Source organism: Winogradskyella sp. 3972H.M.0a.05 (genome assembly GCF_040493455.1).
In the GTDB taxonomy this organism is placed as follows: domain Bacteria; phylum Bacteroidota; class Bacteroidia; order Flavobacteriales; family Flavobacteriaceae; genus Microcosmobacter.
Map to the genome: position 1 here is coordinate 319,770 of NZ_JANFDA010000002.1, position 211,740 is coordinate 531,509.

212 protein-coding genes, 1 tRNA gene and 1 other RNA gene (1 of these 214 cut by a window edge) are annotated in these 211,740 nt (G+C 35.4%); 105 read left to right on the top strand and 109 right to left on the bottom strand.

Going from position 1 to position 211,740, the window contains the following annotated elements; all coding sequences use genetic code 11:
• The 3 genes from murA to NCE97_RS04925 all read right to left on the bottom strand — a co-directional run.
• Positions 1 to 1,255, bottom strand: partial view of a UDP-N-acetylglucosamine 1-carboxyvinyltransferase gene (murA, locus tag NCE97_RS04915; RefSeq protein ID WP_353777794.1) — the 5' portion only. Its footprint begins 53 nt before the window's first position; 1,255 of the gene's 1,308 nt are visible here — the first part of the coding sequence; the start codon lies at positions 1,253 to 1,255; its stop codon lies off the left edge, out of view.
• Positions 1,256 to 1,260: 5 nt separating this feature from the next.
• A complete protein-coding gene (locus NCE97_RS04920) occupies positions 1,261 to 1,896 on the bottom strand; it encodes a DUF4290 domain-containing protein (RefSeq protein ID WP_353777796.1) in 636 nt (211 codons plus the stop codon).
• Positions 1,897 to 1,985: 89 nt separating this feature from the next.
• A complete protein-coding gene (locus tag NCE97_RS04925; RefSeq protein ID WP_353777797.1) occupies positions 1,986 to 2,279 on the bottom strand; it encodes a DUF493 family protein in 294 nt (97 codons plus the stop codon).
• A 91-nt stretch (positions 2,280 to 2,370) separates the two neighbouring features.
• Between NCE97_RS04925 and NCE97_RS04930 the strand changes: the two genes are divergently transcribed.
• From NCE97_RS04930 to NCE97_RS04950, 5 genes are all read left to right on the top strand, one after another.
• Entirely contained in the window at positions 2,371 to 2,913 is a 543-nt protein-coding gene (locus tag NCE97_RS04930) for an AAA family ATPase (RefSeq protein ID WP_353777799.1), read from the top strand.
• Positions 2,913 to 4,805 carry a RecQ family ATP-dependent DNA helicase gene (locus NCE97_RS04935; protein ID WP_353777801.1) on the top strand — a complete coding sequence of 631 codons (1,893 nt, stop codon included), beginning with the start codon at positions 2,913 to 2,915 and terminating at the stop codon, positions 4,803 to 4,805. The genes NCE97_RS04930 and NCE97_RS04935 overlap by 1 nt, the downstream gene beginning before the upstream one ends.
• Complete coding sequence (gene fmt / locus NCE97_RS04940; RefSeq protein WP_353777803.1) at positions 4,802 to 5,752, top strand: methionyl-tRNA formyltransferase; 951 nt, start codon at positions 4,802 to 4,804, stop codon at positions 5,750 to 5,752. Before NCE97_RS04935 ends, fmt begins: the two co-directional genes overlap by 4 nt.
• A gap of 191 nt (positions 5,753 to 5,943) precedes the next feature.
• Positions 5,944 to 6,216: an HU family DNA-binding protein gene (locus tag NCE97_RS04945; protein ID WP_278005962.1), complete on the top strand. Its 273-nt coding sequence runs from the start codon at positions 5,944 to 5,946 to the stop codon at positions 6,214 to 6,216.
• Between the two features lie 143 nt (positions 6,217 to 6,359).
• On the top strand, positions 6,360 to 6,920 hold the full coding sequence (locus tag NCE97_RS04950) for a YqgE/AlgH family protein (protein ID WP_353777805.1): 561 nt from the start codon (positions 6,360 to 6,362) through the stop codon (positions 6,918 to 6,920).
• Here NCE97_RS04950 and NCE97_RS04955 read toward each other — a convergent pair.
• Both NCE97_RS04955 and NCE97_RS04960 read right to left on the bottom strand, forming a co-directional pair.
• Positions 6,917 to 7,765 (bottom strand): aminotransferase class IV, encoded by an 849-nt coding sequence (locus NCE97_RS04955; protein ID WP_353777807.1) that lies wholly within the window; start codon positions 7,763 to 7,765, stop codon positions 6,917 to 6,919. The genes NCE97_RS04950 and NCE97_RS04955 overlap by 4 nt on opposite strands.
• Before the next feature lie 55 nt (positions 7,766 to 7,820).
• Positions 7,821 to 8,213, bottom strand: a complete 393-nt coding sequence (locus NCE97_RS04960; protein ID WP_353777808.1) for an START-like domain-containing protein — start codon at positions 8,211 to 8,213, stop codon at positions 7,821 to 7,823.
• A gap of 127 nt (positions 8,214 to 8,340) precedes the next feature.
• Between NCE97_RS04960 and NCE97_RS04965 the strand changes: the two genes are divergently transcribed.
• Positions 8,341 to 8,414: transfer RNA gene (locus NCE97_RS04965), tRNA-Met, on the top strand.
• A 53-nt stretch (positions 8,415 to 8,467) separates the two neighbouring features.
• On the opposite strand, the gene NCE97_RS04970 is transcribed toward NCE97_RS04965, so the two are convergent.
• From NCE97_RS04970 to NCE97_RS04980, 3 genes are all read right to left on the bottom strand, one after another.
• Positions 8,468 to 9,583 carry a T9SS type A sorting domain-containing protein gene (locus NCE97_RS04970; protein WP_353777810.1) on the bottom strand — a complete coding sequence of 372 codons (1,116 nt, stop codon included), beginning with the start codon at positions 9,581 to 9,583 and terminating at the stop codon, positions 8,468 to 8,470.
• Positions 9,584 to 9,655: 72 nt separating this feature from the next.
• Positions 9,656 to 10,786 carry a helix-turn-helix domain-containing protein gene (locus NCE97_RS04975; protein ID WP_353777811.1) on the bottom strand — a complete coding sequence of 377 codons (1,131 nt, stop codon included), beginning with the start codon at positions 10,784 to 10,786 and terminating at the stop codon, positions 9,656 to 9,658.
• 311 nt (positions 10,787 to 11,097) lie between these two features.
• A complete protein-coding gene (locus tag NCE97_RS04980; RefSeq protein ID WP_353777812.1) occupies positions 11,098 to 13,137 on the bottom strand; it encodes a dipeptidyl-peptidase 3 family protein in 2,040 nt (679 codons plus the stop codon).
• Positions 13,138 to 13,231: 94 nt separating this feature from the next.
• On the opposite strand from NCE97_RS04980, the gene NCE97_RS04985 reads away from it, so the two are divergent.
• Positions 13,232 to 14,275 carry an SRPBCC family protein gene (locus NCE97_RS04985; protein ID WP_353777814.1) on the top strand — a complete coding sequence of 348 codons (1,044 nt, stop codon included), beginning with the start codon at positions 13,232 to 13,234 and terminating at the stop codon, positions 14,273 to 14,275.
• 55 nt (positions 14,276 to 14,330) lie between these two features.
• Positions 14,331 to 14,696, top strand: coding sequence for a fluoride efflux transporter CrcB (gene crcB / locus NCE97_RS04990; RefSeq protein WP_353777816.1), 366 nt, complete (start codon positions 14,331 to 14,333; stop codon positions 14,694 to 14,696).
• A gap of 35 nt (positions 14,697 to 14,731) precedes the next feature.
• On the opposite strand, the gene NCE97_RS04995 is transcribed toward crcB, so the two are convergent.
• The 3 genes from NCE97_RS04995 to NCE97_RS05005 form a co-directional block, all read right to left on the bottom strand.
• Positions 14,732 to 14,929 carry a hypothetical protein gene (locus NCE97_RS04995; RefSeq protein ID WP_353777818.1) on the bottom strand — a complete coding sequence of 66 codons (198 nt, stop codon included), beginning with the start codon at positions 14,927 to 14,929 and terminating at the stop codon, positions 14,732 to 14,734.
• 148 nt (positions 14,930 to 15,077) lie between these two features.
• On the bottom strand, positions 15,078 to 15,902 hold the full coding sequence (locus tag NCE97_RS05000) for a TIGR00266 family protein (protein ID WP_353777819.1): 825 nt from the start codon (positions 15,900 to 15,902) through the stop codon (positions 15,078 to 15,080).
• Between the two features lie 66 nt (positions 15,903 to 15,968).
• Complete coding sequence (locus NCE97_RS05005; RefSeq protein WP_353777821.1) at positions 15,969 to 16,424, bottom strand: DUF4442 domain-containing protein; 456 nt, start codon at positions 16,422 to 16,424, stop codon at positions 15,969 to 15,971.
• A 144-nt stretch (positions 16,425 to 16,568) separates the two neighbouring features.
• Here NCE97_RS05005 and NCE97_RS05010 point away from each other — a divergent pair, with 144 nt between their 5' ends.
• From NCE97_RS05010 to NCE97_RS05040, 7 genes are all read left to right on the top strand, one after another.
• Positions 16,569 to 17,015, top strand: coding sequence for a DUF4870 domain-containing protein (locus NCE97_RS05010; RefSeq protein ID WP_353777823.1), 447 nt, complete (start codon positions 16,569 to 16,571; stop codon positions 17,013 to 17,015).
• A gap of 83 nt (positions 17,016 to 17,098) precedes the next feature.
• Positions 17,099 to 17,440, top strand: a complete 342-nt coding sequence (locus tag NCE97_RS05015; protein WP_353777825.1) for a PadR family transcriptional regulator — start codon at positions 17,099 to 17,101, stop codon at positions 17,438 to 17,440.
• On the top strand, positions 17,437 to 19,284 hold the full coding sequence (locus tag NCE97_RS05020) for a PspC domain-containing protein (RefSeq protein ID WP_353777827.1): 1,848 nt from the start codon (positions 17,437 to 17,439) through the stop codon (positions 19,282 to 19,284). The genes NCE97_RS05015 and NCE97_RS05020 overlap by 4 nt, the downstream gene beginning before the upstream one ends.
• Positions 19,285 to 19,357: 73 nt before the next feature.
• Positions 19,358 to 19,867 carry a nuclear transport factor 2 family protein gene (locus NCE97_RS05025; protein ID WP_353777829.1) on the top strand — a complete coding sequence of 170 codons (510 nt, stop codon included), beginning with the start codon at positions 19,358 to 19,360 and terminating at the stop codon, positions 19,865 to 19,867.
• 41 nt (positions 19,868 to 19,908) lie between these two features.
• Positions 19,909 to 20,640 carry a head GIN domain-containing protein gene (locus NCE97_RS05030; protein ID WP_353777831.1) on the top strand — a complete coding sequence of 244 codons (732 nt, stop codon included), beginning with the start codon at positions 19,909 to 19,911 and terminating at the stop codon, positions 20,638 to 20,640.
• Positions 20,641 to 20,649: 9 nt separating this feature from the next.
• Entirely contained in the window at positions 20,650 to 21,525 is an 876-nt protein-coding gene (locus NCE97_RS05035) for a hypothetical protein (RefSeq protein ID WP_353777833.1), read from the top strand.
• Positions 21,526 to 21,685: 160 nt separating this feature from the next.
• Positions 21,686 to 22,519 (top strand): GIN domain-containing protein, encoded by an 834-nt coding sequence (locus NCE97_RS05040; RefSeq protein ID WP_353777835.1) that lies wholly within the window; start codon positions 21,686 to 21,688, stop codon positions 22,517 to 22,519.
• On the opposite strand, the gene lysA is transcribed toward NCE97_RS05040, so the two are convergent.
• A complete protein-coding gene (gene lysA, locus NCE97_RS05045; RefSeq protein WP_353777837.1) occupies positions 22,516 to 23,751 on the bottom strand; it encodes a diaminopimelate decarboxylase in 1,236 nt (411 codons plus the stop codon). The two genes, NCE97_RS05040 and lysA, sit on opposite strands and share 4 nt — an antisense overlap.
• 244 nt (positions 23,752 to 23,995) lie before the next feature.
• Here lysA and NCE97_RS05050 point away from each other — a divergent pair, with 244 nt between their 5' ends.
• The 4 genes from NCE97_RS05050 (at position 23,996) to NCE97_RS05065 (ending at position 28,859) form a co-directional block, all read left to right on the top strand.
• Positions 23,996 to 24,652 carry a hypothetical protein gene (locus NCE97_RS05050; protein WP_353777839.1) on the top strand — a complete coding sequence of 219 codons (657 nt, stop codon included), beginning with the start codon at positions 23,996 to 23,998 and terminating at the stop codon, positions 24,650 to 24,652.
• 135 nt (positions 24,653 to 24,787) lie between these two features.
• Positions 24,788 to 27,007 carry a TonB-dependent receptor gene (locus NCE97_RS05055; protein WP_353777841.1) on the top strand — a complete coding sequence of 740 codons (2,220 nt, stop codon included), beginning with the start codon at positions 24,788 to 24,790 and terminating at the stop codon, positions 27,005 to 27,007.
• A gap of 134 nt (positions 27,008 to 27,141) precedes the next feature.
• A complete protein-coding gene (sucC, locus tag NCE97_RS05060; protein ID WP_353777842.1) occupies positions 27,142 to 28,332 on the top strand; it encodes an ADP-forming succinate--CoA ligase subunit beta in 1,191 nt (396 codons plus the stop codon).
• A gap of 182 nt (positions 28,333 to 28,514) precedes the next feature.
• Entirely contained in the window at positions 28,515 to 28,859 is a 345-nt protein-coding gene (locus NCE97_RS05065) for a hypothetical protein (protein WP_353777843.1), read from the top strand.
• A gap of 46 nt (positions 28,860 to 28,905) precedes the next feature.
• Here NCE97_RS05065 and NCE97_RS05070 read toward each other — a convergent pair whose 3' ends face one another.
• Positions 28,906 to 29,607 (bottom strand): phosphoadenylyl-sulfate reductase, encoded by a 702-nt coding sequence (locus tag NCE97_RS05070; RefSeq protein WP_353777845.1) that lies wholly within the window; start codon positions 29,605 to 29,607, stop codon positions 28,906 to 28,908.
• Positions 29,608 to 29,770: 163 nt separating this feature from the next.
• Here NCE97_RS05070 and NCE97_RS05075 point away from each other — a divergent pair, with 163 nt between their 5' ends.
• Entirely contained in the window at positions 29,771 to 31,072 is a 1,302-nt protein-coding gene (locus NCE97_RS05075) for a cryptochrome/photolyase family protein (protein ID WP_353777847.1), read from the top strand.
• A 66-nt stretch (positions 31,073 to 31,138) separates the two neighbouring features.
• Positions 31,139 to 31,534, top strand: coding sequence for a hypothetical protein (locus NCE97_RS05080; protein ID WP_353777848.1), 396 nt, complete (start codon positions 31,139 to 31,141; stop codon positions 31,532 to 31,534).
• Positions 31,535 to 31,647: 113 nt separating this feature from the next.
• Here NCE97_RS05080 and NCE97_RS05085 read toward each other — a convergent pair whose 3' ends face one another.
• Together NCE97_RS05085 and NCE97_RS05090 are read right to left on the bottom strand one after the other, a co-directional pair.
• Positions 31,648 to 32,766 carry a chorismate-binding protein gene (locus tag NCE97_RS05085; RefSeq protein WP_353777850.1) on the bottom strand — a complete coding sequence of 373 codons (1,119 nt, stop codon included), beginning with the start codon at positions 32,764 to 32,766 and terminating at the stop codon, positions 31,648 to 31,650.
• 4 nt (positions 32,767 to 32,770) lie between these two features.
• On the bottom strand, positions 32,771 to 33,196 hold the full coding sequence (locus NCE97_RS05090; RefSeq protein ID WP_353777851.1) for a PaaI family thioesterase: 426 nt from the start codon (positions 33,194 to 33,196) through the stop codon (positions 32,771 to 32,773).
• A gap of 54 nt (positions 33,197 to 33,250) precedes the next feature.
• Between NCE97_RS05090 and NCE97_RS05095 the strand changes: the two genes are divergently transcribed.
• Both NCE97_RS05095 and NCE97_RS05100 read left to right on the top strand, forming a co-directional pair.
• Entirely contained in the window at positions 33,251 to 33,886 is a 636-nt protein-coding gene (locus NCE97_RS05095) for an alpha/beta hydrolase (RefSeq protein ID WP_353777852.1), read from the top strand.
• 295 nt (positions 33,887 to 34,181) lie between these two features.
• Positions 34,182 to 34,757 (top strand): GNAT family N-acetyltransferase, encoded by a 576-nt coding sequence (locus NCE97_RS05100; protein WP_353777853.1) that lies wholly within the window; start codon positions 34,182 to 34,184, stop codon positions 34,755 to 34,757.
• A gap of 39 nt (positions 34,758 to 34,796) precedes the next feature.
• Here NCE97_RS05100 and NCE97_RS05105 read toward each other — a convergent pair whose 3' ends face one another.
• The 3 genes from NCE97_RS05105 to NCE97_RS05115 form a co-directional block, all read right to left on the bottom strand.
• Positions 34,797 to 35,540, bottom strand: a complete 744-nt coding sequence (locus NCE97_RS05105) for an SDR family NAD(P)-dependent oxidoreductase (RefSeq protein WP_353777854.1) — start codon at positions 35,538 to 35,540, stop codon at positions 34,797 to 34,799.
• A gap of 61 nt (positions 35,541 to 35,601) precedes the next feature.
• Positions 35,602 to 36,156: a TetR/AcrR family transcriptional regulator gene (locus NCE97_RS05110; protein WP_353777856.1), complete on the bottom strand. Its 555-nt coding sequence runs from the start codon at positions 36,154 to 36,156 to the stop codon at positions 35,602 to 35,604.
• Positions 36,157 to 36,231: 75 nt separating this feature from the next.
• On the bottom strand, positions 36,232 to 36,555 hold the full coding sequence (locus tag NCE97_RS05115; RefSeq protein ID WP_353777857.1) for a YtxH domain-containing protein: 324 nt from the start codon (positions 36,553 to 36,555) through the stop codon (positions 36,232 to 36,234).
• Positions 36,556 to 36,663: 108 nt separating this feature from the next.
• Between NCE97_RS05115 and NCE97_RS05120 the strand changes: the two genes are divergently transcribed.
• On the top strand, positions 36,664 to 37,482 hold the full coding sequence (locus tag NCE97_RS05120; protein WP_353777859.1) for a methyltransferase domain-containing protein: 819 nt from the start codon (positions 36,664 to 36,666) through the stop codon (positions 37,480 to 37,482).
• Between the two features lie 69 nt (positions 37,483 to 37,551).
• On the opposite strand, the gene NCE97_RS05125 is transcribed toward NCE97_RS05120, so the two are convergent.
• The 5 genes from NCE97_RS05125 to NCE97_RS05145 all read right to left on the bottom strand — a co-directional run bounded on the left by NCE97_RS05125 (position 37,552) and on the right by NCE97_RS05145 (position 41,529).
• Positions 37,552 to 37,884, bottom strand: a complete 333-nt coding sequence (locus tag NCE97_RS05125) for a TIR domain-containing protein (RefSeq protein ID WP_353777861.1) — start codon at positions 37,882 to 37,884, stop codon at positions 37,552 to 37,554.
• Complete coding sequence (locus tag NCE97_RS05130; RefSeq protein ID WP_353777862.1) at positions 37,881 to 38,336, bottom strand: hypothetical protein; 456 nt, start codon at positions 38,334 to 38,336, stop codon at positions 37,881 to 37,883. The genes NCE97_RS05125 and NCE97_RS05130 overlap by 4 nt, the downstream gene beginning before the upstream one ends.
• A 192-nt stretch (positions 38,337 to 38,528) precedes the next feature.
• On the bottom strand, positions 38,529 to 39,494 hold the full coding sequence (locus NCE97_RS05135; RefSeq protein WP_353777863.1) for an AlbA family DNA-binding domain-containing protein: 966 nt from the start codon (positions 39,492 to 39,494) through the stop codon (positions 38,529 to 38,531).
• 204 nt (positions 39,495 to 39,698) lie between these two features.
• Positions 39,699 to 40,565 carry a sterol desaturase family protein gene (locus NCE97_RS05140; RefSeq protein ID WP_353777864.1) on the bottom strand — a complete coding sequence of 289 codons (867 nt, stop codon included), beginning with the start codon at positions 40,563 to 40,565 and terminating at the stop codon, positions 39,699 to 39,701.
• 94 nt (positions 40,566 to 40,659) lie between these two features.
• Complete coding sequence (locus NCE97_RS05145; protein WP_353777865.1) at positions 40,660 to 41,529, bottom strand: AraC family transcriptional regulator; 870 nt, start codon at positions 41,527 to 41,529, stop codon at positions 40,660 to 40,662.
• A 62-nt stretch (positions 41,530 to 41,591) separates the two neighbouring features.
• Between NCE97_RS05145 and NCE97_RS05150 the strand changes: the two genes are divergently transcribed.
• From NCE97_RS05150 to NCE97_RS05165, 4 genes are all read left to right on the top strand, one after another.
• Positions 41,592 to 41,738, top strand: coding sequence for a GPW/gp25 family protein (locus NCE97_RS05150; RefSeq protein ID WP_353778264.1), 147 nt, complete (start codon positions 41,592 to 41,594; stop codon positions 41,736 to 41,738).
• 37 nt (positions 41,739 to 41,775) lie between these two features.
• A complete protein-coding gene (locus tag NCE97_RS05155) occupies positions 41,776 to 44,106 on the top strand; it encodes a T9SS type A sorting domain-containing protein (protein WP_353777866.1) in 2,331 nt (776 codons plus the stop codon).
• 208 nt (positions 44,107 to 44,314) lie between these two features.
• Positions 44,315 to 45,175, top strand: coding sequence for an AraC family transcriptional regulator (locus NCE97_RS05160; protein WP_353777867.1), 861 nt, complete (start codon positions 44,315 to 44,317; stop codon positions 45,173 to 45,175).
• A 169-nt stretch (positions 45,176 to 45,344) separates the two neighbouring features.
• Positions 45,345 to 46,037 carry a hypothetical protein gene (locus NCE97_RS05165; RefSeq protein WP_353777868.1) on the top strand — a complete coding sequence of 231 codons (693 nt, stop codon included), beginning with the start codon at positions 45,345 to 45,347 and terminating at the stop codon, positions 46,035 to 46,037.
• Between the two features lie 87 nt (positions 46,038 to 46,124).
• Here NCE97_RS05165 and NCE97_RS05170 read toward each other — a convergent pair whose 3' ends face one another.
• Genes NCE97_RS05170 through NCE97_RS05190 form a run of 5 tightly spaced genes read right to left on the bottom strand, consistent with a single transcriptional unit; the run spans position 46,125 to position 53,354 of the window.
• A complete protein-coding gene (locus NCE97_RS05170) occupies positions 46,125 to 47,831 on the bottom strand; it encodes a serine hydrolase (protein WP_353777869.1) in 1,707 nt (568 codons plus the stop codon).
• Between the two features lie 58 nt (positions 47,832 to 47,889).
• Positions 47,890 to 49,845: an adenylate/guanylate cyclase domain-containing protein gene (locus tag NCE97_RS05175; RefSeq protein ID WP_353777871.1), complete on the bottom strand. Its 1,956-nt coding sequence runs from the start codon at positions 49,843 to 49,845 to the stop codon at positions 47,890 to 47,892.
• A 16-nt stretch (positions 49,846 to 49,861) separates the two neighbouring features.
• Positions 49,862 to 51,832, bottom strand: a complete 1,971-nt coding sequence (locus NCE97_RS05180; protein ID WP_353777873.1) for an adenylate/guanylate cyclase domain-containing protein — start codon at positions 51,830 to 51,832, stop codon at positions 49,862 to 49,864.
• A 53-nt stretch (positions 51,833 to 51,885) separates the two neighbouring features.
• Positions 51,886 to 52,464 carry an HD domain-containing protein gene (locus NCE97_RS05185; protein WP_353777874.1) on the bottom strand — a complete coding sequence of 193 codons (579 nt, stop codon included), beginning with the start codon at positions 52,462 to 52,464 and terminating at the stop codon, positions 51,886 to 51,888.
• Positions 52,464 to 53,354 (bottom strand): YitT family protein, encoded by an 891-nt coding sequence (locus NCE97_RS05190; protein WP_353777875.1) that lies wholly within the window; start codon positions 53,352 to 53,354, stop codon positions 52,464 to 52,466. The genes NCE97_RS05185 and NCE97_RS05190 overlap by 1 nt, the downstream gene beginning before the upstream one ends.
• Before the next feature lie 204 nt (positions 53,355 to 53,558).
• On the opposite strand from NCE97_RS05190, the gene NCE97_RS05195 reads away from it, so the two are divergent.
• Complete coding sequence (locus NCE97_RS05195; RefSeq protein ID WP_353777876.1) at positions 53,559 to 54,713, top strand: hypothetical protein; 1,155 nt, start codon at positions 53,559 to 53,561, stop codon at positions 54,711 to 54,713.
• Positions 54,714 to 54,798: 85 nt separating this feature from the next.
• Here the strand turns inward: NCE97_RS05195 and NCE97_RS05200 are convergent, their stop codons facing one another.
• The 5 genes from NCE97_RS05200 to NCE97_RS05220 all read right to left on the bottom strand — a co-directional run bounded on the left by NCE97_RS05200 (position 54,799) and on the right by NCE97_RS05220 (position 61,326).
• On the bottom strand, positions 54,799 to 55,716 hold the full coding sequence (locus NCE97_RS05200) for an alpha/beta fold hydrolase (protein WP_353777877.1): 918 nt from the start codon (positions 55,714 to 55,716) through the stop codon (positions 54,799 to 54,801).
• A gap of 110 nt (positions 55,717 to 55,826) precedes the next feature.
• Complete coding sequence (locus NCE97_RS05205; protein WP_353777878.1) at positions 55,827 to 57,278, bottom strand: lipopolysaccharide biosynthesis protein; 1,452 nt, start codon at positions 57,276 to 57,278, stop codon at positions 55,827 to 55,829.
• 5 nt (positions 57,279 to 57,283) lie between these two features.
• Positions 57,284 to 58,570: a glycosyltransferase gene (locus NCE97_RS05210; RefSeq protein WP_353777879.1), complete on the bottom strand. Its 1,287-nt coding sequence runs from the start codon at positions 58,568 to 58,570 to the stop codon at positions 57,284 to 57,286.
• Positions 58,571 to 61,006, bottom strand: coding sequence for a YfhO family protein (locus NCE97_RS05215; RefSeq protein WP_353777880.1), 2,436 nt, complete (start codon positions 61,004 to 61,006; stop codon positions 58,571 to 58,573).
• 35 nt (positions 61,007 to 61,041) lie between these two features.
• Positions 61,042 to 61,326 carry a DUF4834 family protein gene (locus NCE97_RS05220; RefSeq protein WP_353777881.1) on the bottom strand — a complete coding sequence of 95 codons (285 nt, stop codon included), beginning with the start codon at positions 61,324 to 61,326 and terminating at the stop codon, positions 61,042 to 61,044.
• Between the two features lie 104 nt (positions 61,327 to 61,430).
• Between NCE97_RS05220 and NCE97_RS05225 the strand changes: the two genes are divergently transcribed.
• Both NCE97_RS05225 and NCE97_RS05230 read left to right on the top strand, forming a co-directional pair.
• Positions 61,431 to 62,417, top strand: a complete 987-nt coding sequence (locus NCE97_RS05225) for a transporter (RefSeq protein ID WP_353777882.1) — start codon at positions 61,431 to 61,433, stop codon at positions 62,415 to 62,417.
• 19 nt (positions 62,418 to 62,436) lie between these two features.
• Positions 62,437 to 63,555 carry a GTP cyclohydrolase gene (locus NCE97_RS05230; protein ID WP_353777883.1) on the top strand — a complete coding sequence of 373 codons (1,119 nt, stop codon included), beginning with the start codon at positions 62,437 to 62,439 and terminating at the stop codon, positions 63,553 to 63,555.
• A 51-nt stretch (positions 63,556 to 63,606) separates the two neighbouring features.
• Here NCE97_RS05230 and capB read toward each other — a convergent pair whose 3' ends face one another.
• The 3 genes from capB to NCE97_RS05245 all read right to left on the bottom strand — a co-directional run bounded on the left by capB (position 63,607) and on the right by NCE97_RS05245 (position 68,177).
• Complete coding sequence (gene capB / locus NCE97_RS05235) at positions 63,607 to 64,866, bottom strand: cysteate-C-fatty acyltransferase (RefSeq protein WP_353777884.1); 1,260 nt, start codon at positions 64,864 to 64,866, stop codon at positions 63,607 to 63,609.
• Between the two features lie 156 nt (positions 64,867 to 65,022).
• Positions 65,023 to 66,057 (bottom strand): cysteate synthase, encoded by a 1,035-nt coding sequence (capA, locus tag NCE97_RS05240; RefSeq protein WP_353777885.1) that lies wholly within the window; start codon positions 66,055 to 66,057, stop codon positions 65,023 to 65,025.
• Positions 66,058 to 66,125: 68 nt separating this feature from the next.
• A complete protein-coding gene (locus NCE97_RS05245; RefSeq protein ID WP_353777886.1) occupies positions 66,126 to 68,177 on the bottom strand; it encodes a S9 family peptidase in 2,052 nt (683 codons plus the stop codon).
• A gap of 107 nt (positions 68,178 to 68,284) precedes the next feature.
• On the opposite strand from NCE97_RS05245, the gene NCE97_RS05250 reads away from it, so the two are divergent.
• From NCE97_RS05250 to NCE97_RS05260, 3 genes are all read left to right on the top strand, one after another.
• Positions 68,285 to 68,608: a YbaB/EbfC family nucleoid-associated protein gene (locus NCE97_RS05250; protein ID WP_353778265.1), complete on the top strand. Its 324-nt coding sequence runs from the start codon at positions 68,285 to 68,287 to the stop codon at positions 68,606 to 68,608.
• A gap of 71 nt (positions 68,609 to 68,679) precedes the next feature.
• Positions 68,680 to 69,027, top strand: a complete 348-nt coding sequence (locus tag NCE97_RS05255; RefSeq protein WP_353777887.1) for a YciI family protein — start codon at positions 68,680 to 68,682, stop codon at positions 69,025 to 69,027.
• The gene (locus tag NCE97_RS05260; RefSeq protein WP_353777888.1) at positions 69,027 to 70,280 is read left to right on the top strand and encodes an RNA polymerase sigma factor; all 1,254 of its coding nucleotides are present in this window, start codon (positions 69,027 to 69,029) and stop codon (positions 70,278 to 70,280) included. The genes NCE97_RS05255 and NCE97_RS05260 overlap by 1 nt, the downstream gene beginning before the upstream one ends.
• On the opposite strand, the gene NCE97_RS05265 is transcribed toward NCE97_RS05260, so the two are convergent.
• On the bottom strand, positions 70,277 to 70,975 hold the full coding sequence (locus NCE97_RS05265) for a tetratricopeptide repeat protein (RefSeq protein ID WP_353777889.1): 699 nt from the start codon (positions 70,973 to 70,975) through the stop codon (positions 70,277 to 70,279). The two genes, NCE97_RS05260 and NCE97_RS05265, sit on opposite strands and share 4 nt — an antisense overlap.
• 113 nt (positions 70,976 to 71,088) lie before the next feature.
• Positions 71,089 to 72,021 carry a peptidylprolyl isomerase gene (locus NCE97_RS05270; protein WP_353777890.1) on the bottom strand — a complete coding sequence of 311 codons (933 nt, stop codon included), beginning with the start codon at positions 72,019 to 72,021 and terminating at the stop codon, positions 71,089 to 71,091.
• A gap of 222 nt (positions 72,022 to 72,243) precedes the next feature.
• On the opposite strand from NCE97_RS05270, the gene NCE97_RS05275 reads away from it, so the two are divergent.
• On the top strand, positions 72,244 to 72,984 hold the full coding sequence (locus NCE97_RS05275; RefSeq protein ID WP_353777891.1) for a DUF3575 domain-containing protein: 741 nt from the start codon (positions 72,244 to 72,246) through the stop codon (positions 72,982 to 72,984).
• 115 nt (positions 72,985 to 73,099) lie between these two features.
• Here the strand turns inward: NCE97_RS05275 and NCE97_RS05280 are convergent, their stop codons facing one another.
• A complete protein-coding gene (locus tag NCE97_RS05280; RefSeq protein ID WP_353777893.1) occupies positions 73,100 to 73,474 on the bottom strand; it encodes a winged helix-turn-helix transcriptional regulator in 375 nt (124 codons plus the stop codon).
• A gap of 312 nt (positions 73,475 to 73,786) precedes the next feature.
• Between NCE97_RS05280 and NCE97_RS05290 the strand changes: the two genes are divergently transcribed.
• Together NCE97_RS05290 and NCE97_RS05295 are read left to right on the top strand one after the other, a co-directional pair.
• Entirely contained in the window at positions 73,787 to 74,302 is a 516-nt protein-coding gene (locus NCE97_RS05290; RefSeq protein ID WP_353777896.1) for a GNAT family N-acetyltransferase, read from the top strand.
• A 371-nt stretch (positions 74,303 to 74,673) separates the two neighbouring features.
• Positions 74,674 to 75,192 (top strand): hypothetical protein, encoded by a 519-nt coding sequence (locus NCE97_RS05295; RefSeq protein ID WP_353777897.1) that lies wholly within the window; start codon positions 74,674 to 74,676, stop codon positions 75,190 to 75,192.
• A 23-nt stretch (positions 75,193 to 75,215) separates the two neighbouring features.
• On the opposite strand, the gene NCE97_RS05300 is transcribed toward NCE97_RS05295, so the two are convergent.
• Positions 75,216 to 75,947, bottom strand: coding sequence for a LytR/AlgR family response regulator transcription factor (locus NCE97_RS05300; protein WP_353777898.1), 732 nt, complete (start codon positions 75,945 to 75,947; stop codon positions 75,216 to 75,218).
• Positions 75,948 to 76,928, bottom strand: a complete 981-nt coding sequence (locus tag NCE97_RS05305) for a sensor histidine kinase (RefSeq protein WP_353777899.1) — start codon at positions 76,926 to 76,928, stop codon at positions 75,948 to 75,950.
• Positions 76,929 to 77,144: 216 nt separating this feature from the next.
• Between NCE97_RS05305 and NCE97_RS05310 the strand changes: the two genes are divergently transcribed.
• From NCE97_RS05310 to NCE97_RS05320, 3 genes are all read left to right on the top strand, one after another.
• Positions 77,145 to 78,236, top strand: coding sequence for an agmatine deiminase family protein (locus tag NCE97_RS05310; RefSeq protein ID WP_353777900.1), 1,092 nt, complete (start codon positions 77,145 to 77,147; stop codon positions 78,234 to 78,236).
• A gap of 127 nt (positions 78,237 to 78,363) precedes the next feature.
• The gene (locus tag NCE97_RS05315; protein ID WP_353777901.1) at positions 78,364 to 79,263 is read left to right on the top strand and encodes a hypothetical protein; all 900 of its coding nucleotides are present in this window, start codon (positions 78,364 to 78,366) and stop codon (positions 79,261 to 79,263) included.
• A 42-nt stretch (positions 79,264 to 79,305) separates the two neighbouring features.
• Positions 79,306 to 79,734 (top strand): DUF1801 domain-containing protein, encoded by a 429-nt coding sequence (locus NCE97_RS05320; RefSeq protein WP_353777902.1) that lies wholly within the window; start codon positions 79,306 to 79,308, stop codon positions 79,732 to 79,734.
• A 21-nt stretch (positions 79,735 to 79,755) separates the two neighbouring features.
• Here NCE97_RS05320 and recQ read toward each other — a convergent pair whose 3' ends face one another.
• Positions 79,756 to 81,957, bottom strand: a complete 2,202-nt coding sequence (gene recQ / locus NCE97_RS05325; protein ID WP_353777903.1) for a DNA helicase RecQ — start codon at positions 81,955 to 81,957, stop codon at positions 79,756 to 79,758.
• Positions 81,958 to 82,044: 87 nt separating this feature from the next.
• On the opposite strand from recQ, the gene NCE97_RS05330 reads away from it, so the two are divergent.
• The 4 genes from NCE97_RS05330 (at position 82,045) to lptB (ending at position 84,991) form a co-directional block, all read left to right on the top strand.
• Complete coding sequence (locus tag NCE97_RS05330) at positions 82,045 to 83,010, top strand: KpsF/GutQ family sugar-phosphate isomerase (RefSeq protein ID WP_353777904.1); 966 nt, start codon at positions 82,045 to 82,047, stop codon at positions 83,008 to 83,010.
• A complete protein-coding gene (gene tatC, locus NCE97_RS05335) occupies positions 83,010 to 83,846 on the top strand; it encodes a twin-arginine translocase subunit TatC (protein WP_353777905.1) in 837 nt (278 codons plus the stop codon). Before NCE97_RS05330 ends, tatC begins: the two co-directional genes overlap by 1 nt.
• Positions 83,827 to 84,177, top strand: coding sequence for a carboxymuconolactone decarboxylase family protein (locus NCE97_RS05340; RefSeq protein ID WP_353777906.1), 351 nt, complete (start codon positions 83,827 to 83,829; stop codon positions 84,175 to 84,177). Before tatC ends, NCE97_RS05340 begins: the two co-directional genes overlap by 20 nt.
• Before the next feature lie 73 nt (positions 84,178 to 84,250).
• Positions 84,251 to 84,991: an LPS export ABC transporter ATP-binding protein gene (gene lptB / locus NCE97_RS05345; protein WP_353777907.1), complete on the top strand. Its 741-nt coding sequence runs from the start codon at positions 84,251 to 84,253 to the stop codon at positions 84,989 to 84,991.
• A 57-nt stretch (positions 84,992 to 85,048) separates the two neighbouring features.
• On the opposite strand, the gene NCE97_RS05350 is transcribed toward lptB, so the two are convergent.
• Together NCE97_RS05350 and NCE97_RS05355 are read right to left on the bottom strand one after the other, a co-directional pair.
• The gene (locus NCE97_RS05350) at positions 85,049 to 85,873 is read right to left on the bottom strand and encodes a TerC family protein (protein WP_353777908.1); all 825 of its coding nucleotides are present in this window, start codon (positions 85,871 to 85,873) and stop codon (positions 85,049 to 85,051) included.
• A gap of 2 nt (positions 85,874 to 85,875) precedes the next feature.
• Entirely contained in the window at positions 85,876 to 86,643 is a 768-nt protein-coding gene (locus NCE97_RS05355) for a CDP-alcohol phosphatidyltransferase family protein (RefSeq protein ID WP_353777909.1), read from the bottom strand.
• Between the two features lie 122 nt (positions 86,644 to 86,765).
• On the opposite strand from NCE97_RS05355, the gene NCE97_RS05360 reads away from it, so the two are divergent.
• Positions 86,766 to 87,839, top strand: a complete 1,074-nt coding sequence (locus tag NCE97_RS05360; protein ID WP_353777911.1) for a putative type IX sorting system protein PorV2 — start codon at positions 86,766 to 86,768, stop codon at positions 87,837 to 87,839.
• 8 nt (positions 87,840 to 87,847) lie between these two features.
• Positions 87,848 to 89,017, top strand: a complete 1,170-nt coding sequence (locus NCE97_RS05365; protein WP_353777912.1) for a lipoprotein N-acyltransferase Lnb domain-containing protein — start codon at positions 87,848 to 87,850, stop codon at positions 89,015 to 89,017.
• A gap of 4 nt (positions 89,018 to 89,021) precedes the next feature.
• Here NCE97_RS05365 and NCE97_RS05370 read toward each other — a convergent pair whose 3' ends face one another.
• The 32 genes from NCE97_RS05370 to NCE97_RS05525 form a co-directional block, all read right to left on the bottom strand.
• Positions 89,022 to 90,416: an exopolysaccharide biosynthesis polyprenyl glycosylphosphotransferase gene (locus tag NCE97_RS05370; RefSeq protein ID WP_353777913.1), complete on the bottom strand. Its 1,395-nt coding sequence runs from the start codon at positions 90,414 to 90,416 to the stop codon at positions 89,022 to 89,024.
• Positions 90,417 to 90,453: 37 nt separating this feature from the next.
• Positions 90,454 to 91,464: a glycosyltransferase family 4 protein gene (locus NCE97_RS05375; RefSeq protein ID WP_353777914.1), complete on the bottom strand. Its 1,011-nt coding sequence runs from the start codon at positions 91,462 to 91,464 to the stop codon at positions 90,454 to 90,456.
• A complete protein-coding gene (locus tag NCE97_RS05380) occupies positions 91,424 to 92,725 on the bottom strand; it encodes an O-antigen ligase family protein (protein WP_353777915.1) in 1,302 nt (433 codons plus the stop codon). The genes NCE97_RS05375 and NCE97_RS05380 overlap by 41 nt, the downstream gene beginning before the upstream one ends.
• Positions 92,726 to 92,774: 49 nt before the next feature.
• The gene (locus NCE97_RS05385) at positions 92,775 to 93,914 is read right to left on the bottom strand and encodes a glycosyltransferase (RefSeq protein WP_353777916.1); all 1,140 of its coding nucleotides are present in this window, start codon (positions 93,912 to 93,914) and stop codon (positions 92,775 to 92,777) included.
• Complete coding sequence (locus NCE97_RS05390) at positions 93,911 to 95,017, bottom strand: glycosyltransferase family 4 protein (protein WP_353777917.1); 1,107 nt, start codon at positions 95,015 to 95,017, stop codon at positions 93,911 to 93,913. The genes NCE97_RS05385 and NCE97_RS05390 overlap by 4 nt, the downstream gene beginning before the upstream one ends.
• Positions 95,010 to 96,350 (bottom strand): glycosyltransferase family 2 protein, encoded by a 1,341-nt coding sequence (locus tag NCE97_RS05395; protein WP_353777918.1) that lies wholly within the window; start codon positions 96,348 to 96,350, stop codon positions 95,010 to 95,012. Before NCE97_RS05395 ends, NCE97_RS05390 begins: the two co-directional genes overlap by 8 nt.
• Positions 96,337 to 97,158, bottom strand: a complete 822-nt coding sequence (locus tag NCE97_RS05400; protein WP_353777919.1) for an FkbM family methyltransferase — start codon at positions 97,156 to 97,158, stop codon at positions 96,337 to 96,339. The genes NCE97_RS05395 and NCE97_RS05400 overlap by 14 nt, the downstream gene beginning before the upstream one ends.
• A complete protein-coding gene (locus NCE97_RS05405) occupies positions 97,151 to 98,329 on the bottom strand; it encodes a glycosyltransferase family 4 protein (RefSeq protein ID WP_353777921.1) in 1,179 nt (392 codons plus the stop codon). Before NCE97_RS05405 ends, NCE97_RS05400 begins: the two co-directional genes overlap by 8 nt.
• Positions 98,326 to 99,252 (bottom strand): hypothetical protein, encoded by a 927-nt coding sequence (locus tag NCE97_RS05410; RefSeq protein ID WP_353777922.1) that lies wholly within the window; start codon positions 99,250 to 99,252, stop codon positions 98,326 to 98,328. The genes NCE97_RS05405 and NCE97_RS05410 overlap by 4 nt, the downstream gene beginning before the upstream one ends.
• 3 nt (positions 99,253 to 99,255) lie before the next feature.
• The gene (locus tag NCE97_RS05415) at positions 99,256 to 100,692 is read right to left on the bottom strand and encodes an MBOAT family O-acyltransferase (RefSeq protein ID WP_353777923.1); all 1,437 of its coding nucleotides are present in this window, start codon (positions 100,690 to 100,692) and stop codon (positions 99,256 to 99,258) included.
• Positions 100,692 to 101,789, bottom strand: a complete 1,098-nt coding sequence (locus NCE97_RS05420; RefSeq protein WP_353777925.1) for a glycosyltransferase — start codon at positions 101,787 to 101,789, stop codon at positions 100,692 to 100,694. The genes NCE97_RS05415 and NCE97_RS05420 overlap by 1 nt, the downstream gene beginning before the upstream one ends.
• Positions 101,779 to 103,167 carry an asparagine synthase-related protein gene (locus NCE97_RS05425; protein WP_353777926.1) on the bottom strand — a complete coding sequence of 463 codons (1,389 nt, stop codon included), beginning with the start codon at positions 103,165 to 103,167 and terminating at the stop codon, positions 101,779 to 101,781. The genes NCE97_RS05420 and NCE97_RS05425 overlap by 11 nt, the downstream gene beginning before the upstream one ends.
• Positions 103,168 to 103,172: 5 nt before the next feature.
• A complete protein-coding gene (locus NCE97_RS05430; protein WP_353777927.1) occupies positions 103,173 to 104,372 on the bottom strand; it encodes a glycosyltransferase family 4 protein in 1,200 nt (399 codons plus the stop codon).
• A gap of 93 nt (positions 104,373 to 104,465) precedes the next feature.
• The gene (locus NCE97_RS05435; RefSeq protein ID WP_353777928.1) at positions 104,466 to 105,377 is read right to left on the bottom strand and encodes a glycosyltransferase family 2 protein; all 912 of its coding nucleotides are present in this window, start codon (positions 105,375 to 105,377) and stop codon (positions 104,466 to 104,468) included.
• Complete coding sequence (locus NCE97_RS05440) at positions 105,364 to 106,245, bottom strand: glycosyltransferase family 2 protein (RefSeq protein WP_353777929.1); 882 nt, start codon at positions 106,243 to 106,245, stop codon at positions 105,364 to 105,366. Before NCE97_RS05440 ends, NCE97_RS05435 begins: the two co-directional genes overlap by 14 nt.
• Complete coding sequence (locus NCE97_RS05445; protein WP_353777930.1) at positions 106,238 to 107,068, bottom strand: glycosyltransferase family 2 protein; 831 nt, start codon at positions 107,066 to 107,068, stop codon at positions 106,238 to 106,240. Before NCE97_RS05445 ends, NCE97_RS05440 begins: the two co-directional genes overlap by 8 nt.
• The gene (locus tag NCE97_RS05450) at positions 107,065 to 108,048 is read right to left on the bottom strand and encodes a glycosyltransferase family 2 protein (protein ID WP_353777931.1); all 984 of its coding nucleotides are present in this window, start codon (positions 108,046 to 108,048) and stop codon (positions 107,065 to 107,067) included. The genes NCE97_RS05445 and NCE97_RS05450 overlap by 4 nt, the downstream gene beginning before the upstream one ends.
• Positions 108,049 to 108,063: 15 nt before the next feature.
• A complete protein-coding gene (locus tag NCE97_RS05455; RefSeq protein ID WP_353777932.1) occupies positions 108,064 to 109,182 on the bottom strand; it encodes a glycosyltransferase family 4 protein in 1,119 nt (372 codons plus the stop codon).
• A complete protein-coding gene (locus NCE97_RS05460) occupies positions 109,179 to 109,865 on the bottom strand; it encodes an NAD-dependent epimerase/dehydratase family protein (protein WP_353777933.1) in 687 nt (228 codons plus the stop codon). Before NCE97_RS05460 ends, NCE97_RS05455 begins: the two co-directional genes overlap by 4 nt.
• Entirely contained in the window at positions 109,865 to 110,689 is an 825-nt protein-coding gene (locus NCE97_RS05465) for a glycosyltransferase family 2 protein (protein ID WP_353777934.1), read from the bottom strand. Before NCE97_RS05465 ends, NCE97_RS05460 begins: the two co-directional genes overlap by 1 nt.
• Positions 110,686 to 111,567, bottom strand: coding sequence for a glycosyltransferase (locus NCE97_RS05470; protein ID WP_353777935.1), 882 nt, complete (start codon positions 111,565 to 111,567; stop codon positions 110,686 to 110,688). The genes NCE97_RS05465 and NCE97_RS05470 overlap by 4 nt, the downstream gene beginning before the upstream one ends.
• Positions 111,560 to 112,366 carry a sulfotransferase domain-containing protein gene (locus NCE97_RS05475; protein ID WP_353777936.1) on the bottom strand — a complete coding sequence of 269 codons (807 nt, stop codon included), beginning with the start codon at positions 112,364 to 112,366 and terminating at the stop codon, positions 111,560 to 111,562. Before NCE97_RS05475 ends, NCE97_RS05470 begins: the two co-directional genes overlap by 8 nt.
• Positions 112,363 to 113,067 (bottom strand): WbqC family protein, encoded by a 705-nt coding sequence (locus NCE97_RS05480; protein ID WP_353777937.1) that lies wholly within the window; start codon positions 113,065 to 113,067, stop codon positions 112,363 to 112,365. The genes NCE97_RS05475 and NCE97_RS05480 overlap by 4 nt, the downstream gene beginning before the upstream one ends.
• On the bottom strand, positions 113,064 to 114,137 hold the full coding sequence (locus tag NCE97_RS05485; protein ID WP_353777938.1) for a DegT/DnrJ/EryC1/StrS family aminotransferase: 1,074 nt from the start codon (positions 114,135 to 114,137) through the stop codon (positions 113,064 to 113,066). The genes NCE97_RS05480 and NCE97_RS05485 overlap by 4 nt, the downstream gene beginning before the upstream one ends.
• A complete protein-coding gene (locus NCE97_RS05490; RefSeq protein WP_353777939.1) occupies positions 114,134 to 114,928 on the bottom strand; it encodes a methyltransferase domain-containing protein in 795 nt (264 codons plus the stop codon). The genes NCE97_RS05485 and NCE97_RS05490 overlap by 4 nt, the downstream gene beginning before the upstream one ends.
• Positions 114,912 to 115,913 (bottom strand): sulfotransferase, encoded by a 1,002-nt coding sequence (locus NCE97_RS05495; protein ID WP_353777940.1) that lies wholly within the window; start codon positions 115,911 to 115,913, stop codon positions 114,912 to 114,914. The genes NCE97_RS05490 and NCE97_RS05495 overlap by 17 nt, the downstream gene beginning before the upstream one ends.
• 1 nt (position 115,914) lies before the next feature.
• Complete coding sequence (locus NCE97_RS05500; RefSeq protein ID WP_353777941.1) at positions 115,915 to 117,186, bottom strand: ABC transporter ATP-binding protein; 1,272 nt, start codon at positions 117,184 to 117,186, stop codon at positions 115,915 to 115,917.
• Positions 117,187 to 117,229: 43 nt separating this feature from the next.
• Entirely contained in the window at positions 117,230 to 118,081 is an 852-nt protein-coding gene (locus NCE97_RS05505; RefSeq protein ID WP_353777942.1) for an ABC transporter permease, read from the bottom strand.
• A 4-nt stretch (positions 118,082 to 118,085) separates the two neighbouring features.
• A complete protein-coding gene (locus NCE97_RS05510; protein WP_353778267.1) occupies positions 118,086 to 119,075 on the bottom strand; it encodes an SDR family oxidoreductase in 990 nt (329 codons plus the stop codon).
• Positions 119,075 to 120,364: a nucleotide sugar dehydrogenase gene (locus tag NCE97_RS05515; protein WP_353777943.1), complete on the bottom strand. Its 1,290-nt coding sequence runs from the start codon at positions 120,362 to 120,364 to the stop codon at positions 119,075 to 119,077. Before NCE97_RS05515 ends, NCE97_RS05510 begins: the two co-directional genes overlap by 1 nt.
• A 157-nt stretch (positions 120,365 to 120,521) precedes the next feature.
• On the bottom strand, positions 120,522 to 122,999 hold the full coding sequence (locus NCE97_RS05520) for a polysaccharide biosynthesis tyrosine autokinase (protein ID WP_353777944.1): 2,478 nt from the start codon (positions 122,997 to 122,999) through the stop codon (positions 120,522 to 120,524).
• 3 nt (positions 123,000 to 123,002) lie between these two features.
• Complete coding sequence (locus NCE97_RS05525; RefSeq protein WP_353777945.1) at positions 123,003 to 123,797, bottom strand: polysaccharide biosynthesis/export family protein; 795 nt, start codon at positions 123,795 to 123,797, stop codon at positions 123,003 to 123,005.
• 97 nt (positions 123,798 to 123,894) lie between these two features.
• Here NCE97_RS05525 and NCE97_RS05530 point away from each other — a divergent pair, with 97 nt between their 5' ends.
• The 9 genes from NCE97_RS05530 (at position 123,895) to NCE97_RS05570 (ending at position 134,296) form a co-directional block, all read left to right on the top strand.
• The gene (locus tag NCE97_RS05530) at positions 123,895 to 125,751 is read left to right on the top strand and encodes an ABC-F family ATP-binding cassette domain-containing protein (protein ID WP_353778268.1); all 1,857 of its coding nucleotides are present in this window, start codon (positions 123,895 to 123,897) and stop codon (positions 125,749 to 125,751) included.
• The gene (locus tag NCE97_RS05535) at positions 125,752 to 126,522 is read left to right on the top strand and encodes an O-methyltransferase (RefSeq protein ID WP_353777946.1); all 771 of its coding nucleotides are present in this window, start codon (positions 125,752 to 125,754) and stop codon (positions 126,520 to 126,522) included.
• 164 nt (positions 126,523 to 126,686) lie between these two features.
• Positions 126,687 to 127,262, top strand: a complete 576-nt coding sequence (locus NCE97_RS05540) for a cob(I)yrinic acid a,c-diamide adenosyltransferase (protein ID WP_353777947.1) — start codon at positions 126,687 to 126,689, stop codon at positions 127,260 to 127,262.
• A gap of 158 nt (positions 127,263 to 127,420) precedes the next feature.
• Positions 127,421 to 127,642, top strand: a complete 222-nt coding sequence (locus NCE97_RS05545; RefSeq protein ID WP_010177336.1) for a DUF2795 domain-containing protein — start codon at positions 127,421 to 127,423, stop codon at positions 127,640 to 127,642.
• Between the two features lie 237 nt (positions 127,643 to 127,879).
• Positions 127,880 to 131,239 carry a preprotein translocase subunit SecA gene (gene secA / locus NCE97_RS05550; RefSeq protein WP_353777948.1) on the top strand — a complete coding sequence of 1,120 codons (3,360 nt, stop codon included), beginning with the start codon at positions 127,880 to 127,882 and terminating at the stop codon, positions 131,237 to 131,239.
• A 257-nt stretch (positions 131,240 to 131,496) separates the two neighbouring features.
• Positions 131,497 to 132,741, top strand: a complete 1,245-nt coding sequence (locus NCE97_RS05555) for a patatin-like phospholipase family protein (RefSeq protein WP_353777949.1) — start codon at positions 131,497 to 131,499, stop codon at positions 132,739 to 132,741.
• A gap of 124 nt (positions 132,742 to 132,865) precedes the next feature.
• Positions 132,866 to 133,186, top strand: coding sequence for an ArsR/SmtB family transcription factor (locus NCE97_RS05560; RefSeq protein WP_353777950.1), 321 nt, complete (start codon positions 132,866 to 132,868; stop codon positions 133,184 to 133,186).
• 21 nt (positions 133,187 to 133,207) lie between these two features.
• A complete protein-coding gene (locus NCE97_RS05565; protein ID WP_353777952.1) occupies positions 133,208 to 133,648 on the top strand; it encodes an SRPBCC family protein in 441 nt (146 codons plus the stop codon).
• 105 nt (positions 133,649 to 133,753) lie between these two features.
• The gene (locus NCE97_RS05570; protein WP_353777953.1) at positions 133,754 to 134,296 is read left to right on the top strand and encodes an SRPBCC family protein; all 543 of its coding nucleotides are present in this window, start codon (positions 133,754 to 133,756) and stop codon (positions 134,294 to 134,296) included.
• On the opposite strand, the gene NCE97_RS05575 is transcribed toward NCE97_RS05570, so the two are convergent.
• The 5 genes from NCE97_RS05575 to NCE97_RS05595 all read right to left on the bottom strand — a co-directional run bounded on the left by NCE97_RS05575 (position 134,293) and on the right by NCE97_RS05595 (position 138,737).
• Complete coding sequence (locus NCE97_RS05575) at positions 134,293 to 135,150, bottom strand: hypothetical protein (protein ID WP_353777954.1); 858 nt, start codon at positions 135,148 to 135,150, stop codon at positions 134,293 to 134,295. The two genes, NCE97_RS05570 and NCE97_RS05575, sit on opposite strands and share 4 nt — an antisense overlap.
• Positions 135,151 to 135,218: 68 nt before the next feature.
• Entirely contained in the window at positions 135,219 to 135,902 is a 684-nt protein-coding gene (locus NCE97_RS05580; protein WP_353777955.1) for a peptidoglycan DD-metalloendopeptidase family protein, read from the bottom strand.
• A gap of 35 nt (positions 135,903 to 135,937) precedes the next feature.
• Positions 135,938 to 137,554, bottom strand: a complete 1,617-nt coding sequence (locus NCE97_RS05585; protein WP_353777956.1) for a hypothetical protein — start codon at positions 137,552 to 137,554, stop codon at positions 135,938 to 135,940.
• Positions 137,555 to 137,596: 42 nt separating this feature from the next.
• On the bottom strand, positions 137,597 to 138,202 hold the full coding sequence (locus NCE97_RS05590; protein ID WP_353777957.1) for a hypothetical protein: 606 nt from the start codon (positions 138,200 to 138,202) through the stop codon (positions 137,597 to 137,599).
• Complete coding sequence (locus tag NCE97_RS05595; protein WP_353777958.1) at positions 138,186 to 138,737, bottom strand: RNA polymerase sigma factor; 552 nt, start codon at positions 138,735 to 138,737, stop codon at positions 138,186 to 138,188. The genes NCE97_RS05590 and NCE97_RS05595 overlap by 17 nt, the downstream gene beginning before the upstream one ends.
• Positions 138,738 to 138,915: 178 nt before the next feature.
• Between NCE97_RS05595 and NCE97_RS05600 the strand changes: the two genes are divergently transcribed.
• Together NCE97_RS05600 and meaB are read left to right on the top strand one after the other, a co-directional pair.
• On the top strand, positions 138,916 to 139,491 hold the full coding sequence (locus NCE97_RS05600) for a DUF2911 domain-containing protein (RefSeq protein WP_353777959.1): 576 nt from the start codon (positions 138,916 to 138,918) through the stop codon (positions 139,489 to 139,491).
• 3 nt (positions 139,492 to 139,494) lie between these two features.
• A complete protein-coding gene (meaB, locus tag NCE97_RS05605) occupies positions 139,495 to 140,574 on the top strand; it encodes a methylmalonyl Co-A mutase-associated GTPase MeaB (RefSeq protein ID WP_353777960.1) in 1,080 nt (359 codons plus the stop codon).
• A gap of 306 nt (positions 140,575 to 140,880) precedes the next feature.
• On the opposite strand, the gene NCE97_RS05610 is transcribed toward meaB, so the two are convergent.
• Complete coding sequence (locus tag NCE97_RS05610; RefSeq protein ID WP_353777961.1) at positions 140,881 to 141,822, bottom strand: NAD-dependent epimerase/dehydratase family protein; 942 nt, start codon at positions 141,820 to 141,822, stop codon at positions 140,881 to 140,883.
• Between the two features lie 114 nt (positions 141,823 to 141,936).
• Here NCE97_RS05610 and NCE97_RS05615 point away from each other — a divergent pair, with 114 nt between their 5' ends.
• Genes NCE97_RS05615 through NCE97_RS05625 form a run of 3 tightly spaced genes read left to right on the top strand, consistent with a single transcriptional unit; the run spans position 141,937 to position 144,903 of the window.
• Entirely contained in the window at positions 141,937 to 142,650 is a 714-nt protein-coding gene (locus tag NCE97_RS05615; protein WP_353777962.1) for a glycosyltransferase family 2 protein, read from the top strand.
• Entirely contained in the window at positions 142,650 to 143,276 is a 627-nt protein-coding gene (locus NCE97_RS05620) for a lipid-A-disaccharide synthase N-terminal domain-containing protein (RefSeq protein WP_353777963.1), read from the top strand. Before NCE97_RS05615 ends, NCE97_RS05620 begins: the two co-directional genes overlap by 1 nt.
• Positions 143,269 to 144,903: an ArnT family glycosyltransferase gene (locus tag NCE97_RS05625; protein ID WP_353777964.1), complete on the top strand. Its 1,635-nt coding sequence runs from the start codon at positions 143,269 to 143,271 to the stop codon at positions 144,901 to 144,903. Before NCE97_RS05620 ends, NCE97_RS05625 begins: the two co-directional genes overlap by 8 nt.
• Here NCE97_RS05625 and NCE97_RS05630 read toward each other — a convergent pair.
• From NCE97_RS05630 to NCE97_RS05645, 4 genes are read right to left on the bottom strand one after another with little or no spacing between them, the layout of a single operon-like run.
• The gene (locus NCE97_RS05630) at positions 144,890 to 145,462 is read right to left on the bottom strand and encodes a phosphatase PAP2 family protein (RefSeq protein WP_353777965.1); all 573 of its coding nucleotides are present in this window, start codon (positions 145,460 to 145,462) and stop codon (positions 144,890 to 144,892) included. The two genes, NCE97_RS05625 and NCE97_RS05630, sit on opposite strands and share 14 nt — an antisense overlap.
• On the bottom strand, positions 145,462 to 145,689 hold the full coding sequence (locus tag NCE97_RS05635; protein WP_353777966.1) for a DUF8828 family protein: 228 nt from the start codon (positions 145,687 to 145,689) through the stop codon (positions 145,462 to 145,464). The genes NCE97_RS05630 and NCE97_RS05635 overlap by 1 nt, the downstream gene beginning before the upstream one ends.
• Positions 145,690 to 145,724: 35 nt before the next feature.
• On the bottom strand, positions 145,725 to 146,075 hold the full coding sequence (locus NCE97_RS05640; protein ID WP_353777968.1) for a four helix bundle protein: 351 nt from the start codon (positions 146,073 to 146,075) through the stop codon (positions 145,725 to 145,727).
• Positions 146,076 to 146,117: 42 nt separating this feature from the next.
• The gene (locus NCE97_RS05645; RefSeq protein ID WP_353777969.1) at positions 146,118 to 147,494 is read right to left on the bottom strand and encodes an MATE family efflux transporter; all 1,377 of its coding nucleotides are present in this window, start codon (positions 147,492 to 147,494) and stop codon (positions 146,118 to 146,120) included.
• Positions 147,495 to 147,829: 335 nt separating this feature from the next.
• Between NCE97_RS05645 and NCE97_RS05650 the strand changes: the two genes are divergently transcribed.
• Positions 147,830 to 148,756, top strand: coding sequence for a TolB family protein (locus NCE97_RS05650; protein WP_353777971.1), 927 nt, complete (start codon positions 147,830 to 147,832; stop codon positions 148,754 to 148,756).
• A gap of 48 nt (positions 148,757 to 148,804) precedes the next feature.
• Here NCE97_RS05650 and NCE97_RS05655 read toward each other — a convergent pair whose 3' ends face one another.
• Entirely contained in the window at positions 148,805 to 150,556 is a 1,752-nt protein-coding gene (locus tag NCE97_RS05655; protein WP_353777972.1) for a DUF262 domain-containing protein, read from the bottom strand.
• Between the two features lie 254 nt (positions 150,557 to 150,810).
• On the opposite strand from NCE97_RS05655, the gene NCE97_RS05660 reads away from it, so the two are divergent.
• Positions 150,811 to 151,857 carry a GMP reductase gene (locus NCE97_RS05660; RefSeq protein WP_353777973.1) on the top strand — a complete coding sequence of 349 codons (1,047 nt, stop codon included), beginning with the start codon at positions 150,811 to 150,813 and terminating at the stop codon, positions 151,855 to 151,857.
• Here NCE97_RS05660 and NCE97_RS05665 read toward each other — a convergent pair.
• The 6 genes from NCE97_RS05665 to NCE97_RS05690 form a co-directional block, all read right to left on the bottom strand.
• Positions 151,854 to 152,633 carry a hypothetical protein gene (locus tag NCE97_RS05665; RefSeq protein ID WP_353777974.1) on the bottom strand — a complete coding sequence of 260 codons (780 nt, stop codon included), beginning with the start codon at positions 152,631 to 152,633 and terminating at the stop codon, positions 151,854 to 151,856. The two genes, NCE97_RS05660 and NCE97_RS05665, sit on opposite strands and share 4 nt — an antisense overlap.
• Positions 152,634 to 152,673: 40 nt before the next feature.
• The gene (locus NCE97_RS05670; RefSeq protein WP_353777975.1) at positions 152,674 to 153,432 is read right to left on the bottom strand and encodes a class I SAM-dependent methyltransferase; all 759 of its coding nucleotides are present in this window, start codon (positions 153,430 to 153,432) and stop codon (positions 152,674 to 152,676) included.
• A gap of 1 nt (position 153,433) precedes the next feature.
• Complete coding sequence (locus tag NCE97_RS05675) at positions 153,434 to 154,297, bottom strand: N-acetylglucosamine kinase (protein WP_353777976.1); 864 nt, start codon at positions 154,295 to 154,297, stop codon at positions 153,434 to 153,436.
• A 74-nt stretch (positions 154,298 to 154,371) separates the two neighbouring features.
• Complete coding sequence (gene gap, locus NCE97_RS05680; RefSeq protein WP_353777977.1) at positions 154,372 to 155,376, bottom strand: type I glyceraldehyde-3-phosphate dehydrogenase; 1,005 nt, start codon at positions 155,374 to 155,376, stop codon at positions 154,372 to 154,374.
• Positions 155,377 to 155,408: 32 nt separating this feature from the next.
• A complete protein-coding gene (gene pfkA / locus NCE97_RS05685; RefSeq protein WP_353777978.1) occupies positions 155,409 to 156,395 on the bottom strand; it encodes a 6-phosphofructokinase in 987 nt (328 codons plus the stop codon).
• A 136-nt stretch (positions 156,396 to 156,531) separates the two neighbouring features.
• On the bottom strand, positions 156,532 to 160,998 hold the full coding sequence (locus tag NCE97_RS05690) for a translocation/assembly module TamB domain-containing protein (protein WP_353777979.1): 4,467 nt from the start codon (positions 160,996 to 160,998) through the stop codon (positions 156,532 to 156,534).
• 114 nt (positions 160,999 to 161,112) lie between these two features.
• On the opposite strand from NCE97_RS05690, the gene tsaD reads away from it, so the two are divergent.
• The 5 genes from tsaD (at position 161,113) to NCE97_RS05715 (ending at position 164,340) form a co-directional block, all read left to right on the top strand.
• Positions 161,113 to 162,135, top strand: a complete 1,023-nt coding sequence (gene tsaD / locus NCE97_RS05695) for a tRNA (adenosine(37)-N6)-threonylcarbamoyltransferase complex transferase subunit TsaD (RefSeq protein ID WP_353777980.1) — start codon at positions 161,113 to 161,115, stop codon at positions 162,133 to 162,135.
• 3 nt (positions 162,136 to 162,138) lie between these two features.
• A complete protein-coding gene (locus NCE97_RS05700) occupies positions 162,139 to 162,606 on the top strand; it encodes a hypothetical protein (protein ID WP_353777981.1) in 468 nt (155 codons plus the stop codon).
• Positions 162,572 to 162,901 carry a TfoX/Sxy family protein gene (locus tag NCE97_RS05705; protein WP_353777982.1) on the top strand — a complete coding sequence of 110 codons (330 nt, stop codon included), beginning with the start codon at positions 162,572 to 162,574 and terminating at the stop codon, positions 162,899 to 162,901. Before NCE97_RS05700 ends, NCE97_RS05705 begins: the two co-directional genes overlap by 35 nt.
• A gap of 95 nt (positions 162,902 to 162,996) precedes the next feature.
• Positions 162,997 to 163,632, top strand: coding sequence for a peptidylprolyl isomerase (locus NCE97_RS05710; RefSeq protein ID WP_353777983.1), 636 nt, complete (start codon positions 162,997 to 162,999; stop codon positions 163,630 to 163,632).
• Positions 163,633 to 164,340 carry a 16S rRNA (uracil(1498)-N(3))-methyltransferase gene (locus NCE97_RS05715; RefSeq protein ID WP_353777984.1) on the top strand — a complete coding sequence of 236 codons (708 nt, stop codon included), beginning with the start codon at positions 163,633 to 163,635 and terminating at the stop codon, positions 164,338 to 164,340.
• Here NCE97_RS05715 and NCE97_RS05720 read toward each other — a convergent pair.
• Positions 164,335 to 165,036, bottom strand: a complete 702-nt coding sequence (locus NCE97_RS05720; protein WP_353777985.1) for a DUF1223 domain-containing protein — start codon at positions 165,034 to 165,036, stop codon at positions 164,335 to 164,337. The two genes, NCE97_RS05715 and NCE97_RS05720, sit on opposite strands and share 6 nt — an antisense overlap.
• Before the next feature lie 51 nt (positions 165,037 to 165,087).
• On the opposite strand from NCE97_RS05720, the gene NCE97_RS05725 reads away from it, so the two are divergent.
• The 5 genes from NCE97_RS05725 to NCE97_RS05745 all read left to right on the top strand — a co-directional run bounded on the left by NCE97_RS05725 (position 165,088) and on the right by NCE97_RS05745 (position 169,145).
• Positions 165,088 to 165,750: a DUF4159 domain-containing protein gene (locus NCE97_RS05725; protein WP_353777986.1), complete on the top strand. Its 663-nt coding sequence runs from the start codon at positions 165,088 to 165,090 to the stop codon at positions 165,748 to 165,750.
• A 261-nt stretch (positions 165,751 to 166,011) separates the two neighbouring features.
• Positions 166,012 to 166,347: a hypothetical protein gene (locus NCE97_RS05730; protein WP_353777987.1), complete on the top strand. Its 336-nt coding sequence runs from the start codon at positions 166,012 to 166,014 to the stop codon at positions 166,345 to 166,347.
• Complete coding sequence (locus NCE97_RS05735; RefSeq protein WP_353777988.1) at positions 166,347 to 166,847, top strand: TrmH family RNA methyltransferase; 501 nt, start codon at positions 166,347 to 166,349, stop codon at positions 166,845 to 166,847. The genes NCE97_RS05730 and NCE97_RS05735 overlap by 1 nt, the downstream gene beginning before the upstream one ends.
• 21 nt (positions 166,848 to 166,868) lie before the next feature.
• Positions 166,869 to 167,957 (top strand): AI-2E family transporter, encoded by a 1,089-nt coding sequence (locus tag NCE97_RS05740; RefSeq protein ID WP_353777989.1) that lies wholly within the window; start codon positions 166,869 to 166,871, stop codon positions 167,955 to 167,957.
• Between the two features lie 6 nt (positions 167,958 to 167,963).
• Positions 167,964 to 169,145 carry a THUMP-like domain-containing protein gene (locus NCE97_RS05745; RefSeq protein WP_353777991.1) on the top strand — a complete coding sequence of 394 codons (1,182 nt, stop codon included), beginning with the start codon at positions 167,964 to 167,966 and terminating at the stop codon, positions 169,143 to 169,145.
• Here NCE97_RS05745 and NCE97_RS05750 read toward each other — a convergent pair.
• Positions 169,132 to 169,539, bottom strand: coding sequence for a hypothetical protein (locus tag NCE97_RS05750; protein ID WP_353777992.1), 408 nt, complete (start codon positions 169,537 to 169,539; stop codon positions 169,132 to 169,134). The two genes, NCE97_RS05745 and NCE97_RS05750, sit on opposite strands and share 14 nt — an antisense overlap.
• Positions 169,540 to 169,709: 170 nt before the next feature.
• Positions 169,710 to 170,093 (bottom strand): pyrophosphohydrolase domain-containing protein, encoded by a 384-nt coding sequence (locus NCE97_RS05755; protein WP_353777993.1) that lies wholly within the window; start codon positions 170,091 to 170,093, stop codon positions 169,710 to 169,712.
• 70 nt (positions 170,094 to 170,163) lie between these two features.
• On the opposite strand from NCE97_RS05755, the gene NCE97_RS05760 reads away from it, so the two are divergent.
• The 5 genes from NCE97_RS05760 (at position 170,164) to NCE97_RS05780 (ending at position 174,746) form a co-directional block, all read left to right on the top strand.
• Entirely contained in the window at positions 170,164 to 170,349 is a 186-nt protein-coding gene (locus NCE97_RS05760; RefSeq protein ID WP_353777994.1) for a hypothetical protein, read from the top strand.
• 486 nt (positions 170,350 to 170,835) lie between these two features.
• Entirely contained in the window at positions 170,836 to 171,900 is a 1,065-nt protein-coding gene (locus NCE97_RS05765; RefSeq protein ID WP_353777995.1) for a chymotrypsin family serine protease, read from the top strand.
• 16 nt (positions 171,901 to 171,916) lie between these two features.
• Entirely contained in the window at positions 171,917 to 172,336 is a 420-nt protein-coding gene (locus NCE97_RS05770) for a hypothetical protein (RefSeq protein ID WP_353777996.1), read from the top strand.
• Between the two features lie 164 nt (positions 172,337 to 172,500).
• Positions 172,501 to 174,129 (top strand): sensor histidine kinase, encoded by a 1,629-nt coding sequence (locus tag NCE97_RS05775; protein ID WP_353777997.1) that lies wholly within the window; start codon positions 172,501 to 172,503, stop codon positions 174,127 to 174,129.
• A complete protein-coding gene (locus NCE97_RS05780; RefSeq protein ID WP_353777998.1) occupies positions 174,126 to 174,746 on the top strand; it encodes a response regulator in 621 nt (206 codons plus the stop codon). Before NCE97_RS05775 ends, NCE97_RS05780 begins: the two co-directional genes overlap by 4 nt.
• Before the next feature lie 6 nt (positions 174,747 to 174,752).
• Here the strand turns inward: NCE97_RS05780 and NCE97_RS05785 are convergent, their stop codons facing one another.
• Genes NCE97_RS05785 through nadC form a run of 3 tightly spaced genes read right to left on the bottom strand, consistent with a single transcriptional unit; the run spans position 174,753 to position 176,973 of the window.
• Complete coding sequence (locus tag NCE97_RS05785) at positions 174,753 to 175,178, bottom strand: DUF2147 domain-containing protein (protein ID WP_353777999.1); 426 nt, start codon at positions 175,176 to 175,178, stop codon at positions 174,753 to 174,755.
• The gene (locus tag NCE97_RS05790; RefSeq protein WP_353778000.1) at positions 175,178 to 176,113 is read right to left on the bottom strand and encodes a YihY/virulence factor BrkB family protein; all 936 of its coding nucleotides are present in this window, start codon (positions 176,111 to 176,113) and stop codon (positions 175,178 to 175,180) included. The genes NCE97_RS05785 and NCE97_RS05790 overlap by 1 nt, the downstream gene beginning before the upstream one ends.
• A gap of 2 nt (positions 176,114 to 176,115) precedes the next feature.
• Positions 176,116 to 176,973, bottom strand: coding sequence for a carboxylating nicotinate-nucleotide diphosphorylase (gene nadC, locus NCE97_RS05795; protein ID WP_353778001.1), 858 nt, complete (start codon positions 176,971 to 176,973; stop codon positions 176,116 to 176,118).
• A 183-nt stretch (positions 176,974 to 177,156) separates the two neighbouring features.
• On the opposite strand from nadC, the gene rlmH reads away from it, so the two are divergent.
• On the top strand, positions 177,157 to 177,630 hold the full coding sequence (gene rlmH, locus NCE97_RS05800; RefSeq protein WP_353778002.1) for a 23S rRNA (pseudouridine(1915)-N(3))-methyltransferase RlmH: 474 nt from the start codon (positions 177,157 to 177,159) through the stop codon (positions 177,628 to 177,630).
• Here rlmH and NCE97_RS05805 read toward each other — a convergent pair.
• Positions 177,593 to 178,006: an HXXEE domain-containing protein gene (locus NCE97_RS05805; RefSeq protein ID WP_353778003.1), complete on the bottom strand. Its 414-nt coding sequence runs from the start codon at positions 178,004 to 178,006 to the stop codon at positions 177,593 to 177,595. The two genes, rlmH and NCE97_RS05805, sit on opposite strands and share 38 nt — an antisense overlap.
• Positions 178,007 to 178,070: 64 nt before the next feature.
• Here NCE97_RS05805 and NCE97_RS05810 point away from each other — a divergent pair, with 64 nt between their 5' ends.
• The gene (locus NCE97_RS05810) at positions 178,071 to 178,469 is read left to right on the top strand and encodes a thiol-disulfide oxidoreductase DCC family protein (RefSeq protein WP_353778004.1); all 399 of its coding nucleotides are present in this window, start codon (positions 178,071 to 178,073) and stop codon (positions 178,467 to 178,469) included.
• 25 nt (positions 178,470 to 178,494) lie between these two features.
• Here the strand turns inward: NCE97_RS05810 and NCE97_RS05815 are convergent, their stop codons facing one another.
• The gene (locus NCE97_RS05815; RefSeq protein ID WP_353778006.1) at positions 178,495 to 180,939 is read right to left on the bottom strand and encodes a patatin-like phospholipase family protein; all 2,445 of its coding nucleotides are present in this window, start codon (positions 180,937 to 180,939) and stop codon (positions 178,495 to 178,497) included.
• Between the two features lie 165 nt (positions 180,940 to 181,104).
• On the opposite strand from NCE97_RS05815, the gene NCE97_RS05820 reads away from it, so the two are divergent.
• The 7 genes from NCE97_RS05820 to NCE97_RS05850 all read left to right on the top strand — a co-directional run bounded on the left by NCE97_RS05820 (position 181,105) and on the right by NCE97_RS05850 (position 188,286).
• Positions 181,105 to 181,686, top strand: coding sequence for a non-canonical purine NTP diphosphatase (locus NCE97_RS05820; RefSeq protein WP_353778007.1), 582 nt, complete (start codon positions 181,105 to 181,107; stop codon positions 181,684 to 181,686).
• Positions 181,687 to 181,734: 48 nt separating this feature from the next.
• A complete protein-coding gene (locus NCE97_RS05825; protein WP_353778008.1) occupies positions 181,735 to 183,429 on the top strand; it encodes a serine hydrolase domain-containing protein in 1,695 nt (564 codons plus the stop codon).
• 22 nt (positions 183,430 to 183,451) lie between these two features.
• Positions 183,452 to 183,913: a phage tail protein gene (locus NCE97_RS05830; RefSeq protein ID WP_353778009.1), complete on the top strand. Its 462-nt coding sequence runs from the start codon at positions 183,452 to 183,454 to the stop codon at positions 183,911 to 183,913.
• Between the two features lie 134 nt (positions 183,914 to 184,047).
• Entirely contained in the window at positions 184,048 to 184,662 is a 615-nt protein-coding gene (locus NCE97_RS05835) for a hypothetical protein (RefSeq protein WP_353778010.1), read from the top strand.
• A 51-nt stretch (positions 184,663 to 184,713) separates the two neighbouring features.
• A complete protein-coding gene (locus NCE97_RS05840; RefSeq protein WP_353778011.1) occupies positions 184,714 to 185,463 on the top strand; it encodes a DUF2971 domain-containing protein in 750 nt (249 codons plus the stop codon).
• 212 nt (positions 185,464 to 185,675) lie between these two features.
• Positions 185,676 to 187,415 (top strand): DEAD/DEAH box helicase, encoded by a 1,740-nt coding sequence (locus NCE97_RS05845; protein ID WP_353778012.1) that lies wholly within the window; start codon positions 185,676 to 185,678, stop codon positions 187,413 to 187,415.
• Positions 187,416 to 187,503: 88 nt separating this feature from the next.
• Entirely contained in the window at positions 187,504 to 188,286 is a 783-nt protein-coding gene (locus tag NCE97_RS05850; RefSeq protein ID WP_353778013.1) for a carboxypeptidase-like regulatory domain-containing protein, read from the top strand.
• A 5-nt stretch (positions 188,287 to 188,291) separates the two neighbouring features.
• Here NCE97_RS05850 and NCE97_RS05855 read toward each other — a convergent pair whose 3' ends face one another.
• From NCE97_RS05855 to NCE97_RS05875, 5 genes are all read right to left on the bottom strand, one after another.
• Positions 188,292 to 188,843 carry a hypothetical protein gene (locus tag NCE97_RS05855; RefSeq protein ID WP_353778014.1) on the bottom strand — a complete coding sequence of 184 codons (552 nt, stop codon included), beginning with the start codon at positions 188,841 to 188,843 and terminating at the stop codon, positions 188,292 to 188,294.
• Between the two features lie 84 nt (positions 188,844 to 188,927).
• Complete coding sequence (locus tag NCE97_RS05860; protein WP_353778015.1) at positions 188,928 to 189,302, bottom strand: VOC family protein; 375 nt, start codon at positions 189,300 to 189,302, stop codon at positions 188,928 to 188,930.
• Between the two features lie 105 nt (positions 189,303 to 189,407).
• A complete protein-coding gene (locus NCE97_RS05865) occupies positions 189,408 to 189,827 on the bottom strand; it encodes a VOC family protein (RefSeq protein WP_353778016.1) in 420 nt (139 codons plus the stop codon).
• Positions 189,828 to 189,865: 38 nt separating this feature from the next.
• The gene (locus NCE97_RS05870) at positions 189,866 to 190,522 is read right to left on the bottom strand and encodes a TrmH family RNA methyltransferase (protein WP_353778017.1); all 657 of its coding nucleotides are present in this window, start codon (positions 190,520 to 190,522) and stop codon (positions 189,866 to 189,868) included.
• A gap of 7 nt (positions 190,523 to 190,529) precedes the next feature.
• Positions 190,530 to 190,907, bottom strand: coding sequence for a DUF1801 domain-containing protein (locus tag NCE97_RS05875; RefSeq protein ID WP_353778019.1), 378 nt, complete (start codon positions 190,905 to 190,907; stop codon positions 190,530 to 190,532).
• Positions 190,908 to 190,997: 90 nt separating this feature from the next.
• Here NCE97_RS05875 and NCE97_RS05880 point away from each other — a divergent pair, with 90 nt between their 5' ends.
• The 9 genes from NCE97_RS05880 (at position 190,998) to NCE97_RS05920 (ending at position 198,255) form a co-directional block, all read left to right on the top strand.
• Positions 190,998 to 191,603, top strand: a complete 606-nt coding sequence (locus NCE97_RS05880; RefSeq protein ID WP_353778020.1) for a hypothetical protein — start codon at positions 190,998 to 191,000, stop codon at positions 191,601 to 191,603.
• 24 nt (positions 191,604 to 191,627) lie between these two features.
• Complete coding sequence (locus NCE97_RS05885; protein ID WP_353778021.1) at positions 191,628 to 191,927, top strand: winged helix-turn-helix domain-containing protein; 300 nt, start codon at positions 191,628 to 191,630, stop codon at positions 191,925 to 191,927.
• A 199-nt stretch (positions 191,928 to 192,126) separates the two neighbouring features.
• Positions 192,127 to 193,518 (top strand): DUF4153 domain-containing protein, encoded by a 1,392-nt coding sequence (locus tag NCE97_RS05890; RefSeq protein WP_353778022.1) that lies wholly within the window; start codon positions 192,127 to 192,129, stop codon positions 193,516 to 193,518.
• A gap of 1 nt (position 193,519) precedes the next feature.
• On the top strand, positions 193,520 to 193,912 hold the full coding sequence (locus NCE97_RS05895; protein WP_353778023.1) for a hypothetical protein: 393 nt from the start codon (positions 193,520 to 193,522) through the stop codon (positions 193,910 to 193,912).
• Positions 193,899 to 194,396 carry a hypothetical protein gene (locus tag NCE97_RS05900; protein WP_353778024.1) on the top strand — a complete coding sequence of 166 codons (498 nt, stop codon included), beginning with the start codon at positions 193,899 to 193,901 and terminating at the stop codon, positions 194,394 to 194,396. The genes NCE97_RS05895 and NCE97_RS05900 overlap by 14 nt, the downstream gene beginning before the upstream one ends.
• Before the next feature lie 15 nt (positions 194,397 to 194,411).
• Complete coding sequence (locus tag NCE97_RS05905; RefSeq protein ID WP_353778025.1) at positions 194,412 to 195,050, top strand: SanA/YdcF family protein; 639 nt, start codon at positions 194,412 to 194,414, stop codon at positions 195,048 to 195,050.
• Entirely contained in the window at positions 195,047 to 195,427 is a 381-nt protein-coding gene (locus tag NCE97_RS05910; RefSeq protein WP_353778026.1) for a ribosomal maturation YjgA family protein, read from the top strand. The genes NCE97_RS05905 and NCE97_RS05910 overlap by 4 nt, the downstream gene beginning before the upstream one ends.
• Positions 195,420 to 196,103 carry a DUF1361 domain-containing protein gene (locus NCE97_RS05915; protein WP_353778027.1) on the top strand — a complete coding sequence of 228 codons (684 nt, stop codon included), beginning with the start codon at positions 195,420 to 195,422 and terminating at the stop codon, positions 196,101 to 196,103. The genes NCE97_RS05910 and NCE97_RS05915 overlap by 8 nt, the downstream gene beginning before the upstream one ends.
• A 52-nt stretch (positions 196,104 to 196,155) precedes the next feature.
• Positions 196,156 to 198,255 carry a M48 family metallopeptidase gene (locus tag NCE97_RS05920; RefSeq protein WP_353778029.1) on the top strand — a complete coding sequence of 700 codons (2,100 nt, stop codon included), beginning with the start codon at positions 196,156 to 196,158 and terminating at the stop codon, positions 198,253 to 198,255.
• Positions 198,256 to 198,301: 46 nt separating this feature from the next.
• Here the strand turns inward: NCE97_RS05920 and NCE97_RS05925 are convergent, their stop codons facing one another.
• On the bottom strand, positions 198,302 to 199,510 hold the full coding sequence (locus tag NCE97_RS05925) for an NAD(P)-dependent oxidoreductase (protein WP_353778030.1): 1,209 nt from the start codon (positions 199,508 to 199,510) through the stop codon (positions 198,302 to 198,304).
• 113 nt (positions 199,511 to 199,623) lie between these two features.
• On the opposite strand from NCE97_RS05925, the gene ssrA reads away from it, so the two are divergent.
• The 3 genes from ssrA to NCE97_RS05940 all read left to right on the top strand — a co-directional run bounded on the left by ssrA (position 199,624) and on the right by NCE97_RS05940 (position 201,118).
• Positions 199,624 to 200,017: a transfer-messenger RNA gene (gene ssrA / locus NCE97_RS05930) on the top strand.
• A gap of 231 nt (positions 200,018 to 200,248) precedes the next feature.
• Entirely contained in the window at positions 200,249 to 200,887 is a 639-nt protein-coding gene (locus tag NCE97_RS05935; RefSeq protein ID WP_353778031.1) for a hypothetical protein, read from the top strand.
• A gap of 12 nt (positions 200,888 to 200,899) precedes the next feature.
• Positions 200,900 to 201,118 (top strand): hypothetical protein, encoded by a 219-nt coding sequence (locus tag NCE97_RS05940; RefSeq protein WP_353778032.1) that lies wholly within the window; start codon positions 200,900 to 200,902, stop codon positions 201,116 to 201,118.
• 9 nt (positions 201,119 to 201,127) lie between these two features.
• On the opposite strand, the gene NCE97_RS05945 is transcribed toward NCE97_RS05940, so the two are convergent.
• On the bottom strand, positions 201,128 to 202,261 hold the full coding sequence (locus NCE97_RS05945; RefSeq protein WP_353778033.1) for an AbiH family protein: 1,134 nt from the start codon (positions 202,259 to 202,261) through the stop codon (positions 201,128 to 201,130).
• Positions 202,262 to 202,551: 290 nt separating this feature from the next.
• On the opposite strand from NCE97_RS05945, the gene NCE97_RS05950 reads away from it, so the two are divergent.
• From NCE97_RS05950 to NCE97_RS05960, 3 genes are all read left to right on the top strand, one after another.
• On the top strand, positions 202,552 to 203,604 hold the full coding sequence (locus NCE97_RS05950) for a helix-turn-helix domain-containing protein (RefSeq protein ID WP_353778034.1): 1,053 nt from the start codon (positions 202,552 to 202,554) through the stop codon (positions 203,602 to 203,604).
• Between the two features lie 97 nt (positions 203,605 to 203,701).
• Positions 203,702 to 204,994, top strand: a complete 1,293-nt coding sequence (locus NCE97_RS05955; RefSeq protein ID WP_353778035.1) for an NTP/NDP exchange transporter — start codon at positions 203,702 to 203,704, stop codon at positions 204,992 to 204,994.
• 11 nt (positions 204,995 to 205,005) lie between these two features.
• Positions 205,006 to 205,929 (top strand): aldo/keto reductase, encoded by a 924-nt coding sequence (locus NCE97_RS05960; RefSeq protein ID WP_353778037.1) that lies wholly within the window; start codon positions 205,006 to 205,008, stop codon positions 205,927 to 205,929.
• Positions 205,930 to 205,964: 35 nt separating this feature from the next.
• On the opposite strand, the gene NCE97_RS05965 is transcribed toward NCE97_RS05960, so the two are convergent.
• On the bottom strand, positions 205,965 to 206,558 hold the full coding sequence (locus tag NCE97_RS05965) for a hypothetical protein (RefSeq protein ID WP_353778038.1): 594 nt from the start codon (positions 206,556 to 206,558) through the stop codon (positions 205,965 to 205,967).
• 347 nt (positions 206,559 to 206,905) lie between these two features.
• Between NCE97_RS05965 and NCE97_RS05970 the strand changes: the two genes are divergently transcribed.
• The 4 genes from NCE97_RS05970 to NCE97_RS05985 form a co-directional block, all read left to right on the top strand.
• The gene (locus NCE97_RS05970) at positions 206,906 to 207,358 is read left to right on the top strand and encodes a hypothetical protein (RefSeq protein ID WP_353778039.1); all 453 of its coding nucleotides are present in this window, start codon (positions 206,906 to 206,908) and stop codon (positions 207,356 to 207,358) included.
• A gap of 267 nt (positions 207,359 to 207,625) precedes the next feature.
• The gene (locus NCE97_RS05975) at positions 207,626 to 208,921 is read left to right on the top strand and encodes a beta-helix domain-containing protein (RefSeq protein WP_353778040.1); all 1,296 of its coding nucleotides are present in this window, start codon (positions 207,626 to 207,628) and stop codon (positions 208,919 to 208,921) included.
• A gap of 125 nt (positions 208,922 to 209,046) precedes the next feature.
• The gene (locus tag NCE97_RS05980) at positions 209,047 to 210,501 is read left to right on the top strand and encodes a T9SS type B sorting domain-containing protein (protein WP_353778041.1); all 1,455 of its coding nucleotides are present in this window, start codon (positions 209,047 to 209,049) and stop codon (positions 210,499 to 210,501) included.
• Between the two features lies 1 nt (position 210,502).
• The coding region (locus NCE97_RS05985; RefSeq protein ID WP_353778042.1) for a PorP/SprF family type IX secretion system membrane protein at positions 210,503 to 211,740 on the top strand (1,238 nt) is incomplete at its 3' end.

Here is a 211,740-nt window from a genome sequence, read left to right on the forward strand (position 1 = left end):
CATATCCTCTATCAATTTGCTCGATATTGTGGATTGTTGATGTTCCCTTTGCTGAAAGGGCAGCGATTAACAATGAAATACCTGCTCTAATGTCTGGTGATACCATTGTCGTTGCTTTCAATTGACTCTTGAAGTCATAACCTATTACTGTTGCTCTATGTGGATCGCAAAGTATAATCTTGGCGCCCATATCTATAAGTTTATCAACAAAGAATAAGCGGCTTTCAAACATTTTTTGATGAATCACTACTTCTCCTCTAGACTGCGTGGCTACAACTAATACTATACTAAGTAAGTCTGGTGTAAACCCAGGCCATGGTGCATCTGCTATAGTAAGGATAGAACCATCTATATAATTCTGAATTTCATATCCATCTACATGAGCTGGAATGTAAATATCATCGCCTCTGCGCTCTACAGTAATTCCTAGTTTACCAAATACCGAAGGAATTTGTCCTAAATCGTCCCAGCTAACGTTCTTAATCGTGAGTTCACTTTTAGTCATTGCTGCTAAGCCAATCCAACTTCCGATTTCGATCATGTCTGGTAACATCGTGTGCTCTGTTCCGCCTAAACTGTCTACACCTTCTATAATCAACATGTTGGAACCTATACCAGATATTTTGGCGCCCATTCTGTTGAGCATCTTACAAAGTTGTTGTAAGTATGGCTCACAAGCTGCATTGTATATTGTTGTAGTTCCTTTGGCTAAAACTGCTGCCATCACAATATTGGCAGTTCCAGTTACAGAAGCTTCGTCCAAAAGCATATATGTCCCTTTTAGTTCTTCTGCTTCTACGCCATAGAAATAATCTTCTCTGTTGTATCTAAACTTAGCGCCTAGATTAATAAATCCTTCGAAATGTGTATCTAACCTTCTACGGCCTATTTTATCACCTCCAGGCTTGGGAATATAACCTTTTCCAAAACGTGCTAATAACGGCCCAACAATCATTATAGAGCCTCTAAGGCCGCTTCCATCTATCTTGAATTGTTGTGTCTCTAGGTAATCTAGATCTACTTCATCGGCTTGAAACGAATACGAATTATTGGAAAGCTTTTCAACTTTAACGCCCAAACTCTGTAATAACTTAATGAGTTTATTGACGTCTACGATGTCTGGTATATTGTGTATTGTAACTTTTTCTGGTGTGAGAAGAACAGCACATAGAATTTGTAGTGCTTCATTCTTTGCGCCTTGAGGTTGGATTTCACCTTTTAACTGGTGTCCTCCTTCAATCTTAAATGTTCCCATTCGTATTAATAACGTTTTCTGTTTCTGTTATTCTTTTTGTTACTTTTTTGGTTCTTAGAATGCTTCTTTCTATTTCGCATTAGACTACTAGAGTCTGTTAAATCTTCTTCAGAGTTTTTGAGATTAATTTGCCCTTTAGACAGTTCAAACAAATGGTCGAAGATTACGTCATCTTCTACAGTGTCTTTATTCCAGTTCAAAAAACACTTCTTCATGTGGTTTGCTATGGTATACACCAAAGCTTCTTTCAACTCTCCTTCTTCCCATGTTACAGCAACGTCTATCATCGTCTTTATATTGTTGCCATAAAAACGATACTTAGGATGGTTTTGAGGATATTCCAAAGGTTCTGGACGTTCTTCTAAAAGTTCTTTTGAAGGTTTCTCGTATGGTGAGTCTGCATCCAATTCGAAATTGGACATTATAAATAACTGATCCCAGAGTTTATGCTGAAAGTCTGGCACATCTCTAAGATGCGGTTGCAAATTCCCCATTACAGAGATGATTGCTTTTGCCAGTTTGTTTCGTTCTTCTTTATCTTCACGAGTTTTAGCATGATTAATCATTTTTTGAATATGTCTTCCATATTCAGGAATAATCAAATGTTCTCGTTCTGTATTGTATTCTAAATCTTCTATCAAAATAAAAAAAGTGTGTAGTCAAAAAAATATTATGTACGTAGTACTTGTACAATCGCAAAGTACAAAAAAAAAGAATATAGAATCTCTATTTATAAAGAAATAACGCCTTCTACATTTTCTGCTACTTCCTTGTATTTTGCTATAACTGCATCTGGGTCCTTCATCAATACATTTATAGAGATACTAGTGTAGCTTCCTTTCTTTGATTCTGTAGTATTGATAACTGCGCCAAGGTTATTGAAAAGTGCTTCGACTTCTGCAATTTTTTGTGAGTCTGATTTCACAATAAACTTATATAAATATTCAGATGGCCAAGATGCCGTATCGTATAATTGTTCTCTTAGTTTTTTATAAAATTCTTCCGATTTTTCGAATGCGTTCATAGTCTCTTTTTAAGTGCGTAAAGATACATTTATCTTTACATTTTTTATTTGAAATGAAATTCACGATTTTTACTGCCAAAATCTTGCCAAATTGAGCACAAAAAAAATTGTCATAGCGGGAGGTCCTGGTACTGGAAAAACTTCCATCATTAATAATCTTGAGCAAAGAGGCTTTGTTTGCTTTGAAGAAATCTCTAGACAGGTTACTCTTAAAGCCAGAGAACAAGGGATAGAGCAGCTATTTCTAACTAATCCTTTATTGTTTAGTGAAATGCTTCTTGAAGGCAGAAAGCAGCAATTTTTAGATGCCAAAGCACATGAAAGTTCTGTAGTATTTTTGGATCGAGGTCTGCCAGACGTTTTGGCATATATGGATTATATAGGTGACACATATCCAGACGAGTTTGTTTCTGCTTGCGAAAATCATAAGTACGATTATGTTTTTATCCTAGCTCCTTGGCAGGAAATCTTCGTGAGTGATAGTGAGCGTTACGAAAACTTTGAACAAGCTATCGAGATTCATGAGTATTTACTAAAAACCTACACGCGTTTTGATTATAAACTTATAGATGTTCCTTTTGGAAGTGTCGATTTTAGAACAGATTTTATTCTAGACACCTTACATTTGCAATAATGCAGCATCCTATTGAAGTATTAGAGCGTTATTGGAATTTTACTTCTTTTAGACCTTTACAAGAAGACATTATCTCGTCAGTTTTAGATAATGAAGATACTTTTGCTTTGTTACCTACTGGTGGAGGAAAATCTATTTGTTTTCAAATTCCAGCACTTATAAGAGAAGGCATTTGTATTGTTATTTCTCCTTTAGTTGCTTTAATGAAAGACCAAGTGAGCAACCTCAATGCTAAAGGTATCAAAGCAATTGCACTTACCAGCGGGATTTCATATTCTGAATTAGATCAGTTATTGGATAATTGTATTTATGGTAATTATAAATTTCTGTACCTCTCGCCAGAACGACTGCAACAATCTATAGTTAAGGAGCGTATTCAGCAAATGAATGTCAATCTAATTGCTGTTGATGAAGCGCACTGCATCAGTCAATGGGGAAATGATTTCAGACCTGCTTATCTCAACATAACATCACTCAGAGAACTTCATCCTCATGTTAATGTTATTGCGCTTACTGCTACAGCCAAATCTAAAGTTATAGAAGAGACTTTAGAGCGTTTAGACTGTGTGGCTCCGAAAATATACAAAGGATCGTTTAGGCGGCCGAATATTGCATATCATGTACTGCATTCTGAAGACAAATTATATACTTTGGAACAGATTCTAAAGAAATACGATGGGTCTTCTATAATTTATGTAAGAAGTAGAAATGCTTCAGAAGATATAGACAAACACTTGAGAGCAAAAGGATTTTCAAGTACATTTTATCATGGTGGTATCGATTCAGATGAAAAGCAAAATCGTTTAAATCAATGGCTTCATGACCAGAAAACCATCATGGTTGCGACCACTGCATTTGGCATGGGAATTGATAAGCCTAACGTAAAAACAGTTGTTCATATCAATTTACCTGAAAGTCTAGAAAGCTATTATCAAGAAGCTGGGCGTGCTGGTAGAAATGGTGATACTTCATTTGCAGTTATTTTGAAACAAAATGCAGATGAAGACCAACTGAAAGGTCAATTTTTAAAAACATTACCGAGTGTTGATTTTATAAAACTAGTATACAAGAAACTAAATAATTATTTTCAAATATCTTATGGTGAAGGTGAGCATACAAGTCACCAACTCAATTTTAACTTGTTCTGCAATACTTACGAACTTAACAAAACGCTTACCTATAATGCCTTAAAAATTCTCGATAGGAATAGTATTATAGGGTTATCGCAGCAGTTCAGTTATCAAACCAAGCTACAGTTTATAATAACTAATGAACAATTGTTTAGTTATATTGAAAAGTTCAAAGACATTGGTCAATATATTAAGGTCATCTTGAGAACTTATGGTGGCGTTTTTGATCACATGACCAAGATTAACACCTTTCTCATTGCAAATAAGATTAATGTAAAGGAAAAAGAAATCATTAATGCGCTCAATCAGTTGCAAAATGATAATATTATTGAGTTTCAAACATCAAATACAGATGCGGAAATTACATTCCTAGTACCAAGAGAAGATGAAAAAACCATTAATCCTATCGTAAGAACTATTGAACAGCAACATCGGATTAAAGAAGATCAAATTAAGTCTGTTCTAGATTATGTAAATAATACGGAAATTTGCAAAAGTGTTCAATTACTGAATTACTTTGATGAGTATAATTCTGAAGCATGTGGCCAGTGCTCTGTATGTAGCAGTAAAATAAAAGGAGTCAAACATTCAGGTATAAAATCACTGGTACTAGAATTATTGAAAACCAAATCATTATCGTCTAGGGAATTGGTTGAAAAAAGCAATTATTCTGAAGATGAAATCATTAATTGTTTGAGAGAATTATTAGAAGACAACACAATAGAAATAACAACAACAAATAGATATAGATTAAAAGCATGAAAGACACATTGAGAATAGTTTTTATGGGAACACCAGATTTTGCAGTAGCCACACTAGATGCCTTAGTAACTAGTGGTTATAATGTTGTCGGTGTTATTACTGCTCCAGATAAACCTGCTGGTCGTGGTCGAAAGCTAAATGAATCTGCTGTAAAAAAATACGCAAAGGACAAAGGTCTCAAAATCATGCAGCCTACTAATTTAAAATCTGAAGACTTTATACATGAGTTAAAAAGCCTTAATGCTAACCTCCAGGTTGTAGTTGCTTTTAGGATGCTACCTGAAGTCGTTTGGGCGATGCCTCAATATGGCACTTTTAACCTACACGCATCATTATTGCCACAATATAGAGGTGCAGCTCCAATTCATTGGGCAATAATTAATGGTGAAAGCACTACTGGTGTTACAACATTTTTTATTGATGAAAAGATTGACACTGGTGCTATAATCGACTGGAAAGATATAAGTATAGATGATGATGAAACCGTAGGAAGCCTTCATGATAAGCTTATGACATTAGGAAGTGAATTAGTTATCGATACAGTGAAGCTTATTGAATCTGGAAATGTTACGACTACAATCCAACCAAAGATTGCCGATCTTAAAACAGCATACAAACTTAATAAGGAAAACTGCAAGATAGATTGGAATGATTCACTAGACAATATATATAATAAGATTAGAGGACTAAATCCTTTTCCTTCTGCTTGGTCCGAATTGCATAATAATGATATAATATCTAGCGTGAAATTGTTTGATATTGAAAAGATGTACGAAGCACATACACATGAAAATGGTACAATAATTATAGATTCTAAGGAAATGAAAGTAGCTGCAAAAGGTGGATATATAAATATTAAAGAATTACAACTTCCTGGAAAGCGCAAAATGGATGTGAAATCTCTTTTAAACGGTTTTGAATTTTCTAAAGACGCAAAACTCTGCTAAGTGCTTATATTTCTTGGATTTGCAAAATATCCGACGAAATACATACCCTTTATTAACAAATGCTTCAAGTTATTAACAAAAACGCTGATTTCCCTTGCTATTACTTGCGTAGATGAATTATCCGTATAAATTTGTACGAGGATTTAACAATAACGTTTAACCCAATATTTAATAATTAAAATTAAAATTTTATGAACAAAACAGATTTAATCAATGGAATGGCAGAAAATGCTGGGATTACTAAAGCTGCTGCTAAGAAAGCATTAGATTCTTTATTAATCGATATTGAAGGAGCTTTACAAAAAGGTAACAGAGTATCTTTAGTAGGATTTGGATCTTGGTCAGTTTCTAGAAGAGCGGCAAGAGATGGAAGAAACCCTCAGACTGGAAAAACTATAAAAATCAAAGCTAAAAATGTTGTTAAGTTTAAAGCAGGTTCTGATTTAAGCAACGCAGTAAACTAATTGATTTAATTCAAAAAGATATAAGCCTGCTAATTAGCAGGCTTTTTTTATTCATAACGTTAGAAGAACTGGGATAATTAGCCCAATATTTGTTGGTTATTTAACAAATATGTGTTAGATTTATTCATAAATCATACCAATCTATGATTACAATTCAGCCAAATAAAGGTAACCTACTTATTGCAGAACCATCAATTATAGGCGATCTATCATTCAATAGATCGGTAATATTGCTAGCCGACCATTCTGCACAAGGTTCTATTGGCTTTATTTTAAACAAACCTCTAGATTTTACATTAAGTGATCTTATAGCAGATACAGATTCTGATTTCCAAATATTTAACGGCGGTCCTGTTGAGCAAGATAATCTATACTTTATCCATAAAGTTCCTGAATTAATCCCAGGCAGTATAGAAATCTCTTTGGGTATATATTGGGGCGGCGATTTTGAAGTTGTTTTAGAATTGCTCAAAAACGGAAAGCTCGAAACTAAAGATATTCGTTTCTTTTTAGGGTATTCTGGTTGGGAACCAGAGCAATTAGAATCCGAGTTGGAATCTAATGCTTGGGTTGTTACCGAAAATGTATACAAAGAAGGTCTTATTGATAAATGCTGTGAAACCTTTTGGAAAGAAAAAATGCTCGAACTTGGAGGTGAATACAGTATTTGGTCTAATGCTCCAGAAAATCCTAGTTATAACTAACTAGTCAATCCTAATTTTTCATTCAATTTTTCTAACAGTTGTTTAGCAACTGTACACTTGAATTCCTTTTTTCTGTAGTGCGTTACAGATTGAATCCCTGTAATGACATTTGTAATAAATACCTCGTCCGATTTCTGAATCTCGAAAGGTGAAATTGACACTTCTTCTATAGAATAGTCTTCATATTCCTTGATGAGTTCCATGATTTGTTTTCTCATGATACCTTTTAGAGCACCGTCAGATAAGGTTGGAGTTTTTATAGTATTTCCTTGTACGAAAAACAGATTGCCTTGGGTTGCTTCAACAACACCTTTGTTATTATTCAGAAGAATACAATTATCCAATTCGTTTTCTTTAGCATAAATGTTGGCAAGCACATTAATAACTTTAGAATTAGACTTTAAGTTAGAAAGCATTCCTGCATTTACATAATGATCTTTAAACAGATCTACTCTATAATTTTCAGTGTCATTAAAACTATAGGCTGAATGCTCTAAAGATTCAACAACTATACTGTAATTGATAGAATCTTGCATTGGCATATACGTTCCTCCTTCGCCTCTATCTACATTAAATCTTACTCTTGTATTTTCTCCTGAAAGTGCATTTGCTTCAACTGTTTTCAGAATTTCTTCTTCTAAAAACTCCATGGTAAAACTCATCGGAATTTCCATACGTAGTATACGCATGGATGCCATTAGTCTAAAATAATGGTCTTCCCAAAATAATATGTTGTTGTCTACAACTTTAAGTGTTTCAAAAAGAGCGTCACCATATTTATAGCCACGATTGTGAATTGAAATAAAAGTCGTTTCACTTAGAAGTTTTCCATTAAAATTTACCATAAAAAAATCCCGATAAAAAATCGGGACAAATATAAATCATTAAACAATCTTTTTATTATGCAGAACCTAAAACTTGCTTTAGATCTGCTATTTGATTTTCCCAAAGCATCTTGGTTTCTTCAACTTCATCTTCTTCAGCAAAATCTGTAACAATTAATGATACATCTTTTGTTATTTCGTCAACTTGAATTCTAATCTCAAAATAGCTTGATGGATTATCTTCTTCATCATCTAACCAACGAAATTTTACACGTTCGCTACTTTTTTTGCTAAGCAATTTTGCTTGCTCTTCACTATCGTCCCAAATAAAGGTATATAGCTCTCCTCTGGAGTTAACATTGTCGGCATACCACTCAGATAAACCAGATGGCGTAGAGATATATTGATATATTAATTGCGGTGAAGCATGTATTGGAAACTCAAGTTCAAATTTTATTTTATCATCCATAAATCCTCATATTAGTTCGCTCAATATATACATTAATTGTTTAGTTTAAAACTTATTTCAAAAAAATATTTTTAATGACGGAATGTTTGCTACGATTGAATTTGTTTTTATATTTGCAGCCTCATTTGGCGTGGTAGCTCAGTTGGTTAGAGCGTCGGATTCATAACCCGGAGGTCGGGAGTTCAAATCTCCCCCACGCTACAAAAAAAGACCGCTTAGAAATAAGCGGTCTTTTTTTATTGCTTTTATGACTTTTAGTTGACGACAACTACTTTTTGTGTTAGCTGTCTGCCATTGTCGAGTTCAATCTTAATAAAATACAATCCTTCAGAAGCACTTTCGGCGTCCCAAACAAGTGATGTTGTAATCTCTCCTTGTTCGATAAGAGCTCCAAAAATATTGTATACTTTTTTAGATGCTCTGTTACTTTGAACATCTGATTTAATAATAAATTTATTTCCAACATTTGATTTTAAAAACACTGTATTCTCCTCAAATTCAAAATCGGGAACAGATAAACTCAAATCTCTAATTCTTACGGCGTTTGGCAACAATAAATTGCCTGATCCTGAAGCTACAAAATCTTCAATAAAGACGCCACTACTGGTATATCTTTTTACAGCACTTGTCCCACCATTTCCTATTAAAATATCACCATTGGGCATAAAATCTATTCCCTCAGATTGGTCTACTCCAGATATAAAAACTCCAAGATAATTCCCATTGGCATCAAACCGTTTTACAGTATCTCCATCATAATCTAATACGATTAAATTGCCAGCATCGTCAAAAACAATATTTGTTGGACCTACCAGATTAGAGTTCACAAAATTCCCCATATCAGTTCCAGAACTATTATAGCGTCTAATATTATCAGTGCTGTATGAAGAAACATAGAGATTCCCTGCATTATCCCAATCTAGTCCAATACTATTAGTTACACCAGTAGACGTAAATGCGCCAAGGAAAGTACCATCTAATTCATATCTCAATACTCTTCCATTTCCACTCCATTGCAGCACGTATAAAAGACCATCTGGACCAATTTTCATTCTGGTTGGACCGCCTATTCCCGATGCAAAATTACCAACAAAAGCACCTGTACTTGAATCGAACTTAGCTATGGTTCCTGAATTGAGATTGGATATTAATACTACATTTTGGTCTTCTAAAAACAAAATATCTTGAGGCCATGCTAAATTGGTATTGATGAAAACTTCTGGGTTATCACCATTTTCATCGAACTTTAAGATTTGCCATGGTGGAATGCTGAAATTACCGCCATCACTGACATAAATCTCAATATTCTGGCTAAGTGTACTACTTATACATGTAAAAAAAAGTAAGTAAAGGAGGGTAAAATTTTTCATAAGCGTGTTTATTATTTTGTTACACGCTAAAAATCGATAAGTGGACTCTATTGTGAGTGTATAATTATAAAACTAGACGTTATTTAACTTTTGGTCTCTGTATTCTGATGGTGTACAATTATGTTTCATTTTAAAAACTTTATTGAAAGTAGCCTTATTATTAAAACCTACACCAAAGTAGATACTTTTGATACTAAGATCGGGATCACTTACCAATAGTTTTTCAGCAGCAATTAACCGAAACCCGTTTATGAATTGATTAAAATTTGTCTGTGATTTTTCGTTAATTATTTGAGAAAGGACATGCCTAGAAAGTCCAATTTCATCAGCTAATGTAACCAGCCTTATATCATTGCTCTTGTAAGACTCATTAACTGTGATGTGATCCAAGAGTTTTTCATAAAACTCTGTTTTAGTTGCTTCGGATAAGGCGTAATTGGAATTTGCTTTCAAAAATAAATTGGAAAACAATTGACCATTGAATATTTCTGGTTCTTTATATACAAAATAGCCAATTAAGTATATAGAAATAGACATGGATAAAGATATCATGTAATCCCAGTTTTGATTAAAAAAGGCGAATCTATACAGCACAAAATAGCTGATGTATGAAAAAATAAATACTGAGAACGAAACTAATAACGCACGTGTCCATCGCCTATATATCTTAGCATATTGAGTATTGCCTTTATTCCCTTTATCGCGTTTTATAAAATCTAGCATCACGAAGAAATACGCCAAGAAAGACATAGAAGATATCCAAGAAGACCTAGACTTCCACAAAAAATATATCATCGTATCATCCCTAAAATCCTTGATGTTTACAAATGCATCAGAGGCAAAATGGTAATAGGCATTTATTGAGAATGAGATTAGTGCAGGAAGAAAATGATAAAAACTTATTTGTGTGGTCTTCGTTCTAAAATTTACCAAATAAGTATATAGTAAAGGACCAAACAGTAAATAAATACTATGATCGAAAAAATACAAGTAAGGATAAATATTCTGATAACCAGCCCATTGAAAAACATATTGGAATAATATAATTGAAAAGGCTAAAACAAGAAAAGCTATTGGGCGATTAAGTTCTCTACCCTTTTTATCTTTAAATAATATAAAGCTAAGAACAAACCCGCTAATACTAAATAAAAGGAAAACAGAAGTCCAAGTGGTAAAAGATGCTTTGTATATTTCTTGTTCCATTTTTTTTATAAAAGTATTAATTTATATTTTTTGCTTTTTAAACCTTAACAAAAAATATCGAGTTAAAATCTTCACTTCGTTATAGAAACAAATTTCTTCACTAGGGATTTTTATTTAATATGATTTACCATTAGATGACATTTCTATAATACTTCGATGTTATTATACATAAAACTATTAATCGTGTTAGTACTTATCATCCTTCTGTGCATTAATGGACTTCTATTGAAATTTAGTGTCAATAAAACCAAGGCAAAACAAAAATGACCATTCTTATAGAATGGCCATTTCCTTTATGATATATTTATTTTTTAGTTTACCTCAGGTAAGAAGCTATAGTTCTTACTGTAGTCTAACATTTGCTCTGGGAAGCCAGCTGGTTGCGTCACTTTTATTGCAGTAATTTCACCATTTTCATCCATTTCTGGAACTAAAACAGGATTTACAAAACCGCTATATGGTGCAGAAGTAAACTGTTTGTTTCTTTCCAACACTTCAGCATGAATAGCTTGGTCAACTTTCACTCCATAACCTTCAACTAAAGCTTCACAAGCTTCGAAATCACCTTCAGACTTAATACGCTGTGTCTCTCTTAATAGCTCACCAAAAAGTTCATGTAATTTGTCATAGTCGTTAATATTGAAATAGGTTTTCCCATCCTTTGTAACCTTTTCAATAACATTATCTGCCGCTCCTTTTTCAAATACCCAAGCAGACACCCATTGTCTGTTTCTCATATGAGCTTCTTCTACATCATCACCAAGATTTAAGCGAATTAGCTGAGTCATAAGACCGTTTCTAATGTAACCATCGTAAGCAGCCATACCAACTTCTTTCCAATCTTCAACTAAACCTAGTTCTTGTAGCTTAGAATCGTATAAATAGTAAAGTCCAACCAAGTCAGCACGTCCTTCTTCCAAAGTAGATGCATAGTTCTTTAAAGTTTCTTTGGTTTCTCCAACTCCTGGGTTTAATTGACCAGAAGCATGTCCAATAACCTCATGTAGTGCAGTATGTAACTTGTCAGCCAATTGCCCATGTTCTTTTTCTAAGTTGTACTCTTCATCATCGTGAACGAACTCTTTCAATCTTCCTGAGCTCCCAGAATTATTATAAGCCTGGATGATATTTCCTAATGATACAGACTTACTACCAACTTCTTTTCTAATCCAGTTAGCATTTGGCAAATTAACACCAATTGGAGTACTAGGCGACGCGTCTCCTGCTTCTCCAGCAACAGTCACAACCTTATAAGTAACACCAACGACATTTTTCTTTTTATGCTCGTCCATCAAAGGTGAGTTATCTTCAAACCATTGTGCATTATCCGATAACACCTTCATCTTTTGAGACATGTCAAAATCGTTGATTTCCACAATGTTTTCATAGGATCCTCTATATCCTAATGGATCGTTGTATACTTCAATAAAACTATTGATATAGTCTACATTACCATCTGTTGCTGCTGTCCACGCTACGTTATAGTCATCCCAAATTTGAAGATCTCCAGTCTTATAGTATTCAATAAGTAAACCTAGAGCATCTCCTTGAGCTTTGTTCTCCGCAACACCTTGAGCTTTCTCTAACCACTTTACAACTTCATCGATTGCTGATCCATATAATCCACCTGATTTGTATACACGTTCTTTTACAACACCATCTTCTTTAACCAATTGAGAATTTAACCCAAAAGACAATGGTCTATCTGGATTTGGAGATTGTTTTTTAGCATAAAAATCTTCAACATCCTTGTTTGTAACATTTGGTCCATAAAAGTTTACTGCTGAAAGTAATACATTATCTACACCTTTTGCCTGATTTACCTTTTTTGAATCCTCATCATTAAAAATTACACTAAATGCGTCTCCAGCTAATGTTGTATTAGTAGCTATCAATAATTCATTTAAATAATCTGAAGAAAAGTCTGGTTTAATCTTATCGTTACTGTAATGATGGTGAATCCCATTGCTAAACCAAACACGCTTTAAATAGACCTCGAATGCTTTCCAATCATCAGTAGACTTATCGCCTTCATAGCTTGTATAAATCTTTTCTAGAGCATTTCTAATCTTAAGATTGTGTCTATAGTTTTGATCCCACATCATGTCTCTACCAGCCAAACCAGCTTGGGTAAGATAATACACTAGTTTTTGCTCTTTCAAAGTCAGTTTATCCCAACCATTTATTTGATATCGTAATATCTTTAAATCTGCAAACTGCTCAACATTGTAGTCAAATGCGCCAGCTTCTTTTTTTGTTTCCTCAGCAACTATTGGTTCATCTTTATCAGTCTTACAGGACCATAAAAAAGCCGCTAGTAGCGCAAGGCTCAACATAGTTTTTAATTTCATTTTGATATGATTTAATTGTAATGCACACAAATGTAATATTTAATAGCAATAGTTAAAAATGATTATCTTTGGGTTAACACTTAACTTAAAACAAATGAAAGCATTAAAGTACATTTTATTATTACTTCTTATCGTAGTCATTGCATTAGGTATTTACACTGCTGTGCAACCCAATGAATACGATGTAAAACGAACACAACTTATTAAAGCACCAACTGATTTAGTTTTCAATAATGTAAATGATTTTAAAAATTGGGAATCTTGGGGACCTTGGTACGATGATGATCCAACGATTGAAACTACATATCCTGAAAACACCTCTGGTGAAGGGGCATCTTATAGCTGGACAAGTAAAGATGGACCTGGTAATATGAAGACTGTAGGTGTTGAAAAAAATAAGATGATTGCACAAAAGCTACAATTTGCAGATTATGAGCCAACAGATACGTTTTGGCGTTTTGAAGAAACACCTGAAGGTACCAATGTAACTTGGCAAATGAAAGCTGATGAAGTTCCATTTATGTTTAAATTCTTTGGCGTACTAAGTGGCGGTATGGATAATATGCTTGGCCCTATGATGGAAAGAGGCTTAGTAAAAATGGATAGTGTTATGCAACTAGAAGTAAAAGCCTATGAAGAGAAAATGGCTAATGCTTTCAAAATTGGAGACATTAAAGAAATGGACATGCAAGAGCAAAAATTTATTGGTTACCCTCACAAAGCAAAAATGGATCATGAGGTGATGACCAATTTATTTATGGAATCCTTACCAAAAGCTGGTGCCTATGCTATGCAACATCTTGAATATGGAGAATTTACGCCTGCAGCGGTGTTTACTAATTGGGATGAAGAAAAAGGAGAAGTTGAGTTTATGATTGGACTTGTCCTTAATAAAGACCTTGCTCCTGATGGTGCCATGCAAAGCATGACTTTACCTGCTGGAAAAACTGTAATGGTCTCAAAATTTGGACAATATGGAACTGGTGATGAAAAGGCTCATATGGCTATTGATGCTTATTTAAAAGAGCATAATTTCACACAAAATGGTCCTGTTTGGGAAATGTATGTTAATGATCCTACCCAAGTAAAAGAAATCGAAATACAAACAGACATCTATTATCCTGTAAAGGGTAACTAGATTTTTTTAAAATCTATAGAGCCTGCTAGTCTATGACTAACAGGCTTCTTTTTTTATGAAACAATTAGCTTTAGTTTTTCTTGGTGGTGGTTTTGGAAGCGTTTTAAGATACGCCATAGGAAAATGGCTCAACAGTTCTGAAACGGGAATTCCTTATGGTACGTTTGCCGCAAATATCCTTGGAAGTTTGCTTATTGGTATTATTCTGGGGTTCGCTGCCAAGAATGATAGCCTTACTCAAAATCAAACGCTTCTCTTAGCAACAGGATTTTGTGGAGGGTTCACGACGTTCTCAACCTTTGCTTACGAAAATCATGTATTCTTAAAATCTGGTGATTTTACCAGTTTCGCATTATATACTATTGGAAGTTTTATTATAGGCTTTTTGGCGGTGTTCTTAGGAATGCATTTGGTAAAATAGGGTATTAAAAAAAGCGACTTTTCAGTCGCTTCTTACTATGCTTTTAAATAAATTAAACATTGATTTAATTCTGGGTTCTGTTGTATCATAGAGTTAATAAAAATCCTTAACTCTTCTATCTCATAAGGTAGTAATCTCTTTACCGCCTTTTCAACTTCTTTACAGAACAAAGTAGCATCAAAACTTACTTTACGTAGTACAGTTTTGGTGTACTCGAACATTGCTCTCGCCATAGTGATTTTAGATTTAGGTTTAGATTAGGTAGTTTTTTTCTATTGGCAATGGATTTAAAGAATTAACTCCTAAATATACTAAAAAATTGTCTGTTTAACGGATTTAAACATAAGTTTAACAGATATTCAGAGCCAACTTCATAGAAATCTAGAACCGATTATCACCATCTAACAAATCGCCTAAACCACCAAGAATACTGCCTTCTCCTTTACTATTTCCTCCGCGAGGAACAGACTTTAAAACGCGACCAGCCAAACGACTGAATGGTAAGGATTGTATATAGACTGTACCTGGTCCCGTAAGCTTAGCAAAGAATAATCCTTCTCCACCAAATATGGTATTCTTAAAACCTCCTACAAACTCAATATCGTAATCTACATCTTGGGTAAATCCAACAATACAACCTGTATCTACACGAAGAACTTCACCTGGAGCTAGCTCACGTTTTGCCATGGTACCACAAGCATGAACGAACGCCATTCCATCACCTTCTAACTTTTGCATGATAAAGCCTTCACCTCCAAATAAACCTCTTCCTAGCTTCTTAGAAAATTCAATCCCTACACTAACGCCTTTCGCAGCACACAAAAATGCATCCTTCTGGCAAATGAATTTGCCTTCATATTCCAAAAGGTCTATAGCCGTTATCTTTCCTGGGTAAGGCGAAGCAAAAGATACATTGCGTTTCCCAGTAAGGTTATTATAAAATGCTATCATAAATAAGCTCTCACCTGTAAGGATACGCTTCCCTGCGCCAAGTATTTTTCCTAAAAAGCCTTGATCTTTTTTAGAACCATCTCCAAAAATGGTTTCCATTTTAATGCCATCATCCATCATCATAAAACTTCCTGATTCTGCAATAACGCCTTCATCCGGATCGAGTTCTATTTCTACATATTGCATTTCTTCGCCATAAATGCGATAATCTATTTCGTGAGCATTACGCTGAGAAAAATCTGGTAGTTGTTCCATTGTATGTTTCGTTTTTTTATTGATTCAAAGATTAGTTGAATCAAGTATGATTTTGTTACAAAGTTTTTATCCCTTTACTTTTAAAGTCCATTCAAAATTAAAATCAGAGACTTCCACCCCATCCTTATTGATTCCTTTAGCATTCAGCCACACGGTTTGTCCTTCATTGGTTTCAATAGCTTTTTGGAGTGCTTCATCTATTTTGTGTCCTTCAACGCATTCAAAATGAATTCGACCAGTAGCCTTCTTAGTAAACGTTGCATTATTATTGGCAACCAACATAGATACTCTTTTCCCGCTCGATCTAATCTTGGACATCACTAAGGCACCTGTTGTTAATTCTGCAGCCATACCTTGCACTGCCCAAAACATAGATTTAAAAGGATTTTGATTGATCCAACGATGCTTTACAGTGACTACACACGACGTATCATTAATCGATTTAGCTCTTACTCCTGTAAAGTAAGCTGCTGGTAACTTGAACATTAAATAGGTATTGAGTTTACTAGGCGTGATGGTCATATCTGATAATTTTTCACCTTAAAAATAAACAAATAATGATGAATTCTAATTGTTAATATTATGTTAATTTTAGGTACTATGTTTTGCATAATACCTTTTTTTGGATATATATTTGCATAAGAAACTATTATATGTTTTAATATCATGATCGACAATCATCAAAAAAACATTGCAACTTTTATCCATTTATCAACCTTTACGAGGTTCTTTATTCCTTTTGGAAACTTCCTAGGTCCATTAGTCCTGTGGATGTCTAATAAGGAGAAATCAGAATTTGTGGATAGACACGGAAAGCAGGCTATTAACTTTCAGATTAGTATTCTGCTATATGCCATTATTATAGGAACATTAACGATTCCGTTTTTTATTTTCAATGTATTTGATGGTATCGATTTTATAAACTTTAATGGGTTTTATGATTTTCATATCAATATTGGTAAGCCTTCTCCTCTACTGTATATCACAGGTGGTCTCGGTATGTTGGCTTTTGTTGGTTTTCTTTTAGAGATGGTATTCATCATAAAAGCTAGTCTAACAGCCAAAGAGGGTGAACCATACGATTACCCATTAACAATAAAGTTCATCAAATAATCATCAGTCATCAATCAATCATCAATCATCAATAATCAATCAAAAAATGAACAGTTCTAAAACTTTAAAAACGCATTAGCAATATGAAGATAGAAAACACAAAAGCACAAATGCGAAAAGGTGTTCTGGAGTACTGCATCTTATCTATCCTTAAGGATGATGATGCTTATGTAGCAGAAATCCTTGGCACCTTAAAAGATGCAAAGATGCTTGTCGTAGAAGGAACCATTTATCCCCTATTGACACGTTTGAAAAACGCCGGACTTCTCAATTATAGATGGGAAGAGTCTACCTCTGGACCACCAAGAAAATACTATGGTCTTACTGAAACAGGAAAATTATTCCTTAAAGAATTAAACACTACTTGGAGTGAATTACAACATGCAGTTAATCTAGTAACAAGCCAAAAAACAACAAAAAAATGAATAAAACAGTCAATATAAATTTAGCAGGTATATTTTTTCATATCGATGAAGATGCATACAAAAAGTTACAGCGCTATCTTGAGGCTATAAGACGTTCATTTACTGACTCTCAAGGTCGTTCTGAGATTATCGCTGATATCGAAGCAAGAATTGCAGAGCTGTTTAGTGAGCGTGTTGAAAACGATAAGCAAGTAGTCTCTATTAAGCATGTAGATGATGTAATCTCTATAATGGGACAACCAGAAGATTACTTAGTAGATGACGAAATCTTTGAAGACGAACCTCAACCAAAGAAGAAACAAGCTTCCTCTAGCAAATCAACAAAGAAATTATACAGAGATACGGATAACTCTTATATAGGAGGTGTCGCTGGTGGTCTTGGACATTATCTTGGAATCGATGCCGTTTGGGTAAGACTCTTATGGATTTTACTAGCGCTTGGATCTGGAGGTACATTTATATTTATCTATTTAGTATTCTGGGCATTGGTGCCAGAAGCGACTACAACTTCAGAAAAGCTAACCATGACAGGAGATCCGGTAACGATCTCTAACATTGAAAAAAAAATTAAAGACAGTATTGAAAGTGTTGTAGATACTGCCAAAAATATTGATCTTCAAAAACATGGTGACAAGCTTAGAGAGGAAATAGATAGTGTTACCGACAGCATTACAGATTCTGTAAAGCAAATCGATTTTCAGAAGAAAGGTGATAGTTTAAAGTCTAACTCAAAGAGCTTCTTTGGAAGTTTAGGAGATATCATCGTCTTTTTCTTGAAGATATTAGCAAAATTCATTGCCATCATATTAATCATTACTGGTGCTGCAACACTAATATCCATGATTATTGGATTCTTTACGGTGGGTATTTTAGAAGCTGTACATATTCCAGGATTTGATTTTGTGGAGGCCGCCAATGCAGCAAATACACCAGTATGGTTAGTCTCAATGTTAACATTCTTTGCTGTAGCCATTCCGTTCTTCTTTATATTCTATATAGGATTACGAATCCTAGTAAACAACCTTAAGTCTATAGGAAATGTTGCAAAATTCACATTGCTAGGGCTTTGGTTACTATCTATTATAGGATTGTCAGTAATCGGTGTAAGACAAATTACAGAACATGCTTTTGAAGCTAGTGTTACAGATAAAGAGCAACTCAATATTGTGGCTAACGATACGGTAAATCTTAGAATGGCTGGCAGTAATGATTACAGTAGAGTCTACAACACTAATAGCTTGTACAGAAGTGATGGTTTTGACATTGCTTATGACGACAATGGCAATAAAGTTATTTATTCTACTGATTTAAGATTAATCGTTCGTTCTACTAAAGATGCACAAGCTTCAATAGTTATTGAAAAGAATGCGAGAGGTCGAGATTACAGCGATGCTAAAGAACGTGCTGAGAATATTAATTACAATTATGCTTTTGACGGTTCAGATTTAGTCCTAGATGCTTTTCATGTTACCGATTATAACAATAAGTTTAATGATCAGGAAATTCAAGTAATTCTGTACTTGCCAGAAGGTACTATTCTAAAAGCAGATAGAAACACATATAGTTTCCACCGTAACTCATCCTATTACAACGATATTTTGGACAATGGTATGGAAGAGCATTATCTAAAAGTTATCAGTAACGATGTTATATGTCTAGATTGTGATGATACCATTAAGGAAACAACTGCACCAACAAACCTAAAAAGTGAAGGTGTAACTATACAAACAGATAGCGTAACAGTAGAAACAAAAGCTGTTGGAATTAAAACATCTCAGAATGGTGTTAATGTAAAAGTTGATGACAGTACAGGTGTTCAAATATCAACAGGGAACAACAATTAACAGTTCAGCCTATAAAAATTACAGTTGAGTACTTATTAATTCTATATGAATTGCTTAGCTAATACTTTTACCAATGGATAAAGTGATTAAAATAACAGTAAGCCTAATAGTAGCAATAAGCACATTTATAATGTCTGCTGAAGCTCAGGTAAGCACATATTCTGAATTATTCAGAACCTTAAAATCCAAAGACAGCTTATTGTTTGATGTAGCCTTCAATACTTGTAATACTCAAGTTCTTGAAAGTTTAATCGCTGAAGATTTAGAGTTTTATCACGATCAAGGTGGTATTACAAATTCAAAATCTAAGTTCATGGACGTAATGAAAAACGGAATTTGCAACCCAGATAATCCTACTACATCTAGAAGAGAATTAGTAGCAGGTAGTCTGGAAGTATTTCCGCTGTATGAAAACGGTAAACTCTATGGTGCGCTTCAAAATGGATCACATCGATTCTTTGAAAAGCTTGGAGATAATCCAGAAACTAAAGGCAGCATTGCTAAGTTTTCGCACCTATGGATTAAAGAAAATGGTAACTGGCTTGTAAAACGCGTAATCAGTTACGATCATAAATCGCAATAACAACAAATTAATTACACATATCAATCAAAAAAATTAGAATCATGGCAACACTAACAAAACTCATTGTATCAACCATCTTAGGATTGTTGATGATGTCCTGCAATTTCGACATGAACTTTAACCCTGGAGTAAAAGGAAATGGAATTGTAACAACAGAAACTAGATCTGTAGAAGGCGAATTCGATGTCATCAAAGTAAGTAGAGGTATCGATGTATTCCTAACACAAACAGGAGAAGACGCTATTACGGTAGAAGCTGACGAAAACCTTCATGAAATCATTATGACAGAAGTTGAAGATGGCGTATTAAGAATCTATGCAGACGAAAACATAGCACGTTCAAAAGCGCAGAAAGTAATGGTAAGCTTTGAAAATGTAAGGATGATTAAAGCTACTAGCGGAAGTGATGTCGTTGGTGATAACACAATCACAGCAGACGAGTTGACTTTAGAAACATCTAGCGGAGCAGACATGAGATTAGATATCAATGCTACAACAGTAGATTGCAGCTCATCTAGCGGAAGTGATATGCGTTTGTCTGGTAAGACAGATAAATTATATGCTGAAGCAAGTAGCGGAAGTGATATCAAAGCTGGAAACCTAGAAGCTGTTTCTACACAAGTAAAAGCCTCTAGCGGTGCAGATGTCACAGTAAATACTTCTAAAGAACTTACAGCAAAAGCTTCTAGTGGAGGTGACATTAAATACTACGGAAACCCAGAAAAAGTAAACAAATCTGATGGTGTTTCTGGAAGTATAAGAAAGAGAAACTAACAAAGAATCATGCGAAGAAGGTTATTCATAGGTCTTTTAACGTTTGTAGTCTTAATAGTAGCATTGTTTTACTTCAATGTGATATGGAGATCTCCTAGCTATTATACTCTAGAACAGGATATTGCTTTAGAAGTTCCTATTGTAGATATGAAAGCCTATATGGACACTGATTTAAAAGACCATGAAAGACCTTATATTTTTGAAGTTGAATCACCTAATAATAACGGGAAGGTCGTCGTTCTCGGTGTAGAACATCGTAGTGACAAAACGCACCCACAATTTGAAGCCATAAGACAACATTGGAAAGACAATAACCCTACAGTAGCTCTGGTTGAAGGCAGATTAGGATTTTACTTCAGTTGGTTTCAAGACCCTATTGAATCTTACGGAGAATCTGGTTTAACAGCGTCTTTAGCTAAAAAGAGTAATGTACCACTCTATTCTTGGGAACCAGAACGACACAATGAAGTTTCAGCATTAGCGAAAAAATATGATACCAAACAATTAGCAGCATTCTATGTACTGAGACCTTTTTTCGGTCATCATCCAGATTCTAGAAAAGAAAATGCAGAGGACATGTTGCAATCGCTTATAAAAGACAGGACCGATTATCCAGAAGTTGCTGGTGCCATTACATCTTGGGAAGAAATCGATGAAATTTGGAACAGCGAATTCCCAGATATAGACTGGAGAACATATAATACTGGTTATGGTTGGCCAGGTTCCTTCCATGAAATTTGGAACAGTTCCAATCTTTACAGAGATGAACACATGGTAAAGATTATTCTGGAACAAGTCGGCAAAGGAGAAACTGTCTTTATCACTATGGGAGCTAGCCATGCGCCAAGAGTAGAAAACACCTTAAAGCATCAAATAATGAAATAAAAGAGTAAAAACCAATCATTTCTAATCAATCAAAAAACAACCAACCTAGTCAATCAATCTTTATATATTGACATCTAACCAATCGTAAACCATTTCAAGCTCAATTAGAGTTTGGGATGGTTTTTGTATATATTTGTTATAATTGCTAACAAATATTACTATGCCTAAATCGTTTTTAATATTCATTTTTTGCCTTGGTACTTTGGCATTCACCAATGCTCAAAGCAAGGAAAAAATAAAGGGTAATAGAGATGTTACCATCAAACAATCCTACATCGATCCATTTGAAAAGATTGTTGTCACCAGTGACTTTTCTATAGAAATTGCATACAACGAAAAACCTTCTGTAGAAATTGAAACTGACGATAACTTGCATGATGTGATTAATTATTCTGTAGAAAATGGCGTTCTCACGTTTACGGCTTCAAAACGCATTACGACCAAGAAAAAAATGATGATCACTGTATACTATACTAATATTCTGAATAGTATAGAGCTAAAAGATGATGCAGAATTGCGTTCTCTTACATCTATGGAATTGCAGAATGCCACGTTAAGAACTTCTGGGAACTCTCGCGCTTACCTAAATATTAGAACCGCAAATTTCACATTCAATAGCTACGATAAAGCTAAATCTCGTCTCAATCTTACAGCGGATTCCACTTATGTTGAGCTAAGTGGCACTAGCAAACTAGATGCGCTCATTAATTCCAAGAGCATGAAGATGGATCTCTATCAACGATCAGATGCAGTTATAGAAGGTGACACCGAAGTATCTACATTCAGACTAGATAATTCTACAACATTCAAAGGAAAAAACTTTACTTCAGTTACTTGCGATTTGCTTGCTGAAGGTAAAAGCAGTACTACAATGACGGTTACAGAAGGTATTATCATAGATGCTTCAGGCAGTTCGCAGATTTATCTCTATGGCGAACCCAAAATAACGATAAACAAGTTTACCGATACGGCAAAGCTTCAGAAGAAAATTTAAATCAAAGCTTCGGCGTAAGCATTATCAAACAATTCAATCTCAATCTGATTTTTGAGAATATCGTCAAAAGTTTCGCGCTTTCTTATCAGGTGTGCTTTACCATTATACCATAGGATCTCAGCTGGTCGGTATCTAGAATTATAATTACTCGCCATTGTAAAGCAATAAGCACCTGCATTACTAAAAGCCAGTATATCGCCTTCACGTATTTCAGAAATACGTCTGTTATTAGCAAATGTATCCGTCTCACAAATGTAACCTACAACAGAGTAAAAGCGTGCTCTCCCTTTAGGATTAGAGATATTTCTTATGCCATGTTGAGAACCGTAAAGCATTGGTCTTATGAAGTGGTTAAATCCTGAATCGATCTGTGCAAACACTGTAGAAGTCGTTTGTTTTACTACATTAACACTAGCCAGAAACTGACCAGCTTCACTTACGAGAAACTTACCAGGTTCAAAAGCTAAAGCTAAATCCTTCCCGTACTGCTCACAGAATGTATTAAAACGTTCACTAAGCTTTTCTCCAAACTCTTCTACATTGGTTTCTATATCGCCATCCTTGTAAGGTACTTTAAACCCAGATCCAAAATCTATGAACTCCAAATTCTTAAAATTCTTAGCAGCCTCAAACAAAATTTCACTAGCATATAAGAAAACATCCACATCCAGAATATCACTTCCGGTATGCATATGAATACCATTGATGGTCATTTGAGTGTTCTCAACAATTCTTACAATATGTGGTATTTGGTGAATCGAAATCCCAAACTTACTATCGATGTGCCCAACAGAAATATTGGTGTTCCCTCCTGCCATAACATGTGGATTAATGCGTATACATACAGGAACGTCTGGATGCTTGCTTCCAAATGATTCGAGAATAGATAGATTATCGATATTGATTTGCACACCAAGCTTTGCGGCAATTTCTATCTCTTCAAACGATACACCATTTGGCGTGAAAATAATTTGCTCTGGATCAAAACCAGCCTCAAGTCCCAATTGCACCTCTTGTATAGAAACGGTATCCAATCCAGAACCAAGAGATTTCAACAATTTCAAAACAGAAATATTGGACAATGCCTTCACAGCATAATGAATACGTAATTCATTAACACTACTAAAAGCATTCGTTAAGCGTTCATACTGATTGATTATCGTATCCGCGTCATAAACATAAACCGGACTCCCAAATTCTTTTGCGATTTCTAATAAGGTATCATTTTCCATCTCCTTTAATTAACCTTTTAAACTACGATATCATTTCGAACGAGGAACGAGAGTATTAAAATTCATGGCACAAAAAGATTTAACTGAACCTAACTTTCCAGTATCCCTTAGCTCGTTCCTCTTAAGATCGAAATGACATCCACAACACTAAATTCTTCATCAAAACTATAGCTTCTACCCTTCTAAAACATATTGTTATTCAAATTTTACTAATTTTACACAAATTGTTATATAATTAACATTTATGAAAACAATCGCATCCTGTGTTGAAGACATCATCGCTTCCCAACCCTTTATTGAAGAAGCATTAAATCAGCAGATTATTAACTTTTCTGCATTGGCCAACAACTTGCAAGAGCCTATTTCTAAGATGCTTAGAAAGGATATAAAGACTGGAGCTATTATGATGGCTTTAAGACGTTATAATCAACCGTTGAATACAAACAATTCTTTGCGTCTTAAAAAAGTACTCAACAATTTGGGAGACATAACCGTAAAATCTGGACTAAGCGATTTTACATTCAAGAATTCTAAAACCCTAACCCAATGTCATACTAGAGTTTTGGAACACATCGACACTAAGGACCATATCTATTATGCGTTTACTCGAGGTATCTTTGAAAGTAATATCATTGTTTCTAGTTCTGAAAGAGAACATGTCCTCAATGAATTCAAAGATGAAGTACAAATTGGTCTCCAAGAAAACCTATCGTCAATTAGTATTAACCTACCCAAAGGAAACTCCAAGGTCGTAGGGCTTTACTATCATATATTCAAAAAGTTAGCTTGGGAAGGTGTTACACTATATGAAGTGATTTCCACCACAAATGAGTTTACAGTATTGGTAGAAGATCATATTGTCGACAAAGCGTTTTCCGTAATCAAACATCTTAAGGATTAGCCCTAAAACAAGGAATACATCTTTTAAGCCTTCAAACAAAATCACAAAAAACTTAAAGCAATGTTAATGCACTTTTGTTGCAATTAGCAGTTGACTACTTTTACGCTCTAATCAAAAAACAACCCACCAAACCCAATGAAATTCCCCGTTTCTTTATTACTATTTCTTGCTATAACGTCTAGTGTATTTGGTCAAACTATTCAAGGTAAAGTCTCTGATGATAATGGCAATGCAATTTTTGCCGCTCAGATTCTCAACCTTTCTAACAATGAGCACACACATAGCAACGAGGACGGTTCGTTTCAGATTTATAATACCAAAGTTGGCGATACCTTGGAGTTTAGTCATATAGCTTATAAAAATGCTACATACGTTATCACATCGCTTGGTGAGGAGCTCAATATTCGTTTAGAAAAGCTATCCATTTCACTAGATGAAATCGTCATAAAAGGCAAAGACAATACACTTTCGTTGATTTCGGATATTGACATTAAAATCAATCCTGTTAACTCTTCGCAAGACGTATTAAGAAAAGTTCCCGGACTTTTTATAGGCCAGCATGCTGGAGGCGGTAAAGCTGAACAGATTTTTTTACGAGGTTTTGATATTGATCATGGAACAGATATCAGTCTTACTGTAGATGGATTGCCTGTAAACATGGTATCTCATGCTCACGGACAAGGCTACTCCGATTTGCATTTTGTTATTCCTGAAACCATAGAAACGCTAGATTTTGGTAAAGGCCCTTACGATGCCGATAAAGGAAACTTTGCTACTGCCGGGTATGTTGATTTCAAAACTAAAAACCGATTGAAAAACAGTAGTATTAAAATGGAATTAGGGCAATTTGATACTCAACGCTTACTAGGTCTGTTCAATCTACTAGACAAACCCAATCAAAGTGCATATATCGCTTCAGAATATATAGCAACGGACGGACCGTTTGATAGTCCTCAGAATTTTGATCGTATCAATATTTTTGGAAAATACACAACCTCTATCAATAATAGAGATAGACTTAGCTTTATCGCATCTCACTTTACTAGTACTTGGGATGCTTCAGGTCAAATTCCAAATAGAGCTGTTGCAAGCGGTGTTATTGGTCGTTTTGGCGCCATAGATGACACCGAAGGTGGTACCACCAGTAGAACCAATGCAGCTATCAATTATAAAAAAGTCATTGACGAGACCTCTTCTTTGAACAATACGCTATTTGTTTCCGCTTATGATTTTGAATTGTATTCTAACTTCACCTTTTTTCTTGAAGACCCTATTAATGGTGATCAAATCAGACAAAAAGAAGATCGTATTATTTATGGTTTACAAAGTGATTACTCCAAATCCTATACACTAAACACTATTGAAGGTGAATTGAATGCTGGTATTGCATTGCGAAACGATAGAGTTAACGACAATGAATTGTCGCGTTCGCTAAACCGTCAAGAGACTTTGGAAGGCATCCAATTTGGTGATGTCAATGAAACTAACTTTAGCGCTTATGTAAGTTCTAAAATCAATATCAATAAGTGGACATTAACTCCAGCATTACGAATCGATTATTTTAACTTCAAATACAACGATCAATTACAAACTACGTATAGCACAGAGTCCACTACCAAAACAATCGTAAGCCCAAAACTAAATATCGCTTACAATCCAACGGATAATTTGCAAGTGTATGTAAAGACAGGTAAAGGATTCCATTCCAACGATACAAGAGTAGCGACTACTCAAAATGATCTTAACACCATACCAGCAGCTTATGGTTTTGACGTTGGTTACATCTGGAAACCAACACCAAAAATGCTATTAAACATGGCGTATTGGTATTTGTATTTAGAACAAGAGTTTGTATATGTAGGTGATGCTGGTATTGTTGAGCCCAGTGGCAAAACGAGACGACAAGGTGTAGAACTTAGCTGCAGATATCAACCTATACCTTCTCTATTTTGGAACTTTGATATCAATTACACACTTGCTAGAGCTATTGACGAACCAGACGGTGAAGACTATATTCCATTAGCGCCAGACTTAACGCTTGCAAGTGGCATTAACTTTAAGCACGACTCCGGATTTTATAGCAGTGCTAATGTTCGTTATATTAAAGATCGCCCTGCAAATGAAGACAATTCAATTGTTGCTGAAGGCTATATTGTAGTAGACTTGAATGCTGGTTATAGATTAGAACAGTTTGACTTTGGCATTCAAGTTCAGAATTTATTTGATACCGAATGGAACGAAACTCAATTTGCAACAGAATCTAGATTGCAAAATGAAGCAGATTCAGTAGAAGAAATACATTTCACACCAGGTACGCCTTTCTTTATTAAAGGGTCTGTTCAATATAACTTTTAGCGGTTCAAAAATTTGATTTTACCATAAGCTTTCACGCATTGGGTTAACAAATTATGAACACTCCAAATAATCACTTTCAAAATATTGGTTAAACCATAAAGGTTAATTATTTTTGCGGTGCAAAATTTCAAACAATGAATTTACACGAATATCAAGGAAAAGAATTATTAAGCAGTTTTGGCGTACGCATTCAGCGTGGTATTGTAGCTCAAACCGCAGACGAAGCAGTAGCTGCTGCAAAACAATTAACTGAAGAAACTGGTACTGGATGGCATGTTATTAAAGCACAAGTTCATGCTGGTGGACGTGGTAAAGGTGGTGGTGTAAAACTTGCCAAAAATTTAGATGAAGTAAAAACTTTAGCTGACCAGATTATTGGTATGGATCTAGTAACACCTCAAACATCTGCCGAAGGTAAGCGTGTACATCAAGTTTTAATTGCAGAAGATGTTTACTATCCAGGAGAAAATGAGCCAGATGAGTATTATATGTCAGTATTATTGAATCGTTCAAACGGTCGTAATATGATCATGTACTCTACAGAAGGGGGTATGGATATCGAAACTGTTGCAGAAGAAACACCACATTTAATATTTACTGAAGAAATTGATCCTGCATTGGGCCTATTACCATTTCAGGCACGTCGTGTAGCGTTTAACCTAGGATTATCTGGTGTAGCGTTCAAAGAGATGACAAAATTTGTGTCTGCGTTATACAGAGCTTATGTAGAATCTGATGCTTCTTTGTTTGAAATCAATCCAGTTTTAAAAACTAGTGATAATAAAATCATGGCAGTAGACTCTAAAGTAACTTTAGACGACAATGCTTTGTTTAGACATAAAGACTTAGCAGAACTAAGAGATAAAAGAGAAGAAAATCCTATTGAAGTTGAAGCTGGTGAGCAAGGGCTTAACTATGTAGACCTAGATGGAAATGTAGGTTGTATGGTAAATGGTGCTGGATTAGCAATGGCTACTATGGATTTAATTAAGCAAGCTGGTGGTGAGCCTGCAAACTTCCTAGATGTTGGAGGTACTGCGGATGCTGCACGTGTAGAAGCTGCTTTCAAGATTATCTTAAAAGACCCTAACGTAAAAGCAATTTTAATCAACATATTTGGAGGTATTGTTCGTTGCGATCGTGTTGCACAAGGTGTAATCGATGCTTACAAAAACATGGGTAACATCAACGTACCTATCATTGTTCGTTTGCAAGGAACTAATGCTGATATTGCTAAAGAGTTGATTGATAATTCTGGACTAGATGTACTTAGTGCAACAGAATTCCAAGAAGCTGCAGATAAGGTACAAGCCGTACTATCTTAAAGACAATATTCAATTATATACATAGGAAAGCTCTTCAAATTTGAAGAGCTTTTTTAGTTTATGCCACTGTTAACTTACTTCTAACCAACGTTAATAAATGTTAATACTGTAACAAAAAGCGTAACATTCCATTTTTTGCGGCGTCTATATAGTAACAATCATTCATCAAAAACGGACAAATTATGAAAACCTTTAAACTAGCGTTGCTTTTAGTAGCCTTTGCATTTAGCTTAGGTGCATCAGCAACCACGACGCCAAAAAAGAAGAAAAAGAAAAAAGCTCAAACTATTGAAAGATCTATTGGGAGACTATTAGAAAACCCAAAATTCAACTTGAAGAGAGACATTGACACTAGTGTATATTTAATCGTTAATAGTGATAATGAATTAGTAGTATTGAATGTTGAATCAGATGACTACGAAGTAGAAACTTGGGTAAAGCTTCGCTTAAACTACAAGAAATTAGACTTCGATTTTGCAAAGAAAAATAAACCTCTTAGACTTCCTTTGAGGATGGTTTCAAGGTAGCATGAAAGATGAAACGATTAAAGCCTGTCGAAGAGACAGGCTTTTTTTATAGATGCAATCCACACTCTGTTTTAGGATTGTTATTCCAACGACCTGTTCTATCCTCTCCCGGAATCGTACAATGACTACAACCAATAGAATGATACCCTTTGGCTACCAAAGGATGAAAAGGGAGCTTATGCTCAGCGATATAAGCATCGCGTTGGGCTTTTGTAATATCTAGTAGTGGATAAAATTTGAGTATCTCGCCACGCATTTCAAAAATATCTAGAGTCGCTCTATGATCGCTCTGCCATTTCATTAAACCAGAAGCCCAAACACTATATTCATTTTTTATAGTATCTAAAGGTTTAACCTTATTAATGGAGCAACAGAAATCTGGGTTTTTAGTCCAGGTTTTATCTCTAGTGGTAAACTCATGCTCTTCCTTAAGAGCTCTAATCGACTTCACATTAAGACCATACAAATCTGTAAGCTCTTTGAGATAATCTAGAGTTTCAGGAAAGTGATAACCAGTATCAATAAAAAATACCTCTTGTTTGTTATTCACCTCAGCAAAAAGCTTCAAGAAGAAAGCAGATGTCGCTGCGAAAGAGCTTGTCAACATCACCTCTTTCACATCAAAATCTTTGTAGAGTTCAGCAATTCGCTCTCTAGCCGATAATGGCTTATACTTCTTGTTGAGCAATTTTATGTCCTCTTCAGAATATAAAATCGCCTTCTTTTTCTTTGGCGTGACTTCAAACATAGTGCTAGGTTGTAATGAGCATATACTAACGCAAATTAGATACCAATTATTAGGAAAAAAAGTTAAAGTGTTCTTTTTAAGAATTCAATACTTTAATAGGTGCTTTTTTACCAAATTCGCAAAATCAAAGCCGTATCTTTGCAGAATTAAAGTGACAAGTTACATGACAAAACCTACTGTAAACATTTTTTGGTTCAGAAGAGACCTCCGATTAGATGATAATTCTGGATTTTATCATGCCTTAAAATCCAAGACACCTACCCTACCAATTTTTATTTTTGATAAAAACATCTTGGACAAATTACCAAAAGATGATGCCAGAGTAACGTTTATTCATGAATCTTTAACTCAAATCAATAAGACATTAAAAACACATAAATCAGGCATTCGTTGTTTTTATAGCACTCCTTCGGAAGTCTTCAAAGAGCTCATTAAAAATCACACTGTTAAAACCGTATTTACCAACAGAGATTACGAGCCTTATGCTACCGAACGAGACCAGGGTATAGAAACGCTACTGAATGCTCATGATATAGATTTCAAAACTTATAAGGATCATGTTATTTTTGAGAGGGATGAGATTGTAAAAGATGATGGGACACCTTACAAAGTCTATACACCTTATTCCAGAAAGTGGCTAGCCGAATTCTCTAAAAAAGGCCTAGAAGTTTTTCAATCTGAATTGCATTTAGATAACCTATATAAGCACAATACTGAAATCCCGAGTTTAACGACTTTAGGGTTTGAATCTTCTAGCATAAAAATCACACCCTTTGAAGTCAATTCCAAGTTGATTGATGCCTATGAAGCTACACGAAACTTTCCTGCTTTAGACAATACATCCCGATTAGGACCACACTTGCGATTTGGAACCGCTAGCACAAGGCAGATGGTAATGATGGCTAGTCAACGATCCAACAATACCTTTTTAAAAGAACTCATTTGGCGCGAATTCTTCATACAAATCCTTTGGCATTTTCCGCATACAGTAGATAAAGCCTTTAAGCCTCAGTACGACCGTATCGAATGGCGCAATGCTCCAGAAGACTTTGAACGCTGGTGCAAAGGCGAAACAGGTTTTCCTCTTGTAGATGCTGGCATGCGTCAACTTAACGAGACAGGTTTTATGCACAATAGAGTGCGAATGCTAGTTGGTAGTTTTTTGTGCAAGCACTTACTCATCGATTGGCGATTGGGCGAAGCCTATTTTGCAGAGAAGCTTCACGACTACGACATGGCTAGTAATGTTGGTAATTGGCAATGGGTCGCAGGTTGTGGCGTCGATGCTGCTCCATATTTTAGAATTTTCAATCCGACGACTCAGATACAAAAGTTTGATAAGGACTTAGCCTATATCAAAAAATGGGTTCCAGAGTTTCAGGAGCTTACTTATCCTAGAGAAATGGTAGATCACAAGTTTGCTAGGGAACGCTGCTTAAAAGTCTATAAAACAGCTTTGGATTAATTCTAACATTTCCTTAATACCAGATTGTTTCTAATTTGAGTACATTTAAATCTAACACGAAAGCAAATGAAAACCTTATTCCTAAGCATTACACTATCACTTTTTACGATCAGTTTATGGTCTCAGGACAATCAAAAAATTTCGACCTTAGAATTTGTCCAAGTATTAGAAGATAATACAGAAGAAACCTTGTTTTATTATCACAATAATTGGGAGCAACTGCGAAAATCAGCAATTAAAAATGGTTACATCGACTCCTATGAATTGATGCTGGTTTTTGATACAGAATCAGACTATCAAATCATTCTAAAAACAACTTACAAGAACCAAACTCAATACGATAAGCGCGAAACACATTTTCAAAAACTTATCGAGAATCATGGCGCTTTAAAACTATTGAACGATAAGAAACCAAAGGAATTCCGGAAAACATTATTTGGAAGTGAGGTGAAGCATTTATAAAACCAAAGTTATATTTAATTTTTGTCACCTCGAGCGCAGTCGAGAGGTAATTAAACGTAGCTTTAACCATAAGGTCTCGACTACGCTCGACCTGACAGCCTTAGCATCTCTAACTACAGAACCGCGGTCATCGTCTCCGCTTTTCTAACCGTCTCTTCCCATTCGTTTTGCGGAATCGAATCTTTAGTAATGCCACCACCAACATAGATTAATGCCTTGTCATCTTTTAGCTGCATGCAGCGTAAGTTTACAAACATGTTTGAAACTTTCTTCACGGCTCTATACGCATTGTTCTCTACATTTCTTCGGTTAGCATTTCGGGATTGCGAGGCTTTCAAATTCAACTCACCAAGAAAGCCTGTATAGTAATCTCGGTCATAACCTTCATGCTCTTTAATGAATTGTATCGCTGCATTTTTTGGCAATCCAGACACGGCTGGTGTAGGATGCAAAGCCTTTATTACGTCATATAGATTAAAGTCACCAGGTCTGTAACTGGCAGTAATATCGGTTCTTAGATGGAGTAAGCTCCCAGCTTTTACTGTCTTGGGTTCAGACATCCTTAAATTGCTATTGGACTTCAACTTATCTACAATAAAATCAGTAACGATTTGCTGTTCTTCTTGCTCTTTAAGATTCCACTCTACATCCATAGTACCTTTATACGCCTGAGTTCCTGCTAAGGCCATAGTTTGCAAACGAAGTCCTTCCACCTTCATCAAAGTTTCTGGTGTTGCGCCAAGCCATAAGCCTACTCTTGGGTGAAACCAGCAATACACAAAAGCATCTTGGTATTTGGTCAATAGTCTTTTAAAGAGTTCTAAAGGATTTGTTTCAGGAATTGGTGCTTCAGCACAACGCGATAATACTACCTTTTTAAACTGTTCTTGATGAATCGCTTCTATACCTTTTTCAATCAAATCTATATGAGCTGCATTACTTTCAGTAATTGCTACGCTCGAATCTTCAGTACTAGCTTCAAATGCCGCAGCTTCAACTTCAAGAGTTAAAACCTTAGCATGTTCCAAAGGAATGAGTACTGAACTATTGTCTTCAAGATTAAAAGGTGAAAACACAAAACCCGATTCTGAAAAATCCTTGGTTTCATAAAGAGTATCGTCAGATTGCAAATATGCTTTTACAACATTGTCTTGTGGCTTACGATACACCACAAAAGGCAATTGCTCGGAAAATTGTTGTTGTATGGATTCAAAAAAAGATGCTTCGGACATTAGGTTACTTTGTCTTAGGTAAAGAAATCGTAGTAAGCTTACAAAGCGAAATCAGGTTATCGTTATCGTCCGTGATGCGAATGTTCAATAACTGTGTAGTTCTACCTTTGTGTGCAAACTTCGCGGTAGCATAAACATAGCCTTCCCTAACACTCTTCAGATGATTGGCAGATATTTCTATACCACGCACAAAAACTTCATCTCTATTTATCAATAATTCTGCTGCAAAACTTCCCGTAGTCTCTGCCAAAGCTACTGTGGCACCACCATGCAATACACCATCTGGTTGGTATACACGCTTGTTCACTGGCATACGACCCACTACAAAATCATCACCAAAATCGATCATTTCGATCTCCAAGGTTTCCATCAATGTGTTTTTGGTAATGGCGTTGGCACGCTTTAGTATCTCTTCTTTAGACAATTGCATAGAATACTGTATTTTTAATGTCGAAATGTAAAAGTACTGAAAGCAATCGAAATTATGAATGCTACCGAAAAGGAAATCAACTATAACACCACCAACTCCTACTCTACTTTAAATACGCTGACAGATAAGACCAAAACCGTTTGGTTTGTGTGTCATGGCATGGGCTACTTGAGCCGTTATTTTTTGAAGTATTTTAAGGGTTTGAATCCTGAAGAAAACTATATCATCGCTCCTCAGGCTCCGAGTAAATATTACATTCCGCCAAAGTCTCATGTTGGTGCCAATTGGCTCACCAGAGATAATACGGAACAAGGCACAGGAAACATCATGAATTATTTTGATGCCATTTTTGAAGCAGAGCAAATTCCGGATGATGTAAACCTTATTGTTTTTGGCTATTCGCAAGGAGTTTCCGTAGCGATGCGCTATGTGGTAAGGCGACAATTGCAATGCAACCAATTAGTGATTCATTCGGGAGGGATTCCAAAAGAATTAACTGCGGAAGATTTTAAGTTTTTGAATACGAAAATCTCGTTGGTGTATGGCATTGAAGATGAATACTTGAATGACGAGCGCATGCAGTATGAAACCAATCGCGTTCATGAATTGTTTGGAGACAATATTACCGTGTTACCTTTTGAAGGCAAACACGAAGTGAATGTAGAGTTTATAAATACTTTAGTGGAATAATGTTGTCATCCTGAACTTGATTCAGGATCTCATTATCTTGGATTCCACATGAGCACTGAGTGGAGTCGGAGTGCCTACAGAGTGATACTCAGTTTATATTTAGCAACACTTCGACTCCGCTCAGTGTCCAACAATAAGTGTCCAAAAAGAATGCTAATAGTCATCCAAGAATCAGTAACTTTGTAGTATGCTTGGATTTATCATTTGGATCATAATTTCTATACTCTTTGCACTAGCTGCTGAGTATTATGACAATAAGGAAATGTATAAAGATGATTAGTTCTTTTTTAACCTCATGAAAGTACCAACCTTAGAAAACGAATACGTAAAACTAACCTTACTCGATCTCAGCAATTATGAGCATTTGATTCCTATTGCGCAGCAAGAGAATCTCATCCAGTATTCACCAAGCAAAATAGATACACCTGAAGATTTAAAAGCCTATGTACAAACGGCTGTCGATGGGTATTATCACAAAACTACGATTCCGTTTATCATCTATGATAAGACAAAAGAAGCCTATGCTGGTAGCTCGAGATTTGGGCTGATCAACTGGAAAAACAAAGTTCTACATATTGGCTGGACCTGGATTGGTAAAGAGTTTCAAGGCAGTGGCATCAACAAACACATGAAGTTTTTGATGCTGCAATATGCGTTTGAAACCTTAGACTTTGATAAGGTTGAATTCCGAATTGATGAGCGCAATGGTCGCTCACGTAAAGCTGTCGAAAAGATTGGTGGCACACTTGAAGGCATACTACGAAAAGATACCTTAATGCAAGATGGCTTCAAACGTTCTACCTGTTGCTATGGCATTTTGAAAGAAGAGTGGCCAAATATCAAAGCGACAATCTTTTCAAGCTTTAAATAAGCAACCCAATAGCTAATCAGGTTGCTTAAATAATATCTTCTAATTTCTACCAGCTATCACGCCACCATCAGTATCCCAAATGGCTCCTGTAACCCAAGACGCCTGATCCGAAAGCAAAAACGTGATGCTATTTGCGACATCATCTGGTGTACCATTTCGTCCTATTGGGTGAAAATTATGAAAGCCTTCTAAAGCTTCTTCCGCTGCAGCTTCATTTCCAAATACGCTATGATATACAGGTGTATTCACCACAGCAGGCGATACTGCATTCACACGAATGTTATACTCAGCCAATTCCATCGCTAAATGTTGTGTTAGTGAATGTAATCCTGCTTTCTGCATGGAGTATGCGGACGATGGTGTTGCTTTCACAGCTTGCTTTGCCCACATCGAACCAACATTAACAATGGAACCGCCTTTCGCTGTCATCTTCTTAGCAACAGCTTGCGTTAAGAAGAAGAACCCTCTGTTTAAATCCAAATACGAATTATAGTCTGCTTCTGTATGGTCTAAAAAGGACTTTGGTCCAAAAATACCTGAAGCATTGACTAAATAATCAATAGACTCTAGATTGGATAAGGTACTGATTAAAGCATCCAAATCTTGCTTATTGGTAATGTCCGCATTATGCTTTACCAAATTGTCATGGTCTTGAACCTTTCCAGTATTACGACCTACAATGTGTACTGTAGCACCTTCGTCTAATAGTTGCTTGGTTGTTGCCCAACCAATTCCGCTTGTCCCTCCTACGATTAAAGCGGTTTTGTTTTTAAAATCTCTCATCTTGTTGTGTATTAAAATTAAATATAGACAGACAAGTCTGTCTTTTTATGTTTAAAATTTTTTAAACTATGATTTTACTCGCAATAGATCTTGCTTCAGTAATTGGCCATTCTTGTTGGTGTAAGTAACTCTCGGCTACAGCACCTTCATATAGTACGTATAATTGTCTGGCTATTGCTTTGGTGTTGTCAATCTCTAAATTGTCCTCTACAAAGCTTTCTATCAACTGAATAAAATTTTCTTTTTGCTTTTGAATCTCTATGCGTATCGTTGCCTTATCCTTTGGAATTTCTGAAGCAGTCCGTATACACCAACAGCCATTGAAATCACTGTCTTTAAAAAAGGCTTTCAGAAAATCGAAGATACCTAAAACCCGACCACTACCCTTCCGTTTTGCGTTACAAAACTCAGCAATATCATTTAGGAACGTATCATTCTTGTATTGTAGATACGCTAGGCAAACCTCTTCTTTAGATTTGAAATGGTTGTATAGCGTCGCCTTCGCAATGCCAGCTTCTGCAATGATCTCATTAATACCAGTAAGGTTGTAACCGTTCTTGTAGAATAGTTGCGATGCCGTTTTAACGATATGATCTTTTATTTCTGAATGTTTCACATTGCAAATATAAAAGATAATTTTAAAAACAGACAAGTCTGTCTGTTTTTATATTGAATTTAACAATCCAAAAATCTACGCAGGATGTTGTAGGGTCTTATTCTTTTCTTTTAAAATCGCCAATTGCTTTTCTAAAAAGGTAATGGCTTTCTCTGCTTTATAGCTTGCTTTAGATTTAAATTCGCTAAATTCTTCTTTGAATTTTTCTTTACCAGAACTCGCTGCTTTAGACACATCCTCTTTGACTTCGGTAAAGTCGCTTACTAACTTATCTTTAACAGCGACACCTTCTTTCTTAAGTTTTTTTCTTGTTTCGCTGCCTTTATCTGGGGCTAGCAACACACCTGCTGCTGCGCCTATTAATGCGCCTAAAACCAAAGCGCCTTTATACTGAATCATCTCATTTTATGTTTAAGTTCAACTTCTCTAAATAATAGGTAGCAAAAGCCTGCACTTTGTTACACATAGAAAGATATTTCATACCTTAGAAACTTATAACTAACCTCCATGTCACAACAAGAATCTAATGCCTATATCTTAGGTACCGAAACTGCCGAACTCCATCGATTGGGCTTACAACACCAAGTATGGTCTAGCGAAGCGATTAAAGGTTGGGAACTGGCTGGGTTTACCGCTGGACAAACCCTATTGGATTTGGGCTGCGGTCCTGGATTCTGCACTACGGAATTAGCCTATATCGTCGGGCAACATGGCAAAGTGATTGGTGTCGATAAATCGGAATACTATATTGACTTTCTCAACAGGGTTACGGAACAGTTTAGTTTGAATATCGAAACGCAATGTTGTGATTTTGATGACATGCAATTAGCCAACAATAGCCTCGATGGCGTCTATGATCGTTGGGCTTTGGCATGGATCCCAAACCCAAAAGATGTGTTGACCAAACTCCATAAAGCTTTAAAGGTTGGTGGTACTGTGGTCACCCAAGAATACTTTGATTGGTCCACACTACAAACCGAACCGCGTATCCCAGCTTTAGATAAAGCCATTGCAGCAGCTTTGCAAAGTTTTAGAGAGCAGAATGGCAATATCGATGTTGGGCGCAACTTACCCATCTATTTTGAAGACTGTGGTTACGAAGTTATTGGCACACGACCATTGACCAAAATGGCAACACCACAAGAGTTTACATGGCATTGGCCAAAAAGCTTTTTTCATATTTACTTTCCTAAGTTGGTGGATGCTGGTTATCTCACCCATCAAGAGGTTGACGAGGCTTTAGCGGCTTTTGCAGACTTAGAACAAATGCAAGGAGCAACCATTTTTACACCAGCAATGCGTGAGGTGATTGCGAGGAAAAAATAAAGTCTTGAAAATTCTGATTTCCAAGAGGTATGCTTAACGGCTGGCGCAAACGTAAGTGAGCGCGTAGCCTTACTTGTCGTTTTGCACTTTGTTATGCACAGATTTTATTATTCTTTTCATATTTTTTGGATTAGCAAAGTGAATAGGTAAAGACAATTCTTGTGCTAATAGAATTTCTTTTTTTACCCATTTTGATTCAAAGACCTTTTTCGAACTTAACAAAAGTAAAATATCACTACTCTCAATTTCTTTTTTTATTCGACTTTGCGGATTAGAATCGTTATTGTGCAATTTGTCTATAAATAAGACTAAATTATTTAGATGGTTTAAACTATTTATATCCCTTAATAAAGATTCTTTTATTTCACCATCCCTCATTGTATAACTAATAAAAATTTTCATATCCATTCCATTTTGTATACAATAAAGAGAGTCAAGTCTCCCAATAACAAGATGTAATAGAGCAACATTGAATAATTAAATATTGAACGGTAAATTCTCTTATCATTGTTTCTTTCAATTTCAAGCACATAACCTATTGGAGTTATAATTGTATCATTTAGATTTCTGTTTCGTATTTCATTTAGCTTGCCATTGATTATTCCTCTTAACCTTTCTTGATAGAAATAACTAGAAGCATCAAGTCCCCAGAAAAATAAGGGGATAAAAAATCCAGCTACAAAAAACGAAAGATCTAAAGAGTTGTCGTTGAACTTTGCCAATAATGTACAGGTAGCAATTAGAAGTGTAACGCATATCTTTTTGATGTTCGAGCAATTTCTACTAAACTCAATTGTTGCAGCATGAAGTTGGTCAATTACTTTCCAATCTATTTGGTCTTTAATTTCTGACATTTCATTTTGTTTTATTTATGTATAATGCTCAAATAAAAAACGTTTTAATGTTTGTTTATCGAACGTTAAACGAAGTTAGGTTTTATTCAATAGCTTACTAAATTGAGTATAAGATATAAGATATTATTAACAAAGATGATTGCGAAGAAGCTTGAGAGAACTAAATAATCTATAAATCGTTTGTAATATTTTCTACAACCTTTCAAATTCGATATCTATATCTTCAATTTTAATTTTTCCAGATAATGGTTCGGAGTTATCTGCGTAAACAACCCAATTTATTTCTCTATCGTAGTAATCTCTATAATAATGGTGTAAAAATGGTAAATCATTATCAATGCGTAAAGTTCTTGTTGGAAGAATAGGCTCATATCTAAACGGTCCGTATTTTTCTTTATGATAAGGGTAATTGCCTTCTATTCCCATAAAATCACGGACTTTATTATCCAATAGGAACTCTGCATTCTTTTCTCTGTCTCCGTATTCAAAATTATCAAGTAATATTACTTCAGGAATCTTGATAACACAATTTATATAATTTGCATATACCTTTCCAATATTTTTTGCATAAACTTTTAATATGTAATCTGTTGTTATCATATCATTTTTGGGACCAACTCCTGGTATATTTAAGCCTTCATTCATATTTTGTGAACGTATAAGAATTTTAAATAAAAGATCTATTTTCGGTGTTTTTATTCTATTGATCACATCTCGAATTTCATAATCGTGCATTGGAATAGAATTGAAATTGTGCCTCTTGTAATACTTTTTGTCTAAAGCCTGATGAGCAGTAGTACTTTGCGGAATTTCTATGAGATAGACTACTTTACTATTTTCTTCATCAATCATAATAGGATGAATTATTACGCCTTCAATTTTCGGTCTTATACTATCCTGAATTTTTTGTTCTAACCATTCTCTATCAACAACATTTCTGTCAATAGGATCTATGCGTTCAGGCAAATGTTCTTGTTCAATAATTCCATAGATTAATGTGCCTCCATTAGCATTCGCAAAAGCAGAAACATCTTTGGAAATCTCATTCATTTTTTTTTGATTACCTCTATCTAAAGACTGAGAGGATTTATATTCAAGATTCAAACTTTCTTCCTTCTTGTCACTTATTAATTTCTCTAAATATTGTTGATTATACATTCATCAATTTTTTCAAGTTTCATTTAATGATTGATTAAAAAAACCTTCAATTATTATTCATCTAATTTACAACTAAATTAACTTTTAAAACTTCCTTATTAACCTCATAACATCCTAACTTATAAACAATTATCAATAAAAAAACACCCAAGCCAGATCTTTCAATCTTAAACTTAGGTGTGGTCTTCCTTATAAACACAAAACTTATGGAAGGATATCTTTGGTTTTTGGTTTCCAGCCGGGTGGTTTTACCAAATAGCCCCAAGCGTCTTTAAAGCTTTTGGCTTTTCGTAAATCCTTAAAAATATTGACGTATTCTATAAAATGTACCTTAATAGGATTGATGGTATTGATTTGCTTTGTGAGTCCATAGGTTGGTCTGTGTTGCTCTTCTTGGAAGGTCCCAAACATACGATCCCATATACAGAATATGGCGCCATAGTTTTTATCGAGATAAATGCGATCCGAGCCATGATGCACACGATGCTGTGATGGCGTTACAAATATCTTTTCAAACCAGCCGAGCTTGCCAATGATTTCGGTATGTAACCAAAACTGATAGGTCAGCATCAACAAAATAGACAATAGCACCACATAAGGATGAAAGCCAACCAAAACTGCTGGGATGTAAAATATCCATGCGATAAACGAGTCTATAAAAGGTACTCTTAGTGCTGTGGTATAGTTGAAAATAGGGGAACTATGATGTATGCTATGGTAGCTCCAAAAGATTCGTATTTTGTGCTCAGCGACATGGCCTAAGTAATACAAAAAATCTACGAAAATAATACAACCTATAGTCGTCCATATATTCACAGGGATGTCCCAAGGAATGAACTTTGCCAAAAAATAGAATCCCGTTGCAAAGCCTACAACGCTTAACTTCTCTACGAGTTGCGCCACGATAAATACCGAGAAGCTTGCCCACATCTCACCAAGGCGCCACTTATTGATTTTCTTCTTATACAATTCATAACAAAACTCCACAATGGCCAATCCGATTGAAAATGTAAATATGATTAACACTACCAATCCTATATTGTCTTCCATGTTTTGAATTAATTCTTCCATACGATTTTGTAAAACTCATTAATGCCCAGAATAATTTCTAGATGTTAGCAAAGTAATAGGATATGGAACTATGCTGTGTGTCCGTTTTGGACAATTATCGTACAGGAATGTAAATCTCGGTGATTAACTCGTCTTCGGGTAAGTTTTCGTGGTGGTTTGGATAAAACTCCAAGGTTGGAAGGTCAACTAGTTCTAGAGCGACATCTAAAATCCAAAAGGCATAAATGGATTTATAAAATTCAACGCCTTTTTCGAAAGTGCCTTTGTACATAAACTTGGCATACTTCTGTCGTTTATGGCTTCTGGTTCTGAAAAAGCCTTCAGGTTTAAAGGTCAGTGGTTGTTCTAATATCAATGCCAGATTGTACCGAAAATTGAGCGTGTCGCTGATTTCGTTATCGTCCAAAAATTCAGTCATAAATATAGATTCTTTGGAAACAAGTTGCTTTGTAATACCATAAGTTGCCAAGCTTTCCATTGCTTTATTCACAGCTGCTTCATCTTCATAGTCGCCTCGATATTCTAAAAAGAGGTATTCAAAATCTGGTAAATATTCTATTTCATATTGAAGCGTTTCGCGTTCAGTATCATCATCTGGCAACATGGATTGTTGCAATGTTTCTCGGATGGCTTCATTGTTATTCCGAAATGCTGAAGGCGATACTTTATACTTATTCTTGAAGGCCTTACTGAATGCTGCTCGGTCTTCAAAACCTACATCATAGGCAATATCTGAAACGTCTGCATAGGTATACTTTAGATACTGTGCCGCTTTCTCCAAACGAAGGCGTTTTATGTATTTCCCAATGGTTTCATTGTGAATGGCTTCAAAAATCCTGTTGATGTTGCGATAGGAATAATGGCAGATGGCTTCAACCTTCTCAATGTTGATGTCCTCCTTGAAGTTTTCATCAATGTATGACAACAGTTTCTTGTAACGCTCTAACTGGGTTTTGTTTTTCATAGCCTCTTAATCACATTAGGCAGAGATAAAGTCTTTTCAAAATAAATGATTAATCCCATCATATACAACAGTCTATTTGCATTATACTGTCTACAAGAAAAGGTGAACGACTGATGCGACCCGACTTTGGGTATAGCTTAACGTTTTTATCCCAGAAAACAACTCCGCAAGATTGGAAAGGTGTTTGTCTTGAGGTTTATCTTTCATAGCGATTAAAATATCTATATATTCGCTACAAAAAAGAACATGAAAAACAACATTACTCTCCTTTTTATATTATTCTCATTCTCTGTATTTGCTCAATGCCCTCCCCTTGCTGATTTTTACTCACAAGATGACATTGATTCATTCATAAATGATTACCCAAACTGTACTGAAATTATTGGTAATCTTAGAATAGGTGGTTCTAGTAATAATGATATATTAAATGTTGATGGTTTAAACAATATTACTTCGGTAGTAGGGAATATTAACCTCCGAAATCTTCAAGAATCAGTGGACTTAAGTGGGCTTAATAATCTTATTACAGTAAGTGGTAATTTTGAATTTGAATTCAATTCCGGTTCAAGTTTAACTGGTTTTAATAATTTACAAACTATTGGAGGAGATCTTGAATTTCTAGTAAACCATGCAACCACAATAGGTGGTTTTCCGAATCTAACCTCTGTGTCTGGTGGGTTGTTTTTTGATCAAAATAATAGTCAAAGTATTACAGGTTTTGAAAATTTGCTATCTGTTGGTGGTGATTTTTTGATGGACAGAAATGAATATTTATTAGATGCCAGTGGATTCACTAGCCTAGTATCCATAGGTGAAAATTTTATATTAACTGATAATGAGGAAGTAATTTCCATAAATGGATTTAATAATCTAGGAACAATAACAGGAGACTTTCGGATAATAGACAACCCTCAATTAAACTCAATCCCTGCATTAGATCAATTGACATCTATAGGATCAAATTTAATAGTTAATAATACTGCTCTAGGTCAAATCAATATTTTTAATACAGTTGGAACATTAGGTGGTAATATTAATATTATAAATAACTCTAGTTTAACACAAATTGATGGCATAAATTTAATTAGTCAGTTAAATGGTGAATTGCTCATAGATAACAATACTTCGTTGCTTAGTATATCTGGCTTTAACCAATTAGAATCAATAGGCTTGGATCTTTATATTTTTAGAAATAGTAGTTTAAATGATATCACTGGCTTCAACTCATTGGAAGTTATTGGAGAAGATCTATATATGGGTTTGAATTCTATTAATACTTTTGATGGATTTGATAATCTACAAGAAATTCAAGGAAGCTTCTTCATCACTGAAAATAGCGGTACCAGTGCTTTGGTCGGTTTTAATCAACTTAGTCAAATAAATGGTTCATTCAATATTTCTTTTAGTAGTTTCAGTGATTTAACAGGTTTTGAAAGTTTATTGGAAGTAGGAAGTCATTTTTCAATAACCAATAGCTCAATGCAATCTTTATCTGGGTTTGAGAATTTAGCAAGTGTTGGAAGTACTATGTGGATTTTTGATAATCAAAACATTACCCTTTTTGATGAATTTAATAACTTAGTTACAATAGGAGGTTCATTAATTATTCAAGACAATATGCAATTAGTAGAAACCAGTGGATTTAATCAATTAGTTTCTGTTGGTAATGAATTGAGATTCGACACAAATGATAGCTTGCTTAATGTCAGTGGTTTTCAAGGATTAGAATGGGTAGATAAAACTGTCTTTTTCACACACAATGACGCATTATTTGAAATAAGTGGATTCAATAGTTTAACTACAATAAACCAAAATGATGGAAATTCTGGAGTCTTTTTCACAAATAGTGCTAGTTTAGAAATTGTAAGCGGGTTTAATAATCTAGTTAACCTTGAGTCCAATTTGGTTTTTGCTATTTGTCTAAGTCTAATCGACGTGTCTGGTTTTAACAATTTAGAATCAGTAACAGGTGGTTTTCAGTTTTCCGGTACAGGACTGGTGAATTTTGAGGATTTTAGCAGTATGAGTTCAACAGGTGGTTTTTTGGTGATTAATTATAATGATGATCTTGTTAATCTAAATGGATTAGAAAATATTACTTCTACAGTAAGTGATTTGAGAATTTCTGATAATCCGCTATTGGTTAATATTGATGGCATTGCTAATCTTGATATCGCACAATCTCTAGTTATTCAATATAATGATCTTTTGAGCACTTGCAATGTAGAATCAGTATGTGCACACTTCGAAGGCAATGGCGGTGGGTTTATTGAGACTAATAATGTGGGGTGTAATAGCACTGCTGAGACTTTAGATGCCTGTTCGAGCTTATCCATTAATGATGAAGAATTAGAATCGTTCACTATACATCCGAACCCAACTGAAAGCTCTATTAATATTGAAAGTCAATATTCTCATGACTATAGAATAAAGGTACTCGACATTTCTGGAAGAGTTGTATTAGATGAAACTGTAAATAAGACAGAAATAGATTTGTCGAGTTTAATCAATGGCCTATATATAGTTACCATCCAAGATGGTTCTAAACGTTATTCAGTAAAAGTTATAAAACAATAACTTCGACAGTATTTGTAATCAACTAGAAGAAGTATACTCACAGTTTAAAAAATCTACTTTATCCTTATGGAGTCAGCCTTCTAAGGTTTTCGCATCCAAAAAACTTATATTTTTTTTACCATAAATTATACATCAAAAAACAACTCCGCAAGATTGGAAAAGTGTTTATCTTGGGTGTGGTTTAGATTTGCTACAAACTAATTAATGCATGACAAACGGAGACGATAATAAAACGTTTTACTTAGAGAAGCTCAACTTAGTTAAGGAGTACATTAACAATCATCTGGATGAGAAAATTTCTATAGAGACCTTAGCAGAGTTATCGTGTTTTTCGCCGTATCATTTTCATCGTATCAGTCGTGCATTACTCAATGAGCCCATTGGCTCGTACATTAATCGTATTCGGCTAGAGACTGCTTCAAAATTGATGTTGTACGGCAAACAATCCATGGAACAAATTGCCTACAGTGTTGGTTTTGATAGACCTTCGTCGTTATCTAAGGCTTTCAAAAAGCAGTATGGCATCTCTCCTACCGAATTCAAAAATGGCAAATCGTATTTAAAAAAACCACATGACATGGAAACGACAACACTCAACATTAAAAAACCGAAACTTGTTCACGTAGAAGACAAAAACTGTATTTATACAAGCCTTAATGGTGCCTACCAAACTCTAGACTATGCTGGCGCCTGGGGAAAGCTTTGGCAAGAAGTAAAAGCTCAGAAACTATTTACTGCTGGTATAGAACATGTAGGACAATCTTTTGATGATCCTGCGGTTACTGATGCCGAGAAAATAAGATATGATGCCTGCTTGGTGATTCATAAGGATGCTAAACCCAATGGTGATATTGGTGTAAAAACTCTTAAAGGTGGCAAGTTTATGATGTTTCACTATACAGGATCTTACAGCAAGTTTGCTGAAGTGTATGATTACATTTTTAATACCTGGCTTCTTAACAGTGATTACAAGTTAAGGGATGAAGCGCCTCGGGAAGTGTATAGAAACAATCCAGAACGTACAGAGGAATCTAAATTGAAAACTGAGATTTGGGTTCCTGTTGAATAATATACTAAATCATCATAGCTATGAAGGAATTGCAAGAGCAGTTCCTTTTTTTATTCAAAAATTTGATTATTAGTGTTTTACAGTTTTTGGCACGCTAATTGGAATTGCTAAAACAAATAGCGTAAGCCGAAAAGCTAAAGAGTAGGCACAATCTAAAACCCTTATTACTATGAAACGAATAGTATTACTTTTTACAGGTTTGTTAATGGGATTAACAACTGTATCAGCAGCAGAAACTACTGCAACCAAAGGAACTGATTTAGATATTACAAAACGCTATCGTTATACACAACCTATTTTGTTTGTGGAACGCGGTGTGGAGTTCCTAATCTTTCCTGATGGAAGTTTTGACTTCAATACTGATTTTAATCCAAACGCTCAAGGTAGTGTGTATTATAGACGCTCCAGACGAGGCAATATCAACAGAACGCATGGTGCTCCTGGAACCGTTTATCATAACTATGGCAGACCAAGAGGTGTCGTTGTAACTCATGATAGTTATGGTCGTGTAAGACGTATCGGAAATGTGTTTATCAACTACGATAGACAAGGTCGTATAAAACGTGCAGGTTCTGTATACATGCGATATAGACGTGGCTTACTGAAGCAAGTTGGTGGCCTACACATTCAGTACAACAGAAGAGGACAAATCATTGGTACGACTGGCTTTGTAAACTTTAATAACCAAGGTTCTGGTATTTGTGGAGATACTGACTATTATCTCGACAATGGTTTTGATAATGACTGGTACGACAACGATTGGAATGACGATTGGGATGATGATGATTTCTACTACTACAGAAGAGATGGTAAAGTGAAGAAATTGAAAAAACATAAGCGCTCCAAACGCTACGATGACTAGATTATAATAGTCCGATTGATTGATAGTTGATTTACAAAAAATCCCGAAGTTTGGAGCTTCGGGATTTTTATTTTGATGTTATACGTTCTATTTAATTTTTGGTGCATTATGATTTCCATTCTGATGCAAGGTAAGCCCAGTAACTTTTCCGCTATCATCTTTATTGAATGTAATCTGCGCATCAACAACTTTACTATAAAAACGATCATTAGACGATGCAAAGGCTTCAATGCGCTGCTGTCCTGTCGCTTGAACGAATAATCGATTCTCTTCTCTTGTAATAGTTAAGATGAAGCTAGGTTGAAGCTCATATTCTCCTACATAACTCTCAAGCATATCTATAGGCACTTTTACATCTTTTACCATTGTGCTTGTATCTACTCCAATACGATTGAGTACGTTAATGGCATTGGTATTACTTTTATTTAGTTCATAAGATTTTTTGTAATTCTTAATGGCTTGAATGGTATCTCCAGCAACCAATTGTGCTTCACCTAAACTATCATAAGGATTAAAAGCCGAAGGATTCCTTTCTACATTAAACTGAAAAATAGCTAATGCTGTTTTTACATCTCCTTTTCCTAAGTAATCGTAGCCTAATGAATTGACTCCATTTTCGTCCACCACAAAGTTATTCCCACTAGTATTTAGAACTTCATTTATCTTAGTCATAGCTGATTCTATATCTTTCTTGTTAAGGAGTTTTGAAAGCTTCTTCGATATAGGCACTTTGGGCATTTCATAAGGCTTTCCTTCTAGAATATCATCCAAAGCATTCATTATAGCTCCATTATTAGAGGCATTCCCATAATTGGTAAGAAGGATGTAACCACTATTATTATCGAGGTTTCTTCTTAAAAACGTACGATAACCATTCAAACCTCCCGAGTGCTGCACTACTTTTTTACCATCAACGACTCCAATTCCCCAGCCGTAGCCATACTGTGTTGGTTCTCCATTATTCAATTTAGCAGGTGTAAATGCTTCTTCTAGTGCAACTTTTGACACTAATTTCTCTGTATATAAAGCTTGATCCCATAGATGTAAATCATCAACAGTTGAATACATACCTCCTGCTCCTGTAGTGAAGATTTCATAGTCATTTAAATCACCATTAGCATTATAACCAACCGCTCTGTCTTTGATTTCTGGTGTAGACTTATCATATACTAAAGTATTTTCCATGCCTAAAGGGTCGAAGATGTTGGCTTTCATAAACTCATGAAATGGCACTCCTGAAGCTTTGGCAACAATCATAGACAACAACACATAGCCTCCATTACTATAACTAAAATTATCTCCTGGTTGAAAATCTAATTGCTGCTTTATCAATAAGTCAAAGACATCCTGATTGTTTAATCCTGGCTTATAGGCACCTAATCTGTAATGATCTGGAATTCCTGAGGTATGATGCATTAAATGCCTGATGGTAACCTTATTGGCATAATCTGGGAACTCTGGGAAATATTTAGAGAGCTTATCATCATAAGATAATTTACCTCGTTCCTTAAGTATCATTATAGCCATGGTAGTAAATTGCTTTGAAACCGAGGCTAAATACACTGAAGTACCAACATTCATTTTGCGGTTTGAATTTTTATCGGCATATCCAAATGCATTGGTATATACTTTCTCACCATTTTGAGTTACTAGAATTGTACCATTAAACATTTCATTCTCGTAGCTGTACTGCATCAACTTGTCTATCTTATTATATAGAGCTGAATGAGATTGTGAAGCGACTGATTGTACTAAAAAAAGCACAAAAAGTATTGCTGAAAATAGAGTTTTCATAAAGAGGATGTGTTAATTGATTTATTATTAATGAGATGGAACTCTTAAAGTTACAAACTTATTTTAGACTAACGAAGTACATTTCTACTTCTCCTTTTCCTTTGGCTTCGATCTTTCCTCGGCTTTCAAAAGTGAATTCTGGTTCGCCTTTGATATAATTATAGGTGTCTTCTGAAATGTTCACCTTACCAATCTCACCATGACTTTCCATTCGTGATGCTGTATTTACCGTATCTCCCCAAATATCATACTGGAACTTCTTTACGCCAACAATACCTGCCACTACTGGACCTGTATGAATGCCAACTCGCATCTCGAAAGCATGTTCGCCTTTGGCTTCTTTTTCCTTATGAAGCTTTATGATAAAGTCTTGCATCTCTAATGCTGCCAAAACTGTATTCTTTACTGAGTCGTTTGCTTTTACTGGTAAACCTCCTGCTGCCATGTAGGCATCTCCAATGGTTTTTATTTTTTCGATATTATACTTGCCCATAGTAGCATCAAAAGCTTTAAAACATTCGTTGATATTGGCAACCAAATCCTTGGCTGACATCTTTTCCGATAAGCCTGTAAAGCCTTTGAAATCTGAAAACAGAATGGAGACCATTTCAAAATCTTGGGCTTCGGCTTCCCCTTTTTCTTTCAGTTCTTCGGCAACTTCGGCAGGTAGAATATTCAATAGTAAATTCTCGGAACGGTCTTTCTCTTTTTCGATGACGGCCTTTGCCTTTTTCGTATAACGCCATCTCCCATATAAGCCTCCAGAAACTAATAAGAAAAATAATCCTGCGCCTAAGGCTATATTTCTGTTCTTGTCTTTTTTACGGACTTCTGCCTGATGCGCCATTTCTGTTTTTAGTTTGACTTCTTCATTTTGAAGGCTATCCTTTAAACGTTCTCTATCAAACTCAAAGCGTTGTATTTTTTTGGCCGTTTCAACTTCATTAAGGCTATCGTTTAGAGTTTGGTCGGTTTCTAAATTATGTAGCGCATTTTTTGAATCACCTAAAGCCTTATAAACTTTATAAATACATTCGTTACAATCTTTTTGTTTTAAAAGGTCTCCAACAGATTCTGCCAAATTCAAAGCTTCCGAACATCTTATTAATGCCTTATTATATTGTTCTGTTTTTAGGTGATTAAAACCCATCATGATTAAAGCAGCAATCATTTCGCGTTTGTCATCTATGGATGTACTCACCTCTAGACTTTCTTCAAAATAGGCTTCAGCCTTATCATTCTCATTACGTTTTGCGTAGATACCACCAATGCTATACAGACTATATGCAACTCCGCTCAGATCTTCTATCTCTCTATTAATTTTTAGGCTTTCCTGAAAGTGTAGAAGCGCTTTATCAGTATCACCCAATTCTTCATAGACTGAGCCAATGTTTCCGGTAGCATGAGAAATGCCAAACTTGTCTCCTGTTTCTTTACTAAGTGCCAAACTGTTCTCATAATACTCTAAAGCTTTCTCAAATTCACCTTGATCTACATATAGTGTACCTATATTGTGTAATGTACTGGAAACACCATCCTTGAAATTTGCATCTTCGTAGGCTATCAAAGATTCCTGATAATAATTTATGGCTACCATATAATTACCTTGACTTGCCAATATATTTCCCAAATTATTTAGGTTACCTCCTATATCTCTCTTTCTGTTGAGTAACCTGGAATATTCTAAACTCTCTTCAATGTACTTAATTGATTGTGGATAATCTGCCGTTTGAAAGTAATACGCGCCTTTAATTTTTGAAGCATATAATAAGCCTAAATCGTAATTCTTTTCTCTGGAAAAGTTTTCTAAACTTTCTACCATAACCAAAACACTGTCTGGTTGATTGTATAAATATTTATCATTGATGTAAGCTGTCAATGAAATAACTCTAGTAGAATCTGCCTTGGTTTCATCTTGCCAAATATTATAAAGCGAATCTAATTCCGTTTGTGCAAAAGATGTGAAACAAAAGGAAAATAATAAGGTAGTGATGATAATTAATCGAAGCTTCATAATAAATTGTATTGCTCTATTTTAAACTCACAAAATACATCTCCACTTCGCCTTTTCCTTTGGCTTCAATCTTTCCTCTACTTTCAAATATGAATTCTGGCTCGTCTTTGATATAATTATAGGTGTCCTCTGAAATATTCACTTTACCAATCTCGCCATGGCTTTCCATTCGTGATGCCGTATTGACCGTATCGCCCCAAATATCGTATTGAAACTTCTTTACACCTACAATACCTGCCACTACTGGGCCTGTGTGAATGCCAACACGCATCTCAAAAGCATGTTCTCCTTTGGTTTCTTTTTCTTTGTGAAGTTTTATAATGAAGTCTTGCATCTCTAATGCTGCCAAAACTGTATTCTTTACCGAATCATTAGTTTTTACTGGTAAGCCACCTGCTGCCATGTAGGCATCACCAATGGTTTTTATTTTTTCGATATTGTACTTCTGCATCGTAGCATCGAAAGCCTTGAAACATTCATTGATATTGGCAACCAAATCTTTTGCTGTCATTTTCTCCGACATTCCTGTAAAGCCTTTGAAGTCTGAAAACAAAATGGAAACCATATCAAAATCTTGAGCTTCTGCTTCACCTTTTTCTTTGAGTTCTTCGGCAACTTCGGCTGGTAGAATATTCAATAATAAATTCTCGGAACGATCTTTCTCTTTTTCAATTACGGCCTTAGCCTTCTTAGTATAGCGCCATCTTCCATATAAACCTCCTGAAACTAATAAAAAGAAAATACCAGCTCCTAAAGCTAGGTTTTTGTTCTTTTCCTTTTTGCGCACTTCTGCCTGATGCGCCATTTCTGTTTTAAGTTTGGCTTCCTCGTTTTGCAAACTGTCTTGTAAACGCTCTTTATCAAACTCGTGCTGTTGTAGTTTCTTGGCAGTATCTACTTCATTCAGACTATCCTTTGCAATTATGGTCTTTTCTAAATAATACAATGCTTGATCTTCATTTCCCAAGTTTTTATATGCTACATACAAACTGCTATAAGCATCGTATTGCTTGTCAATTTCTCCTAATTCTTTTGCTATTACTGCACTTTTATTATAGTTGGTTATAGCCTTCCGATATTGTTCTTTTAGCAAGTAAATATCACCTATGTTGTTAATTGCATTTAATGTTCCTCCTACATTATTAATTTCTTCATTTATTCTAATGCTCCTTTTGTAATACTTTAATGCTTCATCATATTCTTCTTGTTTCAAATAGACATTTCCAATACTATTGATCGTATTTGCTAATGAGAATCTATCTCCAATTCTTTCTTGAATTTCAGAAGCTTCTTGAAAATTTTCAATTGCCTTCTCTAAATCCCCAGATTTTCTATGAGCAACACCAATATTGAAGTAACTATTACCTATGGTTCTCTCGTCTCCTAATTTTTCAGAAATCAGTAATGCCTTATTATAATATTCTATAGCCTTATCATAATCTTTTGAATTACGATATATCAACCCAATATTTCCTGATGCTCTAGAAATTCCTTTTAAATAATTGATATCCTCACTATGTTTTAGACTCCTAAGATGATAATCTAGAGCTTCTAAATTATTATCGCGATCAGAATATACTGTACCAATATGTGAAAGACAATCTGCAATTCCTTGCTTATCATCTGCCTCTTCAAAAATCTTTAAGGCTTTTTGGTAATGGATTAATGCATTATCGTTTTGCCTCCTTATAGAGAATGAAATTCCTTGAACATCTAAAGCATTAGCCATAAAACGCTTTAACCCTCTTTCTTCTGCAAAGTCATACTGCTGTTGCGCAAAGTAGAATGCCGAATCTGGTTGTCTAAAAAGGTAGCGTTTCCATATAAATTCCTTCAAAGACTCTAATCTTGTTGAATCTGCTAGAGTTTCATTTTGCCATGTATTCCAAAGCGGATCATTTTTCTTCTGATATTGTTCTGGTATGGTGTACGAGAAACAGAACATATATACTCCTAGACTTAGGAGTATGAGAAGTCTTATTTTCATAACTGGTTGATTAATAGCTTACCCCTAAAGATAAAAAAATAGTAGCTTTAATCTTATGTTCTTAAAATCTGCTTCAAATTTCGCTGCTTGCGAAAGGTTTTGTAATGCTTACAATACTTAGTATGGTAACGATGGTTTTTCATGAATTCTATCTGAACTTCGTTCCATTCGTCTAAAGATAAATCAGGGTTGAAATGTAAACGCTCTTTATACAAATCTTTTGCTTTTCTAGAAAATCCTGAAGTAGCAAGATATTCTAAATCTGCATCTGCCAAGATTTGCTCTAATAGCGTCTTTGGTCGTTGAGGAATCTTGGTAGCCATTATCATTCCGCAAATCGTTTCAATTTCAGAATTAGAGTAGCCATACTTTTTTAGTTCTGTTTTGGCAATCTTACAACCTTCCTCTTCGTGCTCTTTATGTGTCACAGTAAAACCTATATCATGAAACAGTGCTGCAACCTTCAACAATTCTAAATCTGATGTTCCAACGCCTTCTTTTTTTGCGATATGTATGGATTTATCGAGTACATAAAGTGTATGTGCTGTATCATGGTAGGTTAAATAATCTGGAAGCTTGGTATCTAAAAGCTTAGTAATATCCTTTAATATGATCTTAAAAGGTGTTTTCATTAATGCCCTACTTGCCTACTAATAACGCCGCCTTTTACTTCTTTGATATTCTGCACAAACATGAATGCTTTTGGATCTGCTTCGGCTATAGCTTTTTTCATTTTGTGTACTTCTAAACGTGTCACAACTGTGACAATGATATCACAATCGTGGGATATAGTTTCAATTCCTGGTAAGTTGCCACGTTCACCTTTGTATACTGTAATTGGCTTATTGAATTTATTCACAACTAAATCCTTGATAAGTTGGTCATTAGGTGAAATTATCGTCAAGGAAATCAACTTTTCGAAACCATCTACTACATAGTCAGAAACTTTTAATGCTGTAAAGAATGTAAGGATAGAATACATGGCTTTCTCAAGACCAAGGTAGAAAGCAATCACCAAGAAAATTGTTGTATTGATCGCCATTATGATTTCTGCAGTGGACAAACCGAACTGCTTATTAGTGTATTCAGCTATGACTTCGAGACCATCAATAACACCACCTCCTCTAATCACAAACCCGATGCCTAAGCCTACAAATACTCCACCAAATGCAGCTACCAAGAAATGATCTTTGGTTACAGTAGGAATCGGTAAAACGTTTAAAGCGATACCTAATAAAATCAGTGATAGCAATGCATGTGCAGCAAAATTTTTCCCAATCTTTTTGTAACCAATAACTACAAAAGGAATATTGAGTATGAGTAAAGGCATCCATACATCTATGTGATAAATCTCATGGATGAGTATAGAAATTCCCAGAAGTCCACCATCTAGGAAATGGTTTGGAATCATAAATCCCTTAATGGCTATCGTTGCTGCAACAACTCCAATTAGCTTTAATAACAAAGATTTTAGTGAAAAGATGTTAGAGAACTCCACAGACTCAGTAGTGTGATTGCCCATTTTAGTAAATATATTTTGGTGGTTAATTAATGTCCTTACTAAAATAGGCTTTTTTATGCAATGTTTTGTTTACCAACACTTTGGCTATGCTTTTCTTAGGAGGATAAAATAAATAGCTCATTATCAGATGATTAACGTATAGAATATTTTTTGGCACGCTGTTTGTTTCTAATGAATTGAGTATAACAAAAAACCTATACAATCATGAAACGAATCGCTTTATTTTTTACGATGATGTTACTAATGGTAACTACAACAAACGCAACCAACACAACTTTAGATGCAACGAATTTTCATCATAATGCTGTGAGAGGTTATGGCAATTCGTTCATATTTACACATGCAGGAATTGAGTTCTCTGTGTTTCCAGATGGTCAGTTCGATTTTTACATTTCAAACTATGGCCCAGACGTAAGTGTTGGGTTTAACTCACCAGGTTTTTCATTAAGCTTTAACAGTGGTTATGATTACAATCCTTATGTTCAGTATGATGATTTTGGGGCTATTGTTCAAATTGAGAACACGCCTATATTTTATGATTACTATGGTAGAGTAACCCAAATTGGAAATGTTAATATATTCTATAATGCATTTGGTCGCATCTCTAGAGTTGGTGGATTATATGTGCACTACAGAAACAGAGTGTTCACACACTGCACAGGTTTTATCAATATCTACAATAGAGCTTATGTATACAGACCATGGCACAGATATTATGTAGTCCCTGCTTATGATTACTGTGTTGTTCGTGCAAGACCTTATAGACAATATTATAGACCAGTAAGACATGTATACTATAGACCTTACAGAAACAACTACAGACAGCCTGTGAGAATAAATAGTAGACGTGGAAATGCAGCATTGACTGAAGGAAGACGTAATTCAACTAGATATAGTATTAGTGATCGTTACATACAAAACCCTGAACCTCGACGTGACAGAACTGTAAGAAGTTCGACTAGAGATGCAAACGCGTCTATAGAACGTCCAAAAACTAGAGGTAGAAATGTAACGGCTACGCCTAGAACTAAATCTATAACGTCTACACCAAGGACTAAATCTGTAACGTCTAAGCCGAGAACTGTTAGCAAACCTAGAACTGTAAAGCAAAAAACTAAGGTTACTTCTACACCAAGATATGTGACCAAACCTAGGACTACTGTGTCTAAACCAGTGAAGACAAGAAAAAATAGAACGGTAAGTAAACCAAATGTTACTAAAAACCGTACATATACAAAAAGCAGATCTCAGAGTAGAGTGACGCAAAATAAAAGAAGCAATAAGTCGTTCTCCAAGTCACCATCAACGAGAACGCAACAAAAGAGCAAACGAGGAAACTCTAGACGCTCTAGATCATAAACATAATTTTTTTGGTTGGTTAGTTGGAAAGTCCTGCAAGACGTATGCCTCAAAGCACCTTGTGGGATTTTCCCTTTTTATATATCTAGTCGTTTAGTCTGCTAATAAACTCATCTAGCTCATCTAAAATCACTTCAGGTTTTTCTACATGGATATGATGACCGCTTTCAATGATGAGGTGTTTGCTTATTTCGTGAGTGTATTTTTCTGAAATCTCTTGATTCCATTTTTGAAATAATTCATTATGCTTATTATTTGGCTTATCTGCAGTTATGATATATAGTGGTAATTCTGATTTCTTTTCATCTAATTCTGCAAATTGTTTCAAAGAAATATCTTCGGCAAATGCCTCATAACCATAAGTTTTGATTGCTTTAGAAGTTTTATATGTTGGATGTGGAGGATCTGGCAATAAAGCAAATGGAATACCACTCCAAGACATATTCCTGAATAACCAATTTGTTGCCTTGTAACTAAAAGGCCACTCACCAAATTCTTCTTTACCCATTTCTTGATAAGGGTCAATAATAAAAAGTCCTTTAATGTTTTCAGGATACTTTTTCGCGTAATATCGTGCTGAGAAACCACCTGCAGAATGCCCAATTATCACATATGGCCCTGGAATATTCTCCTTTTCTAATGCTGTATTTAGCTCATTTGCAATATTATCAACTGATCTTGGTAATACACCTTCTTCGCTATGTCCAAGACCAGACCTATCATACATAAATACGCGACCTTTTCCTGCTAATTCTTCCCTTATCCTTGACCAAGTGTGCATGGTCTCTCCCAAGCCAGCAATAAGCACAAAGGTTATATCTCCTTCTCCAAAGTAGTCATAATGAACTTTATTAGTTCCTATGTCTACAAATTTCCCGATAGGTTGATGCTCCTTAAATACCTTAGAATTATAGTTGTTTTGTTTTATAGCACCCCAAATGAGCATAATAATTACAAAAGCAAGAAGAATTTTCAATATCCCTTTTAGAATCTTTTTTATCATAATGCTTTACTATTACAACCTAAGTTCACATAGTACTTAAGTTGAACTATTTCAATAGTTAAATTTAGGGATTTACTTTCAAACTATCTGTAATAGTGTGATTTACACACTTACTTCATGTAGCGTTTTATAAGATTACTGATATCTTCAGAGCAATTGAGTTTCAAAAGTAAAGTGCCATAAATTAGTAAGAGAAGTATAGATTTCAAGATCATATTCACTATAGGATGGAATCCAAAGTCCCAGAAATAGAATATTAAAAAACAAGCAACAATAAGCAGTGCCGTTTTTAAAGATCCCATTGTAAAAGGTAGTATGTTGAACTTACGATTCACAAACCATATTTTAATACTATTATAAATCAACACCGCCAAAAAAGTCGCTATTGCGGAGCCTTCAATACCATAAATTGGAATAAAAATGAAGTTCAATACTACAGCCAGAATAGCTAATAAAACACCAAACACTAAGATCATTTTATAATAATTACTATTGAATAAAATAGCATTATTGCTCCCAAGGATGTTATCATAAAACTTTGCTATGCTTATAAGAAAAACCACAAATAGCCCTTTAGAGAATTCCTCAGGAATAATTAAATAGAGTTGTTTAATGTTCAACAAGATCAATAAGAAGATAAATCCTCCTATAATCATCAAGTTTAATGAGCTTTTCTGGTAAAGGTCTTTTAACGCTTTATCACTATTGTCATTCAAATATTGAGCAGTTAATGGAGATATTATTTGGTGCATCGCTCGTTGTGGGACAGCAATTACTGTAGCAATAAATACAGCTACACTATAGTATGCCACTTCTTCGATTTGCAGCATCTCTCCTATCATGAATTTGTCTATATCTAATACTACTGTAGCTACTGAAGCTGCTACAATAATTAGCAAAGCATAAGTCACTATTTCCTTCAGGTTATCAATTCGCTTTATCGATAGCCTTGGAGCTCTAAAACTCAAGGCATAGATCATCATCACGAGTACGCGTAAGATGTAAACACCAATTAAAGCATATATAAATTGATCTGCCGATAACCAATCCAAAAACACTGCAAATAATAATAGCATGACACCTACTCTATGAAATACTTCCTTCATGAAATTGCCAAAAACAGATTTCAACTGTGTTTTTGTCCATGCGTAGAAGATTTCAAAATACGCCATCGTAACAGCAGCAATGTAAATATGCCATACATAATCATAAACTATAGTATTCTCCCTTGCTAAAAAACCTGCTATAGTATCATAAAAGAGGCAACTAGTTAGTCCCAGCGGAATAATAAATACTAATGGCAATAACAGCATCAAGGTTAAAAAGCTACTGATAGATTGTTTTGTTTTATAAGTAGAATAGAATTTTATGACTGTGTTATGTACACCAAAAGCCATCAATGGCATTAATATGTTGGCCGTTGACAGGACAAAACTCACTAAACCGTAATATTCATCGGTAAGAAAGTTAGTATACAGAAATAGTACATTAATGGCACCTATACCAAATCCAATATAGGTGCTAAGCATGTTTTTGAAAGATTGATTAATGACTATTCCCATTAACGCTAGGCTTGCAATATTATGTTAGCCAATTGCTTAGTCAATGATTTTCTACTATACTGTTCAACACCAATGGCATTGACTTGGAGACTATTGGCTTTATAAGCTTCAAAATACAATAAAATTTGTTTTTTTAATTCTGAATAAGAATCATATGTAAAATAAGATCCTGTATTCGTAGTTTTCACAATGCGTTCAACATCAGAATCTTTTGGGCCTAAGGCTAAAATTGGTGTTCCTGAAGCTAAATATTCAAATAACTTCCCAGGAATGATTGCTTTAGTGTCTTCAGAATCTATCTCAATCAGTAATAATATCTGCGATCCCATTTGAGCTACTAAAGCATTATCATGACTCACATAGCCATGATTGATAACGAAGTTACCTAAACCGTGTTGTTCTATAGACCTAATAACATCGTCGCTAGTTACGCCGAAAAGATTAAGCTGAAAGGCTTCTTTAAACGCTTCATCTTCATTGATTAATTCTGAAAGCACTTTCCAAAGTATTGTCGGATTTCGTTCTGAAAGCAAAGACCCAATATGCGACATGGTAAACTTTGTATCCTTTTTTGGTCTTTCAACACCTATCCTATCAAAACCATTTGTGATTACTGAAATAGATGTATCCGTTTTTGAAGCAAATTCAGTTTTGGTATGATTGCTTGTAACAACGATATGGTCGGACTCATTAAGCACCTTGCTCTCAAGAGCTTTGTGTTTCGCTTTGGCAAATGGCAAAAGCTTTAAACGCTTGTGATACCCAATAGTAGTCCATGGATCACGAAAATCTGCTAGCCATCTAATGTTTAAAAGTTGATTTAATTTAAGTCCTATAAGATGCAAACTGTGCGGTGGACCTGTAGTGATGATGGTATCAACTTTATGATCAACAATGTATTTCTTTAGATAACTAACTGATGGATTTACCCAAGATTTTCTAGCATCTGGAATAAAGAAGTTTCCTCTTATAAAAAGTAGCAGACGTTCTATTAGTGATTGTCTTTCCTTATTACTAATAATACCTTTACTGATGGTCTTTGTTTTCTGCTTCGAAAACAGAGCGGCTAACTTATAAGGTTCTTTAATGGGTTGCCTTAAGATAGTAACATCAGACGGTATTTCAGCAACCATACTCTCATCTATAATTGGATAATTGGGATTCTCTGGAATATAAACAATGGGGTCAATATCGAAATCTGGAAAATACTTTACAAACTTCAACCAGCGCTGTACACCAGGGCCTCCGGCTGGTGGCCAATAATAAGCGATAATAAGTACTTTCTTAGGCAATTATCGTTTCTTTAATTCCCAATATAAACCTCCAATAAGTAGCAACAGTAAGGCTATAGAACTTCCTAAAGCAATGGAGCTACCCTTCTGAACTACTTCTGGCTCAAATTTAAACTCTATAGTATGATTCCCACGTGGTATAGGCATACCTCGTAATACGTAATTTACACGGTCGTGAGGAGCAAATTCTCCGTCGATATAGGCATTCCAACCATTGCCATAATATATTTCAGAAAAGACAGCAAAACCATCATTAGTATTATTGGATTCGTACTTCAAATAATTCGGTTTGAATTCCTTTAGCTCAATTGATGCTAAAGAATCTACATCAAAGAAATGTCTTGTCTTCATCGTCCTCAGCATAAATCTGTCAGATACAGGAAAAATAGCTACACGTTTGGTATCCAAACTGTCCAAACGTTGAATTTCATCATTGGCAGACTCAACAGACTCTAAGTTTTCTACAAACCAAGCATTTCCGTTAGCATCTTCATTGACATAAGGAAATGGTCTTCCTTGCTCGTCATCAGCAATAATATACTTCGTGTTAAGCATGTTTAACACGTTGAGGTTGTTTCTATAGATATGAAAGTCTAACAACTCATTATAACGCCCAAGTTTTGCTGCATGATAACCTGTTAACGAATTATGAAAGTAAGCTGCTTTTGCTGGTCCGCCTCCAGAACTTGAAGAAATATCAAAAACTCTGTAATGTGATTTATCCTTTAAGATTTCAGTATCCGCAGGATTTGCTCTATATGGTTTTTGCACCTGAATTGAAGACACAAAGTTTTCATTATTCACATAACGTCTATCAACACCAACCAAATCAAAAACAATCAAAACACCTAAAGCTAGAACTACTAATTTCTCTGAAAGCTTCTTCTTCAAAAAGAAATAGATGACACCAGCCGAGAGTAATACCAATATTAGAGTCCTAATTGTATCAGCAGAATAGAATGCTTGTCTGTCTTCTCTAACAGCAGTTAAATAGTCCAATCCATAACGTTGCAACCATAGTGGATCTCTAGCACCTTCAAAATCGAACATAGCGCGTCCAACTAATATTAATAATGCTAGGCCTCCAGTAATCAATGTAGCAAACTTTAAAGCTTTTAATTTCTCTTCATCCTTCTGAAAATCATTAAATAACCTTACCAAAGCAAACATTGCCAAAATAGGTATACACAATTCTAAGAGCACTTGAATAGAACTTACCGCTCTAAACTTATCATACAACGGCACATAATCAATGAAGAAGTCTGTAAGGAAATTTAGGTTCTTTCCCCATGAGAGTAATAATGACAAAATTGCGCCACCAACCAGCCACCATTTAAGGCGTCCTTTAACTAAGAATAGTGCTAGTACAAACAAGAACAATACGACAGCCCCAATGTAAGCTGGTGCTTCCACAATTGGTTGATCACCCCAATACGTCGGAGTTTGTTTAGCTTCATTGAGTGCTTGTATTGGTGATGCACCTAGACCAACAAAGAAATCATATGTTTCTGAGTTTTTACCAACGTCTTCGTAAGTGCCTCCTCCCATAAAACGTGGGATGAATAAATTGAGACTCTCAGTGATTCCGTAACTGTATTCAGTAATATAATCTTTATCCAATCCGCTTGTGGCAACTTTTGGCGAACCATCAGCATTGATAGTCAATTCACTTTGCCCTCTAGTACTTTCCTTCACATACTCTTGCGTCGCCATAATGTTTGTGGCATTCAAACCTACCGATAGTATTACAGCAACAACTAAGATTCCAACGGACTTAAAATAATGTGGCAATTGCTGCTTTTGATAAGCATCAACTAGATAAGCTATTCCCAGAACGATTACTAAAAGCATTAGATAATACGTCATTTGGAAGTGGTTTGCTCCTATTTCTAAAGCCATAGCAATGGCTGTTAGTAAGAATCCAAAAATATATTGCTTCCTGAATGTTAGTACTATTCCTGCTAAAACCATTGGCATATAAGCAATAGCATGCGCTTTACTGTTATGTCCAACTCCAAGAATAATGATTAAATAAGTAGAAAAACCAAATGCTAAAGCACCAAGTGCAGCTATCTTGTAATCAACCTTTAAGGCCATAAACAGAATATAGAATCCTATAAAATACAAGAACAAATAATCTGCTGGTCTAGGTAAAAATCGTAATACAGAATCTAGCTTCTTAATGTAATTATGAGGATACCTGGCGCCAAGTTGATAGGTTGGCATGCCTCCAAAAGCACTATTGGTCCAATAGGTTTCTTCGCCTGTAGCAACTTTAAAATCCTTTTGCTGCTTGGACATTCCTATGTAATGCTTTATATCACTCTGAAAAATTTCCTTTCCCTTAAGGACTGGGTTGAAATATGCTAAAGAAACAATTACAAATCCCAGTATAACCAAGACGTGTGGAATAAATCTTTTTAAAGATGCTTGCATAGTGCTAAATACGATTACTTCAGTAAGTCGGGAAATTAATCAATTTCTTCGTAATCTATATATTCTCCAACGTTTTTGTTGGACGCAGTAGTGTTGTTTGGCATTTTATCGATTACCGTTTCACCTTCTTTCTGCTGCTTTTGGTTAGCTTGATTCTGAAAATCACCAAACTGCTGCCCAAATCGCTGCTCTGCTTTCTTAACCACATAGCGTGCTAAATATGGTGCAAAAAGTCTAGATAAGATCTTTACGCCATACCATATTAGTAAGATTATTAATATTGTTCTTAGCAAGCCCATAACCGATGCTGTTTGTAGCATTAAAATAATATTTATTCAAAAATACAATTATAAGTAGTGAAATTGAGTTATAAATACTTAAAAAAAATATAAAATCATATATTTGAACTTAAACTACCTATCTTATGATATCTCTAAGAAATAACTTAACAATCCTTCTTTTATTATTCGGATTTTTCGCTTCGGCGCAATACACTGATGTCATCAATTCTAACAGGCCAGGTGCTTCCCAAAGTGCTTTTGCGGTTGGTAAAAGTGTATTACAGTTTGAAGTTGGTCCATATTTGGTCAAAGAAGAACATACACCTTTACGATACGAAGTCTCTGGTTTCGGAGCAGATTTTGCAGTTAGATATGGACTTTTGTTTGAAGAATTAGAGATTCAATTAGATGGTACTTACCAGAACGATACCTTCAAAGACATGCGTTCTGCCATCACTTCAGAAGATAGTAGAGCTAATTTTAAGCGTTTAACCATAGGTGCTAAATACTTAGTCTATGATCCTTACAAAAAAGAAGGTGAAGAAAAACCAAATTTATACAGCTGGAAAGCGAATAGACAGTTCAAATGGAAGTATTTAATCCCTGCTGTTTCCGTCTATGCAGGTGCAAATTTTGATACCAAAAACAATCCATATACAGGTCCGGATGTTGAAGGGTTTAGCCCTAAAGTAATGGTTGCCACCCAAAACAATCTTCCAGGAGGCTGGGTGTTTGTGATGAACCTTATTAAAGATAGAATAGGATCAGATTACTCAGATTTTCAATACATATTGACATTAACGCATTCATTTCATCCACAATGGGCAATATTTGGGGAAACTCAAGGTATAAAAGGCGACTTTTATTCTGATAATATTTTTAGAGTTGGTGGCGGTTATTTATGGACAAAAGACTTACAGTTAGATGCTTCTATTGCATTCAACACAAAGGATACGCCTTCGATATTTAATTTTAATTTTGGAGTTTCGTACCGTTTAGATTTCCACCAAGATCCAGAAAATGGTGCTTCGGCAAATGAAGAAGGTAAAAGAAGGTCTAGAAAAAAAGGAAAAAAGAAAAAGAAAGACAAGGAGAATGGTGATGAGAAAAAGGAAAATGAAAAGTGGTAGTTAGAAAATAAGTTCGTTTATGCTCAAAATTACTGAAGTCACAACCAAAAAGCAGCTTAAACAGTTCGTAAAGCTACCTTTTCAGCTATATAAAGATTCTAAATATTGGGTACCTCCTATCATTAGTCAGGAGATGAAAACCTTTGACAAATCCGAAAACCCAGTATTCCACGATGCTGATGCAAGGTTTTTTCTAGCTTATAAAGACAATAAACTTGTTGGTAGAGTTGCTGCTATAATCAACTGGATTGAAGTAAAGGAACAAGGTATCAAGAAAATGCGCTTCGGGTGGTTTGATTTTGAAGATGATCTAGAAGTTTCTAAAGCTCTATTAGAAAAGGTTGAATCGATAGGGAAAGAAAATGGCTTAGAGATTATGGAAGGTCCTGTTGGCTTTTCTAATCTTGATAAAGTAGGTGTAATGACCGAAGGGTTTGATCATATCGGTACTATGATTACCTGGTATAATCACCCATACTATGTTAAGCATTATGAATCCAATGGATTTGAAGTTGCAAAAAAATATATTGAGAGTAAATTCCCATTCGATAATATAAAACCTGAAACTTTTACTAAAATCCAGGCATTAATTAAAAGACGGTATAAGCTTAAGGAAGTAAATTTCTCTAAGACATCTGAAATAGTGCCTTATGCAGATGAAATGTTTGATCTCTTTGAAGCATCACATGAAAAACTTTCCTCTTTTGTTGCTATTAATGATGAACAAAAAGCATATTTCAAAAAGAAATTCTTACCATTTTTAAATCCTGAGTATACCAAGTTTATAGTCGATGAACATGGAAAAATGGTTGCTTTTGCAATTGTGACGCCTTCTTATGCGGAAGCGCTGCAAAAAGCTAAAGGAAAACTATTCCCATTTGGTTTTAGGCACATATTGAAGGCTAAAAAGCACGCTAAAGCGGTTACATTCTATCTTATTGGTGTGTTGCCAGAATATCAAAATAAAGGTGTCACAGCGATTATCTTTAATGAGTTCTATAAAGAATTTGTCAAAAAGAAGGTTGAAGAATGTATTAGAGGTCCAGAATTAGCAGATAATACAGCCATACATCAAATCTGGAAGCATTTTGATCCTCAAGTTCACAAAAGACGCTGTACTTATAGTAAACCCATATAAAAAAAGCCTGATTTTAAATCAGGCTTTTCAATTTATAAATTCGTACAAAACTTATTCTCCCATTGCCGCAGCGACAGCAGCAGACAAACGCTTATAAGTTCCGTTTTGTAATCGGTCTCTAATAGCAGAAAACGCATTCAATGTTTCCTCAACATCCTTTAATGTATGCGTAGCTGTAGGAATCATTCTTAGTAGAATTAATCCTTTAGGTATTACAGGATAAACCACTATAGAACAGAAGATTCCATAATTTTCTCTCAGATCTTTCACCAAAGCCATTGCTTCAGGAATACTTCCTTTAAGGTATACTGGAGTTACACAACTTTGAGTTGTTCCAAGATCAAATCCTCGCTCTCTCAAGCCAGACTGTAATGCATCTACAATCTTCCAAAGGTTTTGCTTTAACTCTGGCATGGTCTTCAACATCTCCAAACGTTTCAATGCACCTATTACAAGTTGCATTTGTAACGATTTAGCAAACATTTGAGAACGTAAATTATATTTTAAATAATCTATGATTTCTTGGTCAGCTGCAATAAAAGCACCTGTGCTTGCCATAGATTTTGCGAATGTTGCAAAATACACGTCAATTTCATCCTGTACGCCTTGCTCCTCACCTGTTCCTGCTCCTGTAGCTCCAAGAGTACCAAATCCATGAGCATCATCTACAAATAACCTAAAGTTGAACTTTTTCTTAAGCTCTACGATCTCTTTAAGTTTTCCTTGCTCGCCTCGCATTCCGAAAACACCTTCAGAAATAACCAAGATACCACCTCCTGTTTGCTCTGCCATCTTAGTAGCACGCTCAAGGTTCTTTTCTAGGCTTTCTACATCGTTGTGTTGATAAGTAAAGCGTTTTCCCATGTGCAAACGTACACCATCAATAATACAAGCGTGCGCATCAACATCATAAACAATGATATCGTCTTTAGAAACCAAAGCATCTACTGTAGATACCATACCTTGATAACCAAAGTTCAAAAGGTAAGCGGCCTCTTTGCTAACGAATTTTGCAAGCTCATCTTGTAATTTCTCATGAAGTGAAGTATGACCAGACATCATTCTTGCTCCCATCGGATAAGCGGATCCGTATTCAGCAGCAGCTTCAGCATCAACTTTACGTACTTCAGGATGATTAGCCAAACCAAGGTAATCGTTAATACTCCAGGTAATAACTTCTTTCCCTTGAAACTTCATTCTATTGGAAATCTGACCTTCTAATTTTGGAAAAACGAAATAGCCTTCTGCTTGAGAAGCCCATTTCCCCAATGGTCCTTTGTCCCTATAGATCTTTTCAAATAAGTCCTTCATCTTAAGCTATAATTAGTCTAATTAGTGGTTACAAAATTAGGTATTTATATTATCACTGCATAATTTTTGAACTAACTAATACCACTAAGTTTTAAACATAAAAAAACCTATTGTGAACCTAGCATCCACAATAGGTTATTTATAAATTATTTAATTCTATTTTATATACTGAATCTCTTCAACTGTAGCACGTTGGCTATCAAAGAATCCTTGTGCTTCCATCCACTTATCGCTATAGATTTTACTCATATATCTCGATCCGTGGTCTGGGAAAATAACAACAACCTTATCTCCTGCCTTAAACTCACCTTCTTCTTGCAGTTGTTTTAGTGCTTGCATAGCTGCTCCACTAGTATATCCAACAAAAAGTCCTTCAGTTTTTGAAATCTCTCTAGCAGTGTGGGCACTTTCTTCGTCAGTTACTTTTACAAACTTGTCTATGATATCAAAATCTGTAGCTGTAGGGATTAAATTCTTCCCTAAACCTTCTATTCTGTAAGGATAAATCTCTTTATCATCAAATTCTCTAGTCTCGTGATACTTCTTAAGTACTGAACCATAAGCATCTACTCCAATTACTTTGATATTAGGGTTCTGCTCTTTTAAGTATTTTGAAGTTCCAGAAATAGTTCCACCTGTTCCACTACAAGCAATAAGATGAGTTATTTCTCCTTCTGTTTGCTTCCAAAGCTCTGGACCAGTAGTGTGATAATGTGCATCAATATTTAATTGGTTAAAATATTGATTAATATAGATAGACCCTTTGATTTCGTTGTGAAGACGTTTAGCAACCTGATAATACGATCTTGGATCGTCGGCGCTAACGTGAGCAGGACACACATATACACGTGCTCCCATAGACTTTAGCATATCAATCTTATCAGCAGAAGATTTTGAACTTACAGCCAAAATACACTCATAGCCTTTAATGATACTTACCATTGCAATACTAAATCCTGTGTTACCAGAAGTCGTTTCGATAATAGTATCACCTGGTTTTAAGATCCCTTGTCGCTCTGCTTCTTCAATAATATGAAGTGCAATGCGGTCTTTCGTGGAATGCCCTGGGTTGAATGCTTCGACTTTTGCATAAAAGTCGCCTTCAAATCCAGCAGTCATCTTGTTCAATTTGATAAGTGGTGTTTTCCCTATTAGTTCCAGCACATTACCATAAACTTGATTGTCTTTCATAAATGCTATTTATCAGCTTCAAAATTAATTGAACCTAAAACCCGACAAAAATACACGTTTTTTTTGAATTAGCTAGAAATATCCTCTAAGTCTAATAAAAACGCATATTCCTGAGCATCCTCTTTGAGGGCTTCAAATCGACCTGAAGCACCACCATGCCCAGCATCCATATTTGTCTTTAAATATAGCTTATTTTCATCGGTTTTTAGCTCTCTAAGCTTAGCAACCCATTTTGCAGGCTCCCAATATTGTACTTGTGAGTCATGAAGTCCAGCTGTAACTAAGAGATTTGGGTAGTCTTTATTTGAAACATTATCGTATGGGGAATACGACTTTATATAGTCGTAATATTCTTTATCGTTCGGATTTCCCCATTCATCATATTCACCTGTGGTTAAAGGGATAGAATCGTCTAGCATTGTGGTAATGACATCTACAAATGGAACTGCTGCAATAACACCATTATACAATTCTGGTGCCTGATTGATAATTGCTCCCATCAACAATCCTCCTGCGCTGCCTCCCATAGCATATAAGTGCTTTGTAGACGTATAGTTATTATCGATTAAAAATTTTGAACATGTAATGAAGTCAGTGAAGGTGTTCTTTTTGAACAATAGCTTTCCGTCTTCATACCAATCTCTTCCCAAATATTCTCCGCCTCTTACATGAGCGATAGCGAAAATAAATCCTCGATCCAATAAACTCAGTCTAATACTAGAAAAATAAGGATCTATTGTTGATCCATAGGAACCATAAGCATATTGAAGCAAAGGATTAGTCCCATCTTTTGCAATTCCTTTTTTATAAACTAAGGACATAGGGACTTTAACGCCGTCTTCAGCTTCAGCCCAGACACGCTCAGAGGTATAATCATCTTTTTTGAATTGACCTCCCATGACTTGCTGTTCCTTCATGATGGTTTTCTGCTTGGTCTTCATATTGAAATCTATCACAGAAGCTGGTGTCGTCAAAGAATTGTATCCATAGCGCAAAACTTCAGTATCAAAATCTACATTAGTGCCTGTATAGGCCATATACGTTTCATTATCGAAAGGAAGATAGAAATCTTCAGATTGATCCCAAGCCATTACACGAATCTTATTGAGTCCGTTATGTCGCTCACTAACAACCAAATATTTACTAAATATATCGATATCTTCTAAGAGCGTATCATTTCTATGTTCAATCAATTCTTCCCAGTGACTAATCTCCGTATTGTCCTCTGGGGTTTTCATCAGCTTAAAGTTAACTGCGCCTCCTTCATTAGTCACTATGTAGAAATGATCATCGTAATGAGAAATGCTATACTCCAACCCTCTAATACGTTCTTGAAATACTTTAAAATCAGAATCTGGTTCATCTGCTTTAATACAACGGTACTCATTGGTCATGGTACTATATGAAGCAATGATGATATACTTTCTAGACTTAGATTTATAAACCGTTGCGCCAAAGGTTTCATCGGTTTCTTCATACATCAACTGGTCTTCAGAAGAATTTTTACCTAGTTTGTGCTTGTATATACGATTAGACCTTAAAGTAACCTCATCTTTCTTTGTATAAAACAACGTTTCATTATCATTAGCCCATGAAGAAGATCCTGTTGTATTGGTAATAGTTTCATCTAGGATAGCATCCGAAGCTAAATCTTTCACTTTTAACACATATTCTCTTCTACCTATTGTATCCAAGCCAAAGGCAATTTTTTTATTATCTGGACTAACATTGATTCCTACTAATTTGAAATAACTATGACCTTCTGCCATGGCATTACAATCGAAAAGCAGTTCTTCTTCAGCTTCTAAAGTTTCCTTCTTCCTTAAGTAAATCGGGTAGTTTTTACCTTTTTCATATCTAACGATATACCAATAACCGTTATATTTATAAGGAACCGTTTCGTCATCTTCCTTAATTCTGGCCTTCATTTCCTTAAACAGTGCTTCTTCAAATGGTCTTAAATGCTTTGTTTGGTCTTTGTAAAAAGCGTTTTCATCATTTAAATAGTCAATGACATCAGGGTTTTCTCTGTCGTTCAACCAATAGTAATCATCTATACGGACATCGTTATGCTTTTCTAATTTCTTTGGCTCTTTCTTAGCTCTTGGAGGGAGAATCATGTAAATTCTATTTCTATAAGACAGCAAAAATAACATTTTCAATTCTTATCTAAAGTCGCCAAAAAATGCGCTTAATTCTTAATTTTGTAGAACTAAAAACTAGAACTATGTTTGGAGATATGATGGGTATGATGAAAAAGCTCAAAGAGACCCAAGAAAAAGTAGAAGCTACTAAAAGACGATTGGATACTGTTTTAATAGACGAAAGCAGTAGCGATAACAAACTAAAAGTGACTGTTACGGCAAATAGAACAGTAAAGGCTATTTCTGTTGATGATGAATTATTGTCTGATAAAGAGATGCTGGAAGATTACCTTGTGCTTACACTAAATAAAGCCATAGAACGTGCTACTGAAATCAATGAAGCCGAGCTTGGGGCTGTAGCAAAAGAAGGCATGCCAAACATTCCTGGACTGGATATGTTTAAATAATTTTAAAAAAGTGTCCCTCTTTTATATTTGTAAAACGTCTTACAGATATAACAATTAAAAAACATACAATTATGAAAGAATTTATGATGATTTTCATTGGCGCAGATTACGCTGATCTTGGACTATCTCCAGATGAACTACAAAACCGCATGGGAAAATGGTTTGCTTGGAGCAACAAAATGGAACAAGCTGGCATCTCAAAAAGTGGCAATGCCTTACATCCACAAATGAGAAGAATCGTTGGTCAAAATCGCACAGTTACAGATTTAACTTCTGCAGAAGTAAAAGAAATCGTAGGTGGTTATTACATCGTTCAGGCTGAAGACTTTGATGCTGTAGAAAAAATTGCTCAAGATTTTCCAGATTATGACCTTGGTGGTACTGTGGAGATTAGAGAAGTTATGGTATTTGATAATTAATGGAGAATAAACACATAGACCATCTTTTTCGTTACCATAGCGGAAAGATGGTCTCTGTATTAACCAGAGTTTTTGGACTTAAGCATTTAGATATTATTGAAGATGCAGTCCAAGATACTTTTATAAAAGCTAGCCTTGCCTGGCGAAACAAACAACCCGAAAACCCTGAAGCCTGGCTGACCAGAGCTGCAAAGAATAGGGTTATTGACATTTTCAGAAAACTCAATACCGAGAAAAAACACCTTCCCACATTAACTTATGGCACAGACGCTATAGCCATAAATGAGCTCTTTCTAGACTCCGAAATCAAAGATGCTCAGTTGCGAATGATTTTCACAGCTTGCCATCCTAAGCTAGATCCAAAGGATCGTATTGCCTTTGCTTTAAAAACTGTTTCTGGTTTTAGTTCGAAAGAAATAGCCTCCGCTTTACTTATTAAAGAGGAGACGATCAAAAAAAGACTCACAAGAGCCCGTAAGTCTATTCAGAAGTCAAAATTACAATTCAAAATTCCGCAAGGGAAATCATTGCCACTTCGGCTTGAAAGTGTGATGGAAGTGCTATATCTTATCTTCAATGAAGGTTTTCACTCCAATAAGTCAGACAAACTTATAAGAAAAGAGCTGTGTGGTGAAGCAATGCGCTTGTGCAAAATGTTGCTTCAAAATGAGCATACGCGTTCTTCTGCAACTTATGCACTTTTTGCTTTAATGTGTTTTCACTCTGCGAGAATAGAAGCAAAAACCAATTCGGAAGATGAGATTCTGGACTTAGAGCATCAAGACAGAAGCTTGTGGCATTTTCCTCTAGTTGCTCTGGGAAATACCATGATGAATAAAGCTGTAGATGACGATACATTTTCTTGCTACCATTATGAAGCTGCAATTGCTGCTGAACATTTGCGAGCCAGAACATTTGAGGATACAAACTGGAGTAAAATTTTGGAATGGTATCAATGCTTATATGATATTCAGCCTATGCCAATTCATTTGTTGACAATGGCTGTAGTAAGCATGCAAGACAGTAACTTAAAAGATGCCAAGAAGTTTCTAGATCAATTAGAATCCAAAGACTTAGAGCAAAGAGCTTACTTATATTATGGAGCCTTATCTGATTATCATAAATTGAATAGCAACTATTCCGAAGCATTAACAGCTATTGACAAAGCTCTAGAGCTAGTAAATAACAAATTAGAAAAAGAGCATTTAGCTAAAAAAAGATTCAAGCTAATAGAACCAAGCCAACTTAATTAATCATTGCCCTTATCTATTGCTTCAAGTATTTTCTGGGCTCTCATATTGTGTGGATTCATCTCCAGCGCTATTTTGTAATTGTTATACGCTTGAATACTATCACCAGATTCTAAATAGGCTTCACCTAAGCTATCGTAAACATTATCACTTTCAGGAAATAAAGCAACATTCATTTTAAAAACTTCGATTGCATTGTCGTACTCTTCTCTTCTAAGTAATCTATATCCCATACTATTGAATCGCCTTTCATCTAATACAGAGCTCATAGAGTCTTGTGCTTTAATGGCTAAAAGTGCTTCCGCAGCTTTTTTATAGTCTTTGTTTTTAAAGTGTGTACTTGGCGTTTTGTAATTATCATCTACTTTGAGATAATCGTACGTAACGCGGCTTTCATCTTCCTTGGAAATGATTGAGAGGTATTGCTCTTTGGTTTCGGGATGTTGAACAAAGTGGAGCTTTGTATACAACTCACTTAAGAAAATAACGTTGTCGTCTAAAACAACTGGCTCTACGACGCCTCCGCGCCAGTTAAAGAACATTTTGTTGTCCTTGTAATATACATCGATAACATCGTCTGCATTATATAAATAACGACCAGATGTTTGCTCCATAAACTCTGGAGTGAATTTGACATTCTTTGAACAGCTTGCAAGGATAAAAAGGCATACTGAAGATAGTAATACTCTAGGTTTCATTATTGATTTGATTGATTGGTTATACAAATAATGAGCAAAAAAAAAGTCTCATTATAAAAATGAGACGATTCTTATTGTGTTATGTTACTGTTTTATCAGTAAAAGTTTTCTATCTACTTTACATCCATAAGTTCTACATCGAAAACTAAGGTTGCATCTGGAGGAATAACTCCACCTGCACCTCTAGAACCATAGCCAAGATCACTAGGAATTACCAAACGTGCTTTGTCACCAACATTTAATAGACAAATCCCTTCATCCCAACCTGGAATCACTTGCCCTACACCAACTTGAAAATCTAGTGGCTGATTTCGTTTATACGACGAATCAAAAACAGTTCCGTCCGCTAATTGTCCTTTGTAGTGTACTGAGACCATCTTACCTTTTTCGGCAGATTTACCATCTCCTTTTTGAATGATTTGGTAACGTAATCCGCTTTCTGTTTCTTCAAAACCAGCAGCAAGCTTATCCAACTCTGCTTTGCGAGCTTCACGCTCAGCTGCAATTCGCTTTTCGCGAGCGCCTTCGAATGTTCTGAATGCTTCAATAGCGTTAAAGTTTTCTGCATCCGCTCCTACTCTAACAATCTCAACACTTTCTATCTCATCACCTTGAGCAACAGTATCTACAACATCTTGTCCTTTTGCTACTCTTCCAAATACAGTGTGGTTGTTGTCTAACCATGGTGTTGGTACATGCGTAATAAAAAACTGGCTTCCATTAGTTCCAGGCCCAGCGTTAGCCATAGATAATACTCCAGGAGCATCGTGCTTTAAATCATCATGAAACTCGTCATCGAATTGGTAGCCTGGGTTACCAGATCCTGTACCTTGAGGACAACCTCCCTGAATCATAAAATCTGGAATTACTCTATGGAACTTAAGACCATTGTAGTAAGGTGTACCTTGAGGCTTAGCTGAGTTTTCCATATTTCCTTCTGCTAATGCCACAAAATTACCTACTGTTCCTGGTGTTTTTTGATACTCTAAAGCGACTAAAATTTCACCTTTAGAGGTATTGAATTTTGCATATAATCCGTCTTGCATGTCTTTGCGTTTTATTTAAGGCTGCAAAGATAATGGAAAGTTGTAATTAATAAGCCATATAATCTTCAAGTATTTTCTTAATGGTTCTAATAATTATATTAGTAAGAATACACCTACGTATTATTAAAAAACACTATATTTGCACCTTCCTTAGCAGGATGTAGGGAATCCTCCTTATACCCAATAGTTAGCCTCAATTTTACAATACATAAACTAACAACTATGAAAGAACTAAACCTTTTCTTAGCATTATTAATGCTGTCATTCATCAACCTAAATGCACAAAATGATGAACAACTAGATTACAAAAACAACATTAAATTCAATCCACTAAGTGCTGCCTTATTTGGCAACTACGAATTTCAATATGAACGTGCAATAAGTGATAATTCTACTGTATCACTCGCTTTAGGATTAAAACTATCCGGTGGAGTTATTAAACTAAACGGATTCGACTCTTCAACGATTAAAACTGATGAATTTGAATTTACTGGTTTTTCTATTACTCCAGAATATCGTTGGTATTTTCAAAAAAATGCAACTAAACGAACTGGTTTATACCTTGGTGGATATTATAAGTTTAAAAGTGTTGTTGATAACATAAACGGAACTTATACGTCATCAAATACGAATACAAGCGCTCCAATTGAAGCAGATGTAGATATTACTGCTCATACCTTTGGTGCCTTATTGGGCTATAAAGTTATGGTTGGCAAACATCTATATGTTGACATTACAATTGCCGGACCTGGATACAGTTCAACCAAACTAGAGATAACAGAAAAACAGCCTCTTCCTGCAGAATTTTACGTTGACTTAGGTACTGAAATCGCTGATAACTTTGATATTATATCTGGCTTTGTGGACAATATCGAAATAAAAGAAACCAGTTCTAATAGTGGCGGTGATAGTTTTGGTCTACCCGCATTTAGATACGGTTTTAAAATAGGATACTCTTTTTAAGAATAATTGTTGCTATTTATTAATAAAAACGAACTGGCATTGAAAATAACTGCATAATTTTTCAGTGTCAGTTTTTATTTGGGCAATTTAGAGTAGCCTACACGTCTCTATTGACTTAATCAACATCTACGACCTCACCCTTACTAGTGGCCAATTCAATTCCCCATCTGGTTATAACTTCTATAACTGGTATTAAAGTTTCGCCAAAACTCGTCAAATTATAATGTACTCTATATGGAGCCTTTTTACCATAACTCGTACGTTCTATTAAACCATCTTCTTGTAATGACTTTAACTGAATGCTCAACATTTTTTCGGTGATGTAAGGAGATAATCGATTTAATTCTGAAAAACGCAAAGCACCATTTCTCAAATACCATAACACCACACACTTCCATTTTCCACCAATAAAACTCATTGTTAAACTTGTACCACAGTGGTAAATACTATCATTGATCTTATACGCTTTGTGTTCTCCTTCGATTATCATCTTTTAAAAAGTTTGGACTGTCTAGTTTGACAGCTATTGTGAGATAAATGTACTCAAAATATATTTGTACTGTAAAAAGTATAGTACTAATGAACACCTTGATCACTGACATTATTGGATACACTGCATTAATCATCAATCTTTACTCTATGTCAGTAAAAGGAGAATATAGGCTACGGTTGATTTCGGCCTCCGCTAATGCTATGTACATTGTATATGGTATATTGTTGCACGCATACCCAATAATCATTGGTTGTTCTATAGCTGTACTCTTACACGTTTATCGTTTGAAAAATTTAAAACCAAGTAAAAATGATTAATATCAAAATAGCCACCGAAGCACATGCAGAAACCTTAGCACTTTTAGGCAGAGTAACCTACATAGAGTCGCATGGTCATTTTATAGGTAATGAAAATGACTTATCGGAATATGTAAAAACTGCTTTTTCGGTCTCAAAAACAAGAGATGATATTAATGATCCCAATACTATATTTTATATCATTTCCGTTGATGAATTACCTGTCGGCTATGTAAAACTTGTATTGGGTACAACACACAAAAGCGTGTCTTCGGAAAACAACTGTCAATTGGAAAGGATTTATATTTTGAATGATTTCATTCCTTTAAAATTAGGGCATCAGCTAATGGACTACATTGAAGAAAAGGTTAAAGAGATGCAACTGAATACAATCTGGCTTTCAGTCTATATAGAAAATAAAAGAGCTATAAGATTCTATCAAAAAAACGGCTATCAAGAAGTTGGGATATCAACCTTTCTAGTTAATGGAAAAGGATTTGAAAACTTAGTGTTTTCTAAACAAATTTAAATCACCTCAAATTTGCAAGAGTAGGAGAATGGTATATGAGTATGTGCACACACAGCGGCACAATTCATTACTAGTGTTCATCTTAAAAAAGAAGGAAAATAACTACGCCCAACACCGCTTATTACTAATATCAACCCGTTTATTACTTACGTTTTTTCTTAATCTGAGTACTTACATATATTAGATAACGAATCATATACTAATCCTTCTAAGTCATTAGAACGAATGCTGTTACCATTCAAAAAACATGGAAATTGAAGCAGCAAGATTTAATGGTAGTGGAGCCATAGGAACTAGTATTATAAGGACAGACCATGTCCGGTTTGGTCATATGTCAATTTGAACATAACAACAAACAAACGCCCCACATTATGAAATCAATACTAAACTTAATAGTTGCAACTACGCTTTGTTTTACAATAAATTCAAAAGCTCAAGAACAAGTTAGCTTATCATTACATCAAGATCTAAAATTTGCCATCATTGGAGATGAGCAAGGAGGACATTCTACTAGAATAATCGATATTACTGCTCGTTTCAAAATGCAAGGAAAACAACAACAATTTGGATATATGGTTATTTATCCAGCTTTCCAATACGCTAATTTACTTGGAATTTACAAGCGATATTATGCTAATGTTGGTTATAGTTTCAATAGGCTGTTTATTAAAAATTTTGAAGCTATGGCTGGTCTAAATTATGGCATTCAGGACCGTTTTTCTAAAAGTTTTCTAACATTTGGAGCAGATTTCGAACTCAGCTACAACATTTCAGAAAAGTTCAAATTCAGCTTATTAGCTCAAGTTGTAGAACGAAAAGATCTTGCTGTTTTTTATGATGATTACAAGCTAGGTTTTTCCGGATCTTTTGGATTAGAATTTAATTTATAGCAACAATAACAATCACGAAAAATCTAAAGAAGTTCATTTTTGTCTAAGCGCTGAATTAAATGTGGTTTTACCGATTTGCTGATTGGGATTTTATCATTATTAATCATTATTAATCGGTTTCCTTCAATTCCTATGATGTGATTCAAATTGGCAATAAATGACTTCTGAATCCTTAGGAAATCCTTCTCTGGCAATATGTCTTCTAATTTTAACAGGCTCATTAATGTGGTGACTTGTGTGTCTTTACATTTAAAGCGCACATATTTTTGCATGCCCTCGATATATAGTATGTCTTCAAACTTCACTTTTACGGCTTTATAATCCGATTTCACAAAAATATAGTCAAGTGCAGTATCGGGTTCTTCATTAACAAACTCCTGTTCTCCTTTTCTCTGGTTCAATAACTCCAACACCTTCGCGATGGCCTGAAAGAATCTATCAAACTTCACAGGTTTTAATAGATAGTCAACGACATTCAATTCATAACCTTCAATGGCATATTCTGAGTAAGCCGTGATGAGTATCGTCAAAGGTGGCTGCTTAATGGCTCGCAATAATTCAACTCCTGTTAAATCTGGCATTTGAATATCTAGCAACAGTATATCAATAGTTTCGCCTTTAATGAACGAAAGAGCTTCCATAGCCGTTTGACAGGTGCCGATAATCTCAATATCAGGAATTTTCGAAAGATAATTTTTCAAAAGATTTTGTGCCAAAACCTCATCTTCGACTATCAAACATTTATACTTTTTCAATTAGAGTAGATTTATGGTTAATGACACTTCAAACACCTTCAATCCTTTGTCAATATTAAATTGATGCGCATCAGGATAGCTATATTTCAATTGCTCTTGGATGTTAGCTATTCCAATACCTTCATCTGTATTGCTCTCTTGAAAGGAGTTTTTGGTTTTAAAATATAAGACATCATCCTTTATCGTAAGATTGATATCTATAAACCCATCCGGATTATAATTTATATCTCCATGCTTAAAGCAATTCTCTACTAAATTAACCAAAATTAATGGTGCAATTTCATGATATTGCTCAACAACATCAATAGTAAGTTTTATTTGCTCCTCACCTTTCATCTTTTTCAGCAGTTGTAAATCGATATATTCCTTGACCAGATTGGTTTCTTTTTCCAACGGAACTACTTCCCTTTTTCCATCATAGATAAGATATCTTAAAATCTCTGATAATTTTTCAATCATTATAGGCGCATGGTCATGCTTTTCAAGACTTAGTGAGTATATATTGTTCAATGTATTAAACAAAAAATGAGGGCTTACTTGAGACTTTAAGAGTAATAATTCAGTTTTTAATTTCTGATTACTTAACGCTAAACTTCTCTTTTTTTCTAGTTCGTATTGATTGACTTTCCAGAACAAAAAAGAAATTAAAATCAGAATGATAAAGTTAACTGTAAAAGAAAAAACAACCCGATGAGGCAACGTATCTAGTAAATAATATCCTAAACCAGAAAAATAATACGGAACAAAAAGGAGCGCGAAGAAGACTGCAATGCTAACGATATAAATCAGTTTTCCTTTTCTTTCAAAAAACTTTGGAATGAAAAAAAACAAATTTGCATAGGCGATAAAGGCATTAAGTCCACACTCAACAAGACTATATAATATGGCTTCCTTCCATTCATAGTCAAACAGCATAGAATCTAGTATCATCCCAAAGATGAAGAGCCATAGCAAAATATGATAAACAACAATTTTTCTCATAACGGGATTAAATCGAATTGTCTAATCTATTAGTATTACCTCAAAGAAATAAATATAATCCACGAAAGTAAACTTTTAAGGAACGAAATATCGTTTAGTTGGAAAGACCTATCATTCAATCTTGTATTCCAAAAAAAGTGGTTTTGGTGGAAAAATCTTTAGTAGTGAAAGTCACTGAGATACATTTGAGCTATAGTTTAATTAAATCAATAAATTATGAGAACGGAAAAAATTCTTTTAAGTAGTATGTTCATGTTATTCTTAACGTCAACAACTGGTTGCGATAAAGACTCAATTGAAGATTCACCTACTATATCACCACCAGATAATGCTGTAGCCTATAGAATGCCGAGTGAGGAAGCAGAACATGAAGGCACTTGGTTACAATGGCCACACAGGTATACTTATGGCCAACAAATGCCAGATAGGTACGATCAAATATGGATAGACATGACCAAAGCATTACACGAAGGTGAAATAGTACATATTATCGCTTATAATAATGAAGAGAAAAATAGAATTACTTCCCTTTTGGAGAATGCTAATGTAGACATGAATCAAATTGACTTTTTGATTGAAAAAACTGAAGATGTTTGGGTTAGAGACAATGGCCCAATCTTTGTTTTTGACGAGAATGATAATTTGAAGATTACCAACTGGCAATTTAATGGTTGGGGAGAGAAAGCCGATTACTTTTACGACAACCAGATTCCATCTCATGTTAGTAATGCCATTGGAATTCCTAAAATAGATGTTGATATGGTTCTTGAAGGTGGTGCTATTGAAATTGACGGAAACGGTACCTTAATGGCTACTAGGAGCTCTATTTTGAATACCAATAGGAATCCAGGATTGACCCAAGAGCAAGCAGAATCATTCTTTAAACACTATTTAGGTATTACTAATTTTGTTTGGTTAGATGGGATTGCTGGCCAAGATATTACGGACTACCATATTGATGGTTTTGCCAGATTTGTACAAGGAAATATCCTATTAACTCATGCCGAAGAGTACATGTTCTCTCCAAACGAGTTTGAAGTATTATCGAATGCTACAAATGCCGATGGCGAATTATATACCAGAGTAGAACTACCAGTTGCTATACAATCCCAAGGAAGTTACATGAATTATTATGTAGGTAACAAAGTTGTGCTGGTTCCCAATTATGATGAGTCCACGGATTCACAAGCCAATGCAATAATTCAAGGATTATATCCAGATAGAGAAGTCGTTGGAATCATTGTTAATGAACTATGGGAAGATGGAGGAGCTATTCATTGTGTTACTCAGCAACAACCAAAAAATTAAAGCCTAGTGAGTGAAGAAAGTGCATTTATTTGATGAAAATAAATTGATTGTTACAAATTGCGGTTGCGTCTCATAATTGAAATCAACCGCAATTTTGTTATCTTAGTTTCAAATCATCAGTCAAATCATGCAATCTTTAAGAAACTCCATGTTACTCATCGCTCTTTTTCTTAGCGGTAGTCTTATTAACGCACAAATTAAATTAGCAAAAGAAACTAATCTAACTCAAAATAGTTCTGACGATCGGTATGCGTCTTATTCACCTGATGGAAAGCACATTGTATTCGAATCTAATAGAGATGGTACTTGGCAAATATATCTGATGGATACTAATGGTTCTAACCAGAAAAAAATCACCAGTCACAAAAGTAATAATAGAAAACCTACATGGCATCCTTCTGGAACTGTGATTTTATTTGAATCGGACAGAACTGGAAGATTACAATTATTTACCATAAACACTGAAAGTCTTGAAGTCAATCAGCTTACAAAATTTGACAAAAGAGAACCTTTATTTGCTGATTATTCACCTGATGGAAAACACATTGCAATGAGTTTGAAGGAAACTGATGATAAGAGCAATATTGTTTTGATTGATAACAACGGGGAAATCATCAAAAAATTAACTGACACTAACCTAAGGAGTCATTTTCCGAGATGGTCCAGCGATGGAAAAGAAATTGTATACTTCTCAAGAAAAGACACAGGAAATGAAGATGACGAAATATACAAACTCAATCTAGAAACAGGTACTGAACAAAGGTTAACCAGTTGGCCGAAGCATAATTTTTGTCCATCCTGGTCCAATGATAACAGTAAAATAGTTTATGTAACTTCAATGGAAAACTCCAGACCAGAAATTTATATCATGGATGCTAATGGAGAGAATCAGATACGCATAACCAACAATAATGATGGTGACACCCTTCCCAGTTGGTCATCCAAAGAAGATAAATTGTTGATTACAGGCTATCGTGATGGAAACTTTGAAATTTGTGAGCTTCAATTAAAATTTGGCAAACAATAAACTCCTACTTTTTACTACATTTTTGTGTAAACCAAATAACGGATGAACAATTTTCAGATAAAAGCAAACCCAGAAGTAGCACTAGTTTTTAATAACTACCCAGATGCTGTCCGAGATAAAATGTTATCACTAAGGGATTTGGTCATTGAAACAGCAAAAGAAATTGATCAGATTTCAACCCTAGAAGAAACCCTAAAATGGGGAGAACCAAGTTATATCACGAAAATAGGCAGCACATTAAGAATGGATTGGAAATCAAAATCTCCAAACCGATATGCTATGTACTTTCAATGTACGAGTAGATTGGTAGAAACTTTTAGATTGATTTTTAAAAACAAATTAAACTTTGAAGGAAAGAGAGCTATTGTTTTTCAATTGGACGAAAACGTTCCCGAAGAAGAACTGAAACACTGTATCACTGCAACTTTGACGTATCATAAAGTAAAACATTTGCCAACCTTAGGGATTTAAGCTCAAAAAAAAAAGGTAAAACTAATTAGCGACCTCGCTAATAAACTTTATACGATATAGGCGAAGCTCTTCATCATCATAATCACCATCAAACTCTTCTATTGCTTCAGAGATTTTATCAGTTTCAGATTCCATAAAATATTCATGGATTTCTTCCTGCTGGTCTTCATCCAAGATTTCATCAACCCAATAGCTAATATTAAGTTTAGTCCCAGAATAGACAATGGCTTCCATTTCTTTTATGAAGTCTGACATATCCATGCCTTTAGCCGCAGCGATATCATCTAATGGTAATTTCCTGTCTATATTCTGGATGATATATAGTTTTATTGCTGAATTACTTCCTGTAGACTTTACAACCATGTCTTCTGGTCGTACAATATCATTTTCTTCAACATAATTAGAGATAAGCGCTACGAAGTCCCTGCCATACTTCTTAGCCTTACCATCACCTACACCATGAACATTACTCAACTCTTCTAAGGTAATAGGATACTTAAGTGCCATATCTTCTAGAGAAGGATCCTGAAAAATCACAAAAGGTGGAACTCCCAATTGTTTAGCATTACGTTTGCGTAAATCCTTGAGCATCTTCATTAATTTTTCATCAGCAGCTCCGCCACCAGATTTTGCAGCAGTAATGATAGAGTTATCTTCAACCTCATCATAGACATGGTCCTCAGTCATCATAAACGATTTAGGGCTTTCTAAGAAACTTTTTCCATCTTCTGTAAGTCTCAGCACGCCATAGGTTTCAATATCCTTTTTAAGTAGTCCTGCTACTAGAACTTGTCTGATCAAAGCCATCCAATGGCGAGCATCTTTGTGTTTTCCGACACCAAAGAACGGTTGTGCATCCGTTTTATGAGAAGAAATTAATGCATTAGATTTTCCAATGATAACCTGCACTAAATCCTTTGATTTATACTTCTGATTCGTTTTGCTTACGGTATCTATTAATATCAAAACATCGTCTTTAGCCTCATTTTGTGTTTTCGGGTTTCGAACATTATCATCCATGTCTCCACCTTCACCAGTATCATTATCGAACTCTTCCCCAAAATAATGCAGGATAAACTTGCGACGAGACATTGATGTTTCGGCATAAGCTACGACTTCCTGCAACAATGCATGGCCTATCTCCTGCTCTGCAACTGGTTTGCCAGCCATAAACTTTTCAAGCTTTTCAATATCCTTGTATGCATAAAATGCTAGGCAATGCCCTTCTCCTCCATCGCGTCCAGCTCTACCAGTTTCTTGATAGTAACTTTCTATACTCTTAGGAATATCATGATGAATCACAAAACGCACATCTGGTTTATCGATTCCCATTCCAAAAGCAATTGTAGCCACTACAACATCAGCTTCTTCCATCAAAAACATATCCTGATGTTTCACTCTGGTTTTAGCATCTAAGCCTGCATGATATGGAATGGCACTAACGCCATTAACTTGAAGTACTTGCGCTAGCTCTTCAACACGTTTTCTACTCAAACAATAGACAATCCCAGACTTCCCAAGGTTTTGCTTCACAAAACGAATAATATCTGCATCAACATTCTTGGTCTTAGGGCGTACTTCATAATAGAGATTAGGTCTGTTGAAAGATGCTTTAAATGTAACAGCATCAGACATTCCTAAACTTTTCAAGATATCTTCCTGCACCTTAGGTGTTGCTGTCGCAGTAAGTCCAATAATTGGTATGTTATCTCCTATACGCTGAATGATTTGTTTCAGGTTTCTGTATTCTGGTCTAAAATCGTGTCCCCATTCACTGATGCAATGCGCTTCATCAACAGCCATAAATGAAATTGAAACACCCTTCAAAAACTCTACATACTCTTCTTTAGTTAAAGATTCTGGTGCAACATATAACAGTTTGGTAACACCATTTGTGATGTCATCTTTTACGCGTTTTACTTCCGTTTTGTTCAATGATGAATTCAGTACATGTGCAATACCTTCTTGTTCTGAAACACCTCGTATGGCATCAACCTGATTTTTCATTAAGGCAATTAATGGAGACACAACAATCGCTGTACCATCCTTCATTAATGCTGGTAATTGGTAACATAGTGATTTTCCTCCTCCAGTAGGCATAATCACAAAGGTATTCTTGTTAGCAAGTACACTTTCTATAACCTTTTCTTGAAGACCTTTGAAGGTCGAAAATCCGAAGTATTTTTTTAATGCTGAATGTAAATCAATTTCTGTAATGCTCATTAATCCCTATTAGTATTTTATATACATTTGCAGTAGTTTAAAGATAACAATTTCTTTAAATGCATCAAATCCAAAAATTGTTAAGTTTTGAACACTAAACAATCTATTCTAGATACAGCAAAAAAAACAATATCATTAGAGAGTGAAGCTATAGCGAATCTCTCTAATTTATTAACTACTGACTTCTCCGAAGCTGTAGAATTAATATATAACTCTAAAGGAAGAGTAATTATTACAGGTATTGGCAAAAGTGCCATTATAGCTAACAAAATCGTAGCAACATTAAATTCTACAGGTACGCCTTCTGTCTTTATGCATGCAGCAGATGCCATTCATGGAGATTTAGGATTAATCTTGAAAGATGATGTTGTAATCTGCATTTCTAAGAGTGGAAATACTCCAGAAATTAAAGTCTTAGTACCACTTATTAAGAATGCAGACAACAAAATGATTGCGATTACAGCAAATCCTGAGTCATTTTTAGGTCAGCAAGCTGATTTTGTTTTGAATTCTTTTGTGGCACAAGAAGCCTGTCCAAATAACCTCGCTCCTACTACAAGTACAACTGCTCAATTAGTCATTGGCGATGCTTTGGCAGTTTGTTTATTGGAGCTTAGAGGATTCTCTAGCAATGATTTTGCTAAATACCATCCAGGAGGATCATTAGGGAAACGTTTGTACTTGAGGGTTAGTGATTTGTCTTCGCAAAACCAAAAGCCACAAGTAAGTCCAGATACCAACATAAAAGATGTCATTGTAGAAATCTCAGAAAAAATGCTTGGTGTCACTGCTGTGATAAATGGTGGTGATATCATTGGTATCATTACTGATGGTGACCTAAGGCGTATGCTTACAACTACGGATAACTTTGATGCACTAAAAGCTAAAGACATCATGGGAAGCGCTCCTAAACGAATAGATGAAAATGCTATGGCTGTAGACGCTATGGAGCTTATGGAAGAAAACGGTATTTCACAATTACTCGTAGAAAAAGATGGAAAATATGCTGGAGTTGTTCATCTGCATGATCTCATAAAAGAAGGAATTATTTAATGGCAAAAAAGAATGTAAATGATATGTCGTTCCTCGATCATTTAGAGGATTTACGCTGGCATTTAATACGAGCTACACTAGGAATAATGGTTGCTGCAACAGCGGCTTTTATTGCTAAGAAATTCATCTTCGAAACTATAATTTTTGGTCCTACACACATGTCGTTTCCTACTTACAGATGGTTATGCAGTATGTCCGAAATTGTTGGTGTAGAAACTAGTTTTTGTGCAGAAAAATTTCCTTTTATAATTCAAAATAGAACGGTTGCAGGACAATTCTCAGCTCATATTTGGACGTCAATATATGCAGGTTTCATCGTAGCATTCCCTTATGTTATCTATCAGTTCTGGCATTTTATAAGCCCAGGGATGCATAGTAATGAACGACGTAGTTCTAGAGGCTTTATAATAGTAGCATCATTATTATTCTTCCTTGGAGTTCTGTTCGGCTACTATGTGGTAACGCCTTTATCACTGAACTTCTTAGCAAATTATAGCATTAGTGATAGTATTTCTAACGAATTCGATGTAAGCTCTGTAATCGCCATTGTGCGTTCTTCAGCTTTAGCTTCAGGAATTGTATTTGAATTACCTATTATCATTTACTTCTTAACCAAAATAGGTTTAGTAACGCCTAAGTTTTTAAAGAAGTATCGAAAATTTGCATTGGTTATTGTTTTGATACTTTCAGCAATAATTACACCTCCAGATATTGCCAGCCAAGTCATAGTAGCGATTCCTATATTGATTTTATATCAAGTAAGTATTTATATCTCAGCAATAGTATTAAGAAATCAGAAGCGAAAAGAAAAGAGACATGCAAGACAACATAGTTAAAGAATTCAACGACTATCGTGCTAAGATGAACGATAAGATCTTAGCGGATAACAATAAAATTATAAAACGCATTTTTAATCTGGATACCAACGCCTTCTCAGAAGGTGCTTTGGATGTAAAAACAAAAGAGCTATTAGGTTTAACGGCTTCTATGGTTTTACGCTGTGATGATTGTGTTCGATATCATTTAGAAACTTGCTACAAAGAAGGATTGAAAAAAGAAGAAGTTGCCGAGGCAATGAGTATTGCTACATTGATTGGCGGCACTATTGTAATTCCTCACTTAAGACGAGCTTACGAATTCTGGGAAGCATTAGAAACTCAGAGTTAAACTTTTAATAAATACTAATGCTGAAATCTAAAGTCGATACGATTTTAGTATTTTTAGCGTTCATTGAGAACCTATGAAGTTACGTGCAGAACATTTAATGAAATCCTATAGCGGCCGAAAGGTCGTAAAAGATGTTTCTCTTGAAGTTAATCAAGGTGAGATCGTTGGTTTACTTGGTCCAAATGGAGCTGGTAAAACGACTTCATTTTATATGATCGTGGGACTTATTAAACCAAATGGTGGCAATATCTATTTAGACAATACTGATATTACTAAATTCCCTATGTACAAACGTGCACAGAATGGTATTGGTTATTTGGCGCAAGAAGCTTCAGTATTTAGAAAGCTAAGTATTGAAGATAATATCCTGAGTGTTCTACAGCTGACTAATTTGAGTAAGAAAGAGCAGCAAGATAAGATGGAATCTCTCATTGAAGAATTTGGGCTTGGACATATCCGCAAGAATCGCGGCGACCTACTTTCTGGTGGAGAACGCCGTCGTACAGAGATTGCACGTGCTTTAGCAACAGATCCAAACTTTATATTACTTGATGAGCCATTTGCTGGCGTAGACCCTGTGGCTGTTGAGGATATTCAACGTATTGTTGCTAAGCTTACCAAGAAGAATATCGGTATCTTAATTACCGACCACAACGTACAAGAAACTTTAGCCATTACTGACAGAACATATCTAATGTTTGAAGGAAGTATTCTTAAAGCTGGTATCCCTGAAGAACTAGCTGCTGACGAAATGGTGCGTAAGGTTTATCTAGGACAAAACTTCGAATTGCGTAAGACTAAGATTGAGTTTTAGTTAAAATCAATTGTTCAGTTTATAATTTTCATTCCTGCGAAGGTAGGAATGATAGAATCAGTTACTCTCTTTCTTTTCAGCTACTTCCTGCTCTGCTAAGAGTTTCTTTTGGTATCTACTCTGTACAACATCAGTAACGATTAGAATAGCTATTACAAAATAGAACGTCGTTTTACTCATTGGCACTATCTCATTACCAAAGAGCTTGATATGAGCCAAATGCCCTCCTTCTGTTACTAACATGATTCCAACAATAAAGAGGATAAATAATCCTAGTACTTCATACATACGATTCTTTGCCAGGAATGCCGAAATTCTATCGGCTAAAATTAGCATCAACAAACCACTAATCACAATAGCTATAGCCATAACAATAAAGGCTGAAGTCGGATTTTCAATATCGCTGGTTAAACCAATAGCTGCTAAAATAGAATCGAACGAAAACACAAGGTTCATGAGTACAATACTAGCAATAACAGCATTAGAAGATTTTGTACGCTTTACATCTTCCTCGCCATCAACGTCTGTATCCAAATTCTTTATCCCAATCATATGCCAAATCTCCTTAATCGCTGTATAAATAATGAATGCTCCACCAGCTAAAACAATAAGGCTATGGCCATTGAATGCAAACTCTGCTGCATCTCCTATCCTTCCTGTTAAGAATGAGAACGGTTCCTGAAAGAAATCTATAATAGAAACCAATAAGAATAGTAACACAATTCTCAACCCAATAGCTATCAAAATCCCAACTTTTCTAACTCTTTTTTGATCTGCCTTAGGCGCCTTTTTAGACTCTAAAGAAATGTATAATAAGTTATCGAACCCTAAAACTGCTTGCAATAGAATAAGCATCAAAAGTGTAAAGATAATTTCGGCCATGATTATTTAGTGTTTTCAGTATTGAAGTGAAATATTGAAAGAATAATGTATACAATAATAATTACTGGGATTGCCATAAACTGAAGCGTCGCTAATAGAATTGCACTCGCTACAACAAGTATATAGCGCCACATATTGGTCTTAAGGTCCCAGGTTTTGAATTTTAATGCTACAAGCTTGATGTTTGAATTCAATAAGTAGCAGCTTACCAAAGTCAATCCGATTAAGAACCACTGATTCAAGATTAAAGAGGTAGCTATTTCATTATTTTGAAACTCTAACACTAAAGGCAATGCTATAATCATCAGTGTATTTGCAGGCACTGGTAAGCCTTTGAAATAATCTTGCTGGTCTTCATCAATATTAAACTTAGCCAGTCGATAAGCTGATGCAAGAGTAATAAAGAACCCTATTAATGGTAATATTGGCAATCTAAACCCTGACCAATCAAAACTTGAAGTTGACCATTCAGCATTTAGCATTGTTACATCAGATGAATTACTCGCAATTAATAAAAGCTTATACATTATAACACCTGGAACTACGCCACTCGTCACCAAATCGGCTAAAGAATCTAACTGAATACCTAAAGGGCTTTGTGCCTTAAGCAATCTGGCCAGTAAACCATCAAAAAAGTCGAAGAAAATACCCAAACACACAAAGAATGCTGCAGCAACAAAATTATTGTTTACAGCAAACACCATGGCAATACAGCCACTCAATAAATTCAATAAAGTAACAAGGTTTGGAATCTGCTTGGTTAAAGACATTAAAATAATTTGTGTAAAAATATAAAAGTCTTACGTCTAATTATAAAAAAGATGCAATATCTAAAGCAATTTATAGTTTAATAGAAAGAAAAATATTGTGCATCTTTGTAAAAATTTTGCTATTGAAAACAAATCTATTCATTGTACTAGCTTTTGTAACGCTTATTAGCACAGCTCAAACCACCAGAAAATACTCTAACGAATTCATGAATATTGGTGTGGATGCTGCGGCACTTGGTATGAGTAATGCAGTAGTTTCGCAAACAGGTGATGTTAATTCTGGTTATTGGAATCCTGCTGGTTTAATTAATATGGAGGATAACCAAATAGCGTTGATGCACTCAAGCTATTTCGCAAATATTGCCAACTATAACTATGCTGCTTTTGGAATGCCTTTGGACGATCAAAGCGCAGTTGCTGTATCGCTAATACGATTTGGTGTTGATGATATCTTGGATACTACACAATTGATAGATGACCAAGGTAATATCAATTTTGACCGTGTAAGTACATTTTCTACAGCAGATTATGGCCTCACCTTCTCCTACTCTAGAAAACTACTCCTAAAAGAGGGCTTGAGCTATGGTATTAATGCCAAAGTTATAAGACGTATTATTGGAGATTTTGCCAATTCATGGGGATTTGGCCTCGATGCTGGTATACAATATCACAGTCAAAGCGATTGGAAGTTTGGAATCATGGCAAGAGATATCACAACAACATACAATTCTTGGTCTATTGATGAAGGCAAATTTGAGCAAATCAGCGGTGCGATTGATGGTCAAAACCAAGAATTGCCAGAAACTACTGAGATTACCATTCCGAAGTTACAAATAGGTGTTTCTAAAAAATGGATTTTCCACTATGATTACTCACTGGAAGCAGCAATGAATCTTAATGTTCGTTTTGCTGAAAACAACGATATTATTTCTACATCTTTTGCGAGTATCAATCCAGCTTTAGGATTTGAATTTGGATATATCGATTTGGTCTACCTAAGAGGTGGTGTTGGTAATTTTCAAAATGAATTGCAAATAGATAATTCTGAAGAGCTTACATTTCAACCTACATTTGGTGTTGGTTTTAAGTATAAAGGAATACATATAGACTATGCATTTACAGATATTGGTGACCAAAGTGCTGCCTTGTATTCTAATGTATTCTCACTAAAATTGGATTTCAGTATCTTTAGGTAGTTATTCTTATGAAATTAAAACTACTATTTTACTCACTTTTACTTTCTGCTTTTCTTGGGTTTTCACAAGAATTACAACTATCAGAATCTGCGCAGATAAGTGTATTGACTATTGGTTCTGGAGATAATCTTAATGATGCTTTTGGGCACAATGCTTTCAGAATAAAAGATCCAAGTCTTGCCCTAGACGTGACATATGGATATGGCGGTTATGATTTTGACACGCCCAACTTTTACCTCAAGTTTGCTCAGGGAAAATTAGAATACTTAATAACCAGACATAGTTTTAGTGAATTCTACAGGACCTATGTCTATTTTAATAGATCCATTAAGGAGCAGGTGCTCAACCTCACGCAAGCGCAAAAGCAAACCTTATACAATGCTTTAGTTGAAAACTATAAACCTGAAAACAGAGGGTATCTTTATGACTTCTTCTTTGATAACTGTGCTACTAGAATTAGGGATGTTGTACAAAGTGCAACGAATAATTCCGTAACATTTAATATTCCTGAAGACGTTGGAGAAAAAACCTTTAGAGATTTGATTTATGAGCATGTTGGCAAGAATTCTTGGGGAAGCTTTGGCATAGACTTGTGCCTTGGTTCTGTGATTGATAGAAAAGCAACTCCAGATGAGTATATGTTCTTACCGAGTTATATTCATGAATTCTTTGAAGGTGCAACACTAAGTAATGGCGAACGTCTTGTTTCAGAAAATCGTGTACTCTATTCCGCAGAAGAGAATAAATACTCCGAAGGTTTTATAGTTAGCCCGCTAATTGTTATAGGATTAATTAGTCTCTTAATACTTTGGGTAACTTATAGAAACTATCAAAAACAAAAAAGAAGTAAGTGGTTAGACATCGCTATATTTTCAATCACTGGTCTAATCGGAATCTTCTTGCTATTACTTTGGTTTGCTACGGATCATTCTGGTACTGCTCAAAATTATAATTTGCTTTGGGCATTTCCTTTAAACCTGATATTATTAGCACCACTGATTAAAACACAGTCTAAACCTTGGGTAAGACGCTATTTAAAGTTTTTAGTGATTTCACTCGTGCTACTGACCTTCCATTGGATGATGGGAATTCAAGTCTATGCGTTGACTTTAATTCCATTACTACTCGCCATAGCAATACGATATATTTACCTTATTTCATTCCTGAAGAAAGCATAAAACCTTACTGTCCTCTATAGTAAAGTATTGTACTAAGCGTTTTGACGAAGATGTTCAAATCTAAGAAAACGCTTCTATGCTTAATGTAGTAGAGATCGTATTGAAGCTTTGTTAGGCTATCCTCTACAGAAGAGCCATAACGCGTTTTTACCTGTGCCCAACCTGTAAGCCCTGGTTTCACAATATGTCTAGTTTCATAGAAAGGTATAATTCTAGACAATTCATTAACGAAAAAAGGACGCTCTGGTCTTGGGCCGATGATACTCATATCACCTTTAAGAACATTAATAAACTGAGGGATTTCATCTAAACGGGAACGTCTTAAAAATTTTCCAAAAGCAGTAACTCTAGAGTCATTTTTTTCTGCCCACTTAGCACCATTCTGTTCAGCATTCTTTACCATGGTTCTCAGTTTTATGATATTAAACTGTTTTCCATGTTTGCCTATACGGTGTTGCATGTATAGTAAGCTTCCCTTATTGCCAACTAAATTACCTAAAATGATTATCGGAGAGATCACAAGACCAAAGGCTAATCCCAGAACTGAAAATACAATATCGAATAATCGGTGGAAAAAGAGGTACAGCTTGTTTTGATTACTTCGACTAAAAGGAAAGTATTTATAAAAATCTTTCCCTACAAATTGAATCGGCACTCTATATGTAAGTTCTTCATATACTTGAGTATATTCTCGTATGGTGAAACCTTTCTCTAATAATGAAATAAGATTGTGATATACATCTGGTGTAATCGTTTCAGGATTAAGGCTAGCAACTAATATCTCAGAGATACGCTCTCCTTGTATTACCTCTAAAAGTTTTTCTGAATTAAACTCTTTCAGCCCTTTAAACTTTACGGCTTCATCAGCTTCGGATTCAGCATTTATAAACCCAATAATCTTATAATTTGGATCAGCTACATTAAGTGCATTAACGATTTGATCTATATTGGAAATTTCACCTACTAGCAGTACACGTTTATAAAACCTCGGGGATTGAATAAATGTAATATAAGCGACTCGCCATAGAAATATCATAACTATAACTGCAAAATACAAGTAGATAATCTGCAGTCTGTTTTCTGGTAAAAATGGTGTAATAACTGGTGTTAATAGATAGGTTAGCACAGTTAACGATGCTGTTAGTACAACATTCTTAAAGGTTACATCTATTTTACTAGCCTGAAGTAAATCGTAAAGTTCAAAAATAGTCCCAAACACAGAAAGATACACAATCAACACGATGAGTTGAAGTGTATTTTCAGAAGCTATGGTTATATAATCGAAGTCGAAACAGAGCTCCAATAGGTATAGTCCTAAGAATACGAAAAGTATATCTATTAATCGTAATAGAATCTTTCGTTCAGAAACTTCGAAATGAATTCCTTTTTTGGCACTCATAGTAGCTAGTTAGATGCTAAATATAATAACTACAAAACTATTTTAAGACTTCGAACCATTGCTTTTTCACAATATCCCAATCAAATTGTTCAACTTTTTCTCTTGCATTCGCAGCTAGTCTTTTCCTCAATGATTCATCTTCTATAATAGATATTACAGCATCGACCATTATTTCAGGGTTGTTAGGCTCCACCAATAGTCCATCAGCACCATTCTCTATAAGATAAGGTATGCCTCCTACATTAGTCGAAACTATTGGTAACCCCAAAGCCATAGCCTCAATGACACTCACAGGCATGTTGTCGAAATTTGTAGTATTTATAAAGATATTATAGTTCTCAGATAATTCTATCCATTTTTCTTTAGCAAGCTTCCCAGTGAACTCTACGTCCAGGTCTAGACTAGCAGCTAGGTCTTTCACCTCAGATAAACTGCCATCACTATCGGGTCCTACCATACATAAGCTAGCATCATAATTACTTTCCTTCAATAGTTTTAGAACATGAATAGCCATAGAAGGGTTGTATATTTTTGAAAATGATCTTACCCAAAGTAGTTTGATACTTTTATCGGTACGTTCAAAATATTTATAATTTTTAATTTCAATAGTATTTGGTATGAATGCTACATTTTTATACCCAAACTTCTTGAATGATTCTAACAAATAAATTGACGGTGACACATTTTTGAACGAATTAGAGAAAATCAACTTACATAGTGAAGGATTCTTCTCTAGTCTATTGGGAAGGTTACCGCCATTCAAACTTGGAACATAATCAAGTCTCAAAAATCTACATAATTGACTTATGATTAGTGCATAATAGAAGTTCTGAGTGCTATATGTATCAATTATTACTATATCTACTTTTCGCCTTTTAGTAATTACTGCAGAAACCATATCGAGTAACCTCAATAACTTATTCACTTTGTTTGAAGATAAGTATACAATAATCCCTTCTCCAGCAAAAAGAGCTCCTAAAGATTGAATAGACGATATGTTGCTATTCTTATGATTTAAGTTGTTTCCTATATATAGGACTCTTTTCATTGACAACGTTGATTAATGTTAGTGCATATAAAAATGCAGGTGCAGCGATACGCATTCCTGAATGATTTATCGTGGCAAACCAAAAACAGAAGAAGGCATAAAAATAATAGTTCCGCTTATTAGAAGTCCGGAATGCTAGTGGTTTTATGAATAAAATCGTAATGATCACAAATCCTAAAAACCCATGTTCAGAAAGTAATCGACCTACTTCATTATGAGAGGGTAATTCTGAGCCTCTTCGCTCTACTCTTATATCCTTAACTCTACTCGCTCCAATACCCAAAAAGGGACTATCCAAGAACCCCTCTATTTCTTCCATAAACAGATTCCACCTACCTGTAGTGAGATCTTGTTTGTCTCTCCCTAGTTTATCTTGATTTGCATAACGTTTATCAATCAATCCGTCAGTTTGACTACTACTAACCAACCAAGTAGCAGCTATTCCGATCATAAAGATGAAAAAAGTAACAACTATCTCGTTCTTTCTCCTCTCGCTAGAGATCATGAAAATTGTAAATAAAAAGGCGGCTGTTACAATAATTGCAGCAAACACCCCTCCTCTACTAAAAGTAACAAAGGCACGGAAAGTCATAGCTGCAAGGATTATAATGTTCAAAACCTTGAGGAACAAACTTGGTGACTTCATAAAAATTCTAACCACCATGACAAACATACCCAAGCCCAGTGCTGTAGACACCTGGTTTGGTCCAAATCCACCACTAGTAGCAGCATTAGATGCTGTTCCAGAGAGTCTGTCTTTAATACTTGGATTATACAAAAACAGATATGTGGTTAATGTTATCGTTGGTAATGCGATGTACAGAATTAAATCATACAAGTCTTTTCGGGTGACTTTACGGTCATAACAGAATAAGGCTGCAATTCCTAAGCATAAAGGTCCACTGAGTACGAAAGCTATATTAGTTCTAAAATTTGCTGTATAACTCAAAGAGGTTGACGCAACTATTATTGATGGCACTAATGCTATGAGATAAATAAAATATGGATAGCCTTTACCTGAAAGCCCCTTAAAGAACATCCCCATAAGCATGTAAATGATAACGAGATATTTGGTTGCTTCATAAGATATACCTCCTTTGGTCATCCTAAACAACACCTCAGCACCCGTAAAATAAGCACACGCTAAAAGTATCTCGCGAGTTTTTCCAGCACTTGGCGCTACAATGATTCGCCCTGTAAAGTATACCATGAGAATAATGAAAAACACTCGAGCAACCACCTCACCAAATTGAAATAGCACAACTCCAATTATGATATGGAGTAATACAAGCGCTATATATTTCTGGTTTTCAATCATTCTGAGCTACACAAAGTATATCATTCATTATACGATTATTATAATAATCATAGGAAAACTTATCCACAAATTCTTCTCGAGTTTCAAAATATTGTAAATACTTCTCTTTAGACATTTCTAAAAAAGGTATCATTAAACCCCTAAGATTCTCTTCATTCAAAGGGTCTACAATACAGCCATTGTTATCAGAAATGTAATGTGTTATTGAAGAAATAGATGATACCACAGGTATGCATCCAAAGTTATAGGCTTCTGCAATAACCTTTGGAAACCCTTCTGATGCACTCGATGGCAAAAGGAACACTTGAGACGTTTTATAAATCTCAAAAACTTCTGATCTGGAGCGAAATCCATGGAAAACAAAATCTACTCCAGATTTTGCAGCGATGTCTTCAAAATAATGTCGCTCTGGTCCATCCCCAACCATATGAATTGTTTTCACCAAATCCTTTTTTTCACGGTCTAGTAAGCTAAAAGCATTTATTATCCGTTCGACACCTTTTGGTCGTTCTAATCGACCTACAAAACAAAACGTGATTCCCTCATTAAGGTTTTTATGGTTTATAACCTTAAGCCCTTCTTCTATTTCATTGAGAGTCAAACAAGGATTTTCAAAAGAGAAACTATTCTCAGGTTGGTTTTCCCAATACCCATTGATTGTTACTTTTCGGCTTTGTTGTTTTAGCATCCAACGTTGTAAGGCATAGCCCAATGGAGGGTTCTTTTGATTCCAATTACCTGCATATTTATACCATCCTTTTTTCTTTGAGAAGATGGTAAAATAAGGAATGAGTACCACAGCAATTCCAGTTGGTGTTCTTAACTGAAATACATCCACCTTTTTGAGTGTAGCTTTTACAATTGATAATACCTTCGGGAAATTGGATACAATCTTTAGTTTCGAAGCAATAGTAGTTCCTCCTAAAGCCGGCAAAGGCACAAACTTTATCTTACTTGAAGCATAAGGCAATGAACTTTCTGGAGCTTTTCCTTCATGCAGCATTGCCACATGATATATTTCATCGAATTTATCTAAAAGATGATTCAACTCGTTAATTGTTGGTCCCCAACCAACGATGACGCCATCATCTGTTTTATAATGCTCGGTATGTGAAATAACACACAGTTTCATGCTGTAATAACTTCAATATAGTCTTTAATCACCTTACTCCATCGATGATGCTCTGCCCATTGCACAGAAGCTGATTTATAAGTTTCTTTATCCTTCAATATCGATTCGATTGCCGTAATGAAAGATGCTTCATCTTCTGGCTTCATTAAAAAACCAGATGCTTCATTTTTAATGGCATCCTCAAGACCACATCCCAATGAACCTAGAGCTGGTAACCCAAAATAATTCGCTTCTATAACTGCGATTCCAAAACCTTCAACATCACCAGTTTTCGTTATGGAGCTAAGCATTACAAAGATATCTGTTGATTTATAAAAGTCTTCTAGCTCACCATGATCTACACTACCATGAAATGTAATATGGTCATCAACATTTAGTTGTTTTGCCAACTCTATAAATTCATCTTTTTGCGTTGGAAATCCAACGCAGTGGTAATGTGCGTCTGGAAATGATTCTAATAATTTTGACAAATGTCTTATCACATTATGTTGCCCTTTTCGGGAGGTAACGTTTCCTACTGTAAGTAGCTTTGGGTAGCCTTTTAAATCTAAATTTGATACTTTATCCTTATTCCAATTTGTAGCATTAAAACCATTGCGTATAACATGCAAATCCTTCAATGGTAAGTGAGAAATCAATGATTTGGTGAAATGAGACACTGCTATTACGCTATCAAATCGTTTTAGTGCTGATTCTATTGATGACTTTAATAATTTCTTGGTGAAATTTACTTCTGAACCATGTGCAATTGCCAGAAATTTGCGTTTGTAAAACAAACTAGAAAACCCAACCAACCACAATGGAAACTTTCCTGATGCAATGATAACTTCATTTTGTCTTACTAATCTAAACAGTAGCAAGATTCTTTGTACATACATCAAAGTACGTATTTTTCGCAATGGTACACGATGTACTGTAAAGCCAGATTTGTTATCAAATGCTTCTTCTTCATCGCCTTTTGAACGCCTATCTGCTAATACTTCAACTTTAAAACCATTTAGTGATAACTGCTTTGCCAAATTGAACGCATGATTCCCTATCCCTCCAGGTAATGGTGGAAATTCTGATGTGAAGATCAATATGTTACTAATCGCTTTATTCATCTAAAGCTTCAATTAATGGTCCCTGAGCTAGTTTTTTTCCTGACAAATTCCAGGATTTAACAATTTGAAATACAATTATTGGTAACGTAATAATGACTACTAATGCGCCTATTACTTTTAACGCATTATTCTTTTTAAACCTATATGGCATTATAGAAATTGGGGTAATGCGCAGTATTGCTAAACGTGCTGCTGATGCTCCATAATAACGTCTAAAGTAGTACAAGACGCTTGGTATCGGCCTTGGTGACCATAGGTTTTTTGTTCTGAAAGCATCCCAACTACCCATATCACGTAGACCTCCTGAGTTCACTTTCAAATGTAATCGCTTCGCAATTGGGTTTGACACACTTAAGTATCCATTAAGGAATGTTCGCAAACCAAACTCTCCATCTCCCATACGCTGCTTTTCAAATTGTCTATCGAATAAGCCAATGCTTTTAAAGACGTCTCGCTTTATCATCACATTACCTGTATCTAGTTGATCTGCTATTCTAAAATGTCGGTAGTCTGCTGGTATTTTGTCTCCTTGTTTAGAAATTGAAACTCCAGAGGATATATCGGCTTTAAAAAAGTCTAAGGTTTTCAAATGATTCTGTATCCAATCTGGTTCTACTCTACTATCGTCATCAAATAATAATAAATAATTGCTCTTAGATTGCTTTATAGCATTATTCCGTGCTAACCACAATGCTTTTTCTTCTTGATAGTTAGCATGAATTTGCAAATCGAATTGCTCATAAAATTCTTTCTGAAAAGGAACGGATTGATCGACTACAATAACTTCAAAATTACTATAGTTCTGCTTTTCTAAATCTTTGAGTACATCCTTAAGATATTCATATCGATTTAGTGTAGGAATGATAACGGATACAAAAGGAGATTGTTCTACAAGCTTAGATGCAAAACCCTCAACTTCTGCATTAGAAATAACAGGTGTATGGCTGCTTAATTGTAATCTGTTGGTTTTACTAGATAGAAATCCTGAAATCTCTTTGAAAGGATTTTTAAAGCTAATAAGCCTTAGTAATAAAACATAGTATACCCAGGCTTTACTAAAGTACCTTCTTATAAATCGATATTCATCGACTACTGGTATTTTTTCAAAATCTGCATAAGATTCTTCGTAAAAGATATGGCCTAAGTGTAATGCCTGCCAAGACTTATCGTAAGCTTGTGCTTGTGGAGATTTATAGGTTTCTGCGCTATCTAATTGATCTAAAACCTCTTTTGGTAAGTGCTCTAATAAAGGGAAAGCGGTTGCTCCATTTTTTCGTTTTAATGAAAAATAACGTGTAGGCTGTAAATATTTTAAAAACTTAAATGGAACCAATTGGTTTACAAAATATATTTACTGGTAGCTTATCGCCAGTCTTATAAGGTTTCAAATCCATGTCAAATATACTATAATCCATGCTTTGAAAGAACCTTATAATCTCAATATTATCATTAGTTTCCACGATAATCAAAGGACTGAACTTTTTTATTAATTGCTTAGCGCCTTGTAGAATTTTGAGTTCTATACCATCAACATCGATCTTAATGAAATCTATTTTTGAAAGGTTCATCAGAGTTTCATCTCCATCTAAACTAATCATATCGACAACTACTGACTTAGCTTCTGGTGAAGTTTCAGATGCAATCGTGTTTGAAGTTCCTCCAGAAATGAAAAGTTCGCAGCTACCATTTTCGTCACCTACTGCTTTATTCTGAATATTTAAGTTATCCTGATTATTATAGGACTTTGTTTTGGAAAAGCTTTCAAAAACATGAGGATTTGCTTCAAATGCAAATACGCTTCCATTTGCACATAGGGTTTGTGACCAAACCATGCTTAAGTATCCAAAGTTAGACCCTACATCTAATGCTACAAGGTCATTCTCCTCATTCTTATGCAGCTTGAAAACATTCTTCAATAGCGTATTTTCTATACCTCTTTCAAAAGCTCTTGAAGCAGAGTTAACCGAACCGAAATATTTAAAATCCACATCATAATCGACATAAGTTCTTTTTACATCTACATTGATTTCTTTATAAGGCTTATCATCTCTATAAACAGCGGATTTAACGGCTTTGAATATTTTGAGATTCCTTAGCCAATTTGGGAGCATTCTATTGAGGTATACTATTAACTTACTCATAAAAGGCCTTAGATTTTTCTGCCTGAAGGCTTAAATTAAACTTCTCTTCTACCCTTTTCACAGCATTATCTTTTATAGCATTTAGTTTTTCGTAATCCATATTTATAACAGTCCTAATTGCTTCTGCCAATATCTTAGAATTATACGGTTCTACAGTGAAACCAGTTTCACCATTAATAATATTCTCCACCAAGCCTCCAACATCAGATACGATACAAACAAGACCTGAAGCCTGAGCCTCTAGTACTGAATTGCAAAACCCTTCGGATAAACTATACTGGATATAGAACTGATTAGTTCGATAATATCCAAGAATTTCTGAATGCGATTTTTCTCCAACTAGTTTCACGTCTCCCTCTAAACCTAATTGATTTATAGCAAACTTTAAAGATTCATATAATTCACCCTTACCAACTATGGTGTATTTAAACTGCAATCCTTCTCGCTTCAACATTGCCAAAGCTTCTAAAGTATAGTTAAGCCCTTTAATCCAATGCAAACGTGCAACTGTTAAGAAAGTCAATTCCTCTTGGGCTGCATTTTTTAATTTGAATTTTGAAGGTTCTAAAGCTGGATATATTATATTAAAATCTGTCTGCTCAGATAATCCATTTTGATATGCTTTTTGCAACACATAATCTGAAATTGCATGTACCTTATCCACGCTTTGCCATACCAATCGATAAGGATCTTTATGTTTCAATGGATACACATCTATGTCGAAACCTCTGAGGCTTAGAGCCATTTTAGCATTGATTGTCTTAGCCACATTTTCGCTATTGATTGCTAGTGTAGTAAATCCAAAATGCACCCAATCAACTTTAGATTGAAGAATATGACTGTTATTGTAAAAGTTCTTTACTGCTTGGCTAAAGCTTCTACCTACTGCTTTTTCAAATCTCAAAAAACGTCTTAATCGACCTGAATAGAAAAGTGCGAACTTCAAAAAAACCAAAGCGACTCTTATGGGGTTCATAAACCTAAAACGCTTATTCACTTTAGGAGCGACTTTGACTTCACATTCAGAAAAGGCTTTCCTGTTAGATTGTACAAACAACACAGGCGTAATCCCAACTGCCTTAAGTCCAATAATCTTTTGGACAAAAAACGTCTCGGAATACGCAGGCGTCTTTGAAAGTACAATACCTATTTTTAGTTCGCCTCTTTTCATTCTCTATTTGATAAAATCAAACTTGCCAATTCCTCTGAAAATTGTTTCCCTGAATCTATGGTAAGATGATGTCCATCTGTATATTGATAATGACTTCTTTTATTCATAAAATTGAAATATGGCACATCGTAGGTTTCTGAGAGTCTTTCCATCTTGTTGTCAAAGTCTTCCATCAGTTCTAGCTCCAAGGCATACATATCATCATTGACCGGGATTCTTAGCAAATATACCTCTCCTCTTTCCTGAAGCATTTTTATAGTCTTTATCAGGTAATCAAATCTAGTCTTGGAGAAGCCTTTGTATTGGGCATCTAGCTTTTTTCGGTAACTATTTATCTTTCGTTTTGTACGCTCAGCTGTACTAAACATATCCGATTCTATAACAACTTCTAGCCAGCCATCGTCTTCAACATAAAATGTCTGATACTCACCACGTCTATACTTCTTTGTAATGAAGTTCAAATTCTTTTCCTGATAGGATTCTATTAAATATTCTGGATTTGGTTTAATGCTCACAAAATGTGTCTTATCCACAAAAGACCCAACCTCTCTAAAGTTGAGACTATCCTCTCTTTCTTCAGTTTGTGAAGATAATGTCCAAGGATTTACTTCGATGATAAAAATACCATCCGTTGTCTGCGTATTTAATTTTCTACTTATTAAATCATGATATGCTTTCCCAAAAGGAGAATGAAGAATGGAAAAGGCAAAATTATATAGTGAATCCTCTACTTTATCATTGATATATTGTGGTTGAATAGATTGCGCTGCTCTAGACGACCCTACTATAAGACTAGACTGCTTGGGAGATGTAAGCTTGAGATAGAACTCATCTGAAGATCCATCGGCTTGAGTCATCAATGCCAGAAAGCCTAATGCCAACATTAAGCTAAACAGAATGGTCTTTATTAGAAATCGCTTCATCATCTAAAACTGAAAGTATATAAATTCTTGTTCCTTTCCACCATATAAAAATATTATTATGGCAATAATATAATAGCACATTAAACGAACCCAAGATGGTTTATTGAACCACATTTTCTCAATGGCATATTCGTACTGACGACCAAGCCATTCTATAATCATAAACAATACAATAAGTACCATTAAAAATGTTGGTCTAATCTCTGGTAAACTAAACAATGAAGCGTCTACCATACTAGTCAAATAACTAATGGCATGTTCTAAATTCTCTGCTCTAAAGAATATCCATGCCAAGACAGTTATCCCAAAAGTAACACTCATGGCTAACAAATCTTTTAGTGATGGCAATAATTTTCCTTGAGCAACAATTTCTATATTACTTCTGTTACGTTTTAAAAGCAATAAGGGTAGAAAACACAAGGCATTTAGGAGCCCCCAAAAGATAAACGTCCAATTGGCACCATGCCAAAAACCACTTATCAAAAAGATGATAAATACGTTTCTCACTTGAAGCATTTTACTTACTCTAGATCCACCTAAAGGAATATAAACATAGTCTCTAAACCATGTAGATAACGATATGTGCCAACGCCTCCAAAACTCTGCTATATCTCTAGAAAAGTATGGGAATGCGAAGTTTTGTTTTAAGTTGAAACCAAATAATCTTGAAGTTCCTATGGCAATATCAGAGTATCCTGAAAAGTCTCCATAAATCTGAAACGCGAAAAATACAGCTCCAAGAAGTAATGTACTACCAGAATAGCTTTGTTCATTTTCAAAAATGGTATTTACAAAAAATGCGCAATTATCTGCAATCACAATTTTCTTGAATAAACCCCATAATATTTGCCTTAGACCATCAACTGCTTTAGTATAATTGAACGTTCTTCTCTCATAAAATTGCGGCAATAAGTTGGTCGCTCTTTCTATAGGACCAGCAACTAATTGAGGAAAAAAGCTAACGAAAGCGGCAAATGCAAAAATATCTTTAGTAGGTTCTAACTTTCGCCTATAGACATCAATTGTATAGCTTAATGTTTGAAAGGTATAAAAGCTAATTCCTACCGGAAGAATTATATTCAGTGTATTGGGTTGAATTTCCCTTCCGAAGAAAGAAAATGCTTGAACAAAATTATCTACAAAGAAATTATAGTATTTAAAAAAGCCCAACAGCCCTATATTCACAAGAATGCTAAGCCACAAAAATGCTTTCCTCTTAGCGTTATCCTGAAGGTTTTTTAAGCTTAATCCTACTCCGTAATCTACTAAAGTACTTACGAGTATAAGCGATAAAAATCGATAGTCCCACCATCCATAAAACACATAGCTAGCCACTATGACTAATATATTCTGTAGTCTTAACTTTCCTTTGGGTATCAGCCAATACAAAGCAAAAACCAGTGGCAAAAAGATTGCAAAATCTATGGAGTTAAATAACATTAATTGATGCTTTGGTAAAAGGTTTGATGGTTATTGATAAATTGATTAATTGAAAGGTTATTGACCACATAATCGCGCATTGAGTTGCTAATCTCATGGCGTTCGTCTGCATTTAAGTTGTAAATCTTGTTGATCTTCTCTGCCAGCATTTCAACATTAGAGGGTTCAAACAAATACGCTTCAAAATCTTTGAGAATATCGACGATTCCTGATATTCTAGAGCCTAATACAATCGTTTCGCTTGCCATAGCTTCTAATGGTGCTATAGGCATTCCTTCTTTGCGACCTTCATCTTTTGTTGGAATCACAAAGGTGTCTGTTATGGAAAGGTATGGTCTCACGTCTTGTTTCTTTCCTAAGAACAATATGTTTTTAGACGCATACTTTTCCTTCAAAGATTGTCCATAATCGTTATCATCATTACCAACGATTAGGACTTTAATCTTTTCATTCTTGAGCATTTCAATAGCATCTAGCAATACTTCAATCCCTTTCACGGGAACCAAATTGGCGATTGAACTAATCACAAAATCATCAGGTTTAATCTGCAATTCTGTTTTTAATGCTTCATTACTGGCTTGAGGTGCAAAATAATTTGTGTCGACTCCTAATGGCAAATAGGTAGTCTTATGATTCATGTCTTTAAAGAACTGTTGAATCATATCTTGGTTTATGGCTATGATCTTTGTACTTAATTTTGATCTCCATGTCCAGGCTTTATTTCCCCAGCCCATTGCCTTCTTCGTATATATGAATTTGATTCCTGCTAGTTTGGCTGCCAGTGGCTCGGTAAAGTCCGAACTCCAATGCCAAGAGTGAATGATATCATAATTATTTTGTCTGAAAAACTTACGAATCTCAAATATTCTGAATGGCAGACTAAGAAGTGGTTTATACGATGTCGCAAATCTAAAAATATGGATTTTGACACCTGTAGATTCAATAGTTTTAAAAAATGCTCCTCTATCGTGAAAGCAACAGACTTCAATCTCAAATTTAGAACGGTCCAGACCTTTAATAAGGTCATACACAACCTTACCGCTACCAGCAGTATCAAAGTTGGGAATGGTATATAATATTTTTATTCTATCCGCCATGCTGAGACCAAAATTTAGACAATACCAATAGCATGTCTACTTGATGTGCGTTATATAATCTATCTCCTTTGTAAAACTCACTTAACTTACCCTCGATTATTGATTTCGGAATCCAGGACGTAAAATTAGCATTAGTTAGGTTTTGGTAAAGCATTTGTTCGTTGTCTTTACCCAAAAATTGTAGCTCCCAATTTCGCTGTATATGAGGTTTGCCTAATACTTCGTTTAAACTTCGCTTTAATTTAGATTTCAATCTGTATGAGAAGTGCGCTAGCTTATTACCATTCTCAAAATTATTCAAATTAAAAGGGCGTTTGTCTTGCCAGACTATAGAGGCTAATTCTTTACTTCTCTTTTTGATATAAGCAATTTGTAATTGCCTGTCTTTTAAATAGTCCTCAGGGATATTACAAATGAAATTACACATCCGATTATCGTAGTATGGTAAAGCGATAGGATGATGTGCTTCAAATACACTTAGATTTATAGAAGTCCAGCGTGGTGCCCAGTATAACGATTTAAATGCTCTTAATCTCGAATTTGCATTATCTATCTTTATGCTTTTCAATAAATTTGAAACTCGGGATCTGAAATAATCCATAAAATTACCTTCGAGTTGCCATCCTTTCCACAAATCCTCAGCGAGTTGCTGACCTCCTCTTTTGATTAGCTTTTTTATAAGAAGATCTATTTGTTCTTCTTGAGGCATGTCTTCAGGAACATTCATACTATCAAATAACACATCACCCCAATGTCCTAGAGAGAATGTATCTCCCATGGTTTTGTATTCATCGTAGATTGCCATTTGGCGTGGTACTGTCAGGCTGCTATAATAGCCATTCAAGTTACCGAGTTGATCTATTTTATTCCAAAGGTATCCAGGTTCTATAGTGTAATCCTTAAAATCAAAACCACATTTCTCAGCAATTTCTGAAGCTATATTCACTTCATCAAAACCATTGGCAAACTTATAGCTATATGAAAATACATCTGCTTTGATATGGTGCAATGCTGCTGCTTGTGTCCTACTATCCAAGCCACCAGACAATGGTAATATGACTTTCTTACCAGCTGTTTGTTCTTTAACTATGGTTTCAAAAAGATCTGTAAATCCATCTAGGGCTTCATTGAAGCTTAAATCTTTGGGATCGTAATACCAATTGAACCAAGGTTTGGAGTTCTCCCTAACACCTTCGTCATTAATTGTATGCTCAGAAGCTGCTCTCAAGACAACTTTATGCTTCCAAAAGGTATCTTCATCCAAAAAAAAACCAATGGCACAAAACACACAAATCGCTTTTAGGTCTAGACCTTGTTCTCCTGAGACTTCTGAAAAAGTCTGTGATGTTGGGATAATATTGGTTTTGATGGTGTTCACTTATACTATATGTTGTTAGCTACGGCGTTTTCATAAAAATCTTTGAACTGACCTATAACATCTTCAGAATAGAATTGCTCCTGTACTAAATCGTGAGCGCTGTTTATAGTCTTTTCTGTTTCTTTATCGTCTTGTCTACTAAGTGCCGTGATTGCTTCTGCTATTGCTTCCGCATCTCGCTTAGGGATTAATTTTCCTGTTGTATTATTAATCACAACTTCGGACATTCCGCCACAATCGGTGGAGATTACTGGAACGCCAATTGCCATTGCTTCCAAGACCACATTGGCTATTCCTTCGGCTAAACTGGTTAATAATAGTACATCTGCACTTTTCATCTTAGAGAACAATTCTTTTTGAGCTACTGAACGATGTACCGTAATGTGATCCTGAAGATCGAATTGGTGTATTTTGAACAAGGTTTCTTCATCAATAGCATTTGTTGCATAAAAATGAAAATGAAATTTAAAACCTCTTTCTTTTAATATTCTGCAAGCATCAATAGCATAGGTCATGCCTTTTACCCAGTGAAAACGACCAACTGATATGATATTAAACTCCTCGTCATTTGAAGCTTCTCTCTTTTTAAAATATTGAAACGTTTCCGTTTGTATTGGAGAATGTATCACCCTAATATTATTTGCATCTGCTCCATATTGTTGTGCTTCTTTTGCAATCGCATTGGAAACGGCATGAAAGTTTTGTATCTGCGGAAATGTTTTTCTGTAGAGATTGGCAATGCGTTCCTCAACAATAGGAGAATAATTTATATGTGCGCCCCGTAGACCGACAATCAAGTTGATATTTAGCTCTTCTTGAAAGAAATAATAAAAGTTAAGATCCCTTGCCCATTGTAGGTGTAATATGTCTGGGCGATGTAACGCTATTGGTAAATACTTGGTATACCAAATCCATTTGTCGTAATGCACAGGATAACTCAATGCTTTTCGTAGGACTATAAGTAAATCTTTTGGTGCCTTGAACAACAATTGAAATGTCCTTACCAAACTTATGAGAAGGTTTTTGAAATGACGTTTTGGTGTTACAATCTGTTTTACCGAATTGTTCTTGTATACCGTCTTTTTATTTACAACACCAAACAGGTAAACATTATGGTAGTCAGAGATATTGTTGATCAAATGTTCTACAAATGTTGAGCTAGGGATAGCTCCAGAAAAGATTGCTATTTTTAAACGCTTACTCATCCTTGTCTTTATAAATAGCAATTAGATCTGCTTGTGTAGGTTTCAGTTGTTGTTTAGTAAACATTGATTACGCTATAAATCTGTGATATTGGTTTAGCTGAAAAATTTTAGGGTTCGTTTTTTTATATAATTTAAAAAGTATCCGTCTAAATATAGGATAAAATAGGCAAAACCATAGGTTATAATCCCTATTTTCGATCGGTATCCAAGTTCTATTTTTCGATGCATTTTCAAGGCCTTTTTGTATGTGGAAGCATCTATTAGATTTGGAAATTCGTTCTTGAAATCTTTCAATAATAGTCTAGAAGTTTCAAACTGTTGCTTCTTGTTCGTTGTAACCGATTCGTTATCAAGCCTGCGATTCATTTCTACAAGTACCTTAGGTATCCCGTTAATATTTGAAAGTAATGAAAACCGAAGCACAAAATCCCAATCTACATTCATGTTTGGGTACTTTGTAGTAAACTTGAGACTATTAGCATCATGAATGTCCTTCCTCCACATGAGGCACGTATTCACAACCTTAAGCTGGTTGATGTATAAGTACTTGAACATCGCTTCTCCTCGAGGAAACTGTTCTTTTCTTACCAAAAGCCCCGGAAAAAGCACTTCATTATTATCGCTTAGAAACTTTGCAATTCCGGAGACCATACCAATATCTTGCTTGGATTCCATGACTTCAACCTGCCACTGCAAACGTTCAGGAACGTAGATATCGTCTTGCTCAGCCATTGCATAGTACTTGGACTCCTTTTGAACATGCTTAATAATTTCGTTAAGATTGCCTGCTAAGCCCAAGTTTTCAGGATGTTCTATAATCGAAATTCTTTCATCATTGAAACTTTGCGCTATGTCTTTTGAAGCGTCCTTGGTACCATCGATACCTATAACTATTTCAAAATTAGAATATGTCTGATTTAATAAACTCTGAAGTGTAGCCCTTAGGGTTTTTTCACCATTATAAACTGGTAATAATATGGATACTAATGGCTTATTGTCGCCCATCAAACTTGCGCTTTAAGGTTACTCCAAATTTAAATAAAGGATGAAATTGTTTCAACAATTTTCGTTTGTTTTTTGGATGCAGATATTTTAGTAAGTTTTTGTAATAACTTCTATATAGCTGTGCTTCTTCTTTAACCTTTTTCTCCTTGTTCTTTGCACTTGCTTGTTGGTCGTGTACGCGGAATTTAGCCAAGTATTCATCTACGAATGCGATCTTATAATATGGCATTAATCGATACCAAAACTCACAATCTAGAACTTGATGCAATGATTCGCTGAAGTACCCTACTTTATCAAAACAAGCTTTTTTAATCAATACGCTTGTGGGTTCGCCAATCTTGTTTTTTGGTGAATTCAAAAATTGCTTATCTGATAAATACATTGTTCCTTCTTCTACTCCTTCCTTTACCTTAAAATCTTCCCAATATGTATGCAATGGACCGTAATATTCTTTGAATGCTATTGTCTTTTCATTTGGTGTATCAATGATAAAATTGCGCTTGCTATACACGAGACCAATAGTATCATCTTGCAACATGGATTTCATCATTAGCGAAATACAATTTTCTTCCAGAATATCATCCTGAAACAAAAACTTTATGTACGCGCCTTTAGCATGTTCGATACAGTTATTCCAATTGGCTCCAATCCCATTAGGCTGATGCTTTAGGATTGTTGAAGGAATATGTTGATTTGCTAATAATGCTTCAGCAATCTTTAGTGTATTATCATTGGAAGCGTCGTCTGAAATGATGATTTCTATATTCTCATAAGTCTGAGACAATGCAGAATTTAGAGCTTCCTCCAAGTAATCTTGCCCATTATATGTAGGCATACAAATTGAAACTAAAGGACGCTTATCAGTCATTGGTATATATTGATTTGTGAACTTTGTTTACTAATTCGCCTTCGCTATCTATTTGCCACGAAGCAGACTCATTTGCTGTTTTCATGTAATATTCTTGCTCCTCGGTTAGTGCATTAATATCTATATACCAGCTACCATGCGAAGCTTGATAAGGTTGGTCTGTACGCCAAGCTTTTGTGAACCGCTTCTTTTTGTATGTATACTTGGGTCTGTATAATGCAAAAGTTGTGTCTATCTCTGCTTTATACGCTTTTGGGTTGGGTTTATAATTCCAAAACTGTGATTCCCAATTTTCGATATTTTCTTTGTTAGGATTTGTATTAGGAATGTCATCAATCTTTAATGAAAACCCTACTTTGGTAACATCATAAGCTTTATCCAAAAGAGCTCTAAACGTATGCATGAAATCCTCAGGACATTCTTCTAAAGGAACAATATCTGGATCGGTAACAACATAATAGCCTCTTGTATATTGCTTGGTGATGTCTGGATTTTTCCAAAACGACAAATGCCCATCATTAGACTTGAGCTTATGTATTTCTACAGAATTACTTATTGTATCAAAATACTCTAAAAGTGGCGGATAAGTCGAAGCATTATCTAGGATGACAATATTTTGGTATCCTCTATGCTTCAAGGCATTGATAAGCTTTTTCAAATGCTCTAACTGATTGTAGCTTATGATTACTATCGGAATCGTCTTTGGATTCTTTATTTGTTGCCTGACTGTAGCGTTGAATGCCCTATTAATTGCAACAGACCAATGACAAGATATAAATCTTCTTAACTTTTGAAATCTATATTTTAACTTTGAATTGGTCATGAAACTTCTGTATAAGCTAATGGGCTTAAAATATTGTATCCTCTACCAAAAATCTTATAACTCCAATAGGCTTTACGCATTTTTGAAATGAAAGATTTTCTTGTTGATTGATCTAGTTTCAATCTATGCTTCACTTCTTGCTCCAATAGTTTCTGAATTTGTTTAGCAGATTTGAACTGCTTCGTTTTCAGAATATCTTTATACAGAAGTGTTAGTATTTCAACTATTTTGAATCTCGTCTTATCTGAAATAACTCCGTATTCTTCATTCAAAATACGCTTTTTCACCGTAATGTTAGATAATAACTTTCCTTGATCAAACATCCAATTATTAGACAGATTATTGTCATGCTTGAACATTTGCGCTAAAACTTTATCTGAAGCCATGTAATCAGAATCGATTGAAAGTGCTTTGAGGTGAAAATCATATTCTTGTGATTGCTTAAGGTTTTCATCAAATTTCAAATCATTTTCAACAATAAAAGCCTTTCGCCATAGTGGCGCATGAATAGACCAGAATATCTTATACATCATATAGTCTTCTCGCCTATTCTCTGAAGTAATGGCCTTGGATCTTAAACCCAAACTATTTCCCGAGTCTTTTTCAACCCATTCCGTTTGGCAGATACAGTAACATGCATTGACGTTTTCTTCTAGGGATTCAATCTGCTGATTCAATTTTGAAGATGATAGTATATCGTCGCTATCTAAGAAGTTTATGTATGTTCCCTGACTTTGTTGAAGCCCAAAATTTCTACAGGCGTTTGCTCCTTTTGGCTTATCCTCAGGACGGTTAAAGTATTTGAACCTTGAATCTTCTGCTGCAAGCTTCAGGACGATTTCTTCTGTGTTATCTGTAGAACCATCGTCTACAACAATACATTCCCAATTCTGGTGAGTTTGCTCCTTTACAGATGCTAAGGTTTCAAGAATTAAATCTGCTCTATTATATGATGGGATGATAATACTGACCAATGGCATTGTTCTATATAATAGCTATTTTGGATTAAGCACCTCTAAGATATGAGAAGATAGGATATCTATATGTTTATCTAAGGAAAAATTGTCTTTTACATATTGCTTTCCAGCATTGCCAAATTGTTTGATTGTATCTTCATCGCCTAACAATTCCAAAATCTTTTCTGCCATCTTATGGACATCGCCTTCTTCAACCAAGAAACCCGTTTCATTATTTACAACAACCGACGGAATGCCTGCATGGTTCGTAGATACGATTGGCAAACCGGCTGCTGATGCTTCCAATATTGCTACTGGTGTACCTTCACTATCGCCACTTTTTGCTATGACTGAGTGCTGCACAAAAATACTTGAGTCTCCTAAAAGTTGTTTCTGTGTCTCTTGATCAATTCTGCCTTTAAATTCCACTCTATTTGCAATATCTAAATCATCAGCTAGTTTCTGGCATGTTTCGAGAAGTGGTCCATCGCCTGCCATAATCAGTTTGGCTTCGGTGTTTTTTTTGGCAACTATAGAAAAAGCTTCTATGGTAAGATGAGGCGCTTTTTTATCTACAAATCTGCCGATAGCGAGTAAGTCTTTGTGCTTATAGCTTGGAGATATCTCAAAAAAATCTGTTCTCGGCCCTATAGGTGAATACACGATTTTTGAGCTTTCGCAGCCAAAATCTTCTACAGCATTTCGCATGTGTTTAGACACGACAAAAACTTTTGATACATATTGCATCAAAGCTCTATACTTGGCATCATAAATTTCTAAAATATTGTATTGGGATATATCATACCCTAAAGCTGTAGCCACTAAAGGAATCTTTAAAGATTTGCATACCTCTATGGTTTCAGCAGCTGTGATTAGATATTCAGCAAAAACCAAATCTGGCTTTTCTTTAATCAAAATACGTTTTAGCCAGTATGCTCTAAAATCTTTCTTTGGAATACCCAAAAAACCTCTGAGCACATTCCTAAAACCAAACCATTTCTTCTGCAACTTTGTTGGTAGGTTACTAGATTCTAGGTGTGGAAAATTTCCACCATATATCACCACGCTTTCATATGGCAAAGACGCTATATGGTTTTTAATAAAGGTCTCTGCTTTATTTGCTTCATTGGGTGATAATATGGCTATTTTGTATTTCAATAATATGTTTTGAGTAGATGTTTTAAATAACTAACGCCTTCTCCTTTTTCATTGACTAAAGGTTCAAGAAACGTAGAAATTGCTGATGTATCTATATTGAACTTATTTCCTTTTTCTACAAGCTCCATATTTGCCTTAGTCTCTAAGTGTTCTTCAATGGCAATTACGATATCCACAACCTGTATTGCTGAAACCCAAGCTACATTAATAGTCCTTCTAGAATAGTCTGCTTCAATCAATCCATCTACAATAACTTTGACGTCTTCCTTGTCTATAATATTGCGTTCACTATTTTTCCAGAGTTCAATGAGTTGTTGATTTTTAACAGCATTATACAAATAGTTGATTATGGTGCCTTTATTGCCATTTGGACCAACTACATTGGGAAGTCTAGCTATTAAAAAATCACTGCAATGCGCTTCTATATAAGCTTCTAAAGCTAACTTATGTTTTACATAGGGTCGTGTATTTATAGAATCATCTGTAACGCTACAGGTACTAAAATATACGAGTTTGGAGTTGGGATGTTGCGTAATGGCTTCTTCCAAAAGCTTCGCTTCTCTTTGAAAAACTTCGTCATTTGTTTCTAAAGAGTTTGAAACTCCTGAAGCGAAAATCAGTATTTGCGCATCGTTCTTGTAATGTGCAAACGTTTTTGCCATTAAACCGTTTCCTATGACCATTACTTAACTATACCTTTTATTTTTTTGAGTGGCTTTTCTAATTTGATAGCAAGCTTAATAAGTTTTCGTTTTTGAATTGCTTCATAAGCTTCTTTATAAGATGCGCCATCGATGATTTTCTCTCTTAGCTTTTTGGCTTGTTGCAATTCGGGCTTTTCAAACATGTATTCGATAAGCATATCTCTATTTTTATTAGAGTTTTGCAGCATAGAGTCTTCCCTTACTCTATAATCAAAGGCTAAATCGTTAATGTATTGAAACTGCCAGCCTTTAAAGAATAAACGCATATTGATGTCCCAATCTTCATAACCCATTACTGGCATCTCTCCATCATAACCGCCTACGGATTCCCAAGCGGCTTTTCTGAGCAGTACACAGGCATCGATATAGTTTTTGTAGATTAATCTAGAAATATCAAACTCTCCAATCGTCACAAGACCATTGGAAACACCAAACTGGTGGTTGTCTCCATAAACGACACCAACTTGGCTATTTGCCTTCATGATTTCTATCCCTTTATCTATATATGCGCTTCTGAGTTTATTATCTGCATCCAAAGGAACTACATAATCGGCGTTACTTTCTTTAACTCCTATATTTCTGGTATTTCCTAAGCCCTTATTTTCTTGATGAATAATCCTAACGCGTTCGTCTTCTATACCATCTAAAACAGACTTGGTAAATCCATTATCATTGGAGCCATCGTTAACAACAATAATCTCTATTTGATACTTTCCTGTGTAGTCTAAAACGGATTGAACAGCCTCTAGAACGAAGCTTCCCATATTATAACAAGGAATGACTACACTTATATCTGGTTTCATAGATTTATAACTAATTTGAGACGATGATAAATATAATAAGCTTTACTCTTCAAAGGTGATTTTTTGAACTTTAATTTTGAAATCTTCCTAACAACTTTTAAGCGCTTTTTGTCAACAACTTTGCGTTCTTCACTGTTCAAACTCGCTCTAATGATTTTATAAAAGGACAAATAGTTTTGTTGTGCTTTTATTTCTGAAATACCAGAATAAATACCTCTATCGTGAACTCTATAAACCGACATTGTATCCTCTATACAGTGTATTAGACCAGAACCTGAAGCTAGTTTATACAATCCCATATCTCCGAAAGGGATTTTATAAAACCAATTTGGAATCGTAAAACCCTCTGGCTTTCGCAATACAACACTTGCCGTAGTAATAAAATTATAATGTTGTAGAAGTTCTATGTATTTGAACCCCTTAAGATCTACCTCTTCTGGAATTGGGTGTAATTCTAGTTGTTCTGCTTTCAAGGTATTTGCTCTATTGAAACAGATATTGATATCATCATGTTTTTCTAATATATCAACTTGTTTCTGAAGCTTTAAGGGATCAGTCCAATAATCGTCTCCTTCGCATAAGGCAATATATCTTCCTTGACAAGCCTTTAGGTTTTCCGTGAAATTATGTCGTCCTGTAGCTCTTCCATTAATATGAATTACATCGTCTCGTGAACGAAGACTTAGCTTAATATTGCTGTGCTTTTCGGCATAAGCAATGCATATTTTCCTTGTACCATCAGTGCTTTGATCTTCTCCTAGAATAATCTCGAATGGAAAATTAGTTTGCTGCATCAAAATGCCATCCAGGCATTGTTTAATATAATCAGCTTGATTATAGGTTTGAACACAGACAGAAACCAATGGCATATTATTCATCTAAAAATCGTTCTAAATTGGTTCCTTTAAGGTCATTGGCAACATAGCTAATAACCTCTTCTGGTAAAGCTTTCCAGTCTTTGTTATTGCGCTTTACTTTATAGACAGAGTAAGCATCGCTTTGATTTGTACTCTTACTTTCACTTATGAAGCGCTCCGTTTGATCAGAAAATTCAAGTTCTAGAAAAGAAAAAATATTGTTCGTAACGGTTGTGGTGTCTTCTAACAATTCTTTGTAAGTAATCAATCGTACACGGTCGTTATTTTGTTCTTGAAGGTTAAGAAATAAATTGCTTGTGTCTTTCCATTTTTGATAACCATAAAACGATTCTGGTTTGTTCTCGTTCTTTTTTTCAGCATGAAGCCACTCCTCTTCAAAATTCCATCCTAAATCTTTTCTAAACTCTCTTGGTGCTTTATACCAGCTACTCAAAACTTCTAGTGGATGTCTTATGAGTAATACTAGTTTTAAATCTTCAGAATTGCGCATTAAATTCTCAAGGATGTGATGATATCGCACCTCTTTATAGCAAATATGGGTAATCTCCCTTTTTTCAAATTTTGGTATAATACCTTTCTCAATGGCTTCCGTTTGATTGATAAAATCATCTTTTGTCTTGAGAAGCTCATAATAAAAATCGTTTATCTGCTGACTACTAGATTGATCATCCAAGAAATCTTTTAGAGCATAAGAAAACAATGGCTGATAGCAGTACTTGACATTCTTACTACTGTTAAACAACTGTCCTAACCATGTAGAACCACTTCTTGGTGCGCTATGTATTGCTACTTTGATCATTCTAGCGTGAAATCTTCAAGCATCTGAAGAATGGTATCGGTATCATTAAACATTAAGACATCTATTATGGATAGTGACGATACGAATTCATTCTCAAATTGTTTATAGGGTCTTAGGTTACTATTTACAAATTTCAGTTGAAGACCTTTATCTTCAAACTCTTGCTTGGTATAAAGATCCTTTCCTCCAATGGCATTGACATAAGTCTTAGCTCCTACTTGATTGGAGATTTCGATAAGTCTTTCGGTACGATTCAGATTTACAGTATCTGAATATTCAACTGAACTATACTGAAAAGCGGTCTCTAACTTCAAATACTCAGAAATTAGTTTTATACTTTCTGAAGCAATATCAGCAATGGTTTGTTGGTTAGTATCCATTAACAATGGCTCAATCGTATTCATAATCTCGCCATAAAAAGGAGCTTTTTTATAAGCGTGCTCCAAGGTATGTATCAGCTTCTTGCGTTCAGGTAAATCAAAATTCAAAAATGTCTTGTTAATACGTTTATTTTGGCTGATAGATTTACAAGGAATTGAAAATGTATGTGCTTGATTGTTGAGTAAAATTCTATTCCTGTTTATAAACCCCTTCTTTACAAAATTGACATCGTCATAAAACACAAAAGTATCGACAGCATCAACCAAATGAAAATATCCTAAATAAGGAAATATATATGGCTGCATGATCGCTACTTTCATATAGTCTCATTTATAATGCTACAAATTGTTTCTACTTCTGCCTTTGATAATTGGGTATATAAAGGCAAGCACAATACTCTGGACGCAATACTTTCACTAACAGGACAATTGAATGATTCCTTGATATATGGTAGCTTATTTAGTGACGGAAAGAAATAACGTCTTGGATAAATCTCATTTTTATTTAATGCGTCTTTTACTCGTGTTAGCTGTGCTTCTGATTCAAATACTACGGGAAAATAACTATAGTTCCACTGTGTGCCTTCGCGTATTGAAATAAGTGTTAACGATGCATCTGCTAAAAGTTCACTATAGAGCGATGTTATGGTTTTGCGCTTTTCAATAATCTCATCTAAATATGGCATTACAGAAAGCCCCATAGCTGCTTGTATTTCGCTCATTTTAGCATTGATACCAAGTCCATGAAACGCCTCTTGTCCTTTGTGCCCAAAATTATGATGGAAGTACATTTTATCCCTTAAATGCGGTTTGCAAAATAAAGCACCTCCTTCTCCCGTATGGAATAGTTTTGTGGCATGAAAGCTAGATGTACTTACATCTCCATAGTCAAATAAGCTTTGTCCCTTGTACTTAACGCCAAAACAATGTGCTGCATCATAGATTACGCTAAGATTATGTTTTTCAGCAATAGCTTCAATGGCTTCTACATTGCAAGGGTTGCCATACACGTGGGTTGCTAAAATCGCTGTGGTTTCTTCGGTAATGGCTGCTTCTATCTTGGTTTCATCAATCGTAAAATAATTTGGATCGATATCAACAAAAATAGGATTACATCCTTCCCAAAAAATTGTAGATGTTGTTGCTACATAACTAAATGGTGTTGTTATGACATCCCCTTTAACGTCTAATGCTTTTATCGCAATCTGTATGGGTAATGTACCATTGGTCATGGCTATTACAAAATCTGTATCTAAGTAAGCATTAATCTTATCTTCCAGAAGCTTCACTAGGCTTCCTCTGTTGGTCAACCAGCCACTATCCCATACTTTCTCTAGCCAGGAATTGTACTCTTCTATAGGTGGTATGAAAGATTTTGTAACTGGAATCATCTACTTTTTTTTACTAAATATAACACTGAACTTTCTCTTATCCCAAGCTTTTCGAAAAGCTCTAACCCAAAAGTATTGCTTGCGTCTAATTGGTTAAGGTCAAATCCTGCATTAGTAATTCTTGTTGTAAAATCGGACTTGGCAAAAAGTCTTAAATGATCTGCTTGTCCATAATGCTTCAATCGTTCTTCGTCTGTTTTATGGCTTGGGTCTTCTACAGTATGTTCCAATGTAGGGATAATTGGCACCATAATAATGCCTTCACCTCCAACTTTTAAAATTCTTTTTAATTCTGAAAGTGCTTTATCTGGGCTATTGACATGTTCTAAAACATGAGAACAAATGAAGAAACCGAATTCATTATCCTCGAAGCAATTCATGTCTTCAATATTTGCATGAATATCTACATCTGGCATTTCTAAATCTGTAGTTGTCGTCGTAAACGATTTTGACAGATAGTGTTTTTCTAAAGGCCAGGATGGCGCAATATGCAGCAGGCGTGTATTCTTTTCGGTTGGAGTATAAAAATTCTTCAAATAAGCCGCATAAAGTCTATCTCTGTCTGAAGCTCTACAATTGGGGCAGGAATATTCTTTTACATTGAGATGCTCGTTTTGCCCAAAGTAAGGATAGCCATTTCGTTCTGCATTATCTCTATACTCATCTGGTAATGGTAAAAAATACTTCAACTTATTATCGCAAACTGGGCAATACTTATCTCCTCCAAGGTATTCTGGTTTGGCTTCAATGTTGAGTATTTTCTTGACTTTACGCTTAAGCTGATTTAGCATTTTTTGCTTCTTCTTTTAGGGCATTTAATAGTTCTAGTTTTGAAGTTAGCGACGCCATATTATCATTCATGAATTTCGAATTAGCGTCTTTTGCCTTCTTTCTTTTGTAAGGTAAAATATATCTTCTATATAAGCTTAGTTTATACTTCCAAATTCCAGAGGTATCTAACTCATAACCCAATCTCGTCATATCATCTTTACACAAAGACTCAATAATCTTTATCTGCCCTTTATCTAACTTCTCTCGGTATTTTTTGCTGTTACTTTTTATAATTGGTTGCGATAAATTCTTCCACAAGGCATTGGTTTTTGACTCCTTGTTATCCTTGTTTGTACTGAAGCAAGCTTCTTCTGCTTCCAACCCAACATAAGCGAGTAACTCGGTCATTGTCTTTTTTGTATTTTCAATCAGCTCTTCATAGCTTAGCGAAAACATGTCTATTTCCTTCTGAAGCGACCTCACTTTTGCTTGCTCTGTCCGCCATTTCATAGCAATATCAAAGGCAGTATGTAAAAACAAAGGTGTTTTTAGCCAAGACACAGCTTGGTCCCTTGGGTCTCTATAAAGGTAGATAAAATATGTCTCATCCTTTTCATTGTCTAGAAGCTGTATATCATTTACAAAATAGTACAAGTCATTGTCCTTTGACACATAATGTGGCTTTCCTTCTGCCTTTGCATAGCTCTTGTGTATCGCATCAAAAGCTGTCTCTAACGAATTTACATTATAATCTCTTACAACAGTTTTTGGACCAATTTGAAACTCCCAATTCGTATATTCATGATTGGCTGATCTTAAAAAATGCTCGATAAGTCGAGTTGCGTTGTCTTCTTTATTAAGATCTCCATAAAGATTTATATTTGGCTTGAAGGTATTGAAAAAGTGAACAGCCACAGGTGCAGATAATTGAGAATGATTACCCAACAACACTCTTAATAAATTAGTTCCGGAACGTTCTGAAGCTAGAATTATAAGTCGTTTCATATTATTCCTGCTTCCAATTAGACTTTATTCGTAATGGTGTGTTTAATTTTCCCATCCAGGCTCCTAGTTCTTTCTTGGCATCAATAACATGGAATGATAAAATATCGGTTAGATTGAAAATAATCTTGTTCTTGTTTTCAACTAATAAGACATCTGCCATAAACTGATTTGCACTAAAAAAGAATTCGGGAAACTCTACTTCGAACTTAAGTTCTCCTATTTTGCTTTCATTATCAACATCTGAACTAAATATGGTTGATGTGGTCAGAAAAAAGTTGCCTCGCTCATCTTTCAATTTTAAAGTAGCGTCTAGCTGATACGCTTCTTTCTTATTGACAACAATACTAAATGTAATTGGTTTATCTAACGCGAGGATGTCATCTTCATCTTCAGAAAAGACCTGTATTGCATTTACTTGCAATTTTTCATTATTGAAATCTTCTAAACTACGTTTAGAAACTGCCTTAACACTATCTGCTTCACTATTATTGTTTAGGTAATAATTTATCGCCTGATCTGTATTGCCTTCAAAAGAAATTTTACCATGCTCGAGCACTACTGCTCTTGTACACAGACTCTTTACTGCAGCCATATTATGACTAACAAACAATACTGTTCTTCCATCTCCTCTACTTATATCTTGCATCTTATTGATGGCTTTTTTCTGAAATTCGGCATCTCCTACAGCCAATACTTCATCCACTACCAAGATATCTGGTTCCAAGAAGGCAGCAACTGCAAATGCTAAACGAACACGCATTCCGCTACTATAGCGTTTTACAGGAGTATCTACATAGCGTTCACAACCACTGAAGTCAATTATTTCTGATTCTTTCTGACGAATTTCAGATTTTGTCATGCCTAAGATTGCGCCGTTGAGATATATATTCTCTCTGCCTGTAAGCTCTGGGTGAAAGCCTGTACCCACTTCTAGTAAACTTGCAATCTTTCCTTTTGTCTTTATCTCACCAGTTGTAGGACTTGTAACGCGACTAAGAATTTTCAATAGAGTACTTTTACCTGCACCGTTCTTACCAATGATGCCCAAGACCTCGCCTTTAGCAACTTCAAAATTAATATCCTGTAAAGCCCAAACGTAATTACTCTCTCCTTTTGTACTCCTGTTATTAACTTCTCCAATCTTTAGAAATGGATCTTCTTTACCTCTAACACGATACCAAAAACGTTTTAAGTCATCACCCAATGTACCAACACCTACAAGACCTAGACGGTATTGCTTGCTAATATTTGTTGCCTTTAAAATGATGCTCATGAAGCTATTATGTAATTTGATTAATTGCTAAATTTTGGACTCTCTATACTGTATCGATAAACGTTTTTTCGGTTTTATTAAATATGATAATTCCCAAGAATAAAATGACTATGGTTACTCCAAGGGTATATCCTAATCCAAATTTACTCAAGTTTCCTGTTCCCAACAACATGTAGCGCGATGCCTCTATGACATACGCCAAAGGGTTGTATTCAACTAGCCATGCAAACTTTGGCAGTTTCTCACGCATTAATGCTAATGGATACATTACCGCAGAAATATACATTAGCAGTTGTATTCCAAAATTGAGTAAATATTTTAGATCTCTATACTTGGTTACTAATGATGATATAATCATTCCAAGACCTAAGCCCAATAATCCCATGACTAGGATTAAGACTGGGAATAAGATTAAACTTTGATCTACTTGAATAGATGCACCAGACAGTTTGTAATAAATATAGAATCCAATAAAAATAAGCAGTTGAATCCCAAACTTAAACAGATTGGATATAATGACAGATATCGGTGATACTATTCTTGGAAAATATACCTTGCTAAAAATATTAGCATTTGCTCTAAACGTGTCACTTGTTGATGTTAAGCAGGTTTTAAAATAATTCCAAGTAGTAATTCCTGCTAAATTGAATAAAAAAGGCGGAACGGTTCCCGTTTCTATATTAGCAACTTTATTGAAAATTATGGTAAATGTAAGGGCAGTAAGTAGAGGTTGAATTAAATACCAGAGTGGCCCAAGAACTGTTTGTTTGTATACCGTTGTAATATCTCGTTTTACAAACAACAGCAAAAGGTCTCTATACCTCCAAATCTCTCTAAAATTGAAATTGATAAGGCTTCTTTTGGATGATATTGTATAAAGCCACTTATCTTCCAAGATATTATAGTTTTTTGTTAAAATAATCCCACGTTATCTCTAATCCTTTTCTAACTGTATATGTTGGATTATAACCCATTAATTTACCTGCCTTAGATATATCTGCTAACGAATCTCTAACATCGCCTTGCCTAGGAGGACCATACAATGCTTCTACATCTGAATTCGCAGCAGTTTTTAAACTATCCCATAAATAGTTAACACTTATACGTTCTCCGCAAGCTACATTAAAAACATTATTAGCTGCATCTTTACTTGCAAAAAAGCCTCTTATGTTTGCCTGCACAGCATTGTCTACAAAAGTAAAATCGCGTGTTTGCTCTCCATCACCATTAATTGTTGGTGATTCACCATCTTTTAAGGCTTGCATAAACAATGGTATTACTGCTGCGTAAGCACCTTTAGGGCTTTGCTTTGGACCAAAAACATTGAAATAACGTAATCCAATAACATCTACATCATAGGTTTTACCGAAAACATCAGCATATAATTCGTTAACATACTTGGTCACAGCATAAGGTGATAAAGGCTTGCCTATAGCGTCCTCCACTTTTGGAAGTGTTTTACTGTCTCCATAAGTAGAACTTGAAGCTGCATACACCATACGTTTTACTGTTGGACTGTCTTTAACAGCTATGAGCATATTTAAGAATCCACTGATATTGACATCATTTGATGTTTTTGGATCATTGATTGAACGAGGCACAGATCCTAGTGCGGCTTGATGGGAGACATAATCGATATCTTTCACAGCTTCAATACAAGTGTCTAAATCTCTGATATCACCTTCAATAAGTTCAAACCTTGGATCAGATTCAAACTCTAATATATTCTCCCTATAACCATTAGAAAAATTATCTAAAACTCTAACTTTTTTAGCATTATACTTTAGGAGATATTCTACTAAGTTCGCCCCAATAAAACCTGCTCCACCAGTAACTAAGAATGAATAATTAGATAGCTCTTCTTGTGTATGGTAAGGTGTGCTATACATCATAATCTGGCGTCAACTGTGCCTTTTGGTAAAAGCGATTTTACATCAAAAACTACAGTAGTATCTTTTCGTAAATCGGATAAATTCAACTCTAAAAATTCTTTATGAGATACCGCTAAAATAATAGTATCGTAAGACTCTAATAAATTATCTGAAGTAGTGATTAATTCTAAACCATACTCATGTCTTACTTCTTCTACTGAGGCCCAAGGATCATAAACATCAACATCGACATGGTATGTCTCTAATTCTCTGATAATGTCTATTGCTCTAGAGTTTCTAATATCTGGACAGTTCTCTTTGAATGTAATTCCTAAAACTAATGCTTTAGAGCCTTTGATTCTCGCTCCTTTCTTAATCATCATCTTCACGGTTTCCTGCGCAACATAGCTTCCCATACTATCATTCATTCTACGACCTGCCAGAATAATTTCTGGCTCATAACCGCTTTCTATAGCTTTTTGAGCCAAATAATATGGGTCTACACCTATACAGTGTCCACCAACAAGACCTGGAGTGAACTTTAAAAAGTTCCACTTGGTTCCTGCGGCTTCTAAAACATCTTTTGTATCTATGTTTAAAAGCCTGAAAATTTTAGACAATTCATTTACAAAGGCAATATTGATATCACGCTGAGAATTCTCAATAACTTTGGCTGCTTCAGCAACTTTGATAGATGGCGCTAAATGGGTTCCTGCAGTAATTACTGACTTGTAAAGCTCATCAACCTGCTTAGCAATCTCTGGTGTTGAACCAGAAGTTACCTTCAATATTTTCGTTACCGTGTGTTCTTTATCACCTGGATTGATTCGCTCTGGAGAGTATCCTGCGAAAAAGTCTTCATTGAATGTTAAACCAGACTCCTGCTCTAAAACTGGCACACAAATATCTTCTGTTACACCAGGATATACTGTCGACTCGTAAATAACGATATCTCCCTTTTTGAGAACCTTTCCAACAGTTTGACTTGCCTTAATGAGAGGCGTAAATACTGGCTTATTTAAAGCATCCGTAGGAGTTGGCACAGTGATAATAAAGACTGAAGCATGTTTAAGATCTTCTGCTTCGCAAGACACAAATAATCCCTCATTATTTGCCGAGTCCGTTAGTACTGATTTCAAATGGTCTTCTTCAACTTCTAGTGTAAAGTCATTACCAGATCTCAATTCTTCAACTCGTTTTCTGTTAATGTCAAATCCAATAACATTATATTGTTTGGCAAATTCAACTGCTAACGGTAATCCAACGTAGCCTAATCCTATAATAGCGATATTCTTAGGTAAATCCATCTAAATTATTTATCAATTTTTTAAACAGCCCCAAAGCTAAATAAAAACTTGGGGTTTTTAACATTTTTTTAGTTGATATGTATAATAAATTCGTGAGTACTTATTTGAGAAGCCTTTAAGCCATTGATTTGGCACTATACCCTTCATATAAAACTAATTATCGCTTAAAGAACCTCTTCACACTTTTAAACCATGAGGTTCCATCTTTCTCATGATAAGCATTACCATAAACTCCGTAGCCATAACCATAGCCATATCCGTAACCATAACCGTATCCATAGTTATGATTTGTCTTATGCTTATAGAAGTTCAAAACAAAACTGATGTTTTTGATTTCACCTGCCCTATACTTAGCATTTATTAATGATAACATTCCTTTTTTAGTGTAATCTAAGCGAACCATAAAAATTGAGGCATCTGCATATTGAGCCAATTCTAGAGCGTCAGTAACCAATCCTAGTGGTGGTGTATCTAGTATTATCATCTCATATTCCTCTCTTAAAACTTCAATTAGATTCGCCATTTTATCACTCATCAAGAGCTCTGAAGGGTTTGGAGGAACTGGTCCCGAAGGTATAATATCAAGATTTTCAATATGCGTTGAATGCTTTACCTCATCTAAGGTGTTTTCATTAATGAAGTAATTGACAATTCCTTTGTCATTGGTAATATTAAAATCGCCAAATATTTTAGGCTTACGTAAGTCTAAACCAAGTAAGATTGTTTTCTTACCCGAAATGGCATACACAGTGGCAATATTAATAGAGCAAAACGTTTTTCCTTCACCACTCACCGATGATGTAATCATCAATGTGTTTCCGCCATTACTTCCTTCCTGATTTTTATATATGAATTGTAAGCTAGACCTTATAGAACGGAAAGATTCCGCTACTGCTGATCTAGGTTTTTCATAAACAACCAGATTATTTTTATAGTTATACTTACCTATTAGCCCTAAGATTGGAATTTTAGAAAGTTGCTCTACTTCATCAGAACCGTGGATTGTATTATCTAATAAGTAGATGACAAAAATGATAAACATTGGCAGGAAGAACCCAATCATCAAAGCCATGATGTAATTCAAAGACTTATTAGGTCCTATCGGAGGATTGCCTATATCTTTTGCTTCGTCGATAACTACGATATCAGAAACATTTGCAGCCTTAACAATAGCAGCTTCGCTTCGTTTAGCCATATAGACATCATAAGCTTCTTGGCTGATATCCATCTTACGCTGAATCTTTAAATACTGCTGTTGATCTTCAGGAAGTTCACTTAAGTCTTGCTCCAAATTAGCGATGTTACGATTTATAGAGATCATTTGAGATCTTATCGTATTTCTTGTAGCGTCAATAGTCTCTAGTAGAACATTCTTTTCAGAATCAATCTGACTATCCAATTTTTTGAACAAAACACTTCCTTCCTTAGTGGTATACTCAAGATTCTGTCTTTCTATGGATAATGATATAATCTTACTAACACCATTTATGATATTCGTTTCATTGATTCCAACTGAGGTTGGCGCTGCTATATTGGTATAATTCGTCTTTGTATTTAAGTAATCCTCTAAAGAGTTCAGGTAATTCAACTTTGTGGTTTCTTCTTCCTTTTTTAAGTCAAAAGTCTTTAAGCGTTCCGATATTTTACTAGCCTCTTCATCGATATTGAATGCTTTATTTTTCTTTATAAAATCATTCATCTCATCATTGACAGATTGCAAATCACTACCTACACTTTGAAGCGTACTATCAATAAACTTTATGGTATTTGTAGCATATAAGTTCTTTCGTTTGAGTTCTGTTCTACTCAAAACATCTGCAGTGGCATTGAGGTAGTCTACAATTTTTGATTTGTTTGAACCTGAAAGCGCCAGTTTAAGAATCGAAGCTGAATTAGAGCTATAAGGAGCTGATTTTACAGCTCTACTATAACCGTAAACAACACCATCGAAATTGAGGAAGTTAACAAAGAATGTTTGTCCTTTACTCGGAGGGTTGTCTTCTTTAAATTTTAGAACGCCGTTAAAGAATGGCAGTTGGATAGTATCGTTGGATTTATACGTGTTTTTATATTCTTTGGCTTCAACTCGTACCCTATATTTTTTCTTATCCAGATAGCGCTGTACAGGAACCGATGTTCCATTAAAATTAGCAATAACTTCAAATTGGTCACCTCCCAAAAAGTTTATAGCTATCGGGTAATTTAGTATTTGCCCTCTACCTCTATCAATTTCTACTGTAAATGGTGCACTCTTATAAATATCTTCTTTCCTGTACTTCCCTTCAACTAAATATTGCATAAAATATTCTAGAGAATCCACAACCAATTCATTATGGCTTCTAGTATTTAGAGAAGTCATGATCTTACCTACTTTTCCAGACACACCACCCCAATTAAAGGAGATACTAGTGTTTGCGGTAAAAAACGGGTTTTGATCATTCTCAATAGAAATGAGAGAGTTTAAACGATAGACATTGGGTTTCCTAACGTTAATCCAATACGCAACAATCAAAGAAAGCCCTATACTAAACAGTACAAGTTTCCAAAGGTTTAGAGCTTTAAATAAAAACCCTCTAAAGTCAAAGGTTAACCTTCCTGATTCACCTGCTTCTATGTCTTGTTCTAACTGTGACATACGTTAAAGTCTATCTACAAGTAATATTGTTGTTGTGACTAGTGATGCTACTGTTACTATTGTTGTCAATAGTTCTCTAGCATTTGTACCTGTTCCCCAAGATTTTTGCTTCACAGGTTTTACATAAATAACATCATTGGGCTGAATGTAATAGTATGGAGAATTCATAACATCAACATCAGTTAAATCCAAATGATGTATTTTCTGTCCCTGAGGATACTGTCGTATCACTAAAACATCTTTCTTATCTCCTGTCACAGGTATTTCCCCAGCATTAGCAATTGCTTCATAAATATTTAATCGCTCTGTATATACCACTTTAGATCCTGGATTACCAATTTCTCCACTAGCAGTATATCGCAATCCAGATAGTTTTACAGTTACAAAAATATTTGCGGTCTCTTTAAACTGTTCATCCAAAAGACGTTTTTCAATGATATCCTGCACTTCTTCTGTAGTATAACCAAGGACATTAATCTTACCAAGCGTAGGTACTCTAATGTTTCCGTGAAGGTCTACAGTAAACCCATCATAATATGCGCGTTCATTAGAATCTGCATTGAGGTTTCCTTCTCCAATAGGATTCAGAATCTGAACCGTATTTTGATCCAATGCCTTTACGCGTATACTCAAAATGTCATTTATCTGAATACGGTACGGCTTCTGTTGTTCTTTAATTACTTGTAAAGAATCGATAGCCGCTTGCTTGTTTTGATAATAGACTTGATCTTTATGTGGAATACACGATGTTAAAAAAACACCAAAAACGAAGAATACAAAGATTAAAGCGCGAGTCATATATGCAAGTTATTGTCACAAATATAACGTAACCTAAATAATATAAAAACTTAAGATTGGGTTTTTAGTTTATTTCCGTTATTTGCAAAAAATGAGTGTGAATTATCTAACGGTCGAACATATATCAAAATCTTACGGAGAGTTGGTACTCTTCGAGAATATTTCATTCAGTATTCACAAAGACCAAAAGATTGCCTTTGTTGCAAAAAATGGTAGTGGAAAGACTTCAATTTTAAATATTCTATCCGGAAAAGATCAACCAGATTCTGGGCAAGTCATTTATCGCAATGGTCTTGAAGTTGCGTTTCTATCTCAAGAACCAGATTTAGATGGTTCTAAAACTATAGAAAATACTATTCTCAGTGCTGATCTTCCCATACTGAAAGTAATTCACAACTATGAGCAAGCGCTTTTAAATCCAGAAGACTCTGAGGCATATCAAGCTGCTTTTGAAGCTATGGATAGAATGAATGCCTGGGAATTTGAAACGCAATACAAGCAGATTCTTTCAAAATTAAAATTAGAAGACCTTTCCCAAAAAGTACAATCGCTTTCTGGTGGTCAAAAAAAGCGTTTAGCCTTAGCACAAGCTTTAATAAAGAATCCTGACCTCCTCATTTTGGATGAGCCTACCAACCATCTGGATTTAGAAATGATTGAATGGCTAGAGGATTATTTTAAAAAAGAACAACTAACCTTATTTATGGTAACGCACGACCGTTACTTCTTGGAGCGTGTTTGTAATGAAATTATTGAACTAGATGAAGGCTTGCTATACTCTTACAAAGGCAACTATTCCTATTACTTAGAAAAAAAGGAAGCTCGTATTACACTTGAAGCCGTAGAAGTCGGAAAAGCCAAACAGCTCTATAAAAAAGAACTCGAATGGATGCGTCGGCAACCAAAAGCTAGAACTACCAAATCCAAATCGAGGATCGATGATTTTCATGAGATAAAGTCCAGAGCCCATCAAAAACGAAAACAACATCAGATTCAATTAGAAATCAATATGGAGCGCCTTGGCAGTAAAATTGTTGAGTTACATAATGTTTCAAAAAGTTTTGGTGATAAAATATTAATTAAAAACTTCGATTACGTTTTCAAGAAAGGAGAACGTGTTGGTGTCATTGGTAAAAACGGTACAGGAAAGTCTACTTTTCTAAATATGCTCACTCAGAGTATACCTGTAGATATGGGAAAAATAGTTATTGGAGAGACAGTAAAATTTGGATACTATACTCAAAATGGCATTGAGATAAAACCTCAGCAAAAAGTAATTGATGTAGTTAGGGAATTTGGAGATTACATACCATTGGCTAAAGGACGTCAAATCAGTGCACAGCAATTGTTGGAGCGATTCCTTTTCAGCAGAAAAAAACAGTATGACTTTGTTGAAAAACTAAGTGGTGGCGAGCGTAAACGTTTATACCTCTGTACAGTTCTTATACAAAACCCAAACTTTTTAATTCTCGATGAGCCTACCAATGATCTAGATGTAGTAACACTAAATGTTTTAGAAAACTTTTTACTTGACTTCCCTGGTTGTCTTATCGTCGTATCTCACGATCGTTATTTTATGGATAAAATCGTGGATCATTTGTTTGTCTTTGAAGGAGAAGGAAAAGTTTCGGATTTCCCCGGAAATTATTCAGACTATCGAACTTATGAGTTTAGTCAACCCAGAACAACACAACCAAAAAAGAAAGAAACTGAGTCTGTAGCATCAAATAAAGCTGAGAAACTTTCATACAACGAACAAAAAGAACTCAAAAATCTGGAAAGTAAAATACGCTCTCTTGAACTCGACAAGAAAGCTTTGGAAGCACAATTCAACAACGTCGATTTATCTCAAGAAGAGATTAACACACTTTCTGATGAGCTACAAGGTATCATCAATGATATAGAAACAAAAGAAGCGCGTTGGTTCGAACTATCAGAAAAATTAGAAGACTAAATGTATCAATTACTTCAATATATAAAGTTCAAATTCATATCAACCAACCAACATGGTGTGCATTCTCCTTTTGTATACGATTTAGTAACCAAATGCTTTTATGATAAGAAACAATATGAAGGCTACAAACGCTTAAAAAACTATAAGGCAAAACTCTTAAAGTCAGAAGCAAAAATAGACGTCACGGATTTAGGTGAAGGCTCTAAAGCTTTTAAAACAAGCACCCGAATTGTTCAAAACATTGCTAAAACATCTGCAAGCTTAGACAAGAGCATGTACCTTATGTATCGTTTGCACAATTACTTCAAACCAAATAATGTTCTAGAACTAGGCACCTCTCTTGGCGTTGCCACTCATGCTATGGCATTGGGAAATCCAGAGAGTAGCATCACTACAATAGAAGGTTGTCCAAACACCTCTAAGTTTACAGAATCTAGTTTATCATCTGAAGGCGTTAAAAATGTGATATTCTTGGATGGTCATTTTAAAAACGTAATTCCCACACTAAGCGAAGACACTTTCGATATTATTTTCTTTGATGGTCATCATAACAAAGAAGCCACTCTAGAATATTTTGAAGCATTATTACCAAAAGCACACAACAATACACTTTTTATTTTCGATGACATCTATTGGTCCAAAGGCATGACCGAAGCCTGGGAAACAATAAAACAACACCCAGAAGTTACGGTTACAGTAGATACATTTTTTTGGGGATTGGTTTTTTTCAGAACAGAACAAGCCAAAGAACATTTTAAAATAAGATTGTAATTTAGCAACAAACATATTTATATGCTTTTCTGGTTAATAGTAATAGGATTTATTTTAACAGGACTATTTGTTGGAACTCCAAAGCGAAGAAGAAAAACGTTCGAAGATAATTACAAAAGAAAAAAGAAAATAAAGGACGCTAAAAATAGATTTAGAAGATAAGTATGAAAATCTACACTAAAACAGGCGATAAAGGTACAACTGCACTCTTTGGAGGCACAAGAGTACCAAAGCACCACATACGAATAGACAGTTATGGGACAGTGGATGAATTGAATTCTCACATAGGACTCATAAGAGACCAAGATATTAACCAACTCTACAAAAATATCCTTATTGAAGTACAAGATCGGTTATTTACAGTTGGCGCAATATTGGCTACAGATCCTGAGAAAGCCATCCTAAAAAGTGGCAAAGAACGTCTTAACATTCCAAAAATATCCAAAGCAGATATTGAAGTCTTAGAGCGTGAGATGGATGCAATGAATGCAGAATTGCCACCAATGACGCACTTTGTTTTACCAGGAGGTCACCAAACGGTGTCATTCTGTCATATAGCCAGATGCGTATGCAGACGTGCTGAGCGATTAGCCTCTGCTCTCAATGATTTAGAGCCTTTCCAAGAAGAGACATTAATGTATCTCAACCGACTCTCTGACTATCTTTTTGTCTTGGCACGGAAGTTGTCCTACGACTTGCAAGCCGAAGAAATAAAGTGGATCCCTAAAAAGGAATCTTAAGTATTTTTCAGCGAATATGAGTTTTCTCTAAACCCGTTTAAACACTATATGTGAGAGAGAAAATAACGCGCTCTTTTTCTTAATGATGAATTAATTCATTTTTTTCTTGACTTTTTGAACTAAAAATTTATTTTTGCAAAAAATTAAACACCTAAAAAATGTATTGGACTTTAGAACTGGCATCCTATTTAAGCGATGCACCTTGGCCAGCAACAAAGGACGAATTAATAGATTACGCTATTAGAACTGGAGCGCCTCTAGAAGTTGTAGAAAACTTACAGGCTATTGAAGATGAAGGCGATTCTTACGATTCGATCGAAGAAATTTGGTCAGATTATCCAACAGATGAAGATTACCTCTGGAATGAGGACGAATATTAAATAAAATCAAAAAGAATAGTTAAAAAGTCTCATATTTGGGACTTTTTTTTGTGACTCTGGTTTTACAAACCTAACACAAACCGTATCTTTGGGAACTTAGATTCTCAAAGATCAAAAAACAAAGATTCTTCGCTAAACTCAGAATGACAACTACTGTCATGTCGAGCGCAGTCGAGACATCTCAAAAACCAAAATATATGCTGAGATCAACTTCAGCAAAACATAAAATATAAACACATGAGTTTATTAAATTCCGTACTAAAGGTATTCGTTGGCGACAAATCCAAACAGGATGTCAAAGCCATCATGCCAATGGTAGAAAAAATTAAATCCTTTGAATCTGTTCTTGAGGCACTATCACATGATGACCTTCGCGCCAAAACAGACGAATTCAAAGCAAAGATTGCTGAGGCACGCAAACCTCTATATGACGAAATTGAAAGCTTAAAAACCAAAGCTGAAACTACCGAAGATATTGACGAAAGAGAAGATATCTATCTAGAAATAGACCGCATTGAAGATGACGTTTTTAAAGTTACAGAAGAGGTTTTAAATGATATCTTACCAGAAGCCTTTGCAGTCGTTAAAGAAACTGCGAAACGCTTTGTTCACAATACAGAAATTACAGTAACTGCAAATACTTTCGATAGAGAACTATCTGGTGACAAAGCTTACGTAACCCTAGATAATGACAAAGCAATCTGGGCCAACTCTTGGGATGCTGCTGGGAAAGACATCACTTGGGACATGATTCACTATGATGTGCAGCTTATTGGTGGTATTGCACTTCACGAAGGGAAAATTGCAGAGATGCAAACAGGTGAAGGTAAAACTTTGGTGGCAACACTACCAGTATATCTAAATGCACTAGCTGGTAAAGGTGTCCACCTTGTAACAGTTAACGATTATCTTGCAAAGCGTGATAGCGCGTGGATGGCTCCTATTTTTGAGTTTCATGGTATGAGTGTCGATTGTATCGATTATCACCAGCCAAATTCAGATGCACGTAAAAAAGCTTACAACGCAGATATCACATACGGAACTAATAACGAATTTGGTTTTGATTACCTGCGTGATAACATGGCGCATTCACCAGATGATTTAGTACAACGTCCACACCACTATGCTATTGTCGATGAGGTAGATTCAGTATTAGTAGATGATGCACGTACGCCGTTAATTATCTCTGGACCAATTCCGCAAGGAGATCGTCATGAGTTCACAGAGTTAAAACCAAAAATAAGCGACTTAGTATCCGTTCAGCGTAAATACCTAACAGGAGTTTTAGCAGAAGCTAAGAAATTAATCGCTGCTGGTGATACCAAAGAAGGAGGTTTCCAATTGTTGCGTGCCTACAGAGGTATGCCAAAGAATAAGGCATTAATTAAGTTCTTAAGTGAAGAAGGCGTTAAGCAATTACTTCAAAAGACTGAGAACTTCTACATGCAAGATAACAATAGAGAGATGCCAAAAGTTGATGCAGAGCTTTATTATGTTATCGAAGAAAAGAACAATCAAGTAGAGCTTTCCGATAAAGGTGTTGAATACATCTCTGGTAGTGATGATCCAAACTTCTTTGTAATGCCAGAAATGGGAACAGAGATCGCTAAGATTGAAAACGCTGGATTATCCAAGGAAGAAGAGGCCGAAAAGAAAGAAGAATTATTCCGTGATTTTAGTGTGAAGTCTGAGCGTATTCATACACTCAACCAATTATTAAAAGCTTACGCCCTATTTGAAAAAGACATTCAGTATGTAGTTATCGATAACAAAGTAATGATTGTCGATGAGCAAACAGGACGTATCATGGATGGTCGTCGTTACAGTGACGGATTACACCAAGCGATTGAAGCAAAAGAAAATGTAAAGATTGAAGATGCTACACAAACTTTCGCAACGGTAACCCTGCAGAACTACTTCAGAATGTACCGTAAGCTTGCGGGTATGACTGGTACAGCTGTTACCGAAGCTGGTGAGTTCTGGGAAATCTATAAGCTCGATGTCGTTGAAATTCCAACAAACAAACCTATAGCACGTGACGATAGACAAGATTTAGTCTATAAAACCAAGCGTGAAAAATATAATGCAGTTATCGATGAAGTTACTGAGCTATCTAAAGCAGGAAGACCAGTACTTATTGGTACGACTTCAGTAGAGATTTCTGAGCTTCTTGGAAAAATGTTGAGCATTAGAAAAGTACCACACAACGTACTTAACGCCAAACTGCACAAAAAAGAAGCAGATATTGTTGCCGAAGCTGGTCAACCTGGACAGGTAACCATTGCCACAAACATGGCAGGTCGTGGTACCGATATTAAGCTAATAGACCAAGTTAAAGATGCTGGTGGTTTAGCCATTGTAGGTACAGAACGTCACGATTCGCGTCGTGTAGACAGACAGTTACGTGGTCGTGCTGGTCGTCAGGGAGATGTTGGTAGTTCGCAGTTCTATGTATCTCTTGAAGATAACTTGATGCGTTTATTTGGTAGTGAGCGAATTGCCAAAATGATGGACAGAATGGGACTGAAAGAAGGCGAAGTGATTCAGCATTCAATGATTTCTAAGTCTATTGAACGTGCTCAGAAAAAAGTTGAAGAAAACAACTTTGGTGTGCGTAAGCGACTGTTAGAGTATGATGATGTTATGAATGCACAACGTGAAGTAGTTTACAAACGTCGTCGTCATGCCTTACATGGTGAGCGTCTGCGAGTAGACTTAGCAAACATGATATTCGATACCTCTGAAGGTATTGCAGAATCTAATAAAGAGACTAGTGATTTCAAGAATTTTGAATTCGAATTGATTCGTTACTTCTCTATGAGCTCTCCTATTTCTGAAGGAGAATTCAATAAACTATCTGCTCAAGAAATCGCAGGAAAAATCTATAAAGCAGCATTTGAACACTATAGAGAGAAGATGCAACGCAATGCAGACATCGCTTTCCCAGTGATTCAAAATGTGTACGAAACACAACGTGATAAGTTCAAGAGAATTGTTGTACCATTTACGGATGGCGTGAAGAATCTTCAGGTAGTAACAGATTTAGAAAAAGCATACGAAACTGGAGGTAAGCAATTGATTAATGACTTTGAAAAGAACATTACGCTTGCTATCGTTGATGATGCCTGGAAGACGCACTTACGTAAAATGGACGAATTAAAGCAATCGGTTCAGTTAGCCGTTCATGAGCAAAAAGATCCATTATTGATTTATAAGTTTGAAGCGTTTGAGTTGTTTAAGTCGATGATTGACCAAGTGAATAAAGATGTAATTTCATTCTTATTTAAAGGTGAATTGCCTACCGAAACACAAAACACTATACAAGAAGCCAGAGCAAGACGTCGTGAAAAATTGGAAACTTCTAAAGAAGAAATTCCAAACATGGATGAGCGTGCAGCAGCATCTAGAGCTGCAGGTGCTGGTGCATCTCAGCAACAGCGACAAGTTGTGGAAACCATAGTTCGTGAGCGTCCAAAAATTGGTCGTAACGATCGTGTTACCATAAAACATGTGATGAGTGGTGAGAACAAAACCGTAAAGTATAAACAAGCCGAGCCATTAATCGCCAAAGGCGAATGGGTGTTGGTGGAGGATTAACTTGTCATTCAGAGCGAACACAGAGAAGCGAAGAATCTGCTCAATAGATTCTTCAGTCGTACCACTCCTTCTGAATGACACAAGACTGTAATTCCTCCGTAAGCAGGAATCCATAATATGAAAACCAGATGTTGAAGCATCTGGTTTTTTTGTTTTCTAAAAACAGGTGTTTCCACGCGCTATTTTCATTCTAATTCGAAGTAACTTTGTGTTAAAGCTATTATTTTATATAGCTAAATGCTTTAAAACCAATGTTTATGAAGACTACAGCAAATATTTCGATTCTTATTTTATGTGCATCCCTTTTAAGTTTTTGCACCAAGCCTAAAGCGAAAAACGAAGTTAGTATTGAGAGTTCATCTGCTTCAAACAAAACTATCATTTTAGCTATTGATGGTGGTGGTATCAAAGGAATTATTCCAGCCATTATTATTGATTCAATTGAAAAAAGCTTAGGTAAATCTAGTTATCAGCTTTTCGATCTTATTGGAGGCACTTCTACAGGAGGTATTATTTCTGTAGCGCTAACATCTAAAAATGACTCAACAGGAAAGCCTTTTTCTGGTGATGAAATTGTAAGTATCTATCAAAAAGATGGAAGCAAAATATTTGTAAAGCAAAACGCATACTATCATGCAACATATTATGCTAGCAATTATGGAAAAAGTGGTGTTGAGCCATACTTAAGGTCAATGGTTGGAGACACTATAAAACTAACCGATAATATATCTTTTATTAAAAGCTTAGACAGTTCTCGTACCAAACAAATGTTTACAACATCCTATACTGTAAACAGCACTGGAGGAGCTATCACTAACCCCGTACTAGGAAAAGATTTTGGACCATACTTATTTAATTGGTACGATGCCAAAAGTTCTTCTGGCGATGATTATTATGCATGGGAAGCAGCTAGAGGCACAAGTTCTGCACCAACATATTTTCCAATCGCCAATGTAGGTGGTGGAAACAGTCCACGATCATCTGCTAATGAACGATGGGTTGTCGATGGAGGTATGATGTCCAATGACCCAGCTGTTTGGGGAATTACAGAAGCTTTGCGCACAGGTATTGCTAAGGAGTTAGATGATATTATTGTCATCTCTATTGGAACTGGATTATATAATGGAGGTGCTGGTGTGGGCATAAGCAATAATACTTATGGAAGCTTGGTAGATTCTATACCTTCTAAAGGTAATTGGAGCGAAACACCATGGATGATAAACAACCTATATGATTTAGAAGGTACTGAAAAAGGACGCGGAACCATCATCAATGTCATCCTAGATGCTGTACAATTGGTCACAAATAGTCAATTAGAATCTTTTCAAAAAGCAGGTTTGACGTATTACAGATTAGAGCCATCACTCACCCATGCAGAATCTGCAATGGATAATATTTCTACAGCCAATATAGACTCTTTAATCAGTAGTGTGAATAATTATTTGAAAACAGATGGAGCAACTACATTTTCAGAAATTATAACTACACTGAAGAGTAATTAAACACAATTATCTTGCTTTAGTTACGCTACGTGCATCCTATTTAACTATTCTATATAAAAATTTGTGCAAGCAAATACTTTCATATATATTTGCAAGTAATTACTTGCGTATTAAATAAAAGATCATGAGAAGAGACGTGTTTAATGCTATAGCAGATCCTACAAGACGAAGCATATTAATGTCCTTGACTAGCGAATCGCAGAATGTAAATGCACTTGCAGATAAGTTTGACATGACGAGACAAGCGGTTTCGTTGCACATTAAATATCTGCAAGAATGCGGCGTCATTACCATAAAAAAAGAAGGACGAGAGCGTCATTGCAATCTCGACGTTGAAAAGTTAACAGAAGTTGCAGACTGGCTTGAACCTTTCAGAAAGATGTGGACTGGTAAGCTTAATCAACTAGGAGAATTATTGGACGAGTTACAATCAAAACCAAAATAGAAACTATAAAATACGATTACTATGGATAATAAGCTTTTAATAATAGAACAGGAGTACAATGCGCCTTTAGATCTTGTATGGCGGGCAATTACAGAAAAAGAGCTAATGAAAAAATGGTACTTCGATATTTCTGATTTTAAACCAGAAGTGGGTTGTAAATTTCAATTTGAAGGTGGAAAGGATGATAAGCGTTATATGCATCTCTGTGAGGTTATAGAAGTGATTCCTCACAAAAAGCTCAAATATTCTTGGACTTATGAAGGTTATCCTGGACTCTCGTATGTGACATTTGAATTATCTTCTGATGGTGAAAAAACATCAGTAAAGCTCATCCATGAAGGCCTTGAAACCTTTACAAATCCAGATTTCGCCAGAGAGAATTTTGTTGGAGGTTGGACGTACTTAATTCACGAGTCTTTAAAGGCATTCTTAGAGGAAGACAAATCGCTTAGGACTTGGTAATACAGCTTTTGCTATATTAAAATTTACTACTATAGTATTGATTTTAATGGAAATACAATATCTTGTAGCTATTATTCAGCATAAACACAACTTAAAAATCAACCCATGAAATATTTAAAGTACATCCTTGGTATTATAGCATTCTTAGTCATTGGATTTTTCCTTTTGGGAGTGTTCAAATCAGAATTGTCTTATGATTGTGAAGTAACAGTCGACAAACCACTAGCCGAATCTTGGGCCGTTAGTCAAGATGACACAAAATTGGCGAGTTGGTTAGAAGGGTTCCAAAAAAGTGAACATGTAAGTGGCACCCCAGGTACTGTTGGTGCAGTATCTGACATTTACTTTATTAATGATGGACAAGAGATGAGCATTAGAGAAACTATTAAGGCTATCGTTCCAAACGAATCTATATCTATGCTATTTACATCAGACTTTATGGATATGGACTATAAACTCACTATGAAGTCCGAAGATGGAAAGACTAAAATTAGCTCTAATACCACCTGTAGAGGAAATGGTGCGGTTTCTAAATCTTTTATTGCCTTAATGGGAAGTTCTATTAAATCACAAGAGGAAACGAACTTAGCAAGTCTTAAAAAAGTTATTGAAGAAAACTCGAAGGATTATTCGACTGCAGGATATTAAAAGTTACCACTTATGGTAAACAAAGGACCTTGAAAGATAAGATCCAATCTACCATCAAAGTTTCTCTTATCTAGTTTCACGGTTGTTCTGAAATATCTATAATTTAGACTTAAACCTAAGCTGTCAAAAATTTGATACTTAATCCCAGGAGCGATATTCCATAAGGATCCCGAATATTCTCCAATGGTAAGAGCAAACCAATCTATACGCGTGGTCAATGCCCATTTGTCGCTAGGTGCAAAATAATACCAAACTCCTATGTTTGGTAAAGGCGCAGTTAGATCTATTGTTCGTCGCTCAAAACTAGCTTCTAATGCATCGTCCAAATAACCTTCACCTTCGATAAAAGTTCTGATATCCATGGCATGAACTCCCAAGCCACCTCCAAACTCATGCTTTTGACCTGTGGAAATAAGGTGTCCAATAAATATTCTGTACATGTTTATTCTAAAGCCTGCCTCCAAACTAGCACCAACTCTATAGGTAACATCCTCCCAATTCAACTCTTCTTCTATACTCCAACGATTAGAATTTTTGACACTAAAATACTCTGTACCGAGGTGCCACTTCCTTGCGAATCGCCAACTGAAGTTTCCTGCAAATGTAGTCTCCTGCTGATTGAAGTTAAAGGCCTCAGTAAAATTAATCAGATCATTTTCCGAACTTCCATTCAATGCTGCTTTAACAGTTTTGGATGGTAAAAACAGTCCAGCATTAAAGTAAAATTTATCAGTTAGTATAGGATGCTTTTTTTGGACTACTTTATTAGAAACAAGTGAATCGTTTTTTTGGGCAAAAGAGAACTTTATATTAATAACGATAATTACAATCAGTAAAAGTAAATGCCTCATCATTCTACAAAGTTGGATACTTACGAAGTTACTGTTAATAATTGAGCAGGGCAACAAAAAGCTCCTGCGTATTAACCCAACTTCAATAACAAATTAGGATCTGGACAATTGACTTTATAAAAGTCTAAATCTTGTTTTGAAGATACTCCAGGATAATCACCAAAATTTCCCTGTAAGTCTTTAATAATTTGAAAATGCAAATGCGGTGGATAATCACCATTTACTTCTGGCAATCCGAGTGTAGCAATTTGTTCGCCTTGTACTACACTCTGCCCTATTTCTTTTCCTTCTAAAGATTCTAAACTAAGGTGCCCATATAATGAGTAAAAGCTAATGCTTTTTACCTGATGCTTTAATATTATTGTAGGACCATAATCTCCATAATTAGTATTGTTTTTTAAGCTATGAATTGTTCCATCCAAGACAGCATGTACAGATGTCCCAGCATCAATCCATAGATCTAATCCAAGATGAATATTCCGTTCGGTCTCAGGGTTGTTTTGGTTGAAGTAATCACTGCGATCATAAATACCTCGCTGTTCTAAATAGCCACCATAAGCCACTTTAGCATTGTTGTTATCTACATGTTGCGAAACATAGTATTGTAATTCGGAAGATGAAGACACATCTATAGTTTGTAATTCCGAATTGTGGATAGAAAGATCTAAGGGAATATAATCTTTGAGAGAAATAGAAGGATCAATAACCTTGAGTGGTTCTTGACTGATAGATTGTAGAAATTCTGGTAATGACAATGTTGTGTGCGATAGTTAGCTTCAAAAATAAGAAACTATCGCATTATAACATTACTGAACTTTGCATTAACCATAATAGTTTTATTAGCATTTGAACTACTATTAATGGTTTTGGTATTGGTGTATTCATTATTAAACTTAGAGCGATTCCCTTTAAAGATAAGCTGATAATCTGCATTAGGTAACTTTACAAAGGCTTCGCTATTCTCCAATATCAAATTCAAGTTATTGAAGTTATTAGACAATTCTTTCACGGTTAGTTCACCAAAGCTACCATCAATAATGGCATTCCCAGATAATTTGTCTATGTCTATATCTGAAGAGTTAGAATTCAACATTAACCCTACTACATTCTTCAATAAAGCATCATCAACATAGCTAAGGCTAAGTGTACCTCCATTCCAGTTATCTACTAAGATAGAGGAATAAGATGCATCGATGGAAGTTCCGCTTCCATCGATGCTATTTGCTAGTAAGGTTGAATGTGATAAGTTGGCTTTTAGATCGAATACCGAACTAAATTTTAACTCACCATGTCTTACATTGAGATTCAACTTTGCCCCTTTTGGCATCTTAATCTTAATGGTCTTTTTAACGTTTTTCTCGCCACCATCTTTCAATCGTCTCTCAATAGCTGCACGTCTCTGCTGTAATCGTTGCTCACGTTCTGCTAATCGTGCTTCTAATTCTTGCTGACGCTCTTCTCTACGCTCTTCAATGCGTTGCCTTTGCTCTTCGCGTCTTTCTTCCATCTGCTCAAAGCGTTCTTGTAGGCGCTCTTCTTGTTCGGCATAACGTTGTTCTAAGATTCTTGCACGTTCCTCCATCTTCTTTTCAAAGTCCTTGCCGTAGTGCTTTTCGAACTCTTTGCCCCATTTCTCCATCTTCTTGCTAAAATCTTTCCCAAATTCTTCTCCAAACTTCTTGCCCCATTCTTCCATTTCTATGGCCCACTTGCCTTCAAAGCTTTTTCCATATTCTTCACCCCATTTTTCCATCTTCTCTTGAAAACCTGATTCGGCAAATTTTCTTGCCCAATTTTTCATAGCTTCCTTGTACTCTTTACCATACTTCTCCTCATACTCTTTGCTCCATTTTTCTAAGTAAGGTTCGCCTTGTTTCTTGTATTTATCGTAATCAAAGTGAATTGAGTTTACGCCTTCTGGCAATTCAGGAAGCTCAGGCATTTCTGGCATCTCTGGTAGTTCTGGCATTTCAGGGAACTCAGCAAATTCTATTTTTAAATTCTCTAATTCTGGTAACTCAGGCATATCTGCCAATTGAATCTCAAGATCTTTCAAAATATCGCCATAATCAGAATCAATAATCATAAAGTTTCCGTCCCAAGAATTTCTAGATCCTTTTGATTTTATTGTTACAAAATCTCCTGAACCTTCAACTTCCAAATCCCAACGCTCTAAGGCTTCTTGAAGTTCTTCTTTTGAAAGCTTATCGCTTTCGATATAAGCTTCAACTTCAATTACGTTTTTGTTCCAAGTGTCTACTTCAATCTGAACATAACTCGTATTCAAATCGATAGTAACATCTTTATCTACATTAATGGATTTAGAAATCTTGCTCAGTTGTTTTTGTGCGCTAACCGAAAATACGGTTACCATGCATAGTGCCAACATAAGTCTTATCGTTTTCATGTGTTTACTTTTAAGTATGTTTTATTTGTCGTTTTTTGATTGTTAGCTTGATACTGGATTCATTTCAGAATCATTCAAGCTTTTTAATTGTTCTTTTAGACGATACAATAGATTAAGACGAAGCTTAAGGTTATTGATCAAGGCATCTACAGTACGCTCGTTTGGACCGTCTTCTGTCAATTCCTTTGATAATAATTGGTACTCTTCGTTCAACTCATCCAGACGCTCCACATAGCTATCAAACAACTCCTTGTTTTCTGGTGTTAGCTTGATTTTGGACAATTCAAAATTGATGTTTGCCAAATAATAGTCCTCAATCTTCTTGAGGTCTGGCGATACATCTCTAAGTGATTTCATCTCAGGCTCTTCTTTTTCACTTGGTTTAGTCACAATACCATCTGGATTTGTGCCTTTAACTGGTGGCTTTTCATCACCAAAGAAAGTAACAGCTCCATAAGCCAATCCTAAGAAAATAACCATACTTGCAGCAATTTTCATGAAATTGAAGCGGAATCCACTCGTATTATCCTCAGCTTCTGGAAGGGCTTCATCTAGCCTTTTCAGAAAGCGTGCCTCATGTCCTTGCGGCATGCGCTCTTTGGATAATTTTTGATCGTCTTCAAACAATTTTCTAATGTCTTGTGCCATTGTGTTGTGGTGTTAAGAGTTCCTTCAATTTTACTTTACCTCTAGACAGTTGAGTGCGCGATGCTACTTCAGAAATATCTAATATTTGTGAGATTTCCTGGTGATCGTACCCTTCAATCAAATACAACATAAGTACATACTTATATTTATCTGAGAGTTGAGCAATTGCAGCTTTCACCTCCTCTACTGTTATTGTATCTTCTACTAACCAGTCGTTTTCATAATCGGTATCCACTACTTTAAGATGTACATCTTCCAAATCTTGCATATGCTGCTTTTTAGATTTCAGTAAGTCAATACTTTTATTAATTACGATACGTTTTAACCAAGCTCCAAAAGTGACTTCTCCTTTGTACTGATCCAATTTTGTAAAGGCTCTTATAAAAGCTTCCTGAACAATGTCCTCTGCTTCCATAGTATCATTTACAAATCGTCTGGCTACAATGTACATGCCATCGCAATACTGGTTGTACAATTGCAATTGCGCTTGCCGATCATTTTGTTTGCATTTTTCAACAATCTCTACTTGAAACATGCTCGATTAGTTATCTTTTGGTTATTGGTTGAGTTCGTAATAAGGACGAGGCAAAAATCTTAGTGTTGCAAAAATTAGACATTTTTTTTTCTAAATACCAAAATTGCGTTAATCATCGTTAAGAAATAAGCAGTTGTTCTAAATTAAATTATCTTTACGACCTCAATATATATCATACATGAACACGTTTTTGAAGCGCATCCTTATTTTACTTTCTTTAATAGCCATTGGGCTGTTTTTATATTCTTATTTTGTTGAAAATATCTTTAGCAAACCCCTTAGCCCAAAGGATTCTGTAGAAATTAAAGTCAATGACTTAAGTCTTGAAGTGACTTACAATAGACCTTCTAAACGTGGTCGTGAAATTTTTGGTGGGCTTGTTCCTTATGATAAGATTTGGAGAACTGGCGCTAATGAAGCCACAACATTTTCTACCAATAAGAATTTAATGATCGAAGGCATCTACCTTCCAAAAGGCGATTATACGCTTTGGACCAAACCACAAGATACAGCATGGCAGGTCTTCTTTAATTCTAAACAATATCCTTGGGGAGTTAATGAGCAGATGGAACCTATGCGCGAGCCACAATACGATATTGTAGATATTACTGTACCTACGGAAGAATTGAATACAACTGTAGAGCAATTTACCATAGCTTTCGATAATACTACAGGTGAACTGAAACTTACAATGGCTTGGGATACTACAAAAATCGCTGTACCTTTAGTGGAACTCAATGACGAAAACAACTAGCGTTTGTCTAAAAAATCATCACATAAGCCTTCTGCATTATCAGAACAAGATGGTGTGTCTCAACCTGAGATCATTAGCACTAATTCTGCGGCTTCCATAAAACAAAAGCGTTCCAAACAGCCTAGTGCGAAGGACCTTATTGAACAGATTATTGATGGTGATGTTACTGCACTTAGTAGAGCTATAACTCTTGTTGAAAGCACCAATCCAAAACACACAGAAAAGGCTAATACCATTATAAAAGGCTGCTTACCGTATGCTAACAAATCTGTGAGAATTGGAATCACTGGTGTTCCAGGTGTTGGAAAAAGCACCTTTATTGAAGCCTTTGGAATGTATCTAACCGATCAACAAAAGAAGGTAGCTGTCTTAGCTGTTGACCCAAGTAGCACATTGAGCAAGGGTAGTATTCTTGGTGATAAAACACGTATGGAGGATTTGGTAAAGAATCCTAATGCTTTTATTCGCCCTTCTGCTTCTGGTGAATCGCTTGGTGGTGTTGCCAGAAAAACTAGGGAAACTATTATCCTATGTGAAGCAGCTGGTTACGATACTATTGTTATTGAAACTGTTGGCGTTGGACAAAGTGAAACTGCAGTACATAGTATGGTAGATTTCTTTTTACTACTGAAACTTGCTGGTGCTGGCGATGAGCTACAAGGTATAAAACGTGGCATTATAGAAATGGCTGATGCTATTGTGATTAATAAAGCAGATGGCGATAATATGGCTCGTGCCAGAGATGCTAAGGTTGAATTCAATAGAGCATTACATCTTTATCCTGAAAAAGCTTCAGGTTGGAAACCTAAAGTAAAACTGTGTAGTGCGCTAAAACAAGATGGTATTGATGCGGTTTGGAATATGATTGAAGACTATTTAGAGTTGGTAAAAAACAACGATTATTTTGAAAGTCATCGTTTAGAGCAGCAAAAATTCTGGTTGTTGCAAACTATTGAAGATCGCCTCAAATCTAATTTCTATAATCGAAAAGACATTAAATCTGCGTTAACGAAACAAATTACGTTATTAGAATCTGGTGAAACGACACCTTTTGCTGCGGCGGAATTTTTATTGAGCCTCTAGTGAACAGAAAAACTATTCTAAATATAATCATTGTTGTCAGTAGTACATGTCTTCTATTATCAGTTTACATCAATTATGATTTGTACAATCTTTATCAAAATGCTAGTAGGAAAACTCAGGCTCTGTTTGGTATAACTGAACTTACGAAGTATGGCTACAGGCTCGGTTTTGGTTTTTTACCATTAATCGGTTTTTTCGTTTCTCTATACTTTTTGAAAAAGAGAGAATATATAAAATGGTCTATTACAGCTGTTCTTATTTCGGCTTTAGCTGTTATTACATCCTTTTTTAGCGTATGGCGACTTTTTATTTAAAATTCGCTTTATACCACTCAACCTGAGAGCGGACACTTTCCAATAAAGTTGTTTGTGGATTATAATTGAGAAGTTTGCGGGCTTTATCAATATTGGCTTTGGTACGTAATTGGTCTCCAGCACGCTTAGGTACAACATTCATTTCAATAGACTTACCCAACACTTCTTCAACAGCTTCTATACCTTCTTGGGTAGTATGTTCGGCTTCTGTACCAAGATTGAAGATTTCACCATCAACAATGGTTTCATTACCAATAACACTAACAATACCATCAACAATATCACCAACATAAGTAAAGCTTCGTAAGTGTGTCTGACTACCTTCATATAGTGGAAACGGCTTATCGTTCAAGCCATTTGCGATAAGCTTAGTGTACATCTTTTCTGGACGCTCTCTTGGACCGATTACTGAATATAATCTTAGAGAACATGCTTTCATATGCCCTTCTCTACTCTTTTGCATCACCAACTGCTCGGCTGCCAATTTGGTAACACCATAATGCGATGCTGGCTTTGGTGCCTTATCTTCTGGATAAGTGGCTTCTAAGCCATAAATGGAAGACGTACCTATGTTTATAAAGAGCTTCAAATTTGGGCATTGCAAAGCGTAATCTATCAGGTTTTTGGTGCCAATGATATTATTACTGAAATAATCTTCAAATGTAGAGGTTACAGATATTCCTGGTTGCGCCGCGAAATGAAAAATATAATCCACATCATGAGGTAAAACGCCACTCAAATCGTCTTCTCTGAGATCATGCTCCAATATCGTTACACCTTGTTCAAGCATAGCTTTACAATTCAAACGCTTTAGCTCAACATCATAATAAGGTGAAAAATTATCAACGCCAATAACATCGTGACCTAAACTTAATAAACGCTCTGCCGTATGCGAACCAATGAATCCAGCTATACCTGTAACTAATATTTTCAAAATGGGGTTATAGTATTTGTTGGTGATGCAAGTTAATATCTTTTTCATTACCTAAATACAAAAGCGAGTTCTAAATGAATAAAAAGAATATTTTTGCAGTATTAAATCAACCTTATGGCTTATCAATTCACCATTGTTGTTCCTGTCTATAACGAAGAAGATAATTTGGAGCGTGTAGAACAAGAGCTTTCAAAATACCTCAGTATTGCCAGTGTACCAACGTCTGTATTATTTGTAAATGATGGCTCTAAGGATAATAGCCAAGCACTTATTGAAGGGATTTGCGAACGAAATGAAGCTTTCAATTACATTCTTTTCAAAGAAAATAGAGGCTTGAGCGCAGCAATAAAAGCTGGCTTTGATGAAGTACAAGCACCTTTGGTTGGTTATATAGATTCCGATCTTCAAACTGCTCCTGAAGATTTTAATTTGTTATTAGAGCATATTGATAATCACGAATTAGTGACTGGTGTTAGAGCCAATCGCAAGGATTCGTTTGTAAAAAATATGTCTTCAAAAATCGCAAATGGCATTCGACGTGCGTTTACTAAAGATGGTATGGATGATACTGGTTGTCCGCTAAAAGTCATTAAAACCGATTATGCAAAACGAATTCCTATGTTCAAAGGATTACATCGTTTCTTACCAGCAATGATTATGTTGCAAAATGGTCGCGTTACCCAAATCCCAGTACAGCATTTCCCAAGAATTGCAGGGCAAGCTAAGTTTGGACTTTGGAACCGTTTGCTTGGACCACTTAGTGATTGTTTCGCCTACTTATGGATGAAGAAAAAGTATATCAACTACGAAGTCTCTAAGCGTAGCTAATGAGCAATTGGTTAATTTATAGTATCGGGTTTTTGGCGCAAATTTTATTTTCGTCACGACTCGTTATTCAATGGATTACCTCGGAAAGACAGCGAAAGGTTATCACGCCAACGCTGTTTTGGACATTGAGCTTAATCGCTTCTTTCCTACTCTTTGTTTACGGTTATTTACGAGACGACTTTGCCATCATGCTTGGACAGAGTTTAACGTACTTCATATATATCCGAAACCTGCAGCTACAAGGTGAATGGCAGAAGTTTCCTAAGCTGTTACAAATCTTACTCTTTGTAATCCCTGTAGGGATTGTAGTCTACTATTACAACAATAATGTTATTGATCGTGATGTACTCTTCAGAAATGAAGCGATACCAGAATGGTTGTTATGGCTAGGTATTATTTCACAAGTAATTTTCACACTTCGATTTGTGTATCAATGGTTATATTCTGAACACAAAAAAGAATCGTCGTTACCTCTTGGTTTCTGGTTATTGAGCGTTACAGGAGCATTGCTGATTTTAACGTATGCGATTTTCAGAAAAGACCCTGTATTATTTATTGGTCATGGTTTTGGAACCATTATTTATATTAGAAACTTAATCTTATTGCACAGACAAGGCGATGCTTAAGATCATAGAACATTATCCGAGAACTGTTATTATTTGCATTGTGCTGTTAATGCTTGGTGTGAGTTTTCAGTTTCTGGAAGTGACCATTATGGAAGCACGTAACTTTATTACTGCTCGCGAGATGATTTCTGATGGCAATTGGGTTATGACAACCATGAATGGTGGACCACGCTATCAAAAACCCCCTTTACCGACATGGTTTACAGCAATGTTCGGAATGCTGTTCGGCATCAAAAATGTATTTGCTCTCAGAATTCCTGGAATCTTAATGCTAATAGCAATTGGAATAACAGCAAGGCGTTTCAGTTTATTAATTCTGAAAAACGAACTGCATGCTTTTATTAATGCGTTAATCACGATTACTACATTTTATCTTATCGCTATTATTATTGAAGGCCCTTGGGACATTTTTGCGCATGGATTTATGTATTTAGCCATATACCATCTGTTCAATTTGTTTCAAAAACAATCTAAGTATTGGAATCATGTTTTGATGGCAGGCATATTTATAGGTTTTTCTATTCTTTGCAAAGGCCCTGTGTCACTCTATGCATTATTCCTTCCTTTCTTAATTGCTTATGGCGTCGTGTATAAATACAAAGGATTTAAGACTAAATGGTTTACAGCGATTGCAGTACTCTTCCTAGCCTTATGGGTTGGCGCCTCTTGGTATACTTATGTTCGTGTAGCAGATCCTGAAACCTTTTTAAAAATCGCATCTAAAGAAACTGGCAATTGGTCTAGCTATAATGTACGACCTTTCTATTACTATTGGAGTTTCTTTACTCAGACTGGCCTATGGACAATTCCTGCGTTTATTAGTTTGTTATATCCATATTTAAAGACCAGAGTTAGTAATCTAAAGGCTTATAAATTTACTTTACTATGGACTTTGCTAGCTGTGTTTTTACTATCTGTTATTCCTGAAAAGAAATCCAGATATCTAGTTCCCGTATTAATTCCATTAGCCTTAAATACAGGGTTTTACATAGAATATTTAATTAGACAGTTTAAACCCATAAAAGACTGGCGTGAGACCTATCCTGTCTATTTCAATTTTGGATTAATTGGGTTGGTATGTATCGCTTTTCCTTTTATTGGTTTTTTCCTTGGGCCTTTTCTAACTGGTTGGCCATTAATTCAATTTATAATAGCATCTATCGTTCTTTTAGGAATTGGGATAAGTATATTTTTAAGCTTGAAACGAAAACAATTCAGATTAACGTTCTACTTCTATATTGCATTTATGGTCGCTGTTTTTGTGTTTGTTTCGCCTATTGCAAAATTGCAGGGACAACCTGGATATAATCCTGTAAGCAACTTGAAAGCTGAAACTGAATCACAAGGCTTGAAGGTGTATACCTTAGGAGGCGTCTCGCCTGAAATTATTTGGCAGTTTGGTGATAAACTAAAATCTATAAAAACTTCTGAAAATGGACTTCAATTTCCAGATGAAGATACTTTTGGGTTACTTGTTCAATCACTTAGCGACAAGGATAAAGCTTTATTGTCTGAACAATACACCATGACACTAAAAGAGCATTTCGATTTGAATACAGCTTCAAAAGATTCGAGAAATTATAGAGATCGCCTTACCAACGATTATTATATTCTTACGAAGAAATAAATCGTTTCTCCAAGTATTTAAATAGCTTAAAAAAGATAAAGCCAGAAAGGGCACCGAAAATCATTCCACATAAAATATCTAGCGGAAAGTGTACACCAACATAAATACGGCTGTAAGCCACTAAAAACGCCCAAAACAGCAATAGGAAAATAGCGTTTTTGTAGACTGGTCGGAATAGCAATCCTCCCAACACAGCTGCAGCCATAGAGTTAGCTGCATGCCCTGAGAAGAAACTGCGGTTCGTGCTACAACGCTCAGCGATATAACGAATACTATCCATTATTTCTTCACAAGCGCAAGGTCTAAAACGTTTAAATCCACGCTTAAAAATATTGGTTGTCTGATCTGTAAAAGTGATCATCAATGCCACTACAATAACTAAAATGAGTAAAGCCTTCAAACCAAATTTTCTATAGAATAGAAATAGAATGAGTGCATACAATGGCACAAAGGTCAGCTTGTTTGTGATCAGCAACCACATGCCATCCCAGGTTTCAGAACCCAAACTATTGAGATATACAAAAAGCTCTGTATCGTATTGTAAAAGTTGATCTAGCATTAGTCGTCGTAGCGTTGTACTTCTCTGTCGTAAAAATCAGTAGCTTGTTGCACTAGATTTTCCATTTCACTTTCAATCTCTTTCTGGTCGTGTTCATCGAACTCTTCAAACCACTCTACCTCATCATCTTCAAGATTGATAATAAATCTCGGGAATTCAGTATGAATTATAAAAATGGCGTTAGGATAATCTGTGTTATCGCCTAAGATGAACTTCGGTAGTTTCATAAATAAAAGTTATAAGTTTCAAGTGTCTTAAATATTTAAAGTTTACTTGAAATTGAGGTAAAAATAGCCAAAAGTTCTTTTGCTTCTCCTCTTATTTCTTTAATATTTGAGTTAGTTATATTAAGCGTTTCTATAATCTCTAACCAATAATCCGTTTCGCAGGCTTCAGATAAACTTATCTTAATCTTATTTTGAAAGTCTTTTTTACTTCTAGAACGATTAGCCTCTCTATAATTTGCTCCAATGCTTGTACCAGATTTCGAAAGCTGGTTTCTCAAAACTAATGCCTCAGGCGTTTTAGGAAGAGAAGATGAAAGTTTTAAAATTGAAATTGCGAATTTGAGAGTACGTTGTTCAAGCTGTTTTGCAAATTCCTTATTAGTCATAAATAACTTTTAAACTTTAAATACTTTACGGACTTTAAGTACTTAATTAGTTTTATTAATCAACTTATTAGTCAAATAATTGAATCGAATATACAACAAAATTGCAGCAGTGGTGAGTCCGGCTAGTAATCCAAGCCAAATTCCGAGGCTTCCATACGCATCCGCTTTCCCTAAGTAGTAACTTACCGGAAAGCCAACCATCCAATACGCAATAAACGTTATCAATGTTGGGATATATACATCTTGCAATCCTCTCAGCGCTCCAAGCATAATAACTTGTACACTATCACTCAACTGAAAAATAGCTGCAGCAATAAGCAATGTAGCTGCAGTGGTAATCACTTCTGCATTATCCAGAGCATTTACAGGATCATCTAAATCGACATACAACTTTGGCAATTCTTTATGGAATAACCAAAATACGAGTGCGAAAACAGCAGCAAACAGTAATCCCAACAGGAAGATTGATTTCGCAATTCGCCTTAAGTCTATGTAATGCTTCAATCCCTTTTGGTTCCCTACTCTAACCATCGCTGCCACACTTAGTCCCATAGCTACCATAAAGGTCATTGATGATAAATTGAGAGCTATTTGGTTTGCAGCTTGTGCATTTTTCCCTAAAAGTCCACTCAACCATATTGCAGCGGTAAAGATGCCAACTTCAAAAAACATTTGCATAGCACTTGGAAAACCGAGGTTGATTACTTTCTTTATCATGGCAGATTCGAGTACAAAAATCTTAATGTTAGTGACATAAGCTTTAGATTTTTTATGACCTATGAGCAGCCACCACAAGAAGCCTAGCATGATAAATCGTGACACTAAAGTTCCGATGGCTGCACCGACAATACCAAGTTTAGGACAACCAAATTTTCCGAAGATAAGTACGTAGTTGACCGCAACATTAACCAGATTAGCCAAGATTGTTGCGTACATTGGGTATTTGGTCATGGACAGACCATCACTAAACTGCTTGAATGCTTGAAACACAATTAATGGTACCAACGAAAAGGCTACCAAATCCAAATACGGAATCGCCAGAACCACTACCTCTTCTGGTTGTTTCATAAGATGCATTAGTGGTTTCGCCAAAAGCTCCAAGCCAAAGAGCACTAGACCTAAAACTGTACATAAAAACAAGCCATGTTTAAAAGAAGATTTGCCTTTAGCGAAATTACCTTCAGTATCAGACTCTGCAATTAGCGGTGTTATGGCTGTGGAAAACCCAATGCCAAGCGACATCGCCACAAAGATGAAACTATTTCCAAGCGATACTGCAGCAAGTTCTGCCGAACCCAATTGCCCAACCATTATGTTGTCGATAAACCCAACAAAGGTGTGCCCCAACATTCCCAGAATTACTGGAGTAGCTAGCTTTAAATTGTAATTAAATTCTTTGGTATACGCAGTTAGTTGCAACTATGTGAAATTTGAACGGCTAAAGGTAATGGACATTCTATCGAATTCCAATATATGTCTTGCATATAATTTGGGCTTTCAACAGCTAAACACATAATTGTTAATAAGTTATGCTTAAAAATAAAATATCAAATCTCATAATTATTAAATTTATACAACCTTTTTTATTAAAGCATACCAAGAAACTTTAGCTATTATTTAGAGGGATTAAAAATATTTGTTTAAGTTTCTTCATGAGGAGAGCAATTGCTCTCCTTTCTTCTTGTATAGATTAACACTTTTTTAGACCTTTTATACTGAAGCTTTTATAACTTGTCCAGAAATCAACCATCATTATGAAGCAACTCCTATTCGCATTGCTGTGCTTTGTTACACTCACACCAATACATGCTCAAGACACTCCTGAACCTTTTCTAGAGGGTATAGTCGATAAATTCCCCAACGTTAGAGATATTGCCATATCGCCAAATGGAAACGAAGTTATCTTCTCTGCTCAAAGTGTTATGGGAGATATTTCGGCTTTAGTGAGTGTCACTAAAACTAAAGCGGGTTGGTCACAACCAAAAGTGATGTCGTTTTCTGGACAGTTCTTTGATTTGGAACCCTTCTTTGCACCAGACGGATTACAACTATACTTTGTGTCTAATAGACCTTTAGACAATACCACTACAGAGATTAAGGATTTTGACATTTGGGTTGTGAATCGCAGCGCTGTAAACGATACATGGTCTGCTCCTGAAAACCTTGGTGCACCTATAAATACGAGTATGGATGAATTTTATCCAGCAATAACCAACTCTGGAAACTTGTATTTTACCTTAGATAACCCTGAGTTAAAACAGCGTGATAACATCTATGTCAGTGAATTAAAAAACGGTAAGTACACCACACCTAAAGCTTTGAGTGAAGGGATTAATACGGTGAGTTATGAGTTTAATGCCTTTGTTGCACCGGACGAATCCTATCTTATTTTTAGTGGTTATAACCGAAAGGATGGTTTGGGTAGTGGGGACATGTACATTAGTTACAACAATGACGGCGTTTGGTCTACTGCCAAAAACCTGACTACCATTAACTCCGACAAAATGGACTACTGCCCTTTTGTAGATACCAAAACCAATACCTTATACTTTACAAGCAAGCGTTTAGGAAACTACAATACGACAAACACCAAACGTTCTTTGGAAGAGTTAAAAACCATTTTTAAGCAGTTTGATAATGGTTTGAGTCGGTTGTATAGAGTGAAATTTGAGGGGAATTAATAAGATTTCACAACACTTTGGATGTGTAGCTATATATCTTTAAGTGCTTTAGATTTTTCGTTTGAAGACTTCTTGATAATATTTTATTGCTAGATTATTTGCTCTAGATTCAATACTTTCTATTTCCCAATCTTCATGATTATCTATGAATTCTTTTACCCAACTATATGATGATTTTTTATAAATTTCCTTTTTGTCAATATAACTTAAATTATCCGCAAGACCATTAAGCTTAGTCTCCAACAGAATCAAATTTCCAATATTGAAAGTAATTTCTCCTTCTGACTCAGAAACAATATGTTCTATACTTCCAACATCAGAAAAAACATCTTCTTCTTCAATCAAACAGTTTAGTTTTTGGATAGCATATTTGGTTTTAACATTACTAGGCTTTGATTTTTTAGTATATGTCAATGAGGCAAAACCGTTTGAAAATTGTTCAAAATCAGGAAATAATTTATTTAACGGCTCAATCAATAATCCATCAATCTTAGCATGGGATTCAGATTTACTTTGACATTTCCTTAGGTTAATAGCAAACTTAGCATAAATAGTTTCAAATTTGCTCGCTCTACCTGAAAGAACAGCATTATAAGCAAAATGGAAATTTTCTAAGTATTGAATTGTATCCTTAAACTTCTTTGGCGAAATGAAACCTTTTTCTTTCACTTTAAACAATGCAAGAAGAGCAATCCTAACTTGAACAATATTAAAATAATTCATAAGAACATTTAAACTTTGTACTAGCCAAAAATATTCTTTCCTGTTGTTATAATCTTCTCTTCGCGGATTTAGAATTTTTATATAATCATTAGCATTATTCTCTATCTCAGAAAGGAATTCTTTGTAACGCTTTTTTTTCTTTGGACTAACTTCTTTTAAAAAATCATCATACAATTTTGTCCCTGATGATTTCTTATAAGTTGAAATCCAGAAATGCCTATAATATGTTGCAAGTCCAACAGTTTCTCTTCTTGATATAAGAATTTTCTTTATGTCAGCCCATTTGACTTCGGCAAAGTCTGCAGATCCTCCTTCATCTACAATCTCGAAAATTTTATTTTTTATTAAATCAACATGAGATAGTTTTTTCCCTTTTGCGTTTAGGATTTCAAAAATCATATTAGCATTACCTTTGTCTGGTGTAGATATAGAAATAAATATAGAACCTAATACTTGATCTCTTATAGCCTTTAGAATATCAACATAACTTAACTGTTCAACATCATCATCCCCTAGTTTTTTCTTTAAATAGGTTCTCAACTTTTTCTCATCTAATCTGTCATATAGGTAACTGAAAGAATCTTTTATACACTCTTCTTCCTCTGTTGAAGTTTCTTGCACGTCCTTCTTTTCTCTATCTTGTATGTAAAATGAAAAATATGGGTAATGAGTTTTACTTTGTAATATTCTAACATCTTCTCCATCATCATTTTTAGTCATTATATATTTAAAAACTTGTTGGCTTAAAACTTCCTCATCAATATTTCTGAACCTATCAGAAAGGGCAGAAAAAAGTATTGTTATAGTAGTTATTCTTTGTTGTCCATCTACAACAAAAATAGACTGGTCATTATCGTTGGATTCAGAAAAATCCCCTATAAAAAGCATAGTTCCGAGAAAGTAACTTTTTGGCTCAAGTTTCCCATTCTTTATCGTTAAACAATTTAACATGTCATCTAAGAATTCCTGATAATTTTTTTTATCCCAGGAATACTCTCTTTGAAATCGTGGTATAGTAAATTGACTTCCCGAAATTAGTAGAGATTTTATACTCTTATCTTTAGGTTTGATATTCATATAGTTTTAATCTGCCATTATTTTTTTGGTCAATTCCATCTAATACATAGATAGGTAACGTTCTAATGTTGTTCAACTTTAGTTAAACGAAGTTAACTTTTAAAACCCAAGCAATCAATACGTAAACCTACGTATTTTCATGAAGCTACTTTCCTACCCAAACTTGTTAATAACCAAGCGGTTTTGTAGATAAGTTTTTGTATGACGTCCACAAGTTTCTCCTAACTTTGATTGTAACCAAATGCTACACCATCATGCGTATAGAATACGACATTAAACTTGGGTTTAAGGATGTGATGATACGTCCAAAACGTTCTACTCTAAAAAGCCGCTCACAAGTTTCCTTAGAGCGTGAGTATACCTTCTTACATAGCAAAACCAAATGGAAAGGCATCCCCATAATGGCTGCCAATATGGACACGGTTGGGACTTTTGATATGGCCAAGACTTTGGCAAATCACCAACTCTTTACAGCCATACATAAACACTATGCCATTACCGACTGGAATGTCTTCTCTTCTAATGCAGAAGAGGGTATCGAAGATTTTGTTGCAGTGAGCACAGGTACAAGTAAGCAGGATGCTGAGAAGTTGAAATCCATTATGGAGTTTAATCCGCATTTCAGGTTTATTTGTATCGATGTTGCCAATGGTTACTCGGAGCATTTTGTAGAGTTTGTTCGTAGAACCAGAGATCAATATCCGGACAAGGTCATCATTGCAGGCAATGTGGTTACTGGTGAAATGGTGGAAGAATTGTTGCTATCTGGTGCTGATATCGTTAAGGTTGGTATCGGACCTGGTTCGGTATGTACGACTCGGGTAAAAACTGGTGTTGGCTACCCACAGCTATCTGCCATCATTGAATGTGCTGATGCGGCGCATGGTCTCGGTGGACAAATCATTAGTGATGGTGGTTGTACCATTCCTGGTGATGTGGCCAAAGCCTTTGGTGCTGGTGCTGATTTTGTGATGCTTGGCGGTATGCTTGCTGGTCACGATCAAAGTGGTGGTGAGCTCATAGAACGTAATGGTGAACGCTTTAAAACCTTCTACGGCATGAGTTCTGAGACTGCAATGGACAAACATTCTGGTGGTGTCGCAGACTATAGAGCCAGTGAAGGCAAAGCTGTTGAAGTGCCTTATCGCGGTAATGTTACAGAAACACTACAAGACATACTAGGTGGCTTACGTAGCACTTGTACTTATGTTGGTGCGCAACGCCTCAAAGAACTCACCAAACGCACAACCTTTATAAGAGTTGCAGAACAAGAAAACAGGGTGTATACTAAGAAGTCTTAGTACTCGTATAGATAAGTTCTATCTAAAGTTCCGGATTGGTCAAATTCTTTTACTTCTAGTGGGTAATCGTTGTCATCGTAGGTGATTTCGAAAGACTCAGAATATAAAAACGTTCCAAAGTTGTTACTGTAGAAGTTTCTTTGTGTAATGTTATTTTCACCATGCGCTGGTTGTTCGAAGAATACTATTTTTAAGACATCTCTTCCGAAGATATTCTTTCGTACTGCATTTTTATTGTCATAATCATACATCACAGAAAACGGTTCAACACTACCTGCTCTTCTTATGAGGTTATCATTACTAAATTCTAAGACAATATCCATTTGGTACTCATCATCAATGCCCAATCCTGCATTCGTGTAATAATTTTCGAGCGTGACAATATCTCCGGTTTCATCATACGATACCTCGTATCTGTTTATTGCACCTTCGTCGACGATAAATCTAATCAGCTCGTTGTTTTCATTATACACCAACTCTCTACTTACTGCTAAGTTTCCGTTAGATGCATATAGGTCAATCGTTGTCATCAGATCATTGGTATAAGTATATTGAGCACTTAAGTTTCCGTCTCTATAAATATCGTCGTACTTATTTTGATCGCTATAATTTACAGTAGTAACTGTTGTGCTACCACCTTCTAATATTCTTGTTATTTGCTGAACCAATTGTCCTTGTGTAGGAGGGTTTTGTGTACTAGGATTGTTATCATCGGAACACGATAACATACTGATTGATAGGAATAATACCAGTGCTAGCTTAAGTAAGTGTTTCATGTGAGGCTGGGATTTACAATTAATATTTGAGGTAGCGAATTTAAGAAACTCCTTTACGACAAACAAGCACAGTTTCTTGGTTTGCAAAGCCATGAAGATTATCATCCGCTTCTTCAAAAGACAATGGGTTTACATTAAAGCCTGCAGCTTGTAATCGCTGGGATAACCCTTCAACTGAATATACACGTACGTGATCGTCTTGTCCAAAATGCTTCAATCGGTCTTCTGGACTGATAATGGAATAATCTTCATAGATATCGCCTTCTTTAAATGGCGTTTGAATTAAACATGTTCCATTTGGTTTCAGAATGCGATATAGCTCTTTCATCGCTGTAGTATCTTCAATGATATGCTCTAAAACATGATAGCACAGTATGACATCGAAGGCTTCATCTTCAACATTAATATCAGTAATATTATATTGCCTGTCAGCTAGAAAATTTCCAGATAAATCTGTTGTTATGTATTCAATCTTACGAAATCTACGGAATGCTTTGAGCTTGCGATACAATGCTCTTGAAGGTGAGAAATCTAAAATCGTAGGGTTGAAATTAGTATAATCTCTTTCTATAATTTGCCACAGCCTTCTATCTCTCGAGAGGCTTCCACAACTTGGACATATCTTGTCATAACCTCCAAAAGGAATGAATGCTTTTAGTGGTTTTTCACAAATTGTACACTTAAAGTTGTCTCCCTTGTAAGACAGCGAATAATGAATGTCTCTGAATGTTGGCTCTAACTTGAAGAACAGTTTGTTAGGTATTAACGTCCTAACTATTGTCTTTAGAGCCTTGTACATACTATGCTAGGTTATCGATATGATATTGCACCAAACCTTCAATCGGTCGTCTTTCGAAATTACCAACAGTAAATCCGAATTCTTTAGCTACTTCCTTAATTTCATCTTGAGAGAAATACGCAATAGAACCTGCGAAATGGACAGGAACAGTTTTGATTTCTTCTGCGTATTGCATGATCATATTTCTGGCAAAATCTCTGAAGCCTTTTTTGATAAGCTCAACGATATACTCGCTATCCTTGTTCAGGAACATAAACTCAGCGAAGCTCGCCAAATAGGCATTTGGGTTGGGTTGCTTGTATAAATTATATTTGATATAGTCTGCATCCATGTTGAACTTGTGACCAAATGCTACTCGTATATCTTCTGGCATGTGATTGAAATAATAGTCTTTAATCAACATCTTGCCATAATGATTACCACTCGCTTCATCCATAAGTGAATATCCAAGCGATAATACACGTTGGTGCAATTCCTTGCCATCATAATAACTACAGTTAGATCCTGTTCCCATGATACAGACTACGGCAGCTTCATCAGTTGTATTAATAGTCGCTCTTACAGCAGCCATGGTATCTTCCTGAACTTCAACCGCAGCATTTGGGAAATAGGCTTCTAAAACCCCTTTTAAGATAAGTCTTGGGTTTTCCGTACCGCAACCTGCACCATAGAAAAAGATATGAGATGCCTCTTCGCGATAGGCTTTTAATTCATCACTTTTCTTGATGATTTTTTTGAGCTTTTTTTCTGAAAGAATTGCTGGATTTAACCCTTTGGTTCTAATCTTTTCCTCTAACTGATTTCCTTGCATGTCTATGGCCATCCAATCACATTTGGTTGAACCACTGTCTACTATTAATATCATAGGCTAAAAACTAAAAATTCCGTAGTTTTTGAAGTCATAAAACTACGGAATTGTATACTATTTATTATTACGAATTATAAGTTATTGATATGTTGTGCTAATTCAACCAACTTGTTTGAATATGCAAACTCATTGTCATACCAAGCTACAAGTTTGAAGAATGTAGAATTCAATTCTATTCCTGCGCCTGCATCAAACACACAAGTTCTTACTTCTCCTACCATATCCTGAGATACTACTGGCTCGTCTGTATAACCAACAACGTTTCCTAACTCACCACCATTAGCCGCATCTTGAAATACTTTCTTTATCTCTTCGTAAGATGTTTCTTTTTGCAACTTTACAGTTAAATCTACAGCTGATACATCTGCAGTTGGTACTCTAAACGCCATCCCTGTAAGCTTTCCATTAAGCTCTGGAATCACTTTTCCAACAGCTTTTGCTGCTCCTGTTGTTGTAGGGATAATGTTGTTCAGTGCAGAACGTCCTAATCTATAGTTCTTACGCGAAGGACCATCTACTGTTAACTGAGTTGCTGTTGTAGCGTGGATTGTCGTCATTAAGGCTTCTTCGATTCCGAAGTTGTCGTGCAACAATTTAGCCATTGGTGCTAAACAGTTTGTTGTACAAGATGCGTTAGAGACAATCGTTTGATCTGCTGTTACCTCATCATGGTTTACACCCATTACATACATAGGTGCATCTTTACTTGGTGCTGAGATCACAACCTTTTTTGCACCTGCATCGATATGATATTGTGCAGTTTCTAATGTAGTGAAGATTCCTGTACAATCAGCAATAACTTCTGCACCTACTTCGTCCCATTTTAAGTTTTTTGGATCGCGTTCAGCAGTTACTCTAATGGTTTTCCCATCGACTACTAGGTTGCCATCCTTTATTTCTATTTTGCCATCGAATCTGCCGTGAACTGAATCATACTCTAAAAGGTAAGCTAAGTGCTCAACGTCTAACAAATCGTTAATTGCCACAACATCTACATCTGGACGATTTACTGTTGCTCTAAACACAATCCTACCTATTCTTCCAAATCCGTTAATTCCTAATTTTAAATTCGACATGTTTATTTCTCTTTTTTAGTTGTTTTTAATTGTTAAATGGATAGTATATCCGAAATTCTTAATAATTCTCTATTAATGTCATTATGCCCTTTGGTGATGGCATCGATATCTGTGGCTGTAATGATATTATTTTCAATACCTACCATAATATCGCGCTTTCCGTCTAGCAAAAACTCTACTGCTTTCACGCCTAAACGGCTTGCCAAAACACGATCAAAGCATGTTGGACTTCCACCTCTTTGCAAATGACCTATTACTGTTACTTTAGTCTCATATTCAGGTAAATTCTTACCAACATATTCCGCCAGTTCGAATACGTTTTTACCAGTTTTATCACCTTCAGCAACAATAACTATACTAGATGATTTTCCACTGCGCTTACTACGTTTCAACGATTCTAAAAGTGTATCTAAACCTATATTCTCTTCAGGTATTAATATCTCTTCAGCTCCTGCTCCTACACCACTATTTAGTGCAATAAAACCTGCATCTCGTCCCATAACTTCCACAAAGAATAATCTGTTATGCGAACTGGCTGTATCTCTAATCTTATCGACAGCTTCTACAACTGTATTTAAAGCAGTATCATAACCAATTGTAAATTGAGTGCCTCTAATATCATTATCGATTGTTCCTGGAACTCCAACTACTGGAATATCATATTCCTGACTGAAAATAAGACCTCCTGTAAACGTTCCATCTCCACCAATAAGGACTAAAGCATCTACTTCTGCTTCCTTAAGGTTTTCGTAAGCTTGTTGACGCCCTTCTTTGGTTCTGAAATCTTGGGAACGTGCAGACTTTAAAACCGTTCCTCCTTTATTGATAATGTTCTTTACGCTACGAGGTGACATCTCTTCGAAATCATTTTCGATGATTCCCTGATAACCTCTATAAAAGCCTAAGCATTTTAAGTCATAATATGCACAGGCTCTAACTACAGCTCTAATGGCTGCATTCATTCCTGGAGCATCTCCTCCAGAGGTCATTACACCTATTTTTTTAATGTCTCTAGACATACATTTCTTAGTTTGAAACGTAAAATTACTAAACAAAACCTACAATAATAGAGGGTTTTCGATTAATTTAACGGCTCAACTAAAACTCAAACGTTTTCGTTAATAACTATTGTGAAACTTATTGTAAAAAAGGGAATTAGTTTTCCGATTTGGACGGTTTTTTCGGCTTCATGGTGATAAAATCTGCCAAATCACTATCAGATTCTTTCTTATCTGTTTTTGCTTCTTCTTTCTGCTCTTTTTTGTTTTTTCCAGAAAATATAATCTGAATCAATTCTTTGAAATTGTCGAATTCAACATTATACGACAATCCCACACCTTGCGTGTATCCAATTTCCTCACCAAAGTTGCGAATCGTATTTTCTCGATTGAAGAATTGCGCTCTAAGTGTACCATCCTCATTGAGTAAGAAATCTATTTGAACATCACCTGCGATAACAGATTGCGTAGCATCTGCATTACCTATTGGCACACCAACTTTACCGTTAATGATAACTCTATCCGAAAGTTTGGTTTCTAGGGTTAACCCGAAACGATCATTTGTTTGATAATCTGGTCGGTTCTCTCCTATTTGATAATCGAAACCTATATTCAGTTTTCCATCCTGATCTCCCAACAGGTCATTGATGATTCCATTTAAACGTTCTGTAATCGTACCTGAAAGGTTAAGGTCACCAAGTCCTCTGGCAAAACCTCCAGTAGAAAGTAGGTATAGCGCTTGGTTGTCTCGCTCTTCCTTAGAGGATAATCGATAGTCTAACTCAGACTTAACCGTAGAACTTACGCCAGGAAAGCTAAACGTAAAATCTGGATCTGGTTGTTCTAATTCTCCTGTTAAATTGATTTCGAGATCAACATCAATGTTTCTATTGATAGGATTATCGAGCAATACAGAAGGGTTTGTTTGTGTGCTATAAACAGCTCTTAGGTTTATCTGTGCTTTGAGCGGATCCCCTTCCCAAGCAATAGTGCCACCAGGCAATACTTCAAATTCTTTCTGAACTAAAGCCCCATATCTAAAATTGTAGGTTCCTTGGAATACTGAAAAATCGCCCCACATATTGAACTTGCCATTGGTATTGATATCAAACAGTAAGTTACCTTCTCCTTTTCCCTTTATAGTACTTCCAGAATCTTTATCAATGACAATCTCTATTTCTGCATTTTGATTGACATCTAAATCGAATTTTAACTCTAAGCCTTTTACTTCGGTTTCGGTTGTTGCTATTCCGCCTTTTATTCTAGCTTCTTTTTCTTCTGGACTTAAGAAATGGATATAAGAGTTGTCTCCAAACGATTCTGAATCATTCAGTGGAATATAAAATTCTGTATCTGTTTCTGTGCTCCCTTCAAAATCCACAAGAAGCTGATCCGTTGGTCCAACAATGTCTGCCTCACCACTCACAAAGCCTTTACCATAGTACAATGCATCTTCTTTTTCTTCAGTATTCAATACTAAAAGTCTGTTAGTACTCAACTTCAAACCAAGTGTCCAATCAGAAAAGTTATTATGACTTATACTTCCATTGAGAAGCCCTCTAGAGAAGTACTCGGAATCTGTGAGCACAACATTATCAAAGATGAAGTCTTGTCGCCTTAGATTTACTTTAGAATCAAAATCGAACGCATAATCTACATTCAGGTAAGGAATGGACATACCAGCTTCATCCAAAAGTAGTTGTCCATTGATATCTGGTTTATTCAAACTACCTGAAACTTTTGCATCTCCAGATACTAGACCTCTAATATTACTAATAACGCCTTCACCCAAAGGATTCAAAGGATCTAATAGAAAATCTTCAAAAGCAACATCAACATTGATTGTTGGGTTCTTAGAATCGAAGTCTATATTGCCATCGGCATCCAATGTTTTGAGGTTATCATTTTCGAGAGAAACATCTAGTGCATAATTAGTCAATGATTGATTTCCGGATAGCTTAGCTGTGAGTGTCCCAAGGTTATATTTGTTAAGATTCAGATTATCTATAACAATGTCTGAACTTGGTTTGTAGGTTCCTTCTCTTTGCAGCAATTTAATATTTCCGTTAATGTTCCCTGCTAGCGCCAAACTATCAATTGGCGGTGTAATCTTCACCAGATCGACATCATTGAAATTAAGTTCTAAATCTTTGTGAGTATCACCTCTTATCTCACCCGAAAGTGACATGTCCTCGTTATTGTGGCTAAGTACCAAATCGTCAATAAGGAAGTCTGTAAGGTCTTTATCGAATGTGACCTTATTCAACATATTTTTTTCAGCATTAATCTGCCAATCATAACCTTTGAATTGTAAATCCGACTTTCTGAATCCCACCACAAACTTGTTGTTTTCGTTGATAGTATAAAACATGTTTAGGTCATAGGTATCTGTATTTCCTTCGCCTCCTCTAAATTCTGTTTTCACAAAAAGTGTATCTCTAACAGTCCTATTAATGAAGTTAAAGTCTGAAACATTGTAATATCTGGTACTCACAGAATCTACATGAACATAGGTATTGAATACAGGATTACTATTATCGACCTTCATAGTAATGACATTGGCGAAGTAATCATTCAGCTTTATTTGTGGTGCATCAAAATTTAGTTTGAAACGCTTCGCATCGGATTCTATTCGTCCTTTTATGGTAGTATTTTCACTAAGCTTCATGTCTTTGAAAAAGACACCAACGATTTTGTCGTATATCTTGAAATCGAAATCGAGATACTGTCCATCGTCTATAAGATGTGGACTATAATTGGTAAATATGCTTCCTACTGAATTCTCCGTGAGCTTTTGAATGTCTTCAAAATTGAATCTTCCTTTTATGGTTCCGCTAATAATGTCTGGAGAGTTAACCGTAATGATTCTATCTTCATTTACGAACTTAGATGTTGCAGTAAAATCGTCGAAGACATAATTTTGATTCTGGTTTTTGTATACAGTATTCTTTATCGTAACCGTCCCTTCTGCATCTTCAATGGATGAACCAGCCATAGACATATCTACATCGCCTCTAAAGACAGAGACACTATCACGAGTGACAAAATTCATGGCTCTTAGGTTTGCTAAACCAACTTTAGCCTTAAAATCGTAGGTTCGTACGTCTTCAGAAAAATCTACAAGCCCATTAAAATCGAGCTTTAAGTTCTTGTCGTCGGCTAACAGTTTTCCGTCAAAAATTTTATTCCCTAGCTTCCCTTCAACATTAATATTGTGATATAAATAGCCATTGTAGAACAGATTGAATACTTCACCTGTAACCTGAGTATTGAGGGTCTCTAATGTAAATCCTTTTCCATCGACATCCAGATTAAAAGATGTGTTGCCAACATCTGGGTCTTGCGCAATTGGTCCAAGATTAAAATCTGTAAATACCAGTGTTCCTTTATAGTCAGCATTATCTATATCATCAATTTTGGTCATTTCCATATCGGATTCTACCAAACCAAGTTCTGTATTGATGTTGAGTTTAGCATCAATAGTTTTTGAGGTTATATAGGAAGTCCCTTTTATTTTGAAATTACCAAGCTTGGAAAACACTGATGGAATAGATTGCCCTAAAATGTTTGGCAATAGTGCTTGTAAGTCATAATAGTTTGAAGATAAATCTGAAAAATCACCATCCATAGAGAAGTTATCATCTTCACTATTGAATAAGTTCTTAAAGGTAATATCTCCATAAATTCTAGTACGTCTGCTCGTATTAACCTTAAGGTTTTTAGCAAATAGATCATTTAAGGTTCCTGAAAGATTCACATCTAATCTCGCCTTTTGGTTTTTACCAAACTCGTTGTAGAATACATTGAGGTCATCTAGTTGAAGATTAGAGTCTTCAAAATTTGCAGTGACCTTAACCTTATCTGTAAAGTCCTGAAGATCTTCTCTCGAATAATCAAATCGAACATTGCCATGAAGGTCTGACTGTTCTGTAAGTATATTCACATTTTGAAAATTCATGTGCGACAAGGTATACTCAAAATCTGTCGACATATTCTTCAAACGCAAACCTCTATCATCCAAAAAAGACAAGGTATTGATACGCGCACTTACATCTGGGCCTCGTATCAAAAAGTTAGTGGCATTGATATTGAGTTCATCAAAAGCTAGAATCTGTTGCTGCTCTTTATTTTCATCTATAAGCCTAAATCTGCTATCGTAAATCGACACGTCACTTGAGGATAACAAAAAGCTACTCTCTCCTGTGCGCGGTTGATCGTCATCAAATTTTTCAACAAATACATCGAGGTTTGTATCCGATTCACCTTCGTAGGTTTTTATATTCAGAATTAATCCTTCAATATCAACATCACCAAAATTCAATTTACCATTATAGAGGTTCCTAAAGTTGAGAATAGACGTGTTAAGCTCAACGATACTGATAAGTGTATCTTTCTTATGGTCTTCAACAAAAATCTCCTTGAGTTCTACATCACCATTAAACTGTAAGCCAACTTTGGCAATGGTAATGTTAGTTCCAAAATCTTCATTAACCTTTTTAGTGGCATATTTTCCCAACTTGGTTTGTACGGATGGAATGGAAAGTATAAGTACCAAAATGATAAACAGCAACAGGATGATGCCGATAATCTTAGACGTTATTTTTAGTACTTTTTTAATACGCATTTAAAGGTATAGACTTTATTGGGAAAAACCTACTTTTGTATTTACGTTACAAGCGACTGTGCCAGACGTTTGTATCGCTTCAAAATTAACAATTATTGTGCCTAAAACTCGTTAATGGTTTCAGAAAATGTTTACATCCTAGGGATTGAATCATCTTGCGACGATACAGCGGCTGCTGTATTATGTAACGGAAAGATTTTGAGCAATGTTGTAGCTAGCCAATCCATCCATGAAGAATATGGCGGTGTGGTACCCGAATTGGCTTCGAGAGCGCATCAGCAAAATATTGTTCCTGTAGTGCATCAAGCGCTTGCAAAAGCCAATATTGATAAGTCTCAATTACATGCTGTTGCCTTTACCAGAGGACCTGGTTTAATGGGTTCTTTGTTGGTGGGTACATCCTTTGCTAAATCTTTAGCATACGGACTTGGGATTCCATTGATAGATGTAAACCATATGCAGGCACACATCCTTGCTCATTATATAGATGAGGAAGGTTTTAGTAAACCACCATTTCCATTTTTGGCCATGACCATTTCTGGTGGCCACACACAAATCGTAAAAGTCAACAATTACTTTGACATGGATGTTATTGGTGAAACCATAGATGATGCTGTGGGTGAAGCTTATGATAAAAGTGGAAAGATTCTAGGTTTAGGTTATCCTGCTGGTCCAGAAATTGACAAACGTGCTGCCTTAGGAAATCCAAAGGCTTATAAATTTACCAAGCCAAAAGTTGATGGACTTAACTTTAGTTTTTCTGGATTGAAAACTGCGATACTCTATTTTGTACAGCGTGAAACTAAAGCCAATCCAAATTTTGTAACGGAAAACCTCAACGATATTTGTGCTTCAATTCAGTATACCATTATTGGCATTTTGATGGATAAGCTTAAGCTAGCTTCAAAAGAGACTGGCATTAAGCATATTGCTATTGGTGGTGGTGTTTCGGCTAACTCCGGAATTAGAGCTGCTTTAAAATCTGGTGAGCAAAAATTCGGTTGGTCAACGTACATTCCAAAGTTTGAATTCACGACAGACAATGCCGCTATGATTGCTATCGTTGGGTATTTAAAATATCTGGAAGGTGATTTCGCTGAGCAAAACGTCATGGCTTCGGCTAGATTAAAAATATAATACATGAGAAAATTAAAGGCGCATCATTGGTTTTGGATAACAACGGCATTTTTAGCACTTGTATGGATAACTAGGTATAATCCTGATGATGATACTGTTGTTAATGCAAATAACTCTTATTTTGTAGTCGATAATAACTCTATAATAGGGTTATTAATGTTCCTATATTTATCAGCAGGAGGAGTCTATTGGTTGCTTTACAGAACTGAAATTAGGTTAATACCTCTATTAACAAAGCTTCACGTATTTATAAGTGTAGCCTGCATTTTTGTTTATCACCTTGGAGTTAATTTTATAGATAAGCTTTCAACGAATAGTGATTTTCCTCTATTTGACGACACATCGGAAACCAATCAATTTGTAACTATTTTGGTAATAACTGGACTGAGTGTTCAGGTAGTATTTATTTTCAATATAATTTTCAGTCTTATTAAAGATGGCATACAACGAAAGCATCGCAAAGCGAATTAGAGAACAGCTAAAATTATTTCCTGAAGATTTTACCGAAAAGAAAATGTTTGGTGGTTTGTCTTTTTTGTATGAAGGCAAAATGACTGTAGGCATTATAAAAGGCGACTTAGCCGTGCGAGTCGTGGCTGCTAAAATGGATAGTGAATTAGCAAAACCTACCGTAAGACCTATGGATTTTACTAAGCGTCCAATGAAAGAATTCATCTATGTCTCCGAAGATGGATTTAAAACTGAAGCACAATTATTGCATTACATAGATTTAGGTCTGGAGCACGCAAAATCCAAACTCAAGTAGACGTTGTTAAAATGTCTGTTGATAACGTAATCAAAGGGCTTTAGAACGTTTCTCAAATTTCTGTTCATTTGTTTTGTTAACCATACCTATTTCTCATGAATCGAATTTTACTCACTATTCTACTTTGCGTTCCATTATTAGGCTTTTCACAATTAAAATTAGAAAAGGAACTAGATTCTATCAATACTGAAGCAGATGCTTCAAAATTTATTGAAACCAACAAGGCAGCTAAAGGCAAAATTATTGTATTCAATAAGGAAAAGCACAATACACGTCTGGCAGAAGATTTGTTTAAGCTTAGTACTGGCGGCAAAAAAGTCTATAAAACTGATTTTGAAAAAACGTATTACAAAGTCATAGAGAAGCAAAGTATTCCTTATTACAGAGTGAGTTATGTGTATTTGGATGGCAAACAAAAAACCATGGATGAGATTAACCTCACGCGCGAAAAAATCATTAGACGCTTTCATCAAGGCTATCGTTTTAAAGACCTAGCCAGATTATTCTCTATGGACCAAAATGCAAATAGAGGTGGCGATTTAGGATGGTTTACCAATGGAGAGACGCATCCAGATTTTGAAGCTGAAGTCTTAGACAATTCGCATGGTGTTAATGAGATTTTCACAATTGACATTCCTTCAAAGGATTGGTATTATGTTGTAGTAAAGACCCACGACACCAAAATGATTGATGAAATAAAAGTCCTAAAGATTACCGAACCCGTAAAATAAATGCAGCTTTTTTATAACCCAAATATATCTGATACCGATACCCAAATACTATTCCCTAAAGAAGAAAGCAGACATATCGTTAAGGTCTTGAGGAAATCCTCCGGAGATGTGCTGCTTATTACCAATGGAAAAGGCTGGCTGTTTGAAGCTAAAATCACTATGGCTGACCTTAAGCGTTGTACTGCCGAAATCGTTTCTAAAACCTACCATGAGAACCGAAACTATAAGCTTCACCTTGCAGTGGCACCAACTAAGATGAATGATCGCTATGAATGGTTTTTAGAGAAAGCTACTGAGATTGGTATAAATACCATTACGCCTATTATTTGTCAGAATTCCGAGCGAAAGGTGATTAAGAAAGAGCGTTTTGAAAAGATTATTCAATCCGCTATGAAGCAATCCTTACAGTATCATTTACCAACACTGAATGATGCTATCGCTTTTAAGTCTTTCTTGAATCAAAAGTTTGAAGGACAAACCTTTATTGCGCATTGCGAGGATACGGATCGAAAATCATTAAAGCAAGAATTAACAACCTCAGAAGAAATTATCATACTCATTGGCCCTGAAGGGGATTTCTCTTCGGAAGAAATTGCTCTAGCGCTACAAAAAGGATTTACAGCTGTAACTTTAGGAGATACAAGACTGCGAACAGAAACTGCAGCTATTGCTGCTTGTCACAGCGTCGCGTTTAGCAATCAATCATAAACGTTTTTGTACACCTGCTGTGATATCTAAGTCGTCTGTCTTGGTTACTAAAACTAAAGATAATTTGTCTTCAGGATTAACCAATTCTGGAATAATAATAGTGCCTTGACCTTCAGAAGTCTTCAAATCGAAAGATTGTTCAGCTACCACGATGTTAGAATTTTTCAATGTTCTGTTTCTATTTTCGCCACGCTTTACAGATGTTATGCGTTCTTCAATAACCAAAATAACACTAAGCATTCTGTCATCTGTAGCCCCTTCAACCTTATAATTAAAAGAGACAAGCTCTTCCTTTCGGCTTATATCATTTACACTGATACTATTAGAACTTGGTTTCGACAAATACGACTTCAGTTTGGCGTTCATTTTTTGCTTATTAGAACCAACAAAATGTTCTTTCCCGTTGATCACAACTTGTGGTGTATAAATTGAACTACTGTAAAACTTATTGCCATAATCGCGCTGCTTATTACTGAATGTAGACTTACTAAATGGATCTTTCCAGCCTATGTAATTCCAATAATCCACATGGTAACTGAGCCCTATGATGTTTTTGTTTCCTTTGTCTTTAACGACTGATTCCAAAAGCACATCTGCAGGTGGACAACTTGAGCAGCCTTGAGAGGTGAACAATTCTAAAACTACAACTGGCTCGTATGTATCTTTCTTAGGGGAAGAGAGAAGCAGGGGAATCATAAATATCGTTAAAAAGAAGGGCTTCATAGTAAACTTTTTTATTTTTGAATTATGACCTTTAGTTCGTCCATATTCAGAAATCTTACAGCTATTTTAATCTTTAGCTTTTGTTTAACAGCATCTGCTCAAGATTTGGCAATTGTAAAATACAAAGGTGGTGGTGATTGGTATAGTAACCCAACTGCGCTTCCCAATCTTATTGCGTTTTGCAATGACAACATCAATACCAGAATGAACCCAAGACCGCAAACTGTGGAGGTTGGCAGTATTGATATTTTTCAGTATCCAATGCTACATATGACGGGTCATGGGAATGTTTTTTTTAGTGATGAAGATGCTGAAAACCTAAGGAAATATTTGCTTTCTGGTGGTTTTCTACATATTGACGACAACTATGGGATGCAACCCTTTATCGTTAAAGAATTGAAGAAAGTGTTTCCTAATAAAGAACTTATCGAATTGCCTATATCTCACCCTATTTTTAGTAGTGCTTATGAGTTCTCTAATGGATTACCAAAAATTCACGAACACGATGGTAAAGCGCCTCAAGCTTTTGGTATTTTTGAAGAAGACCGTTTGATATTATTATTTACCTTTGAAAGTGATCTTGGCGATGGATGGGAAGATCCTGAAGTTCATAACGACCCTCAGGATGTCCGTGAAAAGGCACTTAGAATGGGGGCCAATATCGTGAAGTATGCGTTTGAGAATTAATCTTTGATATAGATTATGGGTTTAATTGTTTATTTGACTTTGTAATTATGAAATCAATTCCTTTAAAATATAAATTGGTTGCATCGATACTGGCTTTAGCTTTCATATCTCAATCTATGTCAGAAATCAATAGCCATACTTATACGGTTGGTCTTGATAGTTATCATTATACTCCTAGTTGCTTGGGTGGAGCATTTCCGAGCCACCTTGCAGCAAAATGCCACTTAAACCAGAAGGTTCATTTTTAACTTGAATTACTCTATGAAATTATATTACTATTGCAGTTCTAACTCTTGCCGAAAGGCAAATTCAATCACTGTAAAATCGAATAATCGATACGATTTGAAACAAGAAATAGGAGAAGAAATCAATGAGCGTTGTAAACATTGCGGCAATCATACTAAAAGGCACATTAACAGATTACATGCAAATCCAAGATATCTTTATATCATTCTGGGTCTTGTAATAGCAGTTATTGTTACACTGTTCTTGTGGAATTTGGGTTGGATCTCTACTTTAACTGGAAGTATTCCTATTGGAATATGGTTTTATGAAGATCAAAAAGCTAGTGCTTTCAATAAAGTAATGGTTGATTAATGCAACTAACCCACTACACTTCAAAATTTGAGCCTAAACAGTTTCCGATCAGATTGGTTTGCGACAATGTTACCAATGCGCCAAATATTGGTAGCCTCTTCAGAATAGCTGATGCCTTTGGTATATCGAAGTTGATACTTTGTGGCGCGTCAATTCCTTTGGGACGAAAGATGATGAAAACCTCTAGAGCTACAGAGAATTATGTAACTTATGAAATTCATGACAATGCTTTAGAAGTAGTACAAACTCTAAAGGATACTAATCATCAAATCATTGCTTTAGAAATTACAGAAGATAGCCTTCCGATTCACCAGTATCAATTTAACACTGAACACCCTATTACTTTGGTTATTGGGGATGAAAATTTTGGAGTTTCAGATTCTATTTTAAAACTTTCTGACGCGATTATTCATATCGAAATGTTTGGTCAAAACAGTAGCATGAATGTGGTTCAGGCAACAAATATTGCTTTATACGAAATGACTAAGCAATTGCTGTAAGCATTTTTTTATCTTTATCTCATGAATTCAAAAATCATTGCCAATGGTATCCTAAGAGCATTAGGAATCATTTTAGGGATAGCACTTCTACTCTATTTTCTGTACAAAATACAATCTGTAATCGTTTATATTGCTGTGGCTGCAGTTATAGCACTAATTGGGCGACCTATTGTGATGTTCCTAAGGCGAAAGCTTAAGTTTAGTAACATCATGGCTGTTATCACAACCATGGCAATTTTTATAGGGTTAATCATTGGACTTATCGGTTTGTTCATCCCTCTGATTGCTGAACAAGGACATAACTTGTCATTGCTAAATATCGATCAATTACAAGGTAATGTCGAATTGCTGTATCAGCAGATTATGGATTATTTTAACCTCAACCGAACCGATATTGAGCAGTCCTTAAAAGACTCGAAAGTGTGGTCTAATCTAGATTTTGGCGCGATTCCAAATTTCCTAAACTCTGTTGTTAGTGGCATTGGTAGTTTTAGCATTGGTTTGTTTTCGGTATTATTTATTTCTTTCTTTTTCCTGAAGGATAGCAAACTGTTTGAAAATGGTGTCCTCACTCTGATTCCAAAAGGAAAAGAAATGCGTTGGAAAGATTCCAATAATAAAATCAAAGATTTACTATCGCGTTACTTCGTAGGTTTGATTTTTCAAATACTTATCCTGTTTATCATCTACACTATTGTACTACTCATCTTCGGTATTAATAATGCGATTGTAATTGCTTTCTTATGTGCATTACTCAATTTGATTCCATACGTTGGTCCACTAGTGAGTGCTTTTTTAATGATTGTACTAACGATGTCCAGTAATCTTGGTGAAAGCTTTAGTGATGTTATTTTACCAAAAACCATTTATGTGATGATTGGTTTTGTAATTGCACAACTGGTCGATAACTTTTTGAGTCAGCCTATCATCTTTTCTAAAAGTGTAAAATCGCATCCACTAGAAATTTTCCTAGTTATCATTATCGCTGGGATTCTGTTTGGTATTGTAGGTATGGTTGTCGCTGTGCCTTGTTATACTGCTATTAAAGTTATTTTGAAAGAGTTCCTTTCGGAAAACAAGATTGTAAAAAAGCTCACGCAAGGACTTTAGTTATTTTTGAATTCATCGATTTTACATAAAGAAGTTCAAGAGTTCATAGACAATAATCTGAATGCAGATATTACGAAGTTACTCTTGAAGGGTATTCAATTTGAAGGTGTTTCTACCAAAGCACTTGTGGAACAGATTGAAGCCAAAAAACGTTCACAAAAGAAATTACCAACCTGGTTCTCTTCAAAAGGTATTTACTACCCCAATAAGCTAAATATAGAACAGACCTCTTCGGAAATAACTGCTAAATATAAATCTAGCTTAGTTTCAGGCAAATCAATTGTGGATATCACAGGAGGTTTCGGGATAGACTGTTTTTACTTTTCTAAACATATTGAATCTGTTACGCATTGTGAAATCAATGCTGACTTATCTGAAATCGTTACCCATAACTACAACGCTTTGGGTGTCAGTAATGTTGAAACCATTTCTTCAGATGGTATCAGTTATTTGAAAGAAACCGATAAAAAATTCGATTGGATTTATATTGACCCATCTAGGCGACATGATGTAAAAGGTAAGGTCTTCTTTCTCAGTGATTGCCTTCCTAATGTTCCTGAACATTTAGATCTATTGTTTGAACGTACTGATAATATATTGGTAAAGACTTCTCCGCTTTTAGATATTTCTTCTGGAATTAAAGAATTAAAACAAGTAAAAGCCATACATGTTGTAGCCGTCAATAATGAAGTAAAGGAACTCCTTTGGGTTCTAGAGAAAGATGTTTCAGAAGCAATAATGATTAAAACCATCAATATAAAAAAGGAAGCGGTATCTGAATTTGAATTTTTATATGATGCAGAAAAAGATGTGTCTGTTAACTACGATTTACCTCAGCAATATTTGTACGAACCTAATGCTGCCATCCTTAAAGCTGGCGCATTCAAATCCATAGCAAAAGCCTTTGATCTAAACAAATTACATGCTCATACCCATTTGTACAGCAGCAATATGCTTATAAGCTTTCCTGGTAGACGCTTCAAAATAGACAAAGTATTGCCTTTTAATAAAAAGCGCCTTAAATATGAAAGGATAAGTATGGTTAACATTGCGACTCGAAATTTCCCCGAGTCTGCCGAAAAAATTAAAAAACGTTTTCATCTAAAAGATGGAGGGAGAACCTTTCTCTTCTTTACAACAAACGTAAGGGGTGAAAAAATTATACTTGTTTGTTCTAAAGTTGAGTAGGTTGATCCGTATCCAACTGATAGTTTTCGTTTATGGTTACATGATAGGCCATACAAAGACCCATATTCATCGGAATGGCTTTATAAGATGATTCCGTTGAGATCACTACAGTAACTTGTCCTTCGGCAAAGAATTTCCAATCGGATTCCTCTCCTGGTTCTACTGCATAAGAATGATTTAACAGATTACCGTCTTCGTCAAAAATCTCCATGTCAACTGTGGTATCACTATCGTTAGTGATCATAGCTTTAGGATCATCTCCTGTACAATTGGTATCAAGTTGTTGTGTATTTTCTAAAGTTGGATCTTCGGTATCTACAGATTCTGTAGTACATCCAACAAAGGCAATAGATACTGCTATAAGCAGCATGCGTAGGCTGATTATTCGTTTCATTTTAGATTTGGGGTTTAAATGAAATTCTAAGACGAATATAGTAGAAAAGGCATTCCCAACCAAGAAAAAAATCGATAAAGTGATTGTTTTATTCGATGAATAGATGAACTACACACACAATATCTTGATTTTTAACTGATTACCGATAAGCTGTTTTTTGGAGAGATATTTTAGTTCAGGATGTTGGCTATATTGGGTTTAAAGTAGTTTGGTCCTTTGAGTACCTTTCCATCTTCACGGTAGATAGGCTCTCCATCTTCACCAAGTTTACTCATATTGCTTCTTTGAATTTCTTCGAAAACCTCTTCTATTTTGTGCTGTAAACCATGTTCAATAATAGTTCCACACAAAATATAAAGCATATCACCAAGTGCATCTGCAACTTCTACAAGATCATTGTTATTTGCAGCTTCTAGATATTCTTCATTTTCTTCTCGCATAAGTTTATAACGAAGCATATTTTTTTCTAAACCTAGGTCTGCTTTTGGGGTTTCTCTGTGTCCTATTTTGAAAGCTGTATGAAAAGCTTTTACCGCATTAATTTTGTCTTGCATCGATATTAACGTTTCCTTGTTTAAAATTGTGTTATTAAATCGTAAATTTACGCCCTAAAAATAACCAATTATGTTCACAAAGGGGCAGATCGCTTTTGGAATTTTATTCGCTATTGCCTTTATCGCTATCATTGCTTATATGTATCGAAAAGACTCTAAACTTCACAGAAAATACTACAAAGGTAGCATCTGGGTGCTTATAGGGTTTATTGGGTTTTTGCTCATGCTGGCTGCAATTAAGTTTGTGTTTATGTAGGCCTCAGAATTTTAACACATAATAATTTAGGAATTTAAACATAGTTGTTGTTATATAATAAAGAATGCTATGTTTGTTATTTATGTACTCCTTGGCTTAGTTTTCCTTAATGGCCTCTTAATGATTTTTAGTGTGAATAAAAATCGACACCCTTAGCTTTCACTGATATTATATTCTCCAAAAAAAAACCAATCAAAGGTTTGTGATTCCCTAGACTTAGGCTTATCTTAGAGATTCTCCTAATTACTTCTTAATTAAAAATACCCGATACTGGGTATGGTTTTACGTGTGTTTATCGTACAACTTTGTCGTATTAACTAATTGATCCAACCTTTATGAAAACATTAGTCTCATCAGTTTCCGTATTTCCATATAATATGGTTTCCTCCTCAACAGCAATATCATTAAAGCATATACTGAAAATTATGACAATAGTTCTGGCTTTTGGTTGTATTGTGTATTTGTATAATCCCTTAGTGTAGAGTTATGACTGAAAAACAAGCCAACAAGCGACTAAAAAAAAAGCATCATATTTATTTTAATAACTCTAACCAACAATTAATCACCAGATATGCCGCAGTTATTAAAAGAAGTAATGACGCAAAAATAAAAGATGATTTTTTCATAGAAATAGCATATAACACTGGAAAAAAAGTATATGACCCACCTATTATTAATAAGGATAATGTAAAGGATTGCAAAAATATTATAGATAGCCTATATATACCTAATGATTTTCGAAAAGATATTGAAAAAGGGGGGTTAGAAATTAACTTAATTGCCCCAGAAATAAAATATCAAAATAAAAATGTCCTTTCACAAAAGTTAAAAAGTGTTAACCAATTAAATTATAATCCCTACAGAATCAGAATTGACAAACTCACTGGAGGAATTAGTGTATTTGATGAAGAGGGCACATCTAGTAGTGGTACTATCGGGGCTTTTTTTAAAACAACCATTAATAATACTATCTATTTGCTATCAAATTACCATGTACTTTTATTTCAAAGTGGAGAAATTGGAGATAAAATAGTTCATTCAAGTAAGGCAGATGCTTCTTCTTTATTCAAAGAAAACGATAGTCAAGTAATAGGTGAAATTTTTTGGAAAAAAGATATTGAAGAAAATAAGATTAATATCATTGATGCTGCAGTTGCGAAGTTAAATAAAGGTATAACAGTAGATATTGGTAAATATACTAGATGTAAAGGCATAACTATGAAAGGTATTGCAAAACCAAAGTTAGGTATGAATGTTAAAAAATGTGGCAGAAGCACAGGGCTTACCTATGGAGAAATCAGATCTATCAATTGTACAGTAAATATAAGTAACACAAGGAACAAACCAGAACTGTATAGAAAGCAAATATTAACAACAAATATGTCTTTAGATGGAGACTCTGGTTCAATTTTAATCAACAATGAAGGATATGCAGTAGGGTTATTATTTGGAGGTGACAATTATACATTATCTGTAGCTAACAACATTAATACTGTTTTTAAGCATATAAGAAAAGATATTCCGGAATTCAAATTTTATAAATTCGTTTAACTAAAAATTAAAAATCATGGCACAAAAATGGCATACTGAAGATCTTGATCTTCCCTCTCAACAAGGCAAACAATTCTCTGTATATTTAAATGGTGCAGATGAAATCAAAGCAAAATTTACAGCTTGGGAAAATGATATAAGCCCAAAAGAAATTGAAATATTAACTACTGGAAGTTATCAAAGAAGGTTTGCATATGTAAAATACTGTGATGTATTAAACAGAATAGAAATTCATTATGTTGCAAATGAAGCCTTTACATCTAAAAAATTTCAAATTCTTGACCGAAAACCAGAATGTAAAATTGACCCTACATTAGTCATTGCATTAGTAGAATATCAAATGGGGACTCCAGATAATATGTTTGAATATTGCAAAAAAACTACAATTGGACATCCAGAACATAAAAAGGGTAGTATTATTGTGAGAAATCCTTAGTGTTCAACTTTCGAAAAAATATAAGAAAACTATTAATTCCAACAATTTATTTTATTGTTGGAATTTCTCATTGTCAAAATATAGATTTTTCCTCAGTAGTCAGTGCAATTGATAGTTCAAATATAAAAGGAGCCTTAGTTGAGCTAAAAAGACATGATACTACTATGATTACTATGAATGATAAAGCTACTTGGTTATACTATTACGGATTATGTAAATTCAAAACTGATCACCATGACTCAGCTTATAAACACGTGCTAAATTCAAAAATACTATTTAAAGAATTAAAAAGAGAAAAAGATATAGCCGATTGCAATATATTACTACTTAATATCTTGAGTCATCAAAATGATTTAGAATTTGAAAAAAGTAACATCCTTTCTGAGTTAGAAAATTATGCTTTTAAAGACAAGGACACCTTAGCACTTATATCGGTTTATCAAGAAATTGCAATTAATTACTTAGATAATAAAAAAAGTAGGGAGTCTTTAAAATATTTCAGAAAAATTATTTCCTTATATGAAATTCTCGGTGACAGCTTAGGTGTAGCCCATCATAACATGAATATTGGTACTGTCTACTATTCGAGTATAAAAAAACATGACTCTGCGCTTTTTTATGCAAAAAAGTCTGTTCCAATATTAATGAAACATAAAGATTATCAAAACCTTTCTTATAATTATAACAACCAAGGGCAATACTATAAAACTCTTAAAGAATATAAAAGTGCCATAGAATACTATAAAAAAGCAGATTCGTTAACACTAAAAGAGTTTAAAGTCAAAAGCAAAGTAATTTTTTACGAAAATATGTCTGAGGTATTTCTTCTAAGTGAAGATTACAAAAACGCAGCATTCTATCTAGACAAACTAAATATACTTAAAGACTCTATTAATGACACTAAACAAAATATTGCTATATCTGAAATCAAGGAACAATATGACAATGCAACTCTACGAGCCGAAAAAGCAGAAAGTGAAGCTAGCCGATTAGAAAGCGAAGCCAAGCGAATTCAAAACCGTAACCTTCTATTTAGTGCTTTAGGTTTAATCCTGTTCGGAAGTATTACATTCTACCTCATTCAAAAGAACACCAAACGCAAACAAAAACTAGCCGAACAAGAGAAGGAGCTTGAGACACAGAAACTATCCACAGTACTGAAAGAACAGGAGCTAATGGCTATCGATGCCATGATTGAAGGGCAAGAAAAAGAACGTCAACGTATAGCCAATGACCTTCATGATGACCTAGGTGGACTTATGGCCACTGTAAAACTGCACTTTAATGCACTGAAGGATAAAAAGTCCCCAGAGCTTTATGACAAGACCAATATTTTGATCGATGAAGCTTATGAAAAAGTACGCTCTGTAGCTCATGCTAAAAACTCTGGTGTAATTGCCAAACAAGGTTTATTAAAGGCAGTCAGCAATATGGCTGAGAAAATTTCAGCATCAAATAAAATCTCAATAAACGTCCTAGATCATGGATTAGAGAACCGCTTAGAAAATAGTCTGGAGCTCACTATATTTAGGATTATACAAGAACTGATTACTAACGTTATCAAACATGCTGATGCTTCAGAAGCAAGTATTCATATCACTAACCATGAGGATAGCCTAAACATTATGATAGAAGACAATGGAAAAGGCTTCAATCCTAGTCAGATTACCAAAACCAAAAAAGGCATGGGTATCAGTAGCATTGATAAGCGTGTAGAGCACCTCAACGGAACTATGACCATAGAATCCGAACCCAACAAAGGCACTAACATAATCATTGACATTCCATTATGATACGATTAGCAGTAGCAGAAGACCACCAAGCGTTGATTGACGGCGTTAAATTATTACTCGAGTATGAAGACGATATTTCTATTGTAGGCACAGTAAATGATGGAGAGGCACTATTGGATTTGGTACGCTTAAAACGTCCTAATGTTGTAATTACCGACATACGAATGCCAAAAATGGATGGCATTTCTGTAACTAAAATTATTAAAAAAGAACATCCAGAAATTAAGGTTTTGGCATTTACGATGTTCGATCAAGCGGAAGCCGTTGACAAAATGTTAGAAGCTGGAGCTTCGGGTTATATCTTGAAAAATTCCCCTTTGAATGAAGTTCTCAATGCGATTCAATCGGTATACAAAGGTGAGCAGTATTTTGATGCTAATATTAATGTTGAAGCCAAATCGAATAGCAATTCCAAAAAGAAAGGTGTGCTTACCAAACGTCAGATAGAGATTCTGGGATTAATAGCTCAAGGCAAAACATCGAGAGAGATTGGAGATGAATTATTCATCGGAGTGCATACAGTGGATACGCATCGTAAAAACATGATTCGTATTCTAGGCTTGAAAGGTAAAGGTGAACTACTGCGCTATGCTTTGGATAAAAAATATAAGTTCTAAGATTGTTTACGATTTTATGCGTTGCCAGTACTGCGTAGCATACAAGAAAGCAACATATCCTCTAACTTGAAGCACATCCGGATCATCCGTGAGACCTATACGACATCTAAACTTCTTACCATGCTCTGGATCGAAGATGGTTCCTTTTTTATAATACTTACCATCTTTTATCATATTCTTTATAAGCACTAATCCCAAAACAGGTTGATTTCTTTCGTCTCCTTCACACTTTTCACACAAAGCATCTTTATGTTCAGGATTGAGGATTTCTACAATCTTGCCAAATACTTTTCCTTCCTCTTCATAGATTTCAACAATAGACTTTGCTTCGCCAGATTGTCCGTCAATAGTTCTCCATTTTCCAAAAATGGTTTGGGAAGACACAGAAGCAGAAATCAAAAAAACCAATATAAATGCACCAAAATGTTTCATTATGATTGTATTTTCTTTTTTAAACGGTTTAATGATGCATTTAGTTCGTAACCCAGCAATAAAATATTGGCATTTAACCATAAGTAGAACATCAAAATCAGTAATGCTCCAATAGATCCATAAAGCTCATTGTACTGCGAAAAATTCTCTATATACACACCAAACAAGTAAGAGGTCAACATAATCAGCAATGTGGTTAGCAATGCACCAACGGAGAAAAATCTAGAATGACGTCCTTCTCGTGTTCCAAAGTAATACAGTGTTGCTGTAGCCATATATACCATGATTATAAAAAACAAATACTTGCCTAGGTTAATCCAAAATGCGTTTTCTGCTTGGTCGTTATGACCCATAGATTCTAACACACCTTCTATGACATAAATTTGAAAATATCCAAAAACGGCTACTGTGGTAATCAGCAAAAGAGCCAATATCAAAGCCACACCAAGTGCATATAAGTACTGCCTAAAGACATTTCTGGTGAGTTGTTCGTGATACGAATTTTCAAAACCTGAAAACACGGCATTCACGCCATTAGCCATAAGAAAAATAGAGAGCAGAAACACAGAAGAGATCAATCCGCCTCTGCCCGTATTTATGTTTTCAAAAATATTCTGGAAAAAGAAGTCAGATGTATTGGGAGGCAAAAACGACTCTAGAAACATTAAAAATTCCTCTCTAAATCCTTCAATAGGAATATGCGGAATCACAATGAGGGTAAATAACAAAAACGGAAAAATCGCCATGAAGAAACTAAATGCGATGGCTCCTGCCCTAGCCGTTAAAGCACCTTTAACGATTCCAATAATATAAATCTCTAACAAATCATAGATAGATAAACCTTCGAAACCTGGTAGTTTAATTTGCTTTAAAAACTTAACCAGCAAATTAACTATCGGAATTTTTTCGAGTTTCTCTTCTATCGATGTATTCATTATTATACGGCTTTAAGACTCAAATCCATATTGTACACCGAATGTGTCAATGCACCCGAAGAAATATAATCTACACCACAAAGCGCATAGTCTCTAACCGTATTTTCATTGATACCCCCAGAGCTTTCTGTAAGGCACTTATCACCTATCATCGCCACAGCTGTCTTGGTATCCTCATAATTAAAATTATCGATTAGAATTCTGTAAATCCCATCACTCTGTAAAATCTCTTCAATCTCCTTAAGATCTCTAGCTTCAACAATAATTTTAAGGTCTCTGTTAGTATCCTCTAAGTACTGTTTAGTCATGTCAATAGCCTTGGTAATTCCTCCGGCAAAATCAATGTGGTTATCCTTTAGCATTATCATGTCGTAGAGTGCAAAACGGTGGTTCTCTCCACCGCCGATTTTTACAGCCCACTTTTCGAGTGCTCGAATACCAGGAGTGGTTTTTCGTGTATCTAATATTTTAGTTCCAGTACCTTCAAGCAAATCGACAAATTTTCTGGTTTTAGTGGCAATAGCACTCATGCGTTGCATTGCATTAAGTACCAAACGCTCTGCTTTCAAAATAGATTGTGAAGCCCCTTCAACATAAAACACAATATCACCATAGCTCACTTTGCTCCCATCTTCAATCAAGGTTTCGACAGTCATATCTTCATCTACATAAGCAAACACTTGTTTAGCAAATTCTACGCCAGCGATAATCCCTTCATCCTTTACTAAAAGCTTAGCCTTACCTTTCGCTGAAGCAGGAATACAAGCTAAAGAACTGTGATCGCCATCGCCTACATCTTCTCTAATTGCATTACTGATAATACCATCTATTTCTATATCGAATTGTTCTTGTGAAATCATGTATTGAATATTTACTGCTAAAATAAGGATTTGATTTACGATATACGATTGACCATTTTAGAATTTTTGAGTTGTGCTTTTGGTTTAATAGCTTTGCTAAGCATTCCCTTATTGAGATGTCCCCTCGAGCGCAGTCGAGAGGTTATTAAAATAGGTCTCGACTGCGCTCGACCTGACAAAAACATGCAAATAAAACTTCTTGCCATAGGTAAAACAGATGACAAAAACCTGCAATCGTTAATCGACGATTACCAAAAACGTCTTGGGTATTATATAAAGTTTGATTTTGAAATTATTGCAGATATCAAAAATGCTAAAAGTTTGTCTGAAGCTCAGCAAAAACAGAAAGAAGGCGAGTTGATTTTAAGCAAAGTTACTAATTCGGACGCCTTGGTTTTATTGGATGAAAATGGTAAGCAAATGGATTCTGTAGCCTTTTCTAACTACCTCCAAAAATATATGAACTCTGGTATAAAGCGTTTGGTGTTTGTCATTGGTGGACCCTACGGGTTTTCGGAAGCTGTTTACCAGAAAGCACAAGGAAAATTATCCTTGTCGAAGATGACATTCTCACATCAAATGGTGCGACTGTTCTTTATTGAACAGTTGTATAGAGGCTTCACGATTTTAAGGAACGAGCCCTACCATCACAGATAGCCTTTATTAACAAAATGGCAACCAATAATAAGAATGGTGCAGTAATTACTCCTGGCGTATAACCTTTCTGTACAATCGTCCAGATTGGGTGACCAATGCCATTGACCAATTCAATAAAAATCCAAAATCCTAAAGGAAGTATTGCCAAGTTGTGATTTGTTCTTACTAAAAAGAGCCAACACAATATTCCCAAAACAAACAACCCAATATTGATGACCAAAAATCCAAAATGAAGGTCATCTGAAACTAAACTACAGACATAAGTTGCAGGCGGAAAATTATCCCAAAGCTTGCCTATATATTCTTCTATGGAATGAATAGCTTGGAGTATAACCAATGCTAAAAACAGGCGAGATACTTTAGGTGAATACGTCATTTTTTTGATGGTAATGAAATGAATCTCAATCTCTTTCGACTACAAGATAGTAAAATCAAAAGCCATGAAAACTCTAGACCAAAAAGACATTATCATTTTTGACGGCGAATGCAACCTCTGTAACGGTGTTGTTGGCTGGTTACTAAAATTTGCGCCTAAAGACATCTTTAGTTTTGTGCCATTTCAGTCTCCAAGAGGTCAAGAGTTATTGAAAACACATGGTTTCCCTACAGAATCTCTAGATACAGTTATCTTAATTGATGAGGCTGGAATCAAAACACATTCTGATGGTTTCTTACGAATCGTTTCTAAGATTCCAAAATGGCAACGTGTGGCTGCGCTGTTAGCTTTCATTCCTAGAATGATTAGAGATTACATCTACGTTACAGCATCTCGAAACCGTGTAAAATGGTTTGGTTCCTCTAACAGTTGCACAATCAATTTAAGCCCTAAAGCATCCTAGACCCTTCCTGTCCTTCACACAAATCTTAATAAATATGTCTGTGGAAAATATCCAGAATGTAATGAAGCAACGAAATCCTATTGTTCATTACTAGAACATTAAAATCTGGTAGAACGAAGTCTTTAGAACCTGGAGAATACACCACAAGATATACATGAGGATACTTTAGTAAAGTCTCTCGTAATGCAGTAAATAATGGTAATTCGCCCGATGCTACTGAATCTGGATGCGCTTTGATAACGATAAGATTATAACGCCCTAAATTGTTCTGATATTGAGGGATTTCATCTTTATGGTTTAATTCTTGAATTTCTGCACCTGCATAATCCACTAACTCCTTGATTAGTTTATCATAAGGATCGTTTTCCTCAAAATTCACATGTTCTCTTATCCACAATACAGGATACTTATTTAGAACTCGTATTGAGTTCATATCGAAACAATTCCTGATTAATGAAATACGAAGCAAGATGTTTTTAACGCCCTTTTCTACATTGGGTCTTAACGTTTCAGATTCATCCTGAATCTTCAATACACTGTTGTAAATATCTGCTGAGACTTTGTGCTTAGAAACATACTTATAATCCTTATCCTTACTGTACATAATAAAGTTTGGCGTTTCTTTATCGATCCAATAATTTACAGCGCTACTCGGTAATGCTATTTTATCCAGGAGTTCTTTAAGACCATCATCACCAATAACTTTAGAACGTTCTGTCATCCATTCTGCTTCAAAAAGCTTATCATAGTACAACGAGTCATAGATATCAGAAAACAGCTTACTCCTTGTCACTAAAGTAGATTTTGAAGAAATACTTTTTTGGTAGCTCACATAGTCAAAATCCATAATAAAGCGTGCGGCACTTTCAGCTCCAGCTCTAAACAATGCCTTTACTTTTTCTTCAGTCATCTGAAAATCCAGCCAATTAAAGCTATCGGTATCAATAACGGCTATGGAGTCATCACTCGCACTACTATTTTTATAAATCGCTTCATTATCTCTTATGACTCTAGCATTATCAAAACATTGCCCCAAAAGTCCCAATACGGAGCTCGTTTCTTTAGGCTTTATTCTATCTACACCCAATTTCACACCAATAGTAGTCACATGTTCGCTAGACACAGCTGGATCTACAGACGCTTCATCATTAGAAGGTGTTGGGTCAGTAAGCGGCAGTTCCGTAAAGACATCTATTGGGAAGTTGGACATAATACCGCCATCAACTAAAAATACACTTTGGGGAATAATGCCTTTATAATGACACCATTGATGCCATTTTAACCTCAGTATATTATATTCATCTACATCATCGCTATTAACCCAACTTAAGTCGAGCTGAACAGGTTCAAACAATAACGGAACAGACATTGAAGCACGCACCATCTTAGATGGGTTTACAGTATTTCGTTGTTCAAAATAAAGTTCTGCCATTGCAGGAAATATCACCTTAGTCTGCGTAGTAAGTTCAGCTGAAATAATTGCCAATTCTCCATGCTTTGCCAGAGATCTTTTCTGCAACGTAATGTCCTCTGCAGTACCTTGTTCCAAAACAGCTTCTTCATATTTTATCTTGAATAGTCGTTCCGCATTAAGCTGCAATTGTTTCTCAAGGCCTTCGAGCGTCATGGCAGTAATCACAATATTGTGCCTATGGCATATCAGCTTTACAACATTCATGAAGGCTTCTACACAATCTTCATGTGAATACTTAACTGAATCTTTTTCAAAGAAATCCAAAAGCTTTACTAAATGCGTGATGGCTTCCGATCTATCTGTGAAATCTTCACTCAAATCAAAATGACTAAGCTGAGAGACATATTCTTCATTTTTATACACATGGAATGAATCACTAATGCTACTAAAAAGCTTGACAAAGTCTGCTAAAGAAAATTCAACATTGCTACCATTCTTAAAGGTCTCCTTAAGCTCATCATAAATCTTCTCGTGCAATAAAATTTCATCCAGCCATTTCTCAAACTTCACACCTGGATTCATCCCTTTATTAGCTTTAATATCCCAGTAGTTATTGAGGATTATGGGATTGCTCAAAATTTTTAGAGCACTTTTCTTGCCTTTGGATGACACAAAATTGATAAATGCCTTGGCATCCTTTCCACCATCAATAAAATCCATAAAGTTCTTATTGATGAGATGTTTCAGTATACGTTCACTTTTTTCTTCATGAGGCTTACCAATGGCAGCCATAAGGAAAGAATTTATAGACCCAGCCGAAGTGCCTCCAAGCCCAAGAAACCGAATTCCCATTTTTTCAAATATGTATGTGAAGCCTGCTAAGGCGATACCTAGCATACCGCCTCCCTCTTGAACCAGATTGATATATTGATAGCGATTGTGATCCCAGAAATTGGACATAAAAAAGGGTTGCCCTTGATCCCTACGCTTTCCTTCCCACTCTTTGAGATCGTTTAGAATATCCCATACTTCTTCAGTAAATTTACTGACCTTCATAATACTGAAATTGATAATTATTAAACATAGTGCAGGACTTGAAGCTTTCAACTGACCTCCTCAACCCTACTAAGAAAAGCTATTAATTATGTTGGTAATAAGGGAATATGCTACAAGTTAAAAAATTATCCACAAAGTTTTATTTTTGAAGACCAAATAAATACGATGTCGTTACAACTAGTTTTTGCCACTAATAATCTCAATAAACTCAACGAAGTTCAGAAGCTGATTCCTGCCACTATTCAATTATTAAGTTTGAAGGATATCGGTTGCGAAGAAGACATTCCAGAAACGCAGCCTACTATTGAAGGTAATGCGATACAAAAAGCTGAGTATGTAAAAACCAACTATGGTTACGATTGCTTTGCAGATGATACTGGTTTAGAAGTTAACGCTCTTAATGGTGAACCAGGTGTGTATTCCGCACGTTATGCCGGACCACAACGCAATGCAGACGATAATATGAATAAGCTCTTACATGCGCTTGAAGACCAACACGATCGAAGTGCGCACTTTAAAACCGTAATTGCTTTGCACCTTAATGGTAAGCTTGAAACCTTTACAGGAATCTGTGAAGGCGACATCATTAAAGAAAAACGTGGCGATAAAGGTTTTGGTTACGATCCTATTTTTCAGCCAAAAGACTATAAGCAAACTTTTGCGGAAATGGATTTAGATTTGAAGAATCGAATCGGTCATCGTGGGAAAGCAGTACAATTACTGATTAGCTTTCTTAACACTCTATAAAACCCCATTCATTTCATTTTCATTAACTTAGTGTCAAATACTAATTCAATGAAATCAATCACACCCTCTCGCATTAATGCGCTTGTATTAATGCTATCCTTTTTTGCATTTACCTTAACAGCACAAGTCAAGACAAGCAAAGCCCTAGAACAAAAAATCGATAGCCTTTTTAGTAATTACGATGACATCAATAAACCTGGTGCTGCAGTAGCAGTTGTCAGCAATGGTGAGATTGTATTCAAAAAAGGATATGGTAGCGCCCAACTAGAATACAACATTCCGGTAACGCCTTCAACGGTGTTTCATATTGCTTCGGTATCCAAACAATTTACGGTATATGCGATATTGTTGTTGGAGCAGCAAGGTAAATTATCCTTCGACGATGATATACGAAAGCACATCCCAGAAGTTCCAGATTTTGGAACCACGATTACCTTAAGACATCTTGCAGCGCATACGAGTGGTATGCGCGACCAGTGGAGCTTGCTCAATTTGGCAGGATGGCGCTGGGATGATGTCATAACCAAAGAACATGTCATGAAATTGGTTGCCAAGCAAAAGGAACTGAACTTTCAACCAGGAGAAGAATATACCTATTGCAACACAGGGTTTACGCTGTTAGCCGAAGTCGTTGCTAGAGTTTCTGGAAAGTCTTTTGCGGAGTTCACTGAGGAGCATATGTTCAAACCGTTAAAGATGGATAAGACACTCTTTTACGACGACCACGAAAGGATTGTCAAAGACAGAGCCTACTCCTACTATATAGACGGTCTTATTTATAAAAAAAGCGTATTGAGTTACGCCAATGTTGGAGCCACTAGCCTATTCACAACTGTAGAAGATTTGGCATCATGGGCGATGCATCTTAACACTCCGAATGCGAGCGACAAAGCCATTGTAGAGAAAATGAACACACTCGCTGTGCTCAACAATGGCGATAATTTTGGAGGTGCTTATGGACAGTTTAGAAATACCTACAAAGGCCTTAACCAAATACAACACAGTGGTGGTGATGCTGGTTATCGCAGCTATTTGGGACGTTTCCCTGATCAGAATTTTGCAGTGATGGTCTTTAGTAATTTGGCGCAATCCAACCCAAGAAACCTATCGCTTCGCGTTGCTGATTTATATCTAGGCGATCAGCAGAAGGTAGAAGAAGACGGACCACGAAACCCTAAAGCCAGACCTGTAAGGTTTGTGACGCTGAGTAAAGAACAACTCAACCTGCACACGGGTGACTACTGGAATGAACCAAGTAGCTATGCCAGACGCATCTATGTAAAGAATGATACATTGATGTACTTCAGAGGTCCAGGTAACGAAAGTAAGTTAGCGCCAATTTCGGAAAACACCTATAAAATGCTAAATGTTGGTGTAGACCTTTTTGTGACTTTCAAAGGAAAGGCGGATAAAAAGACCATGGTCGTGGTTATTGATGATGGTGAGCCCATTATTTCTGAAGCCTTTACACCACCAAATTACGACACCGAAGGTCTCAAAGCCTTTGAAGGTACTTACCACAGTCCAGAGCTAAGTACATCGTATACGCTGGTTGTAAGAGACGGCAAACTCTATGGAACGCACAACAGGCATAGCGATTTTGAATTCCAAGTCCAAAAGGCTGATGTGTTTAGCATAAATGGTGATCTCGTTAAGTTTACACGCGATGGTAACAATAATCTCACAGGATTAACAGTGACCACTGGTCGTGTACGGAACTTGCGTTTTGATAAGGTGAATTAATACGAACCCAAAACACAACAATATGGCTGATGAAGGCAGTAAAGAAGGTGCAACTTGGCCGATGCCAAAGTTTCATTTTGAGGTCGATTTTGGAGATGGAATCCTGCTTGCCTTTAGCGAGGTCTCTGGCATGGATGTAGAAAACCAAATTATTGAATATCGCAAAAGCAATAGCCCTCAGTTTTCTACAGAAAAGATGCCTGGCATTGTGAAGTATGGTAACATCACCATGAAACGTGGTGTCTTTGTCAATGACAATACATTTTGGGACTGGCACAAAGAAATTACCATGAATATCATAAAGCGACGAACCGTGCTTATTAAACTACTCGACGAAAAAGGTAAGGTCACCATGCAATGGCAACTCGACAATGCCTGGCCAACAAAAATCACGTCTACGGACCTTAAGTCTGATGGTAATGAAGTCGCTGTAGACACCATAGAAATTGCCCATGAAAAATTGACGATTACGAATGGGAAGTAGGTTTTAAAATATACGTGTATATACGTATTGACTTCTTTTATGTAAAAAACTAACTTCGCTTAACGTTTGATAAACCAACATTAAAACGTTTTTTATCTGAGCGTTGTAGAGTAATTAAGAAAAACATAATTTGAATGTCAAATTGGATTGAAAATAACCCAACAAAGTCTATTGTAATTTATTCCATAACATTGGTTGCAGCTACTTTTGGAGTTTTATACTTCATTTTAATAGAAAATCAAGAAAATTTACATAGTACGGAGAAAGAAAATTTAAAAACTCAAATACAGACTTTAAATGAACGTATTGATTTATTACAATATGATAACGGTATATACATAGAGCAGAACAATAAACTAAAGGATTGGATAAAATCAAATCCTAATTCTTTTGAGTTCTTGGAAGAAAAAATTGAAAAATTAGAAAAATTAGTTTCTGAAATTGATACAACAAAATCCTCATTACCAGAATTAGTTAAATTAAAATATTATACCCAAAGTAACTTATTGTCTATTGGACAAGCTTTTCTTGATACCGAAACAGGAGCGTCTATTGGATTAAATGATATGAATGTAAACAGAACTGCAAGTGGAATAATAAATATTCCTGGTAAAGAAAATATTGAATTTAAAGCCGCTAAACCAGGAACACAATGGAGTTTTAAACAAAATGGATTTAAATATAGTTTGATTTTATTAGAGTTGAATTATGTTGGGAGTAAATATAGAGTGGCAGTAAAAAAAGAATAGTAACTTAAGAACAGTAACTAACGTTATACTAGACCGTTGTAAGCAATACGAATGAACCTCTACTACAAATATTTACCACCCGAAAGACTATCGTATCTCGACAACGAGTTATTAAGATATACTCAACCGATTGACCTAAACGACCCTTTTGAATGTTTACCAAAAAAGCCAACAGAAAAGGAATTAAGGGCTGTAATAAAAAAAGTATCGGAACTCTTACCGAAAAAGAGAATTCCTTTGAACGTAAATGCTGAAATATTAGAGCTTGAAAAAATGTATAGTGAAGCTTATGTAAAAGTAAATAATGATATTGGAATTTTATCCTTAACCAAAAACTGGAATAATACTTTGATGTGGGCGCACTATACTAATTCACATAAAGGTTTTTGCGTAGGATTTGACCCAAAAGATAAGTACTTCCATGACTATTTGAGTACAGATGGAGAAGAATCAAAAACAGTTAAAGAAGTGGTCTATTCGGATAAAAGAGTAGAAATACCAATGGAATTTGAAAAAAAAGCACTCGGGTTTGAACCTTTTATAACAAAATCAACGGATTGGAAATATGAAGAAGAAATTAGAATAATTTCTTCACTCAATCTGTCAGACAAAAAAATCGATGGTAATCCATTAGACATTCATCTATTTAAAGTACCACACAATTCAATTAAAGAAATAATAGCTGGAGCGAATATGAAAAAAAACAATGAGGATTTAATAAAAGACTTTTGTTCTAAAAACGGTATTCAGTTCTATAAATCAAAGATATCGGATGAACAATTCAATATGGAAAGAGAATAATAAAGTACTGCTCACAACATGTATAGCAAATTGCACCTTCTCAAAAACTACATTCCAAATAAAACCTTATCTTTGCGCCTTGAAAATCAAAAAATTAGAGTTTCAATAGATTCCTCAGGGTGAGGATGTGTTACCAGAAGTTTTAGGTTTAAGTATGTCGATGCGCTTCTCATGTAACACTTACATAACGCAATTGAATACTTAGATTTACAATGAGTACATTCCAAGACCTTGGTTTGCAAGACCATTTATTGCAAGCCATAACCGATTTAGGCTTTGAGACCCCAAGTGAGGTGCAAGAGAAAGCTATTCCTGTATTACTTACCGAAGAACGCGATCTGGTAGCCTTGGCACAAACAGGGACAGGGAAAACTGCTGCCTTTGGGTTTCCAATGCTACAAAACATAGACGTTGATAGTCGTACCACACAAGGACTTATCCTCTCGCCTACGCGTGAGCTGTGCTTACAGATTACCAATGAGCTTAAGCAATATGGTAAATACTGTAAAGGCTTAAACGTCACTGCCATCTATGGTGGTGCCAGCATTACAGACCAAGCCAAACAAGTAAAAAAAGGTGCACAAATCGTCGTAGCAACGCCTGGTCGCATGAAAGATATGATCAGCAGAAATATGGTCGATATTTCCAAGATTCAGTATTCCGTATTGGATGAAGCCGATGAGATGCTCAATATGGGCTTCTATGAAGATATCACAGACATCCTATCACACACACCAGAAGACAAAAGCACATGGTTGTTCTCTGCAACGATGCCAAAAGAAGTGGCAACGATTGCAAAGAAATTCATGTTTAATCCTATAGAGATTACGGTTGGACACAAAAATGTTGGGAGTAAAAACGTGTCGCACGAATTTTATTTAGTCAATTCGAGAGATCGTTATCTAGCTTTAAAACGCTTGGCAGATGCCAATCCAAATATATTTTCAGTGGTGTTCTGTCGTACCAAACGCGATACACAGAAGGTCGCCGAAAAACTTATCGAGGACGGTTACAACGCAGGCGCACTACATGGTGACCTCAGCCAGAACCAACGTGATCTGGTAATGAAATCCTTCAGAAATAAACAGATACAAATGTTGGTGGCTACAGATGTAGCGGCTCGTGGTATCGATGTCGATGACATTACGCATGTGATCAATTACCAACTTCCAGACGAGATTGAAACCTATACACACCGTTCTGGTCGTACAGGTCGTGCTGGGAAAACTGGTGTCTCTATGGTCATCGTTTCCAAAAGTGAATTGCGAAAGATTAAAAGCATTGAACGCATCATCAAAAAGCAGTTTGAGCAAAAAGAGATTCCAAGCGGGATGGAGATTTGCCAAGTGCAATTAATGTCCTTAGCCAATAAGGTTCATGATACGGAAATCAATCACGAGATTGATAAGTACTTGGAAAGCATCAACGAATTGTTCGAAGACACCTCTAAAGACGAGCTTATTAAGAAGTTCTTCTCTGTAGAGTTTTCAAGATTCTATAACTATTACCAAAAAGCCAAAGACCTTAATATAGAAGCCAAGCATAGCAGTAGTAGAGATGGCGAGCGTAGCGGAAGTTCTACACGTTACTTTATCAATGTAGGTCGTAAGGATGGTTACGATTGGATGAGTTTGAAAGACTTCTTGAAAGCCGTTTTAGAATTGGGTAGAGATGATGTTTTTAAAGTAGATGTGAAGGATAGCTTCTCGTTCTTCAATACTGAAAAAGAGCATGAGCAGAAAGTATTGGATTTCTTTACCGACTTTAAATACAACGGACGTTTTGTAAATGTTGAAGTTTCTACAGATAGAGGTGGTGGTTCGCGTAATCGCAAGAAAGGAAGACGAAACGACAAACGCAACCGTAAAGGTGGCAATAGATCTGACAGATCTCGTTCTGAAGTAAGAACTAGCAAAGGGTCTTCAAGACCAAGACGTTCGAGAAGGCGTTAAACCTTCATGTTAATATTTAGTCAAAATTTACGAATCTAAAGATGCAAAGTGCGTTTTGTTTAGTACTTTTAAACTTTAAAAGCAGTGTATGAAGTCCCTACTTGTGTTTTTCTTAGGTCTATTACTCCTTACATCCTTTGATGTTGAAGGGCAGGAAGACACGTCTGTTAAAGGTGTTATCTATAGTACGACCACAAACGAACCTCTAGAAAAAGTAAATATCGTTAACCTTAATCAGGTTATTGGTACCTCTACGGATTTTGAAGGGAAGTTTGAAATTAAAGCAAAAGCAAACGATACACTGCACTTATCTTATCTAGGTTACAAATCCATTAAAGTTAGAGTAACTAATGACTGGTTGAAGTTTGGCGAAACCAGAATCGACATGACAGAACTTGCGCTTGCGCTTGAGGAAGTTGTGGTGAATCAGTTGCGACTTACTGGCTATCTCGAAGTGGATATTGCACAAGTGCCTGTAGTCTCTAACAACCGATACAGTATTTCTGGATTACCGAACAGTGGTTATGAAGCAGGTTCTAGTCCGAACGCTGTAAACAAAGTACTCGGTGCGATCTTTAATCCTGCTGACTTCTTGTATAATATGTTTGGCAAAAAGCCTAAGGAAATGCGCAAGCTGAAGAAGATGAAGAAGGATGATGAGATTCGTAATCAGCTAGCCAATCGATTCGATCGGGAAATGTTGATGGTATTACTTCAGGTAGATCGCTTTGATCTGGATGAAATCGTGAATCAATGTAACTACTCCAAAGACTTTATACAAAGTGCTAATGACCTTCAAATCTTGGATGCCATTAGTGAATGCTACGAAGAGTATAAAGTCCTTAGTCGTAACAAGAAAAAGAAAATCTAGTTTATTTAATTGTTGTAGAACAATTCAAAGGCACTGATACAAAGTACATCTTCTGGATCATAGACGTTTGCTACTTCTACATTATTGAATGTAAATACCAATCGCTCCACAGTCACAGTATCTTCATTAAACACAATTTCAGAAACTGTAAGCACTTCGGTATTATTAGCCGAACTGATATACTGATTTCCAGTCCCGTCGAAGTAGAAAATATAAGCTGTTCCTGGTCCAATACTTCCATTGATTGCATAATCGCCTACTAGATCTACGCCTGAAGCGTTAGTTGCAAAAATATTGGCGCCCAAATCGGTAAGCTCCTCTTCATCGCTATGTCCTCCAGTTTGAATAGATGGTGCTCCGAAAAAAATATCATCAGCTCTATAGGCATAAACGTTGTTATCTAAGTCTTCGAAATTAATTGCTCTTGAACAATCTTCGCTAACTGCTGCTTCTAATGAGGAACCTCCTAATCTGCCAGCTTCCTGTTCATTGCTATTGCAGTTAAAGACACATAAAAAAGAGATAAGGGACAATGAAAATAGAATACGAGTTTTCATTGCTGGTTGATTTAAAATGAATAGCCTAAGATACAAATTTTATCCTAGGCTATCAATAATACCTTTATATTCAAGGGTTTGAAATCAGTTTCTAGAATGTAAGGCAACGCGGTTACCTTCACAATCTATAAACACACCCATAAAACCGTGTTCAGGTGAAATTTCAGTTTTGGGTTGATAGATTTTGCCACCTGCGGCTTCTACTCTATCCAATTCATTTTGCACATCTTCTGAATGAAAATACACTAGTGTGCCTTCCTGACTTGGAATATAGGATTCTTGTTTGATTAAGGTGCCTGTGGCTCCATGAGCATCTCCTCTATCTGGAAACCATCCCATTAGTAAACCACCAAAATCAACTACATTGATGTCTAAAGCGAATACTGCTTCGTAGAATGCCTTGGCGCGATCCATATCATTTACTGGAATCTCAAACCAGCTGACCATGTTTTGTTTCATAATTAATTATTAATGGATTATTACAATTACGTTTTGTCATTTCGAGTGAACACGAGAAATCTCATATAATGAAAAAGATTCATCGCAAGCTCTGAATGACATGTATTAAGAAGCATGTCCGTCGTGAGGACTACTTACCATCCACTGAATGCCAAACTTATCTACTAGACTACCAAATTTCCCACCCCAAAATACTTCATTGTATGGCATGGTAATTTGAGCGCCTTCAGACAAACCCGTAAAAATCGCATGTCCCTGTTCTTCATCATCAGCCAAAACACTAACGTGGTAATTATTGCCTTTGTTTAATGGCATATGAAATCCATCGGAAGCTTTGAGTTCGCTCCCATTGCCAAAGGTTAAGGTAGCATGCATGATTTTATTTTCTATTTCTGGCTTACTATATTCTGGCGGACCATCTTTATAGCGCATCATTACTTGGTAATCGCCATCAAAAATATCTTTGTAGAAGTCCATTGCGGCTTCGCAGTCACCGTCGAAGGTTAGGTACACATCACATTTCATAATTTACAATTTTTAAGTTAGACTTTTAATGTACAAAATTATTGCTGCTCGTAAAAGTGATTTACAATATCATCATAGCTTTTTATGGTTTTCTTAATCCAGTCCAACCATTTTTCATCTTGAGCATCTTTGGATAGTTGCCAATCTATTTCTGAAGCTCGAAGCTGAGACGTGACATATTGTAAAATTATAGCTGCTGAAACTGATATATTTAAACTTTCGGTAAAGCCTACCATTGGAATCTTAAGAAAACAATCTGCTTGTTCTATAACGGCATCACTCAATCCTTCGGTCTCTCTTCCAAAGAAAAAACAAGACTTCTTAGTAATATCAAAATCCCGAAGTTTGTGATCGGCCTCGTGAGGCGTTGTCGCCACAACTTGATACCCTTGTGCTTTTATGGATTTGATACAGTCTGAAATTGAATTGTAACGATGTACATCGACCCATTTCTGTGCACCCATAGCAATCTCTCTATCGATACGCTTACTATTGATTTCCTCCACCACATGAATATCCTGAACACCAAATACATCACAACTACGAATCACAGCACTGGTATTGTGCAATTGGTACACATCTTCGGTTGCAACTGTAAAGTGTCGTGTACGTTGAGATAGCACCGTTTCGAAGCGATTCTTCCGATTCTCAGTAAGATAGGTTTTTAGATATTCTAATAAGTCAAGATCTATCATAATGTTCTTATACAAACCAAGGTTTATCACTCATCTCGATATATCGCTTCGCTTCAAGCAATATCGCCCTGAATTCGTGCTCGTTAAATTCCTCAAGAGACTTTACTTGTAGAGACCTCACCTGCTTGCGATTATTATCATTTTTTAATGAGGGAAATTGGTCTTCAAACAAAACGCCTTGCACAAAAGCAACATCGACATAGTCTTTACCTTTCAAGATATTGAGATAAAGCATAGGTTTTTTGCCAATATTGTAGAATGGTATTTTGTAGCTATAACGTTCTGTAATGTCTGGCAACGTCCTCAGAATAACATCACGTATGTATAGCATTATTGATTGGTAAGGCTCTTTCTGATTATAAAAGTATTCGTCTACTGGCTTCATATAGATTAAGTTCTCATTTCAAATTTAATAAACTTTTAACTTGAACAATAGGCATAAATTCATTTACTTTGTAATTCAAAGTACTTTTATATGGAATCTAAAGACTATCTAAAGGACATTAGTGAGATTAAGGATCTCATGAACAAATCGTCGCGTTTTATCTCTCTCAGTGGCTTATCAGGCATACTTGCAGGCATATACGCCTTAACTGGTGCTGCTTATGCGTATTGGCTAGTGAATAATTCTAGTAGAGATTACTTGATTTTGGATGGCGAAATCTATAGAAACTGTATTATCGCTTTGGTTTTGGTTGCTGTGATGAGTGTCCTCACTGGAATTTGTCTAACAACCAGAAAGGCCAAAAAGAATGGTGAAAGTATTTGGGATGCTTCTTCCATTCGACTCGTAGTTAATTTTCTAATTCCTTTAGTAGTTGGTGGTCTGTATATCTTGATAAAATTAAATCAGCATATTTATGGGCATACAGGTGCTTTGATGTTAATCTTTTATGGATTGGCATTGGTGAATGCTTCTAAATACAGCTTAGGATACATAAGATATTTAGGATATATACAAATCATTCTAGGGTTAATTTGTGCCTTAATGCCGACTTATGGATTCTGGTTTTGGGTATTAGGATTTGGTGTGATGCATATAGTTTATGGATCAATTATGCATTTTGTGTATAGAACCTAAATTATAGGTATTACTTTTGAAGTAATGAGTCTTATCACCAACATAAACAAAGCTTTTGATCATCGTATCCGTTTGGGTATAATGTCAGTCCTTGTGGTTAATGAGTTTGCAGATTTCAATACGCTCAAAGAGTTGTTGGATGTTACAGATGGGAACCTTGCCAGTCATACCAAAGCTCTGGAAAAGGTTGAATATATAAAAGTTGAAAAACAATTTATTGGAAGGAAACCAAATACAAGGTACAAGGCAACAAGAAAGGGGAAAACAGCGTTTAAGAAACATATTGAAGCCTTAGAACACATCATAAAACGATCTGAACAATAATAATGAAACCTTTAAAAACCATAGTGCTAAACCTCTTAGGAAGGGATCGCTGGAGAGAACTCAACGCTTTTGAAATAAGCATACTCCTCCTCCTCACCCATCCTCTCTATTGTTTGCTTTGGTGGCTTAGGTCTGTAAAAGAACATTTAAAAAAATTTATTAATTCACTTTGAATTTCAAAGTACTTTAAATATTTACTATGAAACACATCATCACCATCATTGCCGCATTTATGTTTAGCATTCTGTTTTACGATAAACATATTGGACTTAATCTATCCATCTTTTCTCTGATTACGATTGCTTTGTTAGCCTTTTACAATCCGAAGCGTATGAAAAACAAAACTGTGTTGCTCACTGTTCTGGCTTATTTGTTAACGGCTATTGCAGTATTTATACAGCATACATCTTTATCGATCATTGCTAACTGTGCTGTGTTTTTCACCTTAGTTGGTGTAGTTTCAGAACACAAAACATCAATCTATGTACATTGGCTAAATGGTCTTTATACAAGCATTGCAGGTTTTTTTCATAGAAGCTTTGGAATAGATAAGGACACAGAAAAGGTATCTTTAAAGAAAGACATCGATGTTTGGCATTGGGCAAAGTTGATAGGCATTCCGGCGGTGTTCATAGTTGTTTTTGTGCTACTTTATAAGAATGGAAACCCAATGTTTAATGACTTGATTAATAAAATCAATTTCGATTTTATCAATCTTCAATGGATTCTATTTAGCGTTCTCGGGTACTATCTATTCAGTAATATCTCTCGACCTATTCAGGTTGAGCCTGCTACTTCAGCTGATCTAAAAACCAGTAACATATTATCCAAGCCTGAAACTATTTCAGAAGAAAAACTAAAAAAAGAAAAACAACTAGGGACGACATTGATTGGCCTGCTCAATACGTTGATCATATTTTATATCATTACAGACATTGCTTCATTAGTGTCAACGGAGCTCAGCAGCGCTCCTGCTCTATCTAGCCAGGTTCATAGTGGTATTAATGCGCTTATCGCTTCAATTGTCATTGCCATAGTTATTATACTCTACTTCTTTAGGGGTGATCTCAATTTTTATTCTGAAAACAAAACGCTCAAAAACTTAACCTACTTATGGATTATCCTCAATATTGTTCTTGTCGCTTTAATAGCCATTAAGAACCACAATTACATCTCGTCCTTTGGATTAACATACAAGCGTATCGGCGTTAATGTGTATATCCTTCTGACTTTAATCGGTCTAATAACGACGTTCCTAAAAGTGATGAGCGTTAAAAATCTAGTGTATTTATTCAGGATAAATACGCAGTTTGCTTTTGTGATACTTATCGCTCTCAGCACCATTAATTGGGACAAGACAATTACCGAGTACAATATCCACAAGGCCAAATCTTTTGATATCGATTATTTGATAAAGCTGACAGATAATAATGCCATTCAATTATACGATGCATTAGATGAGCTGAACATTTCTAATCAAAATGAACAACGCATAAGAGAAAAATATGATCGGTACTTAGGTGATTTGCTATCCAAGACATGGCAAGAGTCTAATTACGATTACTATTCGGTGGTTCTAAAAAGGTTATAGTATGAATGTTCCTTCTAATATTTCTAAGTCTAGCTTGCTTGCTTTTGTAGTGTTTTGGGCCATCAGTTTTGCCACAGAAACAGATATACTGACCATAGACATGACACCTTATGTAATGTTCTCGTTTATCCCAGTTTTTCTTGTCTCATCTTTCGTCATCTTAAGTACTGTTTGCCCATTCTTTTGGCTACTGGAAAAAGATGGTTTTGATAAGACCCAAGTATTTATGGGCTACTTCCCATACTATGTGATTACTACCTTTAGCATATGTGCTTTTTTCATTATTTCTTCTGATTTCGACACATTAGCCATCGCCTTTTTTGCCTCCGCCTTTATATCAACAAGCCAAGCCTGGGTTTGGTTCGCAAAAGAAAAAAGCCATGAAAAGGTATAGAAAAAAACTGATTGAATGGCTGTTTGAACATTCCCAACAATTGTATACGAAGATGTTCAAAAAGCATGAACCTTGGGGAGTGTATCGAAAGGAATTATTGCGCTATCCAAAACACACTTTTGGTAGGCATCTCGGAGAATTTCTGGAGAAAAATAATTTTGAACTCATTGCGAAAGTTGAACGTCACGATGCTTATCATACCTTAACAGGCATTGGCACAAGCGTAGAAGACGAAATTGCCTTGCAGTGTCTTTGCTATGGGAATGGTAAACGAAGCCCTTATCTATATGGAGCAATCATTCTAGGGATTATTATTCTACCTGATTATTTAAAATTCTATTCTGAAGCGTATCGTATTGGGAAGCATGCTAATGCCTTTCATCATTATGATTACAAAAAACTGTTGCATGTCGATTTTGAACTGTTCCGGTCATCAATATTTAACACATCTCAAATCCATTATTTAAGTCTTTACCGTAAATAACTTATACATAATAATATGAAGCTAAAAAAGATCCTCGGAAAAACCATCATCTTAATCGTACTATTGCTTTTAGGCATATATATCCCAAATACCATAGTACAGCATCAGTCCAAAGGAAAGACATACAACGATATTTCTAGTATTCCCAAAAACAAGGTAGGCTTAATTCTTGGTGCTGTAAAAATTGCACCGAGTGGCAATATTAATCTGTACTACCAATACCGATTAGAAGCAGCTATAACTTTATACAAGGCTGGGAAAATAGAGTACATTCTCGTCAGTGGTGATAATGGTAGAAAGGACTATGATGAACCTTCGGATTTTAAAAATGATCTTATCAAAGCTGGAATTCCTGAAGATAAAATTTATCTAGATTATGCTGGGTTCAGGACTTTGGATTCCGTTGTCAGAGCCAAGGAAATCTTTGGACAAGAACAAATTACCATTATCTCACAAAAGTTCCACAACGAGCGCGCTATCTATCTTGCAGGACACAAAGGCGTTAAGGCTATTGGATTTAATGCAAGAGATATTGGTGGTCGCTATGGCAAAAAAACTAAACTCCGGGAACGCCTTGCTAGGACTAAAGCATTTATAGACGTGGTGTTTAATGTACAGCCTAAGTATCTGGGCGAAAAAATCGTAATTGGATGAAGTACTTAACCTTCGATAGGTCATACGCGATATATGCGATCATACTCTTTCTATTGGAAGCATGGATTGCTATTATATTCGATTCAGGGTTTATACGACATACCTTTGGCGACTTTCTGGTTGTCATCTTATTGTACTCTATACTCAAAACATTTATAGATATAAAGCCATTGTATATGGTCATTACTGTACTCCTAATTGCATTTGGAATAGAGTTTCTTCAACTTACAAATCTCTTAGAATACCTCAACTTAGAGCATAGCTATACTGCCAAACTCATTCTGGGTAATACATTTCACGTTAGTGATCTTATCGCCTACACTTTTGGGTGTATCACAATTTTAATCGCAGAACAAAATCAAAAATCCTATGAATAATATAAAATCATTTGTCTTAGACCGTTTCAAAATCCTTTCTATCATTACAGTAATGATGAGCATGAGCATTTTTATGCTAATGCTAAGGATGAAGCTAACGCACTCATTCTTTTATCTGTTTTTGGTATGGAACCTGTTTCTAGCTGTTATTCCATATGGCATAACGACATATCTAAACTACAAGCAAACTATTTCTAAGCCCTTATTAGCTATATGCTTCCTTGTATGGTTAGCGTTTCTACCAAATGCACCATATATTGTTACAGATCTTTGGCACTTACGCTTGAACGAATCCAATATCTTTTGGCTAGACATTTTGGTTGTAACGTCATTTGCTTCATGTGGTTTGCTATTATTTTATTTAAGTTTGAAAGACATGATGGCACACTTAAATGTTCATCTCAAAAAATTCTTCCGAGACATAGTTCCTTTCATAATTATCACCTTATCAAGCTTTGGGATTTATCTTGGACGCTTCTTAAGATACAATTCGTGGGAAATCTTGAGTAATCCTGAATATTTGTTTTCAGATATAGTAAATATTATCCTGCAACCATTTCAGCATAAAGAAGCATGGTTGTTTACACTGACATTTACATTGTTTTTGAATATTGGCTATTGGGTGTTTAAAGGGCTGACTTTAAAAAAGCCAGTACAGTCTTATAGAAGAAAATAATTTTAGTGGCGTTAAAAAAAACTATATATTGCTATAGTTCAAAATCAACCAAATGACCACCAATTACTATCCACCAAATCCCACGAATTTACCTAAACAACTAACAGCTTTAACATCTTCTTACAGAACAAAAGCTTTCTTAGCAATACTTTCAATAATTCTGTTCTTTGTATTGTACTCTGCTTTGGTTTTAGGCTTGGCTTATCTTGCCTATTATGCATTTACTTATGAAATGGGTGACATCAATAAACTTACTATCCTCATGAAAGTTGGAGCTATTGCTGGCTCAGTAATGTTATTTGTTTTTACATTAAAGTTCATTTTCAAGCTAAAAAACCATAAAAGGACAAATAGAGTTAAACTCAACAAAACTGACTATCCTGAGCTTTGGGACTTCGTCATGAAAATATGTAAAGATACTGGAGCACCAAAACCAGCGGCAATCTATGTCGATCCAGATGTTAATGCTTATGTTTCTTATACCAACATGTGGTTGAGCTTATTTTTACCAGTAAAAAAAGAACTGACCATTGGGCTAGGATTGGTAAGTTGCTTGAACCTTTCTGAGTTTAAAGCTGTAATAAGCCATGAATTTGGGCACTTTGCCCAAAGTAGCATGAAGGTTGGCAGCTATATTATATCTGCAAATACTATTATTCATGACATGATTTTTTCAAGAGATAAATGGGATGACTTATTAGACCAGTGGAGACAATCAGATCTAAGACTATCATTTGCTGCATGGATTATAACTCCTATTATTTGGATCATAAGACAAATTCTTAATCTGTTTTATCAATTCCTAAACATTATGTATTCATCCCTTTCTAGAGAGATGGAATTTAATGCTGATAAAGTTGCAATAAGCACTACTGGTAGTGAGGCAATAGTATCAGCGTTATGGAAATTAGATGACGGTTTTTATAAGTGGAATGAAACAATAAATCATGCTTACTTAGCTGCTCAGAAGAAACGTCATGTTCAGAATCTGTATGTTCACAATAATCTAGCGATCGATAGGGACAAAGCTAAGCAGAATCAAATCTTGGAAGCATTACCACAAGACAGTCGTGGTGGAAAACACTATTTTTCTACTTCCGAACATAGTAAAGTCGGAATGTATGCTAGCCACCCACCAAATAATATGCGAGAAGATAGTGCTAAAGTTCCATTTATAGATTGCGAGTCAGATTCTCGTTCACCATGGATTTTATTTAGAAATAGTGAAACGTTACAGCAAAAAATGACCTCTTTGGTATATAAAGAATATCTCAACAAGACCCAAGACATAAATTGTACATTAGAAGAATTTGAAGCATTTATTATTTCAGAGAATCAAAGTAAATCTTTGTTAGAAGACTATGAAAATACTTTTGAAAACAGATTCTTGAATATTCCAGATATAGATAGCAACGAGTTAAATCTTGAAACGGTTGATACCTCTAAAATTGTTCTAGATAATTTAAAAGCTGAATTGAAATCGCTGATGGATCCTATTAGAGATTTAGAAACACTCATGGACAAAGCTGGAGCAATAGCTCAAGGAACTACCAAAGAAAATGTACTGTCCTTTAAAGATAGATCATTCAAAAAGAAAAATATTCAAGAGGGTTATGAGCTAATCCTTAACGAACGAGAGTCTCTTTTGGTAAATAGCTTTAAAGAATGGGATAAGTCTTTTTGTACTTTTCACCTTGCACTTGCCAAAAAACACAATCAATTAGACACACTTTCTAATCTTTATTCGCAGCACGTAAAATTATCCGATTTCTTTAGAGATGCAGTTAATATAAAAGGTACGATTATTACTGAACTCAATAATTTACAGAATAGTGAACCAACTCAAACCACTATTCATAAATTTGGATATAGAGTTAATGAGTTAATTACATCATTGAATGAAAAACTAGAAGCTCTCGAGTCAGATAAATTTGTTCCACTCCCAAATATCGAATCTCCAAAAGAATTAAGAGAAGCATTAACAGAAGATGGAAGCTTTAAAGAAGAAAAAGGAAATATTTTTGATAATGGCGGCTTTAATAGATTGTTCACTGCTTTAGAGAATTCCATTGTACACTGTCAGCGTATAGATCAAAAAAGTGTTGGAGCAATTTTAGAGGCTCACAATAGTCTTCATCAATATTTAGAATAGCATCAAAAGGCTACATAGAATATACTTTGGAATGCATAAGAATGGATTACTCCTTTCCATCCACATAATCCTGGAGATAGGCATAGCGTTGCGTTAGCTCACCATCTTCTGTGGTCATTCTGGAACGTTTCAAAATACCGCGCTCATCCTCATTAAAAAATGCGGGAATGACGTGCTCCAAGAACATATCTCCAAACCCTTCACTGGCATCTTTAGGCAATTCACAAGGTAGATTATCCACAGCCATAACAGTAATAGCACCCTTTGCGTCAAAGGCTACTTCACTCTCTGTGTTTGGATCATAGCCGTAAAATGGATCAGCAATCGTAGAAGGTCTTATTGTCGAGGCTACAGGACCATCGATATCACAAGACACATCAGCAACTAAATTGATATTAAAATCGGGATGCTTCGCATCTTCTCTTGTGAACAAATACGGTGCTCCATCACCATAAAAATGTCCTGCGATAAAGTAATCGGTTTCTTTAGCATATGGCATAAAGTTACTCTCATAACCAGAAGGATCTTTATAGAATTCTGCCTTCTTCCCTACTTTACCATCGCTTCGTTTAGCATATTCTATAACATCAACCATACAGTAGACAGGTTCTGTAAACTTAGAGGTTAAGTAAAGAGCATCACTTACTTCTTTGATTTGCAAATGATCCAAAATCTCTTTGGCTCCCATAGCAACTTTACCAGTACCAGAAAGTAGAATTTTAATGTTTGGCAGCGTGATTTTATCTAACTCAGCTTTTACAGCATCGAGATCTGCTAGGTTTTCAACCTTAGGCAATTCAAACAAACCATCTCTAAGGCCAAGCGCTCTAAATCCATTATAAGCACCAACCAATCCAGCATAGCGTCCAAAACCAATAAGTCTGGCACCACTTTGCTTAGTTATAGTTTCATGGTCAAACATCTCAATGTGTCTATCGAGCATGGCCTTAAGCAACTTTCTGTTATAAGGTTGCTTCTTTATGGTATGTGAAAAGTAGAAGTATTTTTTATTCGGAATAAGGTTCTCGATAGGTACTTCCTTTACACCAATTAAAACATCACAATCACTGACATCATCGGTCACTGTAAATCCTTGTGCTTTGTAGGCTTCATCTGGAAACACTCTAATATCTGAAGATTCCACAACAAATTCAGCTTCGGGAAACTGATCTCTGGCTTCAGCAAGTTTTTCTGGTGAAAACACAACACGTCTATCTGGCGGATTTTTTCGTTCTTTTATGATGGCAAATTTCATGTATATAGCTTGGTATAAATTTTGCACGAAAATAATCGGATTTATGTCTATATGCAAAGTTTTTGATAACTTCGCAATCCTTTTCTTTGGAAAGGGAATGTTCATTGAAAAAAGGGGTCGACTGGTTTTGACAGCGAGACCCATGAAACCGTAAGCACGTCGTGTGATGATATTGATACACGTAAAAGGCCATATCAAATTTTAAACGGCGAAGATAACTACGCTTTAGCTGCATAATCTGAATTATAGTAAGATTAGCCTAGGCACACAAGGTGTGCAAGCTGAATGTCTCTTGAAAGCCTTGGTTTATGGCGTTCTACTTAGAGGCATCGTAAAAGTAGACCTAGGACTATTAGCGCATCGATAGTATTCCGAAACTTTAGATGATAAGCTAAAAGTGGATTGTTTTTAGTCAGCTTTTAGTCGACAATTGAGTAAAAACTAAACGTGTAGAAAGCGCTTTTGTGGCTTGTTTGGACGGGAGTTCGATTCTCCCCGACTCCACAATAAAAAAATGCAATTTGCTTTTTTACAGTTAATTGCATTTTTTATTTCAATTTATTTGCACACAAAATGCACAACTAACAAAAAGGAGGGTTCAAATACAATTCATGGCTGCATGAATTGATAATCAAATATGCTTATTACATAATAATTCTAAAACTAATCATTAATAATTTTATATTTAGACTTACCCACTTTCAATGAAGTAAAATCAGTTTAACATTCTTTTTTATAATGGAAACAGCAGACATAATAAAAAAAATAGAAGAAATTGAGAAGTTATATCCGAATGACTCAAAGAGGGATATTGAATTGAATTCTTTTTATTTGTTAAGCTTACAGTTTGTTAAAAACTACATTGGTCAAGATACTGAATTCTATAATTCGTTACTAAACTATAAAAAGAGATATAATGATGATCTTTTTAGTATGGGAATTCAAGCGGTTTCCGTTTTACGTTCTATAAAAGACTACTTAAAACTTCAATTAGAACTAGGTAAATCTCAACAATATAATATAAAGATTGATGTCATAAGTGACTTCATTAATCAAGCGATCAGTTTAATTAATGATAAAAAATATCATCCGGCCGCCTCGGCAATATTACTAGGAGCATCACTTGAAGAATTTTTAAAACAACTTTCAGAGCAAGAGAATATTGATTTAAGCGATACAAAAAAAACTATTGACCCTATTGCCCAAAAACTGTATCAAGAGAAAATAATCACAAAGCAAGATTATAAGGATATTACTTCTTGGGCAGGGCTAAGAAATGATGCTACTCATGGGAATTTTGATGAAGTAAATGATAAAATGAGAATTCTAAATGCAATAGAAGGCGTTAACTTATTTATGAGAAAATTTAATAATTAATATAATAGTATTATGGACGATTTTAAAGTTGGGGATAATGTTTTTCATAAATCTAATTCCTCTATTGTTTGGACAATTGAAAAAGTTGAAAATGGCGAGGCACTATGTTCAACTATAATAAAAGATACTTATGAACAAAAAAAAGCGGTTTTTGTTTTAACTTCCATTCAAAAGTGTGCTTCAAGGTCTAAAATCAGAGTTTCAAAAAGAAGTAGAGACAACTATTTCTAAGATTAACTTTTAAAAATATTCCTCCCCAGGTTGCTTAGGAAAGTAAATCGAATCTTTAAGGTTTTTAATTTTTACTCTTGCCATTTCATCGCTAATTATCCTCGACGCAGCCATTGTTAGTTTAGTAAACTCCCTTTGAACCTCCAACTGAACTTGACCTTTTTTAATATCAGGATTATACTTATCTAATCTCTTGTACAATAATATTCCTTTACAATTTGATGAACTGAATAGCTCTTGAAGTAAAGTCTTATCTGTCATACCAAGGGAATGGCCTAACACATGTACAACATAATCATCAATACCGTTTATTAAATCACTATACATACTTTGATAAATTGAGTCATGAAGATATTTGTGAGTTTTGAAATGCTCTAAGAATTCATCTTTACCAATATTCTTTATTTCTTCATAGGCCATATCTTTATCACTGCCATAACCAAAAATTATTTCAGAGTCTAGCTTTCCATGTATCGGATAGTAATCATATTTGGCTTTTCCCAGAAAATCATATCTTAAAATAGTATCAGTATAGTTAAAGTTGATAATCGCAAATTCTCCGTTTCTTGCCCTACCAAGTGATCTCAATTCTTCAAGAAAAACTTCAAATTCTGCAATGCTTAAAATGTCTTTAGTGACATTTTTCAAATAGGCATGCACAGCATTTTTTATACTTTCAAACTCTTTATTCAAAGTTTGTATTGAAGGCAAATAGTATTTGTCTTTTTGCTTATAATGTCTGTTCTTAATTGAAAGCAAACACTTAAAAAGTGTACCCTCAATATCAAACCAATTCTCCTTTTGCTCTAAATAAAGAATGCTCAAAAAAGTATTTGACAAATAATTAATAAAATGCGTGAAATTTTGCTCAAAAACTTCATATCCTATACCCCCTTTAAGTAACGCAATATCTCTTAATGAGTATCTATTGGAAAAGCCTTTTGCCCTATACTCTCTTCTGTCAAATATATTGTAAATTGTTAACAGAAAATTATTAGGCTGTAACTCTGTATCTTCTTTAGCCATTCTGACCAATTCTTTAAACAATATTTCCTTTTTATAATATTCAGCAAAATGATTAAATCCAGTAGGAAGGCCATGAGCAAGGTCAAAACCGTTTCCAATAAGTAGAACTTTTATCATATCGTTTACCTGTATTTTGTATTATTTAAAGATAATTAGTAATAGTAAATAATATAAAAAATAACACTCTTTTAAGATTGCTGTTTTTAAGCTAGTTTAGAACTATTTAATAGCTACTTCATATTCTTTCTGATTAATTAGCTAAACCATTAATTTAAAATCAGCCTGGCTTTCTTGTGCGGATTTTTTTGTTTTATAATCTGGATTAATAACATTAGATAATGTTATACTCTTCTTAATCTTTTACCTACCAATATATTTTTACTGTATATTTAGTTGAACATTTTTCCTTGAAAGCGTTAAAACTAAATAAAGAAGTAGAATTACTAATCGGCAGTATTGGCGGCATACAGAGCCTGTATATGTCCATTTATGTGTTCTTTGGCAAAAAGAGAAACATTCCTAATATTCTATTAGCACTTTTCTTTTTCTTCATTACACTGAGAATTGTAAAATCTCTGTTTTGGATTTATTTTGACAACCTTCCTGATTGGTTTTTAAATCTGGGATTCATTGCCCACTTGGCTTGTGGACCAGCACTATATTTGTTCTTTACGCATTATCTGTTTCAAAAAAAATGGCTAAAAATTCAATTGCCTCACTTTCTACCTGTTGTTGCTTTAGTATTAGTCATGTTCAGAATTAATGAAGCTAATTTTTGGTTTAGAGGAGGCTATACCTTGCTATTATATCATCAGTTGATATATACCTTCTTATCCTTCATTGTTCTGTGCAGAGCATATAAAAAGTGTCGCGCTTTGAACTATGAGATAAGTAATACTGAGTGGATTTGGTTACTCATTTTAATTCTTGGCACTTCTCTTATACAGGTATCTTACTTTTCTAATTATGTCTTAGGGTTAACATCGTACACGACAGGTCCAGTCATATATGCTTTCTTCATATACTTTCTGTCTATATATTCTGTACTGAATAAAAACATCTTAGGTTATGTAGCTGGAGGAACTATTAAATACAAAAACATTAAGCTCAATGATGATGAGTTTAATTATTACAAGAATCACTTATTGCACTTGATGGAGACTGAAAAACCATACTTAAATCCATCTTTTACATTGTCTCAATTATCCAAGCAGATTTCTTTGCCGACGTATTTATCTTCTCACCTTATCAATAAAGGATTTGATAAAAACTTCTCTGAGTTTGTTAACGCTTACAGAATCACTGAAGCGAAATCTAAATTAATTTCTGAGTCTCATTCACACTTAAAGATTGCTGAAATCGCATACGAATGTGGCTTTAACACCTTATCCTCTTTTAATTCTTCATTTAAAAAAACAACTGGATTAACTCCTTCCCAGTTTAAAAACAATCACTCATAATTCCTTCCAGATTTATAAATCAATCATACGTATTTATAAACCAAAAATGGATTTTATGGTAATTATCTAATATTAGGAATACGGTAATTACAGCTACATGAATCTTTTCAAAAAGCAATTAAAATTCAAGTCCATAGATCAATCTGAAATGCCTGCAATGTTATGGTCTATGCTATTTTTTGCCTTGCTCATGGCTTCCTATGCGATCCTTCGCCCTATACGAAATGAAATGGGTATTATTAATGGCGTTTCAAGCCTACATTGGCTATTTACAGCAACATTTTTAGCTACTGCATTATTCGCTCCATTTTTTGGGTTTATAGCCAGTAAGATCGGATTTGAAGAATTATTAACTAAGGTGTACATCTTTTTCTTGTTAAATATTTTTGCCTTTTATGTTCTATTCAAAGCAAACGTATTTAGTGATATTCTACCCAGTGTATTCTTTATATGGTTGAGCATTTTTAGTTTATATACCATTTCATTGTTTTGGAGTCTAATGCTAAATATTTACTCAAATGCTCAATCCAAAAGGTTATTTGGCATTATTTCGGCAGGAGGAAGTTTAGGGTCTCTACTGGGTTCATTTGTAATTACTCCGTTGTCTTTTATCCTAAATTTTGAGTCCTTTCTCTTACTATCCGCTCTCTTTTTATTTCTAGCCTTTATTTCGTTAAAAAAGCTATTAAAGTATCAAAGGCTTGAATCCCTATCTGAGGACAACAACCATCGTAGGTTTCAAAATAGTTTTTTCAAAAAAGCGAGAATACGAGAGAGCTTCAAGCAAATATTATCGTCAAAATATATCATTGGCGTCTTGCTTTTTGTGTTCTTTTACACAGCTATATCGACATTTATTTATTTTGAACAAGCCAATCTTGTAGACCAAACCATTGTTACCAGCAAAGAAAGAATAGGTTACTTTTCATCTGTTGATTTAATTGTAAATTCATTAGCCATTTTTGGCCAACTTTATATTTCAAACAAAATTTTCAGCAGATATGAATTATACAAAATTCTTAGTATAGTCCCTATTGTTATAGCCGTTGGGTTAATACTACTGAGCATACATACTACTTTGTATGTCATTGCGCTCCTTATGATATTTTACAGATTGAGTAATTTAATTCTATTACGCCCAGGAAGAGAGATGCTATTCGCAATAAAAAAACGAAAGAATAGCCATATCACCAAAAGCTTTATCGACACATCCGTTTACCGGGCTGGAGATTTTGCTTCAGGATGGTTCTTTACATTGTGTATCTCAATTGGTTTTGGTCTTTCGGCAATAGCTATAATTATTATACCTTTTATTCTTGTTTGGGGATATCTAGGCTATAAAATTGGTAAAAAACATATACAGTTAGTAAAATCAATATCTACTAAATAAAAACACGTAAGATGCGAAAATATACAAGACGAGAAGCAACAAAGGTTATTGGAGGATTAACCATAGGTTCTCTTCTATTACCAACATTTGGATTTACAGATATGAATTCGATTAGAAAAAGAAAGATAGGTTCCTCAAATGAAAGCCTCCCTATAGTTGGTTTAGGCACATGGCAGTCCTTTGATGTTGGCAACAATAAAACCAAAAGGGAGCAGCTTACTTCAGTTTTAGAAAACATGAAAGAATATGGTGGATCAGTGATTGATAGTTCTCCAATGTATGGTTCATCAGAAAGCGTAGTTGGTGATCTTGTACAACAAATGAACTCAAGAGATCAGTTCTTTTTTGCTACCAAGGTTTGGACAAGCGGTAAACAAAATGGAATTGACCAAATGACCAATTCCATGAGACTCATGAAAACCAATACATTAGATTTAATTCAGATTCACAACCTAATCGATTGGAGAACGCATATGCACACGTTAAAAAAGTGGAAAGACGAGCAAAAGATACGGTATTGGGGAATAACGCATTATGTAGATTCTGCCCATGATAAGCTAATTCAAATCATAAAAGCGGAGAAACCAGATTTTGTACAATTCAATTATGCTATTAATAATCTTAATGCAGAAAAAAAGTTACTACACACGGCACAAGAAAATAACGTTTCAGTTATCATAAATAGACCATATGGTGGTGGAAGTTTATTCCGATTGACCAAAGGAAAGAACCTACCAGATTGGTGTAATGATTACGATATAAAAAGTTGGGGACAATTTTTCCTTAAGTACATTTTAGCCAGTAAAGCAGTTACATGTGTGATACCTGGTACATCTAAACCACATCATTTAATTGATAATATGAAGGCAGGTTTTGGTAGATTACCAGATGATGCTACTCGTAAAAAGATGATAGCCTATTTAAAGACTTTATAGGTCTGGTTATGTTTTCTTCTGAAACCTTCTGAATACTATTTAGTAGTTACTGGGTTTTCTTGAAGCACAATATCCTTTTGAGCTACAAGTAAACCATCTACAGTTTTTAGTTTAAGAATTCTAGAAGGATCCCCTTTTTTAGCCATTCTCTTACGACAACGCTTTGTTAATAAAGGATCTTCATCAAAAAGAAATGTTGCCATTGCATATCCAGGCTTTGTAGACTCTTTAACGATTGGGTATAGTTGCTGCATTCTATTATAACGTCTATCACTTCCAGGAACATAGGTGAAGAATGTGTATTGACCATTGGCATCAGTTTTTATCCAGCCTCTGTTTTGCACATATTTTTTGTCTTCCTCTTTAATGACGTTAAAATCTCCGTCCTCATCAGGTTGCTCAATATATAAGATTACACCCTCAGCTGGAGTTACACCATCACTTTGATATATCGTACCTGTAACCTTAAGCTTCTGTTTCTTAGAATCAAAACCAGGAATTGTAGCAGTATTGCTCAATTGTAATTCTTTATAATCGTAAAAAGGATCGTTTTCTGAAAGTAATGTAGTGTCTTGCGAATAAATAATAATTGGACACAATAATAATAGTAGATGTACAAAATGTTTCATGGGGCTAATTATTTTGTTCACCGTAAAGTTCTACTATGTAAACTGTAAACTAATAAAAATCACATGAATGCTAAAATTTTACGATGAATTGCTAAAGACTGCAAAAAATGTCGGTGAATGACACACTATTTTATTGCACAAATAACGAATTGCGCTCAAATTCACATAGATATAATCGCTAAAAACACAACTTTATAATTTGTAGGAAAAACTCGTGTTTATCGAGAAAAAAACACATTTAATCCGAAAAATTTGCAGTTAATAGATAAAAAAGTTATAGAAAAAAGTTGTTTTTTTTAATAATTTGTATAGATTTGTTTCACCAAGTCTTAAAAAATACATTAATAATGAAAACTAAACCTACTTTATTAAGCATTGCTTTTTTCCTGCTTATGAGCATTTCTTTCGCTCAAAAAAAGAATGCTGAAATCACCATAATCAATGGCAAAGTAAGTATTGATAAATACCACAGCTATGAGGAATTGAACAGCCTTACTAAGGGAAAGTTATTGTCCTTATATAGTGAGCGTATCAAGGTTATTGTAAATATTTTACCAAATATTGCATTTGCCACAAAACCTGGAGTAACAATGGCCTCTCTAGGTATTCCTGAAACTAAAGATAATAAGAAGGCATTAGAAGCCAATCGTGAAGCTTCTGTAGAATATTTTGATAGTACCATAGAGTTTCAAAGAAAGGTACTACCCTATTCAGATACTCAAGACTTGATAGCTGCTATATTGTTTTATGAAGAAACGCTTAAATCGCTTCATACGTATAACGATTTTAAAACAGACTAGCTATAGGTTAACTTTCTTAAAAAAACTACATAAAAACCTCAGTATTTTTTACTGAGGTTTTTTTATGCTCAAATGTGTCGACCAAATATTGTAGTATTTATGCCAGTAATGTATTGTTAAAATTTTGCATAAAATATATCATTTGTACGTAATTTCTTTATATTTAATACTGTTTATCGATTAATATTGCGTTTCATTGCATTTCAGTAGTAGACTTTGTAAGTTTGATTATGTAATAATCCCTCCCAAATTTAAACTTTACTACTTATGAAAAACTTTACGTTAATAGCTCTTGTTTCTCTCTTATTTTCTGGGCTTGTATCTGGACAGCAAGAAAAGGGCATAACAGGATATGAAAATTGGCTAAAGCCCTGGACAGAGTTTAAGCCAAATAAAGTGGATTATGGTACACCTACAGAAATAATCAGTGGTAATATTACCGAAGACACGAAACTGTACAAAAAGCACACGTACTTACTTCTAGGTGATGTCTATGTAACTGATAGCACAACACTTATCATCGAACCTGGTACTGTAATCATGGGTGACTTTAAAACTAAAGGAGCTCTTATTGTGAGCAAAGACTCAAAAATAATAGCTAAAGGAACTTCAACAGACCCTATTATTTTCACATCGAGCAATAGTGTAAAAAAGCCAGGTGACTGGGGAGGACTTTTTATCCTTGGTGATGCACCAATCAGTAACCTGAGTGATGAAGCCTCTTTAAACCATGGTTTAATCCCACCAGCAACAAAAAATATAAGCTATGGTGGCAATAATCAAGATAGTGACTCAGGAATTCTAAGATATGTGAGAATCGAATATGCTGGCAAAAGGACTAAGCTTTACGGTTATTTTAATGGGTTGACATTAGCAGGTGTAGGATACCAAACAGTTATTGATAATGTTATGGTAAGCTTCTGCAAAGGAACTTCGTTTAATGTTCTCGGTGGAAATGTAGTCCTAGATAGATTAGTTTCTTATAAATCTAGTATTCACGACTATGAGTTTAACTATGGTGTTCAATGCAACATCACCAACTCTCTAGCTGTAAAATCGCCTTATGTGTCTGGCTCAACAGCTTCAAAGAGTATGAACATACTTGCGTATAATCTAAAAGAAGAAATAGACTTATCGAAACCGCAAACCAATATATGGGCAGAAAATTTAACTCTACTCAATGTCAGCAATGACCTTGAAAACGATATTAAAGTTGGGTTGGTCAACGAAGCCATTTTTATTGGAGAAAACACCTTCTTATCCATGAATAAGAGTGTAGTTTCTGGTTTTAATCCTGCGGTAATTCTAGATGAAAAAATAAAGCTAAACTCTGCCAATTTAGAAGACATACGATTTACCAAAATGTACTTCAACAATTGTAATGGAAACATCTTTAAAAAAGGCTTTTCCAATAACGATGACTTAGAGAATTGGTATGGTAGTTACTCATTTAGCAATGTATACTCCAAAGGTCCAGATTCTGAAACATTCATTGATTCTGGAAACTCCAGATATCCAGATTTCAGATTGAGAATCAACAAGATCATCGCAGCTAACGATTAATCATTCAAGCTAAACTGAACAAGTAGAAAAACCTAAGATCGGTTAGGTGCTAAAGTATCACGGTCTATCACTGAGTTTTAAACAAAATCAATAGCATATAGGTATAACATTACAATTAAAACAAAATGTATAAGATAAAAGTTGCATACAAACTTTTCATTGGAATTTGTTTTTTAGTTCTTACATCACAAAGACAAGCTAACGCTCAAATAGTCATTGGTTCTCCTAATTTAGGATTTACAATGGCTTGTGCTAATGAGTCTTTCAATACCTATGACGCAACTTTTGTGTTTTCTCCAGAAGCAGGTTTAGAGGCATCCAATCAGTTCATCATTGAAATGTCAGATGCTGAAGGTGATTTTTCAAACCCGACAACAGTATTTACGTCAAGTCCGGGTTCAGTTACTACCTCACCAGCAACCTTAACGTTTTCAATCCCAGAAGACACAGCAGGCGAAAATTATAAAATACGTATAAAGAGTACTGCTCCAGTTGCTACAAGTTCTGGTTCAGCTGCCTTTCCAGCATATTATAAAGCACAAGATGAACCATTTACTATCAACAACCTTGTTTCGACAGGTGTCTTTTGTGAAGGTGGAAGTTATCTTCTAAGTATTGACAATCCTGGTACAGGAGCTAATGATTCACCTTTAAACTATCCTAACCTGACCTTTAATTGGTATAAAGAAACAGGGCCAACTACAGCTGTATTTGTTGCTGAAGGGAACACACTTTCAGTAAGTGATGAAGGCACTTATTTTGTTGAAACCAATTATGGGAGTTGTACATCAGATTCATCATCGAATCGTGTGACTATTAGTGAAGTATCTTCTGGTGAAGCCGAAGCAGGTATTTCTTCAAGCCTAGGAAATCCATTCTGTCCAAGCGAAGGCGCAACGATATTGAGCACAATAGTTGGTATCAGTTATCAATGGTTTGTAGATGGTGTTGCTATAGAAGGTGCCACGAATCAAACTTATGAAACAGAAGAATCTGGTATGTATACGGTTTTTGTAGATCTAGGTGATTGTTCTACAACGGGAGTGATAACACTAGAAAGTGAGCTATTCGATGCATCGATTAATGTTCCTGAATTTAACGAGATAGATGAAGATGAAACACTATGGGTAAGTGTCACTACAACAGCTGAAAATCCAATATTCGAATGGTATCTAAACGATACATTAATTACTGAAGCAGATGACGACAACTATGAGGTGTCAGAAATAGGAAGCTATGCAGTAGTGATAACCGAAACAACAGGCTGTCAAGGATCAAGAGAATTTTTATTTGAAGTAAGCGAACCATTTCCAAATGTGGAAAAACTACCTAATGTCATAAGCCCAAATGGCGACGGCATTAATGACACTTGGGTAATCCCGAGAGCTTATGTAAGTGGTACCGATACAGAGGTGGTCATCATGACTAATTATGGAAAAGTAGTTTTTCAAACTAATGATTACCTCAATAACTGGCCTCAAGACAATTTGAATTTATCGAACGGCAACGAGGTCTATTACTATATCATAAAAACAGTAGATAACGAAATAAGAAAAGGATCAATAACCGTGGTAAAATAATATGAAAGCATTCATATTGATCATATTACTAAACTTCTGTACAATACAGATATTCCAGGCTCAAGAAGCCGATGGAGCGGTTTCGCTTACCCTTCCCGTAAGGAGTTCATTGACTTTTAATCGTTATATCATTAACCCAACCTTTAGCTTCGTAAGAGAGCAAAACAAGTACATCAGTATTTATAATAAGCGTGAATGGGTGCAATTTGAAGACGCTCCTCTAACCTTTTTGGGAAGTTATACCGGAAGGTTAGCAGAGAACATTGGTGCTGGACTAGGGTTATTTCAACAAAATTATGGCGTACTAGCTACTTATGGAGGCGTCCTAAACTTTGCATATAATGCTAGACTTGCTCAGGAGAATAACTTAACCTTCGGACTTAATATAGGCGCTTACAGAAGTGGTCTAAATACAGGAAGCGTAGTCACCAATATTGATGATCCTTCAATACAAAATATTCCAGAAAGCTTCTTGCTAACAATCAATCCAGGAATTAACTATGGTTTCGCATTCATAGATGTTGGTGTGTCAGTTAATAATCTAGTCGTGTATAACTTTCAAAACTCTGAGCTTTTAGAGGATAATACAGAACGTGGTATTCAGGCACATTTAATGTATACAGGCTACATGAATAGTAGAGGTTTCTTCGATGAAAGTAAATTTTCAGGATTAATTCGATCAGAATTTAAAGAAAATGAAACCATCATCTCTGGTATAGCAATGCTTACTGTACCAAAAGGAATTTGGGGGCAAGTAGGTTATAATACAGTTTATGGTATTTCAGGCGGTTTAGGAATCAACATCACTTCGCAAATTGCTATTGAATATAATTTTGAAAAAGCTGTTGGCGACCTTACCGATTTTGGACCTTCGCACGATATAACACTAGCATATAGATTCAAAAATAAAGAAAGATATTACTATAGTAGTGGCGATGAAATCAGTGGATTAATCTCAACCGATTCCAAAAAAAGACGCACTGTATCTAAAAAGCCTCAGAAAAAAGGAGATGTTGATACAACGTTGCTAGCTGAACAAAAAGCTAAAGAAGAGGCGGAAGCACAAGCTAAACTTGAAGCTGAACAAAAAGCCAAGGAAGAAGCGGAAACGCAGGCTAAACTTGAAGCTGAACGTAAAGCCAAGGAAGAAGCTGAAGCGCAAGCCAAACTTGAAGCTGAACGCAAAGCCAAGGAAGAAGCTGAAGCACAAGCCAAACTTGAAGCTGAACGTAAAGCCAA

Bases quoted from the DNA above. Each gene is read 5' to 3' on its own strand.
- NCE97_RS04925 (WP_353777797.1), bottom strand. From the start codon at position 2,279: ATGAACGCATTCGAAAAATCGGAAGAATTTTATAAAAAACTAAGAGAA.
- NCE97_RS04935 (WP_353777801.1), top strand. From the start codon at position 2,913: ATGCAGCATCCTATTGAAGTATTAGAGCGTTATTGGAATTTTACTTCT.
- fmt (WP_353777803.1), top strand. From the start codon at position 4,802: ATGAAAGACACATTGAGAATAGTTTTTATGGGAACACCAGATTTTGCA.
- NCE97_RS04945 (WP_278005962.1), top strand. From the start codon at position 5,944: ATGAACAAAACAGATTTAATCAATGGAATGGCAGAAAATGCTGGGATT.
- NCE97_RS04950 (WP_353777805.1), top strand. From the start codon at position 6,360: ATGATTACAATTCAGCCAAATAAAGGTAACCTACTTATTGCAGAACCA.
- NCE97_RS04955 (WP_353777807.1), bottom strand. From the start codon at position 7,765: ATGGTAAATTTTAATGGAAAACTTCTAAGTGAAACGACTTTTATTTCA.
- NCE97_RS04960 (WP_353777808.1), bottom strand. From the start codon at position 8,213: ATGGATGATAAAATAAAATTTGAACTTGAGTTTCCAATACATGCTTCA.
- NCE97_RS04970 (WP_353777810.1), bottom strand. From the start codon at position 9,583: ATGAAAAATTTTACCCTCCTTTACTTACTTTTTTTTACATGTATAAGT.
- NCE97_RS04975 (WP_353777811.1), bottom strand. From the start codon at position 10,786: ATGGAACAAGAAATATACAAAGCATCTTTTACCACTTGGACTTCTGTT.
- NCE97_RS04980 (WP_353777812.1), bottom strand. From the start codon at position 13,137: ATGAAATTAAAAACTATGTTGAGCCTTGCGCTACTAGCGGCTTTTTTA.
- NCE97_RS04985 (WP_353777814.1), top strand. From the start codon at position 13,232: ATGAAAGCATTAAAGTACATTTTATTATTACTTCTTATCGTAGTCATT.
- crcB (WP_353777816.1), top strand. From the start codon at position 14,331: ATGAAACAATTAGCTTTAGTTTTTCTTGGTGGTGGTTTTGGAAGCGTT.
- NCE97_RS04995 (WP_353777818.1), bottom strand. From the start codon at position 14,929: ATGGCGAGAGCAATGTTCGAGTACACCAAAACTGTACTACGTAAAGTA.
- NCE97_RS05000 (WP_353777819.1), bottom strand. From the start codon at position 15,902: ATGGAACAACTACCAGATTTTTCTCAGCGTAATGCTCACGAAATAGAT.
- NCE97_RS05005 (WP_353777821.1), bottom strand. From the start codon at position 16,424: ATGACCATCACGCCTAGTAAACTCAATACCTATTTAATGTTCAAGTTA.
- NCE97_RS05010 (WP_353777823.1), top strand. From the start codon at position 16,569: ATGATCGACAATCATCAAAAAAACATTGCAACTTTTATCCATTTATCA.
- NCE97_RS05015 (WP_353777825.1), top strand. From the start codon at position 17,099: ATGAAGATAGAAAACACAAAAGCACAAATGCGAAAAGGTGTTCTGGAG.
- NCE97_RS05020 (WP_353777827.1), top strand. From the start codon at position 17,437: ATGAATAAAACAGTCAATATAAATTTAGCAGGTATATTTTTTCATATC.
- NCE97_RS05025 (WP_353777829.1), top strand. From the start codon at position 19,358: ATGGATAAAGTGATTAAAATAACAGTAAGCCTAATAGTAGCAATAAGC.
- NCE97_RS05030 (WP_353777831.1), top strand. From the start codon at position 19,909: ATGGCAACACTAACAAAACTCATTGTATCAACCATCTTAGGATTGTTG.
- NCE97_RS05035 (WP_353777833.1), top strand. From the start codon at position 20,650: ATGCGAAGAAGGTTATTCATAGGTCTTTTAACGTTTGTAGTCTTAATA.
- NCE97_RS05040 (WP_353777835.1), top strand. From the start codon at position 21,686: ATGCCTAAATCGTTTTTAATATTCATTTTTTGCCTTGGTACTTTGGCA.
- lysA (WP_353777837.1), bottom strand. From the start codon at position 23,751: ATGGAAAATGATACCTTATTAGAAATCGCAAAAGAATTTGGGAGTCCG.
- NCE97_RS05050 (WP_353777839.1), top strand. From the start codon at position 23,996: ATGAAAACAATCGCATCCTGTGTTGAAGACATCATCGCTTCCCAACCC.
- NCE97_RS05055 (WP_353777841.1), top strand. From the start codon at position 24,788: ATGAAATTCCCCGTTTCTTTATTACTATTTCTTGCTATAACGTCTAGT.
- sucC (WP_353777842.1), top strand. From the start codon at position 27,142: ATGAATTTACACGAATATCAAGGAAAAGAATTATTAAGCAGTTTTGGC.
- NCE97_RS05065 (WP_353777843.1), top strand. From the start codon at position 28,515: ATGAAAACCTTTAAACTAGCGTTGCTTTTAGTAGCCTTTGCATTTAGC.
- NCE97_RS05070 (WP_353777845.1), bottom strand. From the start codon at position 29,607: ATGTTTGAAGTCACGCCAAAGAAAAAGAAGGCGATTTTATATTCTGAA.
- NCE97_RS05075 (WP_353777847.1), top strand. From the start codon at position 29,771: ATGACAAAACCTACTGTAAACATTTTTTGGTTCAGAAGAGACCTCCGA.
- NCE97_RS05080 (WP_353777848.1), top strand. From the start codon at position 31,139: ATGAAAACCTTATTCCTAAGCATTACACTATCACTTTTTACGATCAGT.
- NCE97_RS05085 (WP_353777850.1), bottom strand. From the start codon at position 32,766: ATGTCCGAAGCATCTTTTTTTGAATCCATACAACAACAATTTTCCGAG.
- NCE97_RS05090 (WP_353777851.1), bottom strand. From the start codon at position 33,196: ATGCAATTGTCTAAAGAAGAGATACTAAAGCGTGCCAACGCCATTACC.
- NCE97_RS05095 (WP_353777852.1), top strand. From the start codon at position 33,251: ATGAATGCTACCGAAAAGGAAATCAACTATAACACCACCAACTCCTAC.
- NCE97_RS05100 (WP_353777853.1), top strand. From the start codon at position 34,182: ATGAAAGTACCAACCTTAGAAAACGAATACGTAAAACTAACCTTACTC.
- NCE97_RS05105 (WP_353777854.1), bottom strand. From the start codon at position 35,540: ATGAGAGATTTTAAAAACAAAACCGCTTTAATCGTAGGAGGGACAAGC.
- NCE97_RS05115 (WP_353777857.1), bottom strand. From the start codon at position 36,555: ATGATTCAGTATAAAGGCGCTTTGGTTTTAGGCGCATTAATAGGCGCA.
- NCE97_RS05120 (WP_353777859.1), top strand. From the start codon at position 36,664: ATGTCACAACAAGAATCTAATGCCTATATCTTAGGTACCGAAACTGCC.
- NCE97_RS05125 (WP_353777861.1), bottom strand. From the start codon at position 37,884: ATGAAAATTTTTATTAGTTATACAATGAGGGATGGTGAAATAAAAGAA.
- NCE97_RS05130 (WP_353777862.1), bottom strand. From the start codon at position 38,336: ATGTCAGAAATTAAAGACCAAATAGATTGGAAAGTAATTGACCAACTT.
- NCE97_RS05135 (WP_353777863.1), bottom strand. From the start codon at position 39,494: ATGTATAATCAACAATATTTAGAGAAATTAATAAGTGACAAGAAGGAA.
- NCE97_RS05140 (WP_353777864.1), bottom strand. From the start codon at position 40,565: ATGGAAGAATTAATTCAAAACATGGAAGACAATATAGGATTGGTAGTG.
- NCE97_RS05145 (WP_353777865.1), bottom strand. From the start codon at position 41,529: ATGAAAAACAAAACCCAGTTAGAGCGTTACAAGAAACTGTTGTCATAC.
- NCE97_RS05155 (WP_353777866.1), top strand. From the start codon at position 41,776: ATGAAAAACAACATTACTCTCCTTTTTATATTATTCTCATTCTCTGTA.
- NCE97_RS05160 (WP_353777867.1), top strand. From the start codon at position 44,315: ATGACAAACGGAGACGATAATAAAACGTTTTACTTAGAGAAGCTCAAC.
- NCE97_RS05165 (WP_353777868.1), top strand. From the start codon at position 45,345: ATGAAACGAATAGTATTACTTTTTACAGGTTTGTTAATGGGATTAACA.
- NCE97_RS05170 (WP_353777869.1), bottom strand. From the start codon at position 47,831: ATGAAAACTCTATTTTCAGCAATACTTTTTGTGCTTTTTTTAGTACAA.
- NCE97_RS05175 (WP_353777871.1), bottom strand. From the start codon at position 49,845: ATGAAGCTTCGATTAATTATCATCACTACCTTATTATTTTCCTTTTGT.
- NCE97_RS05180 (WP_353777873.1), bottom strand. From the start codon at position 51,832: ATGAAAATAAGACTTCTCATACTCCTAAGTCTAGGAGTATATATGTTC.
- NCE97_RS05185 (WP_353777874.1), bottom strand. From the start codon at position 52,464: ATGAAAACACCTTTTAAGATCATATTAAAGGATATTACTAAGCTTTTA.
- NCE97_RS05190 (WP_353777875.1), bottom strand. From the start codon at position 53,354: ATGGGCAATCACACTACTGAGTCTGTGGAGTTCTCTAACATCTTTTCA.
- NCE97_RS05195 (WP_353777876.1), top strand. From the start codon at position 53,559: ATGAAACGAATCGCTTTATTTTTTACGATGATGTTACTAATGGTAACT.
- NCE97_RS05200 (WP_353777877.1), bottom strand. From the start codon at position 55,716: ATGATAAAAAAGATTCTAAAAGGGATATTGAAAATTCTTCTTGCTTTT.
- NCE97_RS05205 (WP_353777878.1), bottom strand. From the start codon at position 57,278: ATGGGAATAGTCATTAATCAATCTTTCAAAAACATGCTTAGCACCTAT.
- NCE97_RS05215 (WP_353777880.1), bottom strand. From the start codon at position 61,006: ATGCAAGCATCTTTAAAAAGATTTATTCCACACGTCTTGGTTATACTG.
- NCE97_RS05220 (WP_353777881.1), bottom strand. From the start codon at position 61,326: ATGCTACAAACAGCATCGGTTATGGGCTTGCTAAGAACAATATTAATA.
- NCE97_RS05225 (WP_353777882.1), top strand. From the start codon at position 61,431: ATGATATCTCTAAGAAATAACTTAACAATCCTTCTTTTATTATTCGGA.
- NCE97_RS05230 (WP_353777883.1), top strand. From the start codon at position 62,437: ATGCTCAAAATTACTGAAGTCACAACCAAAAAGCAGCTTAAACAGTTC.
- capB (WP_353777884.1), bottom strand. From the start codon at position 64,866: ATGAAGGACTTATTTGAAAAGATCTATAGGGACAAAGGACCATTGGGG.
- capA (WP_353777885.1), bottom strand. From the start codon at position 66,057: ATGAAAGACAATCAAGTTTATGGTAATGTGCTGGAACTAATAGGGAAA.
- NCE97_RS05245 (WP_353777886.1), bottom strand. From the start codon at position 68,177: ATGATTCTCCCTCCAAGAGCTAAGAAAGAGCCAAAGAAATTAGAAAAG.
- NCE97_RS05250 (WP_353778265.1), top strand. From the start codon at position 68,285: ATGTTTGGAGATATGATGGGTATGATGAAAAAGCTCAAAGAGACCCAA.
- NCE97_RS05255 (WP_353777887.1), top strand. From the start codon at position 68,680: ATGAAAGAATTTATGATGATTTTCATTGGCGCAGATTACGCTGATCTT.
- NCE97_RS05260 (WP_353777888.1), top strand. From the start codon at position 69,027: ATGGAGAATAAACACATAGACCATCTTTTTCGTTACCATAGCGGAAAG.
- NCE97_RS05265 (WP_353777889.1), bottom strand. From the start codon at position 70,975: ATGAAACCTAGAGTATTACTATCTTCAGTATGCCTTTTTATCCTTGCA.
- NCE97_RS05270 (WP_353777890.1), bottom strand. From the start codon at position 72,021: ATGCAAGACGGATTATATGCAAAATTCAATACCTCTAAAGGTGAAATT.
- NCE97_RS05275 (WP_353777891.1), top strand. From the start codon at position 72,244: ATGAAAGAACTAAACCTTTTCTTAGCATTATTAATGCTGTCATTCATC.
- NCE97_RS05280 (WP_353777893.1), bottom strand. From the start codon at position 73,474: ATGATAATCGAAGGAGAACACAAAGCGTATAAGATCAATGATAGTATT.
- NCE97_RS05290 (WP_353777896.1), top strand. From the start codon at position 73,787: ATGATTAATATCAAAATAGCCACCGAAGCACATGCAGAAACCTTAGCA.
- NCE97_RS05295 (WP_353777897.1), top strand. From the start codon at position 74,674: ATGAAATCAATACTAAACTTAATAGTTGCAACTACGCTTTGTTTTACA.
- NCE97_RS05305 (WP_353777899.1), bottom strand. From the start codon at position 76,928: ATGAGAAAAATTGTTGTTTATCATATTTTGCTATGGCTCTTCATCTTT.
- NCE97_RS05310 (WP_353777900.1), top strand. From the start codon at position 77,145: ATGAGAACGGAAAAAATTCTTTTAAGTAGTATGTTCATGTTATTCTTA.
- NCE97_RS05315 (WP_353777901.1), top strand. From the start codon at position 78,364: ATGCAATCTTTAAGAAACTCCATGTTACTCATCGCTCTTTTTCTTAGC.
- NCE97_RS05320 (WP_353777902.1), top strand. From the start codon at position 79,306: ATGAACAATTTTCAGATAAAAGCAAACCCAGAAGTAGCACTAGTTTTT.
- recQ (WP_353777903.1), bottom strand. From the start codon at position 81,957: ATGAGCATTACAGAAATTGATTTACATTCAGCATTAAAAAAATACTTC.
- tatC (WP_353777905.1), top strand. From the start codon at position 83,010: ATGGCAAAAAAGAATGTAAATGATATGTCGTTCCTCGATCATTTAGAG.
- NCE97_RS05340 (WP_353777906.1), top strand. From the start codon at position 83,827: ATGCAAGACAACATAGTTAAAGAATTCAACGACTATCGTGCTAAGATG.
- lptB (WP_353777907.1), top strand. From the start codon at position 84,251: ATGAAGTTACGTGCAGAACATTTAATGAAATCCTATAGCGGCCGAAAG.
- NCE97_RS05350 (WP_353777908.1), bottom strand. From the start codon at position 85,873: ATGGCCGAAATTATCTTTACACTTTTGATGCTTATTCTATTGCAAGCA.
- NCE97_RS05355 (WP_353777909.1), bottom strand. From the start codon at position 86,643: ATGTCTTTAACCAAGCAGATTCCAAACCTTGTTACTTTATTGAATTTA.
- NCE97_RS05365 (WP_353777912.1), top strand. From the start codon at position 87,848: ATGAAATTAAAACTACTATTTTACTCACTTTTACTTTCTGCTTTTCTT.
- NCE97_RS05370 (WP_353777913.1), bottom strand. From the start codon at position 90,416: ATGAGTGCCAAAAAAGGAATTCATTTCGAAGTTTCTGAACGAAAGATT.
- NCE97_RS05375 (WP_353777914.1), bottom strand. From the start codon at position 91,464: ATGAAAAGAGTCCTATATATAGGAAACAACTTAAATCATAAGAATAGC.
- NCE97_RS05385 (WP_353777916.1), bottom strand. From the start codon at position 93,914: ATGAAACTGTGTGTTATTTCACATACCGAGCATTATAAAACAGATGAT.
- NCE97_RS05390 (WP_353777917.1), bottom strand. From the start codon at position 95,017: ATGAATAAAGCGATTAGTAACATATTGATCTTCACATCAGAATTTCCA.
- NCE97_RS05400 (WP_353777919.1), bottom strand. From the start codon at position 97,158: ATGAGTAAGTTAATAGTATACCTCAATAGAATGCTCCCAAATTGGCTA.
- NCE97_RS05405 (WP_353777921.1), bottom strand. From the start codon at position 98,329: ATGAAAAGAGGCGAACTAAAAATAGGTATTGTACTTTCAAAGACGCCT.
- NCE97_RS05410 (WP_353777922.1), bottom strand. From the start codon at position 99,252: ATGAAGCGATTTCTAATAAAGACCATTCTGTTTAGCTTAATGTTGGCA.
- NCE97_RS05415 (WP_353777923.1), bottom strand. From the start codon at position 100,692: ATGTTATTTAACTCCATAGATTTTGCAATCTTTTTGCCACTGGTTTTT.
- NCE97_RS05420 (WP_353777925.1), bottom strand. From the start codon at position 101,789: ATGGCGGATAGAATAAAAATATTATATACCATTCCCAACTTTGATACT.
- NCE97_RS05430 (WP_353777927.1), bottom strand. From the start codon at position 104,372: ATGAGTAAGCGTTTAAAAATAGCAATCTTTTCTGGAGCTATCCCTAGC.
- NCE97_RS05435 (WP_353777928.1), bottom strand. From the start codon at position 105,377: ATGGGCGACAATAAGCCATTAGTATCCATATTATTACCAGTTTATAAT.
- NCE97_RS05440 (WP_353777929.1), bottom strand. From the start codon at position 106,245: ATGACTGATAAGCGTCCTTTAGTTTCAATTTGTATGCCTACATATAAT.
- NCE97_RS05445 (WP_353777930.1), bottom strand. From the start codon at position 107,068: ATGACCAATTCAAAGTTAAAATATAGATTTCAAAAGTTAAGAAGATTT.
- NCE97_RS05450 (WP_353777931.1), bottom strand. From the start codon at position 108,048: ATGCCATTGGTCAGTATTATCATCCCATCATATAATAGAGCAGATTTA.
- NCE97_RS05460 (WP_353777933.1), bottom strand. From the start codon at position 109,865: ATGGTCATAGGAAACGGTTTAATGGCAAAAACGTTTGCACATTACAAG.
- NCE97_RS05465 (WP_353777934.1), bottom strand. From the start codon at position 110,689: ATGAAACCAGATATAAGTGTAGTCATTCCTTGTTATAATATGGGAAGC.
- NCE97_RS05470 (WP_353777935.1), bottom strand. From the start codon at position 111,567: ATGAATAATATGCCATTGGTTTCTGTCTGTGTTCAAACCTATAATCAA.
- NCE97_RS05475 (WP_353777936.1), bottom strand. From the start codon at position 112,366: ATGATCAAAGTAGCAATACATAGCGCACCAAGAAGTGGTTCTACATGG.
- NCE97_RS05480 (WP_353777937.1), bottom strand. From the start codon at position 113,067: ATGAAAGTAGCGATCATGCAGCCATATATATTTCCTTATTTAGGATAT.
- NCE97_RS05485 (WP_353777938.1), bottom strand. From the start codon at position 114,137: ATGATTCCAGTTACAAAATCTTTCATACCACCTATAGAAGAGTACAAT.
- NCE97_RS05490 (WP_353777939.1), bottom strand. From the start codon at position 114,928: ATGCTAAATCAGCTTAAGCGTAAAGTCAAGAAAATACTCAACATTGAA.
- NCE97_RS05495 (WP_353777940.1), bottom strand. From the start codon at position 115,913: ATGAAACGACTTATAATTCTAGCTTCAGAACGTTCCGGAACTAATTTA.
- NCE97_RS05500 (WP_353777941.1), bottom strand. From the start codon at position 117,186: ATGAGCATCATTTTAAAGGCAACAAATATTAGCAAGCAATACCGTCTA.
- NCE97_RS05510 (WP_353778267.1), bottom strand. From the start codon at position 119,075: ATGTATAGCACACCTTACCATACACAAGAAGAGCTATCTAATTATTCA.
- NCE97_RS05515 (WP_353777943.1), bottom strand. From the start codon at position 120,364: ATGGATTTACCTAAGAATATCGCTATTATAGGATTAGGCTACGTTGGA.
- NCE97_RS05520 (WP_353777944.1), bottom strand. From the start codon at position 122,999: ATGTCACAGTTAGAACAAGACATAGAAGCAGGTGAATCAGGAAGGTTA.
- NCE97_RS05525 (WP_353777945.1), bottom strand. From the start codon at position 123,797: ATGACTCGCGCTTTAATCTTTGTATTCTTCGTTTTTGGTGTTTTTTTA.
- NCE97_RS05535 (WP_353777946.1), top strand. From the start codon at position 125,752: ATGTATCAATTACTTCAATATATAAAGTTCAAATTCATATCAACCAAC.
- NCE97_RS05540 (WP_353777947.1), top strand. From the start codon at position 126,687: ATGAAAATCTACACTAAAACAGGCGATAAAGGTACAACTGCACTCTTT.
- NCE97_RS05545 (WP_010177336.1), top strand. From the start codon at position 127,421: ATGTATTGGACTTTAGAACTGGCATCCTATTTAAGCGATGCACCTTGG.
- secA (WP_353777948.1), top strand. From the start codon at position 127,880: ATGAGTTTATTAAATTCCGTACTAAAGGTATTCGTTGGCGACAAATCC.
- NCE97_RS05555 (WP_353777949.1), top strand. From the start codon at position 131,497: ATGAAGACTACAGCAAATATTTCGATTCTTATTTTATGTGCATCCCTT.
- NCE97_RS05560 (WP_353777950.1), top strand. From the start codon at position 132,866: ATGAGAAGAGACGTGTTTAATGCTATAGCAGATCCTACAAGACGAAGC.
- NCE97_RS05565 (WP_353777952.1), top strand. From the start codon at position 133,208: ATGGATAATAAGCTTTTAATAATAGAACAGGAGTACAATGCGCCTTTA.
- NCE97_RS05570 (WP_353777953.1), top strand. From the start codon at position 133,754: ATGAAATATTTAAAGTACATCCTTGGTATTATAGCATTCTTAGTCATT.
- NCE97_RS05575 (WP_353777954.1), bottom strand. From the start codon at position 135,150: ATGATGAGGCATTTACTTTTACTGATTGTAATTATCGTTATTAATATA.
- NCE97_RS05585 (WP_353777956.1), bottom strand. From the start codon at position 137,554: ATGAAAACGATAAGACTTATGTTGGCACTATGCATGGTAACCGTATTT.
- NCE97_RS05590 (WP_353777957.1), bottom strand. From the start codon at position 138,202: ATGGCACAAGACATTAGAAAATTGTTTGAAGACGATCAAAAATTATCC.
- NCE97_RS05595 (WP_353777958.1), bottom strand. From the start codon at position 138,737: ATGTTTCAAGTAGAGATTGTTGAAAAATGCAAACAAAATGATCGGCAA.
- NCE97_RS05600 (WP_353777959.1), top strand. From the start codon at position 138,916: ATGAACACGTTTTTGAAGCGCATCCTTATTTTACTTTCTTTAATAGCC.
- NCE97_RS05615 (WP_353777962.1), top strand. From the start codon at position 141,937: ATGGCTTATCAATTCACCATTGTTGTTCCTGTCTATAACGAAGAAGAT.
- NCE97_RS05620 (WP_353777963.1), top strand. From the start codon at position 142,650: ATGAGCAATTGGTTAATTTATAGTATCGGGTTTTTGGCGCAAATTTTA.
- NCE97_RS05625 (WP_353777964.1), top strand. From the start codon at position 143,269: ATGCTTAAGATCATAGAACATTATCCGAGAACTGTTATTATTTGCATT.
- NCE97_RS05630 (WP_353777965.1), bottom strand. From the start codon at position 145,462: ATGCTAGATCAACTTTTACAATACGATACAGAGCTTTTTGTATATCTC.
- NCE97_RS05635 (WP_353777966.1), bottom strand. From the start codon at position 145,689: ATGAAACTACCGAAGTTCATCTTAGGCGATAACACAGATTATCCTAAC.
- NCE97_RS05640 (WP_353777968.1), bottom strand. From the start codon at position 146,075: ATGACTAATAAGGAATTTGCAAAACAGCTTGAACAACGTACTCTCAAA.
- NCE97_RS05650 (WP_353777971.1), top strand. From the start codon at position 147,830: ATGAAGCAACTCCTATTCGCATTGCTGTGCTTTGTTACACTCACACCA.
- NCE97_RS05655 (WP_353777972.1), bottom strand. From the start codon at position 150,556: ATGAATATCAAACCTAAAGATAAGAGTATAAAATCTCTACTAATTTCG.
- NCE97_RS05660 (WP_353777973.1), top strand. From the start codon at position 150,811: ATGCGTATAGAATACGACATTAAACTTGGGTTTAAGGATGTGATGATA.
- NCE97_RS05665 (WP_353777974.1), bottom strand. From the start codon at position 152,633: ATGAAACACTTACTTAAGCTAGCACTGGTATTATTCCTATCAATCAGT.
- NCE97_RS05670 (WP_353777975.1), bottom strand. From the start codon at position 153,432: ATGTACAAGGCTCTAAAGACAATAGTTAGGACGTTAATACCTAACAAA.
- NCE97_RS05675 (WP_353777976.1), bottom strand. From the start codon at position 154,297: ATGATATTAATAGTAGACAGTGGTTCAACCAAATGTGATTGGATGGCC.
- gap (WP_353777977.1), bottom strand. From the start codon at position 155,376: ATGTCGAATTTAAAATTAGGAATTAACGGATTTGGAAGAATAGGTAGG.
- pfkA (WP_353777978.1), bottom strand. From the start codon at position 156,395: ATGTCTAGAGACATTAAAAAAATAGGTGTAATGACCTCTGGAGGAGAT.
- NCE97_RS05690 (WP_353777979.1), bottom strand. From the start codon at position 160,998: ATGCGTATTAAAAAAGTACTAAAAATAACGTCTAAGATTATCGGCATC.
- tsaD (WP_353777980.1), top strand. From the start codon at position 161,113: ATGGTTTCAGAAAATGTTTACATCCTAGGGATTGAATCATCTTGCGAC.
- NCE97_RS05700 (WP_353777981.1), top strand. From the start codon at position 162,139: ATGAGAAAATTAAAGGCGCATCATTGGTTTTGGATAACAACGGCATTT.
- NCE97_RS05705 (WP_353777982.1), top strand. From the start codon at position 162,572: ATGGCATACAACGAAAGCATCGCAAAGCGAATTAGAGAACAGCTAAAA.
- NCE97_RS05710 (WP_353777983.1), top strand. From the start codon at position 162,997: ATGAATCGAATTTTACTCACTATTCTACTTTGCGTTCCATTATTAGGC.
- NCE97_RS05715 (WP_353777984.1), top strand. From the start codon at position 163,633: ATGCAGCTTTTTTATAACCCAAATATATCTGATACCGATACCCAAATA.
- NCE97_RS05720 (WP_353777985.1), bottom strand. From the start codon at position 165,036: ATGATTCCCCTGCTTCTCTCTTCCCCTAAGAAAGATACATACGAGCCA.
- NCE97_RS05725 (WP_353777986.1), top strand. From the start codon at position 165,088: ATGACCTTTAGTTCGTCCATATTCAGAAATCTTACAGCTATTTTAATC.
- NCE97_RS05730 (WP_353777987.1), top strand. From the start codon at position 166,012: ATGAAATTATATTACTATTGCAGTTCTAACTCTTGCCGAAAGGCAAAT.
- NCE97_RS05735 (WP_353777988.1), top strand. From the start codon at position 166,347: ATGCAACTAACCCACTACACTTCAAAATTTGAGCCTAAACAGTTTCCG.
- NCE97_RS05740 (WP_353777989.1), top strand. From the start codon at position 166,869: ATGAATTCAAAAATCATTGCCAATGGTATCCTAAGAGCATTAGGAATC.
- NCE97_RS05750 (WP_353777992.1), bottom strand. From the start codon at position 169,539: ATGAAACGAATAATCAGCCTACGCATGCTGCTTATAGCAGTATCTATT.
- NCE97_RS05755 (WP_353777993.1), bottom strand. From the start codon at position 170,093: ATGCAAGACAAAATTAATGCGGTAAAAGCTTTTCATACAGCTTTCAAA.
- NCE97_RS05760 (WP_353777994.1), top strand. From the start codon at position 170,164: ATGTTCACAAAGGGGCAGATCGCTTTTGGAATTTTATTCGCTATTGCC.
- NCE97_RS05765 (WP_353777995.1), top strand. From the start codon at position 170,836: ATGACTGAAAAACAAGCCAACAAGCGACTAAAAAAAAAGCATCATATT.
- NCE97_RS05770 (WP_353777996.1), top strand. From the start codon at position 171,917: ATGGCACAAAAATGGCATACTGAAGATCTTGATCTTCCCTCTCAACAA.
- NCE97_RS05775 (WP_353777997.1), top strand. From the start codon at position 172,501: ATGATTACTATGAATGATAAAGCTACTTGGTTATACTATTACGGATTA.
- NCE97_RS05780 (WP_353777998.1), top strand. From the start codon at position 174,126: ATGATACGATTAGCAGTAGCAGAAGACCACCAAGCGTTGATTGACGGC.
- NCE97_RS05785 (WP_353777999.1), bottom strand. From the start codon at position 175,178: ATGAAACATTTTGGTGCATTTATATTGGTTTTTTTGATTTCTGCTTCT.
- NCE97_RS05790 (WP_353778000.1), bottom strand. From the start codon at position 176,113: ATGAATACATCGATAGAAGAGAAACTCGAAAAAATTCCGATAGTTAAT.
- nadC (WP_353778001.1), bottom strand. From the start codon at position 176,973: ATGATTTCACAAGAACAATTCGATATAGAAATAGATGGTATTATCAGT.
- rlmH (WP_353778002.1), top strand. From the start codon at position 177,157: ATGCAAATAAAACTTCTTGCCATAGGTAAAACAGATGACAAAAACCTG.
- NCE97_RS05805 (WP_353778003.1), bottom strand. From the start codon at position 178,006: ATGACGTATTCACCTAAAGTATCTCGCCTGTTTTTAGCATTGGTTATA.
- NCE97_RS05810 (WP_353778004.1), top strand. From the start codon at position 178,071: ATGAAAACTCTAGACCAAAAAGACATTATCATTTTTGACGGCGAATGC.
- NCE97_RS05815 (WP_353778006.1), bottom strand. From the start codon at position 180,939: ATGAAGGTCAGTAAATTTACTGAAGAAGTATGGGATATTCTAAACGAT.
- NCE97_RS05820 (WP_353778007.1), top strand. From the start codon at position 181,105: ATGTCGTTACAACTAGTTTTTGCCACTAATAATCTCAATAAACTCAAC.
- NCE97_RS05825 (WP_353778008.1), top strand. From the start codon at position 181,735: ATGAAATCAATCACACCCTCTCGCATTAATGCGCTTGTATTAATGCTA.
- NCE97_RS05830 (WP_353778009.1), top strand. From the start codon at position 183,452: ATGGCTGATGAAGGCAGTAAAGAAGGTGCAACTTGGCCGATGCCAAAG.
- NCE97_RS05835 (WP_353778010.1), top strand. From the start codon at position 184,048: ATGTCAAATTGGATTGAAAATAACCCAACAAAGTCTATTGTAATTTAT.
- NCE97_RS05840 (WP_353778011.1), top strand. From the start codon at position 184,714: ATGAACCTCTACTACAAATATTTACCACCCGAAAGACTATCGTATCTC.
- NCE97_RS05845 (WP_353778012.1), top strand. From the start codon at position 185,676: ATGAGTACATTCCAAGACCTTGGTTTGCAAGACCATTTATTGCAAGCC.
- NCE97_RS05850 (WP_353778013.1), top strand. From the start codon at position 187,504: ATGAAGTCCCTACTTGTGTTTTTCTTAGGTCTATTACTCCTTACATCC.
- NCE97_RS05855 (WP_353778014.1), bottom strand. From the start codon at position 188,843: ATGAAAACTCGTATTCTATTTTCATTGTCCCTTATCTCTTTTTTATGT.
- NCE97_RS05860 (WP_353778015.1), bottom strand. From the start codon at position 189,302: ATGAAACAAAACATGGTCAGCTGGTTTGAGATTCCAGTAAATGATATG.
- NCE97_RS05865 (WP_353778016.1), bottom strand. From the start codon at position 189,827: ATGAAATGTGATGTGTACCTAACCTTCGACGGTGACTGCGAAGCCGCA.
- NCE97_RS05870 (WP_353778017.1), bottom strand. From the start codon at position 190,522: ATGATAGATCTTGACTTATTAGAATATCTAAAAACCTATCTTACTGAG.
- NCE97_RS05875 (WP_353778019.1), bottom strand. From the start codon at position 190,907: ATGAAGCCAGTAGACGAATACTTTTATAATCAGAAAGAGCCTTACCAA.
- NCE97_RS05880 (WP_353778020.1), top strand. From the start codon at position 190,998: ATGGAATCTAAAGACTATCTAAAGGACATTAGTGAGATTAAGGATCTC.
- NCE97_RS05885 (WP_353778021.1), top strand. From the start codon at position 191,628: ATGAGTCTTATCACCAACATAAACAAAGCTTTTGATCATCGTATCCGT.
- NCE97_RS05890 (WP_353778022.1), top strand. From the start codon at position 192,127: ATGAAACACATCATCACCATCATTGCCGCATTTATGTTTAGCATTCTG.
- NCE97_RS05895 (WP_353778023.1), top strand. From the start codon at position 193,520: ATGAATGTTCCTTCTAATATTTCTAAGTCTAGCTTGCTTGCTTTTGTA.
- NCE97_RS05900 (WP_353778024.1), top strand. From the start codon at position 193,899: ATGAAAAGGTATAGAAAAAAACTGATTGAATGGCTGTTTGAACATTCC.
- NCE97_RS05905 (WP_353778025.1), top strand. From the start codon at position 194,412: ATGAAGCTAAAAAAGATCCTCGGAAAAACCATCATCTTAATCGTACTA.
- NCE97_RS05910 (WP_353778026.1), top strand. From the start codon at position 195,047: ATGAAGTACTTAACCTTCGATAGGTCATACGCGATATATGCGATCATA.
- NCE97_RS05915 (WP_353778027.1), top strand. From the start codon at position 195,420: ATGAATAATATAAAATCATTTGTCTTAGACCGTTTCAAAATCCTTTCT.
- NCE97_RS05920 (WP_353778029.1), top strand. From the start codon at position 196,156: ATGACCACCAATTACTATCCACCAAATCCCACGAATTTACCTAAACAA.
- NCE97_RS05925 (WP_353778030.1), bottom strand. From the start codon at position 199,510: ATGAAATTTGCCATCATAAAAGAACGAAAAAATCCGCCAGATAGACGT.
- NCE97_RS05935 (WP_353778031.1), top strand. From the start codon at position 200,249: ATGGAAACAGCAGACATAATAAAAAAAATAGAAGAAATTGAGAAGTTA.
- NCE97_RS05940 (WP_353778032.1), top strand. From the start codon at position 200,900: ATGGACGATTTTAAAGTTGGGGATAATGTTTTTCATAAATCTAATTCC.
- NCE97_RS05945 (WP_353778033.1), bottom strand. From the start codon at position 202,261: ATGATAAAAGTTCTACTTATTGGAAACGGTTTTGACCTTGCTCATGGC.
- NCE97_RS05955 (WP_353778035.1), top strand. From the start codon at position 203,702: ATGAATCTTTTCAAAAAGCAATTAAAATTCAAGTCCATAGATCAATCT.
- NCE97_RS05960 (WP_353778037.1), top strand. From the start codon at position 205,006: ATGCGAAAATATACAAGACGAGAAGCAACAAAGGTTATTGGAGGATTA.
- NCE97_RS05965 (WP_353778038.1), bottom strand. From the start codon at position 206,558: ATGAAACATTTTGTACATCTACTATTATTATTGTGTCCAATTATTATT.
- NCE97_RS05970 (WP_353778039.1), top strand. From the start codon at position 206,906: ATGAAAACTAAACCTACTTTATTAAGCATTGCTTTTTTCCTGCTTATG.
- NCE97_RS05975 (WP_353778040.1), top strand. From the start codon at position 207,626: ATGAAAAACTTTACGTTAATAGCTCTTGTTTCTCTCTTATTTTCTGGG.
- NCE97_RS05980 (WP_353778041.1), top strand. From the start codon at position 209,047: ATGTATAAGATAAAAGTTGCATACAAACTTTTCATTGGAATTTGTTTT.